Origin of the sequence: Caproicibacterium amylolyticum (genome assembly GCF_014467055.1) — a bacterium.
In the GTDB taxonomy this organism is placed as follows: domain Bacteria; phylum Bacillota; class Clostridia; order Oscillospirales; family Acutalibacteraceae; genus Caproicibacterium; species Caproicibacterium amylolyticum.
On record NZ_CP060696.1, the window covers coordinates 631,495 to 862,180 of the forward strand.

Below are 230,686 nucleotides of genomic sequence, written 5' to 3' on the forward strand. Positions count from 1 at the left end.
CAGCCCAAAAGGTTCTACCTGGTCAGTGTACTGCAGGTAAATTTCCCGCGCACGTTTGGAGTATTGCACGTACAGTGGAAAGCGGGGCGGCAGCACAATTAAATCGGGACATTTTCTGCGCGCCAGCCACAGTGCTTCCCCGGTGGCGACGCCGCATTGTTTGGCAAGCTGATTTTTTGTTAAAATAATGCCATGGCGTTTTTCCGGGTCACCGCCTACTGCGAAGGGCTTGCCCTGCAGTTCCGGATGGTAAAGTGCTTCCACAGAAGCATAGAAGCAGTTGCAGTCACTGTGCAGAATGATGCGGTCCAATGGTTTCACCTCTTTTTAACTGAACATACGTTTAAAATATTATAGCACACACGTTCAAAAATAACAACTGCTGTTTTTCACAAAGCAGCGGGGAAAAAGCAACTGTTCTTCATTTTCGGCGATTGCTCTTAAAAATTTGTTCATTCTGAAAAATGTTGCCAAAAAACCGCATGAAGGCAGGAAAAGGAATACGGAAAAAATCAAATAATTTGATTTTTTACAAGACAAATGGCTCGTGATTTGTTATAATAGGAACGAGTACAGTGTGATAAACTTTTGTCAAGCAAGAGTCAGTAGATGAAAAAGGAGAATGTCGAATGGCAATCAGAGGAGTTCACTCTTCCGTTACGGATATCCGCCGCCGGGTTTTTACAGAGGTGGCGCGTCTGGCATATGAGGGGGGCGACTATTCCCGTATAGAAGAAATCCCCTACAAAATTGTTCCCGGTGAACGTGCAAGCTACCGCAACAGCATTTTTCTGGAGCGTGCAATCGTTGGCGAGCGCCTGCGGCTCGCTATTGGTCTGCCGCTGCGCTCTGTTGAGCAGCATGCACCGGTTTATGACGGGGTGGTGGAAAGCGCCATTGCCGAAAAATATTATGATCCGCCGCTGGTGAATGTAATCAAGTTTGCCTGCAATGCCTGCCCCGAAAAAACAGTGCATATCACAGAGATGTGCCAGAACTGTCTGGAACACCCCTGCAGGGAAGTCTGCCCGAAGCACGCAATTTCCGGTGAAGACGGGAAAAGTGTCATTGACCAGGATGCCTGTATTAAATGCGGCCGCTGCATTACAGTCTGCCCTTACAACGCAATTATTAAGGTAGAGCGTCCCTGCGCTTCTGCCTGCGGCATGGATGCTATTTCTTCCGATGAACTTGGCCGTGCGACTATTAATTATGAAAAGTGTGTTTCCTGTGGTCAGTGTCTGGTAAGCTGCCCATTTGGTGCGATTTCCGATAAAGGTCAAATTTTCCAGGTGGTACATGCCATCAAGCAGGAAAATGAAATTTATGCTGCGGTTGCACCGGCATTTGTCGGTCAGTTTGGCCCGAAGATGACTCCGGAAAAACTGCGTGGCGCATTCCAGGAGCTTGGCTTTACCGATGTGGCGGAGGTCGCTGTTGGTGCTGACCTGTGCACGATTGAAGAAGCAAATGACTTTCTGGAGAATGTACCGGAAAAACTGCCGTTTCTGGCGACTTCCTGTTGCCCGGCATGGTCCGTAATGGCGAAAAAGGAATTTCCGGAGTACGAAAAGTGTATTTCCATGGCACTTACCCCGATGGTGCTGGCAGCGCGCCGTTTGAAGAAGGAGCACCCAAACTGCAAGGTTGTGTTTGTTGGCCCCTGCGCGGCGAAAAAGCTGGAAGCCAGCCGCCGCACGATCCGCAGTGATGTGGACTTTGTGCTGACTTTTGAAGAGGTCATGGGAATGTTTGAGGCAAAGAATGTTGACCTTGGCGGCGACATTCCGGACAGCGAACTGAATGAGGCTACTGCGGCAGGCCGCGGTTTTGCGGTCAGCGGCGGTGTTGCCAATGCGGTTGTGGAAGCAATCAAGAAGATTGCCCCGGAGCGTGAGGTGAAAGTGCAGGCAGCACAGGGCCTGAAGGACTGCCGCCAGATGCTTCGGCTGGCAAAGGCGGGCAAGCTGAACGGTTATCTGCTGGAAGGTATGGCATGTCCGGGCGGCTGTGTTGCCGGTGCCGGCACACTGCAGCCAGTGGCAAAATCTACTGCGCTGGTCAATATGTATAAGAATAAGGCGGACAAAAAGAATGCGCTGGACAGCAAGTACAGCGACATTGCGGACAAGCTTGACTGATTTCTGTAAACAAACAATAAATTTCGTTTGATGCCTTGTCCGGCAGGCTTGCCGGCGAGGCATCTTTCATATGGATAAAAAAATTATGAATATGAATCAAATCGTTCAGCCGCTGCTGCAGTGGTTCGAGCAGAATAAACGGGATTTACCGTGGCGGCACAACTGTACGCCGTACCGCGTGTGGGTTTCAGAAATCATGCTCCAGCAGACACGTGTGGAAGCGGTTAAAGGGTATTTCAGCCATTTTTTACAGGCGGCACCGGATATTCCTGCGCTGGCCGCACTTCCGGAGGAAAAACTGCTGAAGCTGTGGGAAGGACTTGGCTACTATTCCCGCGCACGCAACCTGCAGAAAGCGGCAAAACAAATTATGGAACAGTACGGTGGAAATATGCCGGCAGTTTATGAACAGCTGCTTACCTTACCCGGAATCGGCAGCTACACTGCCGGTGCAGTTGCATCGATTGCATTTGGGCTGCCTGTTCCTGCGGTGGATGGCAACGTTCTGCGCGTTTGGATGCGGCTTACCGCAGACCATGCGGATATTGCCGACCTAAGAACAAAACGGCAGACAGAAGCGGCACTGCAACCGCTGATGCCGGCGGAACACAGCGGTGCGTTTAATCAGGCACTGATGGAGCTGGGTGCGATGGTGTGTGTGCCGAATGCGGCTCCAAAATGCAGCAGCTGTCCGCTGGCGGAATTTTGTGAAGCGCATCGTCAGGGAACCGAATTGCAGTTTCCGGTGAAAAAACCGAAGCCGCCGCGCCGTGTGGAACAGCGGACAATCCTGCTGCTGGAGCAGGAGGGCAGGCTGGCACTGCGCAGGCGTCCGCCTAAGGGACTGCTGGCATCTTTGTGGGAGCTGCCGGGCTTTGGCGGCGCATTAACGCAGGAGCAGGCAGTGGAAGCGGTACGCTCCCTTGGGTTGGAGCCGGTGCGGCTGAAACCGCTGCCGCCTGCAAAGCATATTTTCACGCATATTGAATGGCACATGACCGGTTGGCGGGTGTGGCTGGCACCCCTGCCGGAAGCGCAGAAGCTGACTTGGGCGGATGCGGATGAGCTGCGGGCCGGCTACCCGCTGCCCAGTGCATTTCGGCCGTTTCTGCGGGAGTTTTTGCAGGCAGAAAAGTAAATTTGAAAGAAAAGAGAAAGTATTGTATTATTATGTTTAGATCTATGGAAAAAAGCGAGTTTCAGCTCGTTTATCAGATTATGAAAGAATCATTCCCCGAAAGCGAGCGGCGCCCCATGGAAGCGCAGAAAAAACTCTTAGGAGAAAAAGATTACCATGTTGCTGTATGTGAACAAAATGGACTGCTGGGTGGGTTCCTGGCTTCCTGGCAGTTAAAGGACTTTCGGTTCATAGAGCACTTTGCGGTTGACCCACAACTGCGCAACCATGGTTTGGGTTGGAGAATGCTGCGCACCTTTTTACAGGCAGATTCCGCTCAAACAGTGCTGGAGGTTGAACCACCCCAAACAGAGCTTGCGAAGCGCCGTATTCAGTTTTACAAACGAAATGGTTTTTACCTGAATTCCTACAGCTATCATCAGCCGCCGATGGCTGATGGGCAGAAGCCGATCCCGCTGATGATCATGTCCTCTGGCAAAGCTTTGAATCCTCAGGAATTTCAGTGCTTTCGCGGAGAAGTTTACAAAAAAGTGTACCGGGTTGCGCCGAATGGTTTGAATCCGGCTTGACAGTTCGTACAGAAAGGAAAAAATGTTTGTTGAAACGGAAAGGACATTTCTGCGGAATTTTATAGAAAGTGATTTACAGGATGTCTGGGAGTATTCCAGTCAGGATGGTGTCGGAGAAGCAGCCGGATGGCTGCATCATCATACGATTGCAGAAACCCGTGCTGCACTTGCCAAAGATATACAGAATCGCAGCAAGTATGCGATTGTTCTGCGTAAGAACAAAAAAGCAATTGGGTACCTTGCGGTAAATGAAGATTCCGAGGACCATCGGGCAGACACAAAAGAACTTGGCTGTGTGCTGAACCGTGCCTATCAGCGGCAGGGAATCATGACGGAGGTCATCCGTGCAGTTTTAGAAGAGCTTTTTTCTCAGGAGATTACATATGTGTACGCCTGCTGCTTTCAGGAAAATACTGCTTCCAAACACATGATTGAAAAGTGCGGTTTTTCTTTTGAGCAGGAAGGTACATATTATGCTAAGCCACTGCAGAAAGAGTTTAAAAGTTTTGAGTATTTATGGACCAAGGAACGCTGGATTAACGAACATTCTTAAAAGTTCGTGATGGCGGCAAATTTGTATTGATTTTTGGTATGAAAAAGGAAGAATATGAAAGAATACAGATAAAGGAAAGAAGGTGCAGGAAAATGTCGGAAGAAAACAGATTTGCAGTGCTGATTGATGCGGACAATGTTTCTGGAAAGTATATCCGATACATTTTAGATGAAATCAGCAATGACGGCGTTGCAACCTACAAGCGGATTTACGGCGACTGGACAAAGCCGTCACTCGCATCGTGGAAAAGTGTGCTGCTGGAAAATTCAATTATTCCTTTTCAGCAGTACGGCTATACCACTGGAAAAGGTTCAACAGATTCCGCGATGATTATCGATGCTATGGATATTTTATACTCCGGCCATGTAGATGGTTTTTGCCTGGTTTCCAGTGACAGCGACTTTACCCGCCTGGCTGCCCGGCTGCGGGAAAGCGGCATGGTGGTGATTGGTATGGGCGAAAAGAAAACACCGGATGCCTTTATTGCTGCCTGCAACAAATTTCGCTATTTGGAAGTTTTGGCACAGCAGGCAGAAGAGAATGAAAAAGAAGAAGACGAAGCGGCAAAGCCGGAAATGGTGCCGCCGGACAAGGTGATTAACACCATCTATAATATGGTGCGGGACAATGCGGACGAGGACGGCCGCGTACTGATTGGTGACGTAGGAAACATGTTGGTGCGCCGCTATCCTGATTTTGATGTGCGGAATTACGGCTTTAAAAAGCTGAGCCTTTTCATCCGCTCACTGGATATGTTTGAGGTCGTCAGTGTGACAGCTGAAAACGGCCGCAACCGTATTTTTTATGTTACAGAAAAACCCGGCCGCCAGAAGAAACCAAAGATTCATGTATGAGCACTGCTCCTAAATCATATAAAAATGAAGGGAACCTACAAAACTGTATACAGGTGTAACAATTCTTTAACTGGAATTTATGTCCTGCAGTTGTTATAATGGATTATGGTAAACCAAGGACGAAAAAACAGTTTTTTGTCCATTCACAGTGACGGAAGAGGGAGTTAGAAATGTCTTATCACAAGCGAATGAGTGCCCGCGAGCGCCGGAAGCAGATACATAGGCGCCATGCGGCAATCGTTGCTGTCTGCATTGTGTTGGTCATCGCACTTGTTGGCGGTACCTATGGGGTAACGCGGCTGCTGCTGCACCAATCACAGCCAGTCAATTCTGTCAGCTCTGTGGCATCTGCAGCAAAGCCGGCAGCTTCATCTTCGGAAGTGCCAGCTGCTTCCACTGGTGATCCAACCAAAGCTGGAGAAGCCTTTGAGGTCGGCAAAACCGGTCTGACCGGCTACGAAGTAAAGTATCCGAATCTTTACGCAAGAAAGAAAATCGGCCAGTGGAAAAATGCAGAGGACAAAGTGGTGTACCTGACTTTTGACGATGGCCCAAGTTCCTTGACACCGCAGCTGCTGGAAGTCCTGAAAAAGAATAATGTAAAGGCTACGTTTTTCCTGACAAATCAGCCGGAACAGCGGCGCGATATGCATTATATTAAAGATATTTATGAGGCAGGCTGTGTTTGTGCAGTGCACAGCTCCTGCCACAACTATAAAAAGATTTACGCTTCTGTAGATGCTTTCCTGGCAGATTTCAATGAAATGTATGAGATTATTCAAAAGCAGACCAACGGTCACGCCGCTCCCTTTTTCCGCTTTCCCGGCGGCAGCAACAATCCCCAGATGACTGCCAGCGTGCGGCAGGGCATTATCAAGGAAATGACACGCCGCGGGTTCTTCTTCTATGACTGGGATATTGATTCCTACGATGCCATGGGTGCAGACGCAAATGCGATTTATGCCAATGTAACAAAGGGCATAAGCAACGGCGGCAATATTCCGCTGATGCACAATACTGCCGTGAAAAAAGCGACACTCAGCCAGATCGGGAACATCATTCAGTATGGGGTGCAGAACGGCTACACTTTTAAGCCGCTGGATGGTACACTTGACCCCAGCATGTACTGCTTTTCCAATCAGATTTTTATACCGCTTCTGAAAGATAATCCGAACTTTAAGCTAAGTGATAAGCACGAAGCGCGCTTTGCTTCCCTGCTTGGTATTTCCTCCGTATCAACGTCTTCCACAGCCGCTTCCTCTGCGCCTCTTGGCGGACAATAATTCTGTATTTGAAAAAATCCACCGCTGTGCTTTAAAACAACAGCGGTGGATTTTTTTATGAGAATTACTATTAAAATTATATTAGCTATAAATTATATAGTTAAAGAGCAAAAAGACTTTTGCAAAATTACAAACAAATTCTTGTATCTTGCAGAAAAACATGGTATCATTGTTTTGTTTGTTAAAACTAAATTAAGTTTATGTTAAAATCTTAACTTGGCAAGGAGAAATCGATCTGCTATGACGATTACTTTTTCCGACTTCCTGCAGCAGCTAATCAGCAGCCCACCATTTTTAATTACGGTGGTGCTCATTCTTTCCGCAATTATCGTTAACGGCGGAACAGATGCACCAAATGCGATAGCGACCTGCGTGTCCACCCGTTCCATGGCGCCGAAGGCGGCCGTTGTCATGGCGGCAGTCTTTAACCTGCTGGGCATTATTGTGATGACAAAGCTGTGCCCATCGGTGGCCGAAACGATTTACAAAATGGTGGACTTTGGCAGTGATACACACAATGCCTTGATTGCTGTGTGTTCGGCAATGATTGCAATCGTTGTTTGGGGTGCCGCAGCGTGGTTTATCGGCATTCCCACCAGTCAGAGTCATTCCCTGATCGCGGGATTGACTGGAGCGGCAATCGCGGTACACAATGGTGTTTCCGGCATCAATGGCGGTGAATGGATCAAGGTACTGTATGGTTTGGTGCTTTCCGCTGGACTGGGCTTTGGGCTCGGCTGGGTTTTGTCTAAGCTGACAGCGGGTATTTGCCGGAACATGGACCGTCGGCGTACAACCGGTTTTTTCCGCAACGCGCAGGTCTTTGGCGGTGCGCTGATGGCATTTATGCATGGTGCGCAGGATGGACAAAAGTTTATCAGCGTGTTTATGCTGGGGCTGCTGCTGGTAAACGGAAAGAACGCGGGTGCCAACGGCATGATGCAGATTCCGTTCTGGATGATGGTTTTGTGTGCAATCGTTATGGCAACAGGCACAGCAGTTGCCGGTTCCCGCATCATCAAATCTGTTGGTATGAGCATGGTAAAGCTTGAACGCTACCAGGGTTTTGCGGCAAACGTGGCTGGCGCAATCTGCCTGCTGATTTCGAATCTGACCGGCTGGCCGGTCAGCACCACCCACACTAACACCACTGCGGTAATGGGTGTGGGTGCTTCCAAGCGGATGTCGGCGGTTAACTGGGGCGTTGCCAAGGATATGGCTCTGACGTGGATCTTGACTTTCCCTGGCTGCGGTTTGATTGGCTTTATTGTGGCGAAGGTGTGCCTTGCAATTTTCTAATGAATGGAATTACTAAACTTTACATAGTGACTATGACAGAAGCAAACAAATGAAGGAGCGTTATTCAACGTGGCGAAAAAAAAGAGTCCTTACTATGATGGCTTTGTCACTCAGAACAGCTACTGCTGCAAAGCGGCTGCAACCCTGCAGGAAGTCCTAAATCATTTTGATCCTGAAGTGCTGCCGCAGAAGCGCGAGGAAATGCATGCGATTGAGCATGATGCTGACAGTACAAAGCACAAGATGATGGAGCAGCTGGCACGTGAATTCATTACCCCGATTGAGCGTGAGGATATCATTGAACTTGCGCAGGCAATCGATGATGTAACAGACAACATTGAAGATGTGCTGATGCGTATGTATATGTATCATATGCAGGAGGTACGTCCGGAAGCACGCCAGTTTGCAGAGCTGATCGTGAAGTGCTGCGGCAATCTGCAGGAAGTACTTTCCGAATTTCACAACTTCCAAAAGGATACAAAAATCCACGAACGTGTTGTAGAAGTCAATAGTTTGGAAGAAGAGGGTGACCGCTTGTATGTGGCAACGGTACATCAACTGTACGGTGAAGAAGGGGAGCCTTCCGTAAAAATCGGCTGGGTGCGTACCTTTGACTGTCTGGAAGAGTGCTGCGATGCCTGCGAGCACGTTGCAAACTTAGTGGAAAGCATTATTATGAAAAATAGTTAAAAATCAGGAAGGCTCTGCTTTTTGGCAGTGCCTTTTTTTGCGGGCATCTTTTCAAATGTCGAAAGAAGGTATATGATAGAAAAGCCGTCTGCCTTTTGCGGATACATTTATAATACAGCAATCCATGGGATTTACAAATGCCTTGGCTTGCAGCCCACCTTTTTCCAGAGGCAGGAACCCGTCAGCCTATTTCGCAAACGATTCCCCCCTGTTAGGGGAATCATCCCTAAGCGTTTTCTAAGAATATCATGTTGGGGTAGGCGGGCGATGGAAAGTGTTTTTTAACATGTATGCAGATAGTTGCAAGCAGGCGGCACGTAAGGAACAGGATGGGCAGAAAGGAGCAAAGAACTTGAAATTTCAGTTTTTGCGGCAGAATGGGGAACAGCGCCGAGACATGATTTTAAACGGCAGTATTCCGCGTTCCCTGTTTATGCTGGCACTTCCGACTTTGATGATGGGCATTGTGCAGTCAATGATGCCATTGACAGACGGCCTTTTCATCAACAATGTAGCGGGTACGCTGGTGGCCAGCGCGGTGACTTACTGCCAGCCGATTTTGAACATGGCAGTGGCGCTGTCACAGGGAATCGGCGCGGCAGCTATGGCCATGATTGGGCAGGCAAACGGGCGCGGAGAAACAGACGAAGCGAAGCACATTTCTACACAGGTCATGGTGTTCTCCTTTATTCTGGGGCTTTGCCTGGTGCCGGTCATGGTCATTGTGGCGTTTCCGATTTCTGCCAATGTGACACCGGAAATTTCCCGAAATGTATTCCTTTATATAGCGTTAAATGCGGCGGTGCTGCCGTTTTCTTTTTTGGAATCCATTTATAATGCCATCAAGAATTCCAGTGGCAAACCGGAAGCGACTTTTATCCGTATGCTGATGATGCTGACACTCAAAATCATTTTTAACTGTATCTTCATTGTGTGGCTGCGTTTGGGCATTATCGGCTGCGTGCTGGCTTCCCTGGGCGCAAATGTGATCGTTAGTATCTGGATGTACTTTGAACTGTTTGTCCACGACAGCGAGGATAAACTGATTTTAAAAGGATTCCACTTCGATCGGAATGTTCTGCACCCGTTGATACATATCGGAATACCATCCATGATCACCAGTGTTATGCTGCAGATAGGATTTTTTCTAATCAACAATGAAGTGCAGAAATATGGTGCAGTGGTGCTCAATGGGCAGGGAATTGCTAATAACATTACCAACATCTGTTTTAACCTGCCGTCCGCCTTTGGTTCCGCGGTTACAACGATGGTCAGCATGAATGTTGGCGCTGGGCAAAGTCGCCACGCACGAAAGTGTATGTGGACAGGGTGCTTGTTCAGCGTGATTACGGCAATTTTAATCATTGCAATCGTTATTCCGCTTTCACCGTATCTGACGGTACTGTTTACGCGTGAACCGGAGGTGCTGAACATCGCTAACCGTGCACTGCACATCTACACGTACTCTGTTGTTGGCTTTGGTGTTTGTATGGTGGAACAGGGTGCGTTTATCGGGTTAGGGCGGACGAAAGTGCCTATGATTGTCGGTTTCCTGCGCATCTGGGCGTTGCGGTATGTATTTATCTTATGTACGGAGTCTTTCCTGACCTTTTATTCGGTGTTCTGGGGTAATTTGTTTTCCAATTATATGGCGGCGGCTATCAGTACACTGCTCATCATGCATGTAAGCTGGAAAAGTGCACTGGACGGTGGGGAGGAAGAACCGAAAAAACATTTTTCCCTGCACTTTAGAAAACATTAAAAAAAGCCTTTCGGCAGACGGCTCGGTTGAGTGGTTTGCCGAAAGGTTTTTTGTTTTACCATTGTATACCAACGTGGTGCAGGTCATTTTCCAGAGCGGAAAAATTCCGTTTGTACTGGTGCGTGTGTAATCCGAGTTTTGCGGCGGTTTGAATGTTCTCCGTATTGTCGTCAATAAAAAAACATTCATCCGGTTTTAAGGAATAACGGGAAAGCAGAGTGTGAAAAATAGCTTCACCGGGTTTTATCTGCTGCACATCAGCTGAGTAAACAGCGCCGTCTATGATTGTAAAAGCCGGAATACGGTGGCTGTAAACGTGCAGACGTACACCAGTATTGCTGAGTATGTAAATACCATAGCCTGCCTCGTGTAGTGCTAGTGCCAAACTGTTCGTTTCCGGAATTGGACGAATGTAGGACTGCCATCCGTAAAAAAGTTCACGTGCTGGTTTTTGCAGACGTTCAGGAAGCTTGGGCAGCATTTTGGCGAGCGCCTCTGATTCAGTGATCCTTCCCTCATCCAACTGCAGCCAGGTGTCTTCGCCAAACAGAACTCTTGTAACCAGTTTGCAGTCTTCTGTTTCCTGCCCGCCGGGCAGAAAGGCGGCAGTATAGCGTTCGGGGCAATAATCAATCAAAACTTGTCCCATATCAAAAATAATATTTTTCACAGCCATTGAAGCAGCCTCCTTATGCGACATATTAAAGCAAAAATCATTTTTTGGAATAGTATGATTGTAGCACAGGTGAAAAATATAGTAAAGACAAGGGAACAAGACGTTTACAGTTTGATATATTTGAAAATGAGAATTGTCTATTTCTTATGCATATTTACAAAATTTTTATTTCATCATTTTTTGCCTTGCGGCAGCAGGGTAATTGTGGTATATTTGTTTCAGATAGATTATTATAGCAAGCATAAAATATGTGACTGCGTCACTGAGCGTTTCGGGGGTAGCAAAATGAACTTAACTGGAAAAAGAGTTTTTGCCGTAATAACTGCAGCTGTTTTAGCCGGTGCTGTGTCTACCATGGGCACATTTGCTGCTGATGGCCTTCATACAAACACACTGGTTCAGGAATCATCCGCTTCGTACCGCATGACTGTTCCGGCTTCTGGCGTCGGGTATACTACTTCTGTAACCGGAAGCAGTGTTGTGGCTGGAGAGAGCTTTGAACTGCGCGTCGCACTGAAAACCGGTTTCCAGAAACAGGAACCGGTTGTTCTGGCAAACGGTGTTCAGCTTTCCCCGTTGGAAAAAGACAGTACAGCACATACCTACACATATGTGATTCCGGAAGTAAATGCAGATGCTGTTTTTACAGTTTCTGCTCTGGCAGACACAGCGGTTCCGGCGGCTAGTGAGGACAGCGGTAAACCGCAGGAGGAAAACCCTGACGGTTTTCCGGTTCATTATAATGGGAGTTCACCGGTTTCCAATCTGACCGGAGTTCAGCCGCTTTCCTGCGGCGGTCTGCTTACCTTTAAGGTATACAGCAAAACAGCGCCGCAGAAGGTGAGCTGCGGCAACGGTGCAGTTAGCAGTGTGAATGCAGCCATGAAAGCTTGGGACGAAAAAACACAGACTTCTGAATGGCAGGTGTACGGAATTGCTTCTTCCAGCCGCAGCAGCGATGACACTGGCATTTATGCACAGGTGAATGGAACGACAACAAGGCTTTTTTCTGTTAAGCTTACAAAGGCACCGTATACTTGCGACACAACTAAAAATATTTCTCTGAAGTCGGGCAAACAGTATTGGGCAAAAGTGACGGTCGCCAAGGGCACAAAAGTTTCTTATGCGGCGGGTAATGGTTCGGTCGTTTCTACTCTGGTAAAAAACGGTGGTAAACCGGCTGACCTGAAAGACGGCAATGACACCTATTACATGGGTTTGAAAGCCGTAAAAAGTGGCGAAACCGGGCTTTACCTGACAGTGAATGGTCAGAAATACTGCATGTACCGCATAACGGTTGCTTAAACAAATAAATTCATATAACGATAAAAAAGGTTTGCTGTGAAAACAGCAGACCTTTTTTATGCTTACACATGGTACGGTATGTGTTTTAGAGATGGCTGCAAAGATTGCAGAAATGCATTGATTTATCCAGTTAGATATAAATAACAAAAGCAAAATTGTCAGTCAATTTTACAAATTTTAACACCTATTCATAACGCTGAGTCTAATATTGGCCAATTTTTTATTTTTAAGTCAAAAAATACTTGTGCAAATTATAAAAATGTGGTAAGATAGATTCATAGAAATAATTATCTTATTCTTAAAATTCTACAACAGTATTGGAGGGATCACTGTGAGGACAGAAAGAAAACGAAAGGCTAGCTCATTAAAAAAAAGGATTGTGTCACTTATCACTTTCTGCATTGTGCTGCTGGCTGCGGTCAGCATTATTTCCGGTTCGCTGACCAGTTATAATGGCCTTTTGCAGAATGTTAACAAGGACTTAAATTCAATCGGGCAAATTGCGGACGTTGCAATCAGTAGAGAATTGGAGGACATAAAGTCTACTGCAAAGGAGGCACAGAAAATTGACCGTTCTGCTTCCAATAAAAATGCGGAACGGGACTTGCAGACGTTTTGTAAGGAAAACGGGTATGATGGAGTGGCGATTGTTACTGCTTCCGGTACAGTTGACACAACCGATGATGTCCTGAAAAACGTGAAGTTTACGGAGGATTCGTACTTTAAGGAAGCACTGCAGGGCAATGTAACCATCGGCACAACTGTTTCCAATGGCAGTGATGGTGTTTTTGTTCCGGTTTATGTTCCGGTGGACAACAACCAGTCGGTAATCGTCTGTCGGCTGCCTGGTACGGTATTCAGTGATATCATTAAGAATATCCGCGTTGGAGATACAGGTAACGTGTTTATTCTGGATAAAAAGGGAATCATCGTTGGCAATATGCGGCCAGAACTTGTGAAAGTGCGCACCGACTTTATTACAGACGGCAAAACGGATTCCAGTAAGGCTGAGGCTGCCGCTGTGTATTCTGAGATGGTGTCAGGCAAATCGGGAGTTTCGCAGTATTCTTACAGCGGCGTAAAACGTGTATGTTCTTATCGGCCAATTACAAACGGAAACGGTTGGTCATTGGGTGCGGTTGCTCCGATTGGTGAGATGACCAGTTCCATTACAAGCACCATATTTTTCATGACATTATTTATTGTTCTCAGTGCAGTTGCATGCGAGGTCATTACCATTAAGGTTGTTAAGAAGATTACAAAGCCGATTACCGACTGTGCGGACCGCTTGACAAAGTTGTCGGAAGGCGATCTCCATTCCGAGGTGCCGACAACAGATGCCAATGATGAAACCGGTATTTTGCTTAAACAGCTTGACGTTACAATGACTAGACTGCGCACGGTGGTGCAGGGCATTTCAGATTATCTGGCATCTATGGCAAATGGCGACCTTTCACTGAAAGACCCGCCGCAGTACAGAGGTGACTTTGCACAGGTTTCCAAGTCGATTGCTACCATATTGGCTTCTTTAAATCATGTTGTGCAGCAGATTGAGCAGAGTTCTTCCGAGGTAACAAGTGGTTCCGAACAGATTGCGGCAGGTGCGCAGGCATTAAGCCAGGGCGCAACCGAACAAGCGAGTTCTGTGGAAGAACTGGCAGCTACTATTCAGGGAATTTCCAAGCAGGTTGACGCAAACACAAGGCATGCCAACAAAGCAGAAATGAAAGCAGTTGAAACTGCGAAGGAACTGGAAAACGGCAAGGCGGATATGCAGCAAATGCTGGGTGCAATGCGGGAAATCAGTGATTCTTCTGGCCAGATCGGTAAGATTATCAAGTCAATTCAGGACATTGCTTTCCAGACTAACATACTTGCACTGAATGCTGCAGTTGAAGCAGCACGTGCAGGGGAAGCTGGCAAGGGCTTTGCGGTAGTCGCTGATGAAGTTCGCAATTTGGCAAACAAGAGTCAGGAAGCTTCTCAGGAAACGACCAAGATGATTGAACGCTCGGTTACTGCGGTTGAGTCCGGTACGAAGATTGCTCATGAAACGGCTGCATCCATGGATCGTATTGTGGCAGCTTCTGATGTTTCTACCGAGATGGTACATAAGATTTCCAGTGCTTCTCAAGAGCAGGATGTGGCAATTCAGCAGGTTACGCAAGGTATGGATCAGATTTCCAGCGTTGTACAGACTAACTCCGCAACGGCAGAAGAAAGTGCAGCTGCAAGTGAAGAACTTTCCGGACAGGCTGCAATGCTGAAAAAGCTGGTTAGCTATTTCAAGCTTCGCGATGGAAGCGACACTGCTCTCGGCAGTATGAATGATATGCCGTCCGTTGCACCGGAAAATCCGGCATCCTACAGCAACTCTGAATTCACAAATTATAGACAGGATAAGTACTAATACAAAAAGATAAACAAAGTTCGATGCAAAAAGCGGAGTCTTGTATAGGCTCCGCTTTTTTGCTGCATCCATACGCGATGAGAGATTTCGTCCATTTTCAAAGGTGGGTGGATGGGTGAAGCCAATCGTTTTGTTCTGTACACCCCCACACTCGTGGTTAAGAATATTTCTTCGGGACACGTGACCACCGAAAGCAATATTCGGACGAGTATGGGCAAGTATAACCAAAGGGACTGGCATCCATCGATGCCAGTCCCTTTGCAGTTCATTTATTTTGACGATTGTTTTACTAGTTTGCCAACAACGGCAAGGCGAGCATTATTGTAATCATAGGTGCAGGTACACATCGTAATTAGTCTGTCTTTAGAAGTGACCTGTACTTTGCTGGTAAATACGCTTTGCTTACGCGCATTGTCCAGAAATTGTTTCTGCTCACCGTCAGTAGCGAACCGGGTGGGGAAGATGGGAGAGGCACCATCCAGTACGTAGCCGGCAATCAGCTGAATCTTATAGGTAGCTGTAGGTGTAATCAGGTCCATAGTTGGATGTGCCTGATAGTATTTCTGATCACGATATTTCTCAAGAGAAGTGAACATATCTCCAGTTGCCAGATGATGTGCAAAGAGAATGGAGTTGTCATCTGTAAAATTGGGGGAGTTGCTCTTGTTCAGAAACACTGCACCGTTTTCATTGCTGCTGTTGTCAGCGCGGTGGGAAAGATAATATTGATTATCTTTCCCCTGTACGATAGGATAGTTAATTGGTGTGCCGATGCTGTAAATCCAAGCGACTGCATTGGGACAAGTTGCTCTAAGATTCTTGAAATCAATTTGCGGAGTCATGGCCGCAGCGGAAGTGGTGGAGCCCTGCACGGTTCTTGTTGCAAGGCTGTCATAAAATTTATGACTTTCGCTTCGGCTGGTCAGTTCAAAGAAAAGGCCAAATGCGAAGAAATCAACTGCAAGCAGGCAGGCAACCAGGGAAAGTGGAAACGCAATGTGCTTTTTCTTTTTCGTCTTTTTTTGGCTGCTCATGGCATTATTCCTCCCTCTTTTTCCGCTTGAGGCCCCAGCGCAGAACAAAGAATGTTACCAAGGATGAAACGGCCAGTCCAACGCTCCAGAAAGGAATTGTATCTGGCACGTTTGTTTTCGGCAGAGTTTCGCTGCTGCTCTTGCTGCCGCTGCCAGTGGTGCCGGTAGTGCCGCCGGTTCCGTTTGTGCCGTTCGTACCGTTTGTGCCTCCAGTGCCGTTTGTACCCTTGGCTCCGCTGGTTCCGTTTGTACCACTGGCGCCATTGCCTCTGCTGCCGGAAGTTCCTGAGGTACCGGAAGCATTGGAGTTGGAAGTCCCCGAAGCGCCGGAGCGGGTGGAAGAAGTACCGGAAGTTCCTGAAGTACCAGAGGTACCAGAAGTGCCGGAATTGCTGCTTGCTGTACCAGCCTGCTTGGTGTAATTAAACGTGGCTGGTGTAGTGTTGGATGCTTGTACATAAGCGTCATCAGCAGATTTTTTTAGTTCATAGCCGGTAATTTCCGGTGCTACAACAGTATAGTGCGTGCCGTTTGGCACTTCAATGGAAACTTCCGTATTGCCCTTTAGAGGAACGGTTGCGGTATTTCCACCGGCAGCATCGCCACGTAGTGACAATGTTTTTGTAGAGGAGGTGCTGGAAGTGCTGCTGGAAGAAGAACCAGTACCGTATTTCAGCGTACCTGTTTTGCCATCACTGCGTTTGTAGGTAAAGGTGCCGTTTAATGCTGTTCCGTCCGAATTGCTCAGACGTACAGTGAAACCATATTCCTTCGCAATTTGAGTTTCATCTGTATTGGCATCATACTTCATCTGTACTGTCATGCTGCCGCTCTTAGAGTTCGGGTTGCGCTTATCGGTCACCGTAACGGCTGTAATGTTGCCGGCGGTAACAGTTACATCTTGATCACCAGCTACAATATAATTGTTTGGTGCTTTTGTTTCGTGCAGTTTGTAAGCGCCGGCCGGCAGACGCTTGAAAGAGGCAATGCCGGTGTCACCGGTGGTAGCAGTTTGGAACACAGCACCGCCGGGTGTCTGCAGCTGGAAGGTTGCGCCGGAAAGACCGACATCTCCCGTGTCTTCGCCGTGCTTCGTTACATTTACGATGCTGGTGCCGACTTTCGGGTCGTAAGAAATCAGCAGCCAATCCTGTTTGTCGGAATTGTTAAAGTCGCCTTCGGAGAACTGTACATCTTTTTCTGTGGTTAAAACAGCTTTGTATGGCCTTGGTGTTTTTTTAGAACTAAATAAATCAGGTGGGGTAATTTCACGAATATAATACGGTGTATCGGAACCCCAGGCAAGCTTTGCAAATTCCACCTTGCCGTTGCTGTCGCTGGTAGCTTGCTGCAAAAGTGTGCCGCAAGCCTGATCTTTGTACAGCCCATAGATAGCGCCTTTCAGCGGTGAGCCAGTTATGTGTTTTTCCGCAGCGTCCCCTGCACCACGAAGCATCAGGTTGCCCGCAAAAGTTGCGGTGTCTGCTTTGTTGGAAGGAGTTGACGCATTGTTGGAAGGAGTTGACGCACTGCTGGAAGGGGTTGATGCATTGCTGGAAGGGGTTGATGCATTGCTGGAAGGGGTTGATGCATTGCTGGAAGGGGTTGATGCATTGCTGGAAGGGGTTGATGCATTGCTGGAAGGAGTTGACGTACTGCTGGAACTGGGATCTGTTTGCGGACTGGACTGTACATAAAACACAATAGAACTTGCGCTATTGCGCTTATTGATAACTGGCACCGTATCGCCTATATTCACATCGGTAGAGAATTTCTTTTCAGTACCATAATACTGGAAGGTTTTACCGAGTGCGTCATTGTTTACTGTTACCGCTACGCCGCCTGTACTGTCTGACTTTTCTGTAAAAGGAGAAGTGTCGTCCATTGTGTAGCCGCTTGGTGCCTGATATTCCTGTATCGTGTAAGTGTGTCCGGCAGGGACACGAAATACCGCCAAACCATTTTTGTTGGTTGAAACGGAGGCAAAAAGCTGACCAGTAAGCATGGTCATATCCGCGCAACGAATGTCAAACAGAGCACCAGCCAGTGGTGCGCCAACCTCGTCGGTTTTTTGCAGTTTAATTACCGAACGGTTTTCTGTGGCAAGGGTATTGGCTTCATCCACACTTTGCATAGTAATGGAATCCGTTGGAACGTTAGTGTCTGTATTATAGGTAATCAGGCTGCTGCCGTTAATCCCGGAAATAAGTGAGCCAATCTCCGCCGAAAAAGTAATACGGCAGGGGGTGGAAATATCGGTGCTCGGGCGCTTCACAGTCAGAATGCCGCGCCCCGGCTTGCCGCTGTCTGTACGGGCTACACTGTAAGTATAATCGGAACTTGGTTTCAATGTCTTCACAACATAGTTTGTGCTGTATACGCCATTAGATTCTTTCATGCTGGCTTCATCTACGCTCGACCCATCTGGCGTAACGATTGCATTTTGGAACTGCACACTGCCTTCCACCAACTGCAATCCGGCGGGGAGCTGTATGGTAATGGTGTTATCCGTAGTGCCGGGAACAGTGGCACCAAGTTTGTTTACTAGCAGCTGGTACTGGAGAGCACCATTGCTCTGCGCAGGCAGCAAAACTTTTTCTTCTGCTATGGGGCTTTTTACATTGGTTTGCTGAATGGCCGTTTCGTCATTAGACTGTGTTTTGTCCCAGTGTGCAATGGAGCGTTCGTTTTTAGTGTCGTCCTGCGCATCCCCACTTGTTTTATATAAATAGGTACTATTGCTTAACGTAAAATTAGGCAGGGGCTTGCCACTGGAAAAAGCAAGCTTTGCGGCAGCATCGCCTAACTCTTTGGCATTTGTTTCCGTGCCGTGGTCCGCAAGTTTGATATTAAACGTAAGTGTCAGTGTCTTTTTGTCCACACTGCTGCCTTGTATTGTGAAATACACAGTGCCGGGCGTTGTGGTCGTATCAGCAGTAACAACGTCAGTAATTGTTGAAATTTCCGTAGAAGTAATGCCGTCGGAAAGTGTGCCAGCAAGAGACCCGTCAACATAACTGGTGCCGGTGGGTAAAGCATTTTTTATGCACCAGCCGTTCATTGCGTCCTGCTTATTTTGGTTTACGGTAATTCGCAGCTTTAGCCTGTGGTTCACGTAGTCATAATTTGTGTCCGTACTGTTGGGCAGAACGTTTACAAAACCTGCCCGCAGCATGGTGCTGTTTACTGTTACTTTACCAGTGCCTTTTTGTGGGCTAGACTGTGAACCAATCACAGCGGGGGCTTCTTTCGTATCCGTTTCATCTGCGGTGGCGTTGTCCCACTTTTCATAGTGATAGGAAGCAATTAGTGGCTGGCCGTTCTTATCCGTTACTATCGTACCAGCATCATTTGTTTCATCCGACTTGTCTGTGGTGACACTATGAGTGGTATTGGGACCAGAAATAATCGTTTTTATATGATAAAAGGTATCGGCTACAAAGCGTCCCTGCGAATCGTCCGGGGCGGGGTTGCTTGCTTCGACTTGGTTACCGCCACCTGTTAATGTGGTGTTATCTCGAGTGGTAAGTGTAACCGGTGTTGGGGTAACTGTTCCGCCGGGAACGGGGCCAGGGTTCACAAACAGCTTTGCCGTGTTGGCATACTGTGTACCGGTGCCACCGCTGTTGCCGGTGTAATCGTCTTCAACGGTTAAAACGGTTCTGTAGTGAATTACTTTTTTACCTTTGATTGGCGAAACTTTTTGCTGGGATTCATTGTTTTCCGCTGCATCTGTAACCTTTGTAGCCCATTTAATCTGAATATTGCTTGTAAAGTATTCTGCTTCACCGGTTGGTTTGGTTGATTTGGTCACAATACTTCCGGTTGCGCTACTGTGTGGCGAAAGTGTATCACCAGCTTCGGTAATCTGAATGTAATTATTGAAGCTGTCTGCTGTGTCTATGGTACCCTCGCTAACAGGGGTTACAGAACCCGTTAGCGGAACCAATCTTTGCCTGGTACTGCCTTCGGTGGAGTTGTAGCTAGAAGTGATGGCATCCTGCAAGTCAACATATGTCCATTTTTCAACTGCTTCATTTAAATAAATTGACCAGTCAATAGTGTGAGTTTGTGCGTTGTAGATGCCCTCTTTACGCAGGGCAGCAATGCCTGGTTTTACTTGCGCTTCCTGCGCCGCACCGGAAGAACCACCCGTCCATTTATCTTTTAGGTCAAAGCCAACGTGTGGGTCATTTTTCACGGAATTGTCTTCTGCGCCCTCTTGGTTAAAGAAATCGGTGTTTACCTTTGTGGTATACCAGATGTACAGAGGAGAATTAAAGTCTTTGCTGCCGTCACTCTTTTGAAGCGGTATGCTAATGGTACTCTTGCCGTTACTGTTTTCTGCAGGAGAAATTGTCCACACGCCGCCATCCGTATCATCTTTTTTAGCAGAAGCCTTTGTGCTGACATAAACAGTGCCGGTAAAGGTTTGGTTTTCAAGTTTGTCCTGAATCGTAGCATTGCTGATAGCGCGGCCGTTTTCGTTAAAAAGCAAACACCAGTAAACCATATTTTGTACTTTGTCGTAGGTGCCCTGCTTGCGCAGCCATGTTTGTGAAAAAGGTACGGTTACTTCGGAGCCTTTAAAGGAACCGCCGTCCATTGCTAACTCGGCGGTTGCCTTCACTTCACCGGTCAGAGCGGCCGTCGTGGTTTGCGAGCCGAAGGTGTGCGAGGGCTTCTGAAAGCTGTCGCTGGAAGGTTTGGTTTTGTAGGTCAAAACAATTTGTTTTGTGGAAGAGTCGGCATACATATTCAGTGCATTCGCAAAGTTAACTTCTACATCCGGTTTGTCGGTTGTATCATTATCTGCCTTGTCAATTTTATTTTCCGGGCTGCCCTTAAAACCGAGGGAACCCTTCACATAATCTCCGGGCATTTTAAAAGTCAAGCCTGTATAGGAGCAGTTGTTGGGGGTAATCACAGCTGTCCACACGATGCAGCCGGTGCTGACTTCGGTAAAAGTAACTTGGTTGCCATCCATAGAAACCGGCTGCGTTACGGTTTCCTGATGTCCGGAAAGGTCAATTACCGGTGACTCGGGGTTATACTCCGGGAACTGCAGGTCCAGTGTAAAGTAGCTGGAGTCGCGGCTTTTGGCGCCTTCACCGCCGAAGTAGAGGGGCAGGGTTTGCTGTCTGTTTTTGTTAATGGTTGTTTTGTCCAGCTTGCAGCCAAGCTGGACGGTGCACTTTGGCAGATAATTATCACTTACTGCGGCGGCATTGTCTTTTTTTGCATAATAATTTAGCCATGCGCTGTAATTTGGGACAGCCCCATTATGTTTATCTTTGCCAAAGGTCAAAATAGCTTTTTTCTCGGTTGAATCCAGGGACACACTACCGACAATTATGGAACTGAAAGCTGTGCCCCCTTCTGATAATGTAATCGGTGAAAAACTGCCGGTGATATCTGCCGAACCCCCTGCGGCTTTGATACCAGCGCAGATTTCTTCCGGTAAATCCAGGTCATACGTTTTATCACTTTCAATGGCGCTGTCTGCAGCATCTACAGCGCTGCGCTGCATTTTTTCAAGTGGAATCGTAAAGCTGTAGTTTATGGCACTGGTCCAGTCGGAGCTGTTTTTATCCCAGCTGTAGCTGGCACCGTATGTAGAAGGCGTTGTTCCGCTCATGGTAACGCCCGCCTTAAGCGTTTGTTTGTTAATTAGGGTCGTAATATAAGGTGTGGTGCTTTCCTCTGCGTGCGCCTTCATGGGCACAAGGCCTGTAAAGGCCGAAACTGTTACAGCAAATGCGAGTGCGGAAGCCGCCGCCTTTCGCAGGATTTGCCGGATGGATGGGTGCGCGCGTCTGCGCAATTCAATCTTTTTCATAATACACAAAATCCTCTTTCAGCGATGTTAAAATACTTGTACATATGAGTTTTAATTCAAATAGGAAATCGTTTAAAAAAGCATATATCTATTCCATACTAGAGTACCACATTATTCCTAATACTGTCAATGACGGCAACGACAATTTTCGTAGGAAAATTTTTGCGAAAAACGTTGCAAATTTGGCTTGAGAATGCGACTTATAATATAGATAGTAATATTCTGAAGCGGGGCTTTGCAGATGCGGCAAAGCCCCGCTTTTCAAATTCACCCAAAAAGTACAATAATCCTGGTTGAAACACAGATTTTTATGCATTTATGCGAAAAATGTAAGATAATAGAAAATTGATATAGACAAATAGGAAAAAGTAAGTTATACTGTTTTTGAATTGGTTTGTAAAGTTAATAAATAAAGCCAATGTATTGAAAAATGTTACCATACGCTCGTCATAATCACAGAAACGATTCCCTTTCGACTGCCTTTAGGCGAAAAGCCACCTGCTTCTGTGGGCATAATTTGCAGAAAAATTCTGCAAAAATGGAGGAAGAAAATGAAAAATATGAAGATTTCAAAAAAGCTGTTCGTGGCTTTTGCTGCAATTTTAGCAGTTTTTGTTTTGCTGGCAGCCACTTCGCTTTCAAATTTGCTGTATTCGTCCGCACAGTTCCAGACATTTTATGAGCATTCTTATCAGGCGGTACAGCTTGCACAGCAAACTGCAAGTAACCTTGAATCCGGCGCAAAGTATATTGGATATTCCATTATGACAGAAGATGCAACAAAAACAGAAGAATTTGTGAAAAATGCGAAGGAAAATCTGAGCAATTACAGCAACAGTCTGACAAAGCTGAGTCAGGTTTATCAAGGCGACCAGACTAAGCTGAAGGCGATGATGTCTGTTGTGCAAAACCTGGCAACCACGCGCGACCAGATTTTGGCGTATGCAGTTAATAAAGAAAACGCGACCGCTTCGCAGATTTATTTCCGTGATTATCAGCCAACCCTTGACAACATGGTTGCAGCGCTGCAGGATGTGCGCGCGGATGCGCAAAAAACTGCTGATAGCAGTTATGCGGCTGCCCAAAACGCAAAAGTTGTATCTATTTTTGCTACGGTCGGTTTCAGCGCGCTTGCTTTGATAATCATTATCTTTATGGGTGTTCATCTTAGTAAGCTGTTGACAAAACCGATTCATGAAATTGAAGGTGCAGCCAAGGAAATGGCCGCTGGTAACTTCAGCAGTGTAAAGCTTACCTATCAGTCCAAAGATGAGTACGGCCTTCTTTCTGATTCAATTCGAAAAGTAATCAGCATTTTGGATGAGGTGATACAGGACGAAGGATATCTGCTTTCCGAAATGGGAAACGGCAACTTTGAAGTGCGCTCTAACAAACTGGAAATTTACAACGGTGATTTGCTGAAACTTGTGGATTATATGCGCAATATTAATGGTACCCTGAGTGAGACGCTGCTGGGTATTCAGCAGTCCGCTAATCAGGTTTCAGGAGGCTCCGAGCAGGTTTCCAGTGCGGCGCAGGCACTTAGCCAAGGTACTGTGGAGCAGGCAAGCTCTTTGGAAACGCTGACGGAAACTGTACAGGACATTTCAAAGCGCGTACAGGCAAATGCGAAGCATGCAAAGCGCGCAAGCGAAGATGCGTCTGGCTGCCAGCAGGAGATGGTGCAGGGCAACCAGAAGATGCAGAAAATGATTACGGCAATGAACAATATCAGCGAAACCTCCGGCGAAATCGCCAAAATTGTAAAGACGATTGAGGACATTGCGTTCCAGACGAACATCCTTGCGCTGAATGCCTCTGTCGAGGCAGCGCGAGCCGGCTCCGCAGGCAAAGGCTTTGCTGTTGTCGCGGATGAAGTCCGCAACTTGGCCAATAAGAGCCAGAAAGCCTCACAGAGTACGGCACAGCTGATTGAGTCTTCTCTCAGTGCAGTTAAAGAAGGTACTGTCATTGTTAACGACACTGCACAGTCCTTGTCTGCTGCGGTCGAATCTATTGATAAAATCAACACTTCTGTTGCAAAGATCTCCCGCGATTCCGATGAACAGGCGAGCGCTGTTGAGCGTGTTACCGAAGGAATTGAGCAAATCAGCAGCGTTGTGCAGACTAACTCTGCAACATCTGAGGAAACAGCTGCTGCCAGTGAAGAGCTTTCCAGTCAGGCGGAAATGCTTAAGGAAACCGTTGGCAGATTTAAACTGAACACTGTGTTCTCCCAAAAAGATGGGCACGGCAATTATGTACAGGGACAGCAGGCAATGGCTGCTGCAGAACTGGTCAGCGCAAAACCGGCTCAAAAACCAGTGGCCAAGCCGGCAGTCAAGACACAGGCAAAGCCGATTCCGGTGCAGTTTGCCGGTGGGGATAAATACTAAAATAACTTGAAAATTGAGCAGCAGAGCCGCCGCGGGGGAAACCTTGCGGCGGCTCTGCTTTTCTTTTTCGGGTGTTTTTTACAGTGGAAAGCGGGAAAGGTGTCTTGTCATCTGTCAACAGATATGCTATACTGAATTTTAACAAAAAATGCAGGCGCATTGCCCTGCAGTGGCAAAACAGCCGGGAGAGTAGACGTATGGACGAAAAGCAATTACGGATACAGGAACTGAAAAAAGAAAAGGATGCGGTGATTCTTGCACATTATTATATGACCGGTGACGTGCAGGCAGTTGCGGATTATGTAGGCGATTCTTTTTACCTGAGCAGAATTGCACAGCAAGTTAAGGCAAAGACCATTGTCATGTGCGGTGTACGTTTTATGGGTGAAAGCGCAAAGATACTGAACCCAGAGAAGACAGTGCTGCTTCCTGCGGCAAATGCTGACTGTCCGATGGCACACATGGCAACTGTAAAGCGGATAGAGGAAGTACGTGCGCAGTACGATGACCTTGCGGTTGTCTGCTACGTTAATTCCACTGCGGAACTTAAAATGCATTCGGATGTCTGTGTGACCAGTGCGAATGCCATGAAAATTGTAAAAGCGCTTCCTAACAAAAATATTTTCTTTATTCCGGATGAGAATCTTGGCCGCCACGTTGCTGCACAGCTGCCGGAAAAAAATTTCATTTATAACGACGGCTGCTGTCCGGTGCATGCATTCCTGACCGCAGAGGACGTAACAGCGGCGCGCAGTACCCACCCCGGTGCACTGGTATTGGTTCACCCGGAGTGCCGCCCGGAAGTGACAGCACTGGCGGATTACGCCGGCAGTACTGCAGGCATCATTCAATATGCTGGTGCGAGTGACGCGAAGGAATTCATTATCGGTACGGAGCACGGGGTGCTCTATGAATTGGAAAAAGAAAATCCGGACAAAACATTTTATCCGCTGCATGAAGACCAGATTTGTCCGAACATGAAGCGTGTTACACTGGATAAAGTCATTGACGTAATGGAAAGCGGCGTACCGTTCATCAAAATGGACGCCGAAACGATTCAAAAAGCACAGGCACCGCTGGAAAAAATGCTGGAGCTTTCCTGACGGACTTTTGCAAACATATATATAATAGGGATGATTCTAAATGGTAAATGTGCAGAATTACGATGTGCTGGTAGTAGGCACCGGCGTTTCAGGCCTGTTTCTCGCACTGCATATGCCGGAAACCGCCCGCGTACTGATGATTACAAAAGCGGATTTGGACGAAAGTGATTCTTTTCTGGCACAGGGCGGTATTTGTGTGCTGAAAAGCGAGGATGATTACGACGCGTATTTTGAGGACACGCTGCGTGCCGGACACTACGAAAACCGGCGGGATTCCGTGGATATCATGATTCGTTCCTCACAACACGTGATTCGGGAATTGGCACGCTTTGGGGTAGACTTTGCCCGCAAAGACGGCGAACTGTTGTTTACGCGGGAGGGCGCGCACTCCGCACCACGTATTCTTTATCATGATGACTGTACTGGAAAAGAAATTACAAGCAAATTGCTTACCAGTGTGCAGAAACTGTCAAATGTGACGATTTTAGAGCACACGACGCTGGTGGATCTGCTCTGCGACGGCAACTGCTGCCGCGGTGCGGTGCTGCAGATGGCAGACGGCAGTGTAAAGCCTCTGTATGTGCCGAATGTGGTACTTGCAAGCGGCGGTGTTGGCGGTGTGTATGAGCATTCCACCAACTTCCCTCACCTGACCGGTGATGCGTTGGCATTGGCCATGAAGCACGGCGTGGAACTGGAAAATATTGATTATGTGCAAATTCACCCGACAACACTTTACTCCCAAAGGCCAGGACGCAGCTTCCTGATTTCTGAATCTGTGCGTGGTGAGGGTGCAGTCCTTCTGGACAAAAACGGGAACCGCTTTACAAACGAGCTGCTGCCGCGGGACTTGCTGACGCAGAAAATCTACAAGCAGATGAAAAAGGACGGCACCCGCCATGTGTGGCTTTCCATGCAGACCGTCCGCTGCCCGGATGTGGAAAAGCGTTTTCCGACTATCTGCGAGCGCTGCCGCGAAGAGGGCATTGACGTTCACAAGGACTGGGTGCCGGTCGTGCCGGCACAGCACTATTTCATGGGCGGTATTCATGTAAACCTTTCCAGTAAAACGACTATGGAGCATTTGTATGCAGTGGGTGAAACCGCCTGCAACGGCGTGCATGGGGCGAACCGCCTTGCCAGCAATTCCCTGCTGGAAAGTTTGGTTTTTGCGGAGCGTGCGGCGGCGGATATTTCCCTGCATGAACCAAAAAATAATACGTCGGACAGCAGTTTATTTGACCCGACTGCTTATGAGAATCTGACACAATATTTTGCTGACAATATTTCCGCGGTTCAGGCGGAAATCGTGCGGCAGAAGCAAAGGAGAGCACAGAAATGAATCCAGTAACCGCAAAATTGAATGCGGACCATCTGCTTCTGCAGGCACTGCAGGAGGACATTACCAGTGAGGACGTAACCACCAATGCAGTTATGCCGACGGCAAAGCCTGGTCAGGCAGATCTACTTTGCAAGCAGGACGGCATCCTTGCGGGTATTGATATATTTCGCCGCGTGTTTGAACTTTTGGATGAAACTGTGCAGGTAAAGGCATTTTTCAAAGACGGCGATGCAGTAAAGAAAGGCGACCGGTTGGCGACAGTGACCGGCGATATGCGTGTGATCCTTTCCGGTGAGCGTACCGCGCTCAATTACCTGCAGCGCATGAGCGGTATTGCAACTTATACCCATTCCGTTGCAAAACTGCTGGAGGGCAGCAAAACCAAATTGCTGGATACCCGCAAAACCACACCGAATATGCGCATCTTTGAAAAATATGCGGTTCGTGTTGGCGGCGGCTGCAACCACCGCTATAACCTTTCAGACGGTGTGCTGATTAAGGACAACCATATCGGCGCCGCAGGCGGTGTCAAAGAGGCTGTCCGCATGGCGAAGGAGTACGCCCCGTTTGTACGGAAAATCGAAATTGAAGTGGAAAATCTGGATATGCTGCGGGAAGCACTGGAGGCTGGTGCCGATATTATCATGCTGGACAACATGACACCGGAGCAGATGCGTCAGGCAGTTCAGATTGTAGACGGTCGTGCACAGACAGAGTGCTCCGGCAACATTACCAAAGAAAATATTGCAAAAATCCTCGATATCGGGGTTGACTTTGTTTCCAGCGGCGCGCTGACGCACTCCGCACCGATTCTGGATGTTTCGCTGAAGAACCTGCACGCAGTTTGAAAAAACAAAAGCCGGCCGTTGTTTGGCAAAAGATGTCAAGCAACGGCCGGCTTTTGTATGCGTTTGCATTTTCGGCAGGATTCGTGTAAAATCGACTTGTATACCCGAAATCTTAAAGAAGGGACGATTGCATGAATCAACTGACCAAGTTCTTTCACTCTAAAAAGAAAAGAAATCGCTTTTTAATGATTGCTTCTGCCATTTTGGCGGCGGCAATCCTCCTGACAGCCATACTGCACGCCTGTACGGCACAGCAGGAGGATTCCGGTACGGCTATTCCCAGCAATGAACTGCTGATTAATGACCGGTACGAAGGGAAAAAGCTGATTCCAAAATATGATATTGCGAAAAATACCTACAAAGACAGCAAATTTTCCACAAAAAACGGCTTGATTTCCTACGACGATAAAAACACTGCTGAGGGAATCGATGTTTCTGCGTGGCAGGGCGACATTGACTGGAAAAAGGTGAAGGCCGCTGGAATCAACTTTGCAATGCTCCGTGTGGGCTACCGCGGCCAGACTGAGGGAAAAATCCATGAAGATGAAAAATTTGAGCAGAACATTAAAAATGCACTTGCGGCAGGTGTCGAGGTCGGCGGCTATTTCTTTTCGCAGGCTGTAACCAAAGCGGAAGCAGTGGAAGAAGCGGCCTATGTAATACAAAAGCTTGCTCCTTATAAAATTAAATGGCCGGTCGTGTTTGACTGGGAGCCGGGTGAGGGCGAAACCACTTCCTCCGCAAGTATGCGCACCGACCTGGTTACGCCGGAGCAGGTGACGCAGTTTGTAAAGGCTTTCTGCAGCAAGGTAAAAACCTATGGCTACCAGCCCTGCTACTATACCAATAAAAACATGGCGTACTCCACGTTTAACCTGAAAGAATTGGAAGCGTACCCGATGTGGTATGCGGAGTATAAGGATCTGCCAAGTTTTTACTATCACTTTGACATCTGGCAGTATGCTTCTAAAGGCAAAGTGGATGGGGTCAGCAGTACAGTGGATTTGAATATTGCGTTCCGAAAATTTTCTTAATCGTCTTTCGGGTCTTTGCCGCCGGGCAGTTCGCGGCGAAGCCAGTCGTCACACAAATCGGGCCAGCACGAAACTTCCGGCACAATGAGGTGAAAAGAGCGGTCGCGCAGCTGTGTCTGCACGGTAGAAAGCGATAGGCCGTGGCCGCCGTGCGGGAAAATGTGCATTTCAAACGGAATTTTTTCTTTCCGCAGGGCAAGCGCAAAAAAGAGAGAGTTTTCCACAGGAACGCAGTCATCTTCTGAAGTGTGCCACAGGAACACCGGGGGCATGTCCGCACGCACACTGTTTTCCAAAGAAAGCCGATGCAGCAGCTCCTGCGGCGGATTTTCACCGAGCAGGTTGTCAAAGGAGCCGCGATGCGCATATTTCCCGCCGGTAATGACCGGATAGCCGAGGCAAAGTGCATCCGGGCGGGTCTGCGCGGCCGTAAGGGATAGCGGTTGGTAGATCTCCGGAGCGTCCCAGAACAGGGCAAGGGAAGCCGCCAGATGTCCGCCTGCGGAAAAGCCCATGACGGCAATGCGGCTTTCATCTACGCAGAAATGGGCGCTGTTTTGGTGAATGTAAGTCATGGAAGCGGCCGCTTCCTGCAGTGCCAGCGGATAGCGTGCGGGGGCGCAGGTGTAGCGAAGAACAAAGCACTGAAAACCGCGTGCCAGAAATTCCAGCGCAATGACCTCTGCTTCACGGTCAGAGGTCATGCAGTAGCCGCCGCCGGGGCAGACGAGAATTGCCGGCCAGGTGCGGCTGGGGCTGATTTCCTGAGAAGTGCCGCGGGCGTAGCTGTAAAGAACTGCGGTGCTGCCAAGTCCTGCAAGCGGTGGAAACTTTTCAGCGAGGGAAATTGTTTCGGTAATCAATTAGAGTACCACCTTTCGGATGTAAATCATATAACTGAAAAACAGTTCTATTATACAAGCATTGCCGCAAAAAAGACAGGTGATTTTTTGAGGAAAATACCGCATAATTTATAGATTTGCATCCAAAGCTGCATTCTTACGACCAGGGTTTTGGTTGCAACCCTTTTTCAGGCATGATACACTATTGGACAGAATACGCGCCGCACAGCGGTGTAGTCTAAAGGGGTACCGCGGTGCCCGGGAGGGTCTTATGCAGGTAAAATACGCAATTTTTGATATGGACGGCACGCTGCTGGATTCCATGCACGTTTGGGACAATGTGGGACAGACTGTTCTGCGCCGCAATGGGATTCCTGTGCCGGAGGGTTTGCGCCGTGCGATGCGGGATATGACAGTAGAGGATGTTGCAAAGTATTTCAAAACACTTGGTGCCAAATGTTCGGTGGAACAGTTGATGCAGGAAATCAACGACATTCCTTATGAAAAATATCTGTATGATGTTCAGCCCAAACCCGGTGCAGCAGCCTTTTTGCAGCGGCTGCACCGGCAGGGAGTGCCGATGTGTATTGTGTCTAGTACGGATGCCGCAAGTATCCGTGCGGCGTTTGACCGTCTGGAACTGACCGGATTGTTTACATTCATTCTTTCCACCAACGATTTTGGCAGCGGCAAGGACAGGCCGGAGATTTTTTACGAAGCAGCCCGTCGGCTTGGCGGAAAACCGGAGGAAACCGTTGTGTTTGAAGATGCACTGTATGCCATCCGCACGGCCAAGGCAGCGGGTTTCCAGGTCGCTGCCTTGGCGGATGAACGGGCAGCTTTTGAAAAGTCGGAAATTGAAAAGATTGCGGATGTTTACCTGCCGGATCTGCGTGCATTTCCTTGGAAGGGAGGCTGCTGATATGGCTTGCTGTGCACTGATTCTGGCTGCCGGTGCTTCCACACGCATGGGCGTCCCAAAACAGGAGATTCCGCTGTTGGGCGTGCCTGCACTGGTTTATACGCTGCGCGCATTTGAGCAGGCGGACAGCATACAGCGAATCGTGCTGGTCTGCCCACCGAAGCAGGAGACACATTATCGTGAACTTGCAGATCATTGGCACTGTACCGGAAAACTTGCGGCAGTGGTGCCGGGCGGCGCGACCAGGCAGCAGTCCGCCGCCGCCGGAGCCGCCGCCGCAGGCGAGTGCGATTTTCTGGCGGTGCAGGACGGCGCGCGGGTGCTGACCCTGCCGGGGGAAATTGACTGTGTGGTGGAGGATGCCCAGAAATACGGCGCTTCCGCTCTGGCGGTGCCGGTAAAGGACACGATTAAAGTGATCAGCGCGGACGGCTTTGTCACCGATACGCCGGAGCGCAGTACCCTGTGGTCAGTCCAAACGCCGCAGGTATTCTGTATGGAGAAGTACTGCAGTTTGCTCACAGCGGCACAGGGCGACTTTACAGATGACTGCCAGCTGTTTGAGCGTGCCGGTGTGCCGGTACATTTGTGCCGCGGCAGCTACACAAATTTAAAGCTGACTACGCCGGAAGACATTCCGGCGGCGGAAGCAATTTTACGGGCAAGGGAGCAGTAACCTATGCGGATTGGGCATGGATATGATGTACACAAACTGGTAGAGGGCCGCAGGCTGATTTTGGGCGGCGTTGCCGTGCCTTATAAAAAAGGGCTTTTGGGGCATTCGGATGCGGATGTGCTGGCACACGCCATTTCGGATGCGCTGCTGGGTGCCGCTGCACTGGGGGACATCGGCTGTCTGTTTCCGGACAGCGACCCGGCCTACAGCGGCGCAAACAGTATGCTGCTGCTGCATGAGGTCTGTGAAAAAGTGCGTACGGCGGGATATGAAATTGAAAACATTGATTCAACGATCCTCTGCCAAAGGCCGAAACTGCGCCCGTATATTGATTCCATGCGGGAACAGCTGGCGAAAGCCTGCGGCATTGCCCCAAAACAAGTCAGCGTGAAAGCCACCACCGAAGAAGGGCTTGGATTTACCGGTGCGGGTGAAGGAATTGCTGCACATGCAGTGTGCTTGCTGCGGTAAAAAGAATCACAGTTCTTTCTGGCAAAAAAGGCAGAAATCAGGGGTAACACATATTCTGTATAGATAGTAAATACAGAGAGGTGATACCTTGTGGGTCAGCAGCTGATTATTGTCGGTTCTATTACCTATGCGATGAAGAGCCGCGAAATATTGTTTAACCATGGAATCAAGGCATATGTGGAGCGTCTGCCGCGTACACCGGATATGCCCGGCTGCGGTTACGGCGTTTTTGTTCCCAGCAGAACTGATGAAGCAGAAAAAATTCTGCGGGATGCCGGAGTGCACGTTTTGGGCCGCAGGGAGCGGGTGAGCAGGGGATGATTTACCTTGATAACGCTGCCACCACGTTTCCCAAGCCACCGCAGGTAACTTCTGCTGTACAGCAGGCTATCCTGCGCTATGGCGCAAATCCGGGGCGTGCCGGCCATAAAATGAGTCTGGAAACCGCGCAGGAAGTGTTCCGCGCAAGAGAAGAGGCCGCTGCGCTGTTTGGAGCACCCGGCCCGGAGGATGTTTCTTTTGTTCTGAACTGTACGCAGGCACTGAATATGGTGATTAAGGGAACAGTAAAGCCCGGCACCCATGTAGTGACATCCTGCTTGGAGCACAATGCTGTTATGCGGCCGCTGGAAACTCTGCGCCAAAAAGGGATTATTACCTACACAGAGGCACAGGTTGTGCCGGGGGACAACGACGCAACGCTGGACGCTTTCCGTAAAGCGATGCAGGACAATACCTGCCTGTGCGTCTGCACACACGCTTCCAATGTGTGGGGGATTCGGCTGCCGGTGGAGCGGATAGCCGCGCTGTGCCACGCTTACAAAGTCCCAATTTGCGTGGATTGTGCGCAGTCTGCGGGCGTAGTGCCGATTTCTATGACCGAAAATGGAATCGATTATTTGTGTGCACCGGGGCACAAAGGACTTTATGGGCCAATGGGAACCGGCCTGCTCCTTGCACAGGATGGTTCCAAACTGGACACAATTATTGAAGGCGGCACCGGCACCGCTTCAGAAAGTTTGGCACAGCCGGAGGGAACGCCGGAACGCTTTGAGAGCGGTACGATCAATGTGCCGGGAGTGATTGGTCTGCGTGCGGGAATTACCTTTGTGCGCAGTAAAACAACCCAACAGATCTACCGCCATGAAAGCGAGCTTGTCTGCGGGCTGTATGACAAACTAAAAACTTCCGGAAAAGTGACGCTGTATACACCACGTCCTGAGCCACCATATTTTGTACCGCTGCTTTCCTTTAATCTTCCCGGAAAGGGCTGTGAGGAGGTCGCGGCTGCGCTGGACCGGCAGGGTTTCGCCGTGCGCGCAGGGCTGCACTGTGCACCCAGAGCACACGATTTTTACGGAACACTGAATTGTGGGACTGTGCGGGTCTGCCCATCTGCGTTTACCAACCGGTCGCAGATTGACGCATTTGCGCGCACAGTAGTGCGTATTGCATCCGTTTGATTTTTTGGTGAAAAGAAAAAGTGTTTTCCATAAAAATAAAAGAAAAAGATTGCATATCCTCTCTGATATGATAAAATTATAGCAGAGCAGGAAGGGAGGGATTGCCGTGGCCCAGTTGACAACGTTTTTTGAAAATTTTTTCGGAAATTTACAGAATATTTTTATGAATTTCCGTTTTGTGGATGTAATTGACATCCTGCTGGTCACTATTGTTATCTACAATGCAATCAAATTAATGCGGGAAACCCGAGCGGGCCAGCTGGTAAAGGGCATCATTGTTGTACTGTGTGTTTGGATTTTAGCCACGACGGCGCATCTGTACATGACAACAACCCTGCTGACCTTTGTGATTCAGTATGGACTGGTGTGCCTTGTGGTACTGTTTCAGCCGGAACTGCGCAGCGCATTGGAAAAAATGGGCCGCGGCAAAGTCAGCGGCGGCCTGCGCTCCATTTTCAGCGTACGCGCCAGCGAGGAAGAGGAGCAGCAAGAGCAGCTGCGCCGCGGCATTCTGGCGGTTGTGGAAGCCTGCGACGGTATGTCGCGCACCAAAACCGGTGCACTCATTGTTTTTGAACGTGCTACGAAACTTGGTGACATTGTGGACACCGGCACAGTAATTGAAGCAGTACCCAGTGTGCCGATTATCTGTAATGTGTTTTTTAACAAGGCACCTTTGCACGACGGTGCTATGGTGATGCGGGATGGCATGCTGTACGCGGCGGGATGTATTCTGCCGCTGACAAAGCGGAACAACGACGTTGCCATTGAGCTAGGCACACGCCACCGTGCCGCAATCGGCATGAGTGAAAACTCGGATGCTGTTGTGGTGGTCGTTTCCGAAGAAACAGGCCAGATTTCCATTGCACTGGGCGGCACGATTACCCGCAATTACACACGGGAATCCCTGCAGAATGAATTGAACAATCTGCTTCTGAACCAGGACACATCAAAGAATAAGAGTACTTTCTTTGCGTCCATCAGGAGGCCGAAGAATGAAAAATAAAGAGAAGAAGCCACATACGTTCCCCAAAAAAACAGAACAGGGTCGCCTGAAAGGCCTGTTTTACAACAACAAATTTGTTCTGATTCTGTCGGTTGTAATCGCTTTTATCATTTGGGTCGCGCTGGCATTTAACGACACCGAGCATTTTCCGAAGCGAATCAATGAGGTGCCAATCAGCGTGCAGCTTTCTGACGAAGCGCAGCAGCAGGGGCTGACTGTGTACTCTCCGACAAAGACAGACACTGTTTCAGTTACAATCAGCGGCAATACGCTGATTGTAAACCAGATTCGCAGCAGCGATATCGAAGTGGTGCCTATGAGTGTTTCACAGATTACCGCGCCGGGGGATTACAAAATTGCATTGATGGGCAAAAACGTAAGTGCGCTTTCCAGTTTTGAATTCGTCAATATTTATCCTTCCGAGTGGACCGTTCACGTAGACCGCGCCGCAAAAAAGTCGTTTCCGATTAAGTTGCCTGCCAATATGGATAAAATCGACACCTCCGGCTACTACAGCCCGGGACCAACTGCAGATACGGAAAGTGTAACGATTTCCGGTCCGGAAACGGAAGTAAACAAAATCGATCATGTTTCCATCGACTACAGCGCCGGCAGTACGGCGCTGACCGAAACAAAATCTGTACAGGCACCGTTGGTGCTGTATGATTCCAGCGGAAATGTCATTACCCCCAGTCACTATGTGACCATGAGCATTTCGCAGGTGAATGTGACCATACAGGTCCAGCCGAAAAAGACCGTGAAAGTCCGCCCGACCTTTACCAATCAGCCTGCCGGACTTCAGATGGACCAGGACAGCGCCTTTACGGTTACGCCGGGCACTATTGAAATCGCCGGCCCGAAAGACACCCTGAGCAAAATTTCCGAAGTCAGCCTGGAGGCCATCGACTTTTCGCAGATCAACACCACGCACAACAGTTTTAATCAGCAGATTTCACAGCTGCCGACTGGCTGTACAAATTTGAGCAGCGGCACAACAGCACAGGTCACGCTCAAAAATATGAGCCAGTATACATCAAAGGAAATTACGATCACCAACTTTACCAAGATGAATGTACCGGATGGTATGACCGCGGCAATGGAGACCAAATCGCTGACAGTCAGCATTGTCGGCAAGGAAAGTGATATTGCTACCCTTACGGACAGTAATATTACTGCGGCGGTGGACTTTTCCAATGTACAGGAAACAGGAACCACCAATGCGCCTGTTTCCATTAAAATTGGTGGCAACAAAAACTGCTGGGCCTACGGAACGTATCAGGCAAGCGTTACGCTGAGCAAAACTTAGCGCAATACGCCAAAGAGAAAAAGAATTACTTTCCGCTGCTTTCTTAGAAAGCAATCGCAGTGTAGCGCGCGCAGCGCCACGACCTTTCTTTTGACCTTATCCTAAGAAGTGCTCGCAGGTTTGGAAGCCTGCAAGTCAGGCACCCAAGGCCTTTTCCTTTTGAGCACTTTGTCAGCAATAACCCCTAAGCCGGACAGCAGCAGGCACTTTTCGCTTGCTGCTGTCCGGCTTTTTTGCTGTTTCAAGGCGAAATTTAGAAGAAAACTCGCTGAAAAGATTGAATAAATACAAACAAAATGATAAAATAATTTATCAGCCTTTTTTAAAATATGAACAAAATATGACCGGATAAACAGAAGAACCGGCAGTAAATAATGAAGCTTTGCCGGTGAAAGGACGGGTGAACATCAGTTGGCACTGAAAAAATGGGAAGTTGCTTCTTATGACCGGCAGACAGTGCGCGAAATTGCGCAGCAAACCGGCTTGCCGGCAGCTGCAGCCGCGCTGCTGCAGTCCCGCGGCTGCAAAACGGCTCAGGAAGCGGCAGACCTGATAAATGGAGCACCGCTGAGTGACCCGCTTCTGCTCAAAGATATGGATAAAGCGGTTGAACGAATCAACCGCGCAATCGAGGAATTTGAAAAAATCGCGGTTTATGGCGATTATGATGCGGATGGTGTAACAGCAACCTCTATTCTGTATTCCTATTTGGAATCCTGCGGCGCGGATGTTTCTTTTTACATCCCGGAGCGGGAGGGAGAGGGTTACGGCCTGAACCTCACTGCGGTGGAGACCCTGCACGAACGGCAGGTGGATTTGATTGTAACGGTGGACAACGGCATTTCTTCCCTTGCAGAGATTGCGCGTGCTGGGGAACTTGGCATGGATGTTGTGGTAACAGACCATCACCAGCCGCGTCAGGAACTGCCGGACGCAGTTGCAATCGTTGACCCTTTTCGGGCGGATGACCACAGTGACTGCAACTGCCTGTGCGGCGCGGGATTGGCTTTTAAGCTGGTGCAGGCGCTGGAGGGGCCGGAGTCCGACCAGCAGCTTCTGTTGGAAACCTATGCCGACCTTTTGGCGGTTGGCACCATTGGCGATGTGGTGCCAATGGTTGGGGAAAACCGCACCTTCGTGAAAAAAGGCCTGCAGCTTCTGCCGCAGACCGACCGGCCGGGGTTGCGTGCTTTGCTGGAAAAGGCAGGACTGGAAGGGCACACGCTGACATCTGAAAACGTTGCGTTTGGTGTCGTTCCGCGCGTGAATGCGACCGGAAGAGTCGGCTCGCCGGAACGAGCAGTGCGCCTGCTGTTGAGTGAAGACCCGGAAGAAGCCTGCCCGCTAGCAGCAGATATCTGTGATGATAATGATTACCGCAGGCAGCTGGAAACAGAAATTTTGGAAAGTGCTCTGCAGCAGTTGCATCAGGAACCAGAGCGGATGCTTGACCGCGTTTTGGTGGTAGAGGGGCGCGACTGGCATCATGGTGTAATCGGAATTGTGGCAAGCCGCATTACCGAGCGGTTTGGCAAGCCGTGCATCGTACTTTCCACTAATGCGGAGGAAACCAAAGGTTCTGGCCGCAGCGTGGAGGGCTTTTCTTTGTTTCTAGCGGTTTCTGCATGTGCGGATTTACTGACAAAGTTTGGCGGCCACCCGATGGCTGCAGGGCTCACTATGCCGCCGGAAAATACTGCGGAGTTTCGGCGGCGCATCAACGCTTACGCTGCCACACAGGGAACCATGCCGGTTCCAGTGCTGCATTTGGACGGCGCACTAAAGCCTGCGCGCCTCTCTTTGGAATTGCCGCGTGCGGCACAGATGCTGCAGCCATTTGGTACCGGCAACCCCCGGCCGCTGTATGGTTTGCTGGGTGTGACCCTGCAGGAAATTCAGCCGGTAAGCAGCGGCAAGCACCTGCGCCTAATCTGTGTCAGTGCGGGGGTGCGGGTACGCTGCATGAAATTTGGTACCACGCTGGAGGCGTTCCCGTACAAAGTGGGCGATGTGCTTGACCTGGCCGTTGAACTGGAAGTCAATGAGTACAACGGACGGGAACTGCTGTCGGTCATTGTCCGTGATATGAAGCTCGCAGGGTGCAGAGCCGAAACACTGCTGGCGGGACAGGCGTTGTTTGAGAAAGCAGAACGCGGTGATCCGCTGACACCGGAGGAATTGACCGGATTAACACCTGACCGCACGGCCTGCGCGGGGCTGTACCGCACACTGCGTGCGTGCGGCGGCTACAGCGGCGGTGCGGAAAAGCTTTCCGGAATGGATTCCTCCATGCCGTTTGCACGTTTGCTGGTCTGCCTGGAGCTTTTTCGGGAACATGGCCTGATACAGTTGGAAATGTTCGGCATGCAGTACACGGTCAAACTGTGTACTGCACAGGGAAAAGTAGATCTTTTCAACAGTGACTTTCTGCGGCGTTTAAAATCGCAGGTACAAACGGTACCGAATTTGCAGGGGAGCAATGAAAATTATGATGTGCGGTGAAAAAACTTTTGACGGGCTGACGGCGCTGCTTTCACAGAGCGAACATGAATACAATATGGAACTGATTCGCCGGGCGTATGATCTGGCGCTTTCCGCACATGGGGATCAGAAGCGGCTTTCCGGCACGCCCTATATTTCACATCCGGTTGCGGTGGCGTGTATCCTTGTGGAACTGGGCATGGACAGCGAATGTGTTGCAGCCGGACTTTTGCACGACGTGGTAGAGGATACCAAAATCAGTCTGGATGAACTGCGCCGTATTTTCAGCGATGAAATAGCCGGATTGGTGGACGGCGTTACCAAAATCACGAAAATGGGGCGGATTCCGTACAATTCCCGCGAGGTGCAGCAGGCGGAAAATATCCGCAAGATGCTGATCGCGATGAGCGAGGACATCCGCGTCATTATCATTAAGCTGGCGGACCGTCTGCACAATATGCGTACATCCGAGTACTGGACACCTGCTAAGCAGCGGGAAAAAGCGCTGGAGAGCATGGAAGTCTATGCGCCGATTGCGCACCGGCTGGGCATCCGCGCCATCAAAGAGGAACTGGAGGACCGTTCCCTGCGGATTCTGGACCCCTTCGCCTACAAGGAAATTGAGGACAGCCTTGCTCTGCGCAAGGATGAGCGCAATGAATTTATTGAAAAGACAAAAAAACTCATAGAGGACCGCATTTCCGGTTCAATTCCGAACGTCTATGTTTCCGGCCGTGTAAAGAGCATCAACGGTATTTACCGCAAGATGTTTGTGCAGGGCAGAAATATGGATGAAATTTACGATATTTACGCGGTGCGCGTCATTGTGGATACAGTGAATGACTGCTACAACGTGCTGGGCATTGTACATGATATGTTCCGCCCGCTGCCGAACCGCTTTAAAGATTATATTTCCACCCCAAAGCCAAATATGTATCAGTCCCTGCATACAACTGTAATCGGTAAGGACGGCATTCCGTTTGAAATCCAGATTCGTACGTGGGAAATGCACCACACAGCGGAGTACGGCATTGCCGCCCATTGGAAATACAAACTTGGCATGACGGATGCGCGTTCTGCGCGGGATGGTATGGAAAAGCGGCTGACATGGATTCGGCAGATTCTGGAGGATCAGAACAATTCTGCGGACGCAACCGATTTGATTCACACCATCAAAAATGACCTGACACCGGATGAAGTGTATGTCTTTACACCGCGCGGGGATGTGATCAATTTGCCGGCCGGCAGTACCGTGATTGATTTCGCGTATGCCATTCACAGCGCAATCGGCAACCGCATGGTCGGTGCCAAGGTGGACAAACGCATGGTGCCGCTGACCACCCAGCTGAAAACCGGTCAGATTGTGGACATTGTTACCAGCAAGGAAACCAGAGGCCCCAGCCGCGATTGGCTGAAAATTGTAAAAACCAGCGAGGCGCGCAACAAAATCCGCACCTGGTTCAAAAAAGAAAAGCGCGATGATAATATTTTAGAGGGCCAAAACGAAGTTGAGCGCGAGTTTAAACGCAACGGCGTCACCATGACCGGTGAAGAACTGGAGTCGCTCCTGATGCGTTTGGGCGCAAAACAGAACTGTGCTTCAGTGGAGGATGTTTACGCGGCAATCGGCTACGGCGGCATTCAGCTTTGGAAGGTGATGCCCCGTATTAAGGAAGACTACCTGAAAACCCACCATCCGGAGCCGCCTAAAGAGCAGCCAAAGCCCCAGCAGACTGCAAAAAAGGCTGCCAGCGGTGTAATCGTAGACGGAATGGCCGACTGCCTTGTTAAATTTGCGCGCTGCTGCAACCCACTGCCCGGAGATGAGATTATCGGTTTTATCACCCGCGGCTACGGTGTATCCATTCACAAAAAGTCCTGCAGTAATGTGCCGCATCCAATCAGCGACGCGGCAGAGCCGGAGCGTTGGATTTCCGCACACTGGGCAGGTGAAGTGCAGGAGGAGTTCCAAACCACGCTGGAAATTGTGGCAGAGGACCGTTCCGGCCTGCTGGCGGATGTTACCCAGCAGCTGTTCAGCATGCACTTGTTTATTCATGCACTGAATTCCCGCGAACTCAAGGACGGCCGTGCGGCCATTTCCGCAAGCATTACAGTAAACGGCCTTTCCCACTTACAGAGCATTATTGGCAGACTGGAGTCTGTTGACGGTGTGGAATCGATTCGCAGAACGTAAGTGAGTTACTTTGCCTTTACAGTAAAGTTTTCGCCAGCCTTGTTCACAAGGCTGCGGGTGTGGGTGGAACCCACGGTTTTGCCCTTAGCAACATAAGGAGCAGGTCTGGGCTGCAAGCCCAGGACCTTGCCCTTGTGCTAGAACTTATGAATATTTTCAGGAGGCACTATGCAGATAGAATGTATTTCCGGCGGTCCGCTGCCAACCAACTGTTACCTGTTGACCGATGAGGAAACCGGCAAAACTGCGGTGATTGACCCCGGCTTTTACAATTCCCAGCTGGAAAAGGCTGTGCAGAAGCATCAGGTCGTGATGATTTTGCTGACGCACGGGCATTTTGACCATATCACAGGTGTGAAAAAACTGGCAGTCGAAACCGGCGCAAAAATTTATATGGATGCGGCGGACAGCGACTTTCCCATGAAGCCGGAGCTGAACCTGAGCAGCGCCATGGGGCTGGATGCAATAGAACCATTTGTGCCGGATGTGCAGTTGCACGACGGCAGCACCATTGAGCTTGGCAGTCTGCAAATTAAAGTGATGCATACACCGGGGCATACACGCGGCGGGTGCTGCTACCTTGTGGGTGACACGCTTTTTTCCGGCGATACGCTGATGTGCGGCACTGTTGGACGCACAGATCTCCCGACCGGCAGTTACGAGGAGATACGCAAGTCGGTGCAGAGGCTGCGTGACCTGCCAGGAGAATGGCGTGTGCTGCCCGGTCACGAGTTTGAAACCAAGCTCAGCTGGGAGCGGAGCAATAATCCCTATATGGAAGCTGAGTAAAAATGAATTTGATACTGGAAAACAATTCGTTTCACTATGAACTCGAAAAACTCTGCCGCTTATTTTACCCCGAAGAGCCTATCCGTGTGCTGGAAAACGGTGTGCAGCCGGAGCTTCCAGACCCGATTACCGCATATGCGGGGGTACAGGAGAAAGAAGGAAAGGTTCAGCTTTGCGCTCGTTTTCGTGACGATGCGGAGGAAATTCACGCTGAAGCGGAGTACATCCCCGAACAATATGGGGACAAAAGCCCGGAACGTCAGCTGGCAGAGCTTTTGTACGAACTGTTGGTGCAGCAGACCGGCTTTTCGCCCCGCTGGGGCATTTTAACCGGTGTGCGTCCGGTAAAGCTGCTGCACAGCCTGATTGCCCAGTACGGGCAGGAACAGGCGGTGCAGGTCTTTCAGAAAGCCTACCATGTCAGTGAAGCCAAAACGAAACTTGCCCTGCTGACCATGGAAAATGAACGGCAGCTGCTCAACAGGGAAAAAGTCAACGGCTTTTCCCTGTATATTGGTATTCCGTTCTGCCCGAGCCGGTGTGCTTACTGTTCCTTCGTTTCCATGACTGTGGAAAAAACGATGCAGATGATACCGGAGTATGTGCAGTGCCTTTGCCGGGAAATCGAGGCAGCAGGCAAGGTGGCACGGGAACTGAAGCTTTCTTTGCAGTCGGTTTACATGGGCGGCGGCACGCCCACGACCCTTACAGCGGAACAGATGGACCGCGTACTGGGAACCGTGCAGGCATCCTTTGACCTTACAGACTGTATGGAATTTACCGTGGAAGCCGGCAGACCGGATACGGTAACGCCGGAAAAGATGGCCGGTCTTCGCCGCCGCGGCGTTTCCCGCGTCAGCATCAACCCGCAGACGATGCAGGAAAAGGTACTGCAGGCGATTGGCCGCAGGCACACCGTCAGGCAGGTGCTGGAAGCGTTTCAGATGGCACGTGACGCGGAATTTACGGATATCAATATGGATTTGATTGCCGGTTTGCCGCTGGATACGCCGGAAACTTTTGCGGATACGGTTGACCGCGTCTGCAAACTGGCGCCTGAAAGCATTACCGTGCATACACTGGCATTAAAACGGTCTTCACGCATCTTTCAGGAGGGGCAGCAGCGCGCTTCGGGGGCCGCCGCCGCACAGATGCTGGATTATGCCGGCCCAAAGCTGATAGACGGCGGTTGGCGGCCATACTATCTTTACCGGCAGACCCGCATTTTGGGCGGGCTTGAAAATGTCGGCTTTGCCAAAAAAGGATGCGAAAGCTTTTACAACGCTGCCATTATGGACGAAAGCCAGACAATTCTGGCCTGCGGGGCAGGCGCTGGAACAAAGGTCTGTGACCCTTCCGGCAGCGGACAGCTGGAACGCGTGTATAACTTTAAATATCCTTATGAGTATATTTCCCGACATGGGGAGATATTGGAGCGGAAAGAAAAGGTGAAGCAAATCTATGATCAATACACGGCACAGTGAGTATGTTCATTTTACAAATAATCTGGCGGAAATGAACCAAATGGCGGAAAATAATCCCGCGGAGCTGGTTTCCCGTGCAGACCAGCGCTTTCACAACAGCATCCATGATGTTGCGAAAAAAGTAGTGCAGCGCGGCTGCCGGGTGGTGCTTCTGGCGGGGCCGAGCAGCAGCGGAAAAACCACTACGGCGCATTTTCTTTCGGATGCGCTTAACCAGCTGGGGCATGAAACCAAAATGATTTCTCTGGATGATTTTTACCGTGCGGAAGATGAAACTCCACTGCGTGCGGACGGCCAGCATGACTTTGAGTGTCTGGAGGCATTGCGGCTGGACTGCGTCCGCAAGTGTCTTAAGGACTTGACAGAGTCCAACAGCTGCGAAGTGCCGCAGTTTGATTTTGTTTACCACAAACCGTTGCCGCAGCCGCGCAGGCTGACGCTTGGCGAAAATGATATTGCGGTGATCGAGGGGCTGCACGCGCTGAATCCGGTACTGACCGACCAGCTGCAGCGGGACGGCATTGTGCGGATGTACATCAGTGTGAAACAGGACATCATAAACGGTACGGAACAGCTGCTGAACGCACATGAAGTCCGTATTGTGCGGCGCGTGGTGCGGGACTTTAACTTCCGTGGAACCAGCCCGGAGCGCACACTGGGTATGTGGGAATCCGTCATGGACGGAGAACAGAAGTATATAAATCCTTTTAAGCATAACGCGGATTTTACCGTGAATTCCCTGCACGCGTATGAACTGGGGGTTCTGCGAAACCCGGCACTGCTGCTGTTGCGCGAGGTTTCCGAGCAGAACGGCTGGGTTGCAGAAGAAGTGAATCGTTTGCAGTTTGCGCTGATGCTGGTGAAACCGGTGGACGCCGGACTGCTGCCGCCAACTTCTCTGATACGGGAATTCATAGGCGGCGGACTTTACAACTGAGTTATGTTTTAAGTATTAACATTTAGTTAATATTCCTATTTTTACTTGCAATTTAAAATCTCGTTATGGTATAATCCTAGCAAACAAGAGTATACTGACTGACAAGGAGCGTGGCGGATATGGGACTGTTTGAAGATGTTGTCATCAACGCAAAGAATGCTGCTACCGCAGTAGGAGAAAAAGCAAACCAGATTATGGACATTTCCAAGCTGCGCATCAATGCGGCTGACCTGAACAATGAAATCAGCAAACGGTTCGAAGCACTGGGCCGCGTTGCTTATGATTCCAAAAAAACAGGTGCGTCGTCTGATGAGCTGATTGGGGAATGTGTTGCGGCTATTGATGAGCTTTACGAGCAGCTGGACGCTGTTAATGAGCAGCTTGCAGCTAAGCGCAGCCGCATTCCCTGCAAAAAGTGCGGCCAGGAAAATCCGGTCGGTGCTGCTTACTGCAGCAAGTGCGGCCAAAAGCTACAGCCGGATGCAGCAGAGGACTCCGCAGAGGAAACAACCGCTGCCGAGCCGGAAAAACCGACTGAAAACTCAGAAGAACCTAAAGAATAATTTAGAAAATGAAACGGCTGCCGCTTTTTTTGCGGCGGCCGTTTTCTGTTTCTGTGGTACTGTGGATATTTTTTTGTTTTTTCACATAGATATCAAAGGAAGACTGTGAAGAAACGGAAGTGTTCAGTGTGGCGCGAAAAAGTCAAAGTTTTTTAAAAGGTGCTGCTGTGCTGGTGGGTGCAGTGGCGGTTGTAAAGATACTGGGTGCGCTGTTTAAAATTCCGCTGAGCTGGATTCTAACGCCGGTGGGCAGCGCCTACTTTGGAAGCGCCTATTCCCTGTACTTTCCTATTTACAGTTTGGCGGCGGCTGGATTTCCAACTGCTGTGGCACGCATGGTCAGCGCAAGGTGTGCGCGTGGTCATTTTCGGGACGTGCGTGCTCTGCACAAGGTTTCTGTACGGCTGTTTACGGCGCTTGGATTTTGCGCTTTTGCCCTGATGATGGCGCTTTCATGGCCATATGCCAATCTAGCAGTGCGCACAGGCCCACAGACTGTACTGCCTGCCCTATGGGCATTGGCACCGTGCGCCCTCTTCTGCAGCCTGCTGTCAGCCTACCGCGGCCTTTATGAGGGTATGCGCAACATGACTCCGACGGCGGTTTCACAGATTATTGAGGCAGCGGGCAAGCTGATTTTTGGCTTGGGTCTGTGCGCTGGTGCTGCTGCCGCCGCCGCACGGGAATATGCGGAAAGCGGCACGGTCTGGGGCGTTGCGCAGCCATCTGAAGAATACGCAAGGCTTGCGGCACTGCCGGCATGTGCGGCAGGAGCGGTGTTTGGTGTTACCATAGGCAGTATGCTTGCATTTCTGTTTTTGATGATTTATTACAAAAAAAATGGAGACGGCATTACCAAAGCAGAGCTTCGCCGCGCACCGCCGCCGCCCGCGGCAAGAACACTGCGGCGGGAACTTCTGCGCACAGCGGTTCCGATTGCGCTCGGCTCACTTGCAGTCAATCTTTCCACGCTGGTGGACGCGGCACTGCTGAATCAGCGGCTGACAGACCTGATGCAGCAGCTGCCAACTGCGCTGCTGCAGATTTATAACGGACTGCTGCCTGAAGAAGTGGTGCGTATGCAGAGTGTGCCTTCTTTTTTGTATGGCTGCTATACAAATGCCAATACTATGTTTATGCTGGTACCGACCATAACACAGGCGTTTGCAATGAGTGCACTGCCAAGTGTTACTGCTGCGTGGGCGGCGGGTTCCCGCCCGCGTCTGGAGAAATGCGTGCTTTCAGTTTTGCGACTTTCGGCCATGATTACGCTGCCGATGGGGCTGGGGCTGGCTGTGCTGTCGGAGCCGGTATGCAGGGTGCTGTTTGGTGTGCAGAACGCACCGGAAATCACCGGGCAGATTTTATCTGTACTGGGCATTGCAGCGGTCTTTTCGGCATTGTGCACGCCGGTGCAGAGCATGCTGCAGGCGGTTGGCAGGGTGGATCTGCCGGTCAAGTTTTTGTTTGGCGGGCTGGTGGTAAAAGGTGTGCTGAACTACGTGCTGGTCGGCGACCCACGCTTTCAGGTGATGGGTGCGGCGATTTCCACACTGCTCTGCTATGGTGTCATTTTGCTGTGCTCACTTGTGGCTTTGTACCGTGAAACAAAAATCAAGCTGCATCTCTGTTCTCTGTTGGGCAGACCGCTTTTGGCAGGGGCTCTGAGTGCGGTGACAGCCAAGCTTGTTTGGCGGGCGCTGCAGACGACGCTGGGCGGTACGGCGGCTACAGTTTTGGCAGTGTGTGCGGCAGCAGCTGTATATGCAGTATGTGCGCTAATTTTGGGAATAATTACTAAAGATGACATAAAATCTTTGTATGCTGGAAAATCCGCTAAAAGCCTTGAAAAACCGGGGCGTATCGTGTAAAATAGATAAAGCTTTAACATGATTTGGCACTGGGGGTACTGCAGAAGTGAATTTTCAGCCGAAAAAGCGGTATGATTTACAAGATATGCGGCAGATTATTAAAATTCTGCGTTCACCGGAGGGCTGCCCGTGGGACCGCGAGCAGAACCACCACTCCATCCGAAACAACTTCATTGAGGAAACCTATGAGGCTGTGGAAGCAATCGACACCGAAAACCCAACGCTCCTGTGTGAGGAACTGGGGGATGTTCTGTTTCAGGTGCTGTTTCACTGCCAGTTGGAAGAGGAAACCGACCGTTTTTCTTTTGATGATATTGTTGACGGTGTGGCAAAGAAAATGATTGAGCGCCATCCTCATGTGTTTGGCTGTGTGCAGGCTGCAAATGTGGAAGAAGTTCTGCAAAACTGGGACGCGATTAAGCAGGAAAGCAAGCACCGCAACAGCGGCACTAAGGTGCTGCAGAGCGTTTCGCCGGCTTTGCCTGCATTGATGCGTGCCGCCAAAGTGCAGAAAAAGGCACAGCAGGCTGGCTATCCGCTGGAACAGGACCCCGCCGCGGCAGACCCGCAGCAGGCAGGCGCATTGCTGATGCAGGCTGTCCGTGCAGTACGGGCGGCCGGGCTGGAGCCGGAGCAGGTGCTGAGTGAGGAAGTTGAGTCTTACATCCGCGGATTTGCGGAATGGGAGGCTGTCAGTAAGGATACTGCGCAGGATTGCGTGGAAAAAGAAAAGGATTTATAAACGGAGGTATTTTACAATGAATAAGACCGAACTGATTAATGTGGTTGCCGAAAAGGCTGCTGTATCCAAGAAAGATGCTGAAAATGTTGTTGCTGCTGTGCTCGATTCCATTGTGGATGCTGTTTCTCACGAAGAAAAGGTTCAGCTGGTTGGCTTTGGTACCTTTGAGTGCCGCAGCCGCAGCGCACGCCAGGGCCGCGACCCGCGCACAAACAGCACCATTGAGATTCCGGCTTCCAAAGTTCCGGCTTTCAAGGCCGGCAAAGCTTTTAAGGACGTTGTGAACAAGTAATTTCTTGCGAGATGCGGCAGCTTACCGGTAACCGGAAGCTGCCTTTTTCTTTCGACAAAAACACAGAGATAAAAACACAGCCCCGGCCGGTAGTCCGGGCGCAGCAGAAGTGCTGTCAGTAACCTGCCTCCTTGGTTGTCCGTTCTCTGTGGTTTGGATATTTTAAGGAGGAACCAAAATGAATAAGACCGTTTCCCAGCTGACCGTGTATTTTGAGGACCCGTTCTGGGTCGGTGTATGCGAGCGCAGCTGCGGAGAAAACTATGAAGTGTGCAGAATTGTGTTTGGCGCGGAACCAAAGGACTTTCAGGTGTATGACCTGCTGGTAAAGCACTGGAGCCGGATGCGTTTCAGCAGCGGTATTGCTGTGGAAGAAGCGCAGGAACGGAAAATCAATCCGAAGCACATGCAGCGTGCCGCAAACCGGCAGATGCAGCAGTGCGGCATTGGCACCAAGGCACAGCAGGCGCTCAAACAGCAGCAGGAACAGGGCAGGCAGGCCAGAAAAATCCGTACCCGAGAGCAGCAGGAGGCGGAAAAAGAACGGCAGTTTGCGCTGCATGAGCAGAAGCGACGTGAAAAGCATAGAGGGCACTGAAGCGTCCGTACAGTAAAAGTTTCGCCCGCCTTTTCAAAGGCGGCAGGTGTGGGTGAAGCCCACGGTCTTGTCCCTTGACCATAAAGCACTTTCTATTTAGAAAAAAGGAAACAAGCAAAAGTTATCCTGCGGCGGCGAAGCCACGCCGCACAGAAGCAGCGTTTAAGGCTGACAGGCTGCTGGTAGGAGGTGCTTACAAAGGTCAAGACCTGGGCTTGCAGCCCACCTCTTACCAGAGGCGGGAACCCTTTTGCCCTGCGGGCATCTTCCCTAAAGGGGAGCAATCACACTGCGGTCGCTTTCTCAGAAAGCGACGGAAAGCAACTTCTAAACACTTTTGCGTACAAATTTGAGAAAGGAATCTATATTTTATGAGGTTGGACAAATATTTAAAAATATCGCGCATTATCAAACGCCGCACCGTTGCAAATGAAGCCTGTGACGCTGGTCGTGTGCTGGTGAACGGCAAGAGCGCTCGCGCGTCTTATGACGTAAAGGTTGGAGATACGCTGGAAATTTCGCTGGGCGCGCACACCGTAAAGGCGGAGGTGCTGAGTGTGAGTGAATATGCCACCAAGGACAGCGCCGCTTCCATGTATCGTATGCTGGAAGAATAGCTTTCAGGCGCGGTGCATATATCTTCCTGTATGGACAGGAGGTGTATGCACCATGTATGAAGAAAAAAACACAGGCACGGCAAACAAGGCGCCGCACATGATTACACTGGACAACAGGCATGAGCTGCGCGCGACAGGCGTTTCAAATGTAGACAGCTTTGACGAACAGACCGTTGTAGTTTACACATCCCTGGGGCAGCTGATCGTGCGCGGGGAAGGGCTGCATATTGAGAAGCTGAGTGTGGAAACAGGCGAGCTTACCCTGACCGGCACGGTCGCTTCCATGAGCTACGTGGGCGACGAAAAGCGCGGCGGGGGACTCTCACGCCTGTTTCGGTAATGGACGCTTCCAACTCCCAGAATACGTTTGCATTTCTGCTGTTCTGCGCACTTGGAGCAGCGCTGGCGGTTGTATGGTGTGTTTTGCGCGCGGTGCGTGCACAGCTGCGGGAAAGGGGTGCGTTCAGCATTGTGCTGGAGGCATTTTTCGGTGTGCTGTGTGCGGTAAGCGTAAAACTGCTGGCGCTGGGCGTGTACTGGGGAGAGGTGCGCGGCTTTCTGCTGCTTGGAGCAGGATTTGGCTTCTGGCTGATTTATGAAACACTGGGGCGGCTGCTTACCTTTGTGGTGGGCGCGCTGCTGCATGCGGCAGTACGTTTTTTGCTGCGTCCGTTGGGGCGTTTGGTGTGCCGTTTGGGGCGTTTCCTTGGCAAAGTACTGACATTTCCGGTTCATCTTGCGAAAAAAGTACTGGTTACCTTGAAAAATGCCTTGAAATCTGTACAGAGGTTCGTGTATAATAAAAAAAATGCCAGAAAGGCCGCAAAAGGCAAAAAACGTGCAGTTCGGGGGATGGTGAGGCCGTATGCGGGAAATCAAAGCGCAAAAAAAACAGAAGAGCACACGAAATCTCCTGCTTGGGCTGGCAATTCTCGTGTTTTGTCTGTATATGCTCGCGGCAGTGGTCAATCAGCAAATGCAGATACGCAGTCAAAAGGCAAAGCTGCAAAGTATTCAAAGTGAGATACAGGTACAGGAAATTAAAAACAGCGACATCCGCCATGAGTTGGCGAGCGAGGGCCAAAGCAGTGAGTATATTGCCCGCATGGCCCGCGAAAGCTTAAACATGGCAAAAACAGGAGAGAGAATCTTCATCTGCCCGGGCGGGGATTAACCGCATGCAGGGCGGGGCAAATTTTAAGGAGGAACAAAGAGTTTTATGCAGCTTGAGGTAGGTACAGTCCTGGAAGGAAAGGTTACCGGCATTACCAAGTTTGGTGCGTTTATTGAGCTTCCCACCGGGCAGACGGGCATGGTTCATATTTCTGAAATCGCACCTACGTTTGTGAAAGAAATCCACGATTTTGTAACAGAGGGCCAGACTGTTAAAGTCAAAGTCCTAAGTATCGGTGAAAACAACAAAATCAGCCTTTCCATGAAACAGGTAGAAGGGCAGCAGAATGGAGCAGCCCGCGCCCAGCAGGGAGGCGCTCGCCCGCAGCGTTCCCCACGTCCGCCGCGCCGCCGCCCGGAACCGCAGCCGCAGCAGCACCGTCCCGGAAATTACGAATGGCAGCCCCGCCGGAACGATTCCGCCGATTTTGAAGATATGATGTCGCACTTTAAACAGACCAGCGATGAAAAAATGTCTGACCTGAAAAAAACAGTGGAAAGCAAACACGGCGGTTACTCCCGCCGTTCCAACAGTTCAAAATAAGTTTTCGAGCCGCACCGGGCAGCGGGCTTCCCGCTTGCCACGGCGCGGCTTTTCATTGCTCTGAGGTTAGATTGCCGTCCAGCAGAGAGAGTTGGCGGTTAAGTACAGTACTACAAGAAGGAGATATACAATCCATGCTTTTTATTCATGCAGAAATCCACACAATGGCAGGGACAGTTCTCAAAGACGGCTGGCTGCAGACCCACGAAAACGTGATTGCGGCGTTGGGCGAGATGCCTGCACCGCAGACTGCAGATGAAGTTTATGACTGCCGTGGCGCGGCGATGTACCCTGGCTTTGTTGACGCTCATACCCACATTGGCATGATGGAGGATGGCCTGACCTTTGAGGGCGACGACGTCAATGAGGATACAGATCCTACCACGCCGCAGCTGCGCGCGATTGATGGCCTGAACCCAATGGACCGCGATTTCCGCGAAGCGGTGGAGGCGGGTGTTACCACTGTTGTAACCGGCCCCGGCAGTGCCAACCCGATCGGCGGCCAGATGGCGGCGGTTAAAACTTACTGCCCCAGCGGCTGCGTGGATGACATGATTTTGAAAGCGCCGGTTGCCATTAAGATGGCAATGGGAGAGAACCCGAAAAACGTATATCATGAAAAAGAACGCGGCCCGGTTACCCGCATGGCAACAGCTGCATTCATCCGTGAAGAGCTTTTTAAGGCACAGCGCTACATGGAGGAGCTTCAAAAAAGCGAAGAGGACGAGGACACCGATCCACCGGAGTTTGATATGAAAGCAGAAGCGTTGCTGCCCGCTCTGCGCCGTGAAGTGGAAGTCCACTTTCATGCGCATCGTGCAGATGATATTTTTACTGCAATTCGTATTGGCAAAGAATTCAACTTGGATTTTGTAATTGTGCATGGTACCGAGGGACACTTGATTGCCGAACGGCTGGCAAAGGAGAATGTACGTGTGCTGTCAGGTCCGTTTCTTTCCGAGCGCAGCAAACCGGAACTGCGCAACCTGACGCCTGCGTGTCCGGGCATCCTCAGCAAAGCAGGCGTGCGCACCGCGATTATTACCGACCATTCCGTAATCCCTATTCAGTATTTGCCGCTTTGCGCAGGGCTTGCAGTGCGTGATGGCATGAGCCGCGAGGACGCACTGCGTGCCATTACGATTGAGCCGGCACGTATCTGTCACCTCGAAAATCGGGTTGGTTCATTGGAAACGGGCAAGGATGCGGACTTTTTACTCTTTACGGAAGACCCGCTTTCCAACTTTACAAAACCGCGTATGGTTGTGACCAATGGCGTAATTGCTCTGGATAACCGCTGAAGCGGAGGAGGCAGCTATGAGAGAACTGGACGCGCAACAAATTACAAATACGGTGGCAAGGCTCTGCATTGAGGCCAATCGCAAGCTGCCGCAGGACTTGGAAGCCTGTATTCACTGCAAGGCTGAAACAGAAACCAGTCCGCTTGGGAAAGGCATTCTGCAGGATTTGTGTGCCAACATGGATGCCGCTGCAAAGCTGGAAATTCCGGTGTGTCAGGATACCGGCATGGCGGTCGTTTTTGCGGAAGTGGGGCAGGAAGTTCACATTTCCGGCAGCTTTGAGGACGCTGTGAACCGCGGTGTTTCCAAAGGCTACACTGAAGGACTGCTGCGCTGTTCCGTAGCAGCTGACCCGATTCGCCGCGGTAATACCGGCGACAATACACCTGCTGTCTTACATACCCGCCTTGTGCCGGGAGATAAAATTCGCCTGACAGTAGCGCCGAAAGGGTTTGGCAGTGAAAATATGAGCCGCCTGAAAATGCTGACGCCTGCGGCAAGCGAACAGGACATCATTGATTTTGTGGTAGACACCATGCGGCAGGCGGGAAGTAATCCCTGCCCGCCGGTCGTGCTGGGTGTCGGCATCGGCGGCGACTTTGAGAAGTGCGCCGAGCTGGCAAAGCAGGCGCTGTGCCGCCCGGTTTCCGAAAAGAATGCTGACCCGTACTATGCTGAACTTGAACAAAAGATGTTGGATGCCGTCAATGCGCTGCACATTGGCCCGCAGGGCTTTGGCGGAGATGTAACCTGCCTGACACTTGCGATTGAGCAGTACCCAACACATATTGCAGGCTTGCCGGTTGCGGTGAATGTGGGCTGCCACGTCACGCGCCACGCCAGCGCAGCGCTGTAAAAAGCACTTTCAGTAAAGTTTTCGCCAGCCTTGTTCACAAGGCTGTGGGGGTTGGGGCTTTGCCCCAAGGTCTTGACCGTAAAGCCCTTGCTGTTAAAACAAGTAACCAGCAGCATTCCCTGCGGCGGCGAAGTCACGTCGCAAAGAATCACCCGCCATGCTTTGTGTCCTGAATTTGCAACAGCTTTTATTGAGGCTGCAGGGCACCGGTTTTCTGCTTGCGTGCGTCCTAAGACATAAGAGCGAATGCCCCAAGACACAAGCTTGTTATACTTTGGCTTTTTCACGCGTAATCGCCGAAAAGTGATTCTTATCTCCCCAAAATACATTATTTTTATAAATTTCACAATAAATTCACGCTTAGACCTTTTATTTTTTTGGCGAATGTGCTATTGTATAGGCAAGGAATCAGAAAAATTTGAATTCTATCATTCCGCGAAGGAGATGTCTGAGTATGAAGGTTACAATTACGGGAAGAAAAGTAAATCTGCGCGAAAACTTTAAGGAACTGGCTGTTAAAAAGCTTTCTCGTTTTGACCGTATTTTTGATGAGAATGCGGCTGCCAAAGTAGTGGTAACGGTAGAGCGCAACCGCCAAACCGTTGAAATTACGATTAAGAGCAATGGCATGATATTCCGCGGTGAAGCAACCGACCCAGAGATGAACAACGCGCTTGACCAGGTGGTCAGCACGCTTGGGCGTCAGATTCGCAAGAATAAGGCAAAACTTGACAAACAGATTCATTCCGTTGCACTTGACCAGTATTTGCAGGAATATGTGAATGCAAATGAGGAACCTGAGGAAGACTACAAGGTGGTGCGTACCAAACACTTCATTGTTAAGCCAATGAGCGTTGAGGAAGCAATTTTGCAGATGAATATGCTGGAACATCAATTCTTCATGTTCCGCAATGTGGAAACAGAAGAGATCAACGTCGTTTACCGCCGCAAGGCAGGAAACTATGGCCTGCTTGAGCCGGAGGACAACGACTGAACAATATAAGGTTTAACTTTCGGGGGCCGGGAACTTTACCGGCCTCCCTTACTGTGTACAGGAGGAAAAATGGAAGACTTTAAATTAGCTGCACCATGCCTGCTTGGTGTGGAAGGACTGGTCGCACAGGAACTGCGGGAAATGGACGCACAAAATGTGGAAGCGCAGAACGGGCGCGTTATTTTTGATGGCACGCCGCAGATGCTGGCGCGTGCAAATATTGGTTCCCGCTTTGCAGAGCGCATACAGGTTCTGATGGGAACTTTTCCGGCACGCACCTTTGACCAGCTTTTTGAAAATGTGAAAGCACTGCCGTGGGAACGCTGGATTGGTAAGGATGACGCGTTTCCGGTAAAGGGACGTTCCCTTTCCTCACAGCTGCACAGTATTCCGGACTGCCAGAAAATCATTAAAAAAGCAATCGTGGAGCGCCTGAAACAGAAATACCACGTGAGCTGGTTTGCGGAAAGCGGGGAACTTTATCAGGTGCAGTTCCTGATTATGAAGGATCAGGTCAGCGTGATGCTGGACACTTCCGGTGCAGGTCTGCACAAACGCGGCTACCGGCAGAACGCGGCGGAGGCGCCGATTAAGGAAACGCTGGCGGCAGCGCTGGCAGCGCTTTCCCGGGTGCGCACAGATGCGAATCTGTATGACCCCTGCTGCGGCTCCGGTACGCTTCTGATCGAATCCGCAATGTATGCCATGCATATGGCGCCGGGCCTGCAGCGCCGCTTTTCCGCACAGTTCTGGCCGCAGATACCGGAAGACACGTGGAAGCGGGAAAAAGACCGCGCACTTAGCTTTGTTGTTCGGGACGCGGCTTTTATGGGCTGGGGCAGCGACATTGACGGCGCAGCGGTTGACTTGACACTGGACAATGCCCGCAAGGCAGGTGTGATTTCTCATATTAAAGCCGTCAAGGCAGACCTTGCGGACTTTGCGCCGGAAACCGAGCACGGCTGTGTAATCTGCAACCCGCCGTACGGTGAGCGGTTGCTGGACTTGAAACAGGCAGAGGAACTGTACCGCACCATGGGCAAAGTCTTCCCTGCGCGTCACGGGTGGAATTACACGGTTATCAGTCCGGATGAAACATTTGAAGAATGCTTTGGCCGCCGTGCTGACAAGCGCCGCAAGCTGTACAACGGTATGATCAAGTGCCAGGTGTATATGTTCTATCGTGCGCCAAGAGAAAAATAAGCAAGATGAAGCGCAGCAAAATAGCACTCCTGGATTTGGAGTGCTATTTTGTTTCTTAAAAGGAATAATAAAGTGCTCAAATGTAAATAATTTATGAAATCAGAAGATTTTCGAAAAAAGCACTTGATTTTTCAGAAAAAATAGGTAAAATAAGATTTAGCACTCAGGTACAAAGAGTGCTAAACAAAATAGCGAATTATTCAACATAAACTAAAGGAGGACGTATTTCAATGACAATCAAACCTTTGTCCGACAGAATCCTGATTAAGATGGAAGCGGCGGAAGAAACCACAAAGAGCGGCATCCTGCTGACCGGTACCGCAAAAGAAAAGCCCCAGGTGGCAGACGTTATTGCAGTTGGCCCCGGCGGTCTAGTAGACGGCAAGGAAGTTAAAATGACCGTGAAAGTCGGCGACCGTGTACTGACCAGTAAATATTCCGGCACAGAAGTAAAGATGGACGGCGAGGATTATACCATTGTTCGTCAGTCTGACATCCTTGCGGTAGTTGAGTAATTAAAATATTCGCAGCGCTTTTTGCGCGATAGAAGTAACTGGAGGTAATTCATAATGGCGAAACAGATCATTTATGGTGAAGACGCTCGCAAGGCACTTATGAAGGGTGTTGACCAACTTTCTGATACAGTAAAAATCACACTGGGGCCTAAGGGCCGCAACGTTGTGCTTGACAAAAAGTACGGCGCTCCGCTCATCACCAACGACGGTGTGACCATTGCAAAGGAAATCGAACTGGAAGACCCCTATGAGAACATGGGCGCACAGCTGGTTAAGGAAGTTGCAACTAAGACAAACGACGTTGCAGGCGACGGCACCACAACCGCTACTGTTCTGGCACAGGCACTTATCCGCGAGGGTATGAAGAACGTGACCGCCGGTGCAAATCCGATGGTCGTGCGCAACGGCATGCAGGAAGCAGTTGATGCAGCAGTTGAGGCGATTAAAAAGAACAGCAAGACTGTCAGCGGCAAGGAGGACATTGCCCGTGTTGCAACTGTTTCTTCTTCCAGTTCCTTTGTCGGCGACTTGATTGCCGATGCAATGGAGAAGGTCACCAACGATGGTGTTATCACCATTGAAGAATCCAAGACTGCTGACACCTACAGCGAAGTCGTGGAAGGCATGATGTTTGACCGCGGCTATGTTTCTCCTTACCTCGTGACCGATACAGACAAGATGGTCTGCGAGTTGGATGATCCGTACATCATCATCACTGACAAGAAGGTTTCCGCATTTCAGGAAATCCTGCCGCTGCTCGAAAAAATCGTCAACACCGGCAAGAAATTCCTGATTATTGCGGATGATGTTGAAGGCGATGCTTTGACCAACCTGCTGCTGAACAAACTGCGCGGCACTTTGAACTTCTGCGCTGTTAAGGCTCCGGGATTTGGTGACCGCCGCAAGGAAATGCTGCAGGACATCGCAGCTCTGACAGGCGGCACTGTCATTACCGCTGACCTCGGTGTTGAGTTCAAGGACGTTGAGCTGGATATGCTGGGCCGTGCACGTCAGGTCAAGATTGACAAAGAGAACACCATCATTGTTGACGGCAACGGCGACAAGAAAGACATTGAAGCCCGCACTGCACAGATTCGTGCACAGATTGCGGAAACCACTTCTGACTTTGACCGTGAAAAGCTGCAGGAGCGCCTTGCAAAGCTGGCTGGCGGCGTAGCTGTCATCAAGGTCGGCGCTGCAACCGAAATCGAAATGAAAGAAAAGAAGATGCGCATTGAGGATGCACTCAACTCCACAAAGGCTGCTGTTGAGGAAGGCATTGTTGCAGGCGGCGGTACCGCTCTGGTAAACGCAATTCCTGCAGTTGAGAAGCTGCTGGACGGCAAAGAGGGCGACGAAAAGACCGGTATCGCCATCGTGCTGAAAGCTCTGGAAGAGCCGGCACGCCAGATTGCTGCAAACGCAGGTGTAGAAGGCTCTGTCATTCTGGAGCACATTAAGTCCGAAGGCAAAGTCAGCTACGGTTACAATGCAGCTACCGACGAGTACGGCGATATGATTGAGTTCGGTGTTGTTGATCCGACCAAGGTTACTCGTTCTGCTCTGCAGAATGCTGCTTCCGTTGCAGAAACCGTTCTGACTACCGAGTCTTTGGTTGCAGATAAGCCGGAACCGAAGGCACCGGCAGCGCCGGCAGCTGACCCGGGCATGGGCGGTATGTACTAATTTGAACTTTATCGGCTAATTTATAATATTGCACGTGAAAGAACCACTGTATGCACCCTGAAAGTGTATGCAGCGGTTCTTTTTTACTTTTCACCAGATAGGGAAAAGTAAAAATTTGCAGAAATAAACCGTTTTTTATCGGATATGCTAAGGACACATAAAAGAGTTTACATAATTTATAAAAAATCGTTGCAATCAAAGCTAGTTTGGATTATAATAAACTCATCAGTGGTGAAAGGTGGTGGAAAGTGGAGCACTTGACAAAGGAAGTGCCACACTTTCCAGATGGTAGCGATTATGTTGATAGGTGAATACCAGCATAATATCGACGCCAAAGGGCGTGTGATTGTTCCTTCTAAATTCCGCGAGGATTTAGGGGAGTGTTTTTACATTGCCAAGGGACTTGACCACTGTCTGTTCGTTTTCTCTCCGGAAGAATGGGCCAGACTGCAGGAAAAAGTGCGCGCCATGCCCATCAGCAAGGCACGCAGCCTGCAGCGCTTCTTCTTTTCCGGTGCAGCGGAGGTTGCTCCGGACAAGCAGGGCCGCATTTTGATTCCGCAGATTCTGCGTGACCATGCGGGCTTGACAAAGGATGTTACCTTTATTGGCGCTTCCAGCCGCGCGGAAATCTGGAACACAGCGGCTTGGAACGCGTTCAATGACAACCTGACCGAAGACAGCATTGCCGAAGCAATGGACGAACTGGAACTGTAAATGGAGGCAGACATGGAATTTCAGCATATCCCCGTACTGTTCCATGAAACGATCAAAAGCCTTGCGGTAAAGCCCGACGGACGCTATATTGACGGTACGGCGGGCGGCGGAGGACACAGTCAGGCGATTCTTGACCAGCTGACCGGTACCGGACGGCTGCTTTCCATCGACCAGGACCCGGATGCTGTTGCCGTCTGCGAAAAGCGTTTTGCCGGAAATCCGCACAGTTTGGTGCGGCGTGGTAACTTTTCAGAGATGCTGGCGCTTGCACAAAAAGAGGACATGCTTCCGGTGGACGGCGTACTGCTGGATATCGGTGTTTCCTCTCATCAGCTGGACGATGCGGAACGCGGCTTTTCCTATCACCATGACGCACCGCTGGATATGCGGATGAGTCAGGAGGGCGCCAGCGCAAAGGACTTGGTAAACACGCTGACGTGGCAGGAGCTTGCCGAGATTTTAAGCAAATACGGTGAGGAACGCTTCGCTGCCCGCATTGCACAGGGCATTGTTCGTGCGCGGGAAGAAGCGCCGATTGAGACTACCTGCCAGCTTGCGGAAATTGTGAAAGCAAATGTTCCGGCGGCAGTTCGCCGTAAACCCGGGCATCCGGCACGGCAGACCTTTCAGGCACTGCGTATTGCGGTGAATGGTGAATTGGACGCTTTGCAGGCAGGACTTGCGGCAGCGTTTGAAGCACTGGCAATCGGCGGCCGGCTGTGTGTGATTACTTTTCACTCTCTGGAAGACCGCATTGTTAAACATCAAATGGCTGAGTGGTGTCAAGGCTGCACCTGCCCTCCGGATTTTCCAGTGTGTGTCTGCGGCAAAAAACCGCGTGCAGAGTTGCTGTACCGCAAAGGACTTTCTCCCAGCGAGGAAGAGTTGGAGAAAAATCCCCGCAGCAGAAGTGCGCGGCTGCGGGTGTGTACAAAATTGTAATAATGATGACAACAAGGTTACAATATTAACATTATGTTCATAATTAATGCAAGTAACCTGTGGTAATATAGTATATATTGATGAAATGGAGATGTTGACCGCAATGCGCAGTGGTGAGGCATACGACTTTTCTATGTTTGAACAACATACTGATGAGCAGCTGCGGCAAGAGCAGGATACCGCTGCGCAGGGTAGCGTACTGCAGATGCCTGAAGCATCCACAAAAAAGCATGCAAAGGTTCGCTTGCATAAGCACCCTTTGCGTACGGTTGCCATTTGTATATGTTTGGTGGTTATGGCTGGTGTCATGGCAACGTTTGTGTACGGGCAGGTACAGCTTTCTGAATTGGCAGTGCAAATCAGCGAGGCGGACAATTCGCTTGGCGAACAGCAGAGCCTTTACACCCAGCTGCAGATGAAAAATGATGCAAAGCAGTCGCTTTCCACAGTGGAAACGGCAGCGACACAAAAGCTTGGCATGTCCAAAATAGATTCCAGTCAGATGGAAACTGTTGAGATGAACAGCGCGGATAAGGCGCAGGTTGTGCAGAAAACCGGAGATGATTTTCTTACGAAGATTTGGGACCGCATCTGTGCACTGCTGTCATAAATTTTATTTTGTCAGAATAAAATTAAAAAGATGCAGGAACTGAATTGGCAGTTTGGCTATGAAGTGGGGGAGAGTTAAGAAGATCAGTTTTCTTAACTCTTTTTTTATTGTGAACCTGCAAGAAGAATGCTAAAGGAGGAAAGCCGATGGCAAAAGGTACAACGTCAAAAATGTGGCGCCGCACAACAATCGTGCTTATTCTGCTGATTATTTTCGGCTTTGGCACAGTTGTGTTCAGTTTGGTTAAGCTGCAGTTGGTCAAAGGCGAAGAACTGAAGTCACAGGCAGTGGAAAATCAGCTGAAAGATACGACTATTGTGGCACAGCGCGGTACTATTTATGACTGCAACATGAAGAAGCTGGCACAGAGCGCAACTGTGTGGAAGGTGGTTCTTGCACCAGCACAGCTGTACAGCGGCAGCACCGCGCAGATGACCGAAAAGGAGAAGACAGAGCGGCTGGCAACGATTGAAAAGCAGAAAGCAGGCATTGCCGACTGCATGAATCAGGCACTTGGGCTGGATAAAAATACAGTCTTAAAGGTGCTCAATGATAAGAAAAATTCTTTTTGGGAAGTTATTGCCACCAAGGTAGAAACAGACGCAAAAAATAAAATCGTCGCCTATGAAGACCAATACTACAAGGACAGCGGCAAAAAGTCCAGCATTTCCAGCATCATCAGCCTTGTAGAGGATTATAAGCGGTACTACCCTTACGGGGATTTTGCCAGTCAGGTTCTGGGCTTTACAAACAATGACGGTGCCGGTGTGGAAGGCTTGGAGGCAGAGTACAACAGCCAGCTTTCCGGTGTGAATGGCCGTATCATCGCCGCAAAAAGTGCCACACAGACGGATATGCCGTTTCAGTATCAGCAAAAAGTAAAAGCACAGAACGGCTCATCGCTGGTGTTGACCATTGACGAAGTTGTGCAGCATTCTTTGGAAAAATATTTGGATGAGGGCGCAACACAGAACAAAGTCGGTGATCGTGCCTGCGGCATTTTAATGAATGTAAAGACCGGCGAGATTCTCGGCATGGCAACCCGCGGCGGCTTTGACAGTAAGGATATACTGGCAGAAAGTGTTGCAGAAGTGGGCAATTTCAACCCAAACGACCCACGTGTACTGACCGACAGTGAGAAGGCCAGCATTGCAAAGCTGCCAAAAGATCAACAGAGTGCCGCAACATTGACTGCTTTGCAGCAAAAGTGGAGAAATAAGTGTGTCAGTGATACCTATATGCCGGGCTCTGTGTTTAAGATGTGCACCGCTTCCATGGGGTTGGAAGAGGGAATTGTAACGGAAAACTCACCATTTACCTGTACGGGTGTAATGGATGTTGAGGGTACACAAATTCATTGTTGGAAGACCGCAGGACACGGCGCAGAAACATTTGAGCAGGCTGTTATGAATTCCTGCAACCCACAGTTTGCTACGCTTGGCATTAACCTTGGCAACCACAGGTTTTTCAAGTACTTTGAAGCATTTGGATTTACCAAGCAGACCGGCATTGATCTGCCCGGCGAGCCGGTCAACTATAGCTATTATAAAGAAGAGGACTTAAACAAAATAAACTTGGCAGTTGAGGGGTTTGGCCAGAACTTTAAGATTACGCCGGTACAGATGATTACTGCCTGCGCTGCCGTTGCAAACGGCGGATATTTGGTGCAGCCGCACATCGTGAAACAGATTGTGGATGCCGACGGCAATATCGTGCAGACAACACCGACTACTACCAAGCGTCAGGTGATTTCCACCAGCACCAGCAAACGTGTTGCTGCAATGCTGGAAAAAGATGCGATTGCCGGTACAGCAAAGAACGGATATATTCCTGGTTACCGGATTGCCGGCAAAACAGGTACCAGTGAAAAAATTGATAAAGATAACGCATACAAGAGAAAAACACAGTCAGAAGCAAAGAAATATTATATTGCGTCATACTGCGGCTTTGCTCCGGCGGATGATCCGCAGTATGCACTGCTGATCTTTTGTGATGAGCCAAACGGTGCCAGCTACTATGGAAACGCCGTATCCGGCCCAATTTTTAACAAGGTTATGAGTGAAGTTCTGCCGTACCTTGGGGTTGAACCGAAGTATACAACCGAAGAGCAGCAAAAGCTGGATGTAAAGACACCTGATGTAACAGGTAAGAGTATTCAGCAGGCGAAATCTGCGGTATCTTCTGCGACTGGTGGACTGCAGGTCCGTGTTTACGGCGATGGGGAAAACATTGTTTCCCAGCTGCCGGCGGCAGGTTCCAGTATTCCCCGCGGCGGCACGATTGCGCTGTTTACAAACGGCGACAGCCAAAGCCAAACGGTGGAGGTACCGAACCTGATTGGGGACGGAACCAACTCCATCAGCACGGTGGAAAGCCTTGCTGCGGATGCCGGACTGAACATCTCTATTTCTGGCGTTTCTACCAACAACAGCACTGCCACAGCGGTGGCAACAACACAAAACATGACCGCTGGGGAAAAAGTGCAGCCTGGTACGGTCATTACAGTAACCTTTGCGGAACAAAGCAACTCAGGTTGATAAAATTCGCGCATCCTTTGCGGTATGATATACAGGAGGACGCCTCCTGCAGGCGCTTTGGATGAGTGTCGGAAAGAGAGGCATCTGCTGCATGGTCAGTTCATCTGTTGTAGTTGAAAAAGAGGAAACGGCGCGGCTGCTGAACAGGCTGCTGAAGGACTGCGGGCGGGAACATCTGCGCGCAGTGCTGCCGGGCAGAGAAAAAGAAAAGGAACTGCTGCTGGTGAGCAGCGCTGCCATGCTGCAGTATGCAGAGGGCTTTTCCAAATGCCTTGCAGAGTATTCTCTGCACGAAGACCCGCGGCTTGTCGGCAAGCAGCTGACAACCTATTCTCTGAAAGAAGAAGCTGCCGATTACACGGCGTGCGGTCTGCATACAACTGCTGAAGGTTTTTCTGCGTTTGAAATCGTTGGTGTTGGCTGCATCGGCCGGGTACGGCTGCGCAGCCTGCCGCAGGGCGGTGAAGAAACGATTTTAATGGCTGCTTCGGCGGCAGTGGTGTGTGGGGCGCCGTTCGCGCAGGTGCTGGCTTCTTTGCAGCAGATGTTTTGAACAGATGAAACTCAATTTCAAAACAAATTTTGCCGTTTGCAGGATTTGTGCTATAATACGAAAGTTAAGGAAGCCGCCGGCTGTACAAAAGCGCAACAGCGGTGATTCTTTAAGCTGGGGGCATCGTGCTCCAAATCGGAGGGTGAAAGAGAGTAATGGACGTTTTATCAATTATTTTGGCGGCAGTAATTGCCTTTGCAGTCACCGCACTGCTTGGTAAATGGATGGTGCCGTTTCTGCACAAAATCAATTTTGGGCAGACGATACGTGAAGTAGGGCCGAAGTGGCACCAAAAAAAGAACGGTACACCAACTATGGGTGGATTCATGTTCATTGTTGGCATTCTGGTGGCACTGGCGGCGTGCATTCCAATGCTTTTGAAAAACGGGAAAACGTTAAGCGATGACATGGTCGGTACACGTGTGATCGGTGGTTATCTAATGGCACTTGCTTTTGGCGGCATTGGCTTTATTGATGACTATATTAAAGTTGTTAAGAAGCGTAACCTTGGATTGACGGTTGTGCAGAAGCTGGCACTGCAGTGTGTGGCTGCGGGCGGTTATTTGTTTGCAATGAAGCTTGCAGGCGCAACTTCCGTAACGATGATCCCATTTGTTGGGCCAGTCGATTTTGGCATCTGGTTCTGGATTGTTGCGTTCCTTGGGATTATCGGAATGGTGAACGCCGTTAACTTTACGGACGGCATTGACGGCCTGAATGGTTCTGTTACTTTCTTTGTTTCTGTATTTTTCATGATTATTGCAGGCATGCTGAAATCCTCCGGCATGGGCATCCTTGCATCTGCCTGTGCGGGCGGCTGTCTCGGCTTTCTCATCTGGAACTTTAACCCTGCGAAAGTCTTCATGGGGGACACCGGCTCGCTGTTTTTGGGCGGTATGGTGTGTGCCATGGGCTTTGGCCTGAACATCCCGATTTTGATTCTGCTCATGGGCATTATCTATATCATTGAAATTCTTTCAGTTGTGCTGCAGGTAACGTACTTCAAGGCAACACACGGCAAGCGTTTGTTTAAAATGACGCCGATTCACCACAGCTTTGAAATGAGCGGCTGGAGTGAAGTGAAAATCTGCGCGGTGTTCAGCGCAGTGACTGCCGTGGCGGGCGTAGTGTCCGTTTTCCTTGCAATGACCGCTTACGGAATTGTGTAAGGGCAGTCCGTAAAATTTCAGAATTTTAAATTCAAACCGGAAAGGGGAAAGAGCATGGCAAGTTACAGCAGAGGTGCGGCGCAGCCGCAGCGCAGGCCAAGTCCTGCACTGCAGCGCCCCGCTGCCGCACAGCCTGCAAAGGCGGTACCGCACGGGGCCGATAACCTGCGCGGTAAATGGAAAAGTAAACTGAAGCTGCTTTCTGCCCGTTCCGGCATGGACTTGACCTTTTTCTTTCTGGTGCTGCTTTTGGTTGCCTTGGGTCTTGTCATGGTCTTTTCCGCAAGCTACGCAAACTCCAGCTACCGCTTTGGTACACCATATCTGTTTGTGAAGAATCAGGCAGAGTACGCAGTTATCGGCATTATCCTGATGATTGCCATCTCCTATTTTGATTATCACCATCTGCATAAGCTGGCGCTGCCAATTTATGTTATTACGGTCATTTTGCTGGGCATTACTGTGGTGGCAAAGAATTCCCCGCTGGTAAGGCCGACAAATGGTGCTTACCGCTGGATTACGCTGGGCAGTTTTCAGTTCCAGCCCTCGGAAATTGCAAAGTTTGCGCTGATTCTGGTGTTTGCACATTTACTGGCCAATGCAGACGGTGACAAAAAAGATGCCAGAAGCAAACGTTTTCGCATTTTAACCTACATTGGCGCCATCGGTATTATTTGTGCGCTAGTTATTGCGGAAAAGCATATGTCCGCAACGATTATTCTGGTGCTGCTGGCGGCGGTCATGCTGTTTGTGGGCGGCCTGCCTGCAAAGTGGTTCGTAATTGGCGGCGGTGTGGTGGCGGCGGCGCTGGTTGGGGTTGCAAATCTGCCTTTTTATCAGCACGTTTCTACACGAATGACAATCTGGAAAAACCCGTGGGACCCGTCCCTTTCTTCAAATGACGCATGGCAGACGCAGCAGTCCCTGTATGCGATCGGTTCCGGGCGGCTGCTTGGGCTGGGTTTGGGCAAGAGCCGGCAAAAATATTTGTATTTGCCGGAGCCACAGAATGACTTCATCTTTTCCATTGTCTGTGAGGAACTCGGCTTTGTCGGTGCGCTGCTGATTATCATTTTGTTTGCGGTGCTCATTTGGCGGGGAGTTATGATTTCCCTGCGGGCAAAGGACAAATTCGGTATGCTGCTGGGAGTTGGCCTGACCATGCAGGTGGGCATCCAAGTGGTTTTGAACATTGCAGTTGTAACAAATACAATTCCGAACACGGGTGTCAGCCTGCCGTTTTTCAGCTACGGCGGTACTTCGCTGGTTATGCTGCTGGCACAAATGGGGCTTGTGCTTTCCATATCACGAACATCCAGTATTGAAAAATCATAGCGGAAGCAAAACGGCAAAGGCGCAAACGGTGCTTTTGCTTTTTGTTGTGTCTGCTGATTTCCATTAACAAAGGGGCAGTGACTGTATGAAAATTTTGTTTGCCGGCGGCGGTACCGCTGGGCACATCAATCCGGCGCTGGCGATTGCCGGTTATGTGAAGGAACAGGAGCCGGATGCGCAGATTTTGTATATTGGTGCAAAGGGCGGTATGGAGGAACGATTGGTGCCGCAGGCCGGATTTGATTTTCAAAGCATTACCATTTCTGGCTTTCAGCGCAAACCCAGTCTGCAGAATCTAAAAAAGAATGTAAAAACGATTGCGCATCTGTTTACTTCCACCGCGGAGTCGAAAAAAATTTTGCAGGAGTTTAAACCGGATATCTGTGTCGGTACGGGCGGATATGTTTCAGGGCCGGTTATCCGCGAAGCGATGAAGCTGCACATTCCCGCAGTGATTCATGAGCAGAACGCTTTTCCGGGTGTTACCAACAAGGCGCTCAGCAAAAACGCTGACCGCGTAATGCTTGCCAATGCGGACGCGGAAAAATTTATGGCGAAAAACGCGCGCTGCATCTTGACCGGCAACCCGGTACGCATGGCGGTTATCCGTGCCGACCGGCAGGCTGCCCGCCGTAAACTTGGGCTGGACAGCCGCCCACTGATTCTTTCCTTCGGCGGCAGTCTGGGTGCACAGAAAATCAATGAAGCGGTACTGGATTTGATGCAGGAAACCGCAAAGACGGACAGTTTCCAGCATATCCATGCTTACGGGCAGTACGGCGGCTGGTTTCCAGAGAAGCTGAAGGAGTGCGGTGCTGACCCTGCTGACCATCCAAACTTTGATATTCGGCCGTACATTGATGATATGCCGGACTGCCTTGCGGCGGCAGATTTGGTGATTTGCCGCGCGGGTGCCATTACATTGAGCGAGCTGCAGGCGAAGGGACGTGCCGCCCTAATCATCCCCAGCCCAAATGTCGCGGAAAATCACCAGTATTTCAACGCCATGAGCATGGTAAACCGCGGTGCTGCCGTCATTTTGGAGGAGAAAGATCTTTCGGGTGCTGCGCTGATTCGTAAGGTCAAGGCGCTCTTTGAAAAGCGGGAAACCATACCTTCCCTTGCAGCCAACGCACAGAAAATGGCGATTCTCAACACAAACGAAAGAATATACAAAATTCTTCAGGAAGTGCTGCAGGAACGCCGCGCATACTAACTCCGGTGTGAAGCAATTTTCTATTTCAGATTCACCGAATCCCCACCACTCTGCATAGTATGGCACAGACTATGTGGGGGTGTTAAAATGTCAAGATTACGCATCAGCGGCCCTTGCAGGCTGCGCGGCGAGCTGCAGGTCCACGGCGCAAAAAACAGCGCTTTGCCCCTGCTGGCGGCGTCACTGCTGTGTACTTCGCCCTGTGTGCTGCAAAACTGCCCGCATCTTTCAGATGTGGACACAGCGGTAACGATCCTGCGGGAGCTGGGCTGCCGTGCTTCGTTTGAGGACGGCGTTGTTGCAGTGGATCCGCGCCCCGCGTCTGCTTGTGCAATTCCGGATGTTCTTATGCGCGAAATGCGCTCCTCTATTATTTTTTTGGGTGCCATCATCGGGCGCGCAGGGGAGGCTTCGCTTAGCTTTCCGGGCGGATGCGAGCTTGGCCCGCGCCCAATCGACCTGCATTTGCAGGCACTGCGCAGGCTGGGGGTGAACATTGCAGAAAATCATGGCCGCCTGACCTGTACTGCTCCAAACGGGCTGCAGGGGGCGGACATCACTTTAGCGTTTCCAAGTGTCGGTGCAACCGAGAACATACTTATTGCGGCTTCTGTTGCACGAGGGACCACGGTGCTGGAAAATGCCGCACGAGAGCCGGAGATTGAGGACTTAGCAGGTTTCTTAAATGCCTGTGGTGCACGGATTGTTGGGGCTGGAACCGGCACGGTGTGCATCGAAGGTGTGCCAAAACTCAGCGGTTGTACCTATCGGGTAATACCCGATCGAATAGCAGCGGCCACTTACTTGGCTGCTGCTGCTGCCACCGGAAGCCGCCTGACTTTGCTGGACGTTGTGCCGCGTCATCTGCTGCCCGTACTGCCTGTCTTTGAGGAGGCCGGCTGCCGAATCCTGACGCAGGGCAGCACACTGTCTATCGTTCCGCCGAAAATGCTGAACCGCGTTCACAGCATCCGCACGATGCCGTACCCTGGCTTTCCAACGGATGCGCAGGCGCCGATTATGGCGATGACAACGGTGGCGCACGGTACCAGCATTTTTGTAGAAAATATCTTTGAGGAGCGCTACAAGCATGTTGGGGAGCTGCTGCGTATGGGTGCGAATATCCGTGTGGATGGGCGCGTTGCAGTAGTGGAGGGGGTGCCGGGGCTTTCCGGCGCGCCGGTAGAGGCGGCTGATCTGCGCGGCGGTGCAGCGCTGGTAATTGCCGGACTTGTTGCACAGGGGCAGACAGTTGTCAGTGGTGTGCATCACATAGACAGGGGCTATGAACGCATTGAGCAGGCACTGCAGGGGCTTGAGGCGGATGTGGAAAGGATTCCCGATACGGAGGATTGAGAATGGAACGGAATACACAAAATCAAGGAGGACCCGGTCCGCGGCAGATGTCCGCCGGGCAGCGTCAGCGCGCCTATAACCGAGTGCGGCGCCGAAAAAGGATGCAGGTGCTGTTTTATATTGTGGTGTTTTTAATTGTAATTGCAACGGCAGTTGTGCTTTGCCTGACGGTACTATTTAAAATACAGTCAGTAGAGGTAGAAGGGAAAAGCAGATATTCGCAGCAGCAGATAACCAGTGCCTGCGGAATTTCAACCGGAGAAAATCTTTTTTTGTCTGACGTTGGGGATGCAGCCGGAAAGATAAAGCAAGCCTGTCCCTATCTTGGTACGGTATCGGTTAGCCGCCGTCTGCCGGCGAAAATCTTGATTCAGGTGCAGGAAACATCCGTTGCCGGGGCAGTGGCCTGGAACAGCAAATATGTGTATTTGGATTCTTCGGGAAAAGTGTTGGAGATTTCTTCCGCGGCACCGGTCTCTGTGCCGACTGTAAAGGGACTGGACATAACGGCTGCAAAGGTGGGCAGCACAGTAATTTACAAAGATACAAAGAAGAGCACGTTGTTTCAGCAGATTGCACAGGCGGTGCAATCCGCGGGGTTCACTGGTGTAACCTCCATTAATGTGGCAGATGAATATAATTTGAGTGTGACCTGCAAAACAAAATCTTCAAAGGTACTGACCATTCGGCTTGGCAATTCCACTTACCTTGAAAAAAAATTTCGCTTTGTCAAGGCGACGATTGACCAGCATCTTTCGGCAGAGCAGGGAACCTTTGACGTTTCCTCTGTTGGCAAGGAGAAATCCATTACCTGGTTCACGCCGGCATCTTCAGCAGTGTCTTCTGCGGCAAGCTCGGCAGCCTCCTCTGCGCAGAGCAGTGCTTCCCGCACGTCATCAGCTGAGAATGAAAGTACAGACAGTGCAGCCGCTGATACCGAAGGTACGGATAACGGCACTGCCGACGGCGGTGATCAGGATGACGGGGATACCGGCGGCAATCAAGGAGGAGATACAGCTCAAGACGGCGGCGAGTGAATTTTTTCTGTCTAAAACAAGGGAAACGGCCCGCAGAACCTGAAGAATTGAATTTTTGCAGCTTTTCTGTTTCCACAGATTTGGGAAAAGAACGGGAAAGCGAAAAAAATGATTGAAATCAGACGCAAAACGTGTTAAATTAATGATATGATTGTGTATAGTAGATTCTAAACAGTGAGAACTCGTGCGGCCTTCGCTGCAGGATGTATAAATAAGGAGGAAACGGCAAATGCCTTTCGAAATTGACAACGACTTCGAGAACATTGTTCAGATAAAAGTGATCGGCGTTGGCGGCGGCGGCGGCAATGCAATCGACCGCATGGTAACAATGGGTGTTCAGGGAGTTGAATTTATCAGCGTCAATACTGATAAACAGGCTCTGTACCGCTCCAAGGCAACACAGAAGATACAGATCGGTGAAAAGGTTACCCACGGCAAGGGTGCCGGCAGCAAGCCGGAAATGGGCGGCAAAGCGGCAGACGAAAGCCGCGAAGCCATCACAGAGGCCGTGCGGGGCAGTGATATGGTGTTCATTACCGCTGGCATGGGCGGCGGCACCGGCACCGGTGCTGCACCCGTAGTTGCGGAAATTGCCCGTGACCTTGGCATCCTGACAGTCGGTATTGTAACAAAACCGTTTGGTTTTGAGGGCCGCCGCCGTATGGAGCAGGCAGAGGCTGGTATTGCCCAGCTGCGCGAGCATGTCGATTCCCTGGTGGTTATTCCTAATGAGCGCTTGAAGCTTGTTTCTGAGCAGCGCATTACCCTGCTGAATGCATTCTCCGTTGCGGATGATGTGCTGCGTCAGGGCGTACAGAGCATTTCTGACCTGATTAAGCTGCCTGGCTTGGTCAACTTGGACTTTGCCGATGTTACAGCAGTCATGAAGGACGCAGGCTATGCACACATGGGCGTTGGCCGCGCTTCCGGTAAAGACAAGGCAGAGGCCGCCGCAAATATGGCGATTTCCAGCCCGCTCTTAGAAACCAGCATCAGCGGAGCGAAGGGTGTTATCATCAACATCACTTCTTCGCCGGATATTGGTTTGGATGAAATTGAAACTGCTTCTACCATGATCAGCGAACAGGCCAGCGAGGATGCAAACATCATTTGGGGCGCTGCATTCGATGAGAACATGGATGACGAAATGAGCGTTACCGTTATTGCAACTGGTTTTGCAACACATGACGGTTCTGAACCGGCTGAAGATATTTCTGCCGATACAGACAAAGTCCTGAATGGTACATTTGGCAGCACAACAAGTGCTCCCGCAAAGCCGAAGGTTTCTTCCACCGCACCTGCCGCAAAGGCGTCAGCCAGTGCAGCTCCGGCATCTGCTGACGATGAAGATGACACGTTTGTGGATATTATGTCCATTTTCAACCGCAACAAATAATTTTGTTTTGAAAGGGCCGAAACCTGTTTGGGTTTTGGCTCTTTTTACGTCCAAAAGCAATTTTTCAGACAATAGATATTATTGCGTCAAAGTGGGACATTTTGGAGTTTCTTTCTGTCGATGAAGCTTTTTGTGGGTGAAATCCGGTGAAATTCGGCTGTTTTTGCTTAAAATCTCCGTATATTGTCGAGAATCTGAAAATAGTGCGCAAAATATGCGGCTTTCGCTTGTAATCGAATCCTTTTATTGTTATAATAATATTCGGCTGAAAGCCAAAACTGTTTTGCAGGAGGTGGCATTGTGAAACCGGACCCTTATAGTGACAGTCCGCAACCCAGCGGGGCTAACAAAAACAGAATAGGAGATGATACCAATGCTGTCTTACTACAAAACAGCCGGCGGCAGAATGCAGGAGCTTTCTGCCAGTGAGCCTGGCTGCTGGATTAACTGCATTGCACCAAACGATGATGAAATTTCAAGCCTGATTGAAAACTTTGGTGTGGAGCCGGATTTTTTCCGTGCTGCATTGGATGAAGAGGAAAGTCCGCGTATTGACCAGGAGGACAACAGTACCCTTGTCATTGTGGATATCCCGATTGTGGAAAAACAAGAGGATGGAAAACTCTTTTATTCCACACGGCCGCTCGGCATTATCCTCGCAGAGAAAAATGTGATTACAGTCAGTCTGCAGGAAAATCCGGTGCTGGACGAATTTGCGGACAGCGCTGTACGAAATGTGCAGACAAATCTGAAAACGCGGTTTGTGCTGCAGCTGATGCTGCGTATTGCTTCCCGCTTTCTGATGTACCTGAAGCAGATTGACCGCATGAGCGATGCAGTTGAGCAGGAACTGCGCAAATCCATGAAGAACAACGAGCTGATTCAGCTGCTCGATATTGAAAAATCTCTGGTGTACTTTTCTTCTTCATTGAAACAGAATGAAATTACACTGGAAAAAATTATGCGCGGTCGTGCAATCAAACTTTATGATGAAGATCAGGATTTGCTTGAGGACGTGCTGATTGAAGTCAAGCAGGCAATCGATATGTCCAGCATTTACTTGAACATCCTTTCCGGCACTATGGATGCTTTTGCTTCCGTTATCAGCAACAACCTGAATATCGTCATGAAGGTTTTGGCTTCCATTACGCTGATTATTTCTATTCCGACGGTGATTTCCAGCTTCTACGGAATGAATGTCGGCAAATTGCCAATGCCGTACTTTTGGTTCCCACTGACACTTTCCGGTATCTGCATGATTGTCGCGGCATTTATTTTGAAAAAGAAAAAAATGATGTGATTTTACGGGGGTGTTCCCTTGGAGAAGAAGAAAATTGACGCGCAGAAAATCGCAGAGCAGGCTCCGCTTCTCTCGGCAGGCGACCAGGTACTGCTCAGCGGTGTTATTTACACTGCACGCGACCAGGCACACAAGCGCATCAAAGCGCTGATGGAGCAGGGAAAACCGCTGCCATTTGCGTTAGAAGGTGCAAGCATCTATTATGCGGGGCCGACACCGACTCCGCCGAACCTGCCGATTGGTGCCTGCGGGCCGACGACTTCCAGCAGGATGGACCCGTATGCACCAGCACTTTTGGATGCCGGGTTGAAATGCATGATTGGCAAGGGTGGCCGCAGCGAGGCTGTCTGCGAGGCAGTCTGCCGCAACAAGGCAGTGTATCTTTGTGCAATCGGCGGCGCCGGTGCACTGGCTGCACAGAGCGTGCGCAGCTTGGAGGTTATTGCATTTGAAGATCTGGGCTGCGAGTCTGTAAAACGGCTTACAGTGGAAAATTTTCCGCTCATTGTTGCCATTGATTGTCACGGCGGCAATTTGTTTCATTAAACTAATAACATTGATCACCTGTGGATTTTTAGTACTTGCTATTTTTACATAACCGTGCTATACTTCCGTTGTGGTCTGCAAATGATTACCTCTCCGTTGGGAGAGGTTTTTTTGTATGACTTTATGTTAGCATAGGGAAATTGCAGGAGGCTTTTATGACAGAATTTTTAGTCCGCCGATTTGTGCGGGAATATCAGGACACAGAAAATCCGAAAGTGCGTGCGGCTTACGGCCGCTTTTCCGGAACAGTGGGAATTGTAACAAATGTGCTGCTTGCCGCGTTTAAGTTTTTGGCAGGAACACTTTCAGGCAGCTTGGCAGTTACTGCAGACGCAGTGAACAACTTGTCGGATTCCGCTTCCAGCATCGTGACGCTGGTGGGATTTAAACTGGCGGAGAAACCGGCAGATGAAGAGCATCCGTTTGGGCATGAGCGGATTGAATACCTGAGCGGACTGATTGTATCCTTTGTGATTTTGGTGGTTGGTTTGCAGCTGGTGCAGGAGGCTGTTAGCAAAATTATGGAGCCGACAGCACCGGAAATCAATGCAGTGACGATTATTGTGTTGATTCTTTCCATCCTGGCAAAGCTTTGGCAGTCACTGTTTTACCGGAATATCGGCAGACGCATTGAATCCGGTACGCTGTTTGCTACTGCAGCAGACAGCAGGAACGATGTAATTGCAACGTCTGTCATTTTGTTGGGTATGATTATTACAACGACCACTGGCTTCAATCTGGATGGTTTCATGGGCCTTGCAGTGGCAATACTGATTATCGTAACCGGCATCAAACTCATTAAAGAAACCAGCGACCCTTTGCTGGGGCAGGCGCCCGATAAAGAAATGGTAGATAAAATTTATGATGCGGTCAAAGCGCATGACGGGATTTTAGGTGCACACGACCTGACAGTGCACAATTATGGGCCGGACCGCTGGTTCGCTTCCGTTCACTGTGAGGTGGATGCACACCAAGATGTGCTGGTAAGCCACGACCTGATTGATAACATTGAGCGCACGGTTGGCCCGCAGCTTGGTATTCAGCTAGTCATTCATATGGATCCGGTCATTACGGATGATCCCAAAACGAATGAGTTAAACCGGCAGGTAAATGATATGGTACGGGCGGTGGAGCCGAGGGCAACGGTGCATGACTTCCGCGTGGTTTGGGGGCCGACGCACAGCAACCTGATTTTTGATGTATGTGTGCCGTTTTCCTGTAAGCTGACGAATGAGGAGCTTAACTCCCGCATCAAGATGGGGGTAAAGGCGCTCGGAGAAAACTATTATTCAGTGGTTACAGTTGACCGTGACTACGTGTCAGAGGATTTTGCAGGCACACAGAATCAATAAAATTTCTTTTGTGTACAGGGATAAAGTTCGGTGAATATACACAATTACGAAGAGCAAGTCGTTTTTGGTATAATAAAATATACAGCGTGCAGCGAAAAACGTAAGTCCAGTTGTTTTTCACTGCGCGCTATTTTTAACGAATTCTTTGGAGGGAAAGAAATGCCAAAAACGAAATTTCAGGACGCCGTGTTCTCTGTGATGATGGTCTGCGTGATGGTCTACGCAATGGAAGTCTACAATATTGCACTGACGAATGGAGGTATGACAAATGCAGCCTTCCTGCAGGCGCTGAAAGATTTGCCGATGATGGCAGTTATAGCACTGGTACTGGAAAAATTGATTGCGGGTCGTTTTGCGCTAAAGCTTGCGGCTAAGCTTTTTACGCCCGGCGAGGGAAAACCAATTTTTTTCATACTGGCAATGGGTGCCTTTACCGTATGCATGATGTGTCCGATGATGAGCTGTGTGGCAACTCTGCTGTACAAACACGCAGGCAGCCAGTTTGTGGCTGCTTGGGTGCAAACGGCGGCAACGAACTTTCTAATGGCGCTGTGCTGGCAAATCTTTTTTGCCGGCCCGCTGGTGCGCTTTCTGTTTCGGCATCTGTTCCGCAAACAGATGGAAACGGACGGTACAGCAGTGGATGGGCAGCAGGCAGCTGCGTAAACCAGAAGCTTGGCAGATTTGCCGAGCTTTTTTCTTTTTACGCGACTTTTAATATTCACAATTTGTTTATTGCATTTTTTGCGCGAATGCGTTACAATGCTTTTAGCACTTGAAACGATAGAGTGCTAAATTTCAAAATTAGAGGCGGTTGTTGCAATGAAACAGTTCCAGGCAGAGTCAAAACGTCTTTTGGACTTAATGATTAATTCTATCTACACGCATAAGGAAATTTTTATGCGCGAGCTGATTAGCAACGCAAGCGATGCAATCGACAAATTGTACTACAAGTCTTTGCAGGAGGACGACACCGGCCTTTCCCGCGACGATTTTGCGATTCAGCTGACACTGGACAAAGAAAACCGTAAGATTGTGATTGAAGATAACGGCTGCGGCATGACTAAGGAGGAACTGGAAAAGAATCTGGGTACGATTGCAAAGTCCGGTTCCCTCAGCTTTAAGCAGGAAAATGAGAAAAAAGAAAATATCGATATTATCGGTCAGTTCGGCGTGGGCTTTTACGCAGCGTTCATGGTTGCAAAGCATGTGACTGTGGAAAGCAAAGCTTACGGCAGCGATGAGGCGTGGTGCTGGCAGAGCAGCGGTGCAGAGGGCTACACCGTTGATACCTGCGAAAAGGACAGCCACGGCACTAAAATCACGCTGGAAGTCAAGGACAATACCAATGACGATAATTATGATACCTACCTTGACCAGTACACCATTCAGAACTTGGTGAAAAAGTACAGCGACTATATCCGCTATCCTATCCGGATGGAAATGCACAAGAGCCGCCAGAAGCCGAAGCCGGAAAATGCTCCGGAGGATTACAAGCCGGAGTACGAGGATTACACCGAAAATGAAACACTCAACTCCATGGTTCCGCTCTGGCGCAAAAATAAGAACGAAATCAAAGAGGACGAGTACAACGATTTCTATAAGAGCAAATTTGGTGACTATGAGAACCCGCTGAAAGTGATTCACAGTTCTACCGAGGGTGTTTCCACTTACAATGCACTGCTCTTTATTCCGTCCCACGCAAGTTATGACTACTACACGAAGGACTTCGAAAAGGGCCTGCAGCTGTACAGCAACGGTGTGCTGATTATGGACAAGTGTGCGGATTTGCTGCCGGATTACTTCAGCTTTGTGCGCGGCCTTGTGGACAGCCAGGATTTGAACCTGAACATTTCTCGTGAAATGCTGCAGCATGACCGCCAACTGCACATCATTGCCGGCCGGCTTGAAAAGAAAATTAAGTCCGAGCTGGAAAGCATGCTGAAGAATGACCGTGAAAAGTACGAGCAGTTCTTTAAGGCATTCGGCCTGCAGCTGAAGTATGGTGTTTACAGCGACTTTGGTCAGCATAAGGATTTGCTGCAGGATCTGCTGCTGTTCCATTCCAGCAAAGAAAAGAAGCTGGTCACACTCAAAGAATATGTGGAGGGTATGAAAGAGGAGCAGAAGTTCATCTACTATGCAGCCGGCGAATCTGTTTCCAAGATTGATATGCTGCCGCAGACAGAAGCTTTGAAGGACAAGGGCTACGAAATCCTGTATTTGACAGACAATGTAGACGAGTTTGCTCTGCGGATTATGCACAGCTACAGTGAAAAGGAATTCAAGTCTGTTTCGGATGACGACCTTGGTTTGGAAACCGAGGAGGAAAAGGAAGCCGCAAAGAAAAAAGTTGAGGAAAACAAAGATATGCTCAACTTCATGAAGGATTCTTTGAACGGACAGGTCAAGCAGGTTATCCTTTCCACAAAGCTCAAGAGCCACCCGGTCTGCCTTTCCACGGACGGTGCACTGTCCATTGAAATGGAAAAAGTTCTTAACGCGATGCCAAACGGCAATGAAGAACAGGTAAAGGCGCAGCGTGTGCTGGAAATCAATGCAAACCACCCGATTTTCCAGAAGCTGACGGCACTTTATAAGTTGGATCAGGAGAAACTCAAGCAGTACACAAACCTGCTGTATACACAGGCGCTGTTGATTGAGGGCGTTTCCATTGATGATCCGGTTGCGTTCAGCAATCAGATTTGCAAACTGATGGTGGAAGATTAAAAGCTGCTGATACGAAAAAGCCATCGAAAGCGTTGCCATACAATCATAAAGCACCTCTTTACAAGCATCCATTCGTAAAGAGGTGCTTTTTTGATTTGTGTTGTTCGTATTGAAACCACAGGGCTTAGATTTGGAAATTATTTCAAAGCACATATTTTGGTAGACATTTCCACGGTACTGCCTTATAATAAAATCAAAATACTGTGAAAAGTATGAAAGACTGTAGCTTTCGAAATTGGAAAGGGGCGAGAAATTATGAAAAGCGTAAAACGACTATTGTGTGCACTCTTGGGGCTTAGCATGGCGGTAGGTGTCTGCGTAGTGCCGACCACAGCGGCCAGCCCGCAGCTTTATTCAGACACGACTTATGATATGCAGCGGGCAGTTGGGGAAAAATACTGCTTTTATGTACGTACCAACAGCGGGGAACCGCTTGCTTACACGGTCGGCAACGGCAAAGTGCTGCAGACTAAGCAGGAGTTCAGCACATTTGGCAAGCAGGTCGAAACGCTGGACGGCGCGGAATCACAGGAATTCTGGCTTTCCTTTACTTGCGTTGGGGAGGGCGAAACCGGTGTTTATGTGACACAGAGCGGAAACACGACCTGCCTGTTTAAAGTCAAAGTCAGCAATCAGACTATTTCCATGAAGCAGGCGGTAGGGACAAACGCGTCAAAGTACAAAAAGCTGCGGGTGCAGTACATGGACAACTACAAAATTGTAACAGACCGTCAGGAGATTGCAAAGCTGCTCAAGGAAATTGCACCGATTCGGCTGGAAAAAAAGCCGGACAGTACACCGCCAACCGGCGGATGGACTTATGCGATTGATTTTTATCCGACAAGCGGCAGCGGAAGTTATCATTTTATAGACGGCGGCGGTTCTTTCAGCAAAAAGGACGGCTGCACACTGGACGCACCCGTTGGGCGGTACTGGATTGCAGACAGAACATCCTACGTAACTTGGCACAAAACAATGGATGACTTTTACAAAAACGCGCCAGGTGCAATCAGTAAAGTGCAGTAAGCGGCAGAGATGCGGCAATTTTTTCATTCTTTCTCTGTCTTTCAGCGATGTAATGTGGTATACTGTGAAAAAGAATCTCATGGATGGAGGGAACAAGATGAATCAAGTGATTTCTGCGAAAAACGCACCGGAAGCTCTGGGGCCTTACTCTCATGCAATCCTTGCCGGCAATACGCTGTACCTTTCCGGTCAGCTGGGACTTGACCCCAAAAGCGGCACTCTGCCGCAGGGCGTGGATGCGCAGGCAAAGCAGTCTTTGGAAAATATCGGCGCAGTGCTCTCTGCTGCAGGCATGACTTATGCCAACGTTGTGAAAACTACAATTTTTCTGGCGGATATGGGCGACTTTGCGGCAATTAACGCCATATATGCTGGCTACTTTAAGGGAAACTGCCCCGCACGCTCCTGCGTGCAGGCAGCAGCTCTGCCAAAGGGCGCTCTGTTTGAAATGGAAGCGATTGCAGTCAAGTAAGACTGTAAATTGGAAAGCTGTGACGATGTGCCGCGTGGCATGCGTCGCAGCTTTTTTGTTATCTGTGTGTAGGACTTTGCAAATACACCGCAAAATGATATACTGTACAGGTGTCAAGACAACATTTTCAGCAGCGGAAGGAGAAACAGTGGAAAACTTTTTGTATTTTGATTCTGCTGCCACTAGCTTTTACAAGCCGGACTGCGTGTCAGAAGCAGTTTTGCGGGCGATGCAGCACATGACATCCTGCGGCAGAGGTGCCCATGAACTTTCGCTGAATGCTTCCCGAACAGTGTACCATACTCGCCAACTGCTTGCGGAACTTTTTCACGCACAAGGACCGGAGCAGGTTGCGTTTGCTTATAACGCAACGGATGCGCTGAATACTGCCATTTGCGGTGTTGTGCATCCTGATGACCGTGTGGTGACCACTGTGGCAGAGCACAATTCGGTTCTGCGTCCGCTGTACCGTCTGGAACAGGAATCCGGGGTCACGGTGGACTTTGTGCCTGCCGGGAAACACGGCGTCATTTCTGAGGAGGAAATTATCCGGCGGCTGGTGTCGGGCACGCGGGCATTGGTGTGCGCACATGCTTCCAACCTGACGGGAAATATGCTTTGCCTGGACAGGTTGGGTGCAGCTTGTCGGGAACGAGGCATTTTATTTGTGGTGGATGCTTCGCAGTCTGCAGGAATTTTGCCGATTGATATGGAACGGCAGAAGATTGATATTTTGTGCTTTACCGGGCACAAAAGCCTGTTGGGGCCGCAGGGAACCGGAGGGCTGTGCGTGCGCAGTGGGGTGCAGGTGCGGCCGCTGCGTGTTGGCGGCAGCGGTGTGCAGAGTTTTTCCAAAACACATCCGGTGCAGATGCCGACCACGCTGGAAGCCGGCACACTGAACGTGCAGGGCATAGCCGGACTGGGTGCGGCGGTGCAGTGGATTCTGGAGCAGGGGCGCGAAAACCTGTGTGCGAAGGAAATGCAGCTGACCCGCTGCTTTTATGAAGGTGTTCGAAATTTACCGCGGGTTACAGTTTACGGTGATTTTTCGGCGGGACTGCGCGCGCCAATCGTTTCATTGAATTTTGCCGACTTGGATTCCGGTGAAGCGGCGGAGGGGCTGGAGGAACGGTTTGGGGTGCTGATCCGTGCGGGTGGGCACTGTGCACCGCGAATGCACGAAGCACTCGGTACACAGCAGCAGGGTGCTGTGCGGTTTAGCTTTTCTCACTTCAATACGGAAGAGCAGATTGACCGGGGAATTGAAGCAGTGCGCACATTGGCGGCAGAACTGTGAGGAGGGTGAAAAATGCGTCAAAGGACAGACCGCTTTATTGTGGTGTTTGCCACCACAACGGACGCAATGCACATGGAACAAGTTTGTCGCGCACAGGGAACACCGGGACGGCTGGTGCCGATTCCACAGCAGCTTTCGGCAGGCTGCGGCCTTTGCTGGCGCGCAGACATTGCAGACCGCGGGCAAGTAGAACAAACAATGCGTGAAAATGCCTGCAATTGCGAAGCAGTTCATGTACTGAAATTATAAAAAGGCGCTTTCCAGTAGCTTAATGCTCGCGGGAAACGCCTTTTGGCTTTTTTGTTATGCCTGAATCAGGCAATGGAATGGCTTGAGCGGAAGGTTGGCGCTGTTAAAGAGATTGACTTCAACAAAGTCGGTTTCCGCAAATGAGAGCAGCAGGCTGCTGTGTATCGGTTCTGCCAGAGTCAGCAAAAGTTTGTGTCCCTGCACCTGCGTATTCACTATCTGGCAGGGGGAGGTTCCTGACCAGATGAAAAGACCGTTGACCGCATTACCGTTCAAACGCAGGCCTGTGCCTGCGTTTGCAAATGTCAGGGAGAGGGTCTGTCCGTCCCGTTCTGCACCGCAGAATTCCGGTGACTCGCAGAGAATGGATTCTCCGTAAACTTTGCCGCGTGCCAGCAAGGCCAGCCGTTCACCGACTTCTTTTTTGCGCTTGGGGTGAATGTCATCCCGCATGCCAAGATCCATAATGGAAGTCATGGCGGTGTAAGGTACGGCTTTTGCAACCAGTTCCTGTTTTTCACGCACAGTCGGATAGTTGGTTCCCAGACAGTCCAGCCAGTGATGGAAAGGTGCCAGCTGTACAAACAGGAACGGAAGAGTGCTGTCCTGCCACTCCCGGCGCCAGCAGGCAATCAGTTCGGTGAACAGTCGGTCGTAAAGTGCCGCGTGGCCTTCATCACTTTCTCCTTGATACCACAGAATGCCCTTTACTGGAAACGGTGTAATCGGCTTCAGCATATGTTCAAACAATGTGCCGGGTTTGTGGGTATTGTACGGCCCAAGCGGTACGCAGGGTTCACCGGCATGCTCCTTGGCGAAGCGCAGCTGATTTTCAAAGGACAGACCATACATCATCTGTGCCCAGTCACGGTTGTGCTCCGGAGAATCTTCAAAAGCGTATCCGGCAAGCGCTTCTTTTCTATTTTGTGCCAAATCAATTCCTGCAATGGAATTTCCGTATTCCTCCAGATATACGGAAAGTGGGGAATCCCGCATGCAGGCAGTGTCAAGCCATGCGGAAGCGGAGGTGCCGCCCCAGTTGCAGCCGATGATGCCAACTGGTACATTCAGTTCTGGCTGAATGGCGTGGGCGAAGTAATAGCCCGGTGCGGAAAAGCGTTCCCACGCGGAATCCTGCTCTTCAAACCAGTAACCGGTGTCCGGTGTGGAACGCTGCTGACCCGCAAAGGCGATGCGGGTGCAGTTGTACATACGGATATTCGGATTTTTGATCTGCTTTTGGGTGGCTTTCCACTGGGTATCGTATCGCAGGAAAAACTCCATGTTGGACTGCCCGCCTGCAACCCATACATCACCGACTGCAATGTCCGAAAAATGAAAAGCAGGTGTGCCGTCAGCGGTAATATCCAATGTCAGGTTAGTGCAAGTGTCCGCGGCAGGCAGTTCACAACGCCAGCAGCCGTTTGCGACAACTGTCTCAGTTTTGTCACAGCCTATCTGCACCTGTACACTGGTACCGTTTTCTCCGGTTCCCCAGATAATGCGCGGCTTGCCGCGCTGAAATATCATTTTATTTCCAATTAGTTCTGCTGCTTGAATTTTGCTCATGCATTTTTCCTCCTGCACTTTTCAACTGTTATTCATCATAGCAGTTGAAAAAGATACTGTAAACCTGCACACGCGCACAAATACAAATTTTTTTAGTGCGAAAAATGTCTTGCAAAAAAAACAATGATGTAGTATAATAATAAAGTATTAGCCGGAATGATGGAATTGGCAGACGTGCGGGACTCAAAATCCCGTGGTGGCGACACCGTGCGGGTTCGACCCCCACTTCCGGCACCATAGAAAAAGGAAGAAAAGCCTGCGCAGTTTTTGCGCAGGCTTTTCTCTGAACAAACAGAACTGGAAAGCAACTTTTTTATCATCGTGAATTGTAAAAATGAGGGCAAGAAAATGCACAGTTATTTTATGTGTACCAAAAGGATCAGTTTTTCTAAATGGACGGTCTCTGATCTGAATTTGGCGACTGAACTGTGGGGGGATAAAGAAGTTACGCGGTTTATTTATGCATCCGGTGAATTTACAGCGCAGGATATTCAGCGTCGTTTACAGACGGAAATCGAAAATGAAAAAAATTATGGTGTTCAGTATTGGCCTATTTTTAATATTGAATCTGGTGAATTTATTGGCTGCTGTGGGTTGCGACCATGCAGGGACGAAAAACTGGTGTATGAAATTGGCTGCCACTTGCACAAAAAGTACTGGGGAAAGGGTTATGCTTCTGAAGCAGTGCAAGCGGTTATACAGTATGGTACTTCTGCACTGAAAGCGACTAAAATATGTTTAGGGCATCACCCAAAGAACGCTGTGCCCAAAAAGTTGGCAATAAAGTTCAGATTTCGATATATTGGGGACGAATTTTATGAACCGACAGGGCTGTACCATCCTACTTATGAGTTGATTTTATAAATGAAATGTGATTGGTATATGCAAAAAAGGCTGCCGCTTGTTTTGTGCTTGCGGCAGCCTTTTTTGCATTGGAAGAAAATATAATAATGGAAAACGTATAAGCGCTTTTAGTTAGTTATCACTAACTAAAATAAATTTTATCAAAATCTTTATGTTTTGTCAACTGTGCAATTTTGTAAGTGCCACAATTAAGGATTCTGCTTTTGTGTTCTGCTTGTGCATTATAAGAGAAAAATGAGCCGAAAAGCGGCAAAATGTATAATTGTATAAAATTAAGCACAACTTTTCTGTTTGACATGTGTTTTCGTTAATGATAACATAAAAAATAAAGTAACTTACATTGGGCAGACTGACGCATAAAGACGGGAAGTTGAAAACTATGAATTCATTAAGTATTCGGGATATCGCAAAAATGGCCGGTGTTTCAGTAACCACCGTTTCACGTGTGTTGAACGGTTATCCGGATGTCAGTGAAGCAACCAAAATACGGGTGCAGCAGGTGATTGAAGAATGCGATTATCAGCCAAACAATGCGGCACGCAACCTAAAGCGTACGCACAGCAATACAGTAGGGCTGCTGATGGAAGGCAGTGCGACTCCTTTTATTACGGATCTGTCCGACATTATTGAAGAAGAAATCAATGCACACGGCTATGCACTGGTGCCGCACCGTGTGATGAATGGTGTGAGCGGCGTGGATACCGCGGTACAGCTGGTGATGGAAAAGCGCTTGCAGGGGCTGATTATCTGCGGCGGTTATTTCATTCATTCTTTGGAGCAGCTGCAGCGCTTACCGGTGCCGAGTGTTTTTTGCACGACCACACTGACAGGTATTGACCATGCGGCTTACTCCAGTGTACATGTAGATGACCGGCAGGCTGCCATGGAAGCGGTGGATTACCTTTGCTCCATTGGACACCGGGACATTGCCATACTTGGTGGTATCGAGCATGACCAGGGCGGTGTTTCCAGCCAGCGTCTGCGCGGCTACTGTGATGCGCTGAGCAAGAACGGCATTTGCTTTGACCCTGCTTTTGTGCGTTACTGCGGATTGTTTACCATGCAGCGTGGCTACGATGCAACCTGTGAGCTGCTGGCAAGCGGGCGCAGACCGACCGCTATTTTCTGTGTGGCTGACGAGCTTGCGGTTGGTGCCTGCAAGGCAATTTTTAACGCAGGACTGAGCGTTCCGCAGGATATTTCTGTAATGGGCTACGACGGCACAGAGATTGCCCGCTTTTATGAACCGTCCATCTGCAGTGTGCGGCAGCCAAAAGAGGGAATCGCAAAGAAAACGGTTGAGGTCTTAGTCAGCCTGATGGAGAAGAAAGGGCAGAACCGTCATATTGTGTTTCCAACCGAAATCGTTACCGGAGGATCGTGTGCTTCGCCCCGAAAAGCCTAGATTTTTCGGCCTTTTTGCGGAAAGGCAAAGTGCGGTGCAGAAGCCTTTTATTAAACAAAATTTTAGTTGTATTTTTTGACGATTTTTTGAAAAGATATTAATACACACAAAAATAGAACTTGGTATATAAAAAAATTAAAAAAAGTCACAAAAAGCTATTGCATATTCAAAAACGCTGTGCTATTATATAGTCAATCCCGGAAACGTTTCCGAAATCGTTCGTAACTTTGCGGTAACGTTTCCGAGAATCGAGATTTCATTGGAGCCTGTATTGAGTAATGCATGAATTTGTATGCAAAAAAGGAGAGTATTGGCTATGAAACACAATGCAAAAAAAATCTTTGCAGCCGCGCTGGCAGCATCCTTGGTAGCAGCCTCGTTCACAGGCTGCGGCGGTTCAACTTCCAGCAGTTCCGCTGCAGCAGGAGGCAGCTCCGCTGCTTCCACTGGGTCTGCAGCAGCTTCTTCCGGCAAAGGACAGGTCTACTACCTGAACTTTAAACCGGAACAGGCTGACCAGTTCAATGCCATTGCAAAAGCCTACACCGAAAAAACGGGTGTTCAGGTAAAAGTGCAGACTGCGGCTTCCGGTACTTATGAGCAGACACTGAAGTCTGAAATGGCTAAAAGTGATGCGCCGACCATCTTCATCTGCAACGGCCCTGTTGGCTACAAAACTTGGGGCAGCTACTGCGCTGACCTGACCAACACCGACCTTACAAAGCACCTGACAGACGCTTCGCTGTCCCTGAAGGACGGCGACAAGGTCGTTGGTCTGCCGCTGGCAGTTGAGGGTTATGGCATTATTTACAATCAGGCCATCATGGATAAGTACTTCAAGCTTGACGGTGCCAAAGCAAAGAGTATGGACGAAATCAACAGTTTCGCGAAACTCAAAGCTGTTGCAGAGGACATGACCGCAAAGAAAGATAAGTTGGGTATTAAGGGCGTGTTTGCGAACACATCTCTGAAAACCGGCGAAGACTGGCGCTGGCAGACCCATCTGGCAAACTTGCCGATTACCTACGAACTGCAGGACAGCAACAAGACTGTTACAGCGGGCGTAAATGAAGTTCAGTTCAAGTATGCGAATGAATATCAGAACATCTTTGACCTCTACCTGAACAACTCCACAGTTGACAAAAAGCTGCTCGGCAGCAAGAGCGTCGGCGATTCCACCGGTGAGTTTGCACTTGGCCAGTGTGCTATGATGCAGAACGGCAACTGGGTATGGAGCGATATCAGTAAGACTGACGGCAATGTTGTTGAGAAAGATGACATCAAGTTCCTGCCGATTTACACCGGTCACACCGGTGAAGAAAAACAGGGTCTGTGCATCGGCACTGAAAACTTTGCCTGCGTCAACACCAAGGCAAGTGCTGACGACCAGAAGGCTTCCATTGACTTCCTCAAATGGCTCTACACCGGCGATGGTATGGACTATGTAACAAAGGGCGCAAGTGACGGAGGCCTGGGCTTCATTGCTCCGTATGATACCTTTAAGGGCAAATCTCCTGACGATCCGCTTGCAAAGCAAGTTACCGAATGGCAGAACAAAGAAGGTATTAAGACCATTCCGTGGGACTTCACCTGCTTCCCGAGCCAGAACTTTAAGAACAAATTCGGCGCTGCCCTGCTGCAGTACGCACAGGGTCAGAAGAGCTGGGATGATGTTAAGAGCGAATTTGTTACAGACTGGAAGAAAGAAGCATCTGCATCTGCTTCCACAGCAAGCAAGTAAAAGAACAGCAGCCGTTTAACGGCTTGACAAAAAGATAGTGGGTGCAGTTGCAGAACTCACTCACTATTTTTTTGTACAAACAAGCGTGGCTGCTTTTTCAGAAAATAGTATCATTGCATCTATTAGAATATCAGTCGGAAAAATCTAAGGAGGGAATTCACCATGCAAAAAACACTGCGCAAGTATTGGGCGTTCTTTACACTTCCCACGCTTGTTTGCTTTGCGATTGCTTTCTTCATCCCGTTTATCATGGGGTGCGGCCTTTCATTTACAAAGTTCACTACGGTTACAGACGCAAAACTTGTCGGCTTTTCAAACTACATCAAGGCATTCTCAGGTGATACCAGTTTCCTTTCCGCCCTGGGCCGCTCCGTGGTGTTTACAATTGCGTGTGTTGTTCTGATTAACCTGTTTGGTTTTGTTCTGGCATTGCTGCTGACCCGCAAAATGCGCGGCACCAATGCTTTCCGTACAATTTTCTTCATGCCAAACCTGATTGGCGGCATCGTGCTTGGCTACATTTGGCAGTTGATTTTCAACGGCGTACTTATTAATTATCAGCTGACGCTGACAAGTGACGGTAAGTTCGGCATTATCGGTCTGATTATTCTGATGTGCTGGCAAATGACCGGCTACATGATGGTTATTTACATTGCCGGCCTGCAGAATGTTAGCCCTGACCTGATTGAGGCTGCACAGATTGATGGCGCAACGGCGTGGCAGACTTTGATCCATGTAAAAATTCCGATGGTCATGCCTGCAATCACTATCTGCATGTTTATGACTCTGACCAATTCCTTTAAGCTCTTTGACCAGAACTTGGCTTTGACAAACGGTGCACCGGGAGATGCGTCCGCTTTGGTTGCTCTGGACATTTACAAGACTTTCTACAGCCGCCCCGGTTATGAGGGCGTTGGCCAGGCAAAGGCAGTCATCTTTACGATTATCGTTGCAGTGGTTGCTATGATTCAGCTGCGCGCTACCCGTGAAAAGGAGATTGAAAACTAATGGTTAAGCAAAATAATAAAGTTTCCAATGCAGTTATTACAGTTATCATGATTCTGCTGTCCTGCGTTTTCGTTGCTCCTATCCTGATTGTTTTGATGAACTCCTTTAAGGGCAAACTCTTTATCAGCGACCAGCCGTTTACTTTCCCAACTTTTGCAAAGCAGGACATGGGGGAAGCGGGTATCCTGCCCAAAACCTTTGTCGGCGGCAAAAACTATGTAAACGGCATTGAAAAGATTCACTTCTGGGGTGCACTGGGGCGTTCCGTTTTCATCACGATTTTTGCGGTTGTCATTATCGTTTTGTTCACCGCAATGACAGCATGGTTTGTTACCCGTGTGAAAAACCACTATACCAGTACACTGTACTATTTATTTGTTTTCTCCATGGTCATTCCTTTCCAGATGGTCATGTTCGCAATGACCAAGGTTGCAAACGTTCTGCATCTCGACAATCCGATTGGCATCCTTGTTTTATACCTCGGATTTGGCGCGGGTATGTCTGTGTTTATGTTCTCTGGCTTTGTAAAGGGAATACCGGTCGATATTGAGGAGGCAGCCACAATAGATGGCTGCAACCCGATCCAGTGCTTCTTTAAGGTTGTATTCCCGGTTATGAAGCCGACCGCTATCACCGTTGCCATTCTGAACGCAATGTGGGTCTGGAACGACTACCTTATGCCTTATTTGGTGATGGGCAAGGATTACCCGACCATCCCGATTGCCATTCAGTACCTGCAGGGCGGTTATGGCAGCATTGACATGGGTGCTATGATGGCAATGCTGATTCTGGCAATCATTCCAATCATCATCTTCTACGCATTCTGCCAGAAGTACATTATTGAGGGCGTTGTTGCCGGTGCTGTTAAGGGCTGAGTACGCTATGGGGAAAAATTTAGAGGAAAGAAACAGAGGTGTGAAGAAGATGCAGATTGCAAAGAAACAGCAGCGGCTTGGCCGCGGTGCAGGGGTGCTCCTGCCGGTGGCCAGCCTGCCTTCACGGTTCGGAATCGGTACATTCGGCAAGGAGGCCTACAAATTCATTGACTTTCTGCAGGCAGCCGGTCAGCGCTACTGGCAGGTGCTGCCGCTGGGACCGACCAGCTACGGCGACAGCCCATACCAGAGCTTTTCTGCCTTTGCCGGTAACCCCTATTTCATCGACCTTGAAACTTTGATTGATGAGGGACTGCTGACTTGGGAAGAAGTTTGTGCGCCGGGCTGGGGCAGTAATCCGGCAGATGTGGATTACTCCAAAATTTACCTAAGCCGCTTTTCGGTGCTGCGCAAGGCTTGCGCACGCAGCCGCCATACCGACACAGTAGAATACCATGAATTCTGCAGACATAATCAGGAATGGCTTGAGGATTACAGTTTTTACATGGCAGTCAAAATGCATTTTGACGCGCATGAGTGGCTTAGGTGGCCGGAGGATATCCGTACCGCCCAGCCGGAAGCTGTTGCAAGTTACCGCAGAGAATTGAAAAATGACATTGAATTTTGGAAATTCTGCCAATTCAAATTCTTTGAGCAGTGGTATAAACTAAAAGCATATGCGAATGAACGCGGCATTCAGGTAATCGGCGACATTCCGATTTATGTTTCGCTGGACAGCGCGGATGTCTGGATGCATCCGGACTTGTTCCAGCTTGACGAAAAGCGCCGTCCAACAGCAGTGGCGGGCGTACCGCCGGACAATTTCAGCGCGACCGGTCAGCTGTGGGGCAATCCGCTTTATGATTGGAATGCAATGGCAGAAGATGACTTTGCGTGGTGGAAAAAGCGCATGGCATTTTCCGCAAAGATCTACGACATTGTCCGTGTTGACCATTTTATCGGCATTGTCCGGTACTATGCGATTCCCTATGGCGACCTCACCGCGGAAAACGGTGAGTGGCGCCGAGGCCCGGGTGCTGCACTGGTCAGCGCCATCAGCACAGTGATGGGGGACTCCAAGATTATCGCGGAGGACCTTGGCTGTGTGGTGCCGGAGGTGGAGCAGCTGCGTGACGCGGCTGGCTACCCCGGCATGAAGATTCTGGAGTTCGCGTTCGACAGCGGCAGCGCTAATACAAACCTGCCGTGCCACTACGAACCAAACTGCGTAGTGTACGGCGGCACGCATGACAATGAAACGCTTGCCGGCTTTTTCCCGCATCAGTCCCGCTACAGCAACCACTTTGCATGTGACTACCTTCATGTGCATAAGAAAAAGCATCTGCCTGCAGCCTGCATCCGTGCCGCTTATGAAAGCGTTGCGGATACTGCGGTGCTGCAGATACAGGATTGGCTTGGCCTTGGAAATGAGGCACGCACAAACTTTCCCTCAACCATTGGGACAAACTGGCGCTGGCGCTTACAGCCGGGCCAGCTGACAGAAACACTCAGCCGCAGAATGCACGACATGTGCGAACTGTATGCACGTCTGCCGCTGGTTGAACCGGAAGAACTGCCGCAGGATGAGGAAGAAAAACCTGCCGCAGAAAAAAGCAAAACCGAAAAAATTTTAAAGGCTTAAAGGAAGCAAAGGAGGACTTGCGTATGCAGCCATTTCAGGAAGCAATCGTTAAGAAGTTGAAGGAAGAGTATCACACCGAATTGGGCAAGGCAACAACCAAACAGCTTTACAATGCTGTATCCAAAGCAGCACTCGAAACCTGCTGGGACACTTGGCAGAAGCCAGTAACAGGCAAAACAGCCTGCTACCTTTCCGCGGAGTTCCTTGTGGGACGTTTGATTCACAGCAATCTGCTGAATCTGGGCCTGCTGGGAGAAACCGAAAACCTGCTGAAAGATGCCGGGATTAACCCCAATGTCTTTGAGGATGTGGAGGATGATGCTCTGGGCAACGGCGGCCTTGGCCGTTTGGCAGCCTGCTTCCTGGACAGCGCTGCTACACAGGGCGTTCCGCTGATGGGCTATGGCATTCGTTACCGTTATGGGCTGTTTAAGCAGCACTTTGCTTACGGCTGCCAGCAGGAAGAAGCGGACGACTGGCTTTCCTGGGGCGACCCGTGGAGCGTCCGACGCGATGACGAAAAAGTCCGCATTAACTTCGGTGACCAGAGCGTTTGGGCAGTTCCGTATGATATGCCAATTATCGGCTACGGCGGCAAGATGGTGAATACCCTGCGCCTGTGGCAGGCGGAGGCGATTGCGCCGTTTGACTTCAACCTCTTCAACGAGCAGAAGTATAACGATTCTGTGCAGCAGAAGAACGACGCGGAGGCGATTTCCGCTGTTCTGTATCCAAACGATGATACCGATGCCGGCAAGCGCCTGCGCCTGAAGCAGCAGTATTTCTTCTCCAGCGCTTCCCTGCAGACCATCTTTGCGGCTTACACCGCAAAGAACGGCACAGATTACAGCAAGTTTGCGGATACTTATGCGGTGCAGCTGAATGACACGCATCCGACCGTTTCCATTCCGGAACTGCTGCGTCTGCTGATGACGCAGGGACACCTGGAGTTTGAGCCTGCATTCCAGATTGTACAGAAGACTTTTGCTTACACAAACCATACGATTATGGCAGAGGCACTTGAAAAATGGAGCCTGTCGCTGTTCCAGTCCGTGCTGCCTGAAGTTTATCCTTATGTGGTGCTGCTGCAGAACCGCCTTTCCAATGAGCTTGTGAAAAAGAATATTGCCGAAACCAGCAAATACAACCTGATTCAAGATGGCATGATTCACATGGCGCGGATGGCAATTTACGCAACACATTCCACAAACGGCGTTGCGAAAATTCACACAGAAATCATCAAAAACAGCGCTTTGCCGGAGTGGTATGCGCTTTACCCGGAGCGCTTCAATAATAAAACAAACGGTGTGACCCAGCGCCGCTGGCTGGCACTCTGCAACCGCGAACTGGCAGCCTTTATCACCGACCGCATTGGCAACGGCTGGATTACCGACTTTGCGCAGCTTGAGAAGCTGAAGCCTTACGCGGAGGATGCCGCTTCCCGCAAGCAGTTCCTGCAGATCAAGCGCACAAAGAAAGATCAGCTGGCAGATTACATGTACCGCAAGGATAATTTCGGCCTGAACACCGGCAATATTTTTGACATTCAGGTAAAGCGCCTGCACGAGTACAAGCGCCAGCTGCTCAATGCATTCTCCATTCTGGACATTTACTTTGGCATTAAGGACGGCCGCATTAAAGAATTCAACCCGACCACCTTTATCTTTGGCGCCAAGGCTGCTCCGGGCTATTACCGTGCAAAGGGTATCATTAAGTTTATTAACGAGGTTGCAAACCTTGTGAATTATGACAACGATGTCAACCGCAAAATGCAGGTCATTTTTGTAAGCAACTACAATGTTTCCTACGCAGAGAAGCTGATTCCCGCCGCAGACCTCAGCGAGCAGATTTCCACCGCGGGCACAGAAGCTTCCGGTACCAGCAACATGAAGTTTATGATGAACGGTGCGCTGACACTGGGCACCTATGACGGTGCAAATATTGAAATCGTGCAGAACGCGGGCGAAGAAAACAACTACATTTTCGGCGCACGTGTGGAAGACCTTGAAAAAATCAAGGATTCTTATGACCCGAAGAAGCTTTATGCCGAGCAGCCGCGCATTAAGCGCGTAATGGATACGCTGATTGATGGCACCCTGACAGACGGCGGCACCGGCTGGTTCCAGGAGCTGTACAATTCCATTCTGGAGGGTGCCAGCTGGCACAAGCCGGATAATTACTATCTGCTGCTGGACTTCCTGCCGTACTGTGATGCTCGTCTGCAGGCAAACAAAGACTATGCAGACCAGGATGCCTTTGCAAAGAAATGCCTGCTGAACATTGCTGCAGCCGGTCCGTTTACCAGCGACCGTACCATTCAGCAGTATGCGGAAGAAATCTGGCACGTTTAAGATTCCTGCTGTTTGAATTTGTTTTTCCGTCTTAGTTTCTAATAAATGCAATGATACGAAAAAGCGTCCGGCCCAATTCGGGGTCAGACGCTTTTTCCTTTTTGATGGGATTGTGTTAATTGATAGCTGTCCTCTATCATTTCCTGCAGGTCACGAAGCGGTATAGCTTTGTTAGGGTACACGGTGTTCCAGTGCAGTTTGTTCATGTGCCACGCGGGTGTTACACCACTGTAGGTACTGCGCCAGAATTCGGCTTTTTCCGGTTCACACTTCAGATTGATGCACAGTTCACCGTTTAAGTGCAGAATCATGCCGAACCATTTGCGATTGCCGCGGTGCCGCAGTACAGGTGTGTTATCATCACGAAAAGGATAATCTACACACGCATCTGGAAACCGCAGACAGAGGTTTAAAAGCTGCTTTTCATTCATATAATTTCACCACTTTTTTCTATCATAACAAAAGCGGCTTTAAAAGAAAAGCAAAAAACAAAATTTTCGCATAAAACCGCGAAAAGTAACAAAATATTAGCAAAACGAAATAAATTTCGGGCATTTGGTTACAGATCCGTTCATTGACAGCCGCTGTTCAATCAGTCTATAATCACAGGTAAGGACAGTCGCTTTTTGGAAAGGGACTGCCGCAAAATTTACAAACCATTCCTGTTTTTAGGGAATGTGTGTAAACTTCAATATCGTAATGAAAGGGGAGAATACCCATGGAATTTTCATTCCCGAAAGTCGAACTCCATTTACACTTGGACGGTTCACTGGTTTTAACTGACGCATGGAAGATGGCAATACAACAAGGACTGGTTAGGGAAGAAGACGGCTTCCAAAGCTTTTGCCGAAAAATGCAGGTGCCGCAGTCCTGCCGCAGCCTTACAGAATATCTAAAATGCTTTGAGTTAGCGGATGCAATGCTGCAAACCGCCGACGCACTGGAGCGTGCGGCGGAGCAGCTGCTGATACAGCTTTCCGGGCGGGGTGTAGCCTATGCGGAATTGCGCTTTGCACCACAGCTGCACGGTGAAAAAGGTTTGACACAAGAGCAGGCGGTGCAGGCGGTTCTATGCGGTGTTCACCGCGCTGAGCGGGAAACTGACATTCGGGCAGGTGTGCTGTTGTGTGCGATGGTTACTACCGGCCAGCCGGATGTGGACAGGCAGAATGAGCGTACCTTTTACCTTGCGGCGGAATATCGCAAAGAAGGCGTAGCCGGGGTGGATTTGGCAGGTGCGGAAACCGCGCGGCCAATGGAAGACTTTCGCGGCCTGTTCCGCATCGCGCGAGACCTTGACCTGCCGTTTACGATTCATGCAGGAGAGGCAGGCGGGCCGGAAAATGTCCGTACCGCAGTGGAATTCGGCGCACGCAGAATTGGGCACGGATGCAGTGCAATTCGCTCTCCGGCAGTGATGGACTTGCTCAAGCGGGAACAGATTACTTTGGAAATGTGCCCAACCAGCAATTTGCAGACCGGTGCGGTGCCGTCTTTGCAGGAACATCCCATACGCCGTTTTGCAGAGTATGGGATTCCGGTAACTGTGAATACAGACGACAGCACCTGCTCCGGCACAACGCTGGACATAGAATACGAAAAAGTGATGCAGCTCGGTTTTACACAAAAAGATCTAGTGCGGATGAACTGCAATGCCGCAAAGGCTGCATTTCTACCCGAAAAAGAAAAAGCCGCGCTGCTTGCACGGCTAAAAGCATGGATGTAAAAATTCTTGTCAGACTTTCCACTTGAACAGCAGTACACCGCCAATCATCAGGGCAACACCGGCAAATTTTTGCCAGCCAAATGGAATCCTTTCAGAATCGAACCAGCCGAAAGCATCGATCAGTGCGGCCGCGAGCAGTTGTGCAATCAAAATGATGGAAATTGCCACGGTTGGGCCAAGCCCTTTGATTGCCAGCATAACCGTAATGGTGATGATAATGCCGAAAACGCCGCCAAGCAGATAAATCTTGCTGGTGTGCGCGACTGCGGCAAGATTTCCGCTTCCTAAAAACAGTACCGCCAGCACGGAAAGCACAAACGCGGTTCCCTGCACAATCATGTTTGCTTCGTAAAGTCCAACGCGGTCGCCAAGGCGGGTGTTCATAACTCCCTGCACGCTCATGGCAACGCCGGCAAGCAGGCTGCAGATGAATCCCAGCAAATATCTCCCTCCCAAATGGAAAACAGTTATAAAATCACTTTTCCCTTTTGAATTTCAAAAATTCAGGTTTTCTTGAAAAGTTCAGATTTTTACCGCATTCTGTGTTTCCACTGCTTTTCTTTGACAAATTTCATGTTGTAAAAATACAGAAATTTATGTATACTTGTGGGAAAATAAGCATTTGTACTGACAGAAGTTTTCCAAAAAGCGAAAACGCTGACCGGTACTAAAAAAGGAAAGGCGGTAAGAAGGATTATGCCACGTAGAAAAAAGGAAGAAAACATGAGTTTAAATGAGCGCATCGAGTTGGTGGATACGCAGATTTCGGAGTGCAAGGAATCACTGGTTTCTTTAAAAAGCCAGAGAAAAGAGTTAGAAAACGCCCGTGATGAGGAAGCAATGCAGAATATTTACGATTTTATCAAGGCATCCGATATGACGCCAACGGAGTTTCTTTCCGTACTACAGGAAAAAGCCGCGGGGCAGGAGGAATTGTAAATTCAGCGAATGATCTCAAAACGGCTTTCGCCGGGCTGCTCCGCAATCTTTTTACAGTCCAGTGCGTCCACTTGTGCAAAGGCGTTTCCATACTGTACTTCTTTTAAAAACTGTTCCAGTTTGCAGGCACTGCCCTGTACTTCCAGCGAAACGCTTGCATCCCATTGGTTTTTGACCCAGCCGGTCAGTCCGAGGTTTGCTGCGGACTGGCTTACATAATAACGGAAGCCGACCCCCTGCACCATTCCGGTCACTTTCACCCTGTATCGCATGATTTTATACACATCCTTTAAAAAACTAGCTGCTGGCATTCATTATAAAATGCCGCAAAGTCTGTTGCAATATGAATTTTTATGATAAAATAAAGGAGGAACCGTTTACCAGAAATCTGCCGAAAAATTTACCGGTGGATTTTTTACCACTCCGGCTCTTGATACAGACTAAGTAGGTTTGTACTGTCGGATGTGCCTGCTTTGTCTGTTCAGAGCAGAAAGGAGAGGACACAATGAAGAAGAAACATAAACGAAACTGTCCTGCATATGTCATGACTGCTTTGGTGGCGGCCGGTGTTGCGGCGGCAGTCACGATGCCGGTACATGCTGCCGGGGAGAGCAGCACCGCTTCTTTGCCGGATTCCAATACTTCTGTAAAATCTGCTGCCAATGTAACAACAGAGTCAGCCGTAAAGACGGAAGAAACCACGAGTGCTTTGACGCTGAGCCACAGTTCTCTGTTTTTTGGGGAACCGGGTGGCACGGCAAAATTCACCATCAAGGCGGCTAAGAACGCAGCTCCGGCAGTTGCCAGTTCTGACCCAGCAGTTGCCCAGGTGCAGGTCGGTGATTGGGACGAGCAGGCCGGGGGGTATGTGTGTACAGTTACTGCACAGGCAGCCGGAAAAGCGGTTTTAGTGGTAACGTTTGGCGAAGAAAAGAAGGAACTGCCGGTTACAGTAGAAAAAAAGGCTGTGGGAGACAATATTGATGTCTGGATGGACACTACCGGCCGCTATACATTTCAAGGGCTGGGTAAAAGTTACTCCCTGCTGATTAAAACTTCTTCCAATGTACTGCCGGTGTGCACCAGTGTAGATCCTTCCGTAATGACCGCATCTCAGCCGGTTTGGGATAGCCGCCTGAATGGGTATATGTGTAAGCTGACCTCCGTTGGTGAGGGTGAAACTGCCTTGACCGTACAGGCTGGCGGTACGAAAAAAGTGCTTGAAACGGCTGTGACGATTCCACCGACCAAACTGTGGATGGACACTTCCTCCTATCAGTTCTATTCACCAGGGCAGCAATACACAGTGCTGCTGCGCACCACACCGGATACAAAGCTGGCTGTTGCCACAAGTGATGTTTCTGTTGCGGCTGCCGGGCAGCCGGTTTGGAACAAAGGTGTGAACGGATATCTTTGCCGGCTGACCGCCGGAAAAGAAGGCGAAGCCACAGTAACCTTTACAGCCGGAAAAACGGTGCGGACCCTTACGGTAGAGGTTTCCTACAAGCCGGTTATGATTACCCGCGATACATATTCGTACACGTTCCGTACACCCGGACAGAAGTATACAATGTTTGTGAAAACAGCAACGAATATTTGTCCGCAGATTCTTTCTTCTGACGAAAAAGTGGTCACAGGCATTACCACCGTGTGGAACGCGAAGAAGAAAGGTTACTACTGCACCATGCAGGCCGGAGAGACTGCCGGAAAAGCAGACGTATCCATTACGGCAGGCAGTACAACCGTAACGGTGTCGGTGACAACAGATTTGAGAGCCGACACGATTTCGCTGGACACTTCCAGTTATCAGTTCCATTACCGGAACCAGAGTTATCAGATGCTGGCGAAATTTTCTTCCGGAGCGGTGCCGGTCATTTCCGTATCCAATCCATCGGTTGTGTCGGTGGGAACCAGTAAGGACAAATCCGGCAGCTTTTTCGTTTACGTAACAGCAAAGGCAAACGGTGAGGCAGATGTGTTTGTACGCGCGGGCAGTACAACCGCCAAAATGCACGCAGCGGTTGATTTTCAGCCGATTAACATTCTTTCCAGTACCGGAAGCTGCAGCTTTACCGGCGCATCGCAGAGCAGCATCATTACTTTTTACACTTCCTATAATCTTGCTCCAAAGTTTTCCACTTCCAACAGCCGAGTAGTTGCTGTGCAGAATTTGGGCTGGAGTACTTCTGCAAACGGTTACCAGTGCAAAGTGATTGCTGGTGGAGAGGGCAGCGCTTCGGTTACGGCAAGCATTGCCGGTGTTGCTGGAAAGAGTGTCAGTGCAACGGTAAAGTATCCGATGCCAACTACAGAGCAGTCCATGCTGCAGCACGCACAACGTTACAGCAGCGGTACAGGATACTTACTGACGGTGGATACAGCGAACCACCGTGTCGGTGTTTATACCGGCCGGCAGGGACACTGGAAGCAGCTTTACAACTGGGCCTGCGCGAATGGCGCGGCTGGAACGCCAACGGTAAAGGGCGAATTTACTGTGCAGGCACGCGGCTACTATTTTGATTCCGGTTACGCGCGGTGCTTTTACTACACACAGTTCTACGGCGGATATATGTTCCACTCTGTGCTGTACACCCAGACAGCAACACCAACTTCTACAATTGACGGCCGGGTCGGTATGGCGCTTTCACACGGCTGTGTCCGGCTGCAGCTTGCAAATGCAAAGTGGATTAACCAGAACATTCCGTGGAGCACAAAAGTCGCAGTTTATTGAAGTACCTAAATGAATCAATAGAAACGGCGCTTTTCGGGGCATGATTGCCTTGAAAAGCGCCGTTTTTTTATTTGTAACCTGCGCACAATTTGCTTTTTGCTGTTTTCTTAGAAAGTGACTACAGTGCGGCGTGCAGCTGGGAAAAATTTACTGTAAGGGCTTTGATACATATTCTACTTTGCAAACGGCTGAAAGCTGCGCAATTTGGAAACGACCTCAGGGATGACTTGCAGAAGACGTTCCACATCCGCTTCCGTATTCTGTACGCCGAGCGAAAGACGAAGCGAACTGCGGGCCTGTTCTTTGGAAAGACCGATTGCCTGCAGAACATGGCTCGGATCTATACTGCCGGCGGTACAAGCAGAACCGGAGGAAGCACAAATGCCCGCTTGGTCCAGCATAAGCAGCAGCGATTCCCCCTCAATGCCGTCGAAACGGAGATTCAGGTGCCCCGGCAGGCGGCTGTCCCCGCCGTTTCGGTGACAGCCCGGCACAGCGAAAAGCAGACCGCTTTCCAGCCGGTCACGCAGGGCACTGACGCGTGCAGCATCTGCTTCCAAAGAAGCGGTACGCCCTTTGAGCGCTGCGGCCATGCCGACGATACCGGCAATATTTTCAGTGCCGCCGCGACGTCCCTGCTCTTGTGCACCGCCGTCCATAAGGGGTGAGGGGTGCAGATTCCGGCGGATGTAAAGCACACCGGTTCCTTTTGGCCCGCCAAATTTGTGTGCGGAAAGAGAGAGCAGGCCAATGTTTTGCCGGTGCACATCAATCGGCAGGTGTCCTGCTGCCTGTACGGCGTCCGAATGAAATGGAACACCATGCTTTTTGCAGACATCAGCCAGTTTCTCGATTGGCTGAACAGTTCCCAGTTCGTTGTTTGCAAACATAATGCTGACCAGCGCGGTGTTTTCCGTAATAGCAGCTTCCAATTCCTGCGGCGAAACGTAACCCTCAGCGGAAACCGGCAGATAAGTCACATGAAATCCGTAATGTGCTAAAGCTTTACACGCATGTAAAACAGCATGATGCTCAAAGGCAGAAGTGATTATGTGCTTTTTGCCGTTTTCCGCTTGACAGCGGGCAATTCCTTTAATTGCCCAGTTATCGCTTTCTGTACCGCAGGCTGTAAAGGCAATCTCTTCCGGCTCTGCACCGAGGCAGGCCGCGATGTCATCACGTGCCTGCTCCACCGCTCTGCGGGCGCGGCGCCCCGGACCGTAAAGCGCAGAAGGATTTCCAAATTCAGTTGTTAGATAGGGCTGCATAGCAGCCAGCGCATTTTCGGAAAGCGGTGTAGTTGCCGCATTGTCAGCGTAAATCAGTTTCTGCATGACGCAGTTCCTTCCTTATTATAATTCTCCGTTCTTGATCCGTGTCCACTCGGAAACTGCCAAATGGTCACAGCGTTCATTTTCAGGGTGGCCGGCGTGCCCCTTGACCCAGACAAAGCGTACCTGATGCCGCTCTAATTGTACCAGCAGGCGTTCCCACAGGTCACGGTTCAAGGCGGGTTTGCCGTCAGCTTTTTTCCAGCCGCGCCGCTGCCAGGAGCGTACCCACCCCTTGGTGACAGCATCACAAACGTAGCGGCTGTCCGTTGTCAGGGTGACTTCACATGGCTCTTTCAAGCATGCAAGTGACTCAATAACGGCGGTCAGTTCCATACGGTTGTTGGTCGTGTCTGCTTCACCGCCGGAAAGTTCTTTTTCTGCCGTTTTGTAACGCAGAACAGCACCCCATCCACCCGGACCCGGATTGCCGGAGCAGGCACCGTCTGTGAAAATATCGAGATGTTTCATTGACTTTCCTTCCTTTCTGTTTGAAAGTGCCGGCAGCAGCACAAACTACTGATTGTGTAATTGCTGTGGCTGTGCCGGTGCTGGAAGTGGAATTCTAGTATAACACATTTCTGGTTTGCAGCAAAGCCCGTGCGGTATCCCCTTGACACTGGACGAAAATCACGTTACAATAGTTGAAAATGTAAGCGTGTGTCATGGTGTGGCTTTGTGCGACCATGTTATTTTACACGATTTTGCCGGTGCAGTGTGCGTCGGTAAGCTGTTTAGCTTTGAAGACGGATTTTTCTTTGGATTTCAGCGCAGAGGCGCTTTTTGTTTATGAAACCGCTTTTTTGGCGGATTTGAGCCAGTGTAAAAAAACTGGCTTGCGGATTGTTACGGAAATTTTTGGGCAGACAGGAGCGGACTCCTGTATTTTCTTATGCCCGTCAGATGTTTTTGCGGTGGAAAATGATTTCAAATACGATTCATTTTGCTGTAAAGAATACATAACCTGACAAAATTGAAATGCAGAAAAAGTATTATTGCAGGGTAAATTGGCTTTGCAGGTGTGGCTTTTTCTCTTTTTACTCAATTATAGGCTTTTATTGTGATTTATTTCATCATATAAGCGCTTCATGGAAAGCATAAGTACATGATGCGCCGCAGCAAGGGATTAACGGAAATTTGATGATTCCGGTTTGCAGTGGTACTGCAGCGGAAGATGTCGAAAAATAAATAAGAGAGCACTGGTGCCGCGCAGAGCCGCAGGCAGCAGGCTCTCCATAATGGAGGTTTTTTTGTGACAGAAGAAAAGAATAATACAGTCGTTGGGTCAGCAGACACGGTTCAGACTGCTTCTGCTGGTCAGCAGCCGCGCAGAAAGCCCGCTGATCAGGTTATCGGCGGCGGAACGGTACCGGTATCACCGGCTTCCCAACAGCCACGCCGTCCGCGCCGCCCCCAGCATCCGATGCAGCAGAACCGTCAGCAGCAGCCCGCCGCAGCAAAAGCGCCGCGGGAAGCAGCCGCACAGCAGCCGGCTGCTGCACTTGTTCCGGCAGCGGAAGATGCCGCTCATGCACCGCAGGAGCAGCCCCATCGCCGTCCGCGCCGCCCGCGTCAGAAGCGGGAGCCGGCAAAGCCGCCAATTCATATTGCTTTTCTGGGCGGCCTGAATGAAGTCGGCAAAAACATGACGCTTTTTGAGTGCCAGGGGGATATGTTTCTGCTGGACTGCGGCATGGCTTTCCCGGATGATGATATGCTTGGCATCGATTTGGTGCTGCCGGACTTTACCTATGTGGAGAAGAATGCAGACCGCATTAAAGGCATTGTGCTGACGCACGGACACGAGGATCATATCGGTGCGCTGCCATATCTGCTCAAGAAAGTAAATTTGCCCCTGTACGGTACTCCGCTGACACTTGGCCTTGTAAAGGGCAAGCTGAAAGAGCACGGATTGCTCAATAAAGTAAAAATGAATGTTGTGAATCCGGGGGATACCATTCGCTTCGGCTGCATCGGCGTGGAAATGATACATGTAAATCATTCTATTCCGGATGCGGTCGGCGTTGCAATTCATTCTCCAGCGGGGACCATTGTGCACACGGGCGATTTTAAAATTGACTGCACACCGGTTTGGGGCGAAATGATTGACCTTGGCCGCTTTGCGCAGCTTGGCAAAGAGGGCGTGCTGGCGTTGATGGCGGATTCCACCAACGCGGAGCGTCCCGGCTTTACCAAAACAGAAAAAATGATCGCCAATTCCTTTGAAAGCATGTTCCGGCGTGCAGAGAACAAGCGCATTATTGTTGCTTCTTTCGCAAGCAACATCAGCCGCGTGCAGCAGATTGTGGACTGTGCCGTTAAGTACGGCAGAAAAGTGGCGCTTTCCGGCCGCAGCATGGTCAATGTAATGTCTATTGGCGTGGAAATGGGCTATCTCCATGTGCCGGAGGGCGTTCTGATTGATATTGACCTGATTAAAAAATATCCGAAAGATAAAATCGTTCTGATTACCACCGGCAGTCAGGGTGAACCAATGAGTGCACTTTCCCGCATGGCATTTGCCGACCACCGCAAGGTGGAAGTCGGTCCGGATGATTTCATCATCATTTCCGCGCGCCCGATTCCCGGCAATGAAAAAAGTGTCGGCAACGTCATTGATGAGTTGATGAAGCGCGGCTGCGAGGTGGAGTACGGCTCCATGTATGAAGTTCACGTTTCCGGCCATGCCTGTCAGGAGGAACTGAAACTGATGCAGGGGATTGTCAAGCCGAAATATTTTATTCCGGTGCATGGTGAGCAGAAAATGCTGCACCAGCACGCAAGGCTTGCTTACTCCATGGGCAAACGCCCGCAGGATGTCTGCATTGCGAATATCGGTGATGTCATTGAACTTTCGGAAGACCATATGAAGCGTCTGCCGGGTGCTGTGCCGGCAGGCAATGTGCTGGTGGACGGCCTCGGTGTTGGTGATGTCGGCAGTATTGTACTGCGTGACCGCAAGCATCTGGCGGAGGACGGCCTGATTGTGGTGGTCTGCACGATTTCTTCGGAGGACGGTCACGTCGTTTCCGGGCCGGACGTAGTTTCCCGCGGCTTTGTGTATGTGCGGGAAAGCGAAAATCTGATCGATGACGCAAAGGATCTTGTATTTTCCGTGCTGGAGCAGTGTGCCGACAACGGAATTCATGACTGGGGAACCCTAAAAACCAGTATTAAGGATTCTCTTTCTCACTTGCTGTATGACCGCACACGCCGCAGCCCCATGATTCTGCCGATTATCATGGAAGTGTAAGTATTCGGGTCAACATCAGAATCAATTTGCAGAAAGCAGAAAAAACGTGTATAATGTTTTCCAGCCAGTGCGGCATTCTTTTGGCAATGGCTGCATCGCTGTACTTTTAGAGATGCAAATGGAACAGACGATTTGTCTGGCAAAGATGAGGTAACCTGCTGTGAAAAAAAGAATTTGGTCTGCTTCGCCGGTATTTTTCATACTGTCGGGAGTTATGCTCCTGATGGCGTGTATTTCCTGGCATTACAGCCAAGCTGTGTTTGCGGTGGAGCTGAGCATTTCCGTAATTTCTGTGATTGTCATTGCAATTTCTGTGTCGCAGTTTAAAAGCTATGTGGCTGTTTCAGTGAAAGCGGCAAATCGCGTGCTGACAGCAGAGGAAACACAGTCACTGGAAAGTTTTACAATGCCGGTTGCGCTGGTGGGTGAGGCAGGGGAAATCATCTGGGTAAACCAGTCTTTCTTAAAGCGTGTTTCCTCACAGCATGAGGTGCGCGGAGAAAACGTGCAGCGCATGATTTATCCGAAAACGGTGGAGCAGATTGTTGCGGCATCCGGAACGGATGTTACCGTTGACGGCCGCCAGTATTCGGTTTTTGGTACACAGACTGAAAGCGGCACGGTTCTGTATTTTGTAGACGATACCTACTACAAAGAAGTGAACCGGGAATATACCGAAAGCCGGCCTGTGATCTGCCTTGCATTCTTTGACAACCGCGAGGAGCTTGCACGCGACACAAGCAGCAGTGAGGACAGCCGCATTGCTTCTGAAGTAGAAGATGCATTGTGCAAATGGGCACAGCAGATGGGCGGTTTTTCTAAGCGGCTTTCCGGCGGCCGTTATTTGATTATGACGGATGAGCACCATGTGCGGGAAGCAATGGAACGCCGCTTTGAAGTGCTCGACAAGGTGCGTGAAGTAAAAACCTCTGACAACCGCAGCGCAACCCTTTCCATGGGCATTGCCCGCGGTGCAGGCTCCCTGCAGGAAGCGGAAGCTTGGGCGCGTAAGGCGCTGGATATGGCGCTTGGGCGCGGCGGCGACCAGGTGGCGCTAAAACAGAAGGATGAAACCTACGAGTTCTTCGGCGGCCTTTCCAAAGGTGTCGAGAAACATGATAAAGTTCGTACCCGTGTTATTGCTGCAACGCTTTCTGACCACATCCGTCAAAGCGACGGTGTACTGATTATGGGTCACAAATTCGGTGACCTTGATTGTATCGGCGCAGCAGTTGGCATGTGGAGCGCTGCGACCAACGCTTTGCACCGGCCTGCAAAAATTGTTGTGAACCGTGAGCAGTGCATGGCACGCGCATTAATCGAGCATATGGAGCAGGCCGGCGAAAAAGATATTTTTATTTCGCCGGAAGAAGCACTGCCCATGCTGACTTCTCATTCGTTGCTGGTGGTTGTGGACACACACAACCCGGATGTGGTGGAAAGTTCGGAGCTGCTGGCTGAGGCGCAGCGCACAGTGGTGATTGACCATCACCGCATGATGGTGAAGCACATTGAGAATGCTTTGGTCTTTTACCATGAGCCTTACGCCAGTTCTGCTTCCGAACTGGTGGCGGAATTAGTGCAGTACATAGGTGATTCTGCACTGACCCGCCCGGATGCAGAAGCGTTGCTTGCAGGCATTATGCTTGACACCAAGAATTTTGTGCTGAAAACCGGTGTACGCACTTTTGAGGCTGCCGCTTATCTGCGCCGGCGTGGTGCGGATACGGTGGAGGTCAAGCGCCTTTTTGCCGACAACATCGAAACCTATAAGGCAAAGTACAAAATTGTTTCCAGTGCGCAGATTCACAATGGCTGTGCAATCACCTATGTAGAAAAAGAGTTTCCGGATATCCGGCTCAGCTGTGCACAGGCGGCGGATGAACTGCTTTCCATTCAGGGCGTCAAGGCTTCCTATGTGATTTTTCCATCCAGTGGAATGGTGAATATTTCCGCCAGAAGCATGGGTGATATGAACGTGCAGCTGGTTATGGAAGAGATGGGCGGCGGTGGCCACCTTTCCATGGCGGGGGCGCAGCTTTCCGGCATGACGGTGACGCAGGTGCGTGACAAATTGGTGGAGGTGCTTTCCACCGGAGTCGGCCGTCCGGTCAAAAAAGGCTAACAACAGGCATTTCAGCCTGAGGATAAAGGAGGATTTTCCATGAAGGTCGTATTACTGCAGGACGTAAAGGCACACGGGAAAAAGGGAGAATTGGTGAATGTTACCGAAGGCTATGCACGCAATTTCCTTTTGCCCCGCGGGCTTGCCAAAGAAGCAAACGCTCAGGCAATGAACGAACTGAAGAACGCGGAAGAATCCAAGGCATATAAAATCAAGATGGAAACAGAAGCTGCCAAAGCAGCAGCTGCCAAGCTGGAAGGCAAGAGCGTCCAGATGACTGCTAAGGCAGGTCAGGCAGGCAAGCTGTTCGGTTCTGTTACACCGAAGGAAATTGCGGCTGCAATCAAGCAGCAGTTCGGCGTTTCAGTTGACAAGCGCAAAATCGTTTTGGATGTGGAAATTAAGGCATTTGGCTCTTATAATTGTGAAGTAAAGCTCTACAACGGCATTTCCGCAAAAGTGACTGCAGTTGTAACAGAGGCTTAAACCGTCCGGCACTCAAAACTGAGACGGGAAAGTGGCAACCCGGGCCGATGCCGCACAGGCGCGGCGGGGTTGCCTTTTGATTTTATCGAACCGAAAGGGGGGGGATTTCCTGTGGCAGACGAAATTTCCGCATACAGCGGCGCCAGCCTGCCGTTTGATTTGGAAGCAGAGCAGGCAGTGCTTGGCTCTGTATTGCTGGATGCTTCCTGTTTGGACACAGTGATGGAGATTCTGCCGTCTTCGGAATATTTTTATCAGAGCAATCATGCGGTCATCTATGACGCGATGCTGGAAATGTCCAACGCAGGGCTGCCCATTGACTTTGTGACGCTCCTAAATCGTCTGCGCCGTGAACCCGGCTTTGCGGAAAATGACGGCAAAAGTTATCTGGTGGAACTGGCGCAGATTGTGCCGTCCATTTCCAATGTGGAAACTTACGCAAAAATCGTGCATGATAAGTATGATATTCGTACTTTGATTGTTACAGCGCGGGAAATCCTGGAAGAAGCATCTGAAGGTACACAGGAAGCGCCAGTGCTGCTGGACGCGGCTGAACAAAAAATTTTTGATATTCGCCGCGGACAGAACATGCAGGGACTCAAACGCATTGACCAGACGCTGATTGAAACCTTTGACCGCTTGGACGACATTACTTCTCCGGATGGTGACCAGTTTCGGGGGATACCAACGGGCATTCGGGCACTGGACGATACCATTACCGGCCTGAACCGCTCAGACTTGGTCCTGCTGGCGGCACGCCCTGGCATGGGCAAAACCAGCTTTGCACTGAATATTGCACGGCACGCGGCGATTACCTGCCACAGACGGGTGGCATTCTTTTCACTGGAAATGACGCGGGAGCAGCTGGCTTCCCGCTTACTTTCCACCGAAGCACAGGTTGGCGGTGTAAAACTTCGTACCGGCAAACTGGCGGACGATGAATGGTCGCGGTTGGTGGAAGCGGGCGATGTGCTGAGCAAGGCAGAGATGTATTTTGACGACAACTCCGCCATTACCGTACCGGAAATGAAGGCAAAACTGCGCCGCCTGCGGGATGTTGATTTAGTCGTAATTGATTATTTGCAGCTGATGTCCGGAGGCAAGATTGAAAACCGTGTGCAGGAGATTTCCGCAATTACCCGAAACCTGAAAATCATGGCAAAGGAACTGAATGTGCCGGTGCTGTGTCTTTCCCAGCTTTCACGTGAAAGTGAAAAGCGCAACACACACCGTCCGATGCTGAGTGATTTGCGTGACTCCGGCTCCATCGAACAGGATGCGGATATCGTACTGTTCTTATACCGCGAGGGGTATTACGCCAATACCGGCGACAATGAAGCCCCCGCACCGGATGAGGATCAAAACAGCGGCGAGTGTATCGTAGCAAAAAACCGCCATGGCGAAACACGCAGCGTGCCCCTGCATTGGCAGGGTGAGTTCATGCGTTTTACCGCACAGGAATTGGTTCGTCAGGAGCCGTAAAAGATATGGAAAAGGAGAAGCCAGATGGAAAAGCAGACCGTTAGCAGCCTGATTTATGGAACACTTGCACAGTACAAAATGCTGCCGCAGGGAACGACTGTGGTGGTTGGCTTTTCTGGCGGTGCGGACTCTACAGCGCTGCTGCACTGGCTTTTTAGCCACGCTGATGCACTGCAGATTCAGGTGACGGCGGCACACGTTAATCATGGGCTTCGCGGTGCGGAAGCGGAGCGGGACGAACAGTTTGTGCGGGACTTTTGTGCGCAGCGGGCAATTCCGCTGCAGGTTCTGCGCGCGGATGTGCGTGCAGAAGCGGAAAAAACAGGAGAAGGACTCGAAGAATGCGGCCGCCGTCTGCGGTACGCATTTTTTTATGAGATTTGCGAACACTATCCGAATGCGTGCATTGCCACCGCCCACACACTTTCCGACTGCGCGGAAACCATGCTGCTTAACCTTGCGCGAGGCGCCGGCGGGGCGGGGCTTTCCGGTATTCCACCGGTGCGCGGGGACATTGTGCGGCCGCTTTTTGGGGTAACACGTGCGCAGACAGAACAGTACTGCCGCGAAAATGGACTTGCCTTTGTAACGGACAGTACCAACGCGGATGTGGATTATTCCCGCAACCGAGTGCGGGCACTGGTGGTACCACAGCTAAAGCGCATTGACCCGAACTTTGAGCAGGCGGCGGGGCGTGCGGCGCAGACACTGCGTGAGGACGAGGCGTGCCTGCGGGCGTTTGCAAAGCAGACTTTAGAAAAAGCTGCCTGTCCCGGCGGTTGGCGTGCATGTGCGCTTGCTGCACAGCCGCGTGCGGTGCGGGTGCGGGCGCTGCTGCTGGCGGCACAGTCTGCCGGAGCAGACTGCCTTTCCTACCAGCACATTGCGCAGCTTGACCGTCTGCTGACAGAGGGGGGCGGTTGTACGCTGCCCGGACAGTGCAATGCGCGGGTAGAACAGGGTATTTTGCTTTTTCCCAGACCGGCAGTGGAATTCTGTGTGCCGCTGCAGCTGCCGCAGACCCTTCTGCCGGATGGCCGCATGCTCTGCATTTCTGTGCTTGACCGCGCAGAATATGCCGTAGAAAAACAAAAATTTATCTTTTCTAATTGTCTGAATTATGATACAATAACTTCTGATACCGTTGTTAGGACGCGCAAAAGCGGGGATTCCTTCAATCCAGCAGGCCGAGGGGTAACAAAGTCCCTGAAAAAACTGTATAATGAGCAGCATATTCCTGCTTCTCTGCGTCCGGCTTTTGCAATGCTTGCCGGCAGCGGCGGAATTTTGTGGATAGAGGGCTGCGGCCCCAGCGAATCAGCAAAAGTGACACAGTCGGCGCAGCGTATTGCGGCGGTCACTATAAAGGAGTGCTTAAAAAATGGAGAACCAGATGCTTGGTGACATCAAAGAAATTTTGTTTAGTGAGGAACAGCTTACAAAAATCGTGGAACGCATCGGCGAGCAGATTAGCGAGGATTACAAAGACAAAAATCTGCTGCTTGTCAGTGTGCTGAAGGGCTCTGTTGTGTTTATGGCAGACCTGATGCGTGCCATCAAGGTTCCCTGCGAAGTGGATTTCATGTCTGTTTCCAGCTATGGCAGCGGAACCAAAACTTCCGGCATTGTAAAAATTACCAAAGACCTCGATATTAATTTGGAGGGATACGACCTTCTGGTGGTTGAGGATATTCTGGACAGCGGCATGACGCTCAGCTACATACTGGAAATGATGCAGGCCCGCAACCCGAGCAGTATTCGCCTATGTACGCTGTTTGACAAACCCGAACGCCGCACAGTGGATGTTAAGGCGGATTATGTGGGTGCCGTTGTGCCGGACGACTTCATTGTCGGCTACGGCCTGGATTATGCCCAGAAGTATCGCAATCTTCCTTTTGTCGGGGTCCTCAAGCCGGAAGTATACGGCGGTTAAGGAGTGATAGTGGCTTGGATAATAAAAAATCGATACGCAATCTGATTTTGGTCATTGCTATACCGGTCGTGCTGCTGATTCTGCTTGCAGCTTTGTTCGGCGGCACGGCTGCCCCTACCAAATCCTATACTTTTTCCGATATCATCAATTACTTTGAGCAGGGAAAAGTAACGGAGTATTCGCTGGATTTCGGTACGGGAGAAATGGTAGTCAAGGTGCAGGGGGAAACAGACACCATTTCCTTTGTGGCGCCGAATTCCCAGTATATGCAGGAACGGCTGGATCCTTATGTGGAACAGTACAACAAAGACCATTCCACAAGCCACATGGTTCAGAAGTTGCAGCGCCCGCGTGAAACAAACTGGCTGGTCTCCATGCTGCCGTTTATCATTGTGCTGGTAGCGATGCTGCTGGTTTCTTACCTGATGATGCGCAAGTTTAACTCTGGTCTTGGCGACGCAGGCAAACAGATGAACTTTGGCAAAGCCAAAGTGAAAAACATGGAGGACGAAAAGCGCAGGACCACCTTTGCGGATGTGGCAGGCGCGGATGAGGAAAAAGAGGAACTCAAGGAGATTGTAGAGTTTCTGAAAAGCCCCAAAAAGTACAACGAGCTGGGTGCGCGCATTCCGAAAGGCGTGCTGCTCGTTGGCCCTCCCGGTACCGGCAAAACGCTGCTGGCACGTGCAGTAGCAGGCGAAGCAGGTGTGCCGTTTTTCTCTATTTCCGGTTCTGACTTTGTGGAAATGTTTGTCGGCGTCGGTGCTTCCCGTGTGCGTGACCTGTTTGAACAAGCAAAAAAGAACAGTCCCTGCATCGTGTTTATCGATGAAATTGATGCAGTTGGCCGCCAGCGCGGCGCCGGCTTGGGCGGCGGTCACGATGAACGTGAGCAGACGCTGAACCAGTTGCTGGTCGAGATGGACGGCTTCGGCGCGAACGAAGGCGTTATCATGATTGCCGCAACCAACCGCCCGGATATCCTTGACCCGGCACTGATGCGTCCGGGACGTTTTGACCGCCAGGTCATGGTCGGTTATCCGGATATTAAGGGGCGCGAGGCAATTCTGCACGTGCACGCCCGTGGTAAGCCGCTGGCGCCGGATGTAGAATTGAAAACGATTGCCGGTTCCACAGCGGGTTTTACAGGTGCAGATCTTGAAAACCTGCTGAATGAAGCGGCTTTGCTTGCAGCACGCAAAAACCAAAAAGCGATTACCATGAAGGAAATCGAAGAAGCGACCATTAAGGTTGTGGTCGGCACGGAAAAGAAGAGTCATGTCATGAGTGACCGCGAAAAGAAGCTGACTGCTTACCATGAGGGAGGCCACGCGGTGGCAACTTACTTCTGCCCGATGCAGGATCCGGTCCATCAAATCAGCATCATTCCGCGCGGCATGGCAGGCGGCTTTACCATGCAGATTCCTACGGAGGATCGTTCCTACAAGTCCAAAAAGGAAATGGAAGAGGACTTGGTGGTTATGTTAGGCGGGCGTGTTGCGGAAGCACTGACTCTGGACGATATTTCCACCGGTGCCAGCAACGATATTGAGCGGGCAACCAAGCTCGCCCGTTCGATGGTTACAAAGTATGGCATGTCCGCTGCGTTGGGGCCGATTATGTACGGCCGTGACGAAAGCGAACCGTTCCTTGGCCGCGATATGGGCCATGTGCGGGATTACTCTGAGCAGACCGCAGCGGCAATCGACAAGGAAATCAAAAATATTATGACAGCTGCCTATGACCGCACGGAAAGTATCCTGCGTGAGCATATGGAAAAGCTGCATGAGGTTGCACGCTATCTTTTCTTGCACGAAAAGATGAGCGGCGAAGAATTCAAAAAAGTCATGATGGGCTTGATGGACGGCGAAGGAAACGAACTGCCGGATGCTTCTGCACCGGAGTCGCTTCCGGAAGCGTAAGCATTAACCAAATAAGTGTGAGGGGAATCAGGGGAGTGTGGGCATTCCCCTGATTCTTCTTTGTGGGGACGAGCCCTTTCAGTAACGTTTCGCCCGCCTCGCGTGCCCCGAATGGGGTATTTCAAAGGCGGTGAGTTTGAGCGAAGCTGCGCCGCAAGAGCAAGACCTTGGGAGCCTTCCTTGCAGGCTCCCGAACCCGTGAACGCTTCTTAGGATACTAAGGGCTAAGTTCTCAAGGAATAAGGCGGTGGCAGGCTTCGCCCCCACGCCCTTAGTCGCTTTCTGAGAAAGCGACGGAAAGCAAAGTAAGCAACGACACAGTTTGAATTGCAGGAGACAGATATGCCAAAAAAGAATCATAGCTACGACAATGAAAGCATCTCTATGCTGAAAGGCGCGGACCGTGTGCGCCTGCGTCCGGCCGTTATTTTCGGTTCGGACGGCATTGAGGGCTGCGAACACTCTATTTTTGAAATCCTCTCAAACTCCATTGATGAAGCGCGCGAGGGATACGGCAAGGAAATTACAATTACGCGTTATAACGACTGCTCGGTACAGGTGGAGGACCACGGCCGCGGCTGTCCGGTGGACTACAATCCAAAGGAAAAGCGCTTTAACTGGGAACTGGTGTTTTGCGAGATGTATGCCGGCGGCAAGTACCACAATGATGAGGATGGCAGCTATGAGTACAGCCTTGGCCTAAACGGCCTTGGTCTGTGCGCAACACAGTATTCCTCTGAATACATGGATGTGGAAATCCACACGGGAGAAATAAAATATACGCTGCACTTTGAGCACGGCAAGAATGTGGGCGGACTGCACAGCGAACCGAGTACCGCAAAAAGCGGAACCAAAATTCGCTGGAAGCCGGATCTGCAGGTCTTTACGGATATTCAAGTGCCGGTGGAATATTATGTGGATATTCTGCGCCGGCAGGCAATTGTCAATGACGGATTGAAATTTGTGTTCCGAAATCAAAACGGCAGCAGCTTTGACACACAGGAATTTTTGTACGAAAACGGCATTGAAGACCACGTGAAAGAGGAAGCGGGGGAGGATGCCCTGACTTCTGTACAGTTTTGGCAGACAGAACGCAAGGTACGTGACCGCGAAGATAAGCCGGAATATAAAGTCAAAATCAATGTGGCACTGGCCTTTTCCAACAAAAACCACCTGACGGAATATTATCACAACTCCAGCTGGCTGGAACACGGCGGCGCGCCGGACAAAGCCACACGCAACGCATTTGTGTACCAGATTGACGCCTACCTCAAGCAGAACAGCAAGTACAACAAGAATGAAAGCCGCATTACCTTTGCGGACGTTGAGGATTGCCTGATTCTGGTGATTTCTTCGTTCAGCAACCGCACTTCTTACGAAAACCAGACGAAAAAGGCAATTACAAACAAGGGCATTCAGGAAGCCATGACGGATATGCTGCGTCATCAGCTTGAAGTGTATTTCATCGAAAACCCGATGGAAGCCGACAAAATTGCCGCGCAGGTGCTGGTGAACAAACGCAGCCGTGAGGACGCGGAAAAGACCCGCCTGAACCTCAAAAAAAAGCTGACTTCCAACATGGACATTACAAGCCGTGTTGCGAAGTTTGTGGACTGCCGCAGCAAGGACAACACCAAGCGCGAGATTTTTATCGTGGAGGGCGATTCTGCTTTGGGTGCCTGTAAGCAGGCGCGTGACCCGGATTTTCAGGCAATCATGCCGATTCGCGGCAAGATTTTGAACTGCCTCAAAGCAGATTATGACCGCATCTTTAAAAGTGACATTATTACCGATTTAGTCAAGGTGCTGGGCTGCGGTGTACAGGTGAAAAGTAAGGCAAACAAAGACCTGAGTTCTTTTGATATGGACAACCTGCGCTGGAATAAAATCATTCTTTGCACCGATGCGGATGTGGATGGTTTTCAGATTCGCACCCTGCTGCTGACCATGCTGTACCGCCTGACGCCGGAACTGATTCAGCAGGGCAAGGTGTTCATTGCGGAGTCGCCGCTGTACGAACTGCGCAGTAAGGATGAAACATACTTTGCTTACGACGAAGTGGAAAAAGACCGCTTCATGAAGCAGCTGGAGGGTCAGAAATACACCATTCAGCGAAGCAAAGGACTGGGCGAAAACGAACCGGATATGATGAACCTGACCACTATGAATCCCGCAACACGTCGGCTGATTAAGGTCATGCCCTCCGAAGCACTGGCAACCGGCGATGCTTTTGACCTGCTGCTGGGTGACAACCTGAATGGCAGAAAAGAGTATATTGCGGCGCACGGCAGAGAGTATATAGATGAGCTGGACGTGAGCTGAAAAAGCGAAAAAGGCCCATACCGTAAAAGTTTCTCGCCCTCCTTTTCAAAGGCGGTAGGTGGGAGCGAAGCCCACGGCCTTGTCCTTGACCGTAAAGCCCTTTTATGTAAAAAAGGAGAACGGCAGTGCCAGCCTGCGGCGGGCTTCGCCCCCACACCTCTACTGCCCTTTAAAGGGCGGGCGGAACTTTTGGCGTAAGGGCAGGTAAGCAGCGCATTATTATTTCGTACAGAAAGGCAGGTAAGTTATGCCAAGAAAGAAAAAAGAACATATTGCTCCGGTTTCCAAAGCACACGGCGTGATTGAGGGCGCCGGAAAAGTTGTGGAACAGCAGATCGTTTCTACACTGGAAAAAAACTATATGCCGTACGCCATGAGCGTCATTATGAGCCGCGCGATTCCTGAAATCGACGGCTTTAAGCCAAGCCACCGCAAACTGCTGTATACTATGTATAAAATGGGACTGCTGACCGGCGGACGTACAAAAAGCGCAAATATTGTTGGGCAGACCATGCGGCTGAACCCGCACGGTGACGCGGCGATTTATGATACCATGGTACGCCTTTCCCGCGGTTACGAAGCGCTGCTGCATCCTTATGTGGACAGCAAGGGAAACTTCGGCAAGTTTTACAGCCGTGATATGGCGTGGGCGGCTTCTCGTTATACAGAAGCAAAGCTTGCTGCAATTTGCAGCGAGCTGTTCCGCGACATTGACAAAAACACCGTTGACTTTGTGGACAACTACGACAGCACCATGCAGGAACCGACCCTGCTGCCGGCAACCTTTCCAAGCGTGCTGGTAAACGCCAACACCGGCATTGCGGTTGGTATGGCAAGCAGTGTGTGTTCCTTTAACCTGAAAGAGGTCTGCGAAACGGCTGCGGCGCGGATTCAACACCCGAACCATGATATTTTATCCACGCTGCAGGCACCGGATTTTCCCGGCGGCGGGCAGATTTTGTACGATCGCCAGCAGATGGAGCAGATTTACCGCACAGGCCGCGGCGGCATACGGGTACGCAGCCGGTATGCTTACGATGCTTCCGCAAACTGCATCGATATTACGCAGATTCCGCCGAGCACCACAGTGGAAGTTATCGTCGAAAAGGTAGTTGACCTTGTAAAGCAGGGCAAAGTCAAAGAAATTTCCGATATCCGTGACGAAACCGGACTTGCTGGCCTGAAGATTACGATTGACCTGAAGCGCGGCGCAGATCCGCACAAGCTGATGGCCAAGCTTTTTCGCCTGACTACGCTGGAAGATACATTTTCCTGTAACTTCAATATTCTGGTGCAGGGTGTGCCGCGTGTGATGGGCGTTGGCGAGATTTTGGACGAGTGGACAGCGTTCCGCATTGAATGTGTCCGCCGCCGCACGGAATTTGATTTGCAGAAAAAGATGGACAAACTGCATCTGCTCAAAGGTCTGGAAGCAATTCTGCTGGACATTGATAAAGCGGTTTCCATTGTCCGCAAAACCGAGGAAGAAGCAGAAGTTGTTCCAAACCTGATGATTGGCTTCGGCATTGATGAGGCGCAGGCGGAATATGTGGCGGAAATTAAGCTGCGTCACCTGAACCGGGAATATATTCTCAAGCGTACGCAGGATATTGCACAGCTGCAGAGCGACATTGCGGAACTGAACGCAATTCTGGACGACCCGAAAAAAATCAGGAAAATCATCATACAGGAACTCAAAGAAGTTGCGGAAAAGTACGGGCAGCCGCGCCGCAGTATCCTGCTGTATCAGGATGAACTGGCGGATGTGGCGGAAGAACTGGATGAAGTGCCGGATTATCCGGTGAATCTGTTCTTCACGCGTGATGGTTATTTCAAAAAAATCACCCCGCAGTCGCTGCGCATGAGCGGTGAGCAGAAGCTGAAAGAGGGCGACGAGGTTACCGAACACATTGAGGCTACCAATGCCGCGGACCTGCTGTTTTTTACAGACCGCTGCCAGGTTTACAAGGCAAAGGCAAGCGATTTTGATGATACCAAGGCGAGTGTGCTGGGCGATTATGTACCGGCGAAGCTGCAGATGGATGAAGGCGAAAGCATTCTGCAAATGCTTGTTACGAGTGATTTTGGCGGCTATGTGCTGTTCTTTTTTGAAAACGGCAAGGCGGCAAAGGTAGAGCTTTCTTCCTATGAAACAAAGACAAACCGCAAAAAGTTGGTGAATGCTTACTGTGACAAAAGCCCGCTGGTGTCTTTGTTGGTGCTGCCGGAGGATGCAGAAGTTTTGATGACTTCCTCACAGGGGCGTAAGCTGCTGGTACACACCGGTGTGATTCAGGCAAAATCCACACGGAATACGCAGGGCGTGCAGGTTATGACCCTGCGGCGCAATGCCACACTGCAGTCCGCAAAAATATATCACGAAGGCGATGTGGAAACACCGGACCGTTACCGCAAGAAAATTCCCGCAATCGGTGCACTGCCGACTGTAGAGGAGATGGAAGGCGAGCAGCTGAAGCTGACAGAATAAAAAACGCCCCGATGCTGCCGCGCCGGGGTGGGTTCCCCCGGCGTGCAAACGCTTTTCGCTGAAGGCTCCAGGAAATAGTCTGTACAGAAAAGCAGCGCTTATTCCTGCACTTTTGGAAAAAAGGCTTGCTTTTTTGCAGGCTTCGTGCTAAAATTAAAAAAGATTATAAAGGGTCAGAGGGTGTGCTGTGCAAAAGTGCTCCTGCGGCCCGCAGTCGTTTCGGAGGTACACTTCATGTCAGTTCCTGAGATTGTTCTGGGAATCATTCTGATACTTGCCGCGCTTGCCATTATTGTGGTTGTCCTTCTGCAGGAGGGTCATGACCGCGATGTGGGCGTTGTTACCGGCGGTGCGGATACGTTCCTTAGCCAAAACAGTGCTCGTTCCATTGACACATTCCTGGCTCGGTGGACAAAGATTATTGCAGTTGCATTCTTTGTTCTAGTTATTGCCACGAATATTTTCATGTTTATGACAAATAAGTAAGGAATGGATGAAGCCCCGCAAAGCAGCGGGGCTTTTTTACGTTTTACATGCGGCCGCTTTTGCCGTAAATGACAGATGGAGGTCTAATATGGTCGAAGACATTAAAAAAGGAATCTTGGAAGCGCTGCAGAGTGCCGGGCAGAATCTTTCCTCCCGGTTCCTTATGCGCAAACTCAATATTCCGGAAAAATACAAAAACACATTTTATCTTGCGCTAAACCAGCTGCGCAGCGACAATAAAATCAGCGTGGACAGCCGCCACATGGTTCAGCTGAACGCGGATGACAGCCAGCGGGTGCCTGCGGCCATTGTTTCGCTTTCCCGCACATTTGCTTTTGCCCGCCCGGATGACGGCGGCGAGGATATGTTCCTGCGCGGAGCAGACCTGCACGGTGCCTTTTTGGGCGATTCCGTTATTTTGGGGAATATCCGTCAGGGCGCAAAAGGCCCCACCTGTGAGGTCATGGAGATCACTGAGCGTGCCGGTACGATTATTAACGGTTCTATCGTAGATGAAGGCTACGGCCCGGAACTTCGTCCGGACGCGGCGATCCGCTTCAATATACCGATTGAGGAATTTGTGCACTGCGGCGCAAAAATTGGAGATAAAGTGCAGACCAACGTACACCGCCTGCCGCACTCCTCACACTTTGCCGCACAGGTCATGAAGACCTACGGCCGTTGCGACTGTGCACGCATTTGCGCGGACTCGCTGATTGATTCCAATTCGATTCGTACGGTATTTCCGGCAGAAGCCAAAGCTGAAGCGCAGGCAATCGGTTCCCGTAAAATTACGGAGCAGGATTTGAACGGCCGCGCGGATTTCCGTGACTGGCCAATCTGCACCATCGACAGTGCCAGCGCCAAGGATCTGGATGATGCCATCAGTGTGGTGCGTACCGAAAATGGTTATCGCCTGGGTGTCCACATTGCAGACGTCTCCTATTATGTGCGTCCCGGTTCTGCGCTGGATGACGAAGCGCGCCAGCGCGCGACCTCTGTGTATCTGCCGGACCGCGTGGTGCCGATGCTGCCGGAAGAAATCAGCAACGGCGTCTGTTCCCTAAATGCCGGCACGGACAAGCTGACTTTCTCTGGCGTGATGGATTTTGACAAAGCCGGAACTATGACACACTATGAGTTTCATAAGTCCGTAATTGACAGCAAGGTGCGCGGTGTTTACGATGAAGTCAATCAGATTTTTGACGGCACAGCAGACGAAACTTTGCTGAAAAAATATGCACCGGTTTTGGACAGCCTTACAGCCGGGCGTGAACTTGCCGGTATCCTAAAAGCAAATGCCCGCAAAGCCGGAAATTTTGACATTGACAGCTCCGAATCTGATTTTGTGCTGGACGAGAACGGCAAGTGTATTGATGTGATGCCGCGCCACAGCGGTCCTTCAGAACAAATGATTGAACAACTGATGATTGCCGCGAACCAGGCTGCAGCAAAGCTGGGTAAAGAAAAGAAACTGCCGTTTGTTTACCGTGTGCATGAGAACCCCGACCCTGACCGTGTGGATTCCCTGAAAGAACTGTTGGTGGCAATCGGACTGAATCCTGTGTGCCTTGCCCATACTGCGGATGTTACTGCGAAAGATTTTGCAAAGGTGATGGAGCAGGCCGTTGGAACGCCAAAAGAAAAGGTGGTTTCCCATCAGCTGCTGCGCACCATGGCAAAAGCACGCTACGATACAAAGCCGCTTGGCCACTTTGGTCTGGCACTGGAAGATTACTGCCACTTTACTTCTCCAATCCGCCGTTACCCGGATACATCCATCCACCGTATTATGAGTGCATATCTTTCCGGTGAGTCAAAGGCAGAAATCGACCGGAAATATACAGAATTTGCAGCGGAATCCGCGAAGCACTCCAGTGAACGGGAAATCAAGGCCATGAATACAGAACGCAGTGCAGATGACTGCTATGCTGCAGAGTATATGGAGCAGCACCTTGGCGAGGAGTATGAGGGCATCATCAGCGGCGTGACGATGCGCGGTGTATTTGTGCAGCTGCCCAATACCGTAGAGGGTTTTGTTCCGGTGGCATTATTTACAGACAAGCACTTTGAGTTTGACGGCCAGGTTTCACAGATTGATGAAGCAACCAGAGAGCGCATGACGATTGGTGACACGCTTCGGGTTGTCAGTGTTGCTGCAGATGTTTCCAGCGGCCGCATTGATTTTGCACCTGCAGGATACGAACTGGAAAACGCAAAGTTATAATTTGCCCCTCATCCCCATATATTGCTAGCAGGGGGTGAGGGACATTCTTTTTGCTGTGATTATTGTGGCAGCGTTTTTGCTGTGTGCTGCACTATTGGCTGCCGGAAAAAATCCGCGGCCTTTTGCCGCCGCCGCAGGCAGTGTAGTGGCCGGACTGGCAGCACTGCTGGCAGTCAGCCTGACGGGCAGTTTTACAGGAGTGTCGCTGCCCATTTGCCCGGTGACGGTGGGGGCATCCGCCTTCCTGGGGATACCGGGTGTTACAACGCTGCTGCTGCTGAACTTGATTTTCTTATAACCATAAGAGAAGACCCGGTACTTTTGCACCGGGTCTTCTCTTATATGGATTTGTTTATTTTTTCAGTACATTTTCTGCCATTTCGCGGTCATCCGTCAACAGAGCGAGTAGCATCTGGTAGACTCGCTCCGGCGCTTCTTGAAAATTGCGTTTAATTAGTTTTGCCTGACGCATATCCGGCACTGTGAGAGAACAAGACATCATTTCTTCTTTGCCGCCGGAGATGTGGCACTGTACCTGAAATCCAGAGGGACATTTGGAGATTTCCACTGCATTTTCACGTTCACGGCGCGCCTGTGCCAGCAGCCCGAGTGCTGCACGCACTACTTTGTCGCGAACGGAAAGCGGCAGGGCGGTGTCGAGCTGACGCGCAATGGCACGTGCCTGCGGGCTGGCAGTGTAGCAGCCGTCTTTGAGCAGCAGGTTGCCATTTTCGGTCAGTTCCTCAAGCGTAGCTGTCAGCTCAAAGTAATTTGCAAGCCCTAAGCCCTGCACACTTTGCAGAATATCCTCACGGGAAAGCGGAGCGTTTACACTGGTCAGCAAGTAACAAAGCAGGATACGAATTTCATCCCGCGTTCGCAGACCGCCGGGTTCCACACCTGCCGTAAAAGCGTCATAAGCCATCTGTCAGACACCTCCATTTGTTTCATTTTAGCACAAAGGCTGGTGTCAGCGCAACAGAAATGAGGGTAAAACCCGCTTAGGGCTTTTTATGAGGTGCTTTCTGTGTTTGGTCAGACAGTGCGGTCAAAATCTTCCCTTTGGTTTGCCGGTCTGACAGGCGGAAAAGTGCTACCAGCCGGCGCTCTTCCGGGCGGAGTTCATAAACGTGGGAAAGATTGTGGTCAAATTCCGTGAAAGTCAGTGCTTCCGGGTCAAAAACGGTGGGCAGATTTTCTTCATTGTCTAATAATGTAGAAACAGAAACGTTGAAAATGTCTGCGATTTTTTTCAGGGTGCTCAGCGGGGGAGTGGTGCGGTTTGTTTCGTAGTAGGCATAAGTAGAACGGTCAAGACTGAGCAAATCGCTGATTTGCTGCTGTGTATAGCCGTTTTTTATACGCAGTGTACGAAGCTGCTGACCAAGATGAATTCCGGATTTCATATGCTGTCACCATCCCTGTTTACAAGAACCTCATACAATTTGATAGTATTTAATCATAATTCTAATTTATTGTAGCGTTCGCGGATGCAAATAACATGATTGTGTGAACAAATTTCACCATTTAACATTAAGATTCCATAAATAGTGTTAAAAAACATAAATAGAATATAATATAAAGAATTTGATTTTTAGAAGTACCTGCGGCCATTTTTTATGAAAGTTTTGCTTGTATTCTGTCCATGATTCTGCTATACTATTAACATGCGTGTAATAACACGCAAATTTTATGTTATATCTATTTCGCACGCTGTGTTTGTGCGGGGCGGTGTCCGTTCAGGATACCCTGCACGGTAGGCACAGCGGAGGAAAAACCAAGGAGGAAATCAAAATGTCAGTCGTATCTATGAAACAGCTGCTCGAAGCCGGTGTCCATTTTGGCCATCAGACACGCCGCTGGAACCCGAAAATGAAACAGTATATCTTCACAGAGCGCAATGGTATTTACATCATTGACCTGCAGAAGACTGTCCGCAAGCTGGAGGAAGCTTACAACTTTGTACGCGACCTTTCCGCTGATGGAAAGAGCGTTCTGTTTGTCGGCACAAAGAAGCAGGCACAGGACTCCATCCGTGAAGAAGCAGAGCGTGCAGGCGCTTACTTTGTTAATGCTCGCTGGTTGGGCGGTATGCTCACCAACTTCCGTACCATCCGCCGCCGCATTGACCGCCTCAAGCAGCTGCAGACCATGAAGGAAGACGGCACATTCGATTTGCTGCCGAAGAAGGAAGTTGTCAAGCTGAACCTCGAAATCGAAAAACTTGAAAAATTCATGGGCGGCATTAAAGATATGAAGGCTCTGCCGGGCGCGCTGTTCATCGTTGACCCGCGCAAAGAGCACATTGCAGTTACCGAAGCCCGCAAGCTGCACATTCCGATTATTGCAATTGTTGATACCAACTGTGACCCGGATGAAATTGACTATGTGATTCCGGGCAACGATGATGCTATCCGCGCAGTACGCCTGATTTCCGCTACTATGGCCAATGCAATTCTGGAAGGACATGAGGGTCAACAGGGTGCTGCAGAGGAAACCGAAAAAGTTAAAGAGGCTGCTGAATAATTTCACAGCTTTTTATGTGGATAAAATAATAATCGGAGGATGAATTAAATGGCTTTTACAGCAAAAGACGTTAAAGAACTGCGTGAAAAGACCGGCTGCGGTATGATGGACTGCAAAAAGGCACTTACCGCTTCCGATGGCGATATGGAAAAGGCACTGGACTTCCTGCGTGAAAAGGGTTTGGCTGCTGCTACAAAGAAAGCTGGCCGTATTGCTGCTGAAGGTGTTGCTTTTGCAGCAACCAGCGAGGACGGCAAGGTCGGTGTTGCAATCGAAGTAAACGCAGAAACAGACTTTGTTGCAAAAAATGCTTCTTTCCAGGAATTCGTCAAGATTTGTGCAAATACCGTAATGGAGCAGAACCCTGCTGACGTAGAGGCTCTGCTGAAGTGCAAAGTTTCCGACAGCGACAAAACTGTTGATGACATTCTGAAAGAAAAGATTCTGACTATTGGCGAGAACATCAAAATCCGCCGCTTTGAGCGCGTTGAGGGCCATGCAGCTTCCTACATTCATGCAGGCGGTAAAATCTGCGTTCTGGTTACTTTTGATACAACTGATGAAATTGCCGCAAAACCGGAATTTGACGAAATGGGCAAAAATATCGGCATGCAGATTGCCGCTATGAATCCGGAGTATCTGGATGACGCACATGTTCCGGCAGAAGTTGTTGAGCGTGAAAAGAAGATTGCAAGTGAGCAGGCTGCTGCTTCCGGCAAACCGGCCAACGTCATTGAGAAAATGGTTGTCGGCAAGGTAAAGAAGACACTTAAGGAAATCTGCTTGGTCGATCAGGAATATGTTAAAGAGGGCAAGCAGTCCGTTGCACAGTATATTGAATCTGTTGCAAAGTCCTTGGGCGGCAAGATTACCATTACTGGTTTTGTTCGCTTTGTAAAGGGTGAAGGTCTTGAAAAGCGTCAGGACAATTTCGCAGAAGAAATTGCAAGCATGGTAAAATAATCAGTTGATTTATTGGCTGTGAAAAAAGCATCCCGGTTATGGCTGGGGTGCTTTTTTACATCCATCTTAGCATTTATGGAGAAAGGGAAGCAGAATGAAAAAAACACTGCACGTGGCTGTGGTGCAGAAACGTTCAAAGAATCAAGATTTTACAGCAAATACACAATATGCTTTGCAAATACTTGAAGAGGCAGCTGAACGGAAAGCTGACATTGTGTTGTTTCCCGAGTGCTTTCTTACAGGTTATGAACTGCCAATCACAAATGCAGAGGCACTTCCGGAGGACAGTCACTACATACAGGCGGTTTGCCGAAAAGCAAAAGAGCTGCAGATTGGCGCAGTGATTACCGCGTTGACCAGAGGCAGTGAAAAGCCCAGAAATACAGCATTCCTTATTGACCGTACCGGCACAATCCTGCTGCAGTACGCAAAGGTACATACCTGTGATTTTGCGGATGAAGCCTGCCTTGAAAGTGGAGACGCCTTTGAGGTGTGCGAATTCGATGGCGTTAAAATCGGAATCATGATTTGTTATGACAGAGAGTACCCGGAGAGTGCTCGTGTACTGATGATGAAGTGTGCAGAGTTGATTTTGGTTCCCAATGACTGCGGTGCGATGCGCCCACGGGTACAGGCACTTTCCACGCGTGCCTATGAAAACATGGTTGGCGTGGCAATGGCAAACCCGCCAGGAGAAAATGCAGGCTGTTCCTGCGCTTTTTCACCGATTTGCTGGAACGAGAACGGGAATTGTGTGGATAACACGCTGTTGCTTGCAAACGACAAAGCAGATGAAATCTTTACAGCAAATTTCGATATTGCGGCTTTGCGGAATTACCGTTCTCATGAGATGATGGGGAATACGTTTCGTAAAGTAAAAGCATATGGAGAATTGCTGAATACAAAAATTGCACCGCCCTTTGTGCGCAGTGGACAAAATTGAACGTACAGCCGGTTTCCAAGTTGCGTTAGGAAATCGGCTGTTTTTAGTGGTCAGTCAATTTTTGCAGGAAGCGGCGGAATGGAGAATCCGTATGGTCAGAAACACTGACAAGCCATTCTGGCAGAATTTTTTCCATAACCGCCTGCGGGACAGCATAACGAGACGGGCTGCGTTGATTTTTCAGATCATTCATGATATAGCTGAATCTGCGCTGCGTGAATTCTTCATTTGGCGTCACGCTTTCCCGATTAGTGGGTAAGGTATAATGCATCACGCAGTACATATAATCCGCCCAAACACTGTATTCAGTCAGCCAAACACACTCCGGCGGAACGTTGAGAGTCAGCAGGACACTGCTGCTGATTTTACCATTTGTGCAGCGCTGATGACCTTTTAAGTATCCGAAAATCGGTGCATCGCAGTGTAAACCCAAAAGGTTGATCAAGCCCTGATATGCTATATCAAACCCAAGATTTCGGTGTGCACGGTATACTTTGCCTTGACGCAGAATTTCCAGAACTGCCCGTGACTGATATGTTCTGATTATCAAGAGAGAGTTCCTCCTTTGGCAAAACTAGTTTCCGGTTCTGCAGTAGCCCAGTCATATAAGAAAGTATCGGTCCGTCCGACTATAACAGGCTTAATTAAATATTGTCGCAGCAGTTGGTCGTTATTGAATCCTGTGCTGTGGTAAAAGGCTTCGGCAATGGCGCCTGCAATACAGCCGACCGTATCGGTGTCGCACAGGCAGCTAAAGACATTGCGGATACAGCTTTCAAAGTTGGTGCTTTCCAGAAAACAGGTAAACGCAAGCGGCATGGTTCCCTGACAGGTCAACTTGATTTTACTGACTGGTCTGCGCATAGCAAGGGGAACGGTGAGGTTATAGCCATAGCGTTTTTGTACAGTTTTTCGGATTTCCTTTTTATCGAAGCCGCTGCGCGCCAGAAAAACTCCTGCAGCTGCGGCCTGTGCACCTAAAATCCCTTCCGGATGGTTGTGTGTGCAAACGGCACTTTCGGCCGCTTTTTCCTCCACTTCTTCCAGCGTAGCGTAAAATTCGCCGATGACTCCGGAACGCATGGCAGAGCCATTACCGCAGCTGCGGTAAGGACGGCATCCGGTAGCGAGCCAGTCCTGAAACATAGAGCCGTAACCGGCGTGTGGGTAGCGCCGGCCAAAGGTGCGGTAGGCACTTTCAAAGCTGCAGCCGGTTAAAATGGCATATTTGCTGGCAATGGACATAACAGTGTCATCTGTGTAGCGGCAATCCGTGGTAAAAAGCGGTTCGGTACGCCAGTTAAAGCTGGCGGGGCGGCTGAATTCAAACCTTGAACCGGCAATGTCGCCGAGAATGGAGCCAAACATGGGCTCTCCCTCCAATATGAGGAAAATGTGCGCACAATCGCGCGAAAAATTGTTCAAAACTTAGTATACCGGATTTTGCAGAAAAATGGAAGACAGAACGAACAATTTTCGTACAGATACAAAAAAACGGTGGAAAGCACAAGGCTTTCCACCGCAAGGTTCAGGAATTAATTAGATACCCTGAACGTTAGCAGCACGGAACTTGCTGCTGTTCTTCGGGTCAGGCTCTACATCATAAGTGACCTTCTGGCCTTCTGCCAGGGTCTTGAAGCCTTCGCCCAGAATGCTGGAGAAGTGTACAAATACATCGCCGCTGCCGTCATCGTTGGAGATGAAGCCGTAGCCTTTTGCCTCGTTGAACCATTTTACTGTACCAGTGTTTGCACCCATGTCAGGTACCTCCTTGAAAAAATTGAACTTTATCGGTATTTTGCTGCAAAGAAAAAAACACATGGACCGTAAATCAAAAACGATCTTTGATCTACAATACCATGTGAATCAAATCGTGCTTTAAAATACTAAACATACTATATCACTAGCTTTTGTGTTTGTAAAGCCTTTTTTACAAAAAAACGTAAAGAACTTTCCGACAATATTTTCAGAAAATTCGAAAAAAAGTGTTGACACAACGAAAATGTTGTGATATTATATATTAGTCGTCGGCAGTATAGAATTGCAGACGGCGGAAATTGAATGCGAGAGTGGCGGAATTGGCAGACGCGCATGGTTCAGGTCCATGTGAAAGCAATTTCATGAGGGTTCAAGTCCCTCCCCTCGCACCAAGCTAATGAGTGCGGTTGCATGGGATTTTATCCATGCAACCGCACTTTTTGCTTTTTTGAGTGCAAAATGCTGTACTTTTGTACTTAAATCAGTAGTAGAAATACAGCATATTATAGTAACAAGATAGTAGATTGGAAAACAGATAACAGCAAAAATTCTGTTACAACACTTCCGCATAAAAAAGTGTAGACAGAATTTTGCTATATTTCTTTATAAGTATTATTTTCAGGGAATTAGTGGTATATTTATAATAGGTAAAATAGAAAAGATTTAGGCGAAAGACAGCCGAATTTTCAAACTGTCTGTGCTGGAAAAGGAGGGCTTTTCTATGAGTATGCAGGTTAATGGAGTCGGCAATGACTATGCAGCCAGACTATATGAAATGCGTTTGCTGCAGCAGACGCGCCGTGCGCAGGATACACCAATCGATGCGGTACAGCCTGTGCAGCGTACAGAAACAGCCACCAATACCGCCAGAGTTTCCCGCACGTCTTCTGTACTGACGGCTGATCAGGTGAACTTGAGCGCACGCGCGCAGCAGCTGCTTGCACAGAAAAGCGGCGGTACATCCCTAACTTACGGTACTGCACTTGCATCTGCGGATGTGCTTGCTTCCGGCGTACCGCGTACCGGGCAAATTCTGCCGGAAAAAGCGGACTTGCCCAGCGGTGTTTCGGCAGTTTCTGCTACACGCCCTACAGCACGAAATTTTGGCAATCCATCCCGCACATCGGAAAAGGCGGCAGTGAATGCAGTTGTGGGGCAAAGTGTCACTTTTGAAGAAAGTCTGCAGAATTCTGCGCAAAAGGCCAGCTCGGCTTCACAAAAGGTGCTTTCTGCAGGAATGCAGCGTTATGTACAGGTGCAGAACAGTGTAATACCACAGGTACAGACCACTGCAGTAGCAATGAATCTGCTGGCATAGGTGAATGAATTTGTAGCAGTCCTTGTTTTCAGTAAAGAAGCTGAGAATGAGGACTGCTGTTTTTTAAGCAATGGATAGATAGAACCATTTTATTATACATTGCTAACTATCCTTTGAAAAATTCGATAAAAACAACACAAACATTTTATTATGTATCAATATCCGATAAAATTTTAACTGATTTTTGCGATAATCTATAGACGAAGTCAAAAACATGTTGTATAATAGGCTAATATTGGCGATAGGAAATAATACATCCATGTTCTGCATTTTGCTTGAATTGCTGTAAAAGCAGAATAGTGCCTTGAAGGAGAAAGGTGCGGAGGTGGAAAAAGTATGAAAGGCAGAACTGAGAGAGAGGAAGACAGCAAAGAAGGGAACGAGAACTTTCTGTTTTCTCTTTATCAGAAATTTAAAAAACACGAAAAAAATAAGAACGATGAAGCAGAAACAAATGCAGAAAACGAGCAGGATACCTTAACGGAGCTGTCCGAAGAACCAATGGCGGAAACTACGGAGAGGCAGCCGTTTTCGCTGCTGGCACTGCAGCAAATGAGCCTTGACTGCGCACAAAAATATGGATTTTCGCCGCGTGAACCCTGCATTGAAAGTTTTTTGGGCGATTTTGTGCCTGACAACAAAGAGGTAGAAGACCTGCTCCAGAACTTGGACCGCGAAGCACAGAATGTTTTGCAAGCGGTTGAAAAGACAGCCGATGTGGAACCACGGCCCAAAGTAAACGGCCGCGTTCTGATTTATATTTCACAAGACGGGATGCAGGCATGGGCATTTGTATTTCCACCGCTGTTTGGCGGTGAACCTGTAAACCATGAAGAAGTTCTGAATGCAATGCATATTATGCAGGTGAAGGCCGGCATTGATGAGGATGCAGTCAGCAAACTGACGCAGGAAAGTGTGTGGCTGCACTTGATTCGTATCGCTGCAGGGACTGCCCCGGAAAACGGAATAGACGGCAGAATCGAAGAAGTTATTCCGCACACAGTCGGTACACCTTACATGGAGTCCAGCTCTGATATCGTGGATTATAAAAATCTAAATTGGATTGTGCATGTACAGGAAAAAGAAGTCATCTGCAAAATTATTCCTCCGACTCCGGGAAAGCCTGGTATTTCTGTACTGGGAAAAGAAATTCCCTGTACATCGGGCAAAAAGCCGCCGCTGCCGGTCGGCAAAAACACACAGCTTTCTGAAGACGGCACGGAGATTATTGCAAAAACAGACGGCCAGATTTTTTATGAAAATGACCAGTACCGCGTGACAGATGTTATACAGATCAAAGGTGACGTTGATCTTTCCACCGGGAACATCGATGTTAAAGGAAATGTTTTTGTGCAGGGCAATGTGCGGGACGGTTTTTGGGTAAAAGCAACCGGGGATGTCAACATTTCCGGCAGCGTTGGGGCGGCAACCGTTCAGGCTGGCGGCAGCCTGTTTGTGCGCAGCGGCATAAACGGCAGTGACCAGGGCAGATTGCAGGCCGGGGGAGACGTGAAATGCCGGTACATAGAAAGCGCAGAGGTACAGGCCGGCGGCAGTGTCTTTGCCGATAGTATTTCAAATTCCAACATTAGCTGTAACGGCTCAGCAGTTGTGGAGTCTGGCCATGGTGTCATCGTTGGCGGCAGCATTACGGCTATGGAGGAAATCCGCGCAAAAGAAGTTGGCAATGAGCGGGGCTTAGTGACGCGCTTGAATCTGGAGCGAACACCAGAGCATATTGCACAGAAAACGCGCGTTACCAAAGAATATGAAACCGTCAAGGAACAGGTGCAGACCGCTAAAGCACAGCTAAAAGCCCTTGACAAGTCCGACGATCCCGAAATAGTGAAAGCGGTTAAGGACATTCATTTTCGGCTGTCCATTTTTTTGGTGAAGCAGGACAAGCTCAAGCAGCAAATGGACGAAATCCAGGCGCGGGAAGAAAAACTGAGCTATGCAAAAATGAAAATTTCAACATTATATCCAACAGTTGCCGCGCGCATCAACGGCATTTCCCGCCTGATTATCAGCGAGGAAACAAACTGTTTGATTTTCCAGTCTGATACGGATTTGGAGATTGGACGCTTCAGCTGATATTTGTTTTGTCAATTTTTAGATTCTCATTTAACATATTTCGAAAGAAGGATTGCTTTATGAATCGTAGTCAAAAAATTTCACAGAAGCTGCTGTTTACCATTGGCGGTATTATGCTTTTAGGAGTCGCTATGCTGATAGTTTCCATGGTGGCTATGAGTAATATCAGCCATGTACAGAATGCACAGGAAATGCAGAGTCAGGTGCAGACGTGGATTGTTATTCTGATTGTCTTTATCGTTATTTACTGTGCATTGGCGATTTTCCTGACGCTGAAAACAGCAAAGGATATTGCTGGCCCAATTAAGTCTCTGAAAGAAACAGCTGAAGATCTTGCAGCAGGCAAGCTTGACGCAAAACTTGACTATGCCAAGGACGATGAAATTGGTGAATTGGCCGTAACACTGGGGAAAACAGCTTCCTGCCTGCAGGGGATTGTAACGGATCTGGTCTATAATCTGCACGAAATGTCAGGAGGTAACTTTCAGGTACATTCAAAGTTAGGCGATGACGGATATGTTGGTGACTTTGAGGCCGTGCGCAAACAGCTTGGCATTATTAAGCAGGGCATCAGCAACACCATGAATCAGATAACACAGGCAGCGGATGAGGTTGCCGGCGGTGCAGGGCAGGTTTCCTCCGGCGCACAGGCGCTTTCTGAAGGTTCTACACAGCAGGCAAGCTCCGTACAGCAGCTTGCAGCGACCATTGATGAGATTTCTGCAAAGATTGAAGAAAACGCAAAGAATGCACAGGAAGCAAACCAGCAGGCCAAAGAGGTTGGCAGCTGCATGACGGAAAGCAACAAACAAATGGAAGATATGATTAGCGCTATGAACCATATCAGTGAAACTTCCAGCAAAATCAGCACGATTGTAAAGACCATTCAGGACATTGCATTCCAGACCAATATCCTTGCACTGAATGCTTCCGTTGAAGCTGCACGTGCCGGCTCCGCGGGCAAGGGCTTTGCAGTTGTGGCTGACGAAGTTCGCAACCTTGCAAACAAGAGCCAGGAAGCTTCCCAAAATACTGCAAAACTGATCGAAGAATCGCTTTCTGCAGTGGAAAAGGGTACTTCCATTGCTAACAGTACAGCACAGTCACTGGGTACGGCAGTGGATGGCGCCAAGAACTTGGAAGAAACGATTGATAAGATTTCTGCAGCTTCCTCTACACAGGCGCATTCTGTTCATCAGGTAACAGAAAGTGTTGAGCAGATTTCCAGCGTAGTGCAGACAAACTCCGCAACTGCCGAAGAAAGTGCGGCAGCCAGCGAGGAACTTTCCGGTCAGGCACAGATGTTGAAAAATATGGTTGGTGGCTTCAAACTGCGGAAAACAGCGCAGCTGTTCAACAACTGACAGAAAGGAAAATCCCGCTGCTTAAACAGCGGGATTTTTTATATACGTTTGCTTTTTTTAATTTGTTTTCCCTGCTCCTGCAGAAGAAACGTGCAGAGCAGGTTATTTTGTGCAGAAGAAACTTCAAGGAACTTGCAGCCGGTTGTTTTTTGATGTGTATCCTCACAGTTACCGGATGTGCGAACTGACAGACAGGTGAGCTCTGCAGGTTTGTTTAGCAGTTTGAAGTTGAGAATCAGCCGCTCGTGAAGCCGAAAAATTTCTGCACATTTAAAGCGAAGTCCGCCGGCACTTAAATCCACGATTTGGATGGAGTGCGCAATAGGTTTTGCGATTTTCGGCTTTGGTACGCGCTGGTCAAGTTCTTCTTCGGTCAGTTCTTCACCAGTGACAGCCGCGATCTGCTGCTCTGTTTGAACGCGCGTTGCATAATCCAGCTGCCGCAGGCGGTTAATGCTTTGTGCGCGGGAGATGTCGTTTGCGCGAAAAGCAATTCCCGGCAAGTCAACTGCCAGCCGAAAGCTGTCGCGTCGTTCCCGACTGGTTAACAGACGAATATCTTTGACGCGCATGAATGCATTTGTGGAGATGTAAACTTTGCCCATCATTTCACGGCCGCCAAGTTCGCTGCTGTGCAGATATATTTTTACCGGGCGGTTGTAGTGTGCCAAAGCCAGAGCGCCGCGCGGGTCGCGGATAACCAGTTCATTGTTGTAGTAGCCTGCCAAAATTCCGGTTGCCAGCAGCTCATTTTCGTCTGACTTGATTTCACATGGGGAATTTATGTAGGATGTTTCAGATGCGCTCATGCTTTTTCCTCCCGTTTCCATGTTTAAAACCCGATTTATAGATATTTTATTATAGGGCAGAAAATGGAACTTTGTCAAGTTACATTGGATCCAAGTCAGCAGTATGTCTAACTTTATGTGATAAATATTACAATATACACAACATATTATGGAATTGTTTGTATAATATTTGGGTTGTGGTTTGCCTAAAATAATCGATAATAGTGTTAGCAACAATAAATAACCGCTTGCAAAACAAGCAGTTACAGTTGCTCAATCATTTGATTTCATTCCTGACGGCTGGCGCGCGGTTTGCCGGGTTTGAAATATATATTAAAAACATGGCATATGGGTGCAAGGATGCATCCCGCCAAAACATGGAGGTACAATTATGGGCATGGTAGTAAGAACCAACACAATGGCAATGAACGCTCAGCGCATGATGAACATCAACAACAACAAGGTTTCTGCATCTCTTAAAAAGCTGTCCTCTGGCTTCAAGATCAACTCTGCAGCTGACGATGCAGCTGGCTTGGCAATCAGCGAGCACATGAAGGCTCAGATTAAGAATCTGGATGCTGCTTCCAATAACTCTCAGGATGGTATTTCTGTTGCACAGACAGCAGAAGGCGCACTGAACGAAGTGCATGATATGCTGAACCGTATGTCCGAGCTGGCCACAAAGGCTGCGAACGGTGTTTACACTGACACACAGCGCGGCAACTACAGCGACGAAGTCAACCAACTCCAGTCTGAAGTTGACCGTATCGCTGATTCTACAAACTTCAACGGCATTAAGTTGATGGATGGTACTCTGGGCACGAACGGCACTTCTGGTGTTCCGACAGTTGATGGTAAGAGTGCATTGACTTTGACTTCCAACCCGGCTACTGCATTGGTGTCTACAACGGCTGCTGTTGCTGTAAATACAGCTGCTGCAACTCCTACAACTACATCTTATACCTTCAAGATTCAGTCTGGCGATAAAGTTATTGACAAAACTTTCAACGTGGTTTCTGCTTCCACAAGTGCGACCAGTGTTGATATTTATGAAGGCGACAAGAAAGTTGGTACTGCAGCTGCAGCTGCTGGCGTCGCGACTGTAGCAGATTTGGGTACAGCTTTCGTTGGCATTTTGAACTCTGATGCTGATACAAAAGCAGTTGGTACATTTGCAGATTCTGCAACTCCTGATGGTAAAATTGCACTGAGCTCTACTGAACTGGGCTCTAAGGGTGCACAATTTATTCAGGATTCTACTGGTGCCGCTGTTACAGCCACTGCTGGTACTGGCAAAGATGCATATCAGTCCGCAACGGTAGCAATTGGTAAAACTTTCACAGTTGGCAATAAGGATTTTGCTTTGTATGATACACAAGCAGAGGTTGATGCTGCAGCTGAAAAGGGTATCACTGGTGTAAAGGTAGCTACTGCAGGTACGGTGGTTACAGGTGATCTTTCAACTTTAGCGGGCAAAATTAAGGATAAGACAGGCTATGAGCCGACTGTTAATGGCACAACGCTTGAATTCAAAGCACCTGTTGGCGCATCTTCTACTAGTGCAAATGGTCTGGTACTGCAGGTCGGCGATACCTATGATGACTACAACAAGCTAACTCTTTCCATCAATGATATGCATGCAAGTGCACTGGGTGTTGGCAAGAATGATATTAGCATTGCTACACAGACAGACGCTGGCAAGGCAATCAAAGTCATCAACGACGCAATTGACAAGGTTTCCAAGCAGCGCTCCAGCCTTGGTGCTATCCAGAATCGTCTGGACCACACCATCAACAACTTGAACACCACAAGTGAGAACCTGACATCTGCTAACAGCCGTATCCGCGACACAGACATGGCGAAGGAAATGATGGAGTACACACAGAACAACGTGCTGACTCAGGCTGCTCAGGCTATGCTGGCACAGGCAAACCAGGCTCCGTCTCAGGTACTTCAGCTCTTGAAGTAAGATTTGCATTCTGTGAATCCGGTTCGGTTATAAAAAAGAGCCGTCCCTTAGTGGGGCGGCTCTTTTGCGTCCTGACTTTTGGGGCCGCGGCTGGGTATAATAAAAGCAGATGGAAAGCGTATTTGCTTTCCAACGGGACGGTCAGAGAAATAACCTCATACTTTGGATGAGGTTATTTTTTGTTATCACCAAATGTGCGAACAGCCACAATAATCAGCGCAACTGTGCTTGTCAGTTTGATTGCATATATTTTTTATCTGCACATTATATTCTACAGAATATAGAAATAATTGCCTGCAAAAAGGCTGCCCATTTTGGACAGCTTTTTGTTTCGGAACAGTTATTCAATGTTTTCGAACCAGCGTAAAACGAAACGTCCCCAAGCACCGTGCTTTGCAAGTGCTTGCTGGGCGGCAGCTGACGCAAGTGACAGCAGGTGCTGCATTTCCTCTGCGGTTAAACCTTGTTGGCTGAACAGTGCCTTTTCACAAAGCTGCTGTGCTTCTATACTGAGCGGTACGCCGTAATCGGTAAGCTGCTGCAAATAAGTGTAGACTGCGGCTCCGGCAGCCTTGGTGTCTGCCTGTGTGAAAGCCTTTTTTCGCCGCGCAAGTACCCATGCGTGCCGCAAAAGAATAACGGCCGCAAGCAGGACGGCCATACAAACGATAACCCAAAGCAAATCGGAATCGGCAGAATCCTTTGATGTGATCTGCGCAGAACTTCCGGAAGCTGTGCTTGTCGTGTGGCTGGACACAGCCGCGGAAGACGCGGTCGCTGTCTTTGAGGATACAGCGCTGGCAGATGCCTTTGAAGAACTGACGGCTGGCGCGTGTGAACTTTTAGAGGGAGTGGCGTATGAGGCAAGATTGTTTTGCGTGGAAAGCGTGGTATAGCCCGGCGTTGCCTCAAAAGGCACCCAGCCAAGCCCCGGCGAGTAAACTTCAACCCATGCGTGTGCGCGGTCATCCGTAACATTAACTATGTTGCCGGCGCGGCCATTGAGCTCGCTCGCGGGTACATAATAGCCCTCGGCGTATCGGGCGGGAATTCCCAGCGTGCGGAGCAGCAGTGTCGCCGCAGTGGCAAAGTGAACGCAATAGCCATTTTTATTTTCATTAAGAAAATAATCAATGAAATCCGTACCGGCAGGTGGTGCCCCCGGTGAGAGCGTGTACTGGCAGGAAGAGGCTAGTTGCTGCATAACCTGCCTGACAACGGAATTCACCGCGCTGCCGTTGGAATCACTTGCTAATGGCGAGACGCTTTCGGGGCTAAGCGAGTGATCCTTTAGCCAGGCTGTGAGCGTTGGACGCAGGGAATCGGGCACCTGCGTATTTTCCTTGTAAACAGCTTTGCGGTACTGATATTCATACTCCAGAAAATTTGCAATGTCGCTGTTAATAGCCTTTAACTGAATCGGCTGTGCGGTGTCCTGCAGTACCTGCGTGCCTTTTTTGGTCAGCGGATACAGCAGCTGTGTGTAATACTGCTTCATGTCCATCAAAGCGTACGATTTTAAATTCTTTTTAAAAGTCGCTTCGTCAATCGATTCAAAAATACTGATATTGATATTCAATGAGGGGTCTTGCTTCTTCTTGAGAATATTATCAACATCCTGCTGTGTCAGCAGATAGCTGGCAGCTCCTTGGGAGCCTTCTTTACCTGAATCTGTGTAGATGTACTGAAATCCACTGCGCAGAGAAATCATGTTGTAAGCGGCTTGACAACTGTACAGTTTCAGCATTTCACGCTGTGCATCGGAGATTGGCGAGGAGGTCTGCCAGGCAAATTCGGCTGCAGTATTTGTAAACAGGCTGTTTGGAAGATTCAGTGAAATGCCGGAATTGGAGGTTATTAAAAACGAGATTCTGGCAGGTGTAAGAATTGGCCAGCTGCCAGTGGTGTGTGCGGCAATGTTTCCATTGGCTGCGTAAGTGCCCAAGCGGCTGTCATCCGAGCAGGAATAGAATGGGATTGTGTAGGAGCTTTTCCCAAACAGGCTGGAAAAGCGCACACGCAGGTCGCGGTCATATTCAGCACCGTCCGGCAGGGAACAGAAGCCATAGGGAACGAAAATGCAGCGGGAATTAGCCGCAACGTTTTCAATGGAAATTTTGGAGTCCGCGCGGGGATTCAGGTTGTAAGCAGTGCGTTTTAAGCTCTCATACTGTGACATAAGCGTTTGAATGTTGTTTTGCAGGTACGAATTGTTTTTGAGGGACGCATTCTGCAAAAAGCTGTTATAAGCTTTGCCGTCAGACAAGGACCAGCTGCTGTCGGAATACTGCGTTCCGGTAAAAGATTTTAGGTACTGCGCTTCCTGCGAAGCAGTGGCAACACGCAGCATGGTTTTGCCGGAAAAGGAAACACTCTCGGTGTTTTTCATATTCACGCGGCTGACCGAGTTGGCCAGACCGCCGTAAGCGTGCTTCGGCGAAAGGTTGTTTACCGCGTTTTCAAAGGAAAAACGCAGATTTTCCAACTGCTGCGGCCGCACATAACTTTCCGGATGCAGCATGGAGCACAAAATCCCTGCGATTAACAGTGCGGCGGGCAGAGCAAACCAGCCGCGGCGAACTGCAGCGCGCGGTGCAGAAATACGGGAGCGAAACCGCAGGGCAAACAGTGCGGCACAGGTGGATACTATGGGAATCATTCCTTTTACGGGCGGCGCAATCGACATAAAAAGCGCAGGCGTCAGCAGCGCGAAGCAGAGCAGCGTACTCAGCAGTGCCATACGGTAATGAATCAGCAATGCAAAAATTACGGTAAGCAGTGTAAACAGAAGAAGCATGAAAAGCAGGATGCATTCTGCATCGGTATAACCGATGACAGTGCGAACCGACAGCGTATTAAAGTCATATTGTCCGCGGGAGGCAGTGGAAAGGGTGTCAAGAGCAAGATTGATGGTCAGCAGCGTCCCGCAGGCGGCTGCCTGAATTTTTTGTACCAACACAGTGGTCCAGATGACTCCCAGCAGAAGCAGAATGATAAATCCGCCTTTGCGCCAGTGCAGACACAGCTGCACCAACACCGCCAGTACGCAGAATATCAGCAGTGGTAAAAATTCCGGAATCGTAATGCGATACATATTCACACAGCAGTGAAAAAGGCCGCTTAAAAGCAGTATAGAAAGCAGGCAGTCCAGCAGAACCGAAAAAATCGGCTTTTCCTGCTGCAGAGTTATGTTTGGCTCTTCCAGATGGAGTGCTGTATTCATTTTTCCTCTCATGTAACCGCCTCCTTTACAGCTGCAGACCGTCAAGCGTTTCTGCAATTTTTCCAGGCTGAACGAAATAGAAATGATTGCCGCTGCTTTCTTCCGGTGCCTCATTGCAGCTGAAAACAACGGCATTTTCCGGCAGCAGATTCGAATGAACCGTACCCGAAGTGACGTACAGAAGTGGATGTGCAGCAACCTGCTCGTAAGAAGCAAGTGCAGCAGCACGTTCCTGCGGCTGCGCGGAAAGCAGTCCCACTTCTGCTTCGGCGGAGGTGTCCTCGGAATCGATCCAGACGCTGTGCAGTTCATTTCCGCCAAACCACAGCAGGCGGTGGCGCTGTCTGGCGGAAAGCAGTGCAGCAGAAAGGGTCAGGGCTGTTTCTGCAGTACAGCTGAGCAGCTTGGGCGGTGCCTTTTCTAATTCCACCAGAATATCCGGTCCGGCGGGAAGCGGCAGGCTGCCTTGCCGCACCATTACACTGCCGCGCTTTTCGCTCAGCTTCCAGTGAATACTGTTCAGCCGGTCACCCGGCTGGTACTCCCGGACAGCAAAAATTTCAGAAGCATCATTACCAGGATGGTGCGTGTCATATTCTGCGCTTCCGCCCTCCATTTCCGTTTGCGGTGCTGTAAAAATCTGTAGTGATGGTATCTGCGGCAGAATCAGTGCAAATGCCTGCCGCTGCGTCAGCAGAATTTTACGGTTGAAAAGGCCGAATAGATCGCAGGCAGTCAGTTTTTCAACCGTCAGTTCCAGCCGACCGCAATAGGGGGAAACGACCGGCAGTTCCAGCACACCGTTTGCTGTTGCCGGAAAATGCAGCTTTTTGTGAAACTGTTCTCCAGTCAGTAGATTGTGACAGGAAAATTGCAGCACGATTTGGCCAACAGGCAGGTGCGAATGATTCTGCAGCCGAAAATGGAATACCGCTTTTTCACCGCAGGCGGCAGAAATCGTTTGCTCTGTAAAGGAACAGAAAAGCTTTTTGTGAAGCGGCAGCATCAGAAGCAGTGAACACAGCGGCAGGCAGAGCAGAAATAAAAGCAGAAACATAGAAAAGTAGCCAATGTAGAAGATCAGGAAAAGCACAGAGCACAGCAGGGCTATACTATATAGAATTCGTCGGCTGGTCATTTGTTTCTCCTTGCACCGGGGGCGGGGGTGTCCTTTAGAATTTGTTCCAAAACACTTTGCGTAGATGCGGAAGAAAGTTTTGCCTGTGCCGAGAGCAGCACGCGGTGGCAAACTGCATCTGTAAATACAAACTTAACGTCATCCGGAACAACGTAATCTCTGCCCTGCAGATAGGCACAGGAGCGTGCAAGGGCAGCAACGGCAATCGAGCCTCGCGGACTTGCGCCCAGCTTCAGCAGGGGCGTTTCCCGCGTGGCTGTGGTCAGCTTGACAATGTATTCCAGAATTGAATCCTCACAGAAGACCTGCGCGCTTTCGGTCCGCATTTCCAGCAGCTCCTCCGCGGTGGCAATCTGCTGCACAGCGGAAAGCGGGTTTCCGGTATGCTTCCTGCGCAGGATTTCAATTTCATCCGTCTGCGCGGGGTAGCCCATCGAGAGCCGCATCATGAAGCGGTCCATTTGACTTTCCGGCAGAAGCTGCGTGCCGGCACTGCCGACTGGATTCTGCGTGGCAATGACGATAAACGGCTGAGGCAGCTTGTGGGTAACGCCGTCCACAGTCACGCGGCCTTCCTCCATGACTTCCAGCAGTGCACTCTGTGTTTTACTGCTTGTCCGATTGATTTCATCCGCGAGGAAAAGGTTGCACATGGCTGCACCGGGCTGAAAAACAAAATTGCCGGTTGCTTTATTATATACTGTAAAGCCGGTTACATCAGACGGCAGAACATCCGGTGTAAACTGAATGCGTTTGCATTCCAGCCGCATGGTACGGGAAAAAGCCAGCGCCAGCGTGGTCTTGCCAACACCGGGGATGTCCTCCAGCAGGATATGACCGCCGGACAGGATCACCATGAGTGTTTTTGTCAGAATTTCATCTTTGCCCACGACTGCTTTGCGGACTTCCTGCAGAATTTGGGCCGCTTTTGTATGCATTTTGTTTCCTCCTCGGTATGATGCTTCACAATTCAATTATTATCATTATAAATGGATTTGGCAGAACTGTAAATAAACGTTTGTGTTTTTGCTGTAAAATAAACGAGGTCGACAGAAATCATTTTGTTTTTTGGGGTAGTTGTCCTATAGTAAACATATCCCGCTTTCGGGGAAGAAAGGCGGGTGGAATTTTTTCTATATATAATAGTATAGTAAGGCAATTAGAGCGAGTTATAAAAAGCCAGCGGAAGGAAGTTGAAAATAGTATGGAAAAGGAACAGCAGGTGGAAAAGCGTTCGGTGCAGCTAAGGCTGCGGGAGAACACCCTGACCGCGCTGCTTTTTGGCGAGATCGACCACCACTCTGCACGGGAAATTCGTGAGGAAATTGACCTGACTGCGATGCGGGTGCGTCCGGCACAGTTGGTGCTGGACTTTGGCGGTGTACAATTTATGGACAGCTCCGGTGTGGGGCTGATCCTTGGCCGCTGTAAAATCATGCAGATGTGGCAGGGGCATGTCATTGTTCAGAATATGCCGCCGAAGCTGGAACAAATCGTGTCTTTAGCGGGTTTGACGGATTTGTGCGAGTTCCGAATGGAGGATGTAAAAGATGAAAACGACGAATGAGATGCATTTGAATTTTCCAAGCATTAGTGCAAATGAAGGGTTTGCCAGAGCGGTAGTTTCTGCTTTTGCGGTACAGCTTGACCCAACACTGGACGAGCTGTGTGACTTGAAAACAGCGGTCTCGGAAGCGGTGACCAATGCGATCGTACATGGCTACAAGGACACGATTGGTACTGTGTACATAGACTGCAGGCTGCTGCCGGATAACAGTATACAAATAAAGGTGCGTGACCGTGGCTGCGGCATTGAAAATATTGAGCAGGCAATGGAACCTTTGTATACGACCGCCGGCGATGAACGTGCGGGACTTGGTTTTGCTGTTATGAAAAGCTTTACGGATAAATTAAAAGTACAGAGCAGGCTCGGCGGCGGCACCACCGTGACGATGGAAAAGACGTTTTCGCCGCGCGTCCGAAAGAATGGATAGAGAAGAGCGTGTCACACAAAACCTTGGGCTTGCACATGCGTGTGCCAATCGCTTTCGTGGGCGCGGCATTGAGTATGATGATTTGTATCAGGCAGCATGTGTTGGGTTGGTGCAGGCAGCGGACCGCTTTGACGAAAGCCGCGGCCTGCAGTTTTCTACCTATGCGGTTCCGGTCATCCTCGGCGAAGTGCGGCGGCTGTTTCGAGAGGGCGGAGCGGTAAAGGTCAGCCGCGGTCTGCGCGAACTTTCCCGCAGGGCAAATGCGGAGGCAAAGAACTTTGCAGAGGAAGCCGGCAGAATGCCGTCCGTTACAGAACTGGCACAGCGGATGGACATTGATCCGGAAACTGCGGCACAGGCTCTCGGTGCTCTGCAGGCACCGATTTCTCTCACAGCGGAGGACGAGGACGGTGGCATGATGGATTTGCCGGACGAACCGCATGAAGAGGAACTGACAGATACACTCAGTTTGCAGCAGGTTATGGGCTCACTGGAACCAAACGATAGAAAGCTGCTGTACTTTCGCTACTTTCAGAGCCAGACGCAGACACAGACCGCACAAGCTCTGGGAATGACTCAGGTGCAGGTTTCCCGGCGGGAAAAGAAAATTTTAAGTGCACTGCGAAAAGAGTTAGGATAGAAAGGAAAGTCGAAATAGCATATATAGTGTAGAAACCAGTAATTCGGAGCATATCTGGAGATAAGATATGGCTCTGAATATTTTTTGAAACTTTTTCAAAAAAGGTGTTGACATAAGGGAAGTAGCGTGGTATTATATATGAGTCGCCGCAAGACAGGCACACAAAACTGAACAAGCTGCTGCAAAGCGGGGCGGAAAGTTGAAAGATGTTTGTTGAGCATGACGACGACAGGACCTTGAAAATTAAACAACGATGACAATAGAACGGACCCGAAAATTCCGAGAGGAATGACGAGAAGCTGACTCGTATAAAAACAGCAAAAAGCGATACGCAAGCGTATCAAGATTGAGCTTACAAAAGCTCTGAAATAGATTTGAGCATTGAAAGATGTTTAGATACAATATTTTAGAGAGTTTGATCCTGGCTCAGGACGAACGCTGGCGGCGTGCCTAACACATGCAAGTCGAACGAAGCTTTTGATTTCGGTTGAGAGCTTAGTGGCGGACGGGTGAGTAACGCGTGAGTAACCTGCCTTACAGAGGGGGATAACGTCTGGAAACGGACGCTAATACCGCATGACATTTCTTTATCACATGGTAAAGAAATCAAAGGAGCAATCCGCTGTAAGATGGACTCGCGTCCGATTAGCTAGATGGTGAGATAACAGCCCACCATGGCGACGATCGGTAGCCGGACTGAGAGGTTGAACGGCCACATTGGGACTGAGACACGGCCCAGACTCCTACGGGAGGCAGCAGTGGGGGATATTGCACAATGGAGGAAACTCTGATGCAGCAACGCCGCGTGAAGGATGAAGGTCTTCGGATTGTAAACTTTTGTACTTGGGGACGATAATGACGGTACCCAAGCAGCAAGCTCCGGCTAACTACGTGCCAGCAGCCGCGGTAATACGTAGGGAGCAAGCGTTGTCCGGATTTACTGGGTGTAAAGGGTGCGTAGGCGGCTATGCAAGTCAGTTGTGAAAACTATGGGCTCAACCCATAGCCTGCAATTGAAACTGCGTAGCTTGAGTGAAGTAGAGGTAGGTGGAATTCCCGGTGTAGCGGTGAAATGCGTAGAGATCGGGAGGAACACCAGTGGCGAAGGCGACCTACTGGGCTTTAACTGACGCTGAGGCACGAAAGCATGGGTAGCAAACAGGATTAGATACCCTGGTAGTCCATGCCGTAAACGATGATTACTAGGTGTGGGGGGTCTGACCCCCTCCGTGCCGGAGTTAACACAATAAGTAATCCACCTGGGGAGTACGACCGCAAGGTTGAAACTCAAAGGAATTGACGGGGGCCCGCACAAGCAGTGGAGTATGTGGTTTAATTCGAAGCAACGCGAAGAACCTTACCAGGTCTTGACATCCTACTAACGAAGCAGAGATGCATTAGGTGCCCTTCGGGGAAAGTAGTGACAGGTGGTGCATGGTTGTCGTCAGCTCGTGTCGTGAGATGTTGGGTTAAGTCCCGCAACGAGCGCAACCCTTATTGTTAGTTGCTACGCAAGAGCACTCTAGCAAGACTGCCGTTGACAAAACGGAGGAAGGTGGGGACGACGTCAAATCATCATGCCCCTTATGACCTGGGCTACACACGTACTACAATGGCCGTTAACAAAGAGAAGCGAAACCGCGAGGTGGAGCAAACCTATAAAAACGGTCTCAGTTCGGATTGTAGGCTGAAACCCGCCTGCATGAAGTTGGAATTGCTAGTAATCGCGGATCATAATGCCGCGGTGAATACGTTCCCGGGCCTTGTACACACCGCCCGTCACACCATGGGAGCCGGTAATACCCGAAGTCAGTTGCCTAACCGCAAGGAGGGCGCTGCCGAAGGTAGGATTGGCGACTGGGGTGAAGTCGTAACAAGGTAGCCGTATCAGAAGGTGCGGCTGGATCACCTCCTTTCTATGGAGAACTGAACAGATGAAACAAGCTGTTCTAATATCCAAGGTCGGTCGGGTCCGTTCGAAGAGTTAATCGTTGTTTAATTTTGAGGGTCTTGCAAAAGATTCTCGAAGGTGGATGGGGAAAACAGCCACCAGTATGGGGGTATAGCTCAGCTGGGAGAGCGCCTGCTTTGCAAGCAGGAGGTCAACGGTTCGATCCCGTTTATCTCCACCAAGGGCTGACGGTGTAAGAACCGGGAAGCCGGGAAATGGGCTTATAGCTCAGCCGGTTAGAGCGCACGCCTGATAAGCGTGAGGTCGGTGGTTCGAGTCCACCTAAGCCCACCACTTACTTTCTCTTTGCGAGAAGAGAAAGTAAGCAAAGAGAAACGGCCGAAAGGGCGGAACTCTTTGCTGCAAATTCAATAGGAAAGCAAACGCTGGGTAAAAGTGAAGTAGGGAAGAACACGAAAGTGGACGTAACCTTCAGCACATAGCCTGCGGGGGCTTCCCCGCTTGTACATTGAAAACTGAATAAAGAAAGATTGCGAAAACGATATTAAGTAAAGTTAAAAAATTACTACAATTTTGCAATTTACGAGTTCGTATAATTATACGAAGAATGAGAACCAAAAGAACACATGGTCAAGCTACAAAGAGCGCAAGGGGAATGCCTTGGCACTGGGAGCCGAAGAAGGACGCAACTAACTGCGATAAGCTATGGGGAGCCGTAAGTGGGCATTGATCCATAGATTTCCGAATGGAGCAATCCGGCTGGAGTCATGTCCAGTCATCGTAAACTGAATTCATAGGTTTACGAGGGGAACCGCCTGAACTGAAACATCTAAGTAGGGCGAGGAAGAGACATCAAATGAGATTCTGCTAGTAGTGGCGAGCGAACGCGGAAGAGGCCAAACCGAGGGTAGCAATACCTTCGGGGTTCGGACAGCATTTAGCATGCTAAGCTTTAGTTGAACGGTATGGAAAGGCCGGTCAAAGAGTGTGAGAGCCACGTAAACGAAAAGGCGAAGCAGCGAGCTGTATCCAGAGTACCGCCGGACACGTGAAACCCGGTGGGAAGACGGGGGGACCACCCTCCAAGCCTAAATACTACCCAGTGACCGATAGAGAACAGTACTGTGAAGGAAAGGTGAAAAGCACCCCGGGAGGGGAGTGAAATAGAACCTGAAACCTTGTGCTTACAAGCACCGAGAGCCCGTCAATGGGTGATCGGGTACCTTTTGTAGAATGGTCCGGCGAGTGAATGTAACTGGCGAGGTTAAGGACTTAAGGTCCGGAGCCGCAGCGAGAGCGAGTCTTAATAGGGCGCATAAAGTCAGTTGTATTCGACCCGAAACCGGGTGACCTACCCATGTCCAGGTTGAAGTGAGGGTAAAACCTCATGGAGGACCGAACCGACTCCCGTTGAAATGGTAGCGGATGAGGTGTGGGTAGCGGAGAAATTCCAATCGAACCCGGAGATAGCTGGTTCTCTCCGAAATAGCTTTAGGGCTAGCCTCGTATTAGATTACCGGAGGTAAAGCACTGAATGGTTAAGGGGCCGAGAGGCTACCAAGACCTATCAAACTCAGAATGCCGGATAATTGATGTACGGGAGTCAGACAGCGTGAGATAAGTTTCGTTGTCAAAAGGGAAACAGCCCAGACCCACAGCTAAGGTCCCCAAACACGGTTAAGTGGAAAAGGATGTGGGGTTGCACAGACAACCAGGATGTTGGCTCAGAAGCAGCCATACATTAAAAGAGTGCGTAATAGCTCACTGGTCGAGTGACCCTGCGCCGAAAATTTAACGGGGCTAAATCGTGTACCGAAGCTTGGGATCCGAAAGGATGGTAGGAGAGCGTTCTGTATGGGGTGAAATCAAAGCGGAAGCGTTGGTGGACTATACAGAAGTGAGAATGCCGGAATGAGTAGCGCGAAATGTGTGAGAATCATATTGACCGAAAGTCTAAGGTTTTTGGAGGAAGGTTCGTCCGCTCCAAGTAAGCCGGGAGCTAAGGCGAGGCCGAAAGGCGTAGTCGATGCACATACGGTGGAAATTCCGTAGCCGCCAAAAGATTTAAGTTAAGAGACACCTGCAAAGCGAATAACCCGGGCGATGGTTGCCCCGGGCGTAAGGGACCGAAATTAGAGTAGGGAAGTATTTGTAGAGCAGGGCAAGAAAAGCTTAATGTATATCTGAGGCGCCCGTACCGCAAACCGACACAGGTAGACAGGAAGAGAATTCTAAGGTCAACGGGAGAAGGGTAGTTAAGGAACTCGGCAAATTGGCCCCGTAACTTCGGAATAAGGGGCGCCTCCTGCAAGGGAGGCCACAGTGAAAAGGCTCAGGCGACTGTTTATCAAAAACACAGGTTTCTGCCAAATCGAAAGATGACGTATAGGAGCTGACACCTGCCCGGTGCTGGAAGGTTAAGAGGAGATGTGCAAGCATTGAATTGAAGCCCCAGTAAACGGCGGCCGTAACTATAACGGTCCTAAGGTAGCGAAATTCCTTGTCGGGTAAGTTCCGACCCGCACGAATGGTGTAACGATCTGAGCACTGTCTCAATTACCCGCCCGGCGAAATTGTAGTACCGGTGAAGATGCCGGTTACCCGCGACAAGACGGAAAGACCCCATGGAGCTTTACTGCAGTTTAATATTGGGTTTCGGTAATTTATGTACAGGATAGGTGGGAGACATGGAAACCGGTGCGCCAGCGCTGGCGGAGTCGACCTTGGGATACCACCCTTAAGTTGCTGAAATTCTAACCTGCGGCCGTGAAACCGGCCGGGGGACATTGTTAGACGGGCAGTTTGACTGGGGCGGTCGCCTCCTAAAAGGTAACGGAGGCGCTCAAAGGTTAGCTCAGCACGGATGGAAACCGTGCTACTGAGTGTAAACGCATAAGCTAGCCTAACTGCGAGGATGACAGTCCGAGCAGTAACGAAAGTTGGAGTTAGTGATCCGGCGGTATGAGAGTGGAATTGCCGTCGCTCAACGGATAAAAGCTACCCTGGGGATAACAGGCTGATCTCCCCCAAGAGTCCACATCGACGGGGAGGTTTGGCACCTCGATGTCGGCTCATCACATCCTGGGGCTGTATTCGGTCCCAAGGGTTCGGCTGTTCGCCGATTAAAGTGGTACGCGAGCTGGGTTCAGAACGTCGTGAGACAGTTCGGTCCCTATCTGTCGTGGGCGCAGGATATTTGAGGAGAGCTGTCCTTAGTACGAGAGGACCGGGATGGACGCACCGCTGGCGCACCAGTTGTCATGCCAATGGCACAGCTGGGCAACTATGTGCGGATCGGATAAACGCTGAAAGCATCTAAGCGTGAAGCCGACTCCAAGATAAGATATCCCATTGCGTAAGCAAGTAAGACCCCTTGAAGACTACAAGGTTGATAGGCTGCATGTGTAAGCACAGTAATGTGTTCAGCTTGGCAGTACTAATAGGTCGAGGGCTTGACCATAGTTCATGGTCTCGTCCAATATCCAAATTCGTTAATCTAATCTTTATTCAGTTTTCAGTGTACAAAAATATGCGCCATTAGCTCAGTTGGTAGAGCACCTGACTCTTAATCAGGGTGTCCGGGGTTCGAGCCCCCGATGACGCACCAACGGCCCGTTGGTCAAGCGGTTAAGACAGCGGCCTCTCACGCCGTTAACGTGGGTTCGAATCCCGCACGGGTCACCATTAGTAAATAAGGTTACAAAGTAGAGATACAAGAAAATTTCATAATAGCTAATCGCTGCAGAGATGCAGTTCAATTAGATTGTTGGTGCTGATGACGGTGAGGGTCCACCTGTTCCCATTCCGAACACAGAAGTTAAGCTCACTCGTGCCGAAAATACTTGGCTGGTAACGGCCTGGGAAATTAGGTAGGCGCCAACTTTTATATTCCTCCTTAGCTCAGCTGGTAGAGCATGCGGCTGTTAACCGCAGGGTCGTTGGTTCGAGTCCAACAGGGGGAGCCAAATCTGGAGAGCGGTTCGCCGTTCTCCTTTTTTTGAACATTGGTCTAACCCCAATGTCTTGAGGGCCATTAGCTCAGTTGGTTAGAGCAGCCGGCTCATAACCGGTCGGTCCGGGGTTCGAGTCCCTGATGGCCCACCAAATCTAAAAGCCTTGAAAATGGCGGTTTAAAGCCATTTTTGAGGCTTTTTTTAGTTTTGTGACTTTCGATTATTCAAATTTATACCGACAATCATGGCGGCCGCCGCTTGCTATGTATCGGCAGACCGCAAGAGGACTGGATGCTTAACCAGAAAATTTGTGTGTTCATACTCTTACGATTCTTAACTTTTCCACCTGAGCTTCTATGTCCGAATGCTTATTTAATGTTTCCCTAAAAATAAGTGACTCACAAAGTACACAAATATACCGCTATTACCAATGCACGCTTGACACTTAGATAAAGGTTTCGTATAGCGGCAAAAGTGAAGATGCTGTATAATGGTTTAAAATGAGGAGGTGTGTTTTCAATGGATACAAAGCAGATCCTAGAACGTCCGGCCCTATATGAATCGTTTGAAAGGGAATTACTTAATAAGAAAGCAATTTATATCAGCGGACATACCGGTTGGGGTAAGACAACAGCCGTCCTTGATTGGCTGGAGAAGACACACAAAAGTTACGTCTATTTTTCTGCTAAGCAGGAAGATTTTTTCAAAAAAATTAATCAGATTGCAGATAAGCTGATTGTCATAGATGATTTACACTGGATTACCCAACCTGAGGAAGAACAGCTAATTGTAAGCCTTATGACTATGAACGCAGACAGCCGCTTTGTTCTCGTTGGAAGAAGTGTACTTCCTGCATATCTGAAGCCATTTCAACTGACAGGGCAGTTGGAATGCTATAATCAAGAATTCTTATGCTTTGACCGTTCTATGATTTCTGATTTACTGGCGCTCTATCAACTAACCGACCCATTTCTCCCTGCACAGATAGAAATGGCGACAAAGGGTTACACAATGGGAGTTTCCTTATTAGTAAACAGACTTGCAAAGGGAGAACCGATGAGTACCCAGACCATTGAGCGGACAAGAATTGATATTTTTGACTGCTATGATAAGATGCTGTTTCAACATTGGGATTCCAATCTTCAAAAGTTTTTACTGCACATGGCTTCTTTCGATAAGTTCACAGAAGACATGGCTAGTATGGTAACAGGCAAAAAAAATGTGATGGAAATTATTACATTAGCTTTATCCGGTGGAAGTTATCTTACTTTTATACCTCCTCATACTTACTCGGTGCACCCATTGTTCCACCAATATTTGACGCGCAAACAGCGTCTCGTATGTTCTAAAGATTTTATATATGCCACTTATCATAATGCGGCTCTCTATTATGAGTTGGAAGATGATATTGAAAACGCACTGAAATATTATCAGTTAAGCGACAATACCGAAAAAATTTCCGAGCTGTTGATTCTCAATTCTCAGCGGCACCCTGGTAATGGCCATTATTATGAAACGGAAACCTATTACCGGGCACTGCCGAAAGATACCATCCTTGCTTCTCCTGAGCTAATGAGTGGTATGTGTATGCTGTGCTCCCTTTGCTGTCAGCCGGAAGAAAGCGAATATTGGTTTTCAGAACTCGAACATTATGGGGAACAGTTAGAGAAACAGGATAAAAACTACAAATTTGTACAGGGTAAGCTATGTTATTTAAAAATTTCTTTGCCGCATAGGGGAAGCAAACATATCACAGCACTCCTTCTTAATGTAGCCAAAACATATGAATCAGGTGCGTTTCGATTGCAGGAATTTTCCGTTACGAGCAATCTGCCAAGCGTACTAAACGGAGGAAAGGATTTTTGTGCGTGGGTTCGGCATGACCGGCAGATTTACAGACTGATGAAAAAACCCTGTGAATTACTTCTTGGAAGATATGGCGTCGGGATTGCCGATGTTGCCCTTGCGGAAAGCCTGTTTGAAAAATGCTCCTCCGACAATCTGACGGAAGTGATGATGCTCGCAAATGCGGGGCAGAACGCGGCCGCTTTTAAAGGCACGCTGGAAATGGAGTTTGCTGCAATCGGTATTTTAACCCGTATGATGCTGATGCAAAACAATCTTCCCTCCGCTTACGCTTTGCTGGACAATATGCGAAATCGTGCGCAAAAGGAAAAAATGAAAGGTTTGGTTGACAATATTGAAGCTGTGCGTACGAAGTTCCTGCTGATGGAAGGAAAAAATGACATGGCGCTTTTGTGGATGCGAGAGAAAGCACCCGATGAAAATGAACACTTTCACATTATGAAACGCTGCCGCTATTTGACAAAGGTGCGGTGCTATCTGACCACTGGAAAATATATCAACGCGCTTCAGCTTTTGGGCAGACTTTTGGATTATTTCAAAAACTATGATAGAACTTACGGACAACTGGAAGCAGGAATTCTGCTTGCAATTACCCAATACCGCTTGGGACAGGACGGGTGGCAGAAAATGCTTGACGACACGCTTGTGCGGTGTGAGTATTATGGATTTATCCGCTTTGCTGCGGAGGAAGGTGCCGCCCTTTTGCCCCTTTTGCAAAAAGTCACTCTTTCCACAAGCGAAAAATATGCGGAGTTGATTTTAAAAGAAACAAGGCATTATGCACTGCTTTATCCGAATTATCAAAAACCCAAACAGGTGTTGACAGAACCGCTGACGGATACGGAAAAAGCAGTTTTGCGTTTGCTGTGCAAGGGACTTTCCAATGATGAGATTGCTGAATTGATGGGTGTTACCCTGCGGACGGTGAAATTTCACACAGGGAACTTATATGCCAAGATGAAAGTAAAAAGCCGCACGCAGGCGATTCAAAATGCAGCTGATTTGCTGTGATAATCAAAAACGGTTGTTTGACTTCAGTCAGACAGCCGTTTTTTATAAAAAATTTCAGAAAATTCATGTAAACCTGTACTTTAGTACGGCGACAAAAAAAGAAATGTCCTATACAATAGGATCATGAATCGTTTCCCAATCACAGGCACCACAAAAAAGGTATGTCTGTTATAAGGAGCTTGCTATGAAATTTCAGCACGATTTCCTCATTTGGGAAGATGAGGGGGAATACTTTTTTGCCCGTGGCTCAACCCAAAAGGCTGTTTCAAAACAATATGAACTCATCATAAAAACGGTGATGAGCGGCGTGACACAAGAAGCGGAAATCATCGGCAAACTGATACAAAACGGAATGTCGGAAACGGAAGCCGCACTTTTGTGCGCCGCATTCATAATCGAATACTCTGATGAATTGGAATCGGAGCAATAAAAGGAGAAAAAGACGCTGGAAGCGCATACATACAGGGAACAGATATCCAACGGCTAATTTCGATGTGGCGCTTACACTGGTGGTGTTTATTCTTTATTTTGAGGATTATATTGAGTCATAAAAATAAGGACTTTCGGAGGGATACAATGAAGAAAAAAATACTCAGCGCCATATTGGCACTGTGCTTGTTGCTCACGATGTTGCCGACAGCGGCAACGCCGGCGGTGGCAGCGGCCTCAGCAACCTATGACCTAACGCAAGGCAGCGTTGCCATTAACGATAGCTCACCTGAAAATATAACGGTAAATGGGAACAACCACCAGCAAACCACGAATACAATCCAAATTACCGGTATCAAAAATCATACTGTTACGCTGAACGGATTAAACATAATGTCCAGCAGTACCTCGATTAATCCCATCTCAATTGATTCGGCAGGTATAACTACCCTTATGCTAAGCAATTTAAACAATTTTTCGTTTAGTATTTCTTCACGGGCGGCGGCAGTTCGAAAAGCTACGCAAGGTACGCTTGTCATAGCGGGCACCGGAACGTTAGCAGCGACCGGCGGATATTTCAGTGACCATACCGGCGGCGCGGCAATCGGTGGAAACGATGTGGAAAACACGGCAAACATCATCATCCAGTCCGGCACGATTCAGGCAACTTCTTTAAGCTGCGCCGCCGCCATCGGCGGCGGTAATCAGGGCTCGGCAACAAATATTCAGATTACCGACGGAGATGTGCGAGCAGAGAGTGCATATGGTGCTGCAATCGGCGGCGGCGGCAATTTTACAGGTGGTACCAATACGTATACCGGCAGGAATATCGTAATATCCGGCGGAACAGTATCGGCTTACTCACACGATGGAAACAAATGTATGGCGATTGGGGACGGAAATGTAAGCGGCAGCGATGGATATGGTCAAAGTACCAGCGGTTGGGGCAACGTACTGCAGCCGAAGACTGGTATGGTTTCCAAGGTGGAATATCCGGAAAACGGCACACCAATAACATCCTATACAGGAAATTACGGTACGGATCAGCAAGCTGACATCACTCGGATTGACAATATGACAATCAGTTTTGTGGCGGGTCATAAGCTCACGGTACAAAACGGAACGGGCGACGGGCTGTACCTTGTGGGAAAGCCCGTAAACATCTCGACTGAAGATGTGGATTATAACAAATTTACAAAATGGACGATTTCCAGCGGCAGTGCAGCTTTTACGGATTCTGCCAGCAAAACCACTACACTGACGATGGGGGACTCGGACGTCACGGTCACTGCAAACAGAACCATTGACTATGACAGCCTGAAGTTTTTCATTTCGCCTGTCTCTGTCAAAGGGCAAAGTGGTAAAACACAGCAGTTTACGGTGCGTGCAAAGTACAACGGCACGGAACTGACTGCCGACCAGATGGCGGGCCTCAGCTATCTTGCTTCATGGGGCCTTACCGGCGGGACAAATTCATTCATCAATGCCACTTACGGATTGCTTGATATGGGAGTCGAGACAGAAAATATAAAGGTTACCGCACAAATTGCGGTGGGCGGCAAAATCTACACGGCTGCCGCAGACGTAATTTACAGCGAAGCGGATGCGGGAGACCTTACCGTCTCAGGCGGATTGCCGGGGACGGACTATACCTATGCCGACGATGTTTTGACTTTCACGGGCAGCGGGACCTATCTTGTTGGGATGAAACCCGGCGTTACTGCAGCGGCTACCCGCATCGTGGTAAATGGCGGTTCGCCGAATATCACAATGCAAAATGTCAATATCAGTACTGACAGTAACGCAAACAGCATCTTTTGTGTGCGTGCGGGTTTCCCTACTGTTACAATCAGTGGAACGAATTCGCTAATTAATACGAATACGAACGACGGTTCAAATGGAATCAATGTCGTGAATGGATGTCTCACTCTTGATGGCGGAGATAGCGATACATTAACGGTAAAGGGTAACTATTACTCTGTGGTAACAGGTGGTACTCTTACCATTAAAGGCGGGCATTATATCTTCGGAAACACCAGTTCAAATATTGGTACAGCTAAAGTAGCCTATAATGCAACCTGTACTGTTCAGGGTGGAGTGATCGAATTACTGCAGGCATGGCAGGGAAGAGACTGCAATGTTATCAATGCGGAAGGTAATTTTTGCATCATTCCCGCGGAAGGCAAACAGGCGGTTGTTTATCGAGAAAAAAATCCAACAAAATACTTAACGGAACCGTATTCGACCGGAATGGTCAAAGGCTATTACACCAAGATCTATTTTTCCGATTCGCTGCCTGCGATTACCGCCGCTTTAGCGGGAGAAGAGGCAACCAGTGCTGACCTTAAGGTGTTCGGTTCCAACAACGCAAAAGGCTATTACCGACTTTATGAAGGTGGTGTTTCCCCGACACCGCTGGCCGGTGACATTATGGGAAACTCCACCGGAACCATCGATTTATCAAAAGACACGGTGTCTGATGTTTCTTTGACGGGATTAAAAGAAGGTACGGCCTATGACTGCTGCATAGTGGCAGTCGCCGGAAGCGGCGATGGCACACAGGTATCCAAGGTTGTCAAGGTTCACTTCACAACGAAGATGGCCCCTATGACAGCGACTTTTGATAAATACACTTCAAGCGACGGCTACAAGGATATTTCCTTATCGCTTAACGGCAACACGCTCAGCAACATTTCAAACGGTGACACTGCACTTGTGAAAGACAGTGATTATACCATTTCAGAGGACGGCGGCACAGTGACCATTCTAAAGTCCTACCTTGCAACGCTTTCCAGCGGTAAAACGGTGTTGACACTCAAGTTCAACGCCGGAACCGACCAGTCCCTTGTCGTAACGGTAAAGAATACAGTACCCATGCCAATGCCAACACCAGCACCCATGCCCTCAACATCAACTGCTCTGCCGACAATCATTGTGAATGCTTCAACCGGAGCGCAAGCAGGTCTTTCCGGCGCGGTGTTTTCGCCCAATGTAACAAGCCTGGCGTTTTTCGTGATGCCGGAAACACCGGCGGGCATTCCGCAGGGAGCGCCGGACGGCAAAGCAGACCCGCAGGGCGCGGCGACATACAATTCAGCCGTACACGACTCTGCGCTGAACATCATCGGTGTGCCGTATCTTTACAATATTAAACTGCTTGACCAAAGCGGAAATCCCGTATCTTTCACTGGCAGCGTCACGGTGAGTATTCCGCTTCCTGCGGGGCTGCGCGGGAAACCGCGTGTGTTCCGGAATGAATCGGACAGCACGCTGACTGACATGAACGCGACGGTGAAAAACGGCTTTCTTGTCTTTTCCACCACCCATTTCAGTAATTATATCATCGCAGGAACGGGAAGCACCATCTCACTGGACACGTCTAACTACCAAATGCCTGTTGGCGGCAAGTACCAAATCGGCGTAAGTCTAACGGGAAAGAAAAATGTTTCGGTAAAAATCCATTCAACCAATAATGGAACTTTAACTGCAAAAAGATTGGAAAACGGAAACATTCAGGCAGAAGGAAAAGGCGTTGGTACGGCCTATGTGATGGTTGACGTGTATGGCGGTAAAAATCAATTACTCAGCCATGTTTCCACGTGCATTGATGTAAAACAAAGTGCGCAGTCCAGAGGAGATTCGACACGTCAGATGGGTGTTTACACTGTCCCGGATGCAAAGGACTCTCTGACGCTGGATACCAAAAACTATGTGATGTCTGTCGGCGGTACCTATCAAATCAGCGCGTGGCTGACAGAGGGGCAGGCCGTAGTGTTGAAGCATTACTCAACCAACAGCAAAATTGCGTCGGTGGCGAAGCTTGCAAACGGTAATTATCAGGTTACCGGCAAAGGTACCGGAACGGCCTACATCATGTTTGACGTGTACGGCAAAGACAATCATCTGCTGACACACGCTTCCACTCGCGTGGATGTGAAAACCGGAATCAGACCGCATGGAGATTCCACAAGGCAATACGGCATTTTCTAATAATGTTTTTTTGATTCTAATGGTGAGTCACATAATTAAGCAATTTTGCGAAATGTTGCACATACAATGTACTGCGCACCCCCGCAACCATCGGTATGTACGCCTATCTCGTCATTGTAGGATTCGGCGGGATAAGTGCCGGAGAAATTAAAATGCCCCGATAGGCAGCTGCAAGCTACCCACCGGGGCATCGTTATGTATTACTGCTTTGGCTGCTCATAAGTCAGTGCCTGTTTGCTGTCAGACACGCCCGCAGTGGTTGGGTCGTTAACCACACCAAGCAGTGCCAGCAATCCAAATACAGTGCCTACAATCGCCAGCAGTTGACTGCTTAGTCCGGTAAAATCAATTGTTATGCCAAACAACTGCAGCACCTGTGCAAGCAGCAACAGCACCATTGGAATGACAGTTACCCAAAATGTCTTATTCTTGATTCGTACAGTCCAATTGATTTTCATAATACATGCCTCCATTTTTTAGTCTTTGTGTCCAACAATTTTGTCAAGTCGGTCAATACGGTGGTATGCTTATTGCGCACGGTGTGTTTATCTCGTCCAGCCATCCTGCCGACAACGCCGACCAAGCAACCAGCGATACCTATTAATATGCTTACATCCACTGACATATTTACACCACCTTAACTGCAAAAAAATTTTCATTAACCGCCACACCTGCACAGCCGCGTGTCTTTGCCGTGCAGTGGGAAAAATAGTCATTGCTGCTCTGGCGGTCAAATGATGCATCAACAATGCTGCTGTTGCAGATGCCGGTAAGCAGCTGACCTGCAACAGGTCAGCTGCTCGATGTAACGCTGTGGGATTCAGAATTGTACTGAGAGCATTTAGTCTGTCTTTGCATATTCTATTGTTATCCATGATTTTTAAGCTGAAGCAAGCCGAAGGTGATAAGGAGCCTTTATGAATAACTGTAGAATGCAGAGGGATTTAACACTCGCTTTTCGTGATTTATGGATGCAACATGTTGTATGGACGAGATTGTTCATTATTAGTACTGTATCTGGCCTAAATGATCTGAAATATGTAACCAATCGCCTCTTACGTAATCCAAAAGACTTTGAAAAAATTTTAGTCCAATACTATGGACAACAAAAGGCTGGAAAATTTCAAAACCTGCTGACAGAGCACCTCTTAATTGCAGCGAATCTGGTTAATGCTGCAAAGGATGGAAAAACCGATTTAGTAGAGTCTGAACGGAAGAAGTGGTATACCAATGCTGATGAAATTTCGGATTTCCTTGCAAGCATCAATTGCTTTTGGTCAGTGAAAAGCTGGAAAGCAATGTTGTATGACCATCTGGAAATGACAGAGGCAGAAGCTGTTCAGCGCATTGAGGGCCATTATGAAAACGATATTTCGGAATTTGATAAAATTAGCACTCAAGCGCTAAAAATGGCCGATTATATGGCTGTAGGAATCAGAAAACAAGTCAATGGGAGATAAAACGAGAGGCGGAGTTTATCCTCTGCCGCTCGTCTTTTTGTTACGGATTCAGTACCGAGAATTTTTACAGATGTACCAACGAGATTCTTGCCTGCTTGGGGCAGATGTACATTGGCGAGGGGACGGCGGCGTTTATGGTGGCCGCGATTGCGTATTACTGTGCATAATTAAAAGGCTCTGGACTGTCGCTACAGACAGTTCAGAGCCTTTTGCTGTTTAGACGAAAGGATTAGTCTTTTGGTACGATCATCAAAGTCAGGCAGCCGCGCGGACATTCCTTGGTGCAAAGGCCGCAGCCAACGCACTTTTCGGGGTCAACAGTTGCATTGAAGTTCTCAATGGTGATTGCATCCTTCGGGCAGACCTTTGCGCACTTGCCGCAGCCGATGCAGCCAATTTTGCAGACCTTGGTAGTAGCAGCACCCTTGTCACAGTTGGAGCAGCGGTTAACTGCCTGACGCTTCTTAGGCACCATCTTAATCAGATGGCGCGGGCAGGCTTGTGTGCACATGGTACAGCCGACGCAACGCGTTACATCAACCACAGCAGCACCGTTGCAGACCTGAATGGCGCCATACTGGCAGGCATTCACACAGTCACCGATGCCCATACAGCCGTATGCACAGCTTGAAGAGCCACCGGCTACCAGATTAGCAGCCGCACAAGAGGCAATGCCCTCGTATTGTACTTTGTCCGGGCAGTTGTCATCGTTGCCAAGGCACTGTACAACAGCAACTTTGGCTTCAGCAGTACCGCCGACACCCAAATAGTCACCAACAGCTTTTGCCACGGCGGCACCGCCGGGTGCGCACAGACCGGGCTTTGCTTCACCTTTAGCCAGAGCTGCAGCATAGCCGTCGCAGCCGGAGAATCCGCAGGCACCGCAGTTGGCGCCGGGCAGCATGGCGCGAATGTCCTCTTCTTTCTGGTCTTTCGGCACAGCCAGCACCGTGGAGGCTACGGAAAGAATCAGTGCAAATACAATGCCGAGTACACATACGGTAATGATTGGAATGACAATCTGCATGGTGCCGGAAAGCTCCATTGTGTTGGTTTTCGGTGCAACCAATGTAATGGTGCCGAAAATGCCGTCTACCATACCAGCGAAGCCGAGGAATGAAGCGGCAACCAAGGAAGCAGAAATCAATGTAATCGGCAGTCCCTGCACGAATTTCGGGAATTCGTTATGTTCCATGCGTTCCCGCACGCCTGCGAAAATGACCATTGCCACCAGGAAGCCAACGCCGGAACCAAAAGCATTGACCAGTGCCTGACCATAGTTTTCATTCTTTGTCAGAACCAGCTGCGTAATGCCCAGCACGGCGCAGTTGGTGGTAATCAGCGGCAGGTAAATGCCAAGTGCCTGATACAGAGCAGGCATGGATTTTTTCAGGATGGTTTCAATCAGCTGCACCAAAGATGCAATGATCAGAATGAACACAACCACCTGCAGGTACTCCATGTTGTAGGGCTTGAGCAGGTACTGGTCGATTGGGAAAGTAACCGCAGTGGAAATAAACATAACCGCGATAACAGCCATGCTCATGCCGGTTGCGGTGTTCAGCTTTTTGGAAACGCCGAGAAATGGGCAGATACCAAGGAATTTGCTGAGGATGTAGTTTTCCGTCAAAATGGAGGACAGGAAAATGGAGAGCAGCGAAACGAGAAAAGATGTATCCATTACTGCTCACCTTCCTTCGTATCTGCAGCGGGTTCTTTGATGAATTTGTTTTCCACAACACTCTTTGCCGGAACCTGTGCAGCTGTCTGAGCGGAGTGCTTTGTTTCAACATGTCCGCAGCAGGCGGCCATCGGGCAGGCATCACAGCTCATGTCACGCACAGGCGTGCCGCCGCGGCGTTCAGTAATGTGGTTGGTAATTGCCATAAGCATGCCAAACACAAAGAAACCGCCGGGAGGGAGCAGGAAAATGATGATGCCGGGGTACATTGCCGGCATGACCTGCATGCCGAAGAATGTACCGGAGCCGAGAATCTCACGGATAGTGCCCATGAGCAGCAGGGTAATGGTAAAGCCGCAGCCCATGCCAAGGCCGTCCATAATGCTGGGCAAGACCTTATTCTTGTTTGCAAAACCTTCGGCACGGCCCAAAATAATGCAGTTTACAACGATCAGGGGCAGGTAAATTCCGAGTGTGGCCTTCAAATCGGGGGAGAAAGCCTCTATCAGCATCTGCACAACCGAAACAAAGCCTGCAATAATGACAATGTAACAGGGGATACGGACTTTGTCCGGAATTACCTTGCGCAGTGCAGAGATAACCGCATTGGAGCAGACCAGAACAAAGGTGGTGGCTACGCCCATGCCGATTGCGTTGCTTGCCGCGGTGGACAGTGCCAGTGTGGCGCAGCAGCCGAGAACCAGCCGTAGAACCGGGTTCTCTTTGATAAGGCCCTTGGTAAACTCATGCCAAAGGCTTACTTTCTTTTCAGCCATCTGTCAGGCACCTCCTTTTACAGTGTTGAAGCTTGCAACAGCCTGATTGACAGCATCGGCAACAGCCTTGCTGGTAATGGTGGCGCCGGTCAGTGCCGCAATCTGTCCGTTGCCGGTCTGGCCGTTTTTGTTGACGTCAAACTTGCCGCTTGCGGGCACAGCCTGCTTAAATTGGTCGCGGAAAGAGGCTTTCTGTGCATTCAGGCCAAGGCCGGGGGTGTCGTTGGAGGAAACCAGATTTACACCGGTCACTTTGCCCTCCTTGCTGATGCCGGTCATGACTTTCACATCGCCGCCGTAGCTCTTGCTGGAGGTGGTGAAAACATAGCCTGCAACTTCGCCGCCCTTTTTGCCGACAGCATAGTTAAGGCCCTGAGAAGTTTTCGGTTCAAAAGAATCGGCGTTCGGCAGCACCTGCTGTTGGCTCTGTTGCTCAGTTTGTTTGTTGATCTCAACAATTTTGGTTTTTGTCAGCTGGTTTGTAAAGGCCAGCAGCACCGAAACAATCAGGCAGATTAAAAAGAGAACGACAACAGGTTTTACAACATCTTTAGCAGTAACTTTTACTTTCATTGCTGCGCCGCCTCCTTTTTCTTTTCTTTGGGAGCTTTGCCGAATGCATGCGGGCGGGTCGCGCGCTCAATCAGTGGAGTCAGAATATTCATGATGATGATGGAATAGGAAACGCCTTCCGGCAGAGAACCAAACTGCCGAATCAGCATGGTCAGGCAGCCGCAGCCAATGGCATAGATAATCTGTCCTTTAAGCGTAATGGGGCTGGTTGTGTAGTCCGTTGCCATGAAGATTGCGCCCAGCAGCAGGCCGCCGCAGAGTATGTCGGTCAGCACGTCGCGGCCCATGAGCAGGGAAAGGAGTGCCGCAGTGCCAACGTACACCAGCGGAATCACCGGGGTGATGACTCTGCGGTACAGCAGATATGCAAAGCCGAGCAGCAGCGCCAGTGCGCAGGTTTCACCCAGGCAGCCGCCGCGGTCGCCGAGGAAAAGCTGCAGATAATTTGCGGAGAAAGTATTGTGCTGATTGATGATTCCCAGCGGAGTCGCTGTGGTAGCGGCATCCGCAGCCAGCGGCTTCGGCCAAGTGGCCATCGGGCCGGGGAAGGAATTCATTAGGATAATACGCGCCATCAGCGCAGGGTTTACAAAGTTTTGGCCAATGCCGCCGAACATTTGCTTGACAACTACGATTGCAACAACGTCACCCAGCATCAGCATCAGCGGATTCAGGGAGGATGGTACATTCATTGCCAGCAGAATGCCGGTAACTACAGCGGAAAGGTCAAAAATTGTGTTTTCACGCTTCATTGCCTTGCGGCATAAGTATTCACACAGTACACAGGTAAGTACGGAAATAATCAGCAGGCACAGCGAACGCCATCCAAACAGAACAATGGAGGCGACCATGGCGGGAACAAGTGCAATAATTACGTCCAGCATGATGCGCTGCGTGTTGGTAGAGGTGTGTACGTGCGGGGAAGAAGAAACAAGTAGTTTACCCATTATTTTTTAGCACCTCCTGCTTTGACGAGCGCCTTGCCGATGCGGATAGCCTGCACCAGCGGACGCCCTGCCGGGCAGTTAAAGGCACAGGTGCCGCATTCCATGCAGTCCATAATGTCGTACTCCTGCAGTGCAGCAACGTCCTTTGCATTTGCGTAGGTTTCCAGTTTGGTGGGCACCAGATGCATCGGGCAGCCCATTACACAGCGGCCGCAGCGGATGCAGGCGGTAACGTCCGGTTTGTGCGCTTCTGATTCGCTCAAAAAGAGCAGTCCGTTGTTCTGCTTTTGCACCGGAACGTCCACACTGGGTACAGCCATACCCATCATTGGGCCGCCAACCAAAATTTTTGCCGGTTCCTCTTTCATTCCAACAAATTCCATGACATCCCGTACGCGCGCGCCAATCGGCACAATTACGTTTTTGGGCTGAGAAACGGCACCGCCGTCCACTGTCAGGCGCTTTTTGATCAGCGGAATTCCGTCTTTCAGGTAGCCGCCCAAAAATGCCGCGCTGGTGATGTTCATCACAATGCAGCCAACGTCAGCGGGCAGCTTGCCCATAGGAACTTCGCGGTCTGTACATGCCTTGATGAGCACTTTTTCAGCACCTTGTGGGTACGTTGCACGCAGCGGCAGTACGCCGACGCTGCCGTCTGCGTTGCGCTTGTCAGCAGCAAGCATTGCGCTTAGCTGCTGAATTGCCTGCGGTTTGTTGCTTTCCACGGCAATCACACCGCGGCTGAGCTTGAGCATTTTCTTTACGGCAAACACACCGTCCAGCACATTTGCGGTGTTTTCCAGAGCCTCGCGGTTGTCCGCAGTGAGGTATGGTTCGCACTCTGCAAGGTTGATGATCAGTGTGTCTACGCTTTTGCCTTCCGGAACGTTCAGCTTCACATGGGTCGGAAAACCTGCGCCGCCCAGACCGACCAGTCCAGACTCACGCACAGCTTTCAGGAAGCTTTTCAGGTCACTTACTTCCGGAGCCTTCAGGTCAGGGCACAGTTCCATTTTGCCGTCGGATTCAATGATGACTGCGTCACCATAACCGCCGCCGCAAAGCTGGATTTTCTGAATTGCCTTTACCTTGCCGGAAACACTTGCATGGATTGGTGCACTGACGAAGCCGGTACTGTCGCCGATTTTCTGGCCGACTGTTACCAAGTCGCCGGGCTTTACCAGCGGGGTGCAGGGAGCGCCCACATGCATTTGCATGGGGATGGCAACCTCACCGGGAACCGGCATAACCACAGACTCCGTCTGCGCGGTGTGCTTGCGGTGTGGGACCGCAGCACCGCCGTGCGTCCGGAATGGTTTCTTTGGAAAGCTCAATTCCATACTTTTCCCTCCAATACTTAACTTGACTTGAATCTATATTTCACTATCTATATAAGATAAGAATACACAATAGATATCGCACAAAAACACTTTAAAGTAAATGGCTTTGTTTAAAAAAGAACAAAAATACATATATTGAAAGCACAAAATTGGCACATCTACCCTGAACATTCACACAAATACAGTGCAAAGCTGAAAGACATCAGGTTTTGAAGTGTTCCAAAAACGGTGTTACTGCACGCAGAACTAACCCAGTAAGGATACCCGCTGCCACGCCGAACAACAGCAGCCACGGTGCGTACCAGCCAACCGCCGGTGTTGTCAGTAGGGCAGCAACGCCGAGCTGTGCCATATTGTGCGTCAGCGCACCGGCAACACCGAGGCCAATGGTGCCAAACGGCTGTTTTTTCGGCCGGAGCAACAGCCACATAACCAGGGTGCTGGCAAGACCACCCGCCGTGCTCATTAGCAGCGCGACAGAGCCGGACATTGCACCTGCAAATAGTCCCTTGAGCAGTGCAATACAAAGTGCCGGCACCAGCCCCACAGCACCGGCCGCATACATGGTAACAATATTGGAAAGCCCAAGCTTTGCGCCGGGCGGCAGCATCGGCAGCGGCGGCAGCATGGCTTCCAGTGCGGAGAGCACCAGTGCCAGTGCGCCGAGCATTCCGATAAAAGCCACGCGGCGCGTTGCTTGGGAAATGCGTATTTTAGCTTTCATTGAAAGCGGTGTCATCCAGTGACACCGTCCACCTCGCTTTTGCTGCCGACCAGCCGGAGACTGACTTTTGCGGGCAGGCAAACAGCCGCCTGCCCGGCTTTGGTCAGCTTCCCAGTGCGTACGCACACTTGGTCTGGGCAGTCAGAGTGGGAAAAAGAGATTTTTCCGGGTTCCAGCAGCAGTTTTACATGGTAGCTGCCGCCGATATCGATTGACTGTGTGGTTGTTTGCGTGGAAAGATTATAGGTATGAATGACCTTTCCGTTTTCTTCCACAACTGCAGTCAGTGTTTGCGTGTTCGGCCGGAAATTGTTCCACAGCAGCAGTCCAACGGCAAGTACCAGCACCGGCAGAATCAGGAGCAGGTCTTTTTTCTTAAACATGGTTCTCCTAAATTGAAATAGAATGTAGGGCAATATTTGATGCTGACTTTTCGCTGCTTACTGTGAAAGCGGCGGAAAGCAAGCTGCTAAAAACAATTTCTTAATTTTAAGCGGCAAGCCGGTAACTGCTGCCGGTGAGATGAAAGCGGTCTTTCAGTCCGGCAGAAACATAAACATTGGATTTGCTGTCAACGTAAATGGTTTGTGCGCCGTAGCTTTGAGCGAGCGCGGCCCCTTTGTCTTTGCCCAGAAGAAAGCAGGCGGTGGAAAGCGCATCACTCAGCGCACCGTTGTTGCAGACAACGGTTACAGAAACAAGGCCGTTGTTTTCCGGCATACCGGTTTTAGGGTTCAGCAGATGGTGATAGGTTTTGCCGTCCTTGGTGAATTCTTTTTCGTAAGTACCGGAGGTGGAAACATACTGTCCGCCCTCCAGAGAAATAGTGCCGACGCTGCCTGTTTCATTGTCCGGTGTTTTCGGGTCGCGCACTGCAACACTCCAGCCGGAATTGTCCGGCTTGTTTCCGTAAAGGCCAATACTGCCGCCCACCGCGATGACTGCAGCCTGCACGCCGGTTTTGGAATAAGCCTCCACTGCTTTGTCACATGCGGCACCTTTACCAACGGAACCGAGGTCAACACCTTCGTAGTGCATTTTCAGGGAAGCAGTTTTGTCGGTTTCATTCAGCCGCAGGTCCTTGTAATTAACACGCGGCAGCAGGTTTTTCAGCTCATCGCTGGTGGGAACGTGCTGCTTGCCGTCAAAATCCCACAGGGAAGTCAGCGGCAGTACGGTAGGGTCAAATGCACCGTCTGTTTTCTGTGCAACGTCAAGTGACATTTTCAGCAGGGAAGCGGTGTAGCTGTCTATGGTTTCCCAGGTAGAGCCGGAGGCATTGTTCAACTTGTAAATGTCACTGTCTTCCACACGCCAGGAAATCTTATCTTCCAGCGCAGTTACAGACTGTGCTGCAGCGGTGGCAGCGGCCTGTGCGTCTTTGCCGTAAACGGTCTGCTGCACATAGGTGCCCATGGCGTAGGAAGTGTTACTGCAGCTTTGTGCGCGGTATCCGAAGCGAACCCATAAAATCACCAGAACAGCGGCGATAACAGCGAGTACAGCGCAGAGTATGACAGTAATCTTCTTGTGTTTGGACATATAAACCTCCTCGGCGTTCCGTAAAAGAAAGCCACAAAATTTTTGTAAAAAATGTATATAAAGTATTATAACACAACTGACCGGATTGTCCAGTATAAGCGTGGCGTTTAGACCTCTGCTTTCTTAGGCAATTCAGCAGCAGTGTCTAAAAGCCAAAGCAAATTACCAGCAACTTCGCGCGCATGGACGGCTGCCGGTTTGTGTTCCGTAATTTACCAGGAACAGAACACACCGTCAAGGCTTCCGTGCACCGCTGCCGCATGAAAACGCGGGTATAGTGCCACCGCAGTCTGCACTGCATAGGTTTTTTCTTCTACGTCCGCCTCCACCGCGGTACATACAGATTCTGCGGCGGTGTGGAACAGTGTGTATGTTTGCTGCTCTGTCAGTCCCGATGTCAGCTCCAGAATCTCAGATTTTTGCGTTTGTGTCAGATTTAGCGGGAAAATATCCTGCCGCAGCAGAGCGAGCCCCAGTGTATTGACGAAAACCGGCTCATATAAATTGATTAGCAGACCTTTGTAGTCTGGGCAGTAAGCGTTCAGCAGCTGTATCACTTTTTTAGTTGAAAAGTGGGTGAGAAAATGGTTTTCTATGCACAGGCGGCGCAGATATTCGCAAAGGTATTCTGTGCCGGAAAGACTTTCGGGTACAGCATGGCAGAGCTGATAATCAATGGTACAGTTTACCTGATGCGCAAAATAGTAAACATCATAAGTTTTAAAAGACCGCCCAATGTCCCGCAGAGTGTCTGATAAAGAGGTGTTTTCAATCTGCGGAACGCTTTCACACGCTTGCTGGTACAGTCCTTTGCAACGCAGAAACGCTTGCCGCCCGGTTTTCAGTGCGGCTTCATAAACAGGTTCCAAACTTTCGGCTTTCAGCAAATACCGCACGGGCAGAGCGTTCTCTTTTAGATACAGGTGCAGCAGGAAACAAATGGAGGAGAGCAGCTCCTGCGCGGTTTCAGCCCGCACCGAACTGCTGTCAATGGCATACAGTTTCGTTTTGTGCGAAAGCAATTCCCACAGCCGCATGGAAAGTATATTCAGTTCACTTGCGGTCAATTCACTATCTTCTCCAAACAGGGACAAAACGTTTTCTTCCATATAAGCATCTCACTTTTCATCAAATTCGCTGCCATAGCGTGTTTTGCGGCAAAGATCATCCAGTGAGGTTTCCGCCAGATATTCTAATGACCCCTGTGCTCTACCATTGAATGTTTGAACCATGAATGCAATTAATTCATCATCTGTCAGTTCATCCTCCGATTCATTTTTGTAGTAGTAAAAGTCGTTTTGCAGTTCAATTAACGTTTCTTCGTAGTTTTCCGGGGAAATAAAAGGGGAGTCACAGAATGCATAGATAAGCTTTGCCAAAATGCCTCCGCCAAATTCCACACGGCCGTTGTCGTGCAGTGACGCAAAGCGCTGCTCCACCAATGTGTGAATCTGCGTGTCGGAAAGCTCCAGCCCAAAGTGACCGGAAACCTCATTGCATTTCTGCAGTTCCTGCACAGCGGCAAGCATCTGCATTTGAACGGGATTCAAAGAGAAATTTTCTGCCATATTTATCACCTCTTCTGCCAGTATAGACGCAGTCGGCAGTACAATACAAGACTTGAAATTTTGCCCGATTTGTGGTAATATAAAGGCATGCAAAAGGAGAAAATTCAGCGAATGTTTCTGAATTTTCTCCTTTTTTGCCCGAAAGCCCGTGCAGACCGATACAGCAGGAGGAAACACAAGCAAAATGAGAATGAGAGCAAAGCCGTGGGCCGGACCGGAACTGGATGCCTGCCCGTTTTTTCTGCGGCATCCGCAGCAGATGAAAAATCAGTGGTTGGGGTGGTACACACGCCGCCAGCCGCTGCACGTGGAACTGGGCTGCGGCAAGGGCTGGTTTCTTGCCGGACTTGCGCCCCGGCATCCGGAGATCAATTACCTGGGAATAGACATGAAAGACACAGTGCTTGCCCCGGGCAAACGGCTGATTGAGCAGGCATTTGAGGACAAACCGGTGGATAATGTGGCGCTGACCGCATACGATATTGAACGGCTGCCGGATATTATGGGGGAGCAGGACAGAATTTCCCGACTCTATATTAATTTCTGCAATCCGTGGCCGAAGCCCCGGCACCACAAGCGCAGACTGACACACCCGCGCCTGTTGGCGCTGTACCGCCCACTGCTGGAACCGGGTGCTGAGCTGTGGTTCAAAACGGATGACGATCCACTTTTTGCAGCTACCCTGCGGTATCTGCCGGAGGCTGGATTTGAGATTCTGGAACAGACGCAGGATCTGCATGCGCTGCACAGTGAAGATAACGTAATGACCGAGCACGAAAAAATGTTTTCTGAAAAGGGTATTCTGATTAAAGCTTTAAAAGCAAAGATTTTATAAAGTAAGTGTAAGTCATAAACAAAAATGCAGGGAGGATTGGAAATGGAACCGAAGGAACTGCTGGAAGCTGCGAAACGTGCTCGTAGCAATGCTTATACGCCGTACTCTAATTTTCGGGTGGGTGCGGCACTGCTGACAACGGACGGGCGCGTTTTTCTGGGAGCCAATATCGAAAACAGCTCGTATGGGGCAACAATTTGTGCGGAACGTTCCGCATTTGCCGGTGCGGTCAGCAGTGGTGCGCGCAGTTTTGAGGCGATTGCCATTGCCGGTGCGCCGGGCGGACAGGAGCCGGATGCACCCTGCCCGCCGTGCGGTATCTGCCGCCAGTTTATCTCCGAATTCTGCGGGCCGGAGTTTCCAATCTACCTTGCAGACGGACAGGACGGCGTACAGAGGCGCTGTCTTGGTGAATTGCTTGCGGATGCTTTTGGCAGTGATCGGATGCGTGTCAATCATACTTAAACATACTTAATTGAAAAAGGGCTGCTGCACTGCTTTCATCTGTAGTGCAGCAGCCCTTTTTGTGTAGAAATATTTTTTAATGTGTAGGAAATTAATTGGAAACAATTTTATAAAATAAATATAAACTTGACATCTTTTGCTATCAGTTTATAATAAAATAACAACGAATTGTGTTACATTTTGCTGAAAGAACGATGAAAGTCTTAAAAAATGTTACATTACCTTCTGTAAAGTGCGACTATAATAATTAAGAAGACTTTTTCAGCAGGTTAAATGAAACGGAATGATATCTGGGAGTGACATCATGCCTGAAATCAGTGTAATTATGCTTACTTATAATCGAGAAAATCTGGTTGCACGTGCGGTGAACAGTATTTTAAATCAGACTTTTGCTGATTTTGAATTTATCATCGTAGATAACGGTTCCAGTGACCGCAGTGGCCAGATTGCAGATGTGTTTGCAAAGGCGGATAGCCGCGTGCAGGTAATCCACACTGCACGCGGGAACATTGGAAGCGGCCGCAATACAGGGCTGAATGCAGCCAGCGGTAAGTACATTACATTTATTGATGACGATGACTATGCGGAATCGGACATGCTTCAATTCCTGTATTCGCTTGCAGAAAATTATCATGCGGACATAGCAGTCTGTGGCTCCAACAAAGAAGAGAACGGGAAAATCACACCGAACGGGGTGTATGCCTACTCGGAACTTTATGTTATGGATGCACAGCAGGCCACAGCGGCATTTCTGCAGCGAATCCGTTACAATGCGGCGATGCCGACAAAGCTGCTGAAACACAGTCTATTTCATAAAATCCATTTTTTATCGGATGGCTGCTACGATGATATTTCTACTACATATCGCTGCTTTGCCAATGCAGAAGTGGTTGTGGCACAGGGTATTCCAAAATATACATTTTATCGTCACCCAGGCAATAATTCCAGCGCGGCAACGAAACACTATTTGCTGAATCCGACTCAGCTCAAAGAGTACTTAAGCGCTTTTCGGCAGAGAACGGAGTATATATCTCAGGTACTGCCGCAGCTGGCAGAGCTTTCTTTGTACAGCGAATGGTCTTATATGATCAGTATGGTAGAAAAAATCAACAGGTATCAGCTTGTATCATGCAAAGGACAGCTGGCATTTATGAAAAAAGAACTGCTGCTGCATCAGAATGAATTTCTAAAAAGTCCCTACATTACTGACTTTGAAATTAACTGGATGAGCCAATATGTGTTGAATAGAGAGGAAAAAGAATGAACACTTTTGAAGCGGAATTTGCTAAGATTGAGGAAGAATATCGTTCCCATCCTATAGATAAACTCATGGAGAAAATTAAAAATGAAGATCCGCCGATTGTGGTTTTTGGATACGGAGCAGTTGGAAACTTAATCGCAGAAAGTTTGCGGCAGGCACAAGGAAATGTTGTTGCGTTCTGTGATAACTTTAAGGTTGGTATAAGTGAAAAATTTCACCTACCGATTATTTCCCCACAGCAATTAGCCAGTAATTACAGAAATGCGGTTGTTGTGGTTTCTGTATGTGATCAGTTTAATGATACCATCTATCGTCAGACCTTGGATATGGGATTTTCCCCAGAAAATGTTTTTCAAAGATATAGTAAGTATGAGCTGTATAGTTTAAGTGATTTTATGAAATATTATGATGGCTACGAATGGGCATATAACTTCTTTGAAGATGAAATTTCGAAAAAAATTATTTTGCAGCGGTTAAAAAGTTATTTGTTCTATTGTGAAATGGCACACTCTCCTTTTGAAAATCAATATTTTGATCAAGACGTAATGCGCTTTTCTGACCATGAAGTTTTTGCAGACTGTGGCTGTTACATAGGAGATACGGCTTTAAAATTTATTGAAAAAATGGATTCAAAGTACGCTTATATCTATGGATTTGAACCGGACAAAGCAAATTTTGAACGTGCCAAAAAAAATTTGGAGACGTACAAGAATGTTGAATTAATAAATATGGGCTTATGGAATCAACCTGGAAAAATGTTATTTAATTCAGCAAGCAGCTCGTCAGAAGTTTCAAATATAGGTTCTGAATCTATTGAAATGACATCTTTGGATTCATTCTTTGGAAACAGCGATAACCACCATTTACCAACGGCCATTAAGATGGATATTGAAGGCTCGGAAAAGGAAGCTCTATTGGGTGCTAAAAATGTGGTATCAACTGTACATCCCAAGTTGGAAATATGTGTTTATCATAAACCGCAGGATATTTTTGTACTGCCGCAGCTAATAAACAATTATTATAGTCATTATCATTTTTCTTTGCGACATTATACGGCCGGAAAAAATGAAACTGTTATGTATGTGCTTTGATTTTTTAGTTTATGTTTATGGAGGGATTTTACAATGTCACAGCAGCCCTTGGTCGCTCGGCGTTTAGCAGTTGTTCCGACCCTAAGATGTACTCTAAACTGTAAACTTTGCTGTAACCATATGAATAGGTTTAAACATCCTTATGATATACCAATCGATAAATTGAAGCAGGATATAGATAGACTGTTTGAATTGTTTGATTACATAAAGTGGATACAATTTGTTGGTGGAGAGATATTTATCCGTGATGACATGGCAGAAGTCTATGAATATACATTGAAATATAAATCAAAATTTGATAAATTAATATTAATGACGAATGCTACCATTGCACCTAGACCGGCCGAAATAGAAGTATTAAAAAAGTACGGTAAAAACTGTGAAATTATGATTAGTGATTATGGTGAATATTCTTATAAGCGCGATGAGATGATGGAAATTTGCGACAAAGCTAATATTCCTTATATTTGCAAAGGCTATAATGGAGAATCTCAGTATTTTGAAGGCTGGATAGATAATACAAAATTTCAAGAGTTTAAAGGCTCTGAGGAAGCATTGCACAAGGTAAGTTTCTCCTGTGTACAGGCAAAAATGAAAAACATGCATTGCTTTAATGGTAAACTGTACAGTTGCCCCAATTCTTGTTTTATGACAGAACTGGGGGTTAATAAACCTGCTGAAGAAGATTATGTAGATCTTGATAGAAGCGATATTTCACTTGAACAAAAGAAAAATACGATTCGTCAGTTTTATGAACATCCTGCTCAGTCGTGCCGTATTTGTATTTGGTGGAACGCAGACCATGTAAAAAGATATCCTGCAGCCCAGCAGGAAGTAAGATTGATTGAGGAACCAATGGAAAAATGAAAGTAATTGTAGCTACATGGGCTTATAATGCTGAACAAACCATAGAAAGAGCAATTAACAGTGTGCTATCTCAGTCATATACGAATTTAATTTATTATCTGATTGATAATGGTTCTTGTGATGGTACAGGTGCAATTATTAGAAAGTATGCTGGCAGAGATAAGAGAATTATTCCAATAACATGTCAGTGTAATGATCCTTACATATTGGGAAAAATAACACCTGAAATTGCGAAACAAAATGAAGATGAGGATTATTTCTGTAATTTGGATGCCGATGATGAGTACCTGCCGGAATTTTTGGAAAAATCTCTTGCATTCATGAAGAAATATGATTTGGATGCTGTGGCAAGCGGCAGCTACTATAGTGATGCAAAAACCGGTGAGTGTATTGGGCAAAAAAAGGCAGAACAGCAATACATATTAACTTGCGACAATATAGATAAGGTTTTGCCGGCCTACTACCCTTTTGTTAGAACGATTTGGGGAAAACTCTATAAAAACAAAACTGCGCGTTATGCACATCAAGCGCTGATGCGTCAGCAGCAGTCGGACAGTAAAATCATATATGGCAGTGATACATATTTTTGTTTGCAGGCTTTCACAAAAGCAGACCGCATCGGTATTCTGCCAGAATGCCTGCATAAATACTACATCTCTACAAAGTCTGCTTCTTATCGTTTTACAGAAGGCAGGATTCGCTCAGACAGAATACTGTTTGATACCGGCTGTGACTTTTTGATAAAAAAAGCAGGAAGTATCAGCAAAACAAATCAGGACTTTTTGTTGGCTGTTTACCTTTTTGCTTTACGGGATACGCTGCGCGTCCTTATGAATTCACAAAACAGCCTGCAGGATAAACTTGCCGGCGTACTTGACATTTACTCCAATGTACAAACGCGAAAGCTGATCAAGGAAGACATACTTGTGACGGAAAAGGAGCAGCTGTTTCATCCGATGGGACAGTGGGTCTCAGAGCAAAAAGATGCGTTTTCTGATGCAGAGATGGCTGACTTTGTCAAACAAACGGGACTTTCTATCTTTCAGCAGCGGCCACTGCCTGTGGATAGGACATTTCAAATGTTGGTGCATTTGAAAAGAGAAGCACCGGATTCAGAGATTATTAATGATGCATTTGCGGCAGTGGCTTCCGCGTTTCCACTGCTTGTCGGTGCAAAGGCGGATTTCCTTCTGTTCCTTGCAGATCCTGTACGGGAAATTCTGCGCGGAGAGCCGGAACAGGCACTTGAAAAAATAGAAATTCTGCTGGAGCAGGAAGCAGAAATACCGGATGCATATGCAGAGCCGCTGATTACGTTGGGGCTGAATCTATCTGCACAGCTTTCTCGCAATGCTGATTTTATTTATTTTAAGAAACTGCAGATTTCAGTTTTTTTGCTTTTTCTAAGACCCAAGAAGCACTAAAAGAACTGGGAAACTGGGATGCGCTGATGCCGGAGGATGCTGATTTCCAAAATTTGCGGCAGGCACTTGATGCTGCTTCAGCGCAGAAGTAAGTGAGGAACATAATGACGAAACTTGTAATCCTAGCGGGCGGACTTCCCAGTTCCATTAACGAAGAACCGCAGAGCGTACCAAAGCCAATGGTGGACATTGGAGGCAAGCCGCTGCTGTGGCACATTATGAAGTATTTTGCACAGTATGGCATTGATGACTTTATTATTTGTGCTGGATATAAATCGGACTTAATTAAGCAGTACTTTATGAATTATTATATCTACAGGTCTGATATTACTGTGAACTTGGCGGAAAACAAGGTTACAATTGAACTATAGTCAAGTAAGTAGACACAATAATTAGGGAAAACATACTGGAAACAGGAATTAAGCCTGATTCCAGAACAGTTCTTCTTTCTCGTTAGGTGTTAGCATTCGAAGAGAGCCATGAGGCCTTCTTGAGTTATAGTATCCTTCAATATATTGGAATATGGACAACTGTAATTCCTGTAGGGAGTGATAAGCTTTCCTGTTGGTTTCTTCTTTTTTTAGATATTTGAAGAAACTTTCACAGCAAGCATTATCAAAAGGATAGCCCTTTTTGGAAAATGATTGCACAACATTAAGAGAATCTAGAAGCTGTCGAAATGAAAAAGCAGTATACTGAGATCCTCGATCAGAATGAAACATAAGTCCAGAAGGGCAGTTTCTTCTATCATAAGCTTTTTTGAACGCAGTCATGACGAGGTCGACATCTGGCTTGCCTGATATGTTCCAGGAGATGACTTTGCGAGAAAATAAATCCATTACAATACAAAGATAATACCATTTGCCGGCAACTTTGATGTATGTGAAATCACTTGCCCAGACAATGTTTGGAGTTTGCTGATTGAACTCCTGGTGAAGGTGGTTGGTACACTCGCCGTTGTCCCGATGCTTATAATTTTTATAAGGTTTTTCGGTGGACATCCGTGGAAGTTTTAGAGTCCTCATCAGTCGGTACACTCGTCCGACACTGATGTTAATGCCATAATCACGCTGGAGAACATAGGTAATCTTGTAAGCTCCAAGACGTTTGTTATAATCTGCGTAGATTTTAAGAATAAGCTTTGCAATCGTTTGATTGTCTTTTGTACGATCAGCCGGTTCGGTGTTGTAATGCTTATAGTAAGTACTTCGATTAACGCCAAGAACCTTACAAAGGAGCTTGATATTGTGTTGGAAACGGAGCTTATGAATAGCTTCTAATCGTTGTTTGAGTGTGGCGTGAAGATGGCAATCGCTTTTTTTAGTATAAGGAGTTCCTCCTCAAGCTGAGCATTACGCTTTTGGAGGTCTTTGACCTGCTTAGCAGTTAGTATTTCGCCATCATCCGTTTCGACGATTGAGTATTGTTTAATCCAACGGCCAAGTGCGGTGATAGAAACGCCATACTCTTTACAGAGTGCTGCTTGTGATTTGCCGCCAGATTGATAAAGGTTGACGAGAGTTCGTTTGAAATCTTCGTCATATCGGGTTCCGGTTTTACCAGTGGACATGAGTAAGTGCCTCCTTTTGGGTGTCTACTTAATTATAATTGATAGTTACTTCAGGTGTCCACTTATTTAATATAGATCCACAATACACAATCATGTAACGGAACCTTGGGATGTCACTGTGCTGGATACAGGTTTGACTGCAACTACAGCGACCCGTGTTCAGCAGGTGAAAGACTACGTAGGGGATGAACCCTTTTTGATTACCTACGGTGACTGTTTGTCAGATATTGCAGTAGACAAACTGCTGCAGGCACATTCTGAAAGTGGTCATATTTTAACGGCTGCCGTTGCCAGGCCAACTGGCCGTAATGCAGCCCTTTCGATAGATAAATCCGGGGAAATAGAAGGTAGATTCCAGCAGTTCGGCAGCAGTACAGGTGCGTGGGTAAATGCCTGCACAATGGTTACAGACAAGCGTATTTTTGCTTATACCAATCAGCAGCATGAAACATTTGAAAATGATGTCTTAAACAAACTGGCGGAGGCTCATGAGGCGGATGCCTATTTTCACAGCGGCTTCTGGTGTCCGGTGGAAACTGTGCGTGACAGAAATTTTGTAGTACAGCTGTGGGATTCCGGCACGGTCCCGTGGAAAAATTGGAAAGACTAGGGTTGCATATGAAAGTGGTTATTTTGGCTGGTGGAAAAGGAACACGCATTGCAGAAGAAAGCACTTATCGGCCGAAACCGATGGTCGAAATCGGCAGCCGCCCAATTTTATGGCATATCATGAATTGGTATGCATCATTTGGATATACAGAGTTCATTATTTGCTGTGGATACAAAGGGCAGATGATTAAGCAGTATTTTGTGGATTACTACATGAAGAATTCCAGTGTTCACGTGAATTTGAGGGATGGCAGTGTAGAAAGGTTGTCCGGCTCGGTTGAACCATGGAAAGTAACGCTGGTAAACACCGGTCTGGAAACACTGACGGCAGGTCGGCTGCTGCAAGTGCAGAAGTACATAGACGGCGATACATTTATGCTGACCTATGGAGATGGTGTTGGTGACGTTGATATTTCAAAACTGCTGCATTTTCATCGTGAAAGCGGAACAACGGCGACCATTTCTGTTACCAAGCCGGAAGGAAGGTTCGGTGTGGTGAAGCTGGATGAGCAGTCGGGACTTGTCAGCGGCTTTCGAGAAAAAGCACGGTTTGACCAATCCTGGGTCAACATTGGATTTGCCGTTTTTTCTACAGATGTTTTTCAGTATCTGGGGGATGGTGGCAGTATGCTTGAAAAAGAACCTTATGAAAAACTTGCAGGGGTTGGACAGATGGCCGCATATCAGCATCCTGGCTTCTGGTCACCGATGGATACGATTCGGGATAAAAATTATCTGTAGCAGTTGTTTAGGCGCGGAGATGCTCCATGGATTTCAAAAATCAAATGATATTCAAACGAAACAAGGAATAATGAAACAGAGTGCAGCAAAGGGCTGTACTCTGTTTTTGCTATTTATTCGGGTGCAAATGCGCATAGATTGAGAAATACTGCTTAGAATCATAAAATTGAATGTTCTGCTTTTACATGGCAAAGATTTTCCGGTGCGCGCGGTGCTTTGTGCAAGCAAAAGTGAAATAATATACAAATTCATAGAATATTCAGAAGTTTATTGCTTTTCATACCATATTGTGTGTGCTATAATAAACTGTACTTTTAAGCTGCAAGAATACGCACTTTTTTGAATAGGAGATGGTCCGCTTGGTGAACAAAGTCGAGCAGTATACCCTGCACGATGGTGTCCATTTCAGAAGCGTCCGCAATACAAAGTTTAAAACTTTCCGTATCTCAGTCAATTTTCTGCTGCCTCTGCAAAAAGACACTGCCGCTGCAAATGCGCTGCTGCCTTACCTGCTGAGCCGCTGCACGCGCGAATATCCCGATTTTACCCTGATGAGCCGCAAGATGGCTTCCCTGTATGGTGCGTCTTTGGGTGCGGATGTGGGCAAGCTGGGCAATATGCAGGTAATGACAGTTTCTGCCGGCGGCATTGCCAACCGATACGCCCTTGAAAAAGAAGATTTGACCGCGGAACTTACCAAAGTCCTGTGCGCAGCGCTGTTTGACCCAGTATTGGAAAACGGCCTTTTCCGTGAGGACGACTTTTTGCAGGAACAGCGCCAGACGCTGGAGCAGATTGATGCGGAAATCAGTGATAAACGTGCTTATGCCCTGACTCGCTGCACCGAAATTATGTGTGCAGAAGAGCCTTTTGGCATCAGCCGTTATGGCTCCCGTGAAGCGGTACAGGCGCTGACCCGCGCGGAAGTGACTGTGGCGTGGAAGCACATGCTCAAGACCGCGCAGGTGGAAATTCTGGTACTTGGTGATATTGAACCGCAGCCAGTCGTGGATGCCTTCACCAAAACATTTGGTGAGATCGAGCGGCAGTACGGGCCATTGTCACAAGCAAGAAGTTTTGGCCGCATTGGGGGTATTCCCCGCGTAACGGAGCATCAGGACGTGGTGCAGGGAAAAATGGTGCTTGGCCTGCGTGTGGAAACCTCACAGGAAAACCACCCGGAGTTGGTGCCCGCGGCGCGCCTGATGAGCGCGATTTTCGGCGGCACACCGAACAGTCGGCTCTTCCTGAATGTCCGCGAAAAAATGAGTCTTTGCTACTACTGCAGTTCGCTTTACAACTCTACGCTTGGACTGATGTTTGTACAGAGTGGTGTGGAATTTGACAATATGGAAAAAGCCGAACAGGCAATTTTGGAACAGCTGCAGGCGGTACAGGAGGGCAACTTTACGGATGCGGACATCACCGCAGCAAAGCTTTCCATGGTGAACAATTACAATACGGTTGAGGACTCGCTGGCAGCACTGGAGGGCTGGTATTTGTCGCAGACGGCCGCGGCACAGGTGTACACACCCGAAGAATATGCACAGTTGGTCGGCAAAGCCACCCGCGAAGAAATCATCAGCACGGCGAAAGGTGTTCGTCTGGATACAGTTTACTGCTTGAAAGGGCAGGAGGAGGCTGCAAATTGAATTCAATGCATGAAGTGAAAATTGACCGGGTCGGGGAATCCTATTTTGAGATGCGCCATCCGTCCGGTCTGCAGATATATGTTTATCCGAAACCGCAGAGCCACTCAACTTACGCGGTCTTCGGCACAAACTACGGTTCCATTGACAATGTGTTCCGTCGCTCGGATGAACAGAAAGTTACCCGCGTGCCTGCGGGCATTGCACACTATCTGGAACACAAAATGTTTGAAAATGAAGACGGTATGGATTCTTTTGCAAAGTACGCAAAGACCGGCGCCAACGCAAATGCCTACACTTCTTTTGACAAAACCTGCTATTTGTTTTCCTGCACCGACCATGTTTATGAGTCGCTTGAAATCCTGCTGGACTTCGTGCAAAAACCGTACTTTACGGAGCAAACGGTGCAAAAAGAACAGGGCATTATTGGCCAGGAGATCCGGATGTATGACGATGACCCCGGCTGGCGCGTCCTGTTCAATATGCTTTCTGCCATGTACGAAAAACATCCGGTAAAGCTGGATATTGCCGGTTCTGTGGAGAGTATAGCGGAAATCACGCCGGAACTGCTGTATCAGTGCCACCATACTTTTTATAATCTAAACAATATGGCGCTGTGCGTGGTTGGCAATGTGGAAATTGAGAAGGTACTGGCACTCTGCGATAAGATGCTCCAGCCATCGGAGCCTGTGCAGGTGGAACGCATCTTTGAGCCGGAACGGCAGGACGTGCTGAAGCACCGCGTCTGCGAAAAGGGCAGTGTGGGCACACCGATTTTCTATATGGGATTTAAGGAAGCTGCACAGCATCGTGCAACCACTGCACAGTCGGCGCAGACGGAAGTTTTGATGGAAGCGCTGTGCGGTGATTCCTCACCGCTGTTCCGCCGCCTGTTGGACGCGGGACTGATTAACGAGTCCAGCTTTGGCAGCGAATACTTTGAAGGCCCCGGCTATGCGGCGGTGGTTTTCAGCGGTGAATCGAAAGATCCGGACACTGTTGCTGCAGAAATTTTGAAGGAGCTTGCCGATGCGCGGAAAAACGGCCTTGACCCGGCACTTTTTGCAGATGCAAAAAAGTCGGTCTACGGACATGCCATCGCGGGCTTTAACAGTGTGGAAAACTTAGCGAACAGCCTGATTGGCGCTTATTTTTCGGGACGTTCTGTGGCGGAAGATGTAGAGGCGGTTGCGCAGACCACTCTTGCAAATATGAATGAACGGCTGCAGGCGCAGATGCTCGAGCAAAACGCAGTGCTGTCCATTATTAAGCCCTGAAGGAATTCAGGGTACATAGCGGGTACAGAAACGGATTGATTTGCCTGCCGCTGTACTGCGGCGGAGCAGAAAGTGGAGGAAATTATGTATCATATTCAATTTCCCGGGCTGGGCATCAGTCTGGAACTGAATCGCATTGCGTTCAGTATCGGTTCATTTCATGTGTACTGGTACGGTATTATTATTGCAGCCGGCTTTTTGCTGGCGGTGCTTTATGCAATGAAAAGCGCGCCGAAGTTTGGCCTTGACCCTGACAAACTGATGAACTGCATCATTGTGGGCATCCTCTGTGGAATTGTCGGCGCGCGTGCTTACTATGTCATTTTCTACCCCGGTGATATGTTTATCAAAGACCCGTCTAAAATTTTTGGTATTCATGACGGCGGGCTGGCAATTTACGGCGGTGTGATCGGCGGCCTGCTGGGCGGCTGCATTACCGCAAAGATTTGTAAGCAGAAAATTCTTTCCGTGCTGGACATTGCTTCTCTGGGATTCCTGATTGGTCAGGCAATCGGCCGCTGGGGAAACTTTGTGAATCAGGAGGCGTTTGGCACACAGACCGATCTGCCGTGGGGCATGGTCAGCGAAAATACTGGCAACGTGCCGGTACACCCCTGCTTTTTCTATGAATCCATGTGGTGCCTGCTTGGCTTCATTCTGCTGCACTTCTTTGCAAAAAAGCTGCGGCACTACGACGGGCAGATTTTCCTTTTGTACCTGCTTTGGTACGGCGCGGAGCGTTTCATTGTAGAAGGGCTGCGTACAGACAGCCTATTGCTGCCGGGCATTTCCCTGCGGGTTTCGCAGGTGCTGGCGGGTGTGCTGGTCATCCTCAGCGCAGTGCTGCTGGTTGTTTTTCGAAACCGCACGGTCCTTAACGGTTGGGGCAGCCCGCGCATTATGGCACTTAACGCTATCGTGGATAAAGTTCCGGAGGATTTGGTAACAGATGACGCTGTGCAGGAGCTTTCTGCAGAGACGCAAAAGCCAGATACGTTAATTAAAAACAAAGTAAATGAAACAACCGAACAGGCTGCTGAAAATACGGAAGAGTCACAGAGTGAAATTAAATAAACAGGAGGGACCAAAATGGCAAAACGAATTGACGGTAAGGCCGTTGCTGCAGAGGTGCGCGCTAAGGTAAAAACTGAAGTCGCGCAGATGGAGGAGGAAGGTTTTACCCCCGGCCTTGCTGTTGTGCTGGTTGGGGATGACCCGGCTTCTCACACTTATGTCCGCAACAAAAAGAAAGCCTGCGAAGAAACTGGCATCAACAGTGAAATTTACGAACTGCCTGCCTCCACTTCACAACAGGAACTGATGAGTTTGATTCACAAGCTGAATGTTCGCCCGGACATAGATGGCATTTTGGTGCAGTCCCCACTGCCAAACGGCCTGGATGAAACCGCGGTGGTTAACGCGATTGACCCCGGCAAGGATGTGGATGCATTCCATCCTGTGAATGTAGGCCACATTATGATTGGTGATTTTGACTTTCTGCCGTGTACTCCCGCAGGCGTAATGGAGCTTTTGCACCATGAGGGGATTTCTCCGGCGGGCAAGCGCTGTGTGGTGATTGGCCGCAGCAATATTGTTGGTAAACCCATGGCAATGCTGTTGCTGCATGAAAACGGCACGGTGACTGTCTGCCACAGCAAAACGCAGGAGTTGGCGCAAATCTGCAGGGAAGCGGATATCCTGGTTGCGGCAGTGGGCAAGTCAAAGTTTGTAACTGCAGATATGGTAAAGCCCGGTGCCGTTGTCATTGATGTCGGCATGGACCGGGATGAAAACGGCAAACTCTGCGGAGATGTGGACTACGCCGCAGTGGAGCCGGTGGCTTCCTACATTACACCGGTGCCCGGCGGTGTTGGCCCCATGACGATTGCTATGCTGTTGAAAAATACACTGACTGCTGCGCGCCGGCACAACCGGAGCGGGCACTCAGAAAATTAGGAGACGGGCAGAATGTCCACACTGCTTGACCGAATCCACTCTCCGGCTGACCTGAAAGATTTGACACCGGAGCAGCTGGAGCAGCTTTGCAAAGAGATACGATCTTACATTATTCGCACCGTTGCGCAAAACGGCGGCCATCTGGCTTCCAACCTCGGTACGGTAGAGCTTACCGTGGCCTTGCACAGGGTGTTTGGTACACCGGATGACAAAATTATCTGGGACGTCGGCCATCAGGCATACACGCACAAAATCTTGACCGGGCGAAAAGACGAGTTCCCGACCATCCGCATGCAGGGCGGGCTTTCCGGATTCCCAAACCGTCAGGAAAGTGAGTGGGATGCCTTCACAGCAGGCCACAGCAGCACTTCTATTTCCGCAGCGCTCGGTATTGCACAGGCCAGAGCGCTGAAAGGCAAGCCGGGCCATGTGATTGCTGTGATTGGGGATGGCGCACTCACCGGCGGCATGGCCTACGAAGGGCTGAACAATGCGGGGCGTTTCGGGAAAAATCTGATTGTTATACTCAATGACAACAAAATGTCGATTTCCCGCAACGTCGGCGCTATGGCACGTTACCTTGCACATATGCGGGCAAAGCCGGGTTATCTGAAAGTAAAGTCCAATGTGGAAACCGTGATGAACCGTATTCCACTGATTGGCAAACCCCTGTGGAAAGCAGCACACGCACTGAAAGCGGTGCTTCGTTCTCTGCTTTACAACAGTACCCTGTTTGAGGACATGGGGTTCTATTACTATGGTCCGTTTGACGGGCACGACTTGCCGCAGCTGATGCAGGTGCTGGAAACTGCCGAAACCATTGACCATCCGCTGCTGATTCATGTGGTAACGGAAAAGGGGAAGGGATATTCCTTTGCGGAGCAGAACCCCGGTGCTTTTCATGGCGTTTCCAGCTTTGACGTGCAGACCGGAAAAGCTTCCGCCAAAAAGAAGGAAAATTTCAGCAGCGTTTTCGGCAGTGCACTGTGCAGCCTTGCGGAGGACGACAACCGCATCTGTGCGATTACCGCAGCGATGAAAACAGGCACAGGGTTGGAAAAGTTCAGCGAGCGTTTTCCACAGCGATTTTTCGACACAGGAATTGCAGAGGAACACGCGGTGACCTTTGCAGGCGGGCTTGCAAGTCAGGGTATGCTGCCGATTTTTGCGGTGTACTCCACCTTTTTGCAGCGCGGCTATGACCAGTTGATTCATGACGTTGCGATTCAGCGGGTCAAGGTTGTGTTTGGTGTGGACCGCGCCGGAATTGTCGGGGAGGATGGCGAAACCCATCAGGGCGTTTTCGATGCCGCATATTTCAACACGATTCCCAGTGTAACGGTGTACTCCCCCTGCTACTTTGATGAATTGATTAAAGATTTGCACCGGGCATTTTATGAAACACCGGGTATGGTTGCAGTGCGGTATCCGCGCGGCGGTGAACCGTTTCGTCCGGCGGACTTTCTGCACAGCGGGGATGGCTGGGACTGTTACGGCGCACAAGATGCGCCTGTGGCAATCGTAACATACGGACGGCTGTTTGCGCAGGCGTGCAGTGCACAGCGAGAACTAAAAAAGCAGGGGATTCCTGTGAAAATTATAAAGCTTGATCGTATTAAGCCATTGCCCCAGGATGCAGTGCGGGCTGCCGCCTGTATGAAAGCGCTCTTTTTCTTTGAGGAAGGGATGCAGCAGGGCGGTGTTGGTGAACATTTTGAAAGCCTGCTGTACGAAACAACGGACTTTCATGGACAGTGCCGTGTGCATGGAATCAAAAATTTTGTGGCCCATGCAACCATAGCGCAGTGCCTTGCGGAACTGAAGCTGGATGCAGACGGCATGGTACAAACCATAACAACGGAGTGGGAAAAGTGAGCGATAAAGTAAGGCTCGACTGCCTGATGGTGGAGCAGGGGTTTGCGGAGAGCCGCGAAAAGGCCAAGGCTATCATTATGTCAGGCGATGTATTTATTCAGAATCAAAGATATGACAAGCCGGGCACTTCAGTCCCAAAGGATTCTAAGCTGGATGTGCGCGGCGGCCTGCGCTATGTCAGCCGCGGCGGCCTGAAGCTGGAAAAGGCTATGGTGGACTTTCCAATTACTTTGAACGGCAAGGTAACCATGGACATTGGCGCTTCTACCGGTGGCTTTTCGGACTGTATGCTGCAAAACGGCGCGGTACGCGTATATGCAGTTGACGTGGGTTATGGCCAGCTTGCGTGGAAACTGCGCACCGATGAGCGTGTGGTCAATTTGGAGCGCACCAACGTGCGCTACCTGACACATGAGCAGGTACCGGAGCAGGTGGACTTTTTCAGTGTGGATGTTGCGTTCATTTCGCTGAAGCTGGTGCTGCCGGTCGCGCACAAATTTTTAAAGGACGGCGGTGAGGCGGTCTGTTTAATTAAGCCGCAGTTTGAAGCCGGCAAGGGTAAGGTCGGTAAAAAAGGTGTTGTGCGTGACCCAGCGGTTCACTGCGAAGTCATTGAGGAAATTACAGGCTTTGTGCTGCAGAACGGTTACTCGATCCTGGGGCTTACTTATTCTCCGGTGCGCGGCCCGGAGGGAAACATCGAGTATCTTTTGTATTTAAAAAAAGCAGATGTGCCAACGTCTGTTCCGTTGGATATTTCCGCGTTGGTGGAGGAATCTCACAGAGTACTGAATGGCGGTGAAAAGAAATGAAAATTGCCCTGCTGCCCAATTTGGGGAAAAAAAATGCACCGCAGTGCACACAAGAAATTATTACCTGCCTGCATACGTTTGGTATGCAGGTCTGGATGCGCGCTGCGGACAGACAGCAGGGTTTTGCCGCCGATTGCTGGCAGACGGACTTTTACGAAATGCTTGCAGGCTGTGACGCGGCCATTGCGGTTGGCGGCGACGGCACCATCATTCATGAAGCAAGGCACGCCGCCATTGCCGGTCTGCCGATTTTGGGAGTGAATACTGGGCGGCTCGGTTTTGTGGCAGGCTTGGAAACCAATGAACTGCATCTGCTGTCTGGCCTTGCAGACGGTACTTACACAGTGGAAAATCGAATTCTGCTGCGCGCGCAGTTTGAAACAGCTGCCGGTGTACAGCAGGTTGACGCACTGAACGATGTAGTGATTGCACGTGGTGCGCTTTCCAAAATCATTGATTTTCAAGTAGGACTCAACGGTACAGAAATGGCACACTACCGTGCGGACGGGCTGATTTTTGCCACGCCGACCGGCAGCACGGCCTATTCCCTTTCTGCAGGCGGGCCGGTGCTGGACCCGGTGATGCGGAGCTTTTTGCTGACACCTATCTGCCCGCATTCCCTGACAAGCCGGCCGGTCGTTTTTTCGGAGGATGCCTGTCTGACAGTTCGGACATTTATGAACGCCGATGCCAAAACTTACCTGACAGTAGATGGCGACAGTGCCATCCCACTGCAGCAGGGGCAGCAGGTGTCTGTCAGCCGCTCGCCTTATACTGCGCAGCTGATTAAACTGAAACAAAACCATTTTTATAAAATACTGAATCAAAAACTCGGCAGCATCTGATTTTGCACCTGCCGCCGGGTGGGAAGGAGCATCCAAAATGAAAACACGCCGACACGCCAAGATACTGGAACTCATCAGTCAGTTTGACATTGACACGCAGGACGAGCTGCTTCGGCGCCTGCGGGAATCGGGCTTTGAAGTGACGCAGGCAACTGTTTCACGCGACATTAAGGAACTGCGGCTGGTGAAAACACTGTCAGCAGAGGGACAGTATAAATATTCCACCGGCAAGGAAGAAAATAAGGATATTTCCTCAAAGTTTTATTCTCTGCTGAAGGATTCGGCAGTTTCCATTAACTGCACAGGTAACCTGGTCATTATCAAAACACTTACCGGCATGGCGCAGGCCGTCTGCGTTGCCATGGACACCATGCACTGGGAAGCTGTGCTGGGCACGCTTGCGGGCGATGACACCATTTTTGTTGCGGTGCACAGTGAACATGCCGCACAGCAGCTGGTGGCAGAACTCACCAGAATGATGGGGTAACAGTATGCTGAATCAATTATATATTGAAAATATAGCAGTAATTGAAAAGGCAACCATTGACTTTGGCACAGGTTTTAACGTGCTGACCGGTGAAACCGGCGCGGGTAAGTCTATGATCATTGACGCCATTCACGCAGTGCTTGGGCAGCGGACTTCGCGGGAGTTAGTGCGAACCGGTGCAAGGGGCGCGTTTGTCAGCGCAAGCTTTTCCGACTTAAATGCGCAGGTGCAAAAAAAGCTGGAGCAGCTGGGTTTTTCAACAGAAGATGATGGTACCCTGCTGCTTCAGCGGGAAATTCGAGAGGATGGCCGCACAGTGTGCCGTATTGGTGCACGTCCGGCTTCCGTTTCTGCGTTGAAAGAGCTTGGTGCACTGCTGATTAATATTCACGGTCAGCATGAAAGTTACGGCCTGCTTTCGCCGGAAAACCATCTGCGGTATTTGGACCGCACTGGTGTGCCCCAGCAGCTTCGCCGGGAGTACCGCACAGTTTATGTGCAGTGGAAAGAGCTGCAAAAGCAGCTTGCCGCTGTCAATATGGGCGAATCCGAAAAGGCACGGCGTATGGATTTGCTGACGTATCAGGCAGAAGAACTGGAAGCGGCACAGATTCAGCCGGGGGAGCAGCAGGAACTGCAAAACCGCCGGCTGCGTATCCGCAACAGCGGCAAAATTACCGAAGCGCTGCAGCAGGCGGATGCCCTTCTAAGCGGCGGCGAGGAAGCCCCCGGTGCCTGTGCGGCAGTCCTGGACGCGGTGAAGCTGCTTTCCGGCGTGGTTGATGTCATGCCGGAACTGAGTACGCTGGCAGGTCGGCTGGAAAGTTTGGGCTATGACTTGCAGGACTGCATGGAAGAAGTGAGCAGCCAGTGCGGCGAAAATGACTTTGACCCGCAGGAACTGGACGATATTGAGGAACGACTGAATCTTTACTATCATTTGTCCTTAAAATACGGTGAAACAGAAGAAGAAATGCTGCAGTATTTGGAAAAATGCCGCAAAGAGCTTGATTCTATGCAGCACAGTGATGAGGAATTGGAGCGCCTGCACAAAGAATCCACTGAAGCGGAAAAAGCTGTGCGCCGTTTGGGCACACAGCTTTCCTCAGTGCGGCGAAAAGCCGCGGCGGGTTTTGCAAAGCAGGTGCGCAGCGAGCTTTCCTATCTGGATATGCCGGGGGTCGTTTTTACGGTTCAGCAGGAGCCGTGTGAACCGTGCCAAACTGGCTGTGATGCAGTGCAGTTTCTGATTTCCGCAAACCCCGGTGAACCGGCGCGGCCGCTTGCTAAAATTGCTTCCGGCGGTGAGCTTTCGCGTATTCTCCTTGCCATTCAGTCGGTGCTGTCCGGCAGGGACAGCGTGGGTACGCTGATTTTTGACGAAGTGGATACCGGTGTTTCCGGCAGCGCAGCACAGAAAATCGGGCAGAAGCTGCGCCAAACCGCGCAGGGGCGGCAGGTGCTGTGTGTTACGCATCTGGCACAAATTGCGGCACTTGGCGACCGGCAGTATAAAATTGAGAAACATACGGAAAGCGGCCGTACCTTTACACAGGTCACGCTGCTTGACCACGAGGGCCGCAGACAGGAACTGGCGCGTATTATCGGTGGCACACAGATTACACCGCTGACACTGCAGAATGCAGAAGAAATGCTGCAGCTTGCGGCTGCGCAGTAAAAGGCGCTTACAGTAAAAGTTTCGCCCGCCTTTTCAAAGGCGGTAGGTATGGGCGAAGCCCACGGCCTTATCCCCTGGTCGTAAAGTCCTTTGTGTAAAAAATGAATGACAGCAGCGTTCATCTGCGGCGGCAAAACAACGCCGCACAGAAATAGCCTTGGTGCAGTGTCGGAAGACCTTGTGAGCCTGACTTGCAGGCTCACAAACCCGCGAGCGCTTCTGAGGATTCATGGGCAAAGGTCAAGGGAAAGGTCGTGGCGGGCGTTGCCCCCACACCCCTAGTTACTTTCTGAGAAAGCGACGGAAAGTAACCCCCCTTGACAACTGCCCCTAAAACCGCTATAATGCGCTATAAAGGCTGTGAAGGGAACCATTAAGCGGGAAATGCAGACTGCAGAGAGCCGGCGGCTGGTGCAAGCCGGTGTCTGTTCCCGCCCAAATTACCTCCCGGAGCTATCCACTGAAAGCTTTTTGCCGGTAGGCTGGGTCGTGTGCGCACGTTACAGCGCGGGGGTATCTTCTGTGATTTATGCAGAATGTACCCATAAGGCCGTTTCCGTGAGGAAGCGGTGAACTGAGGTGGTACCGCGGATTTTCCGCCCTCTGCAAAGAAAACGCAGAGGGCGTTTTTGTTTGCCTTCTGCAGAATTTTTGGAGGTATTTTAGTATGGGAGTGTACGAAGACCTGAAAGCGCGCGGGCTGATCGCGCAGGTAACGGATGAGGACGCTGTGCGGGATTTGCTGAATAACCACAAGTGTGCGTTCTACATCGGCTTTGACCCGACTGCCGACAGCCTGCATGTCGGCCATTTTGTTACAATAATGACCATGTCCCGCCTGCAGAAAGCAGGGCATACGCCAATCGCGTTGTTTGGCGGCGGCACGGGCATGATTGGTGATCCCTCCGGCAAAACCGATATGCGCAAAATGCTGACCCGCGAACAGATTGACCACAATGTCGAATGTTTCCGGAAGCAGATGGCACCACTCATCGATTTTTCCGAGGGCAAGGCAATCATGGCAAACAATGCTGACTGGCTGCTGAATTTGAATTATGTAGAGTTTCTGCGGGATGTCGGCGTGCATTTTTCGGTGAACCGCATGCTTGCCGCGGAGTGTTACAAGCAGCGTATGGAGCGCGGTCTTACTTTCTTCGAAATGAACTACATGATTATGCAGGGCTATGATTTTCTGGAGCTGAACCGCCGGTACAACTGCGTACTGGAAGTAGGCGGCGATGACCAGTGGAGCAACATTCTCGGTGGTGTGCGCCTGATTCACAGCAAAGAAAACAAAGATGCCTACGGCCTGACGCTTGGCCTGCTGACTAACAGTGAGGGCAAAAAAATGGGCAAAACCGAAAAGGGTGCTGTTTGGCTGGACCCGACCAAAACGAGCCCATTCGATTTTTACCAGTATTGGCGCAACATCGGCGATGCAGATGTGGACCGCTGCCTGAAATTCCTGACTTTCCTGCCGCTTGAAGAAATTAACGAATTGACAAACTGCGAGGGCAGCGCATTGAACAAAGCCAAAGAAGTGCTGGCTTACGAAGTTACTAAGTTGATTCACGGTACCGAAGAAGCGGATAAAGCCCGTGAGGGCGCGCGTGCGCTGTTCGGCGGCGGTGCAGACACTGCAAATATGCCGACCAGCACCATTACGGAAGCAGACTTTGCGGATGGCAGCATTGGTGCACTGGATTTACTCATAAAAATCAAACTGGTTCCCAGCAAGAGTGAGGGACGCCGGTTGGTACAGCAGGGCGGACTTTCCGTCAATGGAAATAAGATTTCCGACCCGGCGGCTGTGTTGACCAAGACAGACTTCCCGGATGGGGCTGCTGTTATTAAAAAGGGTAAAAAAGTATATCATAAAGTTCTGCTTGGTTAAAAAGCAGTGAAGCAGAGGAAACACGGGAGTTTCTTCTGCTTCTTTTTTTGAACAGCGATTTTTCTTGCTATTTGCCAAAAGAAAAGGTAAAATATAACAATTACAAAATAGCGGTGCAGGTTTCCTCCGTGGGGTAAAAATCTGTGCTGTAGAGGCAAAGGAGATGAGCCATTGCGAAAACAGCGAAACAGGGCAGTCTGGATGGCACCGCTTTCGGTTCTGCTGCTGCTTTTGGGCTGCTTTGCTGCCGCCGGGTTGTTTCCGTTCGGCAGCAAAACGCTGGCATGGTGCGACATGAACCATCAGGTTGTTCCGCTGATGATGGACTTTAAGGACATACTGGCGGGAAAAACATCGATGTTTTTAAATCTGCAGAGTGCCGGCGGCATGGACTTTTGGGGTGTCTTTTTCTTTTTTCTCTCCAGTCCATTCACTTTTTTGGCGGCGCTTGTGCCAAAAGCTGATTTTTATCTTTTTATGAATGTTCTGGTACTGCTGAAGCTTGCACTGGGTGCCTGCACTGCGGCCATTCTTTTTACCAATGTGTTTCCGCACCTGCACGAGGTACAGGCGAGCTGCTTTGCAGCAATGTATGCCTGCTCCGGTTTTGCGCTGATGTACTACCAAAATCTTGTGTGGCTGGACATGGCGTGTCTGTTTCCACTGCTGATGCTGGGAGTGTACAAGCTGTGCCGGGAAGAAAAACCGGCACTGTTTGTGCTGATACTGTGTGCGGTCATCGTGGTGAACTATTACTTAAGTGCAATGGTGTTTTTTTGGCTGGTTCTGCTGTTTACAGTGTTTGCCGCATTTGTTCTGCGTACAGCAAAGCGAGGCCGCGTGCTGGTGCAACTGGGGCTTTCCACAGCGGCAGCACTGCTGGCAACGGCAGTGGTGTGGCTGCCCTCCTATATGGAATATTTGAATTCCGGTAGGGGAGTCAACTTAATATCCAGCCTAAGCGGCGGCAGCTTTACACCGAACTTGCCCACGACGCTGCCCATTTTTTACTGTACGGCGGCGGCAGTGGCAGCGATTCCTTTATATCTGCTGTCCCGCAGCAGAAGTCGGATATATGGTGCGTTGTTTGCTACGCTGCTGTTCCTGCTGCTGCCGCTGCTGATTGACCCGATTGACCGCATGTGGCATCTGGGCAGCTATCAGGCGTTCCCCATTCGGTTTGGATATATCATCACACTGACCGGTCTGTTTTTGACGGCGAGACATTTGAACGAAAGCCAGCGTTTTGCTGTACCGCATCAGCACACAAGTCCGCAGTTCCTGTTGCTTGGCTGTGCCGGCTGCGCGAGTGTGATTATTTGCGGTGCATGGCTGCTGCAGGCACACCGAAAAGAACTGACAAATTATGCGCAGACATTGTGGGCAAGTAAAGAAGCTCTCTACCTTGGCTTTTTATTTGCCGCTGTGGCATTGGCGGTGTATTTGCTTCTGTTTCTGGGGTTTCGCTGCCGCCGGTTTTCCGTTGGAGTGCTGTGTGTGCTTTTGTGCGGAGTAACTGCGGCGGAAATCTGCTTTAATGCCAATGTCTATGTAACGGCTGCCGCAAACGACGGACACTCCTATAAAACGGTTGCAGACCTTGAAAATCGTATACCAGACACTTCCCTTTACCGTGTTAAGACAGACGACCTGTACTATGATACGAATTTGACCGGCGCACTGGGGTATCCGGCACTGGAACACTATACTTCACTAACAGACGGCGTTTATATGGATACACTCCAGAAAATGGGCTATTCCTCCCACTGGATGGAGAGCCGATCCAGCGGCGGAACGGCACTGACAGATGCACTGCTGGCGCAGAAGTACAGCATTGTACGCAGTGACGCGGAAACTAACCGAAAAAAAGTATACGGCAATGCAGACTATTCCATTGTGCAGCAGCCGTACAGCCTGCCGTTTGGTTTTGTAACGCAGAATTTGGGCACGGAATTAAAGGACGGTGATCGTTTCGCTGTACAGAATTCGCTGTACCAGACCTTTTTCGGGAAATCGGACACACTGCTGACGCGCTGTGAACCAACGGAGTTTGACCGTGCACAGGTGCAGAAGTTTAAAGATGGCAGTGCGCACGTTACCGCATCAGCGGGCGGCAGCATTCTGTATCACATTTTAGTGGACAGAAAAACCACACTTTACTTTGACTGCTATAATAAAGCTTCGCGCGACCTTGCCAGCTCACTGGACAACGCATTCCGTATTTACGTAAATGGGGTGCAGGCAACCAACAGCTATCCAAACAGTAATTTTAATGGTTTACTGAATCTCGGCAGCTTTGAGGGGCAGGCGGTGGACATTCAGGTGGAGGTGCTGCGTGACGTTAGCTGCCGCTCCTTTGGTGTGGCAAAACTGGACAATTCCAAGCTGGAAGCAGCTTTAAAGCAGACGGAAACAGCGGACATCAAAGCTTTCGGCAGTACGTTGAGCGGAACGGTCACAGCGCAGCGCGGCGGCTGGCTGGTACTGCCTCTGCGCGGAAGCAGTGGTTTTACCGCCGCTGTGAACGGACAGAAGGCCGAAATTGGCACAGCGGCTGGAATGTTTTTGGCTGTGCAGCTGAGTCCCGGTAAAAATAGGTTGGAAGTCCACTATACACCGCCCGGTTTTATCGGCGGTGCAGTGTGCAGCGTGTTTGGTGCAGCGGCGGTTGCAGGTATCCTGCTTCTGCAGCGAAAAAAGCTGTTTGGCCGGCTTGGGTGGCTGGAAAAGCCCGTCGGATTGCTTTTTGCGGTGATTTCCGCTGTTGTTACGATTTTACTGTATATTTTTCCGGTCGTACTTTATGTTACCAAAAATGCATCCCTTCTTTTCTAAAACGGGAGCAGAAAAAGCGCGTTGATTCGGTTCACTAAAACCGTATCAACGCGCTTTTCATTTTATTCATCCCGCAGGCTTTCTTTATGTCTGTGTTTTGCTGTTTCGTAAGTATCCGCCATGACAGCGGCAAGATTTTTGTCAGAAAGATTGATTGCGCTTTTGCGAACCAGCTTGCGCAGCAGAACCTCACCCTCCGGGTCAAGCTCTGCCATCATGTGCAGCTTTTCACCGAACTGCGCAGGGGTATCATAAGTAAAACCGTTTACACCGTCGCGCACCAGCTCCGCATTGGCGCTGTCCTTTTGCAGAATGACTGGCAGACCGGCGGCCTGCGCTTCCAGCGGGGAGGCTTTTACCGCGGAGGAACGGCTGGCACTGACAAACGCGCGGCAGCAGGAGAAGCAGTCGTTCAAATCATGCTGCGAAAGCTCGCCGACGAAGGTAACCTGATAAGAAAGGGAGAGCATTTTGACCTTTTCTGCGAAGAAAGCGGCATCCGCCCCGCTGCCCGCAACGATAAGGTGCAGGTTGTCGATTGCAGGAACAGAAGCGTTCCACGCTTCCAACAGTTCATCCAGCCCACAGTCGTCAAGCAGCCGGCCTGCAAAAATGTAGCAGGTGGCGTCTTCCGGCAGGTTCAGACGTTTGCGTGTCTGCTCGGTTGCCTCGGCAGGGTGAAAGTTTTCAAGGTCAATGCAGTAAGGGGAACGTTGCAGGTCGCAGGGAATGTCCAGTTCCTGCAGCAGACCGGCGGTTTGACCGGAGGGTGAGCAGACCACATCACTTTCCGTAACGATTTTCCGCACGGTACTGCGTACTTTCATTTTGGCAAGATTGTCGTAGGCTTTGTTGATGCCATAGCCCTCTAGCGCATCGTGCAGATTGTGAATGGTGGTTACCAGCGGCAGGCGGCGTCGTTGAGCGTATTTCAACCCTGCAAGTCCCATTTCATCCAGTGTGACAATATGAACAATATCCGGGCGGAAATTATTCAGCAGTTCTTCCATGGGGCCAAGCAAACTTGTGCGTACAGACATACCGTAAAGGCTGGGTGTCATTTTTGCCGGGCAGTATACTTTGCCGTCCTGCGCAAAGCAGTCATCGATTGCCGGGTCGGCGGTGACCAGCAGAACCTGATGCCCCGCCTTTTCCAGCCCGCTTTTCAGCACAGAAGTATAAGTGGAGGCGGCACATTTTACTGCACCGGCCCCAGAAAACAAGGCGACTTTCATAAATGACCTCCGATAAGGTTTTTGCCCGGCAGACAAAAACGAACAGGAAAGTGCTGCCTGAAACGAAAAAAAACTCCATCCGGACAAAATCAGAATTATTTACATTATAGCACAATATTCGCTCTGTTCAAGTTGAATAAAGGAAGAATAATTTATCTTTTGCTGTTTTTAGGCTTTAAACTTTTCTTGCCATAGGATATAATAGAAAGAAATGGCGGCACTCTGCCGTGCAGCAAAACAGAAAGAGCAGGTGTTTTCGTATGGCTACAACGTACAGCGTTTCTTTGGATAAGGTCATTAAGGAGCTTTCCCTTGAAACCATTTATATGCCCAGCGATCCGGAGAAAATTCTCATTACTTCCACGGATGTGAACCGCCCCGGCCTGGAACTGAACGGTTTTTACGATTACTATGATACTTCGCGCATTATTGTTTTTGGCAACGCAGAAACTGCTTTTTTAAATGACAGCCCGGTGGAAAACCGCAAAAATGTACTGGATGAAATTTTCAGCAAGCAGCCGCCTGCGGTCATCATTGCCCGCAAGCTGGACCCGGTGCCGGAGCTGATGGAGGCCACAAAGAAATACGGCGTTCCGGTGCTGACCACTGCGGATACGACCAGCAGTCTGGTTGCTTCATTAGTTGCGTACATGAATGTTGAGCTTGCTCCTCGCATTACCCGCCACGGTGTTTTGGTAGAGGTTTACGGCGAAGGTGTGTTGATTGTGGGCGACAGCGGCGTTGGCAAGAGCGAAACTGCCATTGAACTGATTAAGCGCGGACACCGGCTGATCGCGGATGATGCTGTGGAAATCCGCCGCGTTTCCGCAAAGAGTCTGGTGGGGCAGGCTCCTGCCAATATTCGTCATTTCATTGAACTGCGCGGAATTGGCATCATCAACGCCCGCCGCATTTTTGGTATCGGTGCAGTCAAAGTTTCCGAAAAAATTGATTTGGTTATCAATATGGAGCAGTGGGACGGCCACAAGGTTTATGACCGCATGGGTATTGACAGTGAGTATACGGAGCTGCTTGGCATCAAAGTTCCGGTAATGACCATTCCGGTCAAGCCGGGGCGTAACCTTGCGGTTATCATCGAGGTGGCGGCAATGAACAATCGACAGAAGAAGATGGGCTACAATGCGGCGGAGGAACTGCTGCAGAGTTTGGGCATGGATCTTTCCATGGTGAAGCAGCAGGAAACAAAGCTGGAACTTGAAATCTGATTTGAACAGAACCAAAATGAAGCACCATGTTGCGGCTTTCCCGCCCTTGAGCGTGGACACAGCGGCGCATGTGTGCTATCCTTTTGTTGGGGGAGCACCTGCGGCGCCCTTCCGAAAATTACCGATAAATGGTTTATGGGGTTTTACAGGGGGCATACTGAAAATGAAGATCATCGCGGATCTGCACATGCACACAACGGCTTCTACGCACGCTTACAGTTCGTTGCAGGAAATGGTGGATGCAGCAGCACAGCGCGGGCTGCAGGCTGTGGCGATTACCGACCACGGCATTACCATGCCCGGCGCGCCCGGCAAATGGTATTTTCACAATCTGCGGGTTGTACCGCGCAGCTTTCACAATGTTTTGGTATTGCGCGGGCAGGAAACGAATATTATCGACTATGAGGGTCATATCGATGTGGAGAAGGACTGCCTTGCAGACCTTGACTGGCTGGTTGCCTCCATTCACTCAATTTGCATGCCAAAAAATGAAGTGCCCACGCCGGAAAAAGTGACGCATTTGTGGGAGCAGGTGTGCAAGAATCCGCACGTCAATGTAATCGGTCACTGCGGCTGTCCGGAGTATGCGTTTGACTATGAACGTGTGATTCCGCAGTTCGGCGCGGCAGGAAAATTGGTGGAACTGAATGAAAGCACATTTCGTACCCGCGAGGATTATGTGCCTAACTGCCGCCGCGTTATGGAGCTGTGCAAAAAGTACCGTGTGCCGATTACGGTGGACAGCGATGCGCACTTTTCCACGCTGGTGGGGGACTTTCCGCGCGCGCAGCGCCTGCTGCAGGAACTGGACTTTCCGGAAGAGCTGGTTGTAAACTCCAGCATGGAAAGGCTGAACGCATATTTAAAAGAATACACCGATGTGTTTAAAAGCATCGATTGAATGAATAAATTTAGGAGGACAATCCAATGGAAAAAATCGAAACCCTGAAAAGAACGGCAGAAAATGCCGGCTGTCTGGTATTGAAAGAGGAACCAATGAGCCGGCATACTACCTTTCAAATCGGCGGTCCGGCGGATTTGTATATTGCCGTTAAAGATATTATTGCTTTAAAAGATATTGTACGCACGGCTTCCGCACTGAACATTCCGCTCATGACACTTGGCAACGGCAGTGATGTGCTGGTGAGTGACAACGGCGTACGCGGCGCGGTACTTTCCCTGACAGGGGATTTTCGCCGTATTACCCTTTCCGACCCGACCACGATTTCCTGCGGTGCGGGTGCCACACTGGCGGGACTGTGCAAATTTGCACAGCGCAATGCGCTGACCGGCCTTGAGTTTGCGTGGGGTATTCCCGGCAGTGTCGGGGGTGCGGCCTTTATGAACGCAGGTGCTTACGAAGGTCAATTCAGCGATGTGCTCATTTCTACAACACACGTTACCAGCACCGGTAAAACAGATTCTCTGCTTGGTCCGGAAATGGAAATGGATTACCGCAAAAGCGCATACCAGAAAAACGGCTGTATTATCACTTCTATTGTAGCACGGCTGGAGCAGGGAAATCAGGAGCAGATTGCAATGCAGATGGAGGATTACTTCAACCGCCGCAAGGAAAAGCAGCCGTTGGAAATGCCCAGTGCAGGCAGCATCTTTAAACGTCCGGATGGTGCTTACGCTGGCGCGCTGATTGAGCAGTGCGGCTTAAAAGGCGAGCAGATCGGCGGCGCGATGGTCAGCGAAAAGCACGCGGGCTTTATTGTGAACGCAGGTGACGCGACTTGCAGTGATGTTATGGCTTTGATAGACAAAATTCAGGAGACCGTGCTGAAGCAGACCGGTGTGAAGCTGGAGTGTGAAGTTCGCCCCGTTTCCTAAGGAGTTTTTAAAATGGATTTTATTATTGTTACCGGGCTTTCCGGCGCGGGTAAGTCCCGCGCGGTTCACGCGCTGGAGGATATCGGTTTTTACTGTATGGACAACATTCCACCCAAGCTGATTCCGGCTTTTTATGACTTGTGCATGCAGGCAAAGGACACGCTTTCCCGTGTGGCAGTGGTGACTGATATCCGCGGCGGCGGAATGTTCTCCAGTCTGTTGGACACACTGGAAGAACTGCGTATAGCGGAAAAAACCTACAAAATTCTTTTCCTGGATGCGAGCAACACGGTGCTGATCAACCGTTTTAAGGAAACCCGCCGGCGGCATCCGCTCTGTGAGGCTTCAACTGGGCTGGAACAGGCGGTCAAGTTGGAACGGGAGATTCTGCGCCCGGTGCGTGAGCTTGCGGACTATGTGATTGACACCTCACTGCTTTCTCCTGCACAGTTGAAGGAGCGCCTTTCCACACTGTTTTTGGGTGATGTAACCTCTGCACTGCAGATTCACTGCATGTCCTTTGGCTTTAAGTTTGGCATGGCAACGGAGGCGGATTTGGTGTTTGATGTCCGGTGCTTGCCAAATCCATATTATATTGATGAACTTCGGCACCAAACAGGTTTAGACGCTCCTGTGCGGGATTACGTGCTGAAATGGGGGCAGACCAAGGGCTTTGTTACGCGTCTGCTGGATTTGCTGGATTACATGATTCCACTGTACTGTGACGAGGGAAAAAGCCAATTAGTGGTTGCCATTGGCTGCACCGGCGGGCATCACCGTTCCGTAACGATTGCACAACTATTGTATGAGCATTTGATTGAAAAGGGCTACCGTGCCAGTGTCAATCATCGGGATATTCAGAAGAACTAGAGTTGAACAGCAGATATGGGCGGAAGAACGGTATGAATTATGGTCACTTTTTTGAAATCTTTTACATTTCCTTCCGATGGGGCGGAAAACAGTTTTTTTGACGGTCAAAAGCGGACTTGTTTTCAAACTTATTATCCGTTTCAAGTGCTGACGCATCGTGGCCTTCCTGAAATTATATTTGAACCGGTTACCATTCTGTACGGCGGGAATGGTTCCGGAAAAACGACCATGCTGAATGTTATGGCGGAAAAGCTGCGGGCGTATCGCGATTCTGCTTTTAACCAAACCAATTTTTTTCAGGATTATGTTGATTTGTGCAGTATGGAAGCGGGCAAAAAACGTCCGGAAAACTGCTATATCATCACAAGTGATGATGTTTTTGATTATATGCTCAATATTCGCTCATTGAATTCCGGCATTCATCTTAAACGCGACGAGTTATTTCAGGACTATACTCAGGCGAAATATGCACACTTTCAGATGAATTCTCTGGAAGATTATGAAGAACTGAAAAAGCATAATGCGGCAAAGCGGCTGTCACAGTCGAAATTTGTCGGTGCACGTTTGCCGGACAATGTCCGGGAATATTCCAATGGGGAAAGTGCCTATCTATATTTCACGGAAAAAATAAAAGAAAATGGGCTGTACTTGCTGGATGAACCTGAAAATAGCCTTTCGCCGCAGCGCCAGATGGAACTGACGCAGTTTTTGCTGGATTCCGCGAGATTTTATGGCTGCCAGTTTATTATTTCTACACATTCACCTTTTCTGCTGTCCTTAAAGGGCGCCAGAATTTATGATTTGGACGCTTCGCCGATGCAAGTGCGGAAGTGGACAGAACTGGAGAATGTAAAAATTTATCACGAATTTTTTTGTGTACATGAAAAAGAATTTTCATAAGATTCTTGCTGAATTTTCTTATAAAGGAGTGCGGTGCAGATGTCTTTTTCCGCAGAAGTGAAAAATGAACTGTGCAAAAAGAAGCCGCAAAATCTCTGCTGCCCCAAAGCAGAATGCTACGGGATGCTCCTTTTTGGACGCTCCTTTAATGAAGCGGGCATTTCGCTGACGACGGAGAGCGGCGCGGCTGCCCAACGTGCCGCACAAATGACCGCAGAAATGACTGGGGCGATTGTTTCCACCCGCACGGTTCTGCGCCGCGCTTCCCATCCGGCAAGTGTGGTTTCTGTGGATGACGAGTGGGACAGGCAGCGTGTGCTGGACTTTTTCGGCCATACTGGCAGGGAAGTAACGCTGCGGCTGAACCGCGCCAATCTGGAAAACGACTGCTGCCCCGCGGCATTTCTGCGGGGGGCTTTTCTTTCCTGCGGAACGGTGGTGAATCCGCAGAAAGACTACCGACTGGAATTTGTTGTGCCGCGCATGCATCTTTCACGCGACATGGCGGCGCTGCTGGATGAATTGCCGGTTACGCTGCTGCCGGGTGTTTCACAGCGTAAAGGCACTTATGTAGTTTACATAAAAGGTGCCGATCGTGTGTCAGACTTGCTGACGCTGATGGGCGCGCCTAAAGCCGCTATGGAAATCATGCAGATGAAAATGCTGCGCGAAGTGCGCAACCAAATTAACCGGCAGACCAACTTTGAAACTGCCAATCTGGACAAAACTGCTTCCGCGGCCGCACGCCAGATTCACGCGCTGCAGGGACTGCTGGACTCCGGTGCCGGGCTTGCGGTTTTGCCGGAGGATTTGCGGGAGCTTGCGCGCCTGCGGTATGAAAATCCGGAGCTTTCCCTGCGGGAACTGGGGGAAAAGCTTTCGCCGCCGCTTTCCCGTTCCGGTGTCAATCACCGTTTGCAGCGCATTACCGAGCTTGCAGAAAAATTGCGCCCGTAGCTTCCTTAGAAAGTAGGTAGGGTTTGGGACAACGCCTCAAGGCCTTGGTGCAACTTACAGCAAAAACAGGAAAGGAACGTGTGCCATGTTTGTTCATTTACATCTTCATACGGAATACAGCCTTTTGGACGGTGCCTGCCGCATTGAGCGGCTGTTGGACACAGCACAGGCACGCGGTGACAAGGCAGTTGCAATTACCGACCACGGCGTAATGTACGGCGCGGTCGATTTTTATAAGGCGGCAAAAAAACGCGGCATTAAGCCGATTATTGGCTGTGAAGTTTATGTGGCACAGCGCAGCCGCTTTGACCGTACACGCGAATTGGACGGTGAAAACCGCCATTTGGTGCTGCTGTGCGAAAACAATACCGGCTATCAAAATCTAATCCAGATGGTCAGCCGTGCATGGACGGAGGGCTTTTACAGCAAACCGCGTGTGGATATGGAACTGCTGGGAAAGTACCATGAGGGCATCATTGCGCTTTCCGCTTGTTTGGCCGGTGAGATTCCGCGGGCACTCAGCGCAAATGACTATCCGCTTGCAAAGGAAGCTGCGCTGCGGTACGAAGCTATTTTCGGCGAAAATAATTTTTACCTGGAACTGCAGGACCACGGCCTGCCGGAGCAGAAGCGGATTAACCCGCAGATTATCCGGCTTTCGCAGGAAACAGGGATTCCACTGGTTGTAACAAACGACTGCCATTACATTGAACAGGAAGACAACGAAATGCACCACATCCTGCTTTGCATCCAGACCAACCACACGCTGGATGAGGAAGGCGGGCTGGAGTTTGGCAGCAAAGAATTTTACTACAAAACCGAGGAGCAGATGCGCGCACTTTTTCCGGAGCATCCGGAGGCAGCGGATAACACCGCTAAAATAGCTGAGCGGTGCAACGTGGAATTTGAATTCGGAAAAACCAAGCTGCCGCGGTTTGACACACCAAACGGACAGGACAACGTGGCTTATTTCCGTGAAAAATGTTATGCCGGGCTGCACCGGCACTACGGCGGAAATCCGCCGCCGGAAATTACACAGCGGCTGGAATACGAACTGGATACCATACAAAAAATGGGGTATGTCAACTACTATCTCATTGTTCATGATTTTGTTCGGCACGCGAAAGAAGTCGGAATTCCGGTGGGCCCGGGGCGTGGCTCCGGCGCGGGCAGCCTTGCCGCATACTGCATCGGTATTACCGGTATTGACCCGATTCAGTATGACCTGCTGTTTGAACGGTTTTTGAATCCGGAACGCGTCAGTATGCCTGACTTTGATATTGACTTTGCGGATGACCGCCGTCCGGAAATGATTGATTACGTCGTGGACAAATACGGTGCCGACCATGTGGCACAGATTGTGACTTTTGGCACCATGGCGGCACGCGGCTCTGTACGCGATGTCGGCCGGGTGCTGGGAATGTCCTATGCGGCAGTGGACAGCGTTGCAAAGCTTATCCCCACTGTGCCGGGACAGAATATCACGCTGGACAAAGCACTGGAAAGCTCCAAGGAACTCAGAGCACGCTATGACGAAGATCCGCAGGTGAAGCGTCTGCTGGATATGGCGCGTAAGCTGGAGGGTATGCCACGCAATGCTTCTACGCATGCCGCCGGCGTTGTCATTACGGACAAGCCTGTGGCGGAATATGTACCGCTTGCGAAAAACAATGATTCTACCGTGTGCCAGTACACGATGACAACACTGGAAGAACTGGGCCTGCTGAAAATGGATTTCCTTGGTCTGCGCAACCTTTCTGTGATTCACGACGCAGAGGAGATGATTCAGCGGGAAAAACCGGATTTTAAAATCAGCGAAATTCCGCTGGATGAGCCGAAGGTATACGCTCTTTTTACAGCGGGCAACACAGAAGGAATTTTCCAGTTTGAGTCCGCCGGCATGCGCAGCATGATGATGCAGATGAAACCGGAAAAGCTGGAGGATTTGATTGCAGCGAATTCGCTGTATCGTCCGGGACCAATGGAGTTTATACCGAAGTACATTCAAAATCGTCAGCATCCGGAGAGGATAACTTATGCACATCCCCTGCTGAAACCAATTCTAAAAGTAACCTATGGCTGCATTGTATATCAGGAACAGGTCATGCAGGTGTTTCGCACACTCGCGGGGTACAGCCTTGGCCGTGCAGACATTGTACGGCGCGCCATGAGCAAGAAGAAACATGATGTCATGCAGCGCGAAAAAGAAATTTTCATTCACGGCCTGCAGGCAGAGGACGGTACTTGGGAGGTGCCGGGCTGCCTGCGAAACGGTGTGGATGAACAGACGGCATTGAAAATTTACGGCGAAATGGAAAGCTTCGCTTCCTATGCGTTCAATAAGTCCCATGCTGCCGCGTATTCGTATTTAGCGTATCAGACCGCATATTTGAAATGCTTTTATCCGCGCCAGTATATGGCGGCGCTGTTAACCAGTGTGCTGGACAGCACCGGCAAACTGTCTGGGTACATTGCTGAATGCGGGCGGCTGCATATCCGGGTGCTTGCACCGGATATCAACAGCAGCGAAGCCGCTTTTACCGTATGTGGCAAGGACATCCGCTTTGGTTTGCTTGCAGTACGAAATCTGGGGCGCGGGCTGATTGACGCCGTGATTGGGGAACGCAGGCAGTTTGGAGCGTACCGTTCTTTTTATGATTTCTGTAAGCGGACCTTTGACAAAATGAACCGCCGCTCTTTGGAAAGCTTTGTAAAATGCGGCGCATTAGACGGTCTTGGGAGCAACCGCCGAGAGATGATGACTGCGGTCCCGCTGGTGCTGGATGCATTGGCGAACGACAAGCGCCGCAATGTTGAAGGGCAGATTGGCTTTTTTGACCAGCCGGATGAGCCGAACGGTGCGGAAGAAGATTTCCAAATGCCGTCCATGTCGGATTACAGTACGGGCGACCGGCTGGCAATGGAAAAAGAAGTCACCGGTATGTTCCTTTCCGGCAATCCGCTGGCAGATTACGAGCATTTGTACAGTAAAATCGGCGCGGCAAAAATCGGTGACATTCTGGAAAACTTTGAAAATGAACAGGGCGGCCGCTGGCACGACGGCGACCGTGTGTGCTTATTGGGCATGGTTGCCGGAATAAAAACGAAGGTTACGAAAAACAATAGTACTATGGCATTTGTTACATTGGAGGATTCCTGTGGCGCAATGGAAATACTCGTCTTCCCGCAGACACTTGCGCACGTTTCCCCGCTGCTGGAGGAGGGGAAAGCACTGTGTGTAACCGGTAAACTGAGTGTGCGTGAGGAGGAGGAACCCAAGCTCCTTTGTGACGATGTGCGTGCAGCAGCCGATGCGGAATCTGCACAGCGACAGCCGCCGGTACCGCCTGCCGTTCCTGCTGCGGGCAAGCACGTAAAACCGGGACTTTATCTGAAGGTACCGAATGAAACTGACCCCGCATATCTGCGAGCAAAGAAGTATCTGGCAGTTTTTGATGGACGCACACAGCTGTATGTTGTTTTTGCACAAGAAAAGAAAATGTTCCGCGCCCCGGCTTCCTGCGGCGTAGACGTAAATGAAGTACTTTTGCGGGAACTGCGCGGACTTCTGGGCAATACAAATGTTGCGTACGTGCAATAATTATCCATGTTGAAAGTACAATAGTCCATATAATGCCCTTGTAGATTGTTAAAAAATAGACTATAATGAAAGTGTTTTGAATGATAAGGAATCCTGTCGATTTTCGACAGTTCCTGTAGATTGGTTAATGCTTGAATTGGAGGTTTTTGAAATGAGTGCAAAGTCCATTGCTGTTTTGACCAGCGGCGGTGACGCTCCTGGCATGAACGCGGCTGTCCGCGCAGTAGTGCGCGCTGGCATTTCGAAGGGATTTGGAGTTTTGGGGGTTCGCCGCGGTTACAACGGCTTGCTTTCCGGGGATGTAGAAGAAATGAACCTGCGCAGTGTTTCCGATATCATCGGCCGCGGCGGCACCGTTCTCTACACTGCCCGCAGCCCAGAATTCAACACGCCGGCGGGTGTGCAGAAGGCGGCTGAGGCCTGCAAGAAGCTGAATGTGGTCGGTATCGTTGTAATCGGCGGCGACGGCTCCTTCCGTGGTGCACGCGACCTGACCGGCGCAGGTGTACCCTGCATTGGTCTGCCAGGTACGATTGACAATGATATTGCTTCCAGCGAATATACCATTGGTTTCGATACAGCTATGAATACCGCAGTTGAGATGATTGACCGCATCCGCGACACTGCCGAGTCCCATGACCGCTGCAGTGTGGTAGAAGTGATGGGCCGCCGCTGCGGTGATTTGGCACTGCAGGTTGGTGTTGCAGTTGGTGCAACTTCTATTCTCGTTCCTGAAGTCGAGTGGGACTTCCAGAAAGATATTATCGACCGTATGCGTTTTGCGCAGAAGAGCGGTAAACAGCACTTCATTATTATGGTTGCAGAAGGTGTTGGCGGCACAACCGAGTTGGCAAAGAAGATTCAGGAAACAACCGGCATCGAAACTCGTGCTACCATTTTGGGCCATGTACAGCGTGGTGGTTCCCCGACTCTGCGTGACCGCGTTGTTGCCAGCGAAATGGGCTATCGTGCAGTGGAACTGCTGGAAGCAGGCAGCAGCAACCGCGTTGTGATTATGCGCGGCGGCAAGATTGTTGACCTTGACATCACAGAGGCATTGAGCATGCAGCGCGTCTTCGACAAGAAGCTGTATGATATTGCTCTGCAGATTTCCATCTGATTTTTATAATTAAAAACGGCACCGAAAGCGTTTCCGCTTTTCGGTGCCGTTTTTTGTGCATTAAGAGAAAGCAGCAACCGTGTCCTGCATTTCTTCAAAGGAAGACGGATCTGCTTCCCTTATTTTTTGCTGAACGGCATCCGGCTGCGAATAAAAGAATTCGTAACTGGAAGTGTCCTGGTCCAAAAGGTCGGTAAGGCACAAATGCTGTCCGCGGCCGGGTGCAGGTGCTTCAGCCATCTGCCTCTCCTCCAATCCGGCGCACAAGTGCGCGCATGTCATTTTTGGAACGAACAGCGCGGGCTTCCTGCAGCACAGTCTGCTGGGCAATGTGATCCATTGCTTCAAAGTTTTGTGCAGCTCTTTCGTTTTCAAATAATGCCATGCCGAAACCAAGAGGTAAATCTCTGAGTGGTTCCATAAAAACACCCCGCATAAAAAGAAAATTTGCCTTCCCTGACGGTGTCATAAGCCACGCATTTCAGCGCATTTTATGAACGATTCGACAGGTAAAGACAAATTTAGTGTGTACATCCGCACGGCGGTTATCCACTGCAGGAAAGAGGTATCTTTATTGTTTGTAGGAAAAATTTTGCAGATTATGTTTTCAAAAAATTATTCAGAAATTTCGTGACACTTTTCCGGAATGCCAATATCAACCGGGACGATTTTTCCACAGAACAGTGCGGAACTGTCCAAAGTGTGTGCGGGTTTTAGTGAGTCAAATACAATCGTCCATGCTGCACGGATGGCATCCGGGTCAGCTTCACCGGAGTCCGCGTTAACACCGCTTGGAATGTCCAGAGAGAGAACAGGACAGTCGCTGGAATTGATAAGTTTGGTGATCAGCCGCATATTTGGCCGCAGAATGCCGTGAAAGCCGGTCCCGTAAATTGCATCAATAATAAAGGTACCGCTTTTCAAATGTTCTGCAATGCATGCGGTTTCTTCTGCAAAATCGAGAACCAGAATACCGCAAGCTTTTGCCTTTTCAAGATTCAGACGTGCGTCAGGCGTTTGTACAACACCGTCTGACAGCACAATCGTAACATTGCATCCGGCAGCTTTGAGCAGACGTGCCGCAACAAAACCATCCCCGGCATTGTTGCCTTTTCCCGCAAATATCGTTATCGTGTGAACACTGGGCTGCAGAGCAGTGAGGAATCCGGCGGCTTCCGTTCCGGCATTTTCCATCATTTGTGTGTATGAAAGACCACTTTGAGCGGCGTTGTGTTCGATTTGTTTCATTTGTGCAACTGTAACTGTTTTCATAATAATGCCTTTCTCCATATTTCATGATGCGGATTTTTTGATGCCGCGCAGTGCCCGCAGACCGACCAGCAGAATCAACGGAAACACAATCGCTGCCAGCAGCCCAAACTGCAGTTTGCCGCTGGCAGCCGCGGCAACCGTGCCGACAACTGCAGGACCTGCGGTGCAGCCGACGTCACCGGCCAGCGCAAAGAAAGCAAACATGGCGGTGCCGCCCTGCGGGCAGTGATGTGCGGCAAGGCTGAAGGTGCCTGGCCACAGAATGCCAACAGCGAGGCCGCAGAGTGCGCAGCCCGCCAAGGACAGCAGAGGGAGCGGTGCAAAAACTGCCAGCAAATAACTTGCGATGCAGAGCACTCCGCTGATGGTCATGAATTTTTTCAAATCAATTTTCTCACCGAATTTTCCGTAGAATGTGCGGGAAATTCCCATTAATACTGCAAACAGGCATGGCCCAAGTAAATCACCGATTGTTTTGCTGACCCCCAGTCCTTCTTCGGCAAAAAGCGATGCCCACTGGCTCATTGCCAGCTCGGAAGCGCCCGCACAAATCATGAGCAAAACGAAGATCCAAAAAATCTTAGTTGAAACAAGATCGTGCCAGGACATCGCCTCATGACTTTCCACCGGAGGCTTTACCGGTGCACCTGCAAACAAATAAATATTAAAAATCGGAACCAACGACCACACAAGCGGCAGAAAACGCCAGTTTGCAATGCCCACTTTGCTGAAATAGAGGGTGGAAAGCAGGACAACACCAACCTGTCCCCAGCAGTAAAAGGAATGCAGCATGCTCATAGCGGTTGATTTTTCTTTTGTCGGCAGTGCTTCCACAATCGGACTGATCAAGACTTCAATTAGCCCGCCGCCCAGCGCGTACAGTGCGGTGCAGGCCAGCAGACCAGCATAGGGGGAGGGGAACAAAAACGGAAAAGTTCCCAGCCCAATCAATCCTGCCGCAGTGAAAACGTGTGCCGCAAGGATGCAGGGCTTGTAGCCGATACGGTCTACAAATTTTGCGGACAAAAAGTCAACCAGCATTTGGATACAGAAATTAAACGAAACCAAAAGGCTGATTTCCTGTAAAGAAATCGAAAACTGTGTTTGAAAAACGATGAAAAGCAGCGGTGCCAAATTGTTGACGATTGCCTGTGTAATATATCCTGTGTAGCTTGCAAAAAGTGTGCGCTTGTAGGACTGCTGCAAAGGGAAACGCCTCCTGTATTTTATACTTCTATGTAACTGAGATACTGCTTTTAGTATAAACGATTGTTTCTTTTTTGACAACCGGCTGCTCTAAAATGCGTGACAAAAATTCGTGTGAAATTTTGTGACATAAAAAAGCAGAAATGCCTTCCTAAAAGCATTTCTGCGAAGTTGATTAAGCTGAAATTTTTGTATCTTCTCTCTGCAGCGATTGAAATAAAGCAAGCATCCTTTGTGTGAACTGCAAGTGTTCACTATAGGATTGAATTAAATCCAACTGCAATTTTGGATCATTTGCCAGCAGACGCGCATTATATTTCTTAAAACTGCCGTTTGCTGCTTGAAAGTAAGACAGACCATCTTTATAGTATTGGATACCCTTTTGAAAGATTCGAATCATATTTCCGCTTTCAGAAAGTGAATCGTCCAGATAGTTAGCATTATCAGTCCAGTGTCCTTCCAGAAACATCATACCCTGAAAATCACGCCAGTCTGCTTTCCGCCAGAACTTCGATACCGCATCGGTTGAAGAAATCGCATTTAGGTTTGTTAAATCAGCCATGATATCATAATAATCCTGCGGTGAAAGATTTGTGATGTCATATTTTTGTTTTAAATCTGCAATTTCTGCATCTGTAAGGGAACGGCTACCGGTGGCTGCCCAGTTAAGCGTCTTTTTGGTATCAATCAGCGAGTCATTTGATCTATGTCCAATGTCTTTTGCAAAAATCTTGTCATCAAAGTAAGCACCGCCAATCATAGCGGCAGAAGCCCTGCTTTGCGGTGGAACTGCTTCGGATGTTGTGGTTGGTTTTACCGATTCGGTTTGAGCTGTTTCCCCAAGCAGTAATTGGAGAAATTCTTGATTTTGGTTTATTGCTACTGTTCCCAAGGAATGAGGAGCAGAAATATTTATGTTTTGCGTGTTTATAGAAAGCATCTTTCACACTCCTTTACGCATTTTTAGCCGACTGTAATTTGCCCTTCCATTCCAGTAAAATAGGTGTCGTTTACAACTCTGTCTATGGAAAGCCATTGCGTAGATACAAAGGGGATTGTAAATTCCACAGTGAAATATGTGTTTAGTGGTAAATCGCTTTCAAAAAATGCTGGTAATCCAGTATTTATTTTGTCACTGATTTTAACATATTGCGTGTCCATTGTTTGTACTGGAATTGAGATGTGCCATTCATTACATCCCTGCGCTGAGTATGTAACATAATCATCACGGGATATGATATAGTAGGGCTGAGTACTCCAACTGCTGTACTTATTTTTTACGGAAACTGGGTCAGATAAAAATCCATTTCTGTTATTGTAAGCACGAATTGTCGCATCGCCCCAGCGCATGAAATTATGTGAGCTGGACGCAATATTGTTGGTATTCTGCAAACTGATTTGTTTTGTAGATTGTTCGGAAGCAAATGCTGGTGCAGTGCTACACACAATCATAGTCATTGCACAAAAAAAGCAAAGTGATTTTTGGAAAATTTTGAGTTTTTTCATGTTAGTACCTCCTGAATAAATATTAATATATCTATATTTTACCACATAAGAGCAATAATTCAAGTAAAATGCAAAACTTTTTAGGGGTAATTATGGAATTGGATTTAAGAAACAATAAAAGCCGCCCGAAGGCGGCAAAATGTTAAACGTCGTTGTGCTCAGTGGATTGTTTCTTGGTGTTTTTGTTCTGATTTTGATTTTCCTGCGTAATGGGAGTCTGCCCGTTACACTTCTTTTTTCTGGCGGTTTTGTTGTCCGGCTGGCTGTCCTTTGGCATTACAATCACCTCCGCAGTAGTGTGGCGCAAAAGCAGGAAAATATGTATTGGTACGCGCCACTTTTTGTATTTTCAAGTAAATAATAATGAATTACATTTCTATTTACTGTCCCAATTACTGTCCCAAAATCGGTTGGATTTTTTGCGTGCAGCCAAATGAGCGTGTGCAAAAAGGAACGTGAGCCGATGTTTAGTTTTAAAATAAAATGACTCAATGCGTGTTGCCGAAATTATCAAGTTTGGTTTTGCAGGGGTATGTCCGCTATTAAAACTTAAAAAACAAACCCACACAGTCAAACCATCAAAAATGGCTTAACCATGCGGGCTTTCTTTGGTGCGCCTGGGAGGATTCGAACCTCTGGCCTTTGGAGTCGGAGTCCAACGCTCTATCCAACTGAGCTACAAGCGCAAACTAGCTGTTAGCTTATACAATATCAAAACAGCTTTATTATTATATCACGTTTTTGAGGGTGTGACAAGCATTAAATCAAATCCAGCGTTTCGCAATGCAGTGCCGATGCAATTTTGCCTAAAACAGCACTGCCGGGTTCCACTTCGTGATTTTCAAGCTGATATAATTCAAATACGGTCAGTCCTGCACTATCGGCTAACTGCTGTCGGGTTAAACCAGCTTGTTCCCGGCGGCTCGTAATTTTCTTTTCCTGTTCCAGCAGAAAGGCAAGTTCGTGCTCGCTGTCTACCAGCAGGGGGGCACCATTGTGCATCTGAAGCTGGCAGCTGCCGGCATTGGAATAAAACTGTCCGTCTTTCAGTGTGTAGCCTTTTGGCAAAACGTAATCCCTACCACCGTCGTCATCTCCGTTTGCCTCCGGCTGGAGGGAACAAGCGGATTCTTCTTCACCATGTGTATCATAAATATAAATTTTTACAGTCATTTTGCAGCCTCCAAAACGATTTGTTTTCTTTCCTATTATATAAGGTCAGAATACAAAATGCAAAAATTTTATCCGCTTGACATCAATTCGAACCCTGTGTACAATGAAAAGAAAATGCTAAACATTTGCATTTTTCAGTTCTCATGTTACAGTGGCTCTTGACTTAATTGGTTCTGGAGGGTTATTAGGATGAAAAAAATAAGAAAAGGAATTGCGATGTTTCTGGCGGCTGCGTTGCTGACAGGGCTGGCCGCCTGTAATACAGCCAACAATTCGTCTGCGGTTTCAACGGTGTCTTCAGAAATTAAAAAGTATACCGTTGGTGTTGTCCAGTATATGACCTACCCAACGCTGGATGCTTCTTTAAAAGGCTTTAAGGAGGGATTAGCAGCCGCAGGTTTCCAGGAAGGAAAAAATATTTCCTATACTGTGCAGAATGCACAAGGAGATACATCTGCCTGTACAACAGCGGTCAGTACAGCGGTAGATAAAAAGCCGGATATGATTTTTGCGATTGCCACACCGGCGGCACAGGCAGTGGCAAAAACAGTTACAGATATTCCAGTTGTAGTTACAGCAGTGGCAGATCCGGCAGATGCCAAACTGGTGGACAGCAATGATAAACCCGGCGGTAATTTAACTGGAACCAGCGATAAAGCACCGGTGGATGAACAGGTAAAATTGATAAAACAGGTTGTACCGGATGCCTCCACAGTTGGAATTTTATATGGTGCAGATGATGGATCATCTGGGCTGCAGGCAGACTGGGCAAAAGCTGCCTGCCAGTCCAACGGACTTCAGTATCAGGTGTTTCCTGTTTCCACTGCGGATGAGATTGCACAGACTGTGGCGACAATGGCGGAAAAAGTGCAGGCAATTTATATTCCAAATGACACTTTGCTGGCGGCAAATATGAAAATTGCCGCGGATGCTGCGGTACAGGCCAAGCTGCCGATTTTTACCGGGGAAAGCGGTATGGTGCAGAATGGCGGTTTGCTCACAGTTGGAATTGATTATGAGGAACTGGGAAAACAGACGGGCGCCATGGCTGCAAAAATTTTAAAAGGTGAAGAAAAGCCGGCAGAGACACCGATTGCATACCAAAAGAATTACACCATTATATACAATAGCGCCACTGCCAAACAACTTGAACTTACGCTTCCGGAAAGTGTTGTGAAAGGTGGAAAAGATGTTGGCAGCGCTTCCTGAAATGCAGCAATTACAGTTTTTCAGCAAGTAAAAGCACCCGTATGCAAGCGCATACAGGTGCTTTTTATAAATTATTTTGGCAAAATTTTTGCAGAGAAGCGGCAGCTTCTGTTTCTTGTTCACCATTGCAGGCAATCGTTACGCTTTCGCCTTCCTTTACCGCCATACTCAGCAGGGAAAAGATTCCCTTTGCATTCGCGGATTTTCCGCTTTTCTCAATCGTTATGGAACAGGGAAACCCGGATGCAGCTTTTGCCAGCAGGCCGGCAGGACGTGCGTGAAGCCCTTCCTGAGTGGTTATTGTATAGGTGAATTCTTTCATACTCCAACTCTCCTTTACAGTGTATTCTTCCGCAATCCGACCTTTTTCGTTAACTTTAATAATAAATTCAAGATAAATATAACAAAATTCTCCACTAATTGCAATAGGTAAATCGCAAAACTGTCTGAAAACGCTGAATATCAGTAAAATTGATCAATTATTTGAAGAAAGAAAAGTCAACGTAAAAAGCGGAATAAAGTTACAGTTCTAACAGCTTTGTAAAAACAGTGTTAAACCATACGAACTTAGTATATCCTCTTGATTTGGTGAAAAAAGCAGAAAAAATACTCCTGAAAATGAAAATTCAGGTTTCAGGAAAAGGCAATAAAAAAACAGCGGGCAGTCGCATGAGGACTGTCCACTGTTTTTATAATTCCCACCAAAGACTTTTTTTCTGCCGGGCAAGGGTAAAGCCACAGCGCTGCAGGATACGCTGTGAAGGGGCATTGCCACGCTCGGTTTCTGCAATAATGTGTTTTACAGAATCCTGCGCCAGTGCCCATTTGCACATGGCTCGCACGGTTTCTGTCATATAGCCGTGGTGCTCAAATTCTTTGCCAAGTCCATAACCAATTTCCGTTTTGCCGTCTTTGTCAGGCACATCTTTAAAATCGGCGGAACCGATTACCGTGCGGTCAGATTTACGCAGGATTAGCCAGAAACTGTGAAAAGCACAGTTGACTTCATTTTTGGCGGTTGGCTCAATCTGACCCTTTACAATCTGCAGAAAAATACCTTCCAGTGGTTCTGCTGCGTAGTGACAGTCAAGTTCTTTCTCCAGATCAGAAAGATTTTCCGCCAATAGTTTCAGCTGCTGTGAGGAAAGTACAATCAGTTCAAGCCGCTCTGTGCTGAGTTTCATGTTTGCTCCTTGCCATATGTAAGTTTTTCAACAGTATAGCACAGCATGGTGCAAAAGTAAAAGCAGCAGGATTCAAATGACGTATTCCATATTATCTGACTGAAAGGTTTCTGTATTGTACAGCAGCATACACTCGCGGCGCTCTGGTTCACCAAGGGCGTAGTAGCGCTTCTCTTCACTATTTAAAATATCCCAACTGACCTTCCGGTTCATGCGGTCCGGTGCATCCGTGACGGTTAAGACACCGCGGATGCGGTACGGCTTTTCGTGATAATAAGGGTCAAAGAGGCAAATTTTATCACCTTCAACACCAGTCAGCAGCACATAGTGCCCGCCGCCGAGGTCCACACGTACCACCGCGCAGCCGCCGCACTGCAGGCAGCCAACAATGCGGCTGTTTTCAGAGATATGGATTTCATCGCTTGCAAGAGATTCGCAGCGAATCGGCAGGTCGCGCATGCGTCGGTACTGGTTTAGCCAGCTGCCCATAAAACTCATGGCCATGCAGCTGGTACCGCTTTTGCCAATTTCCCCGCGGTGATTAAAACCATCCAGACAGTACATATGAATATATTTTATTAGGTCCGGCGCAATCTGTTTTCGTTCAAATAAAAAGCTAACCGCATTCAGCAGCGTGGTTGGTCCGCAGTCATATTCTGTGCATTGATAAGATAAGGGGGTCTTCACAGTATGTCGCCGTCCTTTTTTGTGATTTTCTGTTTTAAAAGCAGTAGTAAAGTGGTAAACTGTATAAAACGGTTTTCAAAAGGTGTATAATGAAAAGAAAAAGAAATTTGTGTGTGGTTGTTGACAAACCGGATGGAAACACATATACTATTCATCAAACCTTATTAAACATATCATAAATATATGGTTTTGACAAGAGGCGGACGCGAATTTACTGAAAAGTATGTTTTGCGCCGAAGCGGACGGTGCCTTGCGGCAAGAAAAGGGCACGCGGCTGCAATCATATAATAACAGGGGGAATTTTGATGAAGCTTGCAAAGACACTGGGAAAACGACTGCTCTGCCTTTTTACAGCTGCAGCTGTAGCTGCGGCTGCTGCCGGCTGTGGAAGCGGCGGCACTTCACAAACTTCTGCGGCGGCGTCCACAACTGCTGCAGGTGGTGACAAAAATATTGTCAACATTGGCGTGACCGATACGCTGGGATCCCTTAATCCTTTGACGATTGATGCAACGGAAATCAACAAATATGCAACAGCCATGATGTTTCTGCCGTTGGTCGAGCTGAACAGCAAAATGGAGTTTGAAAGTGCGCTGGCAGATTCGATTACCACCAAGGATAACAAAACTTTTACGATCAACTTGAATAAAAATGCCGCATGGTCTGACGGAAAGCCGGTTACGGCAGAGGACGTTGCGTTTACGGTTCTGCGTTTGTGCAGTCCGGTGATTGCCAATACTTCTATGTCACTGAGCGCGCTGGAGGGTACCGGTGAGGACGGCTTTGTGGCAAAGGGTGCTTCTTCTGTTTCCGGCATTAAAGTAATTGATGATAAAACACTTACCTTTACGATGAAGCAGTCTATGGCACTGACCACTTTTGAAAACAGCTACGCACGATATATCCTGACAGTACCGAAACATGTGCTGAGCAGCGTTACAGAGGATAAGCTTGCAAAGTACGGGTGGTTCAACAGTCCTACTGTGGTGGATGGTCCTTACATTGCCACCAGTGTGGATACAAACCATTATATTTCTTATAAAGCAAATGAGAAATACTGGAAAGGTGCACCGAAAATCAGCAAGATGAACATCAAAATCGTTGCGGCAAGTCAGGTGTACGCGGGCCTGCAGTCCGGCGAAATTGATTTTGTGCAGCAGACGATGGCGGCCATTCCGCAAGAGGACTATGAAAACATCGAGAAGCTGGGCAATGTAACAGCAAAATACGGAGACCCAGTGACCACGCAGTCTTTGTTCCTGAATACAAAAACAATTCCGGATGTACGCGTACGGCAGGCAATTCAGTATGCGATTGACCGCAATCTGCTGCTGAAAAACCTGCTGAACGGCAAGGGGGAAGTGGACGACGGCTTCCTGACCTCCGCCAGCCCTTACTTTGATAAATCCCTAACACCGACTGCTTACAATCCGGCGAAAGCAAAGGAGCTTGTACAGCAGGCAAACTGGGACAGCAGCAAAACACTTTCTTTCTATGTGAACTCCGGCGACAGCACCTTTGTTAACGGCAGCAGCGTCATCAAAGAGGAATTGGCGCAGATCGGCATCAATGTGGAGATTCGCACAGTGGACCTGGCAACCTTGATGTCAACGGCCGGTTCGCAAAAATTTGACCTGCTTGCCGTGCAGTACACGTACGCACCGGTGGATTTGTACCCGGATGTACATTGGCTGTTGGGCGGTGCGGGCAGTTGGACGAACTACAGCTCCAAAACAGTGAATGAAGCGCTTGCCAAAACCCAGCAGACAAGCGACAAGGCAGAAATCACCAAACAATATCTTACCATTAACCAGACCGTGCAGAAAGATGTACCGATGATTAATACCTACGCAATCAGTGCATTGGGCGCGGTCAGCAAGCGGTTGAAAAATGCGGAGCCGACTGTTTACGGTTCATTTACGAATATTCAGAACTGGGAAATCCAGTAATACAGGCGAAAAGAGAAAGCGGCTGTTTAGCCGCTTTCTTGTCTTGTAGGGAAAGGTTGCTGGAGTGGAACAGCGCCGGTAAAATTACTTTGACCCACTTTCTTAGAAAGTGGGTAGGGGTGTGGGGGCGAAGCCATACCGCATAGAACTGCCTTGGCACAATGCCTGTAATTGCTGAATTGCCGGTCAAGCATTTGGCAAAGTGTTAAGACCTTGGGAGCGCTTCTTAGGATAAGGGCTTTACGGGCAAGGAACAAAGTCGCGGTGGGCTTCGCCCCGCCCACTAGTTGCTTTCTGGGAAAGCAGCGTTTTGTTTTTTACAAAACTTATGATTGATGTGTGCAGGCGGCAGTACCGCTTTGCGGAAGGGAAAAGTAATTGGCAGATTTGTTGGAAGTTCAGAATTTGGAAGTAACCTTTGCGGGGGATGCTGAAGCAGTGCGGCTGGACCGCATCAGCTTTTCTGTAAAACAGGGGGAGTTCCTCTGTATCGTTGGGGAATCTGGCTGCGGAAAAAGTATCACTTCCCTTGCGGTTATGGGGCTGCTGCCCGCAAACGGCGGCGTTACGGACGGTAAAATCCTTTTTAAAGGACGTGACCTGCTGAAGTTTTCGGAAAAAGAGTTGGATACTGTGCGTGGAAGTGAACTGACCATGATTTTTCAAGACGCGCTCACTTCTCTGAACCCAGTGTTTACCATTGGAAACCAGTTGATCGAGAGCATCCGTGCCCACACTCGGATGGATAAAAAAGAAGCATGGGAAAAAGCAGTTTCTTTACTGGAAAAGGTGGGGCTTCCCCAGCCGCAGGCACTTATGAAAAAATATCCGTTTACGCTTTCCGGCGGCATGCGTCAGCGTGTAATGATTGCTATGGCGCTTGCGTGCAGCCCGAAGCTTTTGATTGCGGATGAACCGACCACCGCGCTGGATGTGACGATTCAGGCGCAGATTATGCAGCTGCTGCAGAAACTCCAGAAAGAATCCGGTATGTCCGTCATTTTAATTACACACGACATCGGCTTGGTGGCACAGATGGCAGACCGTGTGCTGGTGATGTATGCCGGACAAATTGTGGAAGAAGCCGAGGTGCACGAATTATTTCACAAGCCTGCGCATCCATACACACAGGCACTGCTGCAAACCGTACCGACCACTAATGACCCGCCGGAACGTGTGCTGACCTCCATTCCGGGTACGGTACCGGAGGAATATCAGAACATTACCGGATGCCGCTTTGCAGACCGCTGTCCTTACGCAAAGGAAACTTGTGCGGCGCCGCAGCCACTGTATGCTGCCGGAGAAAATCATTGGGCGCGCTGTATCCTCTGCGCACCTGAGGAAGGCGGTGAAGCGGATGGCTGATACACCAATCCTAAAGGTCGAGAATCTGAAAAAACACTACCCCATCCGCGGTGGTATTGTGACGCATACGGTCAACAGGGTAAAAGCTGTGGATGGTGTCAGTTTCACGGTGGAGCGTGGCACGACACTTGGGTTGGTTGGTGAGTCCGGCTGTGGCAAGTCCACCGTTGGACGGCAGATTGTTGCGCTGGAAAAACCGACCGCAGGACATATTTGGTTTGAGGGGCAGGAGATTTCCGACCTTTCGGAAAAGAAACTGCGTCCGCTGCGCACACAGCTGCAGATGGTGTTTCAGGACTCCTACTCTTCGCTGAATCCGCGTAAGCGGATAGGGGATATTTTAGCAAAACCGATGCTGTACCACAAGCTGATTACCCGCAAAGAGGCGGACGCAGAAGTATGCCGTCTGCTGGAAATGGTCGGTTTGCCGCAAAACAGCAGGGAACGCTTTCCACATGAATTTTCAGGAGGACAGCGGCAGCGAATTTGTATTGCAAAGGCGCTTTCCCTGCGGCCCAAATTCATTGTTTGTGATGAGCCGGTCAGCGCACTGGACGTTTCCATTCAGGCACAGATTCTCAATCTGCTGCGCAGCCTGCAGAAAGAGTTGGGACTTAGCTGTCTGTTTATCGGGCATGGGCTGGGTGCGGTGCATTATGTCAGTGATCGGATTGCGGTAATGTATCTGGGACAGCTGGTGGAAATTGCGGACGCAGACGAGCTGTTCCATCATCCCGCGCATCCCTATACGCAGGCGCTGTGTGCGGCGGTGCCGAACCCAGACCCGGATGACCGGACACCGGTATCGCTTCTGCAGGGGGAAGCTGCAGAAGATACAGCAGATGCACAGCGGCAGGGCGGCTGTCCCTTTGCTGCACGCTGTCCTTATGCGAAAACCGAATGCCGGACGTTGGAAATCAAGCTGGCACCGATTTCGGCAGGCAGCACGCACCTGACCGCCTGCCCGTTTGTGCAGGCGTCGGCTGATGCAGCAGGGGAGGCGTAACAAAATGTGGAAATATATTGTGAAGCGCCTGCTCATTGCGGTGCCGGTGCTTCTGGGCATTACGATTATTGATTACGCGCTGATGAGCCTTGCGGGCAGTCCGCTGGATATGGTGCAGGGAGCACGTGTTTCACAGCAGGCGCTGGCTGAAAAGGGTGCTGCCCTGGGTTTAAATCAGCCGGTTGTTGTGCAGTACTTGACATGGCTTGGGCAGGTACTAACAGGGAATATGGGTACCTCCATCAAGAGCCATGAAGCGGTTGCCGTTATGATTGGTTCGCACATTGGCCCTACGCTGCTGCTGATGGGCGTTTCTCTGCTGATTAGTATTCTGATTGCAGTACCTGCGGGTATTTACAGCGCAACACATCAGTACAAAAAAGGCGATTACGCCGTTGTGGGTTTATCTTTTCTCGGAACCAGTATCCCCAGCTTTTTTCTGGCACTGATCCTCATCTATCTTTTTTCTGTAAAATTCAGCGTTTTGCCTTCCGGCGGCATGACAACGCTTGGCGCAGGGGGCGGTGTGCTTGATGTTGTACAGCATATGGTTCTGCCGGTCATTGTGCTGGTGGTAGGAATGACCGGCACGAATATTCGGTACATTCGCAGTGCGGTACTCGAAATTTTGCAGCAGGACTATCTGCGTACCGCACGGGCAAAGGGAATCGGACGGTTTAAGGTCATTAATAAGCATGCCCTGCGCAATGCACTGATTCCGGTCATTACCGTTTTCGGGATGCAAATACCGGCGCTGTTTGGCGGTGCTGTGATTGTGGAGCAGGTCTTTTCGTGGCCGGGGCTGGGCTTAATGACGATGAGTGCCATTACAGCACGCGACTATCCAGTCATTATGGGTGTCAGTTTGGTTTCAGCGGTGGTTGTGCTGCTGGGCAATTTGTTGACGGACATTCTTTATGCCGCCGCAGACCCATCTATTCAGTACCAGTAAGGAGGGAAGAACCGTGGAAAAACAAAAAACAAAATCTGCCGCAGGAGAAAGCTACAGCCGCCTGATGTGGAAGCGTTTCTGCCAGCATCGGGTTGCGGTGGTGAGCCTTGCAGTTGTGGCACTCCTTACGGCGGCGGCTGTGCTTGCACCATTGATTGCGCCGTACAGTCCGGAAGCGATGGTAGGAAAATTCAGCGCGGCACCCACCGGACAGTTTTTGCTGGGAACCGACCAGATTGGGCGTGATGTCTTCAGCCGAATGCTTTACGCAATGCGCGTTTCCCTGCTGGTTGGGGCGATGGCAACGGTGATTTCCACCGCCATTGGCGTAATCTTAGGCTTGATTTCCGGTTATTTCGGCGGCGCGGTCGATATGGTTATCATGCGCTTCACAGATATGGTGATGTCCTTCCCGTACATTCTGTTGGTGCTGGTTGCCGCGGCAATTTTTAAGCCGGGCATGTGGAACATCATCTGGATTCTTGGCTTGGTTGACTGGCCGGGCGTAGCGCGGCTGGTGCGCGGCAGTACGCTTTCCCTACGCGAAACCAATTTCGTGAAAAGCAGTATCGTGGCGGGAATGCCGCGGCGGCACATTTTGTTTTCAGAGATTCTGCCGAATACAGTCGCACCGATTCTGGTGTATGCAACCTCCGTGCTGGCACTGTCCATGCTGGACGAAGCCGCGCTTAGCTTTTTGGGCATGGGTGTGCAGCCGCCGGACGCAAGCCTTGGCAATATGCTGAACGGCGCGCAGTCGCTGACGGTACTTACCTCGAAGCCATGGCTGTGGGTGCCGCCGGGTGTGATGATTATCGTGCTGGTAACGGCAATCAATTTTGTCGGCGATGCTCTGCGTGACGCAGTTGATCCTACTGCGGCGGGCGGCGGCCACTTTGCGCTGAAAAAGAAAAAAGCGCTGCGCAAAGCGGAATCGTAAAAAATTCTTTCAGTGAAAGTTTCACCCGCCTTTTCAAAGGCGGTAGGGTTTGGGGCGAAGCCCCAAGATAGTGTTCTTGACCGTAAAGCCTTTGGTACGAAAAATAAGTACCCAGCGGCGTTCCCTGCGGCGGCGAAGCCGCGCCGCAAGAAGTTGCCTTGGGTGTAATTGCTTGTAGCTGCATTGTCGGTCAAGCGTTGGCAAAGGTCAAGACCTTGGACGCTGTCCCAAACTCTGCAGCCTTGTGAACATACCCCATTCGGGGCACGCGAGGCTGGCGAAAACTTTCGTGTAAAAGATATAAAAAGCGGTGTACAGAATTTTTTCTGTATACCGCTTTTTTGCAACATTTTGGTTTCCTGGCGCGTTTGTATGGCAGAAGGAAGGAGGAAAGTTATGGATGAAGAGAAGACACATACAGAAGCCTTTTTGCAGGAGGCAATGGAACAGTACGGAAGCACGGTGTACCGCACAGCAATCAGCGTGACTGCCAACCAGTCCGATGCGGAGGATGTGTATCAGGACGTTTTCCTGCGGCTGTTTCGCAGCTCAATGGACTTTTCAGATGAAAAGTACCTGAAAGCATGGCTGCTGCGGGTCACAGTGAACCGCTGTCACGATTACATCCGTTTGCTGGGCAGGCACCGCGAAACGCCGCTTGATGAACTGTTTGCGGCAGATACCGCAGCTGAACTGGAAGAAACGCACATATGGGAGCTGCTGCAAAGTCTGCCGCCGAAACTGCGCGCGGTGGTGTATCAATTCTATTTTGAGGGCTACTCCACGGAGGAAATCGCGGCGATTTTTCAGTGCAGGCCGTCCACTGTCAGAAGTTGGCTGCACCGCGCCAGAAAAAAACTAAAAATTGAACTGGGAGGTATCTCTAATGAATCTGGAACAGTACAGGTCGCTATACCGAAAGATTGAGGTGCCGCAGCAGCTTTCCAAAAGGGTGCTGCAAAGTGCGGAGCAGTCGATTCCTGCACCCAAAACCGCTCTTGTGCGCTGGAAAAAAACGGCCTTGCGCGCTTCTGCCATATGCTGCGCGCTGGCGCTGGTTGCAGGCGGCATCGCAGTCACTGGCAGCCGTCATGCAGTTGTTTCGCCCACAGGAAGTTCCACGCTGAACGGCGCCGCTGCCGCTAAGCCACAGAACAGCTTTGACCTCGCAGTTTACGTAGCGGAAAAAGGGAGCAGCCAGAGTAAAACTGTTTTGCTGAACATGTCCATGGATTGGGGATTAACTATTGGTGGTACTTCTTGCGCTACCGGTGCAGATGGTGTAATGGTGCAAAGTCAGCGTGTGGAGCAACTTACCTATCATCCGGACATTCGCTGCACCGGCACCAACTTAAAGTCTGTGCAGTACAGCTGGGATACTTCCAAGCTCAGCAAGTGGGAACTTGTGAAATTTAACAAAGAATTTTTTATAGAAGGCATTGTAGACGAAAACGGAAAGCCAGTAAAGAAAAACCCGGATGATTATGGAAAATACAGTCATTATTATTCTATGGACAATACAACGCTGACCTCGAGTTTTACTGTGGACTACACCAAAAAAGACATTAAATCGCAAATTGCACCGTATTATATTCGGATAGAAACGCCAATGACCAATACAGAAGCAAAGGAATATGACAAAGCAGTTGACAAAGCAGTGAAAATACGTGGGAATGAAATTTCCGCAAACCCCACTGACATTGCGTGGCGTCTAAAAAACGCAAAAACACTGGAAAAAGCGCGTCTGGTTGTCAAGGCGACCTTCACGGATGGTACTATCCAGCAGAAGCGCTATTGCATTTCTCCAATCGAAGAAAAGGCATACAATGAGAGTTGGACGGGACTTTACAAGCTTTTTGCAAAGGTGTGTCAGTTGCAGAAAAAGATTTATGATTCTGCGGAAGTTACAACGGATGCAAACGGCAAAAAAGTATTAAAAGACCCGGAAAAAGTAAAGAAGCAAATTACGGAAGAAGTTATGCAGCCGGTGTATGACTATCAAGGGGCACACCCGTTGTTCACATTGACACAGGTAGATAACTGACCCAACCCAAAACGCAAATATAATTAATAAAGCAGAGCGGCCACCGTGCAGTTTTTCACGGTGACCGCTCTGCTTTTAATAGTAAAGCTTATAAATTTGGCTTTTTTCGGCGTGCTTCGCCGCCGCAGGGAACGCCATTGTGGACCTCTTTTTGAACAAGGGCTTTACAGGCACGACCTTGCGGCTTTGCCCCAAACCCTACCGCCTTTGAAAAGGCGGGCGAAACTTTTCGTGTAAGAGCCTTTACTTCGCTGTCATAAGTTTCTGTATAACCTCTGCCGCTTCCTGCAAATCTTTAACGGTTGTGTATTCTTCGCAGGAATGGCAGCGATACATGGCACTGGATATCACTAACCCAGAAATACCGTGTTTTGCAAACTGGTTTGCGTCACTGCCGCCAAAAGTGCGGAACAGGTTCAGTTTTGCACCGGTGGCTTGGCAGGCGGCAGCATAGCGCTGTACAACCGGATGATTTTTGGAAATTTCATAGGCGTAGCATCCAAAGCGGCTGCTGAATCTGTAGGAAGCACCGAATGTTTTTGCGGCATCCTGAAACACGGCAATGACGTTTTGCAGCACGCGCTCAGCGGTTTGATGTGAGTAGGAGCGCAGTTCGCCGCTGACAGTGCATTTGTCCGGCACAATATTGGTTGCGGTGCCGCCCTGTATGGTGCCAATGTTCAGGGTCGTTTCCTCATCCAGTTTACCCATTTTCAGCTTGCTGACTGCCAGCGCCGCCGCTGCGACCGCGTGAATCCCTTCCTGTGGAGCAAATCCGGCGTGTGCAGCTTTGCCGGTCAATTCAAATGTGAAGGAACAGATAGTTGGTGCAGCGTAAGCCGCCCCGCCTGCCGCCCCGCCGAGGTCGAGGACATAAGCTTCCTTTGCGTGCACTTTGCTGTAGTCAAATACTTCACTGCCGCAGTCATAAGGTTCCTCTGCAATCGTGAACAGAATTTCCAGCGGGCGGTGGGGCAGAGTATCCTCTTTGATGGACTCCAATGCTTCCAGAATAATCGCCAGCCCGCTGACATCGTCTGCCCCCAGCACAGTGGTGCCGTCGCTGGTAATGGTGCCATCCTGTACAATGGCTTTTTTGCCAAGTGCCGGTGCTACAGTGTCCATATGTGCCGCAAACAGAAGCGGCTCTCCTGCCTGTGTACCGGGCAGGGTTGCCAGCAGGTTTCCGGCAGTGCCATGTGTCTTTTCTGCAGCGTCATCTTCTGCAACGGTTAACCCAAGTCTTTTCAGCCGTGCAGTCAGGCAGTCTGCCATGGTGCGTTCCCCAAAAGACGGGCTGTCAATTTTCGTCAGGCTGCAAAAGGTTTGGGTAATTCTGTCTGGGCGTATCATTGTATGTCCCTCCCGGCAATACCATTGAATTATGAGCAAAATGGTAATGTATAAATTTATATATGATTGTATACACTTACCGGAAATTTGTCAAGTCGATTTAAGAAGCTATCTGTGCCGCGCGGCGAACCATATCCAAAAAGTAGGCATGTACGCGCGTATCATCCGTGAGTTCCGGGTGAAAAGCGGTCACCAGCAGGTTTCCCTGCTTTGCGGCAACAATTTTGCCGTTCAACGTCGCCAGAGCCTGCGCACTTCCAAAGGTTTTTACAATGTATGGCGCACGAATGAACACCATTGGAATTTCACCGATTCCTGCAAATGGCGCTTTCGCGGCAAAGCTGCCAAGCTGGCGGCCGTAGGCATTGCGCTTTGCTTCAATGTCCATTTTGGCTAAATAGGTCGGTTCCTTTCCTGTAACCTCCTTTGCGAGCAGCAGCAGACCGGCACAGGTGCCGAAAACCGGAATGTCGCGGTCAATCAGCTCTTCCAGTGGCTGCTGCAAATTAAGTTCGTGCAGCAGTTTGCCAATCACCGTGCTTTCCCCGCCGGGCAGAATGTAACCGTCGCAGGAGCCGTCCAAGTCGGCACGCTGCCGGATTTCGCAGGAAGCCACACCGAGCCGCTGCAAAACGGTGCGGTGTTCGGCGAACGCACCCTGCAGTGCAAATACACCGATTTTCATGTGTGTGCCTCCTTTACTTGCCGCGTTCCGCCATCAGCAGCGCAATTTCCTGCTCATTGATTCCAACCATGGCTTCACCAAGGTCTGTGGAAAGTTCCGCCAGCAGAGCGGGGTCGTTGTAGTTGGTAACAGCTTTGACAATGGCAGCGGCACGCTTTGCGGGGTTGCCGGATTTAAAAATACCGGAGCCTACAAAAACACCCTCTGCGCCGAGCTGCATCATCAGCGCTGCGTCGGCGGGAGTGGCGACACCGCCAGCCGCAAAGTTCACGACCGGCAGGCGGCCGTTATCGTGTACAGAACGAACCAAGTCGTAGGGTACTTCCAGCTGTTTTGCCGCTTCATAAAGCTCATCAGAACGCATATTTTGGATGCGGCGGATTTCACTGTTCATTTTGCGCATGTGGCGTACTGCTTGCACAACATCGCCGGTGCCAGGCTCTCCTTTGGTGCGAATCATGGAAGCACCCTCTGCAATGCGGCGGAGAGCCTCACCAAGGTCTTTGGCGCCGCAGACAAATGGCACCTCAAATTTTGTTTTGTCAATGTGATAGACATCATCGGCGGGGGAAAGTACTTCGCTTTCGTCAATGTAATCGATTTCGATTGCCTGTAAAATTTGGGCTTCCACGAAATGTCCAATACGCACTTTTGCCATGACCGGAATGGAAACTGCGGCCTGAATGCCGCGAATCATCTTGGGGTCACTCATGCGGGAAACACCGCCTGCCGCGCGAATATCCGCCGGAATACGTTCCAGCGCCATAACCGCGCAGGCACCAGCCTGCTCCGCAATTTCTGCCTGCTCCGGGGTGGTTACGTCCATGATGACGCCGCCTTTGAGCATCTGCGCAAGGTTCTTGTTCAGTTCATATCTTTCAGACATTTTTCTTCGCTCCAATCGCAATGTGATGCTTTCAGTATAGCAAAATCTGTGCTCTTTACAATACACAGTAATTTTAAAAATATAATATACAGTTAATGTACAGATATATATGTTTGGAGAGCTGCGGCAATGTAAGATTACTTTCCGTCGCTCGCGTACCCCGCAAGCGCAAGCCCTTACAGCAAAAGTTTCGTTTCAAAGGCGGTGAGTGTGGGCGAAGCCCACGGCCTAATCGCTTGTCCGAAAAGCCCTTATTGTAAAAAAGGATACACAGCAGCGTCCTCTGCGGCGGCGAAGCCACGCCGCAAGGCAAGCCCTTGGAGCTCTGTCCCAAATCTTACAGCCTTGTGAACAAGGCTGGCGAAAACTTTTTAGCAGGCTGTTTTTTGCGCCGGCGGTTGCACCGATGGCAACTTTCTGTTAAGATAAATTCTGGCAGGAGTGATGAAAGTGAAGCTGATTGTGGAGCAGTCTTTGGACTGCACGGAAACAGAAATACATATCCGGTGCGGGCTGATGGATGAACGACTAAAGCACCTAATTGAGCAGGTTCGGCTGTTTTCTTTTTCTGTAATGGCGGAGAAAGACGGCGCCAGCATGCCGGTCGTTCTGGAGGATATTTATTATTTTGATTCTGTGGACAACAAGACTTTCCTTTATGTGGAAAAGGATGTTTACCGCTGTGATAAAAAACTGTATGAACTGGAAAGCTTGCTTACAGGGACTTCCTTTGTGCGCATCAGCAAAAACTGCATTGTAAATACAGCAGCAGTGACTTCTGTACGAGCACAGTTGAGCGGACGTTTGGAAGCAACTTTGAAAAATAATGAGAAAGTGCTGGTTTCTAAGCACTACATTAAAGATTTCCGGGAAAAGTTTGAGTGAGGGAGGCAAAATGATGAAGAGAATTATACAGGAAATTTTTGTAATCACCTGCTGCAGCTATATGGGTGTTACCATGCTGTTTGTGCTGTTTTCCAATTTCAACATGACGGAACCGCTTTCCAATGAAATAGCGCTGCAGATTTTATGTATGTGTTTCAGTACAGCGCTTGGTATGCTGATTGCAGATAAAATTATTGATGCGGTGAACATAGAAACGCTGCTGCCGGAGATACTGCTGCGTATGGGAATCTGCTATGCGATTGTTTTCTTTGAGGGTGTGCTGTTTCATATGTTTCCGTTTGGTATACATCCGTTGCTGGGCATTTCTCCGATTTTGCTGCCGGTTTATTTTTTGACGCACTTTGTAACGTATCATGTCAATGTTGAGTGTGCAAATGAGATTAACCAAAAAATTAAGAGCGTAAACGAAAAAACAAAGAAACATTAAAGTTTGCTGCGCACATGTTTTTTCAGTAAAAATTTTTCCTGCCCTGAATAGGATATCTCAAAGGCGGTGGGGTTTCGGACAAAACCCCACCGCCTTTTTTCAGAATTTAAAAAGTGAAAGCGGGTCCCGGTGCTTGAACTTTACCGCGGTGCATTTCTTAGCACCGCTTTTTTAGTGTACGTTTTTGGCATCTTACACGGCGGGTTTGGCACGTTGCCGCCAAACCCCTTGCGGCGTTGGAAAAAACTGATACAATGAGGTCAAACAACCGAAGGGAGAAATCCGAATGGCACATATCATTGAAGTGAACGGACTAAAGAAAAGCTATGGAAATTTAGAAGCTGTGCGGGGAATCGATTTTTATGTGGAGGCAGGCAAGCTCTTCGCGTTTCTCGGCCCGAATGGCGCCGGAAAATCCACCACGATTGATGTACTTTGTACCCTGCTCAAACCTACCGCCGGAACAGTAACAGTTGACGGTCACCCGCTTGGACAAGAGGATGAAGCCATCCGCAACAGCATTGGGGTTGTATTTCAGGGCAGTGTTCTGGACCCATTGCTGACTGTGCGGGAAAATCTAATGGTGCGCGCCTCTTTTTACAAAATGGATAAGCAGGAACGCAAGGCGGCAGTGCGGGAAGCCGCAATAACTGCCGACGTGATGGAATTTATTGACCGACCGTACGGCAAGCTTTCCGGCGGACAGCGCCGCCGGGCGGATATTGCGCGGGCACTGGTGCACACACCCAAAATTTTGTTTCTGGATGAACCAACTACAGGGCTGGACCCCAAGACCAAAGAAAGTGTCTGGCAGACCGTATTTCAGCTGCAAAAGCGCACCGGCATGACAATTTTCCTGACAACGCATTACATGGAGGAAGCCGCCGAAGCGGATTACATCATTCTCATTAACCATGGACTCATTGCAGCAAAAGGTACACCATATGAACTCAAGCAGCAGTACAGTTCCGACCGCCTGCGCATGATGCCAAAGAACCGGGAGTCGCTGCAAAAAGTGCTGCAGGATTACAACCTGCCGTTTGAAGAGAAAAAAGGCATTTTTACTGCCAATCTTACCGCAACAGTAGCGGCAATTCCGGTTCTGCAGCAGGCACAGCCGTATTTAGAGAGCTTTGAAGTGATTCATGGTACGATGGAGGATGTGTTTTTGAGCATTACAGGAGGAGAGGACAAATGATAAACCTTGCAAAGCGAAACTTGAAAATCTTTTTCCGCGAAAAAAGCGCGGTATTTTTTTCATTTTTAAGTGTGTTAATTATTATCGGCTTATATGTGATTTTCCTCGGAAATATCTGGACAAATTATTTGCCACATGGTACGGTGGGCGTCAAGACGATGCGGGACAGCTGGATTATCGCCGGCATTGTTTCGGTGGCATCCGTCACCACTGCAATGGGTGCTTTCGGCAGAATGATAGAAGATAAAGTTGAAAAAATCAGCCGCGATTTTTTCGTTTCCCCAATTCGGCGGGCACAAATCGTGGGCGGCTACATTCTCAGTGCGTTTCTTATTGGTACGATTTTGAGTCTGTTTACATTTGTTTTGGGCGAAGCCTACATTGTGGCTACTGACGGTGAAATTTTGGGCCTGGTGCCGATGCTCAAATTCCTCGGTACGCTGATTCTTTCGGCTTTTTCCTCCAGCTGCTTTGTCTTTTTCATTGTCAGTTTTTTTGAGCGCAACAGCGCGTTTTCAACAGCCAGCACAGTCATCGGTACGCTAATTGGTTTTTTAACCGGTATTTATTTGCCGATAGGAGAACTGCCGGACAGCGTGCAGTGGGCAGTTAAACTGTTTCCGGCTTCTCACGCAACCGCACTGATGCGTCAGCTGATGATGGAAAAACCAATGGAAGTGAGCTTCGCGGGTGCGCCGGCCTCTTTGGTAACAGAATTTAAAGAAAATATGGGCATTGTTTACAATTACAACGGTTACACTGCCGAAGCATGGGTACACGTGCTGGTGCTGGTACTGACCGGTGTGGTATTTTTCCTGCTGGCGCTCTGGAATGTGATGCGCAAGAGTAAGGAAAACTGAAACTGATCCTTGCGGTAAAAGTTCCGTCTGCTTTTTTTAGAGTGGGCGGAACTTTTCTTATAAAGTAAAGGCAGCACGGTCCATTTTCCTGCTTGACGAACTACAGATGCTCTGGCATAATGGAAATACCAGATTACGGTGGGGGATAACGAATGAATTGGGAACTATCTGCGGCCATAAGTGCTATTACAGCGGCACTGGCATTTTATACGGTTGGTGTATTTGCGGAACGCCGCAGTGGTATGCTCGAAAAGAAACATGTTGTTATTTTCTGGCTTGGTTTTGTTTGTGACATGACCGGCTGTGAAAGAAGGTTAAAAAGTGAAAATTACAGAGATTGCGGAAACCAATCGGAAAACTGTAAATGCTTTTTTGAAGGAGCATTGGTTTTCAACAGATATGGTCGTGCGGGGAAAAGTGTTCGATTTAAGCCATGCGGCGGGATTTCTTGCACAGGATGGTCACAATATACTCGGTCTGGTTACTTATGAACTGTGCGGAGATGCCTGCGAAATTTTGTCATTGGATAGTCTGCGGGAAAAGCAGGGAATCGGTGCTAGTTTGATGAAGCAGGTGGAGCTTGCCGCAATAAAAGCCGGCTGTGCGCGGTTGACCCTGATTACCACGAACGATAATCTCAATGCCATGCGGTTTTATCAAAAGCGTGGGTTTGATATGACACGGATTTTTCGAAATGCACTGGAAATATCCCGAAAGCTGAAACCATCCATTCCGCTGACCGGTGATTACGGGATCCCACTCAGACACGAAATTGAATTTGAAAAGCGGCTGCATGCATAAACAGCGGTGCAGGCATACAAGGGAGGGACAAATTTGCGGTATCGTAAAGATATTGAATTAAAAAATGGAACAAAATGTGTGCTGCGCAATCCTACCGCAGAGGATGCGCAGGCTATTTTAGAGCACATGAAAATTACTTCGGATGAAACGGAATTTATGGCTCGGTATTCCGATGAAATCATAACCCCGCCTGCGGAAGAAGCGGCTTACTTAAAGACACTGGAAGCGGACCCGCGCAGCATTATGATTGCTGCACAGATAGACGGCAAAATCATTGCAAATGCAGGCATTACCTGCAGACCGTACCATGATCGCTACCGTCACCGGGGCGAGTTTGGCATTTCCATTCAAAAGAGATATTGGGGGCAGGGAATTGGCACGGCAATTTTAAAGGCGATTCTCGGTGAAGCCAAAAAGGCTGGTCTGGAACAAGTTGAACTGGACGTCGTGGATAGCAATGAGCGTGCTTTTCATTTATACCGTAAGTTTGGTTTTCAGGTTTATGGTGTTCTGCCGAGAGCTTTTCTTTACCGTGACGGCCATGCGTCGGATGCTTACCTGATGGTTTGCAGGTTGGGACAGAAATGAAAAATCTGATTTTAATCAATGGCACGATGGGTGCCGGAAAAACGACAGTCAGCAGGGAGCTGCAAAAACTGCTGCCGGACAATGTTTTTCTGGATGGTGACTGGTGTTGGATGATGTCCCCATTTACCGTAACGCCGGAAACCAAAGCAATGGTTCAGCAAAACATTACATTTCTGCTGAACCAGTTTTTAGCCTGCTCGGCGTACCGGAACATTATTTTTTGCTGGGTGATGCAGGAGCAGAGCATTGTGGATGAAGTGCTTTCAGAACTGCACACACAGGACTGCCGCGTGTATCCCTTTACGTTGATGTGCAGTAAAGAAGGGCTGCTGCGGCATCTGGAAGCAGATATTCGCAGCGGCATTCGTACGCCGGATGTGATTGCGCGCAGCCTTGCACGCCTGCCGGGGTACGAAAGTCAGAACAGCGTCAAGATTGATGTCAGCAATACAACACCGGCGCAGGCGGCGGAAAAAATCCGGCAGCAGCTTCCAAACGATTGAAAAAGACAAAGGAGAATCACAATATGAATCAAAAAGAGCGGATGCTCGCGGGCCTGCCGTACAAAGCATGGATGGACGGGCTTTCTGAAGAACGCATGGAAAACAAGCTTCGCATTTATGCGTACAATCAGTGCCGCCCCAATCAAAAAGAGGAGCTGACACGGCAGATTAAAGCGATTCTTGGCAAAACGGGAAAAGATGTTAGTGTGGAGCAGCCCTTTCACTGTGACTATGGCAAAAATATTGAAGTCGGCGAAAATTTCTTTGCCAACTACAACCTGACTGTGCTGGATGTCGGTAAAGTAATTATCGGTGACAATGCGCAGATTGCACCGAATGTTTCCATCTATACAGCGGGGCACCCGGTGCACCCACAGTCGCGCAATTCCGGCTATGAATACGGCATCAGTGTGACGATTGGTGACAATGTCTGGATCGGCGGCAGCACGGTGATCAATCCGGGCGTGCATATTGGAAATAATGTTGTCATTGGTTCCGGCAGTGTGGTGACAAAGGATTTGCCGGACAACGTCATTGCTGTTGGCAGTCCCTGCCGGGTTATCCGTAAAATTACGGAAGCAGACCGAAAGTATTATTATAAAGATAAAGAATTTGATGTCAGCGATTATTAAAAGCAAAGTTCGTACGGAATCTGCCGTGGGCAGCAGTTGGCTGCCTGCGGCGGATTTTTTATATGATGAACGAAATCTTCACTTTGGCAGCTTGCACAGCGGACGTTTATGTTATAATAAACAAAATAATGTGTTCATGAAATGGGAAAGAAACAGGGGATGTTGGTTACGAAATATAGATTAACAGCAGCAGTACTCGCCGCTTTTTTGGCATTCACGTGTATGCGGATGCCGTTGTATGCGGAAAGCGGTGCTTCCAATATCGGCAGGCAGAAGGTTAAGGTGGGCTGTATCGAACTGAACGGCTTTTTTAAAAAAGACAGAAAAGAAAATTGCTCAGGTCTTGCATATGATATTTTTCGGGAAATTTCCACATACACAGGGCAGGAGTTTGAGTTTGTAAAGACTTCACAAAGTGAAGGTTTGAAATTGCTGAATGAGGGAACGATTGACTTGTTTGTTCCTGTACAGAAGACTGCGGAAAACCAAAATGCTTATATGTTTTCGACAGAGTCATTTGCTCAAAACACCCCCGTTTTGCTGGCACAGCCGGGTTCCAGCTACTGTTACAACGACTTTGACAGTATCAATGGTATAACGGTTGGAACCATTGGCGACTGTCAGGACAACGAAAAACTGCTGCAGTATTTGCAGCAGCATAATTGCAGGGTGAAGCTGAAAAAAGATTACACGGATTTTGCCCAGATGCAGGAGGCACTGAACAAAGGAGAAATTAATGCGCTGCTGACCAGCTCCAACCGCTCCCTTTCCAACTGCAAAGTGATTGCACAGATGCCGTGTGGTGACATTTACGCGGCAGCCAAAAAGGGAAACACCCGCCTGATGGACAGTATCAACTACGCTTTGCAGCAGATGAAAATGAACACACCGCATTTTTGGGAGGGCCTGGATGCTCAGTATCTTTCTGCCGGTGAAAATGTAATGCCGGCTTACACCAAGGAGGAAGCCCAGTTTATTGCTGCATCTTCGAAATGTGTTATTGCAGTCAACGGAGAGTTTCAGCATGACGATGAGTGGAAAAGTATTCAGACCTTTGCAGAACGTTTGCAGCAGAAAACCGGGCTGCAGATTAAGCTGCTCAAAACCACAGGACTCACCGCCGCCTATGACAGCTTGAGTGCCGGTTCGGCAAATGCAGTGCTTCCGGTTGAGCGGGATGCAGATTGGGCACAGGCAAACGGAATGTGGCTGTCACAGAGTTTCCTTTCCATGTGGAATTATCAAATTACGAAAAACGGCAGCACGAACCGGAATACTCTTGCGGTAGTCAAAGGTTCTTATCAGGCATATGACGGCAGTAAGAACACTCAAAAACAGATTTTGTACTGTGATACTCTGGAGCAGGCCATTAATATGGTCTTGAATGGACAGGCGGATGCGGCCAGCTGCAGCAGGATGGAGGGAGACTACTTTGCTGTACAGACCAAATACAGCAGCAAGCTGCTGTTTACGGCAGATGACAGCAAAACACAGGAGTATGCAATTGGTATCTCCAAAAAGAGTGATTCCATTTTGGTTTCAATTTTCAATAAAGCGATAGGCTGTATGCCTGTGTCACAGATCAGCAGCCTTTTTGCAATTCAATATCAGCCGCAAAAGATTTCAACGATTGATTATTTTTATCAGAATCCACAGACGTTTGTTGTTGTCTGTGTGGCTGTTCTGGTTACTGCTTTTCTATTGGTGTTTCTAGTGGTTTTCAACGCGGCTGCTAAAAAGAAAAACAAGCAGCTGGAATCTGCCAGCCGTGCCAAAAGCGATTTTTTGGCCAGAATGAGCCATGATCTGCGCACGCCTATGAACGCAATCGTGGGGCTTGCGCATTTAGGGGAGGAAGAGTGCAAAGAAACTGCGGCGAAAAGTTACTTTGAAAAAATTAAATCTTCCAGCGTATACTTACTCAGCCTTATTAATGATATTTTGGATATGTCACGAATCGAAAACAAAAAGGTGGAGCTGCATCCGGAGCCGGTGAATTGGGAGGAGTTTTGGCAGGCTGTCTGCACGATTGTGCGCCCTGCTATGGATGAAAAAAATCTTAATTTCATTGTTGAAGAAAAAGGACCGAAAATTGAATGCCTGTATTTTGACCGCATTCATATGCAGCAGATCTTAATCAATCTGCTGTCTAACGCGATAAAGTTTTCACGCAGCAGTGGCCGTATTCGGTTTACTTATGAAGCCTGCAAGCAAGAGGGAAAACAGGTCCATGTGCGTTTTTCGGTGCGGGATTACGGCATTGGAATGAGCGAGGCGTTTATGCACCGGATTTTTGCGCCGTTCGAGCAGGAGCACAACAAACGCCTGCCGGAACAAACAGGCACCGGTTTGGGGCTGGCGATTGTTAAAAACTTGGTGGATATGATGCATGGCACAATTTCTGTGAACAGTGAACTTGGCGAAGGCAGCGAGTTTACGGTAGAACTGACTTTACGGGAAGTACAGATGCCGGAAAAGAAAGTATCGGCTTCAATACCCGCAGCGGACAGTCATTTACTGGCAGGGGTGCGGGTACTGCTTGCGGAGGATCATCCGCTGAATACGGAGATTGCCTGCAAACTGCTGCAAAAACAGGGTGTTCTGACTGAACATGCAGAAAACGGCAAGCTTGCGGTGCAGATGTTTCAGGATTCAGAGCAGTATTATTATGATGCTATTTTAATGGATATCCGGATGCCGATGATGAATGGGCTGGAAGCGGCGCAGGCCATCCGCAAATTGAACCGCGAGGATGCCAAGACAGTACCGATTATCGCCATGAGCGCCAACGCTTTTGATGAGGATGTGCGGGAGTCCCTGAAAGCTGGCATGAATGCGCACCTAGCAAAGCCGATCGTGCCGGCACAGCTGTATGCGGAGCTTGAAAAGTGGACTTCTGACAAAGTGAATCAATAAGAAAATTCAGCAGAGAAAATGAAATTACTTTCTCTGCTGAATTTTTTCTAAGATTAGAAACCGATTTCATAAGGATAAGTCAAATTGATTTCACAAAAAATCAGTTACAGCAGTATAGAAAAGTGAGATTTTAAAAAAAGTAAAATCTTTTTTGCAATAAGGGTTGTAATCCCTTTCGAAACCTCTTATAATACAGTGGTTTTGAAAAAAAGGCAGATTTTACGCCGTAAACGAGGAGGAAAAAGAATGCTGGAGCTGAAATGGCTTTGGAAGTACATGGGACCGAAGCGACGATATTTGGTAATCGGTCTGTGTTTGTCGGCAATAACATCGGCAATGCTGATTATCAATCCCATGCTTTCGCAGAAACTCATTGATGAGGTCATCACACCGCAGAATACCAAGCTGCTGCTGCCGCTTTTAGGGCTGATGCTGGCGGTGCAGCTCATTCGCCTGTCTTTACGCTACCTGATGGTTGTTCTGTTGGAAAAGAACAGTCAGCAGATGCTGGACGATGTGCGCACACGTTTGTATGATGTAATCCAGAATGAAGACTACCGCTTTTTCGGGCGGATGCGCACGGGTGACTTAATGACCCGCATGACGAACGACCTGGACATGATTCGCCACTCTACCGCGTGGATTTCTTACAGTGTAGTGGATTCTATCGTAATATTCGCGGTAACGATCATTTATTTCTGCACGGTCAATGTGCAGCTCACGCTTTGCCTGGCTGCAATCACGCCGTTTATTCTGCTGATTACCATGGCTTTTTCCAAAATCGTGCACCCCATGTATGTGCGCCTGCGTGAAAAGCTTTCTCGGCTGAACACCGTTGCACAGGAAAACATTGAGGGTAACCGTGTGGTTAAGGCATTTGCACGGGAAGAATTCGAAAAGCAGAAGTTTGAGGAGCGCAATGAAGAATTCCGCAAATCAAACCTGAAAACAACCTATGTTGGCGTGAAGTTTCAGCCGTTTATTGACTTGCTTTCTCAGTCACTGACCGTTACCACATTACTGGTCGGTGGCATTTTCATGATTCAGGGGACACTGACGGCAGGCGAGATGCTGGCGTTTTCCTCTCTGACTTGGGCGCTTGCAAATCCACTGAGAAATCTTGGCATGCTAATCAATGATATTCAGCGCTTCTTTGCTTCCTGTGATATGGTCATGGAAGTTTTCTACGCTGTACCGAGTATCGTGAACCACAGCAATTCCACCGCTCCGAAAGAGCGTGCCAAAGGTGACGTGGAATTTCGTGATGTGACATTTAATGTTGACGGCAAAGATGCAGTGACAGACTTGAACTTTCATGTGCAGCCGGGGCAGACACTGGGCATTATGGGTACGACCGGTTCCGGTAAAACAAGCCTTGTCAACCTGATGATGCGTGCCTACGAGCCGACAAAGGGTGCAGTGCTGCTGGACGGCAAACCGCTGCAGCAGTATCAGCTTTCCTACCTGCGGCGCAGCATGGCAATCGCTATGCAGGATGTGTTTCTGTTTTCAGACACAGTAGAGGGAAACATTGCTTACGGAAACGCGGAGCTTTCGCAGGAGGGTGTTATCGAATGTGCCAAAGCCGCGGACGCGGACGGCTTTATCCGCAAGCTTTCGGATAGCTACGACACGCTCATCGGCGAGCGCGGCGTCGGTCTTTCCGGCGGACAGAAACAGCGTATTTCGCTGGCGCGTGCGCTTGCCATGCGCCCCTCAGTGCTGATCTTGGATGACACCACCTCTGCGGTGGATATGGAAACGGAGCAGTACATACAGGGGCAGCTTCGCAGTCTGGACTTTCCCTGCACGAAAGTGGTCATTGCGCAGCGCGTTTCCTCTGTGCAGGACGCCGACCAGATTTTAATTATGGACAACGGCAGAATCATTGAACACGGTACCCATGAGGAACTGCTGAAAAACCGCGGTTTCTATTACAAAATCTGGGCACTGCAAAACAGCGTGAAAGAGGGTGAAACACTTGGCGCGTAACCGTTATGATGTAGACGAAGAACTGGAAACCCCATTTAACATGGCGAACCTGAAAAACGTATTTGTATACGTTGGGCGCTACAAATGGAAGATGATTTTTTCCCTGCTGCTCAGTGCGGTGGGCAGCATTGTGGGCTTGACCGGCCCAATGCTGGTGCAGCGCGCCATGGATGTTGCCATTCCACAAAAAAATGTGCAGCTGCTCATTCAGCTTTCTTGCCTGCTTGCCGGTACAATTCTTATCAATATCGGCTTTAATGCTATTCGTACCATTCTGGTGGCACAGGTAGGGCAGAACATTGTACATGACATCCGCAAAGATCTTTTTGACCACCTGCAGGTGCTGCCATTTTCGTACTATGACAACCGGCCGCACGGCAAGATTCTGGTGCGTGTGGTACACTACGTCAATTCTGTTTCCAATGCACTTTCCAACGGCATTTTGAACTTCATTATTGAAATTATCAACATTATTTTCATCATCTTTTTCATGTTTCAGGTCAGCCCGCCGCTGGCGGCGATTACCGTTGCAGGTCTGCCGGTAGTAATCGTGTTTATTCTGCTGATTAAACCGAAACAGCGCAGGGCTTGGCAGAGTGTGAACAACAAAAATTCCAATGTAAACGCCTTTGTGCAGGAATCCATTGAGGGCGCGCGCGTCATTGAATCTTTTGACCGCGAGGAGGAAAACGACAAAATTTTGGACCGCCTGCTGGATAAGCGCAAAAAAAGCTGGATGGGTGCCATTTACGTTTCCAATACGGTTTGGTTCACCACAGAAACGGTTTCTCAAATTGTTTTTTCGCTGGTGTACATAGCGGGTGCCTATTGGTTCAACCCTATGGTTTCCTTTGGTGTGCTGCTGGCAATGGGCACCTACGCCAGCCGCTTCTGGCAGCCAATCGTGAACCTTGCGAACATTTACAATGACTTTATCAATGCGGTTTCCTACTTGGAACGTATTTTTGAAACCATGAATGAACCGGCAATTATAGAAGACAAACCAGATGCTGAGAAATTGCCGCCGATTCAGGGCAGTGTGGAATTTAAGGACGTCAGCTTTGGTTATGAGCCGGGGCAAATGATTCTCAAGCACGTTTCCTTTGCGGCAAAACCGGGTGAAAGTATTGCCATTGTCGGCCCCACCGGCGCGGGTAAAACAACTATTGTTAATTTGATTTCCCGTTTTTACAACATTGAAAACGGTGCAGTCTGCATTGACGGCCACAGCGTTATGGACGTTACCATCCATTCTCTGCGCAGCCAAATGGGCATCATGCTGCAGGACAGCTTCGTCTTTTCCGGCACGATTGCCGACAATATCCGCTACGGCAGGCTGGACGCAACCGACGAAGAAGTGGAGCAGGCCGCAAAGATGCTGCACGCGGATGAATTTATCCGGAACCTGCCGGATGGTTACAACACAATCGTGAAAGAGCGCGGCGGCGGACTTTCCCAGGGACAGAAGCAGCTGCTTGCCTTTGCGCGCACGCTGCTTTCTGACCCGCGAATTCTGGTGCTGGATGAGGCAACTTCTTCGATTGACACCTCCACGGAACAGCTGGTGCAGCAGGGAATCAACCTGCTGCTGAAAGATCGCACGAGCTTTATCATTGCGCACCGGCTTTCCACGATTCGGGACTGTTCCCGCATCATGTATGTTGCGGACGGTCAGATTTTGGAAAGCGGCACACATGACGAACTGATGGAAAAGCAGGGTTTGTACTATCACCTGTATATGTCGCAGTACCGCCGGGAAGCGGTAACAAAACAGGCAGAGGTGTAAGTGGTGTCCTTACACGAAAAGTTCCGTCCGCCCTTTCAAGGGCGGTAGGTGTGGGCAAGGCCCACGACCTTATCCCTTGTCATTCGTATTCGGTAAAAGGACTCAAGGGAGGCGCCAAACACTTCAGTGGAGTGCTTGACGTGGAGAACCCTAGTAAGGGGTTCTCCGGCGCCGCAAGGCGGCTTTCTTTTGTGTGCGTCGAAAACAATTTAATTTTAGGGCTGTACATTTGTGCTTTTGCACTGTGTGCAGCCCTTTTTATTGACAGCTCAAAATGCAGTGTTATAATAAATATACTAAATCATTATGATAGGAATACTTTTGTATTTGCAGCATTGCGGGGGGCAGTACCATGAGAAAAAGCATATTAAAAAAACAAACGGCGGAAGGGGTGTGCTGTAGATGCTGAACCAGTTTTCCCGCACACAGCTTCTGCTTGGCGCAGAGGGGATGCAGCGGCTTTTTGAGTCGCGTGTGGCGGTTTTCGGAATCGGCGGCGTGGGTGGCTACACAGTGGAAGCACTGGCGCGCAGCGGCATCGGTACACTTGATTTAATTGACGATGACCGCATTTGCTTAACGAACCTGAACCGGCAGATTTTGGCGACCCGTGCCACCGTTGGAAAGTATAAAGTGGATATTGCAGAAGAGCGTATCCATTCCATTGTGCCGGACGCAAAGGTCAATGTGTACAAGATGTTTTACACACCTGAAACTGCTGAAAATTTCGATTTTACGCAGTATGACTATGTGGTGGACGCGATTGATACCGTGACCGGCAAGTTGGCGCTGGTGGAGCAGGCTGCTGCCTGTGGTGTGCCGATTATCAGCTGTATGGGTGCGGGAAACAAAATGGACCCGTCCGCGTTTGAAATTGCAGATATTTACAAAACTTCTGTTTGCCCGCTGGCACGTGTCATGCGGCAGGAATTGCGAAAACGGGGAATCGCGCACTTAAAAGTTGTGTACTCCAAAGAACCGGCAATGACACCGGTGGAGGATATGGCAATCAGCTGCCGTGCACACTGCATTTGCCCGCCCGGTACCGCCAGAAAATGCACACAGCGCCGCGCAATCCCCGGCAGCAACGCTTTTGTTCCGGCAGCAGCCGGTTTGCTGCTGGCTGCTGAAGTAGTAAAAGACCTTGCGGAGTATGAGCCGCAAAATACTGAAAATGCTTGAACAGCGAACAAACTATGCAAGAAAATATTTTTATAATTCACAAATGTGATTTGTAAAAGTGAAAGCAGATGCTCATACAGCGAAAAAGTGCAGGCAATGCCCGGAAAATTCATGCTTATTGAATTTGTTTCATTTTATGAGAAATGCGCTTTTGAAAGAAAAGAAATTTTTGTGAAAAGACTTGCAAAATAAAGCAACGTGCAGTATAATAATTTGCATCATAAGGCAAAGGCGCCGCTGGGTTTTCCCAGCGGCGCCTTTTGCTATTCAGAATCAGGAGGGATTGCGAATGAGTTCCGGAGATACTGCTTTTGTTTTGGTTTCAGCTGCACTTGTGCTGCTGATGACACCCGGGCTGGCGTTCTTTTACGGCGGCCTTGGGCGGCGGAAAAATGTGGTCAACAACATGATGGCTTCTTTTTTCATTATGGGGGTTGCCATTGTTTTGTGGATTGTTGTTGGCTATTCACTGGCGTTTGGGGGCGACCACGGCGGCGTGATCGGCGGCTTTGAGTGGGCGATGTTCCAAGGAGTTGGTATGGATGCCGGCCCGTACAGCAAAACAATCCCGCACATGGCATTTGCTGTGTTCCAGATGATGTTTGCGGTGATTACACCGGCCCTGATTACAGGCGCGGTTGCAGGCCGTATGCGGTTTAAGGCACTGTTCCTCTTTGTAATTCTGTGGACATTCGTTGTGTACTATCCGATTGCACATATGGTCTGGGGTCAGGGCGGCTTCCTTGCTAAGATTGGTTCAGTCGATTTCGCAGGCGGCAATGTGGTGCACATTTCTTCCGGTGTCACAGGATTGGTATTGTGCCTGCTGCTTGGCAAACGTAATGGTTATGAGCACGTTAATTACCGGGTACACAACATTCCGTTTGTTGCGCTTGGCGCGGCGCTGCTGTGGTTCGGCTGGTTTGGCTTCAATGCCGGCAGTGCGCTGGGTGCCAATGGTCTTGCGGCACATTCTTTTACAACCACGGCACTTTCTGCGGCGGCAGCTATGGTTTCCTGGATGCTGATTGATGTGATTATGAACAAAATGCCGACTTTGGTCGGCGCCAGCACAGGATTGGTGGTTGGTTTGGTCGCTATCACGCCCGGCGCGGGTTTTGTGCCGGTGTGGGCTGCCTTAATCATTGGTCTGGTGGTAAGCCCGATTTGTTACTTCACCGTTTCGACCGTGAAAAAGAAATTCGGCTACGACGATGCATTGGATGCCTTTGGCTGTCACGGCATCGGTGGTATTTGGGGCGGGATTGCGACCGGACTTTTCGCTCGCACGGATATCAATTCCACTGCAAAATGGAACGGCCTGGTTTTTGGGGATACCCGCCTGTTTACGGCACAACTGCTGAGCATTGTAATTACGATTGCCGTTGCAGTAGTCGGTACGCTGATTTGTGCGGCCGTTGTCAAGCTGATTACACCGCTTCGTGTGACCAGCCGCGACGAGCAGGTCGGTTTGGATCTTTCTCAGCACGGAGAGCGTGCATATCCGTCCTTTAACGGACTGGATGACTGAAGGAGGGCGCAGTATGATAAAAATCGAAGCAATCGTGCGGGAAGAAAAGCTGGAGGATGTCAAAGAGGCTTTGCAGAAAATCGAAGTCCGCGGACTTACGGTTTCACAGGTCATGGGATGCGGTACACAAATGGGCTATACTGAACGCGTGCGCGGCAGTAAGGTCAGCATCAATATGCTGCCGAAAATCAAATTTGAAATTATTGTTTCTACTGAGGAATGGGAGAAAAAAACGATAGCTGCCATTGAGGAGGCTGCGCGGACGGGGAACGTCGGCGACGGCAAAATTATCAGTTACGAAATCCGTCAGGCCGTGCGTATTCGCACCGGAGAAACCGGTACAGATGCCATTCAGCCCGGCGTGGATGCTTCGCTTGACGATGACTGAATGGAATAGATAATATGACCGAAAAGCTGCCTGAAAGAAAATTCTTTTGGGCAGCTTTTTTATGTATGCTGTACGGTCTTTGACAAAATACCAATCTTTGGCTGGCTATACTTGTTAGCAAGGGGGTGATTTCTTGCAGACGGTGTACGTGGATGTGCTGGTTGCAGTAAATTTGATGATCGATTATTTCCTTCTGCTGCTGGCAACCAAATTCCTGCACATTACCGTGCGCCGGCGCAGACTGCTTTTGGGGGCATTGGTTGGTGCCGCCGGTTCACTGGTTATCCTGCTTCCGCCGCTTCCTCCGGCGGCAGATTTCCTGTTGAAGCTGAGCATTTCACTGCCGGTAGCCTTGGTAGCGTTCGGCTTTCATGGGCTGCGGGCATTTCTGCGGCAGGTGCTGTCTTTTTTTCTGCTGAGTTTTGCCTTTGCGGGGATACTGGTGGCGGTTTGGTACTTCCTTGCACCCAACGGTCTGTTTGTAAAAAACAGCGTAGTCTACTTTGATGTGCCGCCGCTGCTGCTGATTGGGCTGACACTGCTGAGCTATTTTGTGCTCAGGCTGCTGCAGCGGGTCACGGGGCGCGGGCCTCTACAGC

The 230,686-nt window shown here is 49.3% G+C and carries 198 protein-coding genes, 9 tRNA genes, 3 rRNA genes and 1 other annotated feature (2 of these 211 running past the window's edge); of the genes, 162 read left to right on the forward strand and 48 right to left on the reverse strand.

The features are described 5' to 3' along the window. On the reverse strand, positions 1-312 hold the beginning of the coding sequence (dinB, locus tag H6X83_RS02825; protein ID WP_212507664.1) for a DNA polymerase IV. Its footprint begins 939 nt before the window's first position; 312 of the gene's 1,251 nt are visible here — the first part of the coding sequence; it begins with the start codon at positions 310-312; the stop codon falls past the left edge of the window. Between the two features lie 323 nt (positions 313-635). On the opposite strand from dinB, the gene H6X83_RS02830 reads away from it, so the two are divergent. The 9 genes from H6X83_RS02830 (at position 636) to H6X83_RS02870 (ending at position 10,289) form a co-directional block, all read left to right on the forward strand. Beyond that, positions 636-2,141, forward strand: coding sequence for a 4Fe-4S dicluster domain-containing protein (locus H6X83_RS02830; RefSeq protein WP_343063144.1), 1,506 nt, complete (start codon positions 636-638; stop codon positions 2,139-2,141). Between the two features lie 70 nt (positions 2,142-2,211). Then, positions 2,212-3,279: an A/G-specific adenine glycosylase gene (mutY, locus tag H6X83_RS02835; RefSeq protein ID WP_246419463.1), complete on the forward strand. Its 1,068-nt coding sequence runs from the start codon at positions 2,212-2,214 to the stop codon at positions 3,277-3,279. Positions 3,280-3,311: 32 nt separating this feature from the next. Then, a complete protein-coding gene (locus H6X83_RS02840) occupies positions 3,312-3,848 on the forward strand; it encodes a GNAT family N-acetyltransferase (protein WP_212507666.1) in 537 nt (178 codons plus the stop codon). Between the two features lie 22 nt (positions 3,849-3,870). Next, on the forward strand, positions 3,871-4,401 hold the full coding sequence (locus tag H6X83_RS02845; protein ID WP_212507667.1) for a GNAT family N-acetyltransferase: 531 nt from the start codon (positions 3,871-3,873) through the stop codon (positions 4,399-4,401). A gap of 92 nt (positions 4,402-4,493) precedes the next feature. Then, positions 4,494-5,255 carry an NYN domain-containing protein gene (locus tag H6X83_RS02850; protein ID WP_212507668.1) on the forward strand — a complete coding sequence of 254 codons (762 nt, stop codon included), beginning with the start codon at positions 4,494-4,496 and terminating at the stop codon, positions 5,253-5,255. Positions 5,256-5,425: 170 nt separating this feature from the next. Next, positions 5,426-6,538 carry a polysaccharide deacetylase family protein gene (locus H6X83_RS02855; RefSeq protein ID WP_212507669.1) on the forward strand — a complete coding sequence of 371 codons (1,113 nt, stop codon included), beginning with the start codon at positions 5,426-5,428 and terminating at the stop codon, positions 6,536-6,538. A 240-nt stretch (positions 6,539-6,778) separates the two neighbouring features. Next, entirely contained in the window at positions 6,779-7,837 is a 1,059-nt protein-coding gene (locus H6X83_RS02860) for an inorganic phosphate transporter (protein ID WP_212507670.1), read from the forward strand. A gap of 69 nt (positions 7,838-7,906) precedes the next feature. Beyond that, positions 7,907-8,527, forward strand: a complete 621-nt coding sequence (locus H6X83_RS02865) for a DUF47 domain-containing protein (protein ID WP_212507671.1) — start codon at positions 7,907-7,909, stop codon at positions 8,525-8,527. A gap of 352 nt (positions 8,528-8,879) precedes the next feature. After that, positions 8,880-10,289, forward strand: a complete 1,410-nt coding sequence (locus H6X83_RS02870; RefSeq protein ID WP_246419464.1) for an MATE family efflux transporter — start codon at positions 8,880-8,882, stop codon at positions 10,287-10,289. Between the two features lie 55 nt (positions 10,290-10,344). On the opposite strand, the gene H6X83_RS02875 is transcribed toward H6X83_RS02870, so the two are convergent. Next, a complete protein-coding gene (locus H6X83_RS02875) occupies positions 10,345-10,965 on the reverse strand; it encodes an HAD family hydrolase (RefSeq protein ID WP_212507672.1) in 621 nt (206 codons plus the stop codon). Between the two features lie 285 nt (positions 10,966-11,250). Here H6X83_RS02875 and H6X83_RS02880 point away from each other — a divergent pair, with 285 nt between their 5' ends. Further along, positions 11,251-12,270: a hypothetical protein gene (locus H6X83_RS02880; protein ID WP_212507673.1), complete on the forward strand. Its 1,020-nt coding sequence runs from the start codon at positions 11,251-11,253 to the stop codon at positions 12,268-12,270. A gap of 331 nt (positions 12,271-12,601) precedes the next feature. Further along, complete coding sequence (locus H6X83_RS02885) at positions 12,602-14,680, forward strand: methyl-accepting chemotaxis protein (RefSeq protein ID WP_212507674.1); 2,079 nt, start codon at positions 12,602-12,604, stop codon at positions 14,678-14,680. A gap of 269 nt (positions 14,681-14,949) precedes the next feature. On the opposite strand, the gene srtB is transcribed toward H6X83_RS02885, so the two are convergent. Next, positions 14,950-15,714 (reverse strand): class B sortase, encoded by a 765-nt coding sequence (gene srtB / locus H6X83_RS02890; protein ID WP_212507675.1) that lies wholly within the window; start codon positions 15,712-15,714, stop codon positions 14,950-14,952. A 4-nt stretch (positions 15,715-15,718) separates the two neighbouring features. After that, the gene (locus H6X83_RS02895) at positions 15,719-21,553 is read right to left on the reverse strand and encodes a prealbumin-like fold domain-containing protein (RefSeq protein WP_212507676.1); all 5,835 of its coding nucleotides are present in this window, start codon (positions 21,551-21,553) and stop codon (positions 15,719-15,721) included. 551 nt (positions 21,554-22,104) lie between these two features. On the opposite strand from H6X83_RS02895, the gene H6X83_RS02900 reads away from it, so the two are divergent. The 5 genes from H6X83_RS02900 (at position 22,105) to H6X83_RS02920 (ending at position 28,276) form a co-directional block, all read left to right on the forward strand. Further along, on the forward strand, positions 22,105-23,949 hold the full coding sequence (locus H6X83_RS02900) for a methyl-accepting chemotaxis protein (RefSeq protein WP_212507677.1): 1,845 nt from the start codon (positions 22,105-22,107) through the stop codon (positions 23,947-23,949). 197 nt (positions 23,950-24,146) lie between these two features. Beyond that, positions 24,147-25,052 carry a quinolinate synthase NadA gene (nadA, locus tag H6X83_RS02905; RefSeq protein ID WP_212507678.1) on the forward strand — a complete coding sequence of 302 codons (906 nt, stop codon included), beginning with the start codon at positions 24,147-24,149 and terminating at the stop codon, positions 25,050-25,052. Between the two features lie 40 nt (positions 25,053-25,092). Further along, positions 25,093-26,394, forward strand: a complete 1,302-nt coding sequence (locus tag H6X83_RS02910) for an L-aspartate oxidase (RefSeq protein WP_212507679.1) — start codon at positions 25,093-25,095, stop codon at positions 26,392-26,394. Further along, on the forward strand, positions 26,391-27,242 hold the full coding sequence (gene nadC, locus H6X83_RS02915) for a carboxylating nicotinate-nucleotide diphosphorylase (protein ID WP_212507680.1): 852 nt from the start codon (positions 26,391-26,393) through the stop codon (positions 27,240-27,242). Before H6X83_RS02910 ends, nadC begins: the two co-directional genes overlap by 4 nt. A 131-nt stretch (positions 27,243-27,373) precedes the next feature. Next, on the forward strand, positions 27,374-28,276 hold the full coding sequence (locus tag H6X83_RS02920; protein WP_212507681.1) for a glycoside hydrolase family 25 protein: 903 nt from the start codon (positions 27,374-27,376) through the stop codon (positions 28,274-28,276). Here H6X83_RS02920 and H6X83_RS02925 read toward each other — a convergent pair. Then, the gene (locus H6X83_RS02925) at positions 28,273-29,139 is read right to left on the reverse strand and encodes an alpha/beta hydrolase (RefSeq protein WP_212507682.1); all 867 of its coding nucleotides are present in this window, start codon (positions 29,137-29,139) and stop codon (positions 28,273-28,275) included. The genes H6X83_RS02920 and H6X83_RS02925 overlap by 4 nt on opposite strands. 250 nt (positions 29,140-29,389) lie before the next feature. Between H6X83_RS02925 and H6X83_RS02930 the strand changes: the two genes are divergently transcribed. The 48 genes from H6X83_RS02930 to H6X83_RS03160 all read left to right on the forward strand — a co-directional run bounded on the left by H6X83_RS02930 (position 29,390) and on the right by H6X83_RS03160 (position 77,648). After that, entirely contained in the window at positions 29,390-30,040 is a 651-nt protein-coding gene (locus tag H6X83_RS02930; protein ID WP_212507683.1) for an HAD family hydrolase, read from the forward strand. A gap of 1 nt (position 30,041) precedes the next feature. Further along, positions 30,042-30,716, forward strand: a complete 675-nt coding sequence (ispD, locus tag H6X83_RS02935; RefSeq protein ID WP_212507684.1) for a 2-C-methyl-D-erythritol 4-phosphate cytidylyltransferase — start codon at positions 30,042-30,044, stop codon at positions 30,714-30,716. A gap of 3 nt (positions 30,717-30,719) precedes the next feature. Continuing rightward, positions 30,720-31,187: a 2-C-methyl-D-erythritol 2,4-cyclodiphosphate synthase gene (gene ispF / locus H6X83_RS02940; RefSeq protein ID WP_212507685.1), complete on the forward strand. Its 468-nt coding sequence runs from the start codon at positions 30,720-30,722 to the stop codon at positions 31,185-31,187. A 90-nt stretch (positions 31,188-31,277) separates the two neighbouring features. Then, the gene (locus H6X83_RS02945; RefSeq protein WP_212507686.1) at positions 31,278-31,508 is read left to right on the forward strand and encodes a putative Se/S carrier protein; all 231 of its coding nucleotides are present in this window, start codon (positions 31,278-31,280) and stop codon (positions 31,506-31,508) included. Next, positions 31,505-32,650, forward strand: a complete 1,146-nt coding sequence (locus H6X83_RS02950) for an aminotransferase class V-fold PLP-dependent enzyme (RefSeq protein WP_212507687.1) — start codon at positions 31,505-31,507, stop codon at positions 32,648-32,650. The genes H6X83_RS02945 and H6X83_RS02950 overlap by 4 nt, the downstream gene beginning before the upstream one ends. Before the next feature lie 106 nt (positions 32,651-32,756). Next, on the forward strand, positions 32,757-33,656 hold the full coding sequence (gene cdaA / locus H6X83_RS02955; protein ID WP_246419467.1) for a diadenylate cyclase CdaA: 900 nt from the start codon (positions 32,757-32,759) through the stop codon (positions 33,654-33,656). Next, positions 33,646-34,962 (forward strand): CdaR family protein, encoded by a 1,317-nt coding sequence (locus tag H6X83_RS02960; protein ID WP_212507688.1) that lies wholly within the window; start codon positions 33,646-33,648, stop codon positions 34,960-34,962. The genes cdaA and H6X83_RS02960 overlap by 11 nt, the downstream gene beginning before the upstream one ends. Before the next feature lie 411 nt (positions 34,963-35,373). Continuing rightward, positions 35,374-37,464 carry a single-stranded-DNA-specific exonuclease RecJ gene (recJ, locus tag H6X83_RS02965; RefSeq protein ID WP_212507689.1) on the forward strand — a complete coding sequence of 697 codons (2,091 nt, stop codon included), beginning with the start codon at positions 35,374-35,376 and terminating at the stop codon, positions 37,462-37,464. After that, positions 37,442-39,640 (forward strand): RelA/SpoT family protein, encoded by a 2,199-nt coding sequence (locus H6X83_RS02970; protein ID WP_246419470.1) that lies wholly within the window; start codon positions 37,442-37,444, stop codon positions 39,638-39,640. The genes recJ and H6X83_RS02970 overlap by 23 nt, the downstream gene beginning before the upstream one ends. 168 nt (positions 39,641-39,808) lie before the next feature. Beyond that, a complete protein-coding gene (locus H6X83_RS02975; protein WP_212507690.1) occupies positions 39,809-40,429 on the forward strand; it encodes an MBL fold metallo-hydrolase in 621 nt (206 codons plus the stop codon). Between the two features lie 2 nt (positions 40,430-40,431). Then, positions 40,432-41,913: a coproporphyrinogen dehydrogenase HemZ gene (gene hemZ, locus H6X83_RS02980; RefSeq protein ID WP_212507691.1), complete on the forward strand. Its 1,482-nt coding sequence runs from the start codon at positions 40,432-40,434 to the stop codon at positions 41,911-41,913. Beyond that, on the forward strand, positions 41,891-42,850 hold the full coding sequence (locus H6X83_RS02985) for a uridine kinase family protein (RefSeq protein ID WP_212507692.1): 960 nt from the start codon (positions 41,891-41,893) through the stop codon (positions 42,848-42,850). The genes hemZ and H6X83_RS02985 overlap by 23 nt, the downstream gene beginning before the upstream one ends. Positions 42,851-42,969: 119 nt before the next feature. Beyond that, positions 42,970-43,413 (forward strand): zinc ribbon domain-containing protein, encoded by a 444-nt coding sequence (locus H6X83_RS02990; protein WP_212507693.1) that lies wholly within the window; start codon positions 42,970-42,972, stop codon positions 43,411-43,413. 128 nt (positions 43,414-43,541) lie between these two features. Further along, positions 43,542-45,284, forward strand: a complete 1,743-nt coding sequence (locus H6X83_RS02995; protein ID WP_212507694.1) for a putative polysaccharide biosynthesis protein — start codon at positions 43,542-43,544, stop codon at positions 45,282-45,284. A 46-nt stretch (positions 45,285-45,330) separates the two neighbouring features. Next, entirely contained in the window at positions 45,331-46,026 is a 696-nt protein-coding gene (gene mazG / locus H6X83_RS03000) for a nucleoside triphosphate pyrophosphohydrolase (protein ID WP_212507695.1), read from the forward strand. A gap of 16 nt (positions 46,027-46,042) precedes the next feature. Continuing rightward, positions 46,043-46,318 (forward strand): HU family DNA-binding protein, encoded by a 276-nt coding sequence (locus tag H6X83_RS03005; RefSeq protein WP_212507696.1) that lies wholly within the window; start codon positions 46,043-46,045, stop codon positions 46,316-46,318. Between the two features lie 178 nt (positions 46,319-46,496). Further along, positions 46,497-46,916, forward strand: coding sequence for a YjdF family protein (locus H6X83_RS03010; protein ID WP_212507697.1), 420 nt, complete (start codon positions 46,497-46,499; stop codon positions 46,914-46,916). Positions 46,917-47,287: 371 nt separating this feature from the next. Then, positions 47,288-47,533 carry an RNA-binding S4 domain-containing protein gene (locus H6X83_RS03015; protein ID WP_212507698.1) on the forward strand — a complete coding sequence of 82 codons (246 nt, stop codon included), beginning with the start codon at positions 47,288-47,290 and terminating at the stop codon, positions 47,531-47,533. Positions 47,534-47,585: 52 nt separating this feature from the next. Continuing rightward, positions 47,586-47,873 (forward strand): sporulation protein YabP, encoded by a 288-nt coding sequence (yabP, locus tag H6X83_RS03020; protein WP_212507699.1) that lies wholly within the window; start codon positions 47,586-47,588, stop codon positions 47,871-47,873. After that, entirely contained in the window at positions 47,873-48,556 is a 684-nt protein-coding gene (gene yabQ / locus H6X83_RS14530; RefSeq protein ID WP_246419471.1) for a spore cortex biosynthesis protein YabQ, read from the forward strand. The genes yabP and yabQ overlap by 1 nt, the downstream gene beginning before the upstream one ends. Then, on the forward strand, positions 48,510-48,707 hold the full coding sequence (locus tag H6X83_RS14535; RefSeq protein WP_246419473.1) for an FtsB family cell division protein: 198 nt from the start codon (positions 48,510-48,512) through the stop codon (positions 48,705-48,707). The genes yabQ and H6X83_RS14535 overlap by 47 nt, the downstream gene beginning before the upstream one ends. 45 nt (positions 48,708-48,752) lie before the next feature. Further along, positions 48,753-49,250 carry a S1 RNA-binding domain-containing protein gene (locus tag H6X83_RS03030; protein WP_212507701.1) on the forward strand — a complete coding sequence of 166 codons (498 nt, stop codon included), beginning with the start codon at positions 48,753-48,755 and terminating at the stop codon, positions 49,248-49,250. Positions 49,251-49,384: 134 nt separating this feature from the next. Further along, positions 49,385-50,551, forward strand: coding sequence for an amidohydrolase (locus H6X83_RS03035; RefSeq protein ID WP_212507702.1), 1,167 nt, complete (start codon positions 49,385-49,387; stop codon positions 50,549-50,551). A gap of 16 nt (positions 50,552-50,567) precedes the next feature. Further along, positions 50,568-51,407 (forward strand): fumarate hydratase, encoded by an 840-nt coding sequence (locus tag H6X83_RS03040; RefSeq protein ID WP_212507703.1) that lies wholly within the window; start codon positions 50,568-50,570, stop codon positions 51,405-51,407. Positions 51,408-51,861: 454 nt separating this feature from the next. Continuing rightward, on the forward strand, positions 51,862-52,401 hold the full coding sequence (gene hpf / locus H6X83_RS03045) for a ribosome hibernation-promoting factor, HPF/YfiA family (protein ID WP_212507704.1): 540 nt from the start codon (positions 51,862-51,864) through the stop codon (positions 52,399-52,401). Between the two features lie 69 nt (positions 52,402-52,470). After that, complete coding sequence (locus tag H6X83_RS03050; RefSeq protein WP_212507705.1) at positions 52,471-53,604, forward strand: THUMP domain-containing class I SAM-dependent RNA methyltransferase; 1,134 nt, start codon at positions 52,471-52,473, stop codon at positions 53,602-53,604. Positions 53,605-53,834: 230 nt separating this feature from the next. Next, positions 53,835-54,119, forward strand: a complete 285-nt coding sequence (locus H6X83_RS03055) for a co-chaperone GroES (protein WP_212507706.1) — start codon at positions 53,835-53,837, stop codon at positions 54,117-54,119. 54 nt (positions 54,120-54,173) lie between these two features. Beyond that, positions 54,174-55,805 carry a chaperonin GroEL gene (gene groL / locus H6X83_RS03060; protein WP_212507707.1) on the forward strand — a complete coding sequence of 544 codons (1,632 nt, stop codon included), beginning with the start codon at positions 54,174-54,176 and terminating at the stop codon, positions 55,803-55,805. Positions 55,806-56,102: 297 nt separating this feature from the next. Then, positions 56,103-56,522, forward strand: a complete 420-nt coding sequence (gene mraZ / locus H6X83_RS03065) for a division/cell wall cluster transcriptional repressor MraZ (RefSeq protein WP_212507708.1) — start codon at positions 56,103-56,105, stop codon at positions 56,520-56,522. A gap of 12 nt (positions 56,523-56,534) precedes the next feature. Next, the gene (gene rsmH / locus H6X83_RS03070) at positions 56,535-57,464 is read left to right on the forward strand and encodes a 16S rRNA (cytosine(1402)-N(4))-methyltransferase RsmH (protein ID WP_212507709.1); all 930 of its coding nucleotides are present in this window, start codon (positions 56,535-56,537) and stop codon (positions 57,462-57,464) included. A 103-nt stretch (positions 57,465-57,567) separates the two neighbouring features. Beyond that, a complete protein-coding gene (locus tag H6X83_RS03075) occupies positions 57,568-58,074 on the forward strand; it encodes a hypothetical protein (protein WP_212507710.1) in 507 nt (168 codons plus the stop codon). Positions 58,075-58,220: 146 nt separating this feature from the next. Then, positions 58,221-60,611 (forward strand): penicillin-binding transpeptidase domain-containing protein, encoded by a 2,391-nt coding sequence (locus H6X83_RS03080; protein WP_212507711.1) that lies wholly within the window; start codon positions 58,221-58,223, stop codon positions 60,609-60,611. A 61-nt stretch (positions 60,612-60,672) separates the two neighbouring features. Beyond that, a complete protein-coding gene (locus tag H6X83_RS03085) occupies positions 60,673-61,164 on the forward strand; it encodes a hypothetical protein (protein WP_212507712.1) in 492 nt (163 codons plus the stop codon). Positions 61,165-61,319: 155 nt separating this feature from the next. Beyond that, on the forward strand, positions 61,320-62,333 hold the full coding sequence (gene mraY / locus H6X83_RS03090; RefSeq protein WP_212507713.1) for a phospho-N-acetylmuramoyl-pentapeptide-transferase: 1,014 nt from the start codon (positions 61,320-61,322) through the stop codon (positions 62,331-62,333). A 54-nt stretch (positions 62,334-62,387) separates the two neighbouring features. Then, positions 62,388-63,668, forward strand: a complete 1,281-nt coding sequence (locus H6X83_RS03095; protein ID WP_246419475.1) for an FtsW/RodA/SpoVE family cell cycle protein — start codon at positions 62,388-62,390, stop codon at positions 63,666-63,668. Between the two features lie 85 nt (positions 63,669-63,753). Beyond that, positions 63,754-64,884 carry an undecaprenyldiphospho-muramoylpentapeptide beta-N-acetylglucosaminyltransferase gene (gene murG, locus H6X83_RS03100; protein ID WP_212507714.1) on the forward strand — a complete coding sequence of 377 codons (1,131 nt, stop codon included), beginning with the start codon at positions 63,754-63,756 and terminating at the stop codon, positions 64,882-64,884. Positions 64,885-64,971: 87 nt separating this feature from the next. Beyond that, the gene (gene murA / locus H6X83_RS03105; RefSeq protein WP_212507715.1) at positions 64,972-66,240 is read left to right on the forward strand and encodes a UDP-N-acetylglucosamine 1-carboxyvinyltransferase; all 1,269 of its coding nucleotides are present in this window, start codon (positions 64,972-64,974) and stop codon (positions 66,238-66,240) included. 2 nt (positions 66,241-66,242) lie between these two features. Continuing rightward, entirely contained in the window at positions 66,243-67,277 is a 1,035-nt protein-coding gene (locus tag H6X83_RS03110) for a cell division protein FtsQ/DivIB (protein WP_212507716.1), read from the forward strand. A gap of 229 nt (positions 67,278-67,506) precedes the next feature. Further along, entirely contained in the window at positions 67,507-68,673 is a 1,167-nt protein-coding gene (gene ftsZ / locus H6X83_RS03115) for a cell division protein FtsZ (protein ID WP_212507717.1), read from the forward strand. Positions 68,674-69,046: 373 nt separating this feature from the next. Further along, positions 69,047-69,973: a magnesium transporter CorA family protein gene (locus H6X83_RS03120; protein WP_212507718.1), complete on the forward strand. Its 927-nt coding sequence runs from the start codon at positions 69,047-69,049 to the stop codon at positions 69,971-69,973. A gap of 18 nt (positions 69,974-69,991) precedes the next feature. Continuing rightward, on the forward strand, positions 69,992-70,519 hold the full coding sequence (locus H6X83_RS03125) for a FumA C-terminus/TtdB family hydratase beta subunit (protein WP_212507719.1): 528 nt from the start codon (positions 69,992-69,994) through the stop codon (positions 70,517-70,519). Positions 70,520-70,674: 155 nt separating this feature from the next. Next, the gene (locus tag H6X83_RS03130) at positions 70,675-71,871 is read left to right on the forward strand and encodes a cation diffusion facilitator family transporter (protein WP_212507720.1); all 1,197 of its coding nucleotides are present in this window, start codon (positions 70,675-70,677) and stop codon (positions 71,869-71,871) included. Positions 71,872-72,030: 159 nt separating this feature from the next. Beyond that, positions 72,031-72,537 (forward strand): DUF2798 domain-containing protein, encoded by a 507-nt coding sequence (locus tag H6X83_RS03135; protein ID WP_212507721.1) that lies wholly within the window; start codon positions 72,031-72,033, stop codon positions 72,535-72,537. Between the two features lie 156 nt (positions 72,538-72,693). Then, entirely contained in the window at positions 72,694-74,601 is a 1,908-nt protein-coding gene (gene htpG / locus H6X83_RS03140) for a molecular chaperone HtpG (RefSeq protein ID WP_212507722.1), read from the forward strand. Between the two features lie 255 nt (positions 74,602-74,856). Further along, positions 74,857-75,627 carry a hypothetical protein gene (locus H6X83_RS03145; protein WP_212507723.1) on the forward strand — a complete coding sequence of 257 codons (771 nt, stop codon included), beginning with the start codon at positions 74,857-74,859 and terminating at the stop codon, positions 75,625-75,627. Positions 75,628-75,724: 97 nt separating this feature from the next. After that, complete coding sequence (locus tag H6X83_RS03150; RefSeq protein WP_212507724.1) at positions 75,725-76,099, forward strand: RidA family protein; 375 nt, start codon at positions 75,725-75,727, stop codon at positions 76,097-76,099. A gap of 148 nt (positions 76,100-76,247) precedes the next feature. Beyond that, positions 76,248-77,399 carry an aminotransferase class V-fold PLP-dependent enzyme gene (locus tag H6X83_RS03155; protein ID WP_246419477.1) on the forward strand — a complete coding sequence of 384 codons (1,152 nt, stop codon included), beginning with the start codon at positions 76,248-76,250 and terminating at the stop codon, positions 77,397-77,399. Between the two features lie 12 nt (positions 77,400-77,411). Then, the gene (locus H6X83_RS03160) at positions 77,412-77,648 is read left to right on the forward strand and encodes a putative Se/S carrier protein (protein WP_212507726.1); all 237 of its coding nucleotides are present in this window, start codon (positions 77,412-77,414) and stop codon (positions 77,646-77,648) included. Between the two features lie 54 nt (positions 77,649-77,702). On the opposite strand, the gene H6X83_RS03165 is transcribed toward H6X83_RS03160, so the two are convergent. Continuing rightward, positions 77,703-79,217, reverse strand: coding sequence for a sialate O-acetylesterase (locus tag H6X83_RS03165; RefSeq protein WP_212507727.1), 1,515 nt, complete (start codon positions 79,215-79,217; stop codon positions 77,703-77,705). Positions 79,218-79,367: 150 nt separating this feature from the next. On the opposite strand from H6X83_RS03165, the gene H6X83_RS03170 reads away from it, so the two are divergent. From H6X83_RS03170 to H6X83_RS03205, 8 genes are all read left to right on the forward strand, one after another. After that, positions 79,368-79,454: transfer RNA gene (locus H6X83_RS03170), tRNA-Leu, on the forward strand. Positions 79,455-79,565: 111 nt separating this feature from the next. Further along, positions 79,566-80,081, forward strand: coding sequence for a GNAT family N-acetyltransferase (locus tag H6X83_RS03175; RefSeq protein ID WP_212507728.1), 516 nt, complete (start codon positions 79,566-79,568; stop codon positions 80,079-80,081). Between the two features lie 379 nt (positions 80,082-80,460). Beyond that, complete coding sequence (locus tag H6X83_RS03180; RefSeq protein ID WP_212507729.1) at positions 80,461-81,486, forward strand: LacI family DNA-binding transcriptional regulator; 1,026 nt, start codon at positions 80,461-80,463, stop codon at positions 81,484-81,486. A gap of 316 nt (positions 81,487-81,802) precedes the next feature. Then, complete coding sequence (locus tag H6X83_RS03185) at positions 81,803-83,227, forward strand: ABC transporter substrate-binding protein (protein ID WP_212507730.1); 1,425 nt, start codon at positions 81,803-81,805, stop codon at positions 83,225-83,227. 162 nt (positions 83,228-83,389) lie between these two features. Then, positions 83,390-84,235, forward strand: a complete 846-nt coding sequence (locus H6X83_RS03190) for a carbohydrate ABC transporter permease (protein WP_212507731.1) — start codon at positions 83,390-83,392, stop codon at positions 84,233-84,235. After that, positions 84,235-85,110 carry a carbohydrate ABC transporter permease gene (locus tag H6X83_RS03195; protein WP_212507732.1) on the forward strand — a complete coding sequence of 292 codons (876 nt, stop codon included), beginning with the start codon at positions 84,235-84,237 and terminating at the stop codon, positions 85,108-85,110. Before H6X83_RS03190 ends, H6X83_RS03195 begins: the two co-directional genes overlap by 1 nt. Positions 85,111-85,159: 49 nt before the next feature. Continuing rightward, on the forward strand, positions 85,160-86,752 hold the full coding sequence (gene malQ / locus H6X83_RS03200) for a 4-alpha-glucanotransferase (RefSeq protein ID WP_212507733.1): 1,593 nt from the start codon (positions 85,160-85,162) through the stop codon (positions 86,750-86,752). A 23-nt stretch (positions 86,753-86,775) separates the two neighbouring features. Then, positions 86,776-89,103 (forward strand): glycogen/starch/alpha-glucan phosphorylase, encoded by a 2,328-nt coding sequence (locus tag H6X83_RS03205; RefSeq protein WP_212507734.1) that lies wholly within the window; start codon positions 86,776-86,778, stop codon positions 89,101-89,103. Between the two features lie 83 nt (positions 89,104-89,186). Here the strand turns inward: H6X83_RS03205 and H6X83_RS03210 are convergent, their stop codons facing one another. Further along, entirely contained in the window at positions 89,187-89,534 is a 348-nt protein-coding gene (locus H6X83_RS03210; RefSeq protein WP_212507735.1) for an MmcQ/YjbR family DNA-binding protein, read from the reverse strand. A 287-nt stretch (positions 89,535-89,821) separates the two neighbouring features. On the opposite strand from H6X83_RS03210, the gene add reads away from it, so the two are divergent. Next, positions 89,822-90,829, forward strand: coding sequence for an adenosine deaminase (add, locus tag H6X83_RS03215; protein WP_212507736.1), 1,008 nt, complete (start codon positions 89,822-89,824; stop codon positions 90,827-90,829). 9 nt (positions 90,830-90,838) lie between these two features. Here add and H6X83_RS03220 read toward each other — a convergent pair whose 3' ends face one another. Beyond that, positions 90,839-91,270, reverse strand: coding sequence for a DMT family transporter (locus tag H6X83_RS03220; RefSeq protein ID WP_212507737.1), 432 nt, complete (start codon positions 91,268-91,270; stop codon positions 90,839-90,841). A gap of 255 nt (positions 91,271-91,525) precedes the next feature. On the opposite strand from H6X83_RS03220, the gene H6X83_RS03225 reads away from it, so the two are divergent. Further along, a complete protein-coding gene (locus H6X83_RS03225) occupies positions 91,526-91,768 on the forward strand; it encodes a hypothetical protein (RefSeq protein WP_212507738.1) in 243 nt (80 codons plus the stop codon). A 2-nt stretch (positions 91,769-91,770) separates the two neighbouring features. On the opposite strand, the gene H6X83_RS03230 is transcribed toward H6X83_RS03225, so the two are convergent. Next, positions 91,771-92,040 (reverse strand): acylphosphatase, encoded by a 270-nt coding sequence (locus tag H6X83_RS03230; protein WP_246419480.1) that lies wholly within the window; start codon positions 92,038-92,040, stop codon positions 91,771-91,773. Positions 92,041-92,273: 233 nt separating this feature from the next. Between H6X83_RS03230 and H6X83_RS03235 the strand changes: the two genes are divergently transcribed. Then, positions 92,274-94,499, forward strand: coding sequence for a L,D-transpeptidase (locus tag H6X83_RS03235; RefSeq protein WP_246419483.1), 2,226 nt, complete (start codon positions 92,274-92,276; stop codon positions 94,497-94,499). A 173-nt stretch (positions 94,500-94,672) separates the two neighbouring features. On the opposite strand, the gene H6X83_RS03240 is transcribed toward H6X83_RS03235, so the two are convergent. Next, positions 94,673-95,833 (reverse strand): cysteine desulfurase family protein, encoded by a 1,161-nt coding sequence (locus H6X83_RS03240; RefSeq protein ID WP_212507740.1) that lies wholly within the window; start codon positions 95,831-95,833, stop codon positions 94,673-94,675. 18 nt (positions 95,834-95,851) lie between these two features. Beyond that, positions 95,852-96,301, reverse strand: a complete 450-nt coding sequence (gene rnhA, locus H6X83_RS03245) for a ribonuclease HI (protein ID WP_212507741.1) — start codon at positions 96,299-96,301, stop codon at positions 95,852-95,854. A gap of 952 nt (positions 96,302-97,253) precedes the next feature. Between rnhA and H6X83_RS03250 the strand changes: the two genes are divergently transcribed. The 12 genes from H6X83_RS03250 (at position 97,254) to H6X83_RS03305 (ending at position 114,852) form a co-directional block, all read left to right on the forward strand. Next, positions 97,254-99,083 carry a ribonuclease J gene (locus H6X83_RS03250; protein ID WP_212508478.1) on the forward strand — a complete coding sequence of 610 codons (1,830 nt, stop codon included), beginning with the start codon at positions 97,254-97,256 and terminating at the stop codon, positions 99,081-99,083. Between the two features lie 160 nt (positions 99,084-99,243). Continuing rightward, a complete protein-coding gene (locus H6X83_RS03255; RefSeq protein WP_212507742.1) occupies positions 99,244-101,208 on the forward strand; it encodes a DHH family phosphoesterase in 1,965 nt (654 codons plus the stop codon). A 39-nt stretch (positions 101,209-101,247) separates the two neighbouring features. Continuing rightward, the gene (gene rplI / locus H6X83_RS03260) at positions 101,248-101,694 is read left to right on the forward strand and encodes a 50S ribosomal protein L9 (RefSeq protein WP_212507743.1); all 447 of its coding nucleotides are present in this window, start codon (positions 101,248-101,250) and stop codon (positions 101,692-101,694) included. Positions 101,695-101,805: 111 nt separating this feature from the next. After that, on the forward strand, positions 101,806-103,176 hold the full coding sequence (gene dnaB / locus H6X83_RS03265; RefSeq protein WP_212507744.1) for a replicative DNA helicase: 1,371 nt from the start codon (positions 101,806-101,808) through the stop codon (positions 103,174-103,176). 24 nt (positions 103,177-103,200) lie between these two features. After that, positions 103,201-104,580, forward strand: coding sequence for a tRNA lysidine(34) synthetase TilS (gene tilS / locus H6X83_RS03270; RefSeq protein WP_212507745.1), 1,380 nt, complete (start codon positions 103,201-103,203; stop codon positions 104,578-104,580). Then, on the forward strand, positions 104,570-105,109 hold the full coding sequence (hpt, locus tag H6X83_RS03275) for a hypoxanthine phosphoribosyltransferase (RefSeq protein WP_212508479.1): 540 nt from the start codon (positions 104,570-104,572) through the stop codon (positions 105,107-105,109). Before tilS ends, hpt begins: the two co-directional genes overlap by 11 nt. Positions 105,110-105,123: 14 nt before the next feature. Then, on the forward strand, positions 105,124-107,031 hold the full coding sequence (ftsH, locus tag H6X83_RS03280; RefSeq protein WP_212507746.1) for an ATP-dependent zinc metalloprotease FtsH: 1,908 nt from the start codon (positions 105,124-105,126) through the stop codon (positions 107,029-107,031). Positions 107,032-107,373: 342 nt separating this feature from the next. After that, the gene (locus tag H6X83_RS03285; protein ID WP_212507747.1) at positions 107,374-109,353 is read left to right on the forward strand and encodes a DNA gyrase/topoisomerase IV subunit B; all 1,980 of its coding nucleotides are present in this window, start codon (positions 107,374-107,376) and stop codon (positions 109,351-109,353) included. Positions 109,354-109,600: 247 nt separating this feature from the next. Beyond that, a complete protein-coding gene (locus H6X83_RS03290) occupies positions 109,601-111,841 on the forward strand; it encodes a DNA gyrase subunit A (protein WP_212507748.1) in 2,241 nt (746 codons plus the stop codon). Positions 111,842-112,075: 234 nt separating this feature from the next. After that, on the forward strand, positions 112,076-112,327 hold the full coding sequence (secG, locus tag H6X83_RS03295; protein ID WP_212507749.1) for a preprotein translocase subunit SecG: 252 nt from the start codon (positions 112,076-112,078) through the stop codon (positions 112,325-112,327). A gap of 88 nt (positions 112,328-112,415) precedes the next feature. Continuing rightward, positions 112,416-114,554, forward strand: a complete 2,139-nt coding sequence (gene rnr, locus H6X83_RS03300; RefSeq protein WP_212507750.1) for a ribonuclease R — start codon at positions 112,416-112,418, stop codon at positions 114,552-114,554. A 55-nt stretch (positions 114,555-114,609) separates the two neighbouring features. Then, positions 114,610-114,852 carry a pro-sigmaK processing inhibitor BofA family protein gene (locus tag H6X83_RS03305; RefSeq protein WP_212507751.1) on the forward strand — a complete coding sequence of 81 codons (243 nt, stop codon included), beginning with the start codon at positions 114,610-114,612 and terminating at the stop codon, positions 114,850-114,852. A 54-nt stretch (positions 114,853-114,906) separates the two neighbouring features. Here H6X83_RS03305 and H6X83_RS03310 read toward each other — a convergent pair whose 3' ends face one another. Both H6X83_RS03310 and H6X83_RS03315 read right to left on the reverse strand, forming a co-directional pair. Continuing rightward, complete coding sequence (locus tag H6X83_RS03310; protein WP_212507752.1) at positions 114,907-115,479, reverse strand: DUF4364 family protein; 573 nt, start codon at positions 115,477-115,479, stop codon at positions 114,907-114,909. Between the two features lie 76 nt (positions 115,480-115,555). Continuing rightward, positions 115,556-115,960, reverse strand: a complete 405-nt coding sequence (locus H6X83_RS03315) for a helix-turn-helix domain-containing protein (RefSeq protein ID WP_212507753.1) — start codon at positions 115,958-115,960, stop codon at positions 115,556-115,558. A gap of 388 nt (positions 115,961-116,348) precedes the next feature. Here H6X83_RS03315 and rpsB point away from each other — a divergent pair, with 388 nt between their 5' ends. The 3 genes from rpsB (at position 116,349) to H6X83_RS03330 (ending at position 118,986) form a co-directional block, all read left to right on the forward strand. Further along, a complete protein-coding gene (gene rpsB / locus H6X83_RS03320; RefSeq protein WP_212507754.1) occupies positions 116,349-117,080 on the forward strand; it encodes a 30S ribosomal protein S2 in 732 nt (243 codons plus the stop codon). 48 nt (positions 117,081-117,128) lie between these two features. Then, a complete protein-coding gene (gene tsf, locus H6X83_RS03325; protein ID WP_212507755.1) occupies positions 117,129-118,043 on the forward strand; it encodes a translation elongation factor Ts in 915 nt (304 codons plus the stop codon). 94 nt (positions 118,044-118,137) lie between these two features. After that, positions 118,138-118,986, forward strand: coding sequence for a carbon-nitrogen hydrolase family protein (locus H6X83_RS03330; RefSeq protein WP_212507756.1), 849 nt, complete (start codon positions 118,138-118,140; stop codon positions 118,984-118,986). Between the two features lie 43 nt (positions 118,987-119,029). Here the strand turns inward: H6X83_RS03330 and H6X83_RS03335 are convergent, their stop codons facing one another. From H6X83_RS03335 to H6X83_RS03345, 3 genes are all read right to left on the reverse strand, one after another. Beyond that, positions 119,030-119,536, reverse strand: a complete 507-nt coding sequence (locus tag H6X83_RS03335) for a hypothetical protein (RefSeq protein ID WP_212507757.1) — start codon at positions 119,534-119,536, stop codon at positions 119,030-119,032. Further along, on the reverse strand, positions 119,533-120,354 hold the full coding sequence (locus H6X83_RS03340) for an ADP-ribosylglycohydrolase family protein (protein ID WP_212507758.1): 822 nt from the start codon (positions 120,352-120,354) through the stop codon (positions 119,533-119,535). Before H6X83_RS03340 ends, H6X83_RS03335 begins: the two co-directional genes overlap by 4 nt. A gap of 171 nt (positions 120,355-120,525) precedes the next feature. Then, the gene (locus H6X83_RS03345; protein ID WP_212507759.1) at positions 120,526-120,744 is read right to left on the reverse strand and encodes a cold-shock protein; all 219 of its coding nucleotides are present in this window, start codon (positions 120,742-120,744) and stop codon (positions 120,526-120,528) included. Between the two features lie 305 nt (positions 120,745-121,049). On the opposite strand from H6X83_RS03345, the gene H6X83_RS03350 reads away from it, so the two are divergent. From H6X83_RS03350 to H6X83_RS03365, 4 genes are all read left to right on the forward strand, one after another. Next, positions 121,050-121,136, forward strand: a tRNA-Leu gene (locus tag H6X83_RS03350). Between the two features lie 329 nt (positions 121,137-121,465). After that, positions 121,466-122,062 (forward strand): hypothetical protein, encoded by a 597-nt coding sequence (locus H6X83_RS03355; RefSeq protein WP_212507760.1) that lies wholly within the window; start codon positions 121,466-121,468, stop codon positions 122,060-122,062. Between the two features lie 336 nt (positions 122,063-122,398). Further along, on the forward strand, positions 122,399-124,156 hold the full coding sequence (locus tag H6X83_RS03360; protein ID WP_212507761.1) for a flagellar assembly protein A: 1,758 nt from the start codon (positions 122,399-122,401) through the stop codon (positions 124,154-124,156). Positions 124,157-124,215: 59 nt separating this feature from the next. After that, positions 124,216-125,520 carry a methyl-accepting chemotaxis protein gene (locus H6X83_RS03365; protein ID WP_212507762.1) on the forward strand — a complete coding sequence of 435 codons (1,305 nt, stop codon included), beginning with the start codon at positions 124,216-124,218 and terminating at the stop codon, positions 125,518-125,520. Between the two features lie 38 nt (positions 125,521-125,558). On the opposite strand, the gene H6X83_RS03370 is transcribed toward H6X83_RS03365, so the two are convergent. Further along, positions 125,559-126,329: a PilZ domain-containing protein gene (locus tag H6X83_RS03370; protein ID WP_212507763.1), complete on the reverse strand. Its 771-nt coding sequence runs from the start codon at positions 126,327-126,329 to the stop codon at positions 125,559-125,561. 370 nt (positions 126,330-126,699) lie between these two features. On the opposite strand from H6X83_RS03370, the gene H6X83_RS14665 reads away from it, so the two are divergent. After that, the gene (locus tag H6X83_RS14665; RefSeq protein ID WP_281391049.1) at positions 126,700-128,277 is read left to right on the forward strand and encodes a flagellin N-terminal helical domain-containing protein; all 1,578 of its coding nucleotides are present in this window, start codon (positions 126,700-126,702) and stop codon (positions 128,275-128,277) included. Between the two features lie 340 nt (positions 128,278-128,617). On the opposite strand, the gene H6X83_RS03380 is transcribed toward H6X83_RS14665, so the two are convergent. The 3 genes from H6X83_RS03380 to H6X83_RS03390 are packed head-to-tail and all read right to left on the reverse strand — an operon-like array spanning position 128,618 to position 133,576. Further along, entirely contained in the window at positions 128,618-131,512 is a 2,895-nt protein-coding gene (locus tag H6X83_RS03380; RefSeq protein WP_212507764.1) for a transglutaminase-like domain-containing protein, read from the reverse strand. Between the two features lie 13 nt (positions 131,513-131,525). After that, positions 131,526-132,638, reverse strand: a complete 1,113-nt coding sequence (locus H6X83_RS03385; RefSeq protein ID WP_212507765.1) for a DUF58 domain-containing protein — start codon at positions 132,636-132,638, stop codon at positions 131,526-131,528. After that, a complete protein-coding gene (locus H6X83_RS03390; protein ID WP_212507766.1) occupies positions 132,635-133,576 on the reverse strand; it encodes an AAA family ATPase in 942 nt (313 codons plus the stop codon). The genes H6X83_RS03385 and H6X83_RS03390 overlap by 4 nt, the downstream gene beginning before the upstream one ends. A gap of 266 nt (positions 133,577-133,842) precedes the next feature. Here H6X83_RS03390 and H6X83_RS03395 point away from each other — a divergent pair, with 266 nt between their 5' ends. The 15 genes from H6X83_RS03395 to H6X83_RS03465 all read left to right on the forward strand — a co-directional run bounded on the left by H6X83_RS03395 (position 133,843) and on the right by H6X83_RS03465 (position 148,433). Beyond that, entirely contained in the window at positions 133,843-134,205 is a 363-nt protein-coding gene (locus H6X83_RS03395) for an anti-sigma factor antagonist (protein ID WP_212507767.1), read from the forward strand. Beyond that, a complete protein-coding gene (gene spoIIAB / locus H6X83_RS03400) occupies positions 134,189-134,632 on the forward strand; it encodes an anti-sigma F factor (protein ID WP_212507768.1) in 444 nt (147 codons plus the stop codon). Before H6X83_RS03395 ends, spoIIAB begins: the two co-directional genes overlap by 17 nt. Next, positions 134,625-135,272 carry a sigma-70 family RNA polymerase sigma factor gene (locus H6X83_RS03405; RefSeq protein ID WP_212507769.1) on the forward strand — a complete coding sequence of 216 codons (648 nt, stop codon included), beginning with the start codon at positions 134,625-134,627 and terminating at the stop codon, positions 135,270-135,272. Before spoIIAB ends, H6X83_RS03405 begins: the two co-directional genes overlap by 8 nt. 403 nt (positions 135,273-135,675) lie before the next feature. Continuing rightward, positions 135,676-137,188: ribosomal RNA gene (locus H6X83_RS03410) — 16S ribosomal RNA — on the forward strand. Between the two features lie 140 nt (positions 137,189-137,328). Beyond that, positions 137,329-137,404 (forward strand) — tRNA-Ala (locus H6X83_RS03415). A 36-nt stretch (positions 137,405-137,440) separates the two neighbouring features. Then, positions 137,441-137,517, forward strand: a tRNA-Ile gene (locus tag H6X83_RS03420). Positions 137,518-137,812: 295 nt separating this feature from the next. After that, positions 137,813-140,644, forward strand: a 23S ribosomal RNA gene (locus tag H6X83_RS03425). Positions 140,645-140,715: 71 nt separating this feature from the next. After that, positions 140,716-140,791: transfer RNA gene (locus tag H6X83_RS03430), tRNA-Lys, on the forward strand. A 2-nt stretch (positions 140,792-140,793) separates the two neighbouring features. Beyond that, positions 140,794-140,868, forward strand: a tRNA-Glu gene (locus H6X83_RS03435). Between the two features lie 81 nt (positions 140,869-140,949). After that, a 5S ribosomal RNA gene (rrf, locus tag H6X83_RS03440) occupies positions 140,950-141,066 on the forward strand. Together the 16S, 23S and 5S rRNA genes with 6 tRNA genes alongside form the textbook arrangement of a ribosomal RNA operon. 7 nt (positions 141,067-141,073) lie before the next feature. Beyond that, positions 141,074-141,149 (forward strand) — tRNA-Asn (locus H6X83_RS03445). 62 nt (positions 141,150-141,211) lie between these two features. Next, positions 141,212-141,288 (forward strand) — tRNA-Ile (locus H6X83_RS03450). Between the two features lie 368 nt (positions 141,289-141,656). Beyond that, a complete protein-coding gene (locus H6X83_RS03455; protein WP_212507770.1) occupies positions 141,657-144,014 on the forward strand; it encodes a helix-turn-helix transcriptional regulator in 2,358 nt (785 codons plus the stop codon). Between the two features lie 184 nt (positions 144,015-144,198). Continuing rightward, on the forward strand, positions 144,199-144,444 hold the full coding sequence (locus tag H6X83_RS03460) for a hypothetical protein (RefSeq protein ID WP_212507771.1): 246 nt from the start codon (positions 144,199-144,201) through the stop codon (positions 144,442-144,444). Between the two features lie 146 nt (positions 144,445-144,590). Further along, positions 144,591-148,433: a X2-like carbohydrate binding domain-containing protein gene (locus tag H6X83_RS03465; protein ID WP_212507772.1), complete on the forward strand. Its 3,843-nt coding sequence runs from the start codon at positions 144,591-144,593 to the stop codon at positions 148,431-148,433. 200 nt (positions 148,434-148,633) lie between these two features. Here H6X83_RS03465 and H6X83_RS03470 read toward each other — a convergent pair whose 3' ends face one another. Continuing rightward, positions 148,634-148,891 carry a phage holin gene (locus H6X83_RS03470; protein WP_212507773.1) on the reverse strand — a complete coding sequence of 86 codons (258 nt, stop codon included), beginning with the start codon at positions 148,889-148,891 and terminating at the stop codon, positions 148,634-148,636. A 459-nt stretch (positions 148,892-149,350) separates the two neighbouring features. Here H6X83_RS03470 and H6X83_RS03475 point away from each other — a divergent pair, with 459 nt between their 5' ends. After that, positions 149,351-149,893, forward strand: a complete 543-nt coding sequence (locus H6X83_RS03475) for an acetylglutamate kinase (RefSeq protein WP_246419486.1) — start codon at positions 149,351-149,353, stop codon at positions 149,891-149,893. 229 nt (positions 149,894-150,122) lie between these two features. Here H6X83_RS03475 and H6X83_RS14550 read toward each other — a convergent pair whose 3' ends face one another. The 10 genes from H6X83_RS14550 to H6X83_RS03530 form a co-directional block, all read right to left on the reverse strand. Further along, complete coding sequence (locus H6X83_RS14550; protein ID WP_246419489.1) at positions 150,123-151,574, reverse strand: RnfABCDGE type electron transport complex subunit A; 1,452 nt, start codon at positions 151,572-151,574, stop codon at positions 150,123-150,125. Next, positions 151,574-152,350 (reverse strand): electron transport complex subunit RsxE, encoded by a 777-nt coding sequence (gene rsxE / locus H6X83_RS03490; protein ID WP_212507774.1) that lies wholly within the window; start codon positions 152,348-152,350, stop codon positions 151,574-151,576. Before rsxE ends, H6X83_RS14550 begins: the two co-directional genes overlap by 1 nt. 3 nt (positions 152,351-152,353) lie before the next feature. Continuing rightward, the gene (locus H6X83_RS03495) at positions 152,354-152,923 is read right to left on the reverse strand and encodes an RnfABCDGE type electron transport complex subunit G (protein ID WP_212507775.1); all 570 of its coding nucleotides are present in this window, start codon (positions 152,921-152,923) and stop codon (positions 152,354-152,356) included. Further along, positions 152,920-153,870: an RnfABCDGE type electron transport complex subunit D gene (locus H6X83_RS03500; protein WP_212507776.1), complete on the reverse strand. Its 951-nt coding sequence runs from the start codon at positions 153,868-153,870 to the stop codon at positions 152,920-152,922. Before H6X83_RS03500 ends, H6X83_RS03495 begins: the two co-directional genes overlap by 4 nt. Continuing rightward, positions 153,870-155,210 carry an electron transport complex subunit RsxC gene (rsxC, locus tag H6X83_RS03505; RefSeq protein WP_212507777.1) on the reverse strand — a complete coding sequence of 447 codons (1,341 nt, stop codon included), beginning with the start codon at positions 155,208-155,210 and terminating at the stop codon, positions 153,870-153,872. Before rsxC ends, H6X83_RS03500 begins: the two co-directional genes overlap by 1 nt. A 202-nt stretch (positions 155,211-155,412) precedes the next feature. After that, the gene (locus H6X83_RS03510; protein WP_212507778.1) at positions 155,413-155,934 is read right to left on the reverse strand and encodes a Gx transporter family protein; all 522 of its coding nucleotides are present in this window, start codon (positions 155,932-155,934) and stop codon (positions 155,413-155,415) included. 11 nt (positions 155,935-155,945) lie between these two features. Then, positions 155,946-156,317, reverse strand: coding sequence for a NusG domain II-containing protein (locus H6X83_RS03515; protein WP_212507779.1), 372 nt, complete (start codon positions 156,315-156,317; stop codon positions 155,946-155,948). Between the two features lie 106 nt (positions 156,318-156,423). Next, a complete protein-coding gene (locus tag H6X83_RS03520; protein ID WP_212507780.1) occupies positions 156,424-157,476 on the reverse strand; it encodes an FAD:protein FMN transferase in 1,053 nt (350 codons plus the stop codon). 212 nt (positions 157,477-157,688) lie between these two features. Then, a complete protein-coding gene (locus H6X83_RS03525) occupies positions 157,689-158,585 on the reverse strand; it encodes a DUF6179 domain-containing protein (protein WP_212507781.1) in 897 nt (298 codons plus the stop codon). Positions 158,586-158,594: 9 nt separating this feature from the next. Next, complete coding sequence (locus H6X83_RS03530) at positions 158,595-159,044, reverse strand: DUF6323 family protein (RefSeq protein ID WP_212507782.1); 450 nt, start codon at positions 159,042-159,044, stop codon at positions 158,595-158,597. 184 nt (positions 159,045-159,228) lie between these two features. Between H6X83_RS03530 and trmB the strand changes: the two genes are divergently transcribed. The 7 genes from trmB to H6X83_RS03565 all read left to right on the forward strand — a co-directional run bounded on the left by trmB (position 159,229) and on the right by H6X83_RS03565 (position 165,358). Then, on the forward strand, positions 159,229-159,879 hold the full coding sequence (gene trmB / locus H6X83_RS03535) for a tRNA (guanosine(46)-N7)-methyltransferase TrmB (protein WP_212507783.1): 651 nt from the start codon (positions 159,229-159,231) through the stop codon (positions 159,877-159,879). Positions 159,880-159,921: 42 nt separating this feature from the next. Next, positions 159,922-160,344, forward strand: a complete 423-nt coding sequence (gene cdd, locus H6X83_RS03540; protein WP_212507784.1) for a cytidine deaminase — start codon at positions 159,922-159,924, stop codon at positions 160,342-160,344. A 304-nt stretch (positions 160,345-160,648) separates the two neighbouring features. After that, entirely contained in the window at positions 160,649-161,608 is a 960-nt protein-coding gene (locus H6X83_RS03545; RefSeq protein ID WP_212507785.1) for a glycosyltransferase family 2 protein, read from the forward strand. Next, positions 161,605-162,696: an FkbM family methyltransferase gene (locus H6X83_RS03550; RefSeq protein ID WP_212507786.1), complete on the forward strand. Its 1,092-nt coding sequence runs from the start codon at positions 161,605-161,607 to the stop codon at positions 162,694-162,696. The genes H6X83_RS03545 and H6X83_RS03550 overlap by 4 nt, the downstream gene beginning before the upstream one ends. A gap of 33 nt (positions 162,697-162,729) precedes the next feature. Next, positions 162,730-163,563, forward strand: coding sequence for a radical SAM family protein (locus H6X83_RS03555; RefSeq protein WP_212507787.1), 834 nt, complete (start codon positions 162,730-162,732; stop codon positions 163,561-163,563). Then, positions 163,560-164,987 carry a glycosyltransferase family 2 protein gene (locus H6X83_RS03560; RefSeq protein ID WP_212507788.1) on the forward strand — a complete coding sequence of 476 codons (1,428 nt, stop codon included), beginning with the start codon at positions 163,560-163,562 and terminating at the stop codon, positions 164,985-164,987. Before H6X83_RS03555 ends, H6X83_RS03560 begins: the two co-directional genes overlap by 4 nt. Before the next feature lie 104 nt (positions 164,988-165,091). Then, positions 165,092-165,358 (forward strand): NTP transferase domain-containing protein, encoded by a 267-nt coding sequence (locus H6X83_RS03565; RefSeq protein WP_212507789.1) that lies wholly within the window; start codon positions 165,092-165,094, stop codon positions 165,356-165,358. Positions 165,359-165,406: 48 nt separating this feature from the next. Here H6X83_RS03565 and H6X83_RS03570 read toward each other — a convergent pair. Beyond that, positions 165,407-166,557 (reverse strand): IS3 family transposase gene (locus H6X83_RS03570; RefSeq protein ID WP_246419068.1). Its coding sequence is split into 2 segments (ribosomal slippage): positions 165,407-166,299 and positions 166,299-166,557, totalling 1,152 coding nucleotides; the frame shifts between segments, so codons are not numbered across the junction. Between the two features lie 118 nt (positions 166,558-166,675). Between H6X83_RS03570 and H6X83_RS03575 the strand changes: the two genes are divergently transcribed. The 13 genes from H6X83_RS03575 to H6X83_RS03635 all read left to right on the forward strand — a co-directional run bounded on the left by H6X83_RS03575 (position 166,676) and on the right by H6X83_RS03635 (position 183,215). Continuing rightward, complete coding sequence (locus tag H6X83_RS03575; protein WP_212507790.1) at positions 166,676-167,167, forward strand: glycosyltransferase family protein; 492 nt, start codon at positions 166,676-166,678, stop codon at positions 167,165-167,167. 8 nt (positions 167,168-167,175) lie between these two features. Then, positions 167,176-167,907, forward strand: a complete 732-nt coding sequence (gene rfbF / locus H6X83_RS03580) for a glucose-1-phosphate cytidylyltransferase (protein ID WP_212507791.1) — start codon at positions 167,176-167,178, stop codon at positions 167,905-167,907. Positions 167,908-168,269: 362 nt separating this feature from the next. Then, the gene (gene yfmF / locus H6X83_RS03585; protein WP_246419597.1) at positions 168,270-169,559 is read left to right on the forward strand and encodes an EF-P 5-aminopentanol modification-associated protein YfmF; all 1,290 of its coding nucleotides are present in this window, start codon (positions 168,270-168,272) and stop codon (positions 169,557-169,559) included. A gap of 5 nt (positions 169,560-169,564) precedes the next feature. Then, the gene (gene yfmH / locus H6X83_RS03590) at positions 169,565-170,833 is read left to right on the forward strand and encodes an EF-P 5-aminopentanol modification-associated protein YfmH (protein ID WP_212508483.1); all 1,269 of its coding nucleotides are present in this window, start codon (positions 169,565-169,567) and stop codon (positions 170,831-170,833) included. Positions 170,834-170,917: 84 nt separating this feature from the next. Further along, on the forward strand, positions 170,918-171,907 hold the full coding sequence (lgt, locus tag H6X83_RS03595) for a prolipoprotein diacylglyceryl transferase (RefSeq protein WP_212507793.1): 990 nt from the start codon (positions 170,918-170,920) through the stop codon (positions 171,905-171,907). A gap of 15 nt (positions 171,908-171,922) precedes the next feature. Continuing rightward, positions 171,923-172,789, forward strand: a complete 867-nt coding sequence (gene folD, locus H6X83_RS03600; RefSeq protein ID WP_212507794.1) for a bifunctional methylenetetrahydrofolate dehydrogenase/methenyltetrahydrofolate cyclohydrolase FolD — start codon at positions 171,923-171,925, stop codon at positions 172,787-172,789. A 12-nt stretch (positions 172,790-172,801) separates the two neighbouring features. Further along, positions 172,802-174,664 (forward strand): 1-deoxy-D-xylulose-5-phosphate synthase, encoded by a 1,863-nt coding sequence (gene dxs / locus H6X83_RS03605; protein WP_212507795.1) that lies wholly within the window; start codon positions 172,802-172,804, stop codon positions 174,662-174,664. Further along, positions 174,661-175,476 (forward strand): TlyA family RNA methyltransferase, encoded by an 816-nt coding sequence (locus H6X83_RS03610; protein ID WP_212507796.1) that lies wholly within the window; start codon positions 174,661-174,663, stop codon positions 175,474-175,476. The genes dxs and H6X83_RS03610 overlap by 4 nt, the downstream gene beginning before the upstream one ends. Beyond that, positions 175,473-176,321, forward strand: coding sequence for an NAD(+)/NADH kinase (locus tag H6X83_RS03615; protein ID WP_212507797.1), 849 nt, complete (start codon positions 175,473-175,475; stop codon positions 176,319-176,321). Before H6X83_RS03610 ends, H6X83_RS03615 begins: the two co-directional genes overlap by 4 nt. Before the next feature lie 37 nt (positions 176,322-176,358). Further along, positions 176,359-176,808 (forward strand): arginine repressor, encoded by a 450-nt coding sequence (locus H6X83_RS03620; RefSeq protein WP_212507798.1) that lies wholly within the window; start codon positions 176,359-176,361, stop codon positions 176,806-176,808. Positions 176,809-176,812: 4 nt separating this feature from the next. Continuing rightward, a complete protein-coding gene (gene recN, locus H6X83_RS03625; RefSeq protein ID WP_212507799.1) occupies positions 176,813-178,486 on the forward strand; it encodes a DNA repair protein RecN in 1,674 nt (557 codons plus the stop codon). A gap of 351 nt (positions 178,487-178,837) precedes the next feature. After that, positions 178,838-179,093 (forward strand) — a binding site (T-box leader). Positions 179,094-179,153: 60 nt separating this feature from the next. Further along, on the forward strand, positions 179,154-180,380 hold the full coding sequence (tyrS, locus tag H6X83_RS03630) for a tyrosine--tRNA ligase (RefSeq protein ID WP_212507800.1): 1,227 nt from the start codon (positions 179,154-179,156) through the stop codon (positions 180,378-180,380). Positions 180,381-180,551: 171 nt separating this feature from the next. Then, the gene (locus H6X83_RS03635) at positions 180,552-183,215 is read left to right on the forward strand and encodes a YfhO family protein (RefSeq protein WP_212507801.1); all 2,664 of its coding nucleotides are present in this window, start codon (positions 180,552-180,554) and stop codon (positions 183,213-183,215) included. A gap of 62 nt (positions 183,216-183,277) precedes the next feature. Here the strand turns inward: H6X83_RS03635 and H6X83_RS03640 are convergent, their stop codons facing one another. After that, positions 183,278-184,450: a glycosyltransferase family 4 protein gene (locus H6X83_RS03640; protein WP_212507802.1), complete on the reverse strand. Its 1,173-nt coding sequence runs from the start codon at positions 184,448-184,450 to the stop codon at positions 183,278-183,280. A 260-nt stretch (positions 184,451-184,710) separates the two neighbouring features. Between H6X83_RS03640 and hprK the strand changes: the two genes are divergently transcribed. The 8 genes from hprK to pfkA all read left to right on the forward strand — a co-directional run bounded on the left by hprK (position 184,711) and on the right by pfkA (position 194,960). Further along, a complete protein-coding gene (hprK, locus tag H6X83_RS03645) occupies positions 184,711-185,676 on the forward strand; it encodes an HPr(Ser) kinase/phosphatase (protein WP_212507803.1) in 966 nt (321 codons plus the stop codon). Positions 185,677-185,839: 163 nt separating this feature from the next. Further along, positions 185,840-186,577: a phosphatase gene (locus H6X83_RS03650; RefSeq protein WP_212507804.1), complete on the forward strand. Its 738-nt coding sequence runs from the start codon at positions 185,840-185,842 to the stop codon at positions 186,575-186,577. Between the two features lie 26 nt (positions 186,578-186,603). After that, complete coding sequence (murB, locus tag H6X83_RS03655; protein WP_212507805.1) at positions 186,604-187,512, forward strand: UDP-N-acetylmuramate dehydrogenase; 909 nt, start codon at positions 186,604-186,606, stop codon at positions 187,510-187,512. Positions 187,513-187,524: 12 nt separating this feature from the next. After that, positions 187,525-188,382, forward strand: coding sequence for an RNase adapter RapZ (gene rapZ / locus H6X83_RS03660; RefSeq protein ID WP_212507806.1), 858 nt, complete (start codon positions 187,525-187,527; stop codon positions 188,380-188,382). A 39-nt stretch (positions 188,383-188,421) separates the two neighbouring features. Further along, a complete protein-coding gene (locus tag H6X83_RS03665) occupies positions 188,422-189,282 on the forward strand; it encodes an AAA family ATPase (protein ID WP_212507807.1) in 861 nt (286 codons plus the stop codon). 39 nt (positions 189,283-189,321) lie between these two features. After that, a complete protein-coding gene (whiA, locus tag H6X83_RS03670; RefSeq protein WP_212507808.1) occupies positions 189,322-190,239 on the forward strand; it encodes a DNA-binding protein WhiA in 918 nt (305 codons plus the stop codon). A gap of 85 nt (positions 190,240-190,324) precedes the next feature. Further along, positions 190,325-193,840 carry a DNA polymerase III subunit alpha gene (locus H6X83_RS03675; RefSeq protein ID WP_212507809.1) on the forward strand — a complete coding sequence of 1,172 codons (3,516 nt, stop codon included), beginning with the start codon at positions 190,325-190,327 and terminating at the stop codon, positions 193,838-193,840. Between the two features lie 151 nt (positions 193,841-193,991). Then, complete coding sequence (gene pfkA / locus H6X83_RS03680) at positions 193,992-194,960, forward strand: 6-phosphofructokinase (protein ID WP_212507810.1); 969 nt, start codon at positions 193,992-193,994, stop codon at positions 194,958-194,960. A gap of 60 nt (positions 194,961-195,020) precedes the next feature. Here the strand turns inward: pfkA and H6X83_RS03685 are convergent, their stop codons facing one another. The 9 genes from H6X83_RS03685 to H6X83_RS03720 all read right to left on the reverse strand — a co-directional run bounded on the left by H6X83_RS03685 (position 195,021) and on the right by H6X83_RS03720 (position 200,117). After that, entirely contained in the window at positions 195,021-195,200 is a 180-nt protein-coding gene (locus tag H6X83_RS03685) for a hypothetical protein (RefSeq protein WP_212507811.1), read from the reverse strand. Beyond that, on the reverse strand, positions 195,193-195,381 hold the full coding sequence (locus tag H6X83_RS03690) for a hypothetical protein (RefSeq protein WP_212507812.1): 189 nt from the start codon (positions 195,379-195,381) through the stop codon (positions 195,193-195,195). Before H6X83_RS03690 ends, H6X83_RS03685 begins: the two co-directional genes overlap by 8 nt. A 194-nt stretch (positions 195,382-195,575) precedes the next feature. Then, entirely contained in the window at positions 195,576-196,232 is a 657-nt protein-coding gene (locus tag H6X83_RS03695) for an NAD(P)H-hydrate epimerase (protein WP_212507813.1), read from the reverse strand. A 21-nt stretch (positions 196,233-196,253) separates the two neighbouring features. After that, positions 196,254-197,438, reverse strand: a complete 1,185-nt coding sequence (locus H6X83_RS03700; protein WP_212507814.1) for an MFS transporter — start codon at positions 197,436-197,438, stop codon at positions 196,254-196,256. Positions 197,439-197,613: 175 nt separating this feature from the next. After that, on the reverse strand, positions 197,614-198,378 hold the full coding sequence (locus tag H6X83_RS03705; protein WP_212507815.1) for a hypothetical protein: 765 nt from the start codon (positions 198,376-198,378) through the stop codon (positions 197,614-197,616). A 23-nt stretch (positions 198,379-198,401) separates the two neighbouring features. Then, the gene (locus tag H6X83_RS03710) at positions 198,402-198,944 is read right to left on the reverse strand and encodes a hypothetical protein (protein WP_212507816.1); all 543 of its coding nucleotides are present in this window, start codon (positions 198,942-198,944) and stop codon (positions 198,402-198,404) included. A 142-nt stretch (positions 198,945-199,086) separates the two neighbouring features. After that, the gene (locus H6X83_RS14670; protein WP_281391050.1) at positions 199,087-199,221 is read right to left on the reverse strand and encodes a hypothetical protein; all 135 of its coding nucleotides are present in this window, start codon (positions 199,219-199,221) and stop codon (positions 199,087-199,089) included. 332 nt (positions 199,222-199,553) lie between these two features. Beyond that, positions 199,554-199,630: transfer RNA gene (locus tag H6X83_RS03715), tRNA-Arg, on the reverse strand. Between the two features lie 73 nt (positions 199,631-199,703). Then, the gene (locus H6X83_RS03720) at positions 199,704-200,117 is read right to left on the reverse strand and encodes a helix-turn-helix domain-containing protein (RefSeq protein WP_212507817.1); all 414 of its coding nucleotides are present in this window, start codon (positions 200,115-200,117) and stop codon (positions 199,704-199,706) included. Between the two features lie 189 nt (positions 200,118-200,306). On the opposite strand from H6X83_RS03720, the gene H6X83_RS03725 reads away from it, so the two are divergent. Further along, the gene (locus H6X83_RS03725) at positions 200,307-201,326 is read left to right on the forward strand and encodes an ABC transporter substrate-binding protein (RefSeq protein WP_212507818.1); all 1,020 of its coding nucleotides are present in this window, start codon (positions 200,307-200,309) and stop codon (positions 201,324-201,326) included. Between the two features lie 64 nt (positions 201,327-201,390). On the opposite strand, the gene H6X83_RS03730 is transcribed toward H6X83_RS03725, so the two are convergent. The 3 genes from H6X83_RS03730 to H6X83_RS03740 all read right to left on the reverse strand — a co-directional run bounded on the left by H6X83_RS03730 (position 201,391) and on the right by H6X83_RS03740 (position 203,197). Further along, entirely contained in the window at positions 201,391-201,648 is a 258-nt protein-coding gene (locus H6X83_RS03730; protein ID WP_212507819.1) for an HPr family phosphocarrier protein, read from the reverse strand. Between the two features lie 367 nt (positions 201,649-202,015). After that, the gene (locus tag H6X83_RS03735) at positions 202,016-202,510 is read right to left on the reverse strand and encodes a GNAT family N-acetyltransferase (protein WP_212507820.1); all 495 of its coding nucleotides are present in this window, start codon (positions 202,508-202,510) and stop codon (positions 202,016-202,018) included. 72 nt (positions 202,511-202,582) lie between these two features. Continuing rightward, complete coding sequence (locus H6X83_RS03740; protein WP_212507821.1) at positions 202,583-203,197, reverse strand: peptidase C39; 615 nt, start codon at positions 203,195-203,197, stop codon at positions 202,583-202,585. A 305-nt stretch (positions 203,198-203,502) separates the two neighbouring features. Between H6X83_RS03740 and H6X83_RS03745 the strand changes: the two genes are divergently transcribed. The 7 genes from H6X83_RS03745 to H6X83_RS03775 all read left to right on the forward strand — a co-directional run bounded on the left by H6X83_RS03745 (position 203,503) and on the right by H6X83_RS03775 (position 211,453). Beyond that, the gene (locus H6X83_RS03745; RefSeq protein WP_212507822.1) at positions 203,503-205,146 is read left to right on the forward strand and encodes an ABC transporter substrate-binding protein; all 1,644 of its coding nucleotides are present in this window, start codon (positions 203,503-203,505) and stop codon (positions 205,144-205,146) included. A 378-nt stretch (positions 205,147-205,524) separates the two neighbouring features. After that, entirely contained in the window at positions 205,525-206,511 is a 987-nt protein-coding gene (locus H6X83_RS03750; protein ID WP_212507823.1) for an ABC transporter ATP-binding protein, read from the forward strand. Further along, positions 206,504-207,517, forward strand: coding sequence for an ABC transporter ATP-binding protein (locus H6X83_RS03755; RefSeq protein WP_212507824.1), 1,014 nt, complete (start codon positions 206,504-206,506; stop codon positions 207,515-207,517). Before H6X83_RS03750 ends, H6X83_RS03755 begins: the two co-directional genes overlap by 8 nt. 4 nt (positions 207,518-207,521) lie before the next feature. After that, on the forward strand, positions 207,522-208,469 hold the full coding sequence (locus H6X83_RS03760; protein WP_212507825.1) for an ABC transporter permease: 948 nt from the start codon (positions 207,522-207,524) through the stop codon (positions 208,467-208,469). A gap of 13 nt (positions 208,470-208,482) precedes the next feature. Beyond that, positions 208,483-209,409: an ABC transporter permease gene (locus H6X83_RS03765; RefSeq protein ID WP_281391051.1), complete on the forward strand. Its 927-nt coding sequence runs from the start codon at positions 208,483-208,485 to the stop codon at positions 209,407-209,409. Positions 209,410-209,805: 396 nt separating this feature from the next. Further along, positions 209,806-210,336, forward strand: a complete 531-nt coding sequence (locus H6X83_RS03770; protein WP_212507827.1) for an RNA polymerase sigma factor — start codon at positions 209,806-209,808, stop codon at positions 210,334-210,336. After that, positions 210,296-211,453, forward strand: a complete 1,158-nt coding sequence (locus tag H6X83_RS03775; protein ID WP_212507828.1) for a hypothetical protein — start codon at positions 210,296-210,298, stop codon at positions 211,451-211,453. Before H6X83_RS03770 ends, H6X83_RS03775 begins: the two co-directional genes overlap by 41 nt. A gap of 243 nt (positions 211,454-211,696) precedes the next feature. Here the strand turns inward: H6X83_RS03775 and H6X83_RS03780 are convergent, their stop codons facing one another. From H6X83_RS03780 to pdxS, 3 genes are all read right to left on the reverse strand, one after another. Continuing rightward, entirely contained in the window at positions 211,697-212,806 is a 1,110-nt protein-coding gene (locus H6X83_RS03780; RefSeq protein ID WP_212507829.1) for a M20/M25/M40 family metallo-hydrolase, read from the reverse strand. Positions 212,807-212,906: 100 nt separating this feature from the next. Next, the gene (gene pdxT / locus H6X83_RS03785) at positions 212,907-213,491 is read right to left on the reverse strand and encodes a pyridoxal 5'-phosphate synthase glutaminase subunit PdxT (protein ID WP_212507830.1); all 585 of its coding nucleotides are present in this window, start codon (positions 213,489-213,491) and stop codon (positions 212,907-212,909) included. Between the two features lie 13 nt (positions 213,492-213,504). Further along, on the reverse strand, positions 213,505-214,377 hold the full coding sequence (gene pdxS, locus H6X83_RS03790; protein WP_212507831.1) for a pyridoxal 5'-phosphate synthase lyase subunit PdxS: 873 nt from the start codon (positions 214,375-214,377) through the stop codon (positions 213,505-213,507). A 450-nt stretch (positions 214,378-214,827) separates the two neighbouring features. Here pdxS and H6X83_RS03795 point away from each other — a divergent pair, with 450 nt between their 5' ends. The 15 genes from H6X83_RS03795 to H6X83_RS03865 all read left to right on the forward strand — a co-directional run. After that, entirely contained in the window at positions 214,828-215,262 is a 435-nt protein-coding gene (locus tag H6X83_RS03795) for a LytTR family DNA-binding domain-containing protein (protein ID WP_212507832.1), read from the forward strand. 10 nt (positions 215,263-215,272) lie between these two features. Continuing rightward, entirely contained in the window at positions 215,273-215,710 is a 438-nt protein-coding gene (locus tag H6X83_RS03800) for a DUF3021 family protein (RefSeq protein WP_212507833.1), read from the forward strand. Positions 215,711-215,996: 286 nt separating this feature from the next. Then, complete coding sequence (locus tag H6X83_RS03805; RefSeq protein ID WP_212507834.1) at positions 215,997-216,908, forward strand: ABC transporter ATP-binding protein; 912 nt, start codon at positions 215,997-215,999, stop codon at positions 216,906-216,908. Further along, entirely contained in the window at positions 216,905-217,768 is an 864-nt protein-coding gene (locus H6X83_RS03810; RefSeq protein ID WP_212507835.1) for an ABC transporter permease, read from the forward strand. The genes H6X83_RS03805 and H6X83_RS03810 overlap by 4 nt, the downstream gene beginning before the upstream one ends. A gap of 321 nt (positions 217,769-218,089) precedes the next feature. Beyond that, positions 218,090-218,569: a GNAT family N-acetyltransferase gene (locus H6X83_RS03815; RefSeq protein WP_212507836.1), complete on the forward strand. Its 480-nt coding sequence runs from the start codon at positions 218,090-218,092 to the stop codon at positions 218,567-218,569. Between the two features lie 33 nt (positions 218,570-218,602). After that, positions 218,603-219,157 (forward strand): GNAT family N-acetyltransferase, encoded by a 555-nt coding sequence (locus H6X83_RS03820; protein WP_212507837.1) that lies wholly within the window; start codon positions 218,603-218,605, stop codon positions 219,155-219,157. Continuing rightward, the gene (locus H6X83_RS03825; protein ID WP_212507838.1) at positions 219,154-219,660 is read left to right on the forward strand and encodes an AAA family ATPase; all 507 of its coding nucleotides are present in this window, start codon (positions 219,154-219,156) and stop codon (positions 219,658-219,660) included. Before H6X83_RS03820 ends, H6X83_RS03825 begins: the two co-directional genes overlap by 4 nt. A 23-nt stretch (positions 219,661-219,683) precedes the next feature. Then, positions 219,684-220,292, forward strand: a complete 609-nt coding sequence (locus H6X83_RS03830; RefSeq protein ID WP_212507839.1) for a sugar O-acetyltransferase — start codon at positions 219,684-219,686, stop codon at positions 220,290-220,292. Positions 220,293-220,433: 141 nt separating this feature from the next. Continuing rightward, positions 220,434-223,208 (forward strand): ATP-binding protein, encoded by a 2,775-nt coding sequence (locus H6X83_RS03835; RefSeq protein WP_212507840.1) that lies wholly within the window; start codon positions 220,434-220,436, stop codon positions 223,206-223,208. Positions 223,209-223,454: 246 nt separating this feature from the next. Beyond that, positions 223,455-225,200 (forward strand): ABC transporter ATP-binding protein, encoded by a 1,746-nt coding sequence (locus H6X83_RS03840; RefSeq protein ID WP_212507841.1) that lies wholly within the window; start codon positions 223,455-223,457, stop codon positions 225,198-225,200. Continuing rightward, complete coding sequence (locus tag H6X83_RS03845; RefSeq protein ID WP_212507842.1) at positions 225,190-226,986, forward strand: ABC transporter ATP-binding protein; 1,797 nt, start codon at positions 225,190-225,192, stop codon at positions 226,984-226,986. Before H6X83_RS03840 ends, H6X83_RS03845 begins: the two co-directional genes overlap by 11 nt. Before the next feature lie 402 nt (positions 226,987-227,388). Beyond that, positions 227,389-228,168 (forward strand): tRNA threonylcarbamoyladenosine dehydratase, encoded by a 780-nt coding sequence (locus H6X83_RS03850; protein ID WP_212507843.1) that lies wholly within the window; start codon positions 227,389-227,391, stop codon positions 228,166-228,168. Positions 228,169-228,451: 283 nt separating this feature from the next. Continuing rightward, positions 228,452-229,699 (forward strand): ammonium transporter, encoded by a 1,248-nt coding sequence (locus H6X83_RS03855; protein WP_425489200.1) that lies wholly within the window; start codon positions 228,452-228,454, stop codon positions 229,697-229,699. Between the two features lie 13 nt (positions 229,700-229,712). Continuing rightward, on the forward strand, positions 229,713-230,087 hold the full coding sequence (locus H6X83_RS03860) for a P-II family nitrogen regulator (RefSeq protein ID WP_212507845.1): 375 nt from the start codon (positions 229,713-229,715) through the stop codon (positions 230,085-230,087). Positions 230,088-230,229: 142 nt separating this feature from the next. Continuing rightward, positions 230,230-230,686, forward strand: the 5' portion of a protein-coding gene (locus H6X83_RS03865) for a sigma-E processing peptidase SpoIIGA (RefSeq protein ID WP_246419603.1). Its footprint extends 365 nt past the window's final position; only the first 457 of its 822 coding nucleotides appear in the window; the start codon lies at positions 230,230-230,232; the stop codon falls past the right edge of the window.

What these genes read in the sequence shown, in the direction of transcription:
- mutY (WP_246419463.1), top strand. Translation starts at nt 2,212, where the DNA reads ATGGATAAAAAAATTATGAATATGAATCAAATCGTTCAGCCGCTGCTG.
- H6X83_RS02840 (WP_212507666.1), top strand. Translation starts at nt 3,312, where the DNA reads ATGTTTAGATCTATGGAAAAAAGCGAGTTTCAGCTCGTTTATCAGATT.
- H6X83_RS02845 (WP_212507667.1), top strand. Translation starts at nt 3,871, where the DNA reads ATGTTTGTTGAAACGGAAAGGACATTTCTGCGGAATTTTATAGAAAGT.
- H6X83_RS02850 (WP_212507668.1), top strand. Translation starts at nt 4,494, where the DNA reads ATGTCGGAAGAAAACAGATTTGCAGTGCTGATTGATGCGGACAATGTT.
- H6X83_RS02855 (WP_212507669.1), top strand. Translation starts at nt 5,426, where the DNA reads ATGTCTTATCACAAGCGAATGAGTGCCCGCGAGCGCCGGAAGCAGATA.
- H6X83_RS02860 (WP_212507670.1), top strand. Translation starts at nt 6,779, where the DNA reads ATGACGATTACTTTTTCCGACTTCCTGCAGCAGCTAATCAGCAGCCCA.
- H6X83_RS02875 (WP_212507672.1), bottom strand. Translation starts at nt 10,965, where the DNA reads ATGGCTGTGAAAAATATTATTTTTGATATGGGACAAGTTTTGATTGAT.
- H6X83_RS02880 (WP_212507673.1), top strand. Translation starts at nt 11,251, where the DNA reads ATGAACTTAACTGGAAAAAGAGTTTTTGCCGTAATAACTGCAGCTGTT.
- srtB (WP_212507675.1), bottom strand. Translation starts at nt 15,714, where the DNA reads ATGAGCAGCCAAAAAAAGACGAAAAAGAAAAAGCACATTGCGTTTCCA.
- H6X83_RS02895 (WP_212507676.1), bottom strand. Translation starts at nt 21,553, where the DNA reads ATGAAAAAGATTGAATTGCGCAGACGCGCGCACCCATCCATCCGGCAA.
- H6X83_RS02900 (WP_212507677.1), top strand. Translation starts at nt 22,105, where the DNA reads ATGAAAAATATGAAGATTTCAAAAAAGCTGTTCGTGGCTTTTGCTGCA.
- nadA (WP_212507678.1), top strand. Translation starts at nt 24,147, where the DNA reads ATGGACGAAAAGCAATTACGGATACAGGAACTGAAAAAAGAAAAGGAT.
- H6X83_RS02910 (WP_212507679.1), top strand. Translation starts at nt 25,093, where the DNA reads ATGGTAAATGTGCAGAATTACGATGTGCTGGTAGTAGGCACCGGCGTT.
- nadC (WP_212507680.1), top strand. Translation starts at nt 26,391, where the DNA reads ATGAATCCAGTAACCGCAAAATTGAATGCGGACCATCTGCTTCTGCAG.
- H6X83_RS02920 (WP_212507681.1), top strand. Translation starts at nt 27,374, where the DNA reads ATGAATCAACTGACCAAGTTCTTTCACTCTAAAAAGAAAAGAAATCGC.
- H6X83_RS02930 (WP_212507683.1), top strand. Translation starts at nt 29,390, where the DNA reads ATGCAGGTAAAATACGCAATTTTTGATATGGACGGCACGCTGCTGGAT.
- ispD (WP_212507684.1), top strand. Translation starts at nt 30,042, where the DNA reads ATGGCTTGCTGTGCACTGATTCTGGCTGCCGGTGCTTCCACACGCATG.
- ispF (WP_212507685.1), top strand. Translation starts at nt 30,720, where the DNA reads ATGCGGATTGGGCATGGATATGATGTACACAAACTGGTAGAGGGCCGC.
- H6X83_RS02950 (WP_212507687.1), top strand. Translation starts at nt 31,505, where the DNA reads ATGATTTACCTTGATAACGCTGCCACCACGTTTCCCAAGCCACCGCAG.
- H6X83_RS02960 (WP_212507688.1), top strand. Translation starts at nt 33,646, where the DNA reads ATGAAAAATAAAGAGAAGAAGCCACATACGTTCCCCAAAAAAACAGAA.
- H6X83_RS02970 (WP_246419470.1), top strand. Translation starts at nt 37,442, where the DNA reads ATGAAAATTATGATGTGCGGTGAAAAAACTTTTGACGGGCTGACGGCG.
- H6X83_RS02975 (WP_212507690.1), top strand. Translation starts at nt 39,809, where the DNA reads ATGCAGATAGAATGTATTTCCGGCGGTCCGCTGCCAACCAACTGTTAC.
- hemZ (WP_212507691.1), top strand. Translation starts at nt 40,432, where the DNA reads ATGAATTTGATACTGGAAAACAATTCGTTTCACTATGAACTCGAAAAA.
- H6X83_RS02985 (WP_212507692.1), top strand. Translation starts at nt 41,891, where the DNA reads ATGATCAATACACGGCACAGTGAGTATGTTCATTTTACAAATAATCTG.
- H6X83_RS02990 (WP_212507693.1), top strand. Translation starts at nt 42,970, where the DNA reads ATGGGACTGTTTGAAGATGTTGTCATCAACGCAAAGAATGCTGCTACC.
- H6X83_RS03005 (WP_212507696.1), top strand. Translation starts at nt 46,043, where the DNA reads ATGAATAAGACCGAACTGATTAATGTGGTTGCCGAAAAGGCTGCTGTA.
- H6X83_RS03010 (WP_212507697.1), top strand. Translation starts at nt 46,497, where the DNA reads ATGAATAAGACCGTTTCCCAGCTGACCGTGTATTTTGAGGACCCGTTC.
- H6X83_RS03015 (WP_212507698.1), top strand. Translation starts at nt 47,288, where the DNA reads ATGAGGTTGGACAAATATTTAAAAATATCGCGCATTATCAAACGCCGC.
- yabP (WP_212507699.1), top strand. Translation starts at nt 47,586, where the DNA reads ATGTATGAAGAAAAAAACACAGGCACGGCAAACAAGGCGCCGCACATG.
- yabQ (WP_246419471.1), top strand. Translation starts at nt 47,873, where the DNA reads ATGGACGCTTCCAACTCCCAGAATACGTTTGCATTTCTGCTGTTCTGC.
- H6X83_RS14535 (WP_246419473.1), top strand. Translation starts at nt 48,510, where the DNA reads ATGCAGATACGCAGTCAAAAGGCAAAGCTGCAAAGTATTCAAAGTGAG.
- H6X83_RS03030 (WP_212507701.1), top strand. Translation starts at nt 48,753, where the DNA reads ATGCAGCTTGAGGTAGGTACAGTCCTGGAAGGAAAGGTTACCGGCATT.
- H6X83_RS03035 (WP_212507702.1), top strand. Translation starts at nt 49,385, where the DNA reads ATGCTTTTTATTCATGCAGAAATCCACACAATGGCAGGGACAGTTCTC.
- H6X83_RS03040 (WP_212507703.1), top strand. Translation starts at nt 50,568, where the DNA reads ATGAGAGAACTGGACGCGCAACAAATTACAAATACGGTGGCAAGGCTC.
- hpf (WP_212507704.1), top strand. Translation starts at nt 51,862, where the DNA reads ATGAAGGTTACAATTACGGGAAGAAAAGTAAATCTGCGCGAAAACTTT.
- H6X83_RS03050 (WP_212507705.1), top strand. Translation starts at nt 52,471, where the DNA reads ATGGAAGACTTTAAATTAGCTGCACCATGCCTGCTTGGTGTGGAAGGA.
- H6X83_RS03055 (WP_212507706.1), top strand. Translation starts at nt 53,835, where the DNA reads ATGACAATCAAACCTTTGTCCGACAGAATCCTGATTAAGATGGAAGCG.
- groL (WP_212507707.1), top strand. Translation starts at nt 54,174, where the DNA reads ATGGCGAAACAGATCATTTATGGTGAAGACGCTCGCAAGGCACTTATG.
- mraZ (WP_212507708.1), top strand. Translation starts at nt 56,103, where the DNA reads ATGTTGATAGGTGAATACCAGCATAATATCGACGCCAAAGGGCGTGTG.
- rsmH (WP_212507709.1), top strand. Translation starts at nt 56,535, where the DNA reads ATGGAATTTCAGCATATCCCCGTACTGTTCCATGAAACGATCAAAAGC.
- H6X83_RS03075 (WP_212507710.1), top strand. Translation starts at nt 57,568, where the DNA reads ATGCGCAGTGGTGAGGCATACGACTTTTCTATGTTTGAACAACATACT.
- H6X83_RS03080 (WP_212507711.1), top strand. Translation starts at nt 58,221, where the DNA reads ATGGCAAAAGGTACAACGTCAAAAATGTGGCGCCGCACAACAATCGTG.
- H6X83_RS03085 (WP_212507712.1), top strand. Translation starts at nt 60,673, where the DNA reads ATGAGTGTCGGAAAGAGAGGCATCTGCTGCATGGTCAGTTCATCTGTT.
- mraY (WP_212507713.1), top strand. Translation starts at nt 61,320, where the DNA reads ATGGACGTTTTATCAATTATTTTGGCGGCAGTAATTGCCTTTGCAGTC.
- H6X83_RS03095 (WP_246419475.1), top strand. Translation starts at nt 62,388, where the DNA reads ATGGCAAGTTACAGCAGAGGTGCGGCGCAGCCGCAGCGCAGGCCAAGT.
- murG (WP_212507714.1), top strand. Translation starts at nt 63,754, where the DNA reads ATGAAAATTTTGTTTGCCGGCGGCGGTACCGCTGGGCACATCAATCCG.
- murA (WP_212507715.1), top strand. Translation starts at nt 64,972, where the DNA reads ATGTCAAGATTACGCATCAGCGGCCCTTGCAGGCTGCGCGGCGAGCTG.
- H6X83_RS03110 (WP_212507716.1), top strand. Translation starts at nt 66,243, where the DNA reads ATGGAACGGAATACACAAAATCAAGGAGGACCCGGTCCGCGGCAGATG.
- ftsZ (WP_212507717.1), top strand. Translation starts at nt 67,507, where the DNA reads ATGCCTTTCGAAATTGACAACGACTTCGAGAACATTGTTCAGATAAAA.
- H6X83_RS03120 (WP_212507718.1), top strand. Translation starts at nt 69,047, where the DNA reads ATGCTGTCTTACTACAAAACAGCCGGCGGCAGAATGCAGGAGCTTTCT.
- H6X83_RS03130 (WP_212507720.1), top strand. Translation starts at nt 70,675, where the DNA reads ATGACAGAATTTTTAGTCCGCCGATTTGTGCGGGAATATCAGGACACA.
- H6X83_RS03135 (WP_212507721.1), top strand. Translation starts at nt 72,031, where the DNA reads ATGCCAAAAACGAAATTTCAGGACGCCGTGTTCTCTGTGATGATGGTC.
- htpG (WP_212507722.1), top strand. Translation starts at nt 72,694, where the DNA reads ATGAAACAGTTCCAGGCAGAGTCAAAACGTCTTTTGGACTTAATGATT.
- H6X83_RS03145 (WP_212507723.1), top strand. Translation starts at nt 74,857, where the DNA reads ATGAAAAGCGTAAAACGACTATTGTGTGCACTCTTGGGGCTTAGCATG.
- H6X83_RS03150 (WP_212507724.1), top strand. Translation starts at nt 75,725, where the DNA reads ATGAATCAAGTGATTTCTGCGAAAAACGCACCGGAAGCTCTGGGGCCT.
- H6X83_RS03160 (WP_212507726.1), top strand. Translation starts at nt 77,412, where the DNA reads ATGCGTCAAAGGACAGACCGCTTTATTGTGGTGTTTGCCACCACAACG.
- H6X83_RS03165 (WP_212507727.1), bottom strand. Translation starts at nt 79,217, where the DNA reads ATGAGCAAAATTCAAGCAGCAGAACTAATTGGAAATAAAATGATATTT.
- H6X83_RS03175 (WP_212507728.1), top strand. Translation starts at nt 79,566, where the DNA reads ATGCACAGTTATTTTATGTGTACCAAAAGGATCAGTTTTTCTAAATGG.
- H6X83_RS03180 (WP_212507729.1), top strand. Translation starts at nt 80,461, where the DNA reads ATGAATTCATTAAGTATTCGGGATATCGCAAAAATGGCCGGTGTTTCA.
- H6X83_RS03185 (WP_212507730.1), top strand. Translation starts at nt 81,803, where the DNA reads ATGAAACACAATGCAAAAAAAATCTTTGCAGCCGCGCTGGCAGCATCC.
- H6X83_RS03190 (WP_212507731.1), top strand. Translation starts at nt 83,390, where the DNA reads ATGCAAAAAACACTGCGCAAGTATTGGGCGTTCTTTACACTTCCCACG.
- H6X83_RS03195 (WP_212507732.1), top strand. Translation starts at nt 84,235, where the DNA reads ATGGTTAAGCAAAATAATAAAGTTTCCAATGCAGTTATTACAGTTATC.
- malQ (WP_212507733.1), top strand. Translation starts at nt 85,160, where the DNA reads ATGCAGATTGCAAAGAAACAGCAGCGGCTTGGCCGCGGTGCAGGGGTG.
- H6X83_RS03205 (WP_212507734.1), top strand. Translation starts at nt 86,776, where the DNA reads ATGCAGCCATTTCAGGAAGCAATCGTTAAGAAGTTGAAGGAAGAGTAT.
- H6X83_RS03210 (WP_212507735.1), bottom strand. Translation starts at nt 89,534, where the DNA reads ATGAATGAAAAGCAGCTTTTAAACCTCTGTCTGCGGTTTCCAGATGCG.
- add (WP_212507736.1), top strand. Translation starts at nt 89,822, where the DNA reads ATGGAATTTTCATTCCCGAAAGTCGAACTCCATTTACACTTGGACGGT.
- H6X83_RS03225 (WP_212507738.1), top strand. Translation starts at nt 91,526, where the DNA reads ATGCCACGTAGAAAAAAGGAAGAAAACATGAGTTTAAATGAGCGCATC.
- H6X83_RS03230 (WP_246419480.1), bottom strand. Translation starts at nt 92,040, where the DNA reads ATGCGATACAGGGTGAAAGTGACCGGAATGGTGCAGGGGGTCGGCTTC.
- H6X83_RS03235 (WP_246419483.1), top strand. Translation starts at nt 92,274, where the DNA reads ATGAAGAAGAAACATAAACGAAACTGTCCTGCATATGTCATGACTGCT.
- H6X83_RS03240 (WP_212507740.1), bottom strand. Translation starts at nt 95,833, where the DNA reads ATGCAGAAACTGATTTACGCTGACAATGCGGCAACTACACCGCTTTCC.
- rnhA (WP_212507741.1), bottom strand. Translation starts at nt 96,301, where the DNA reads ATGAAACATCTCGATATTTTCACAGACGGTGCCTGCTCCGGCAATCCG.
- H6X83_RS03250 (WP_212508478.1), top strand. Translation starts at nt 97,254, where the DNA reads ATGCAGCAGAACCGTCAGCAGCAGCCCGCCGCAGCAAAAGCGCCGCGG.
- rplI (WP_212507743.1), top strand. Translation starts at nt 101,248, where the DNA reads ATGAAGGTCGTATTACTGCAGGACGTAAAGGCACACGGGAAAAAGGGA.
- tilS (WP_212507745.1), top strand. Translation starts at nt 103,201, where the DNA reads ATGGAAAAGCAGACCGTTAGCAGCCTGATTTATGGAACACTTGCACAG.
- hpt (WP_212508479.1), top strand. Translation starts at nt 104,570, where the DNA reads ATGCTTGGTGACATCAAAGAAATTTTGTTTAGTGAGGAACAGCTTACA.
- H6X83_RS03285 (WP_212507747.1), top strand. Translation starts at nt 107,374, where the DNA reads ATGCCAAAAAAGAATCATAGCTACGACAATGAAAGCATCTCTATGCTG.
- H6X83_RS03290 (WP_212507748.1), top strand. Translation starts at nt 109,601, where the DNA reads ATGCCAAGAAAGAAAAAAGAACATATTGCTCCGGTTTCCAAAGCACAC.
- secG (WP_212507749.1), top strand. Translation starts at nt 112,076, where the DNA reads ATGTCAGTTCCTGAGATTGTTCTGGGAATCATTCTGATACTTGCCGCG.
- rnr (WP_212507750.1), top strand. Translation starts at nt 112,416, where the DNA reads ATGGTCGAAGACATTAAAAAAGGAATCTTGGAAGCGCTGCAGAGTGCC.
- H6X83_RS03310 (WP_212507752.1), bottom strand. Translation starts at nt 115,479, where the DNA reads ATGGCTTATGACGCTTTTACGGCAGGTGTGGAACCCGGCGGTCTGCGA.
- H6X83_RS03315 (WP_212507753.1), bottom strand. Translation starts at nt 115,960, where the DNA reads ATGAAATCCGGAATTCATCTTGGTCAGCAGCTTCGTACACTGCGTATA.
- rpsB (WP_212507754.1), top strand. Translation starts at nt 116,349, where the DNA reads ATGTCAGTCGTATCTATGAAACAGCTGCTCGAAGCCGGTGTCCATTTT.
- tsf (WP_212507755.1), top strand. Translation starts at nt 117,129, where the DNA reads ATGGCTTTTACAGCAAAAGACGTTAAAGAACTGCGTGAAAAGACCGGC.
- H6X83_RS03330 (WP_212507756.1), top strand. Translation starts at nt 118,138, where the DNA reads ATGAAAAAAACACTGCACGTGGCTGTGGTGCAGAAACGTTCAAAGAAT.
- H6X83_RS03340 (WP_212507758.1), bottom strand. Translation starts at nt 120,354, where the DNA reads ATGTTTGGCTCCATTCTCGGCGACATTGCCGGTTCAAGGTTTGAATTC.
- H6X83_RS03345 (WP_212507759.1), bottom strand. Translation starts at nt 120,744, where the DNA reads ATGGGTGCAAACACTGGTACAGTAAAATGGTTCAACGAGGCAAAAGGC.
- H6X83_RS03355 (WP_212507760.1), top strand. Translation starts at nt 121,466, where the DNA reads ATGAGTATGCAGGTTAATGGAGTCGGCAATGACTATGCAGCCAGACTA.
- H6X83_RS03360 (WP_212507761.1), top strand. Translation starts at nt 122,399, where the DNA reads ATGAAAGGCAGAACTGAGAGAGAGGAAGACAGCAAAGAAGGGAACGAG.
- H6X83_RS03365 (WP_212507762.1), top strand. Translation starts at nt 124,216, where the DNA reads ATGAATCGTAGTCAAAAAATTTCACAGAAGCTGCTGTTTACCATTGGC.
- H6X83_RS03370 (WP_212507763.1), bottom strand. Translation starts at nt 126,329, where the DNA reads ATGAGCGCATCTGAAACATCCTACATAAATTCCCCATGTGAAATCAAG.
- H6X83_RS14665 (WP_281391049.1), top strand. Translation starts at nt 126,700, where the DNA reads ATGGGCATGGTAGTAAGAACCAACACAATGGCAATGAACGCTCAGCGC.
- H6X83_RS03380 (WP_212507764.1), bottom strand. Translation starts at nt 131,512, where the DNA reads ATGAGAGGAAAAATGAATACAGCACTCCATCTGGAAGAGCCAAACATA.
- H6X83_RS03385 (WP_212507765.1), bottom strand. Translation starts at nt 132,638, where the DNA reads ATGACCAGCCGACGAATTCTATATAGTATAGCCCTGCTGTGCTCTGTG.
- H6X83_RS03390 (WP_212507766.1), bottom strand. Translation starts at nt 133,576, where the DNA reads ATGCATACAAAAGCGGCCCAAATTCTGCAGGAAGTCCGCAAAGCAGTC.
- H6X83_RS03395 (WP_212507767.1), top strand. Translation starts at nt 133,843, where the DNA reads ATGGAAAAGGAACAGCAGGTGGAAAAGCGTTCGGTGCAGCTAAGGCTG.
- spoIIAB (WP_212507768.1), top strand. Translation starts at nt 134,189, where the DNA reads ATGAAAACGACGAATGAGATGCATTTGAATTTTCCAAGCATTAGTGCA.
- H6X83_RS03405 (WP_212507769.1), top strand. Translation starts at nt 134,625, where the DNA reads ATGGATAGAGAAGAGCGTGTCACACAAAACCTTGGGCTTGCACATGCG.
- H6X83_RS03455 (WP_212507770.1), top strand. Translation starts at nt 141,657, where the DNA reads ATGGATACAAAGCAGATCCTAGAACGTCCGGCCCTATATGAATCGTTT.
- H6X83_RS03460 (WP_212507771.1), top strand. Translation starts at nt 144,199, where the DNA reads ATGAAATTTCAGCACGATTTCCTCATTTGGGAAGATGAGGGGGAATAC.
- H6X83_RS03465 (WP_212507772.1), top strand. Translation starts at nt 144,591, where the DNA reads ATGAAGAAAAAAATACTCAGCGCCATATTGGCACTGTGCTTGTTGCTC.
- H6X83_RS03470 (WP_212507773.1), bottom strand. Translation starts at nt 148,891, where the DNA reads ATGAAAATCAATTGGACTGTACGAATCAAGAATAAGACATTTTGGGTA.
- H6X83_RS03475 (WP_246419486.1), top strand. Translation starts at nt 149,351, where the DNA reads ATGAATAACTGTAGAATGCAGAGGGATTTAACACTCGCTTTTCGTGAT.
- H6X83_RS14550 (WP_246419489.1), bottom strand. Translation starts at nt 151,574, where the DNA reads ATGGATACATCTTTTCTCGTTTCGCTGCTCTCCATTTTCCTGTCCTCC.
- rsxE (WP_212507774.1), bottom strand. Translation starts at nt 152,350, where the DNA reads ATGGCTGAAAAGAAAGTAAGCCTTTGGCATGAGTTTACCAAGGGCCTT.
- H6X83_RS03495 (WP_212507775.1), bottom strand. Translation starts at nt 152,923, where the DNA reads ATGAAAGTAAAAGTTACTGCTAAAGATGTTGTAAAACCTGTTGTCGTT.
- H6X83_RS03500 (WP_212507776.1), bottom strand. Translation starts at nt 153,870, where the DNA reads ATGGGTAAACTACTTGTTTCTTCTTCCCCGCACGTACACACCTCTACC.
- rsxC (WP_212507777.1), bottom strand. Translation starts at nt 155,210, where the DNA reads ATGGAATTGAGCTTTCCAAAGAAACCATTCCGGACGCACGGCGGTGCT.
- H6X83_RS03510 (WP_212507778.1), bottom strand. Translation starts at nt 155,934, where the DNA reads ATGAAAGCTAAAATACGCATTTCCCAAGCAACGCGCCGCGTGGCTTTT.
- H6X83_RS03515 (WP_212507779.1), bottom strand. Translation starts at nt 156,317, where the DNA reads ATGTTTAAGAAAAAAGACCTGCTCCTGATTCTGCCGGTGCTGGTACTT.
- H6X83_RS03520 (WP_212507780.1), bottom strand. Translation starts at nt 157,476, where the DNA reads ATGTCCAAACACAAGAAGATTACTGTCATACTCTGCGCTGTACTCGCT.
- H6X83_RS03525 (WP_212507781.1), bottom strand. Translation starts at nt 158,585, where the DNA reads ATGGAAGAAAACGTTTTGTCCCTGTTTGGAGAAGATAGTGAATTGACC.
- H6X83_RS03530 (WP_212507782.1), bottom strand. Translation starts at nt 159,044, where the DNA reads ATGGCAGAAAATTTCTCTTTGAATCCCGTTCAAATGCAGATGCTTGCC.
- trmB (WP_212507783.1), top strand. Translation starts at nt 159,229, where the DNA reads ATGAGAATGAGAGCAAAGCCGTGGGCCGGACCGGAACTGGATGCCTGC.
- cdd (WP_212507784.1), top strand. Translation starts at nt 159,922, where the DNA reads ATGGAACCGAAGGAACTGCTGGAAGCTGCGAAACGTGCTCGTAGCAAT.
- H6X83_RS03545 (WP_212507785.1), top strand. Translation starts at nt 160,649, where the DNA reads ATGCCTGAAATCAGTGTAATTATGCTTACTTATAATCGAGAAAATCTG.
- H6X83_RS03550 (WP_212507786.1), top strand. Translation starts at nt 161,605, where the DNA reads ATGAACACTTTTGAAGCGGAATTTGCTAAGATTGAGGAAGAATATCGT.
- H6X83_RS03555 (WP_212507787.1), top strand. Translation starts at nt 162,730, where the DNA reads ATGTCACAGCAGCCCTTGGTCGCTCGGCGTTTAGCAGTTGTTCCGACC.
- H6X83_RS03560 (WP_212507788.1), top strand. Translation starts at nt 163,560, where the DNA reads ATGAAAGTAATTGTAGCTACATGGGCTTATAATGCTGAACAAACCATA.
- H6X83_RS03565 (WP_212507789.1), top strand. Translation starts at nt 165,092, where the DNA reads ATGACGAAACTTGTAATCCTAGCGGGCGGACTTCCCAGTTCCATTAAC.
- rfbF (WP_212507791.1), top strand. Translation starts at nt 167,176, where the DNA reads ATGAAAGTGGTTATTTTGGCTGGTGGAAAAGGAACACGCATTGCAGAA.
- yfmH (WP_212508483.1), top strand. Translation starts at nt 169,565, where the DNA reads ATGCATGAAGTGAAAATTGACCGGGTCGGGGAATCCTATTTTGAGATG.
- lgt (WP_212507793.1), top strand. Translation starts at nt 170,918, where the DNA reads ATGTATCATATTCAATTTCCCGGGCTGGGCATCAGTCTGGAACTGAAT.
- folD (WP_212507794.1), top strand. Translation starts at nt 171,923, where the DNA reads ATGGCAAAACGAATTGACGGTAAGGCCGTTGCTGCAGAGGTGCGCGCT.
- dxs (WP_212507795.1), top strand. Translation starts at nt 172,802, where the DNA reads ATGTCCACACTGCTTGACCGAATCCACTCTCCGGCTGACCTGAAAGAT.
- H6X83_RS03615 (WP_212507797.1), top strand. Translation starts at nt 175,473, where the DNA reads ATGAAAATTGCCCTGCTGCCCAATTTGGGGAAAAAAAATGCACCGCAG.
- H6X83_RS03620 (WP_212507798.1), top strand. Translation starts at nt 176,359, where the DNA reads ATGAAAACACGCCGACACGCCAAGATACTGGAACTCATCAGTCAGTTT.
- recN (WP_212507799.1), top strand. Translation starts at nt 176,813, where the DNA reads ATGCTGAATCAATTATATATTGAAAATATAGCAGTAATTGAAAAGGCA.
- tyrS (WP_212507800.1), top strand. Translation starts at nt 179,154, where the DNA reads ATGGGAGTGTACGAAGACCTGAAAGCGCGCGGGCTGATCGCGCAGGTA.
- H6X83_RS03640 (WP_212507802.1), bottom strand. Translation starts at nt 184,450, where the DNA reads ATGAAAGTCGCCTTGTTTTCTGGGGCCGGTGCAGTAAAATGTGCCGCC.
- hprK (WP_212507803.1), top strand. Translation starts at nt 184,711, where the DNA reads ATGGCTACAACGTACAGCGTTTCTTTGGATAAGGTCATTAAGGAGCTT.
- H6X83_RS03650 (WP_212507804.1), top strand. Translation starts at nt 185,840, where the DNA reads ATGAAGATCATCGCGGATCTGCACATGCACACAACGGCTTCTACGCAC.
- murB (WP_212507805.1), top strand. Translation starts at nt 186,604, where the DNA reads ATGGAAAAAATCGAAACCCTGAAAAGAACGGCAGAAAATGCCGGCTGT.
- rapZ (WP_212507806.1), top strand. Translation starts at nt 187,525, where the DNA reads ATGGATTTTATTATTGTTACCGGGCTTTCCGGCGCGGGTAAGTCCCGC.
- H6X83_RS03665 (WP_212507807.1), top strand. Translation starts at nt 188,422, where the DNA reads ATGGTCACTTTTTTGAAATCTTTTACATTTCCTTCCGATGGGGCGGAA.
- whiA (WP_212507808.1), top strand. Translation starts at nt 189,322, where the DNA reads ATGTCTTTTTCCGCAGAAGTGAAAAATGAACTGTGCAAAAAGAAGCCG.
- H6X83_RS03675 (WP_212507809.1), top strand. Translation starts at nt 190,325, where the DNA reads ATGTTTGTTCATTTACATCTTCATACGGAATACAGCCTTTTGGACGGT.
- pfkA (WP_212507810.1), top strand. Translation starts at nt 193,992, where the DNA reads ATGAGTGCAAAGTCCATTGCTGTTTTGACCAGCGGCGGTGACGCTCCT.
- H6X83_RS03685 (WP_212507811.1), bottom strand. Translation starts at nt 195,200, where the DNA reads ATGGCTGAAGCACCTGCACCCGGCCGCGGACAGCATTTGTGCCTTACC.
- H6X83_RS03690 (WP_212507812.1), bottom strand. Translation starts at nt 195,381, where the DNA reads ATGGAACCACTCAGAGATTTACCTCTTGGTTTCGGCATGGCATTATTT.
- H6X83_RS03695 (WP_212507813.1), bottom strand. Translation starts at nt 196,232, where the DNA reads ATGAAAACAGTTACAGTTGCACAAATGAAACAAATCGAACACAACGCC.
- H6X83_RS03705 (WP_212507815.1), bottom strand. Translation starts at nt 198,378, where the DNA reads ATGCTTTCTATAAACACGCAAAACATAAATATTTCTGCTCCTCATTCC.
- H6X83_RS03710 (WP_212507816.1), bottom strand. Translation starts at nt 198,944, where the DNA reads ATGAAAAAACTCAAAATTTTCCAAAAATCACTTTGCTTTTTTTGTGCA.
- H6X83_RS14670 (WP_281391050.1), bottom strand. Translation starts at nt 199,221, where the DNA reads ATGCCAAAGGACAGCCAGCCGGACAACAAAACCGCCAGAAAAAAGAAG.
- H6X83_RS03720 (WP_212507817.1), bottom strand. Translation starts at nt 200,117, where the DNA reads ATGACTGTAAAAATTTATATTTATGATACACATGGTGAAGAAGAATCC.
- H6X83_RS03725 (WP_212507818.1), top strand. Translation starts at nt 200,307, where the DNA reads ATGAAAAAAATAAGAAAAGGAATTGCGATGTTTCTGGCGGCTGCGTTG.
- H6X83_RS03730 (WP_212507819.1), bottom strand. Translation starts at nt 201,648, where the DNA reads ATGAAAGAATTCACCTATACAATAACCACTCAGGAAGGGCTTCACGCA.
- H6X83_RS03735 (WP_212507820.1), bottom strand. Translation starts at nt 202,510, where the DNA reads ATGAAACTCAGCACAGAGCGGCTTGAACTGATTGTACTTTCCTCACAG.
- H6X83_RS03745 (WP_212507822.1), top strand. Translation starts at nt 203,503, where the DNA reads ATGAAGCTTGCAAAGACACTGGGAAAACGACTGCTCTGCCTTTTTACA.
- H6X83_RS03755 (WP_212507824.1), top strand. Translation starts at nt 206,504, where the DNA reads ATGGCTGATACACCAATCCTAAAGGTCGAGAATCTGAAAAAACACTAC.
- H6X83_RS03760 (WP_212507825.1), top strand. Translation starts at nt 207,522, where the DNA reads ATGTGGAAATATATTGTGAAGCGCCTGCTCATTGCGGTGCCGGTGCTT.
- H6X83_RS03770 (WP_212507827.1), top strand. Translation starts at nt 209,806, where the DNA reads ATGGATGAAGAGAAGACACATACAGAAGCCTTTTTGCAGGAGGCAATG.
- H6X83_RS03775 (WP_212507828.1), top strand. Translation starts at nt 210,296, where the DNA reads ATGAATCTGGAACAGTACAGGTCGCTATACCGAAAGATTGAGGTGCCG.
- H6X83_RS03780 (WP_212507829.1), bottom strand. Translation starts at nt 212,806, where the DNA reads ATGATACGCCCAGACAGAATTACCCAAACCTTTTGCAGCCTGACGAAA.
- pdxT (WP_212507830.1), bottom strand. Translation starts at nt 213,491, where the DNA reads ATGAAAATCGGTGTATTTGCACTGCAGGGTGCGTTCGCCGAACACCGC.
- pdxS (WP_212507831.1), bottom strand. Translation starts at nt 214,377, where the DNA reads ATGTCTGAAAGATATGAACTGAACAAGAACCTTGCGCAGATGCTCAAA.
- H6X83_RS03800 (WP_212507833.1), top strand. Translation starts at nt 215,273, where the DNA reads ATGATGAAGAGAATTATACAGGAAATTTTTGTAATCACCTGCTGCAGC.
- H6X83_RS03805 (WP_212507834.1), top strand. Translation starts at nt 215,997, where the DNA reads ATGGCACATATCATTGAAGTGAACGGACTAAAGAAAAGCTATGGAAAT.
- H6X83_RS03810 (WP_212507835.1), top strand. Translation starts at nt 216,905, where the DNA reads ATGATAAACCTTGCAAAGCGAAACTTGAAAATCTTTTTCCGCGAAAAA.
- H6X83_RS03825 (WP_212507838.1), top strand. Translation starts at nt 219,154, where the DNA reads ATGAAAAATCTGATTTTAATCAATGGCACGATGGGTGCCGGAAAAACG.
- H6X83_RS03830 (WP_212507839.1), top strand. Translation starts at nt 219,684, where the DNA reads ATGAATCAAAAAGAGCGGATGCTCGCGGGCCTGCCGTACAAAGCATGG.
- H6X83_RS03835 (WP_212507840.1), top strand. Translation starts at nt 220,434, where the DNA reads ATGGGAAAGAAACAGGGGATGTTGGTTACGAAATATAGATTAACAGCA.
- H6X83_RS03840 (WP_212507841.1), top strand. Translation starts at nt 223,455, where the DNA reads ATGCTGGAGCTGAAATGGCTTTGGAAGTACATGGGACCGAAGCGACGA.
- H6X83_RS03850 (WP_212507843.1), top strand. Translation starts at nt 227,389, where the DNA reads ATGCTGAACCAGTTTTCCCGCACACAGCTTCTGCTTGGCGCAGAGGGG.
- H6X83_RS03860 (WP_212507845.1), top strand. Translation starts at nt 229,713, where the DNA reads ATGATAAAAATCGAAGCAATCGTGCGGGAAGAAAAGCTGGAGGATGTC.